The organism is Arthrobacter sp. AL05 (genome assembly GCF_029960715.1).
In the GTDB taxonomy this organism is placed as follows: domain Bacteria; phylum Actinomycetota; class Actinomycetes; order Actinomycetales; family Micrococcaceae; genus Arthrobacter.
Genome location: NZ_JASBRC010000008.1, coordinates 1 through 169,746 on the forward strand (window position 1 = coordinate 1; position 169,746 = coordinate 169,746).

A 169,746-nucleotide genomic window follows, 5' to 3' on the forward strand; every position below is an offset into this window, starting at 1 on the left:
CAAGGGTCAGCCACCAGCAAGCCGCGTCACTAACCTCCGTGGTTAATACATCTAGTCCGGCTGGACCAGGAGGGCGGGCAGCACGTGGTCGGTGAGCAGCGGGGCGAGATCGCCCGGTAGCTCTGCCCCGAGGTCCAGCCAGCGGATCTCGGCGATTTCCGCGGATGGCTGGGCGCTCCAGGTCCCCGGAGCCGTATAGACCGTGGCCCGGATCTGCGTCGCGGCCTCGTTCGCGGCGTCCGCGAACCAGATTCCCAGCAAGACCAGTTCCTCGGCGGCCAGGACGATCCCCACCTCTTCGGCCAGTTCCCGGGCCGCGGTCTGGGCTGGCGTCTCCCCGGGTTCGGGTTTGCCGCCGGGATGCATGAACTTGTCCGTGCCCCGTTTGCGGACGGTGAGCAGGCGTCCTGCCTCGTCGAAGACACAGACTGCGGAGACAACAATGAGCGGATTCATGAGGCGGAGCCCGGAATGCGGCGCAGAACCGAGACGAGCCGTTGGTCCTTGGCTGGCCCGGTGACATCCCATTGGTAAGAGAAATCGTCCGGGCCGCCTTTGCTGTAGCTCACGCGGTACCGGTCCGGGTCGCACCAGTGCTGGTCCCGGCTGGTCTGGGGGCCGAAGCCCATCCGGTGGAACGGACGGCCGTCCGGGAAAAACATGTCCATCGTGTCCGGGGTGCCCGTGCGCCGCAGCAGGTACTCCCGGCTGGCCTTACCGCTGAAGGGCCCGTGGCCGGCGGAGGCCCATACGGCGGTCCCCTCGTCGCGGAACCGGAGGCCGCCGCCGTCTCCGCTGCCCTTGAAGCTGACGACGCCGGTGAATGTACCGCGGGTGCCGTTGGACCTGTCCAGCAGGGATCGCTCTACGGTCCAGCTGCCCAGGAGATAGGCCCGGAGATCAAAGCAGGGCGCCTGGCGCAGGGATGGGGGGTTCAAGTGCCCTCGATTGGAATCGAACCAACGACACCGGCTTTAGGAGAGCCGTGCTCTATCCACTGAGCTACGAGGGCGGGCATCCGTGCCGGCCGGCCGGGGCCGGCCCGTTCGGACACGGATATAAGCATACAAGGTGCGGCGCCGTACTACGCTCTTGGCATGACCGCAGCCGCTAATTCGCCGTCCATGGACATTGTCACAATTCCGAACCTGCCGTCCACCCGGTTCTACGCGGGCGCACTGGCACTGCTTAGCGTGCTGCAGTACTTTGTGGCAGAGGCCGCCGTCATCGGTGCCTGGACGGGCCCGCAGCCGTACAGCCGCCGGACCGGATACATCAGCGATCTGGGGGCCCTGGACTGCGGGGTCTTCAACGGCAGGGACGTCTGCTCGACGGCCCACGGGCTGATGAACGCCTCCTTTGTGGTCCAGGGCGTTGGCATGATGGTCGGCGCGCTGCTGCTCACCGGGGCACTGCTGTGCACGGCTGCGCGGCCCGGGGCGCCGATGGGCCCGCGTGCCGGCCTCTGGAGCCCATGGGCGGCCGCAACGGCTGTTCGCGTTTTGATGCTGGCCGGGGGAGCCGGGACCGTAATTGTTGGCCTTGTGCCCGAGGACGCCGGCTCCGCGTGGCATGTGGCGGGCGCTGTGGCGTATTTCGCCGCCGGCGGCCTGGCGTTGCTGGTGCTGGGCTGGCTGTGGCGCGGGCAAACCCCGTTGGCTTGGATCATTCTTGCCTGCGGGCTGGCATCACTGGGAGCGCTCATCGCCGGTGGTGTGACCGGGATGGAGGTGCCGGAGCCCGGGACCCTGGAGCGGCTGATGGGCTATCCGATCACCGTGGGGATGGCCACCGCAGGCCTCGTGGTCGCCCAGCGGATGGGGGAGCAGCGTTCCGCAGCTAAACCGAAGAGGTCAGCGTTGGCTCGTTAAACTCTCCGGTCCCGGGTCCCGGGTCTCCGGTCTCCGGGACCCCGGGGCTCAGGCCCCGGCCCGTGCGGCCGGGGTCCGGCGAGAGCCTCGGCCCGATGACCGGTACCCGGCGCCCTTGTGGGCGCCCGGGGCCGGTCAGGGGGAAACGGACGCTGTCGGGGAGGGCGTCGCGGCAGCGATGAGCTTCAACAGCTCCTCATCGCTGAGTTTGGTCCACGGTGATTCCGGCCCACCCTGGAGGGCGGCCTCGGGGCTGTTCATCTGGGTCCACCACTTTGCTTCGAAGACCCGGCCCTCGAAGAACACCCGGTCACCCTTCCGGTAGATCTTGGCGGGTTCCCACTGCGGGGCCGTCCCGGCCGGGGCGGTGAGCTGCGGGGTCGGCCGATCGCCAGGCAGGACCGGGCCTATGATGCGCCACGGTGTTGCGGCACCCCGGAGTACCGGATCGTCCGGGGTCTCCGCGCGGGTCCACCACTTGGCCTCGTAAACATTGGCGTGCCAGACGATCCGCTCGCCGGTGGAGTAGGCGGCGGTTTCGTTCCAGATCGGATACGGGCTGGTGGACGGATTATCGGTGGCGGCTGGGGCCCGGGTGGATTGCGCGGAGGTTGCCGGAACAGCGGAGGGACTGGCCGTACCTGTCACCCCGGAGCCAAGAATCGTGGCGTAACTGGCGGAGCCCTGGTCCACGCCGCTGCAGCCATCGGAGACCTGCTTGACGTCGGGGTAGTTGGGGCTGCAGGTCCGGTCGCGGTTCAGGGACCACATTGACAGCCGGCCGACGCCCTTGGTGCTCGCGTAGGCACTGAGTTCCTCGGCGTCCTTGAGCGTGAAGATTTCGCCGGCGACGTCGTTCTGGCCAATCATCGGGGTGAGCCCGATCTTGCGCCACACTGTTTCGCTGCCAAGCTCCATTCCGGCGTCGCGGTACAGGCCGGCGAGCTGACGGTGGGTGGCCTCGGCGGCCGAGACGGCATTGTCAAACATTGAACGGTCCGTGAGCCTGCTTCCGCCATAGTCCATGGTCATGATGTTGACGCCGGCCAGGTCGCCGCCGCCGGCAATCGTCCGGCGTACTGCGTCGCTGCCGGCCGCCGTCAAACCGTTCGGGTCTGCGGGCAAGGTCAGCCACACGTCAAGGTCCTTGCCGCTGCTGCGGCGGTCCTTCTGGAGCGCTGCTATGGCCGAGGCGCGCCTGTCCAGGGACGCGGTGTCGCTGAGCGCCCCGCCTTCAATGTCCAGATCGATCCTGCTGACGTTGTAGCGGTCCACAACACTCCGGTACGCGTCTTCGAGTTTGGCCACGTCGGTGCACCCGGCGGCCAGCTCGTTGTTGATCTGGCCGCCGAAGGAGACAGCGACGCTTCCGCCCAGTTGCTGCAGCCGCGCCACCCTGCGGTCCAGGTCCAGGGCAGAGCCTGCCTCATCGAGGGAGTACGCGGCGCCCCAGCTCGGGGTGCAGGCGTCACCGGGGTCCGCCACAATAAAGGACAGCAGGACTTTCTCGGCTTCCTTGGATACCGGAGCCTCAAAGGCGTAGCGGGGAGTCGCGGTGACGTCCACGTATCCGGAGAAAATGGACGGAATCGCCTGGGCCGCCGTCACGTCCTTGAAGTTGCCCCACGCGGTCACTCCTCCGGCGGTGAGTGCCACCACGGCTCCGGTGAGAACGCCGAGCCGAACGATCGATAATTTCCGGCCTGGAAATCTTGCGGACACAGGGTCCCCCAATTCTTTGTTTTGAGCTGCCGGGCACACGCCGGCCATCGGGATCAATTCGTGATATTCCGGGGTGTCTGATGTCTGGTGACAGTCTGTCCTTGCATTATCATAAGGGCACTCACTGGAACATTCCGGTGCACCGGGAGCTATTCGACGTAAGCGAACGCCGAATCGCCGATTTTCAGTCTATGGGGACCAATGTCTGATCAACTAGTGTTGCCGCGCCTTGACGTGGAAAACGTCGTCGGCGAGCAAAAAGGTGCCGTGCGTCGCCGCCAATGGGGTGCCGAAAAGCGTTCCGAGCCGCTTTCGATTGTTCACCCGCGGCCATCGCGCCGGAAGATAATCCTCGGGCGTTTGGGCATTCTCACCACAGTGCTTGCCTGGGTCACCTACGTCATTTCAACCATCCTGCGGGAACTGGCCGACAACCCGAATGCCGGGTTCAGGTTTCAAATTGAGACCGTCTCGTATCTGGTGGTCGTAACATTCCTGACATTTTCGGCGCTAATGTACCTGATGGCCCGTCAGGGTGCCCTCTATCGATTCCGGGACCACACAAGAGTGCCGCGCGGAGAACTGGACCGCCATTTTTCGGACTACTCCGACGGCATTACGGTTCTGGTACCCTCGTACGCCGAGGAACCCCAGGTGGTGCGCGCAACGCTGTGGTCCGCCGCGTTACAGGAATTCCCGGCCCTCAAGGTTGTCCTTCTGGTCGACGATCCGCCCAACCCCCAGGACCCGGCAGACCTGGCCAAGCTCGACAAGACCCGTGCCCTCAGCGCAGAAATTTCCGCAGCCATGAGCGTCCCGGCGGGACGGTTCAACGCCGCCCTGGCGGACGTCCGACGCCGGGCCGCGGCGGATCGTGCCGACGACGCCGCTGAGCTGGCTTTGCTCATAGCTGAGTACGAGGCTGCCGCTGACTGGCTGGAAACAATGGCAGCGAACGAGCAGGTCGAGGATCACGTTGATGAGTTCTTCGTCGACCTTGTCCTGATGGGGCTGGCCCGTGAGTTGCGGCTCGTGCTGTTGGGCCTGAACGCGGCCATGGCGCAGCAGACGGCGCCGACCTGGTCGCGTCGTGAAGAGCTGTACCTGCGCCTGACGTGGATCTTCAACGTTTCCACCGAAACGTTCGAACGCAAGAAGTACGCGAGCCTCTCACACGAGGCGAACAAGGCCATGAACCTGAACGCCTATATCTCGCTAATGGGGCAGGCCTGGCGGGAGGAAGACACCGCCGACGGTGTAGTCCTGCGCAAGATCCAGGACGGCGCCGAACCTGACGGAACTGACCGGATCCTGGATTTCCCGAACACAACGTATCTCCTGACGCTCGACGCCGACTCGCTGCTGCTGCGTGACTACTGCCTGCGCCTGGTGTACTTCCTCGAATCAGCCGGTAACGAGCGTGTCGCCGTGACCCAGACCCCGTACTCTTCCTTTCGCGGCGCACCGACCCGGATCGAACGCGTCGCAGGGGCCACCACAGACCTGCAACACATCCTCCACCAGGGAATGACTTACTACGGCGCCACCTTCTGGGTGGGCGCCAACGCGGTAATCCGCAAGCGTGCCCTGGAGGACATTGTTGAGGTGGAAACCAACGGTGCCTTCGAAGTCAGAACCTATATCCAGGACCGCACGGTCATCGAAGACACCGAGTCCAGCATCGACCTGGGCCAGCACGGCTGGACCCTGGTGAACTACCCGGAGCGCCTCAGCTACAGCGCCACGCCACCTGACTTTGGTTCCTTGGTGGTCCAGCGCCGCCGCTGGGCCAACGGCGGACTCCTGATCCTTCCCAAGCTCTGGGCCCAGCTCCTCCAGAGCCGCTCGGACCGCCGCAAAATCCTGTTCCGGGAAGTGCTCCTGCGCGTGAATTACATGGCGTCGATCGCCTGGGCGAGCTTCGGGTTGCTTTTCCTGCTGGCCTATCCTTACGACAGCCGGCTGCTGAGCCCCATCGTCTTCCTTGCGGCCCTGCCCTACTTCCTGGCTATGGGCAGCGATCTGCGGGACTGCGGGCACCGCTTCAGTGACATCCTTCGGATCTACGGCTTCAACCTGGTGCTGCTTCCGGTCAACCTCGCCGGTGTGCTCAAATCGCTGCAGCAGGCAGTTACCGGGGACAAGATTCCGTTCGCCCGTACGCCCAAGGTCAAGGACCGCACGGCAGCTCCGGCCATCTATGTACTGACGCCCTACGCGATCGTCGCCTTCTCCCTGCTGACCGTCTGGCGTGATGCCCAACTGGGAAACTGGGGCAACGTGGCTTTCGCCTCGCTGAACGCCGTCTTGGCCGCCGGCGCAATCCGGGCCTACATCGGAGTGTTCAACTCCGTGGTGGACGTATTCCTCGGTATGGTCAACTGGCTTTATGTCAGTCCGCGGCCGAAGAAAACGGGGGAGAGTCTTGTGGTTGAGAAGTCAGCCGAGGAAGTCGACTGGGAGTCCATTCTCTACCATGGCGACCGCCGGCTGAACAGGGACCTTCGCGGGTCCACGGACCGCCGGCGTCGAATTGCTGTCCGTTGAGCCTGGACGCCCTGGCCGGGCCTGAGGAGCGGGTTCCCCCTGAGCCCGCTGTCCTCGAGCTTCCGGAGTTGGCCGCGCCCGCGGGTGCCCCGATCGGCGTCCGCGTCATCGACGGCGGCATCCTCGAAATCGTGCTTCCCGCGAACGCGGAAATCGGCGGAGCCGAGGCGCGCGTCGCCGGATCCGCGGCCCGGCGGCTGGCCAACGGCCAGCGCATGCCGGTGATGCTGGTCATCACGGGTGTGGTGGGAGTCAGTGTTGAGGCCCGGCACATCTACGCGAGCTCCATTGCTCCGTCCGCGTTCGCCGTCGTGGGGGTAAGCCCCGTGGACCGGGTCATTGCGCACTATCTCCTCCGATCCCCGGGCGAGACGATTCGGGCGGAGTTCTTTACGTCCGAAGCCGAAGCCGTCCAGTGGTTAGGGCAGTTCACCAGTGAAGCCTGATCGGCCGGACCCCCGGCTGCATACCCTCGTGGAGGGCATTGTGCGGATCGCCGGAGGGGACCTGAGTACCAGGATTCCGCACTCCGGCGCCAGGGATGACGTCGCCGCGGTCATCGCCGGAATTAACCTGATGGCTGATGACCTGCAGACCATCTACCAGGAACTCGAGGAACGCGTCGAAAGCCGGACGGCGATGCTTCGGGACGCCCAAGGCGAGCTGGAGCGGATGGCCCTGACCGATCCGCTGACCCAACTCGCGAACCGGACGGCGCTTAACTCGGTCCTGAGCCATGCGCTCGCTGAGACGACCCGTGGAGAACAACCGCCGGCGCTTCTGATTCTTGACCTTGATTCCTTCAAGGGCATTAACGACACGCTCGGTCACAGTGCCGGAGACGACGTTCTGCGGCTGATTGCACGCCGGTTGCAGAAAGCCGTTCGGGAAACGGACACTGTGGCGCGACTCGGCGGCGACGAGTTCGCGATTATGCTGCCCAAATCAACACTCGTTCGGGCCCGGCGGGTAGCCAACCGGATTCTCAAGGCGCTCAGTGAGAGCCTTGAAGTCGGGGATTTGCGGGTCACCTGCGGCACCAGCATCGGACTGCGGGTCGCCGAACCTGGCCAGTCAGTGGACGAGCTGGTCATGGAGGCGGACACCGCGATGTACGCGGCCAAGGCCCAGCCGCACAGCAGTATCAAGGTGTTTGAACCGGCGTTGCTCTACGCCCGGCGGCTGCAAAGCGTCATGATCACAGAAATGCGCGAGGCCATCCTCAAGGATCAGCTCACTCTCCACTACCAGCCCGTGGTGGAGCTCGCTACCGGAAGGATCGAAGGCGTCGAAGCGCTGGTGCGGTGGAACCATCCGGAGCGAGGGCTCCTGATGCCGGACCAGTTCATTCCGCTGGCCGAAGAGACGGGCATGATTGTCGATCTGGGCCGTTGGGTACTTCGGCACGCCGTGCAGCAGTTGCGGGACTGGCAACAGAATCTGAACTTGGACAGCAGTTTCAACGTCAGGGTCAATATCTCCACCACGGAGCTCCAGAATCTGGAGCTTATTGAACATGTCCGCGACATTCTCCGCGAGACGGGTGTGGATGCCGCGAACCTCATCGTGGAACTGACCGAGTCCATGGCGGTCAACGGCGGGGACGTGGACAAATACTCACTGAGCGGGCTGCGCCGGCTCGGCGTGCAGCTTGAGATCGACGATTTCGGTACCGGCTACTCTTCCATTAGCTATCTGCGGAAGCTGCCCGTCAACGTCGTCAAGATCGATAAGAGCCTGATCGACGGGCTGGGGGAGGACGAGGAGCAGGGGAGCTTTGTAGGTGCCGTGTTGCACCTCATCCATGCCTGCGGCCTCAAGGCTGTTGCCGAGGGAATCGAGACGGCGAAGCAAGCGGAGATCCTCACCGCGCTGGGTTGTGCCAGCGGTCAGGGCTACTTCTTTAGCCGCCCGGTGCCTGCGGCGCAACTCGAGCCGCTGATTGAGCTGCCCGAGTAGCTGCCGGTTGGCCGGTGCCGGGAGGCGTTAAGCCAGGAACGGTGGTACCGGAGACGATCCCGGTACCACCGCGCGATGTTGCATTGACCCGGACTGGGGTCCTAGACGCCTGACGTGCCGTTCGGCCACCAGCCGACCTGCGGGCTTGTGGTGTTCGGCCACCAGCCGACCTGCGGGCTTGTGGTGTTCGATTTCGCGGCGGCGGAGGGGGTGTTGCCGTTCGGCCACCAGCCGACCTGCGGGCTTGTGGTGTTCGGCCACCAACCCACCTGCGGGCTTGTGGTGTTCGATTTCGCGGCGACAGTGGAGTCTTGGGCGGAATTGCTGCCGGCTGCCGAAACCACGGTGCCGGCGGACAGCCCTGCTGCGATCACTGCGCCGGCGACAAGGAATGTTGCGAGCTGCTTCTTCATGGAAACTCCTGAGGTTCAAGGGGCTGATGGGACTCATGGTGCGTAATTTGATTGTAGGGGTTACGACACGCCAGCAGCGAACAATAAGAGAGCCGGCAATGAATCTTGTGCTAACGGCGCGCACTTGAGCGAAACCTTTGTCAATCCTTAGTTTCCTATACTTGCGCGTTTTGGTCACACGCACGCCCTCGCCGACGGATAATTGATTTATGCAACACAACCCTGTCTCCGCGGCATACGTCGCCGCCGAGCTTGAGGCGCGCGAGCGCTGGGACAATCACGTTTTCGGCGAAGCTGCATCCAGCGCCCACACCGCGGCTACGATTGCGCGCCGGGACGGGGACCCGGAATCGTGGTGGAACATGACGTTTCTCCAGGCGGAGAGCCTGCTTGCGGCGGGCCAGTTCGAAGATTGCACGACTGTGGCGCATTCGCTGATTCTCCAGCCGGAGCTGATCAGCCCGCAGGCCAAGGCGCAGGTTCATATTCTTAAAGCCAAGGCGGGTCAAGGCTCGGGCCTCTTGGAGAGCGCGGTGGTGGAGGCCAGATTGGCCGCCGACCTGATGCAGGATGAAGCCGACCTCGAAATGCGCGTCAAGGCCCTGCAAGCGCTCATTGGCGCGTTGGCTGACAGCGGGATGCTTGATGAAGCCTGGGCTGAATGCCTGAATTTGGCGGACGCAATTTCCGTCGAGGTAGACGATCAACTGGTTGGCAAGGCGTATTGGGTGATCGGCAACGTGGCCTTCCTCTGCAACAAAATCCAGGACGGACTTGATTTCCACGAACGAGCGGCTGCCACGTTCTCGCCGGCCAGGAATCTGGATGTCTGGGCGAAATTCAACAAGGCGTCGGCAGCGATGCGGCTTGCCGCCGACATCGCGGATGCGGACACCCTACGCTGCATTGAGCGTGCCGAGTTGGCCACCGACATTATTGGGGGCTCCGCCGAGGACCATATGCTACTCCGCCTCAACCGCGGCCATTGGAGTTACCTTGCCGGGGAGCCGGCGGCAGCCATCGGCGTCCTCGAGGGCGTTTGCGCGGAAGCGAACAGTACCCTCCCGCAGATCGTGGGCGAGGCCAGGCTGCTTCTGGGCCGGGCACATGCTGCGCTCGCGCAGCCCGGTAGGGCCAACGAGAACCTGCTGATGGCAGCCCATCAATTCGAAGCTGCGGGCGCCTCCCAGCGGGCCCAACTCGCTCGCGGATTCCTCTCAGCCGAGGAGTGAACCCGCCCTCGGGCCATCCAGCTGCCCGGGTGGACATGCCCTCCCGGTTCCAGCGCGAATGGACATAGTGCGATTGTGCCCAGCGATCCGGTGCAAGGCTGGACATGTCCCGCGGCCGAGTCGGCTAAGGCTGGACATGTCCCGCGGCTGAGTCGGCTAAGGCTGGACATGTCCCGTGGCCGGCGCGGGTGCGGAAACGCGTTTACGGACCAGGAACACGGCAGCTACTCCAGCCGCCAGGCTCAGTACCAACAGCACCCAGCCGGCGACGGTGAGGCTCGAGGCCAGTGCCACCTGGCCGGCGTCGAGCGTGTCTGCGGACATCATGGAGTCTATGGCCGAGTTGCCCCACAGCCGGACGGCGGCGAAAAGCACTGGCAGTGCCCACATTGCCCAGCGCAGCCCTCTCCGGGTCACGTTTGTACCAATGAGCAGCAGCCAGGTGAAGCCGAAGATCAGCGGAAAGAGTGTGCCGGCCGTCTTATGGACGTAGTTCAGCTGTCCGCGGGCGTCCTCGTCCATTGCGGCGCGCAATTGCTCCACGAACCCCTGGTCGAAGCCCCCAACCAGGGAGTCTGGCATGGCGAGGCCATTGCTGAGCTGGGTGAGCTGGTTCAGTGTCAGGAGATGGAGGTACCAGAAGAGGAAAAGGCTCGCTACAACACCGGCAATGAGGATCAGAGTGCTGTTGCTCTGCGCCTTCTGCGGAGTCCGGCTGGTGCTTGGGTTGATCACCGACGGCAGCTGGTGCTGGGGGACGACTGCGTTGGTGCCGTGTTTCTTTATTCGCTGTGCGGGTGTCTTGGCCATGGCTCCATTATCGCCCCGGAATGACTGCGCAAGCGGGCGCCGGGCAAAGTACGGTCCGCCGGCTCGGCTGGCACGCCGCCTGTTCAGTGCCAGTGGCCACCGATAGGCTGGGCGCGTGACCGAACTAGGAAAACACCGGCTCGGCCGGCACAGTACAGCTGAACTCAATCCCGAACTTGATGACTACCAGCTCGCCGAGGCTCTTGCGCGGGAGGCTGGAAACCTCGCGCTGCTGATGCGCCAGGCCGGGCTGGAAGGCCGGCAAAAGACCTCGGTTTCCGACGTCGTCACGGCCGCGGACCACGCGGCCGAAGCCTACGTGCTCGAACAGCTCCAGCGCTGCCGTCCCGACGACGGCATCCTCGGCGAAGAGGGCTCGGCCGTGGCGGGTACCAGCGGCAGGACATGGGTGATCGACCCGGTCGACGGAACCTACAACTTCCTGAACGGCTCCACCTACTGGTGTTCTGCAATCGCGCTTAAGGATTCCTCCGGGGTGCTGCTCGGCGGGATTTTCCAGCCGGAGGCGGACAAGCTGTGGCTCGGAGGACGAGAGCGGCCGGCAACGCTTAACGGTGAACCGCTGACTACCTTTTGGCCCGGTGGGGTCCCCGGCGCCAGCCGCTCCGACACCCCGCTCTCCGAGCTTGGCGCTGCTACCTACATTCACCCCACCTGGCTGGCCGACCCGCTGTGCGCCATGCCGTGGCACGCCGCCGCGACCTCAGCTGCCGCACTGCGGATGTTTGGCTCCGGTTCCTGCGACCTCAGCCGGGTAGCCGACGGCGAACTGGGCTGCTGGTTCCAGCACAGCTGTCCGGAGTGGGATTGGCTACCCGGCCAGGCAATTGTCCTTGCGGCCGGTGGCGCTGCCGACGTCGTCCGGGTCAACGGATTGGACTGGTTCATCGCCGGCGGTTCAACGGCCGTGCGCCAACTCCGATCCGCCCTCGAATCCGGCGCCGTGTCATAGCCTCGGTCTGGTAGCTGCCGGGCCGGGAGGACATGCTCATTGTTCGGCGCGTGGTGTGGACATGGGGGCACTATGTCCAATGCTGGCGGGCAGGGGAGGGCATGTCCGCCAGGGCGGTTTTCCTACGACTGTTGGACATGCTCATTGTTGGGCGCGTGGTGTGGACATGCTCATTGTTGGGCGCGTGGTGTGGACATGGTGGCGTTATGTCCAGTGCTGGCGGGCAGGGGAGGGCATGTCCGCCAGGGCGGACGCCGGTGTCAGCGGCACCGCCTAGACTTGTTAACACCATGGATATGTTGTTTGACCCTTACGCCGACGGACCCTTCGCTACTGCCTCGACGACGGCGGCGGGCACCAAAGTGCCTGCCGGGACGGGCCTGGCCGGGCGGGATCCCGCGGAAAGTGCCAAGCTCAACGGTGAACATCACGTCAACTTCGACGGAGACGGAAACGGAGACCACCGGCAGCTTCCCGGCCCGGCAGAGCTCCTTGAAGGACTTAACCCGCAGCAGGAAGAGGCCGTAAAACACGCCGGCAGCGCCCTGTTGATCGTCGCCGGCGCCGGCTCGGGTAAAACCCGAGTGCTCAGCAACCGCATCGCCTACCTGATCGCCACCCGCCGCGCCCATCACGGCGAGATCCTGGCCATCACGTTCACCAACAAAGCTGCCGCCGAAATGCGGGAGCGGGTTGAAGCCCTGGTTGGCGGCCGGGCCAAAACGATGTGGGTTTCCACCTTCCACTCCTCCTGCGTCCGGATCCTGCGCCGCGAAGCCAAAAACGTCGGATTGAACTCCAACTTCTCCATTTACGATTCCGCCGACTCGCTGCGGCTGGTCACACTTGTGGCCAAGAACCTGGACCTGGATCCCAAGCGTTTTGCCCCCAAAGCCATCCAGCACAAGATCTCGGCGCTCAAAAACGAACTCATCGACGCGGACAGTTACTCCTCCGGCGCCAATCACAATGACCCCTTCGAGCAGGCCGTCGCCGAAGTCTTTAAGGGCTACACCCAGCGGCTGCGCCAGGCCAACGCCATGGATTTCGATGACCTGATCGCAGAGACGGTCTATATGTTCCGCGCCTTCCCTGCGCTCGCCGAGTCCTACCGGCGCCGCTTCCGGCACGTCCTCGTAGACGAATACCAGGACACCAACCACGCCCAGTACGCCCTGGTGCGCGAAATCGTCGGCGAAGGCCCCGGCGCTGCCGAACTGACCGTCGTCGGCGACTCGGACCAGTCCATCTACGCCTTCCGCGGCGCCGACATCCGCAACATCGTGGAGTTCGAGAAGGACTACCCCGACGCCCGCACCATCAAGCTGGAGCAGAACTACCGCTCCACCCAGACCATCCTCAGCGCCGCCAACTCGGTCATCTCACGGAACCCCAATCGGCCGGAGAAGCGGCTCTGGACGGCAGAGGGCGACGGCGAGAAGATCGTCGGCTATGTCGGCGAGAACGAACACGACGAAGCCCAGTTCATCGCCAAGGAAATCGACCGGCTGCAGGATGAAGGCGATCTGCGCCCCGGCGACGTCGCGATCTTCTACCGCACCAACGCCCAGTCCCGCTCGATCGAAGACGTCCTGGTCCGCGTCGGACTTCCCTACAAGGTGGTCGGCGGCACCCGGTTCTACGAGCGCAAGGAAATCAAGGACGCTCTGGCCTACCTGCGGGTGCTGGTCAACCCGGATGACGACGTCAACCTGCGCCGGATCCTCAACGAGCCAAAACGCGGCATCGGCGACCGGGCCGAGGGTGCCGTGGCATCCCTCGCCCAGCGCGACCGAATCTCCTTTATGGCGGCCGCCCGCCGCGCCGACGAGGCCCCCGGCATGGCCACCCGCTCCGTCAACGCCGTGCAGGGCTTCGTAAAGCTCCTCGATGACCTCGCCGAGGTAGCGTCCGGCTCCGGTGCTGCCGCGGCACTTGAAGCCGTCCTGGAACAGACCGGCTACCTCGCCGGCCTGCGCTCCAGCAGCGACCCTCAGGACGAGTCGCGGGTGGAAAACCTCGCCGAACTCGTCGCCGTCGTGCGTGAATACGAACGCGACAACCCTGAGGGTTCGCTTGGTGCCTTCCTGGAAGGGGTCTCCCTCGTCGCTGACGCCGACCAGATTCCGGACGCGCCGGAGGGCAGCGCCGATCAGATGGCCGCCGCCGTCGCGGAAGCCAAACGGCTCGGAGTTGTCACCCTGATGACCCTGCACACCGCCAAGGGCCTGGAGTTCCCGGTGGTGTTCCTGACCGGCATGGAACACGGGCTGTTCCCGCACCAGCGCTCTGCCACCGACCCCAAGGAACTGGCCGAAGAACGCCGGCTGGCCTACGTTGGCCTGACCCGGGCGCGCAAACGCCTGTACCTGACCCGGTCCGAGGTCCGCAGCATGTGGGGCCAGAGCCAGTACAACCCCGCCAGCCAGTTCATCGAAGAAATCCCGGCCGACTTGGTGGAGTGGAAGCGTGAAGGCTCTACCCGCCAATCCGGCGGCTGGGGCAGCGGCGCAACCGTCGGCTCAAGCCGCTACGGTGGCTCATTCTGGGGTGCCGGCACCGCACGCGGGGCCGACGCAAGTACCTCAGCGGGTTTCAACGCGGACGTTCCGGCGGCCATTGTCAAAAACCGGGTGCAGCCGCAGAAGGAAATCGTCGCTGTGGGTGTGGGCGACAAGGTCAACCACACGAGCTTCGGCAACGGCACCGTGCTGGCCGTCGAAGGCTCGGGGGACAAGACCGTCGCGAAGGTGAAGTTCAGCATCGGTGAAAAACGGCTCCTGCTCCGTTACGCCCCGCTGACCAAGAGCGACGCCTAGGCATTATGGAGTTCATACGACGGACACTGTTGGGGATCACGGCCGGCCTTACCCTCGTGGCAGCCACGGCGTGTACCGTCACGCAGAAGGACCCGGACTACGTCCCGCCCGCGCCGCTGGCAGTTCTGGAGCAGCTCAAACAGGCCCCGCTCGCCGATGCGTCGAAGTACGCCGTCGGCCAGGACCTCCTCAGCTTCGTCTCGGCAGACCGAAACGTGGTCTGCTCCCTGACCTCGGCCAGAGGCGAGCACGTGAACCTGCCGTATGAGCAGAACGGCTACGCGGACAGCGCCAACAACAAGCTGGCCACCGTCCCGGTGGCGCACTGTGAGCTGGCTTCCTACCCCGCTCCGGAGGCCACGGACAGTTCGGATACCTGCGGCGGAACCGGGCTCGGCTTCCTCGGCGGCGTCGCGTTGCTCACCCCGGGGCGCGCGGTCTACGGCGAATGCCGATCCGGTGTCACCGAGCAGGAAGCGGAGTTCGGCCCCCGCGGAACCCACACCGGTCCCATCTCCGAGCTTCCCGTCCTCGACGAGGGCAAGAACCTGGAGCGCAACGGGCTGCGATGCTCGGCCTACAACGGCGGTGTCGCCTGCGGAAACGTCTCAGCCGGCGTCGCCTTTTTTGTGTCGCGCGACCATTACGAACTGATCCACAACGCCGGCAAACAAGGCTCGTAGGGGCCCTTTGAAGCCCCAAAAACCCCGTAATCTAGGGGTTTTTCTACGCTCCATAGAATAGTGTCCTTACTCACATAAGGGGTACTCTGGGGCGGGCTGCTTCCCAGGAAGGGCTACAGTTCGAGAGGAGCATTGCGCCGTGTGGCTCGTTTCCAAGCTAGTCGCAGGGTGCGTTTATTCCGCAGCCCGGTAACCGCGATAACGTGGGGTCCGGCTGTACAGAAACTACTTCGACGTAGAAGGACACTAAACCGTGGACCTGTTTGAATACCAGGCGCGCGATATGTTCGAGGCGCACGGTGTACCCGTGCTTGCTGGCATCGTGGCGCATACCCCTGAAGAAGCAAAGGCAGCTGCCGAGAAAATCGGCGGCGTAACTGTCGTAAAGGCGCAGGTCAAGGCCGGAGGCCGCGGCAAGGCCGGCGGCGTTAAGGTCGCTAAGACCGCTGACGAGGCGTTTGAACACTCCACCAACATCCTCGGCATGGACATCAAGGGCCACACCGTTCACCGCGTGATGATCGCCCAAGGCGCTGACATCGCCGAGGAATACTACTTCTCTGTCCTGCTGGACCGGGCCAACCGCAACTACCTGGCCATGTGCTCGGTAGAAGGCGGCATGGAAATCGAGCAGCTCGCCGTTGAGCGCCCCGACGCCCTGGCCAAGATCTCGATCGACCCGGCCGTCGGCATCGACCAGGCCAAGGCCGACGAAATCGTCGCCGCTGCAGGTTTTGCCGAGGAACTGCGCGGCAAAGTCGCCGGCGTCATCCTCAAGCTCTGGGATGTCTTCAAAAAGGAAGACGCCACCCTTGTGGAGGTCAACCCGCTGGTGCTGACCGGAGCCGGCGACATCGTTGCCCTGGACGGCAAGGTCTCCCTCGACGAGAACGCCGGCTTCCGTCACCCCAAGCACGCGGCCCTTGAAGACAAGGACGCGGCTGATCCGCTCGAAGCCAAAGCCAAGGCGCAGGACCTCAACTACGTCAAGCTCGACGGCTCCGTGGGCATCATCGGCAACGGCGCAGGACTGGTTATGTCCACGCTCGACGTCGTTGCCTACGCCGGCGAGAACCACGGCAACGTCAAGCCGGCCAACTTCCTGGACATCGGCGGTGGAGCGTCCGCCGAGGTGATGGCAGCAGGCCTCGACGTTATCCTGGGGGACCCGCAGGTCAAGTCCGTTTTCGTCAACGTCTTCGGCGGCATCACCGCCTGTGACGCCGTCGCCAAGGGCATCGTCGGTGCCCTGGCCGAGCTGGGCCACTCCGCGAACAAGCCGCTGGTTGTCCGCCTCGACGGCAACAACGTCGAGGAAGGCCGCCGCATCCTGGCCGAGGCCGACCACCCGCTGGTTACCCTGGCAGCCACCATGGACGAGGGCGCCGATAAGGCCGCCGAGCTCGCCAACGCAGCGAAGTAAAGGGACTCGACTATGTCTATTTATCTGAATAAGGACTCCAAGGTCATCGTCCAGGGCATCACCGGCGGCGAAGGCACCAAGCACACCGCCCTGATGCTCAAGGCCGGCACCAATGTGGTCGGCGGTGTTAATGCCCGCAAGGCCGGCACCACTGTCGTCCACGGCGACACCGAGATCACCGTTTTTGGCACGGTCAAGGAAGCCATGGCCGAGACCGGCGCCGACGTTTCCATCGTCTTCGTGCCCCCGGCGTTCACCAAGGACGCCGTTGTTGAAGCCATCGAGGCCGGGATCGGCCTGGTCGTTGTTATCACCGAAGGCGTGCCGGTCCAGGACTCCGCCGAGTTCTGGGCACTGGCCCAGTCCAAGGTGGACGCCAACGGCAAGCAGGTCACCCGCATCATCGGACCGAACTGCCCCGGCATCATCACCCCGGGCGAGGCCCTCGTCGGCATCACCCCGGCCAACATCACTGGCAAGGGCCCCATCGGCCTCGTCTCCAAGTCAGGCACCCTGACCTACCAGATGATGTACGAACTGCGTGACCTGGGCTTCTCCACCGCCATCGGCATCGGCGGAGACCCGGTCATCGGCACCACCCACATCGATGCACTCGAAGCCTTCGAAGCCGACCCGGAGACCAAGGCGATCGTGATGATCGGCGAAATCGGCGGCGACGCCGAAGAGCGTGCCGCAGATTACATCAAGGCACACGTCACGAAGCCGGTTGTTGGCTACGTGGCCGGCTTCACCGCCCCGGAAGGCAAGACCATGGGCCACGCCGGCGCCATCGTCTCGGGCTCCGCGGGCACTGCCCAGGCCAAGCAGGAAGCCCTCGAGGCTGCAGGGGTCAAGGTCGGCAAGACGCCGTCCGAGACCGCCAAGCTCCTGCGTGAAGTCCTCGCGACCCTCTAGGGGCCAAGCAACACCAAGCAACACCACAACGCGGGGTCACCGACGGCCCGTCCCACTTGCTGGGATGGGCGCGGCGGTGGCCCCGCGTTGGTTGTTTAAGTTGTGCCTTATCCGGGGTCTCCGGCCAGAACCTCTTCGAGGCGTTCATAGCCTTCGGACATACCACCCTCCATCCCGGACTTCGCCATGCCGTCGCGCGCCTCGAGGCTGGGATAGACCGCGTGGCCGCTGAGCCGGGTGCGGCCACCGCCAAGGTCTTCAAAGCTGAGGAATTCAATGCTCACCACGTCCGGGTAGCCGTCGAATTCGAAGGTCTGGATGGCGAATTCGTTCTCCCGGACGGTGTGGAAGACGCCGCTGAAGCCGTACGCACTGCCGTCCGGCGCCGTGTGGGTGTAGCGGTAACTGCCGCCGGTCCTGAAGTCATAGTGGTCAATGCTCATGCTTACCCGCCGCGGCCCGAGCCACCGGGCGACGAGTTCGGGGTCCTGGTGCGCCCGGAAGACCTCGGAGACGGGAAAGTCGAAGTCGCGCCCAAAGTCGATGAAGGGCAGCCCGTCGGGGACTGTCAGAGTCAAAGCGTTCCTCATGATGCGTCCTTTGCCTGTGTGCCGCTCAGTGCGGCGCGGGTTTTAAGCACGGCGTCAAGACCGCGAAACTGCCTCTCGCGGACCAGCCGGTACTGGTCGATCCATGCGGTGAGCACCTCCAGCCGTGCGGGGTTCAGATGCACGGGCCGGCGCTGGGCGTCACGGCTGCGCGTGACCAGCTGCGCCTGTTCGAGCACCTGGATGTGTTTGGAGACCGCTTGCTTGGTGATCGCAAAGGGTTCCGCCAATTCGTTCACGGTGGCCGGGCCGCGGCTGAGCCGGGCGATGATGCTGCGGCGGACGGGGTCGGCCAGCGCCAGGAAGGCTACGTCAAGCATGCCGTCGTCGTCGTTGTCCACGTGATGCACCACCTTCCGTCGATAATTTGTGTTTTGACCGGGCTCCGGCCCGGAGTCACTGGTAATCAACTATTTCGTTGATCAATCCATAGGTTGCTAACGCTACGCCTGGCGGACGGCTGCCGCAAGGGCCCGCCGCCGAGATTGAACAGCAGTGCCATCGCGTAAAATGGTTGGAATTTGGGCGTCTGCGGGAAGATGCGCGAATGACGGCAACCACACGGCCACACCAGGTCAAACACCGGCGGGCACTCCGTACCGCCACCGTCATTTCCACCCTTGGCGGATTGCTCTTCGGCTATGACACGGGCGTCATCAACGGTGCCCTGCCTTATATGCAGGAGGACCTGGGCCTCACTCCGCTCACCGAGGGGCTGGTGACTTCCTCGCTGCTCGTTGGGGCCGCTTTCGGCGCCCTCTTTGGCGGGCGCCTGGCGGACCGCAACGGACGTCGCAAGATGATCATGGCGCTGGCCGTCATCTTCCTGATCGGCACCCTGGCCTGTACCTTCGCCCCGAACACCGAGGTGATGGTCCTGGCCCGGTTTGTTCTCGGGCTTGCCGTCGGCGGCGCCTCCGTCGCCGTGCCGGTGTACCTCGCCGAAGTCTCACCGAGCAACCAGCGCGGGCGGGTCGTCACCCGGAATGAATTGATGATTGTCACCGGGCAGCTGCTGGCTTTCATCTTCAACGCCTACCTCGGCGTCAGCTTCGGCGAATCCGGCGGGATCTGGCGCTGGATGCTCGTGATCGCTACGCTGCCGGCGATCGGTCTTTGGATCGGCATGAGCTTTATGCCCGAAAGCCCCCGCTGGCTGGCCTCGATGGGCAGCTTTGGCGAAACGCTCAGTGTGCTGCAGCGGGTCCGCTCCCAGTCCGAGGCCAGGGCAGAGTTCGAGGAAGTCAAAGCCATGGCCGTGGAGGACTACAAGTCCACGGTGGTTTCCTGGAAGGATCTCGGTGTCCCGTGGCTTCGGCGCATCTTTGTGGTGGGCCTCGGGCTCGCTGTCATCCAGCAGATTACTGGCGTGAATTCGATTATGTATTACGGCACCCAGATCCTCGCCCAATCCGGCTTTGGCCGGGAGGCCGCTTTGACGGCGAACATTGCCAACGGAGTGATCTCCGTTGTGGCAACCTTCGTGGGGATCTGGCTGCTGGGCAAGGTGGGGCGGCGCAGGATGCTCATCACGGGCCAGCTCGGCACAACGGCGGCGCTGCTGCTGATCGGTTTCTGTTCGCTGGTCCTGCCCGAAGGCACCACCCGCGGCTTCGTGGTCCTCGCCCTGACCGTGACGTTCCTGGCCTTCCAGCAGGGCTCGATCTCGCCGGTCACCTGGCTGATGCTTTCCGAGATCTTCCCCCTGAAGATCCGGGGCCTGGGCATGGGCGCCTCGGTCTTTGTCCTGTGGAGCGTGAACTTCCTGGTGAGTTTTGGCTTCCCGCAACTCCTTGCCGCGATCGGGCTCGGGAACACCTTCTTCGTTTTTGCCGTGCTGGGCGTCGGCGCTATCGCCTTCGCCGCGAAGTACATTCCAGAGACCAAGGACAAGAGCCTGGAAGACCTTGAGCATCACTTCAAGCGGCTGGCCGCCAGGTAGCCAGCCGACGATTCGTGGCCGGCACCTTCGCCTGACCCCGCCCGGCACTGCCGCGGGGTGTGAGCTTGGCCGCCTCCGGGGCCCGCGGGGCCCTAGGTGGCTGCATGCAGCGTTGGCAGCGCCTGAACCAGGGGGGCCAGCTCCGGCACTTGTTGGGCGTCGGCCAGGGCCCGCTCCAACGTCTCGTCATGGCTTGGCCGGGCTTCCTCGAGCAGCGTGATGCCACTTGGGGTGAGCTCGGTGTAGATTCCCCGGCGGTCATCCGCGCACAGGATCCGAGTCAGCAGGCCCCGATCCTCCAGCCGGTTGACCAGACGTGTGGTGGCGCTGGCGCTCAACGCGCTGGCGCGGGCCAGTTGCTGCATTCTCATGTGCCAGCCGTCCTGCCGGCTGAGAGCTTCCAGCACGGTGTACTCGATAACGGAGAGGCCCGCCACCGACTGGAGGGACCGTTCCAGCTCCGCCTCAATCAGTCCGTGCAGGGCCGCCAGGGTCCGCCAGCCTTGTGCCCGGACCTCGACGGCGCCGTCCTTGATGCCCATCATTCTTCCCCTTTACATCTGCTGGCCTGGCCCCGAAAAGTCTCGGAGCACGGGCGGCATACCATTTAGTTGCTTGCGCGCTATAAATGCTTGTGCAACAATAAATAGCGCGTCTGCAACTAATAGCTTACGCCCCGCATATTCTTTCCGTACAGTTTTGAAGGAGCACGCCATGCCAATTGGCCTGATTGCACTCGCCCTCGGCGGGTTCGGGATCGGACTCACCGAGTTCGTCATCATGGGACTGCTGCCGCAAGTGGCGGCGGACTTCCAGGTCAGCGAGGCCACCGCGGGCTGGCTGATCTCAGGCTACGCCCTCGCCGTCGTCGTTGGGGCGCTGGTCCTCACGGCCGCCGTGACGCGGTTCGAGCGCAAGCCGGTCCTGGCCGTTTTGATGGTGTTGTTCATCGCCGGCAATCTCGTCTCGGCGCTTGCACCCGACTACTGGACCATGATGATCGGCCGGATCATCGCCGCGCTGTCACACGGCGCGTTCTTCGGCATCGGCGCCGTGGTCGCCGCGAGCATGGTCGCGCCCAACAGGAAGGCCGGAGCCATCGCCATCATGTTCACCGGCCTGACCGCAGCCAACGTCCTCGGCGTGCCGTTCGGCACCATGCTGGGACAGGCCACCGGCTGGCGCTCCACCTTCTGGGCGATCACGGTCATCGGCATCATTTCCCTCGTAGGCATTCTGACGCTCGTCCCCGCGGCAGGGTCCGGGGACGCCGCCCCCGGCGGACTCCGCGGCGAACTCCGGGCCTTCCGCTCCGGCCAGGTCTGGCTCTCCATCTTCGTCACCATCCTCGGCTACGGCGGAATGTTCGGCGCCTTCACCTACATCGCCTTTACGCTCACCGAGGTCACCGGCTTCACCGCCACCACCGTCCCGTGGCTGCTTATCCTCTTCGGCGTCGGGCTCTTCATTGGCAACACCCTCGGCGGGAAGGCGGCCGACAAGAACGTGGACCGCACCCTGCTGGTGGCTCTCTCGGCACTGGTGCTGGTCCTTGTGGCCTTCGCCCTCACCTCCGCCAGCCAGCCGATGACCATCGTCTCCATGGTCCTGCTCGGCGGCTTCGGCTTCGCCACCGTTCCCGGGCTGCAGATGCGCGTGATGAAGTACGCGAGGACGGCTCCCACCCTGGCGTCCGGCGCCAACATCGGCGCCTTCAATGTTGGCAACGCACTCGGGGCCTGGCTCGGTGGCGTGACCATCACCGCCGGACTGGGCTACACGTCACCCATCTGGGCCGGCGCCGGAATCACACTGCTGGGCCTCGGTGTGATGGCATGTGCCGCGGCCGGGGCTAAGCGGAACAGCCGCGCGGGCCGGTCCGACGGCGGTCCGGCAGCCGGCGTCGGACGCCCGGGCGCCGCGGGCGTCGAGCTGCAGCGGGCCTAACGTGCCCGTCGGACGCGGAAGTTTAGGGGTCTCCGGCCGTCCCTGCGCCAACGCCTCGGGGCGCAGCGGGTCCGCCAGCGCCGCTGCGGTCCCGTCCGCAGCGATGCTGGTTGGGCCTGGTTCATTCTTCAAGCGGACCTGCCGGGACTAGGATTGCCGGATGACCAACAGATATCTCGTGTCCCGCAGCCGGTTCATCGCTGCCACTCCTGAAGCCATCTTCGAAGTGCTGGCCACACCCGCGCTGCACAGCGTGATCGACGGCTCAGGCACCGTCAAGGGGGCCCAGCCCCGCGGCCCCGAGCGGCTCGCGCTTGGTGCGAAGTTCGGGATGGAGATGAACATCAAACTGGACTACAAGATCCTGAACACGGTGTGCGAATTCGAGGAGGGCCGGCAGATCGCGTGGCGGCACTTTGGGGGCCACATCTGGCGTTACCTGCTGGAGCCCGCGACGGATGCCGCCGGGCGTCCGGGAACCCGCGTTACCGAACAATGGGACGCACGGGAGGTGCGCGCCAGGATTCTCCTGCGGCTGGCCGGCTACCTGCGCCGGCACCCGGCTAATATCGAGCAGACCCTCGCCAAGCTGGACGACTACCTGTCCTCCGGGCAGCGCCAAGCCGGCAATGCCGGGGTTTCCTGAGGCCAAGGCGGCGCAGCTAGCTGCCGCGCCGTCGGACGCCGGGACCCGCGGCGCCCGGCGGCGTCTGTAAGGTTGATGGCACGGGGAGCAAACGGCAAGACTAAAGGTGGGAACCGCGATGGGCCGCAGGACACTCGTTGACGACCTCGTCGACGGCCTGCTCGCCGACATCCTTGACGGCAAACTTCAGCCCCACGAAGCCATTCCGCCCGAAGCCGACATCGCCAAGTCCTACGACGTCAGCCGCCTCACGGTGCGCGAAGCGCTGAAGGCCCTGCGCGCGCAGAACATCCTCTACGTAAAAGCCGGCCGCGGAACCTTCGTCAATCCGTCCGACAACTGGACCGGGCTGGACGCAATCTTCAAGGCCGCCTCGCACGGCAACGGGGCGGAGCAGGTGGGTGCGGGCCTGATCGAGATGCGCCGCATGGTGGAAACCGGGGCCGCCGCGCTGGCGGCGGCACGCCACACTCCCGAGCATGCCAAACAGATGCGCGACTGCATCGCGGATATGAAACGCTTTCACGATTCCGGCGACCTGGACGCCTTTGTGGCGGCGGACATCGGCTTCCATGATGTTGTGCTGAAGGCCTCGGGCAATCCTTTTGTCTTGGCGCTGTTCGCCCAGCTGGGCCAGCTCCTCTACCTGAAGCGGCGCGAAACGTCAGCCGTCGAGGAGATTCAGCTGCATGCCATTGAGCACCACCAAAAGGTCATGGCGGGCATCCTTAGCGGCGACGCCGAACTGGCCCGCCGCAGCATGGACGAACACATGGACCAGACCTACCGGGACTACGAGCGCTACGTGAAAAGCGCGGTTTCCTGACCGAACGGCGGCTGCCAGGCGGGGGCTTGACGTAAGCTGTGTCACTCTTCTATGCTCTTCCTCATGCTCTCCAATCAGATGTCTGACATCTGATCTTGCTCTTTCCGGGTCATTGCACCAGGACTGGGCCCCACCATCCCCACGGAATCCCACCACCGCAGGTGCGGGACCCGCTAGACAGAAGGTCGATGATGACTTCACTCTCCCTCAAGTCCGCCGGATTCGGCGAGCTTGGCGAGCGCACGCTCCGCAAGGTCCGCCGCCGCGTTATGCCGCTGATCGTCCTGCTCTACTTCGTTGCCTACCTTGACCGCAACAACGTCGGCTTCGCGAAACTCACCATGAGCGAGGACATCGGCCTGAACGCAGCCGCGTACGGGCTGGGCGCCGGCATTTTCTTCCTCGGCTACGCGCTGCTTGAGATCCCGAGCAACGCAGGCATGTACCGGTTTGGCGCACGCAAGTGGCTGGCCCGCATCCTTATCACCTGGGGCATTTTCGCCACGGCCATGTGCCTGGTGAACGGTGAGACCACTTACTACGTCATTCGGTTCCTGCTGGGGGCGGCCGAGGCTGGCTTCTTCCCGGCAATCCTCTTCTACCTGACCCTTTGGTTCCCGGCCGCACAGCGGGTGACGGTGCTCGGCATCTTCATTCTGGCCCAGCCGGTTTCCAATGCCCTGGGCGCTCCCGTCTCCGGGCTGCTCCTGCAGATGGACGGCGTTATGGGCCTCCAGGGATGGCAGTGGCTTTACATCATCGAAGGCATCCCGGCAATTATGCTGGGGCTGCTCACCCCCATCCTTATGACGGACCGTCCGCGGGATGCCAAATGGCTCAACACCGACGAGCGTGAATGGCTTGCGAGCACGATGGAAGCCGAACTGGCCGTCAAATCCGGCTCCGGCAACCACAACTTCCTGGCCGGCCTCAAGGACAAGCGCACCCTGATCTACTCGGGGCTCTACTTCGGGCTGGTCTGCGGAATCTATGGACTGGGCCTGTGGATGCCCACCATCGTCGCTGCCCTCGGCAAGTTCTCCACGCCCCAGATCGGCTTCATCGTCTGCATCCCGTACACCGTGGCCGCCGTCTTCGTCTACTTCTGGAGCAAGCGTGCGGACCGGACCGGCAAGCGCGCCTGGCACACAGCCGTCAGTATGGTGCTGGCCGGCATGGGCCTGCTGGCCGCAGGATACCTCCTGCCCGTCAACCCGATCCTGGCCATGATCGGACTGACTGCCTCGGCTATGGGCATTTACGGCGCCATCGCGCCCTTCTTGTCCATGCCCTCTGCTGCCCTGACGGGGGCGGCTGCTGCCGCCGGTTTGGCCATGATCAACTCACTGGGCAACCTGGGCGGGTTCGTTGCCCCATACGCCGTCGGACTCCTAAACGACGCCACGGGCAGCAACCAAAGCGGATTGCTGTTCCTGTCCCTCTGCCTGTGCATCACCGCCGTGGCAACCTACCTCTATGCCCGCAAGCGCCCCGAAGGCGATGCAGCACTGGATCCCGCAGTTGGCGCTGCCGGCGAAGTGACCACTGAGTCCGCGGCCGCCGCCAAGATCTCCTGATCCCGAAATCCCGAAGGAAACACACCATGAGCGCAACCACTTTCCCCTCCGAACGCACAGTTGTCCTGACCGGCGCTGCGTCGGTCCGCGGTATAGGCCGCGCCGCCGCGGACCGGATGGCGAGCGAAGGATGGTCCATCGCCATCCTGGACATCAATGCCGAAGACGCCAAGGCCGCCGCTGCGGAAATTGGCTCCAACCGTGCAGTCAAGGCCATGGGCGTCGGGGCGGATGTGTCAGATGCGGCGTCCGTGGACCGGGCCATCACCGAGATCGAAGATTCCCTTCCGCCGATTGTGGCTCTGGCCAATCTCGCGGGCATCAGCTCCCCGACGCCCTTTATGGAAACGAGCGTCGAGGAGTGGGACAAGGTATTTGCGATCAACATGCGGGGTACCTTCATCGTCTCGCAGCGGGTGCTTAAGGGAATGATCGAGCGCAAGCTCGGGCGGATTGTAAGTATCTCCTCCATCTCTGCCCAGCGAGGCGGCGGCACCTATTCCAAGGTCGCCTACAGTGCGTCCAAGGCCGGCATCATCGGGTTCACCAGGGCCCTGGCCCGCGAAGTGGGCGAATTCGGCGTTACAGTGAACGCGATTGCACCCGGCCCGATCGATACGGACATCATGGGCGGCGCGCTGAGCGATGAGCGCAAGGCCCAGATGTCCGAGGGCATCATGGTGGGCCGGGTGGGCACCCGGGAGGACGTAGCGGCCCTGATTGCCTTCCTGCTGGGGCAGGACTCGGGCTTCATCACGGCCGCCACCTATGACATCAACGGCGGCCTCCAGGTTTCTTGACCGGACCAGTACCCAACACGAAGGTGCCTCCGCCGGTTTCGGCGGGGGCACCTTCGTGTTGGCGCTCCCGCAAGCTGCCGTGGCGGAGCAGACGTCGCAGTCTAGGCTGGCACCATGAACGCAGCCCGCAGCCTGCACCCCAGCCCGCGCACACTGGAGGTCGAAAGCCTGGACACTTTCGACGCCCTGGTCGCTGCCGGGGCACGGTCCATCCAAGGCTGGCATGCCCAGTCACTGGACCTGCGGGGCCGGCGGGCTCAGCTCCAGGCCATGCACGCACAAGGCGGAATTTTCCTCGGATGTACCTTCGACGAGGGCATGGAGGATTGGCTTCGCAGCCGCGGTGCCTTGATTTTCCCGAAACTCGACGCGGTTCCGTTTAACCCTTACCGGGGGCAGCTGTACACCCCGCAGGAGCTCTACGCCGGGATCTCCGACTCCCGCTATGAGGACACCCCGGATGCACTCGTCTACCAATGGAGCATCCGGCCGGGACAGCGTCACCGGCTGGACTCAACCCTGGCCGCGGCGCTGCACGACCACTCGATCGGCGATGCCCTCGATGAGCTGACCCGCTCCGATCTCTGTGCAGGCCGGACCGTGGTGGGCGTGATGGGCGGACACACGGCCAGCCGTGCGTCCCCCGACTTTGAAACGGCCGCGCGGCTGGGGAGGCTGCTGGCCACGGAGGGCCGGATGGTCGCCACCGGCGGCGGGCCCGGTGCCATGGAGGCCGTCAACTTCGGTGCATACCTGAGCGGGGCTCCGGAACGGGACTTCCGGCAGGCCCTGGGGGATCTTGCCGCCGTGCCGGGATTCCGGCCTTCCGTCTCGGCGTGGGCACGCTCCGCTGCCGCCGTCGTCGAACGCCATCCGGCGGGTACACCGTCGCTGGGAATCCCCACCTGGTTCTACGGACACGAGCCGCCCAACTTCTTCGCCACGCATATCGCCAAGTACTTCGCGAACTCCATCCGCGAGGCCATCCTGTTGGAGCTCTGCAACGCCGGCATCGTTTTCCTGCCAGGCTCCGGCGGCACCATACAGGAGATCTTCCAGGATGCCTGCGAGAACTACTACGGCACTTCCGGAACCATCACGCCGATGGTACTGGTAGGGCGCGAGCACTGGGTGCGGCGCTACCCGGCGTGGCCCCTGCTGCAAAGCCTCGCCGCCGGCCGCCGGATGGAGCGCCGGATCTTCCTGGTCGATACCGTAGAGGAGGCGCTCGCCGTCCTGGACGGCTAGCGGCTCAGAGGTCCTTGCGGCACGGCGCGTTGCCGAGTTCGAAGAGGCCGTTCAAGTCGCCGGCGGCCAGGCCGTCGGGGGTTCCGATCTCGGGGTACATAAGCTGCGCGGGGTCGTCCACGTGCTCCAACCCCATCACGTGTCCGAGTTCGTGCAGGATGACCGCCGTGGCATATGCGGCTCCGTCCTGCCGGCCGAGGTCCGCCCCGATCTGGGGGGCGTCGAGTTCCAGGCTGCCGGTGACGAAGCTTTTGGGTCCGTCGCCGAAGCTGAAGTGGGTGCTGCCTCCGGTGCCGATCACGGGGCCCTTCAGTTGCGGAGCCTGGTCGGGGGTGGTCCACACGATCAGCAGCGGCGCCCAGCGTTCCCCGTAAGCGGTTGGCTGATAAGGGATTCGGGACTGGGCGGGAGCCTCGGTGGTTGGTCCGTCGTCGACGAACTCGATGCCGGTCGCGCGGGACACTGTTCTGATCGCGTCCTCGACGAGCTGGTCGGCGCCGTCGGGAGCGAGTGCCGCGTTGACCACAAAATGCAGCGGCCGGCACGGCGAATACCCCACCGGGGTGCCGTCCTCGTTCGTGGCCAGGAACTTGAACGAACTACTGGCCACGGCCGGCTTCTGCGGGTGGCCCAGCGGCTGGTCGTGCTCTTCGAATCCGGCCGGGGGAGTGTCCGTCCGGACTGTCGCAGCGGACGCAGGCCGCCCCGGCTGGCCCTCCACCGCGGTGCCCGGCCCGGCTCCGCGACCGGCATCGAAAAGTCCGGTAAAACGCGGATCAGCGTAGATCAAGCCCACTGCCAGGAACGCGGCCCCCGCAATCAAGGCGACGGTGGCGAGGCGGCCGACAATCCGCCGGACGGTCCCGGCGCTGCTGTGCCGCGGTGTCCGGTCCCGGAAATCAGGACCGGCCACTAGGCAACCACGGCGCCGAAGGCCAGGCCCAGCAGATAGGTCACGCCTGCGGCACCCATTCCGATGGCAAGCTGACGGAGGCCGCGGGAGGAGGGGGAGGTGCCCGAGAGCAGGCCCACGACCCCGCCGGTGAACAGCAGCGCCAGGCCCACAAGGGCAGCGGAGACAGCCAGCGCCGCGACGCCGGTCATACCCAGGACGAAGGGCAGGATCGGCACGATCGCGCCGGATGCGAAGAAGCAGAAGCTCGACGCCGCGGCGCCCCAGGCGGTGCCCACCGCTTCGTGCTCGTCGAGGGCTTCCGGAATTTCCGGCTGCAGCGAGAGGCTGGGATCGCAATCGCAGTCCAGCAGGCCCATCCGCTCGGCCACGCGGTGTTCGGCGGCCTCCCGCGACATGCCTCGCGCCAGGTAGACCAGCACAAGCTCATTGTGTTCGATGTCCAGCGAGGGTGCAGCGGCCAGGGTGATCTGGGTGGGGCGGGTTGCAGCCAGCAGTTCGCGCTGGGAGCGGACGGAAATGTACTCGCCGGCGCCCATGGAGAGCGCCCCGGCCAGCAGGCCCGCGACGCCGCTGAGCAGGACTACTGAACTGGCCACACCGGAGGCCGCCATGCCCATTACCAGGGAAAGGTTGCTGACCAGCCCGTCGTTGGCGCCAAAAACGGCCGCCCGGAACGTTCCCGCCAGCCGGTTGCGGCCCCGGGTGGCCAGGCCGCGAACCACTTCCTCGTGGATCTGTTCGTCGGCGACCATCGCCGGTGTGGCGGAGGGATCGGTGGCATACGGGGAACGGCTTTCGGCCCGCTGGGCAAGTGCCAGGACAAACACCGAGCCAAAGTGGCGGGCTAAAAAGCCGAGGAACTGGCTCCGGAGCGACGCGGAGCGGGCGCGACCGGCGCTCCCGCCGAGCAGCTGGAGCCAGTGGGCCTCGTGGCGTCCTTCGGCTTCGGCCAGGGCGAGGAGGATCTCACGCTCTTCGCCGCTGCGGTTCTGGGCCAGATCGCGGTAGACGGCGGCTTCGGCCCGCTCGTCGGCTAGGTACTGCCGCCACCGCTTGATGTCCGCAGCACTCGGGGTCGCCGCTGACGCCTCCGGAACGGTCCCCTGGCCGGGTTTCAGGCGGTGGGGTTCCGGGTTGAACTGGTCAGATGTGGCGTGTTGAGACACGGAAGCTCCTGGGCTTGAAGGGCATGGTTCGGCCCCGTTGCGTAACCAGCGTACCCCGAATTTCCGCGGATTTTTGGCTGGCAATCCTCAGGAAGGAGTTTCGGTAAACCGTAAAACCGCAGTCGCTGCGGGGCCCTTCGCGGGGGCAGCGGGCCGCCTCGATGGGAGCCCTTGACCGCCTGCGTTCGTGGTGTTCGAATGAGACCCAGGGCGGCCCGGCGGTGCCGTTGCCGCCACCCATCGCACGGAGGGTGCATCATGGACAACATCGGCTCAGATTCAGTCCAGCCGGCTCGGGATTCCCTTGAGTCCGATCCTGCTTTCGACTATGCCCAGGACGCGCCGGTCAGCGATGCCGCGGAGACCGAAGAGGACGAGCTCCTGGAAGAGGCGGATCGGCTCGTTCCGCTCGACAAAGAGGACTTCCTGGCCGACGACAAGCCTGTGCTGCCCCTGGACCGGGAGGAATTCCTGGAGCCCGGGGACGATGACTGAAGACTCCCACCGGCCGCAACGATCGACGGCGGCGCCCCCGGATGGGAGCGCCGCCGTCGAACCTTAACTCGCTCTCAGGACCTCAGTGCGTGACGGCCGGTACTTTTTCTTCCACGGCGGCATCGCCGGCGACCCTGCGGTGCCAGTTGGCCATGACCGCGGGATCCGTCGGTTTCGTCAGGAGGGACACCGCGATGTAGACCACCGCGGAGGCCACCAGGCCGTAGTAGATCGGTTCGTTGGCGTAGATCCCGTCCAGCGGGACTTCGGCATTGATTTCCAGCACGATCATGGTGCCGAGTGTGATGACGGAGCCCACCGCCATGGAGGCAGCCGCGGCAATGCCGGTGCCGCGCTTCCAGATGAGTCCGCCGAGGATGGCAACAAGGAGTCCGCCGACGAGGATGTCATAGGCGATGGTGAGCGCCGCGACGACGTCCTTGGTGACGATGGCGATGACGATCGCGACGATGCCGAGGCCCAGGACCCACATGCGGTTGGCCCGGACGTCGTGCTCGGGGTTCTCGGTGTCATCGGTGTTGATGGTTTTGCCGAACCAGCCGGCGACAAACGGTACGACGTCGGCCCGGGCCACTGTGGCGGCGGCGATCAGGGCGCCGGAGGCGGTGGACATCATCGCGGCGACGGCCGCGGCAAGCACCAGGCCGCCAATGCCGACCGGAAGCAGGTTAGTGGCAACTTCGGCGTAGACAACATCCTTGCCGAGGGCCTTGACGTCGATATTCGGCAACGCAACGCGCGCACCCAGGCCGATCAGGGCGCCGGCGGCACCGTAGAGAATGCAGTAGATTCCGGCCGTCGCGCCGCCCCACCGTGCGACCGTGGGCGTTTTGGCGGTGAACACCCGCTGCCAGATGTCCTGGCCGATCAGCAGGCCCAGGGTATAGACGACGAAGTAGGTGATGATCGTCTGGATGCCGATGCCGTCGATCTGGAAGAAGCTGGCGTCCACGCGGCTGCGGATCCCTTCGAAGCCGCCGGCGGCATTGAGGGTCAGCGGCAGCATCAGCAAGAAGATACCGACTGTTTTGATGACAAACTGAACCTGGTCGGCCAGGGTGATGGACCACATCCCGCCGATCGTCGAGTAGACCAGGACGATTGCGCCGCCGATGGCGACGGCGAGTGCGCGGTCCCAGCCGAAGAGCACAACAAAAATTGTGGCGTAGGCGCCGGTGGACGTTGCGCACAGCATCAGCGTGTAGGCGAGCATTACGATGCCCGAGGTCTGGGTGGCGTGGCTGCCGTACCGCAGGCTCAGCATCTGGGAAACCGTGTAGATCTTGAGCTTCTGGATGGTGCTGGCGAAGAGCAGGCTCAGGAGCAGCACGCCGGCGCCGATTGCGACCACGAGCCACATCCCGGAGATGCCGAACTTGTAGCCGAGACCGACGCCGCCGACGGTTGAGGCACCACCGAGAACGACGGCGGCCATGGTCCCGGTGTAGAGGAACGGGCCGAGGCGGCGGCCGGCCACCAGGAAGTCGCTGTTGTTTTTGGTGCGGGACTTACCCCACCATCCGAACGCCAGCATGGCGACCAGGTACACCACCACGATGGCGATGTTGACGAGACTTGCGTCCATAAAGGGCTCCTTGAGCTGTTCTGAGCTGGGCTGAAACCCGTCGGCGCGATTACGGGGCGCACGGGATCCAGCTGCTTCCTGATGGGTACGGTCACGAGTTGCCGGTGAAGGTGTCCGGACCGGGCAACACCATCGCAGCCGGCGCGGTTTTTTGCCCAATAGGCAACACTTGTTGCCAAACCCTATGTTGTGATGCTGGTAACAGTCAAGACGCATTCCGCGTCAGGGCCCGATCTGGCCAGCCGGGGAGGCCGTCCCGCTAGTATTGCTCAAACGATGGGGCCGAGCGGCCGGCCGTGAAAGGTTCCAAAAAATGAAAGCTTTGCCAGTTGAACCGAGCAATGTTCCGGTTGCCATCGGTTCCCGGATCCGCGCCGCGCGGCAGTCGCAGCGGCTCACGATCGAGCAGGTCGCCGACGCCACCGGGCTGACCAAGGGATTCCTCAGCCGGGTCGAACGCGACCTCACTTCGCCCTCGGTAGCATCGCTTGTGACGCTGTGCCAAGTGCTTTCCATCTCGATCGGCGAGCTGTTTGCCGCCCCGGAAACCCATCACACCAAGAAGGACGAAGGACCGAGGATCTCGCTCGGCGGTGACGGGATTGTGGAGCGGCTGCTGACCGCGCGCTCGGAACGGCGGGTGCAGATTATCCAGGCCGTGATTGAGCCCCGCGGCCGCGGTGAATCGGAACTGTATGCCGTGGACTGCGACGTTGACGTGCTGCATGTGGTGCAGGGGCGCATCCGGCTGATCCTCACCAACGAGGAATTTGAACTCCACACGGGCGACACGGTGACTTTCCCGGGCCGTGAGCCGCACACGTGGATCAACCCGACCGACGAAGCCGTCGAAGTCCTCTGGGTCCTGGTCCCCGCCGCAAGCCGCTAGCGTTCCGGCCCGGGTCACTGCGCAGTGCGGCCCGGGGGCCGGTCGGGATGCCGTGGATGGCCCTTTTGTAAACATTTGATGCTCAAGAGACAACTTCGAGTGTATGATGGCTATCACACCCGTCGGTCAATCCTCGAAGGAGAGGCTTTCTTTTGGAAGAGCTGCGCATCGAGGCCAATGGCAACCTTGGCCCTATTGATTCATCCCGCATCCCCCGTTACGCGGGGGCCGCTACCTATGCGCGCCTGCCGCGGCTGGACCAGGTCGCCAAGGCCGACGTTACGGTGGTGGGCGTGCCCTTCGACTCGGGCGTCTCCTACCGCCCCGGTGCCCGCTTCGGGTCCAACCACATCCGCGAGGCCAGCCGGCTGCTGCGCCCGTACAACCCGGCCTGGGATGTCAGCCCCTTCGAGAACATCCAGGTGGCCGACGCCGGCGATATGGCCGTCAACCCCTTTAATATCAATGAAGCGATCGAGACAATCCAGCAGAATGCCCTGGACCTGACCGCCGCCGGCAGCAAGCTGCTGACCCTCGGCGGGGACCACACCATTGCGCTGCCGCTGCTGCGCGCCGCCGCCGAACGCGCCGGCCAGCCCGTCGCCATGCTGCACTTTGACGCGCACCTGGACACCTGGGACACGTACTTCGGTGCCGAATACACCCATGGCACCCCGTTCCGCCGGGCGGTTGAGGAAGGCATCCTGGACACCGAGGCGATTAGCCACATCGGCACCCGTGGCCCGCTGTACGGCAAAAAGGACCTCGACGACGACCACCGCTTCGGCTTCGGCATTGTGACCTCCGCCGACGTCTACTACCAGGGTGTGCTCGAAACAGTAGCGAAGGTGCGTGACCGGATCGGCAACCGCCCGCTCTACATCTCGGTCGACATCGACGTCCTCGACCCCGCACACGCCCCCGGCACCGGCACCCCGGAAGCCGGCGGCATCACCAGCCGCGAGCTGCTCGAAATCATCCGCGGCTTCCGCGGCATGAACCTGGTGGGGGCGGACATTGTGGAGGTGGCCCCCGCGTACGACCATGCGGACATTACCGGCGTCGCCGCAAGCCACGTGGCCTACGAACTGGTCACCCTGATGGCGGACAGCGCGGTTGGGGGCGACCGCTTCGGCGCGGCCAACGGGTACGCTGCGCAGGCGCTCGGCCAGGAATCCCGCCGTCCGGCCGGCTTCGCCACTCCGGCCGCAGCCCGCGTCGGGGGCGGGGTCGCCCAGTGACCGGAGTGCGCAATGGCGGGGACCTCGTTGTCGAGACGCTCGAAGCGCTCGGCGCCAAAACGGTCTTCGGGATTCCGGGGCAGCACGCCCTGGGGCTTTTTGATGCGATGGGCCGGGGCAACCTGCACTTCGTCTCCTCCCGGGTGGAGAACAACTCCGCCTTTGCCGCGGACGGCTACTCCCGGGCCACCGGCGAGGTCGGTGTCCTTTTCCTCTCCACCGGACCGGGAGCGCTGACGTCCCTGGCCGGGCTGCAGGAAGCGTATGCCACCGGCGTTCCCATGGTGGTCATCGCGAGCCAGATCCCGCTCGAAGGACTCGGTGCGCGCCGCAAGGGAATGCTGCACCAACTCGATGACCAGAAGGCTTCGGCCGCCAACGTCACCAAGAGCCAGCGCCTCATCCAGCACGCCTCCGGCATCCCTTCGGCTATCCAGGATGCCTGGACCGAGGCGATTTCCTCGCCGCAGGGCCCCGTGTGGTTGGAGATTCCGCAGAACGTGCTGCTGGATCCGATTATGGTTCCCCCGGTGGAGGATGCACTCGCCGAGGCCGCCGATAATCCGCCGCGGATCGAACTGGTCCGCGAAGCCGTCAAATGGCTGGCGTCGGCGGAACGTCCCGCCATCATCGCCGGCGGGGGAGCCCGCCGCGGCCGGGCCGAGAAGTCGCTGCTCGCCATCGCGGAGAAGCTCCGGGCGCCGGTGATTTGCACGCCCGGCGGCAACGGCGCGTTCCCGTGGAACCACGAACTCTCACTCCAGTCCTGGATCGAGGACCAGTACATGACGGAGCTCCTTGAGGACGCCGACGTGCTGATTGTGATCGGTTCCTCACTCGGCGAAGTCACATCAAACTACTTCACCTTTGCGCCGCGCGGCCGGATCATCCAGATCGACGCCGAACCTCGCGTCCTCGAATCCAACCGTCCCGGTCTGGGCATCCGGGCCGACGCCGGCCAGGCGCTCGCCGCCCTCGACGATGCCCTCGATGCCCTGTGGGAACCATATGGCGATCGCACCAACTGGCACGGCACTTCGCCGGAAGATCTGGTCAAAAAAACCCTCGCCAAGGTCACTGCCCGCCTCGAATCCCAGGATCTCGGCAAGGAACTGAAGTTTATGGCGGACATCCGCGAGGCCGTCCCCGCCGCCATGCAGACATTCTGGGACATGACCATCTCCGCGTACTGGGCTTGGAGCTGCTGGGATGCCCGCCAGGGCCAGTTCCACTCTGCCCAGGGCGCCGGCGGCCTCGGCTTCGGCTTTCCTGCGGCAATCGGCGGCGCTGTTGGCCTGGAAACCACCGGCAAGCCCGGCGGGTCTGCCAGGGTGTTGGCCGTCTCCGGCGACGGATCGGCGATGTACTCCATTTCCGAACTGGCCACTGCCAAGCAGCACAACGTTCCGGTCACGTGGCTGATTGTGGACGACGGCGGTTACGGCATCCTGCGTGAATACATGGTCGGCGCCTTCGGCAAGGCCACCGCGACCGAACTCGCCCGTCCTGACTTCGTCAAGCTGGCGGAGGCCTTCGGCGTCCCGGCCGTCCGGGTTGCCCCCGAGGACATCGGGGATGCGCTCAGGGCCGGGTTTGCGGCGGACGGCCCGAACGTGGTCGTCGTCGAGACCCTGCTGAAGATGTTCGCCCCCACCCACCTGGACGACTAGCGCGGCCGGCCGGAACGCCGGCCGGAACGCCGGAAATCGGTAAACACACTGCGCGGACCGGCCGCGTCCTCCCTCATTAAATGATGGGTGGACGCGGCCGGCCCGCGTTTGGCGTTTAACGGCCACTTCTTTCGGCGCGCCGGCGCGTTATGCCGCCCCTGGGGCCGCTCCGAACAGGGTTAGTTTCCCGAAGTAACCAATTTTGCTATATAGTTGCCTAGGGCAAACAAAAGAGGGGGGTCCGCCATGACCGTTGAATCCAATGCCGCAGCCAAACTCGTTTACCAGATCTTTGACCTTCAGCGCGCCGTCCGCTGTGTTGCCGCAGCCAACCTTCGCGGCCAGGACACCGGGGTGGCCCTGCAGGGAGTGCTCCGTTTTGTCGGTGAGGGCGAATCCCGGGCCACCCACCTTGCGGAGCGGCTCGGCGTCAGCGCCCCCGTGCTCAGCCGGCATATCGCCGAGCTCGAAGAGCAAGGTTACGTGGTCCGCCGGCCGGACCCCGAGGATGGCCGCGCCCAGCTGATCGCCCTCTCGGCGGCCGGTGCGGAGAAGCTGCGGGTCATCGAGGACCACCGCACTGCAACCATCCAGGGCCTGCTGCAGGACTGGAGCCAGGACGACGTCGAACTCACGGCGCGGACCCTGAAGAAACTTGCTGAGTCCCTCAGGACCTCAGCCCGGGCAACGACGGCCGGACCCACGAATACGACCGAAACTGTTAAGGAGTAGATACATGGCTAACCACGCTGCCGCGACAGGGCCGTCCCCGGCCCGGTCGGATGATCAGCCGGGGTACCCGCGCCCGTCCCATCCCGCCGGAGAACCTGCGGCAATGACCCACCGCCAGATCATGGAAGCACTGACGGGTCTGCTGGCTGCCTTCTTCACCGCCATCCTGAGCAGCACGATTGTTGCCAACGCGCTTCCCACCATTATGTCCGAGCTCAAGGGCACCCAGACGGACTTCGCCTGGGTGATTACGGCCGCCCTCCTGGCCAACGCGGCCACCACCCCGATCTGGGGCAAGCTGGCGGACCTCTTTAACAAAAAGGTCCTGGTCCAGCTCAGCATCGTGATCTTTGTGGCCGGCTCCGTGATGGCCGGGCTGTCGGAGACCATCCCGCTGCTGCTGACCGCCCGGGTCATCCAGGGCATCGCCATGGGTGGCCTCACCGCCCTGGCCCAGGCCATCATCGGCTCCATGATTCCGCCACGTGACCGCGGAAAGTACTCCGGCTACATGGGCGGCGTGATGGCCGTCGGCACAGCCGGCGGCCCGCTGCTCGGCGGTTTTATTGTGGACAGTCCGCTGGGCTGGCGCTGGACCTTCTTCGTCTGCGTCCCGCTCGCCGTCGTCGCCCTGATCCTGCTCCAGGTCACCTTGAAGATCCAGCACGTCAAGCGCCCGGCCAAGATCGACTGGCTCGGCTCGATCCTGTTGACCTCGGGCGTCAGCCTGCTGCTCATCTGGGTTTCCTTCGCCGGCAACCCCGACTACTACGACTGGTGGTCATGGCAGTCGGTCGCCATGGTGGGCGGCGGCGTTGTGCTCCTTGGCCTGTTGGTACTGGTGGAATCTCGGGTATCCCAGCCGATCATCCCGCTCAAGATCATCTCCGAGCGGACCACAGCCCTCGCGATCCTCGCCTCGGTAGCGGTCGGCGTGGGCATGTTCGGCTCCTCGACGTTCCTTGGCCAGTACTTCCAGGTGGCACGCGGTGCCAGCCCCACCGAAGCCGGCCTGCTGACCCTGCCCATGATCGCGGGCAACCTGATCGGTTCGGTTGCCTCGGGTATGCTCATCAGCCGCACCGGCAAGTGGAAACGGTACCTGACCGCCGGCTCCATCCTCCTGGTGGGCGGCCTCGGCCTTGCCGGCAGCATGGACCACACCACCGACCTGTGGATGACCGGTATTTTTACGGCCATCCTGGGCTTGGGCCTGGGCCTGCTGATGCAGAACCTCGTCCTCGCCGTGCAGAACACTGTCCAGGCCAAGGACATCGGTACGGCCAGCGCCTCCGTGGCCTTCTTCCGGTCCGTAGGCGGCGCCATCGGCGTCTCGGTCCTTGGCGCCGTCCTGGGCAACCGGGTCAAGCAGCTCGTCACCGAGGGGCTCGCTTCCGCCGGAATCCAGGTGCCGGCGGGGTCGGCGGGGGCCACCATGGACCTCAAGGACATGCCGGCACCGCTGCGTGAGATTATGCGGGCGGCATACGGTGACGCGATCGCGGAGGTTTTCCTGATTTCGGCCATCGTCGGCCTCGTGGCTCTTGTAGCCGTCCTGTTTATCAAGGAACGCCCCCTGCGTCGCACCGTTGATATCCGGCCTGAGCCCGCCGCGCAGGCAGGAGACGCAGCTGCGGACGCTGCCGTGGCCGCCGCCGGAGGTGCTTCAGCGACTGCCCTGGGGCATGCTCCGCGGAATGGTCCGAAGGACGCTGGCACGGTTGGCCCCGCCGTCGGATCCGGCATCGTCGACTTGGACCGGGAGTTTATCGAGGTCCTCAGCCGGGAGCGCGCCGAATCCCGGTTTCCCGACGCCGCCCGCCGGGAGGCCGGTGTGGCTGCCAATTCCTCGCCCCGCCCGGGGGAGTCCGCCGAGCCCGGCGATAGGGAAGGCGGCCGCCAGCGGTCCCGGACCCTGCTCGCCGAGGACCGGCCTGAGGCAGCCGACGTAGTACCCGTGTTGCTGCAGACCCAACGGCTGCTTGCCGAGCAGCAACTCCAACTGGCCGAGGCGCTGCACGCCGTGAACGAACAGGCTGCCGAGCAGCGTGTGATTGCGGCGGAGCAAGCCCGTGTCGCCGGGGAACTCACGGCGTTGGGCCGGCAGCTGGCCAAACAGCGCAAGCTGCAGCGCGCTGCGGCCGATTACATCGCCACCCACGGACGGCACCGGACCGACTAGCAGCAGGAACGCGCAGCGGCCGGGCAGGTCCTGCCGGTAACGTCGGCTGAAGGCTCCGCGCCTGCCCCCACCAGGGGCGGCGGCGGAGCCTTCAGTCGTGCAGCCGGCCGAAGAGTACGCCGATTGGATGATTTTTCCTCGCCGCTGTTCCGCGCTGGCGGGTCATTTCGTAGAGTGGGATGACGACGGCTGTCAGCCCCCTCTGCTAATACTGGGTACATCGAGACAATGTCCCCTTCCCGGACTCATTTCCAGCCGCAACTATTCATCATTCCTAAGGACTCGTGGGCATGCTTGTCACCCTCATCCGGCGCTACTCGAGGCCGTATCTGCCATCCATCGGTGCAGTCATTTTCTTCCAGCTCGCATCCACCATCGCGGCGCTGTATCTTCCCAGCCTGAATGCCCAGATCATTGACGAGGGCGTTTCGCGCGGCGATACGGACTACATCTGGCGGACCGGCGGGGTGATGCTCGTCGTCGCACTGGTCCAGGTGGTCACCGCGATCGCCGGAGTTTACTTCGGATCCAAGGTGGCGATGGCGTTCGGCCGAGACCTGCGCCGCGGCGTGTTCCGGAAGGTCACGGGCTTCTCCGCAAAGGACGTCAACGTCTTTGGCGCCCCAACCCTGATCACGCGCGGCACCAACGATGTCCAACAGGTGCAGATGCTTATGCTGCTGGGGCTGAACTTTATGGTGGCCACACCCATCATGTGCATCGGCGGGATCATAATGGCCCTCCGCGAAGACCTCAGCCTGTCCTGGCTGGTGTGGGTTGCCGTTCCGGTGCTTGTGGCTGTCGTGGGCTACCTTGTGGTCCGGCTGATGCCGCTGTTCCGCACCATGCAGAAGAAGATTGACCGGCTCAACGGCATCCTGCGCGAGCAGATCATCGGCATCCGCGTTGTCCGCGCGTTCGTCCGCGAACCGCATGAGGCGGAACGGTTCGGCGCCGGGAACAAGGAACTCACCGACGTGTCGCTGAAGATCGGTGCCTTGTTTGTGCTTATGTTCCCCGCCATCGGCATGATCCTGCACATCTCCACCGCGGCCGTGCTGTGGTTCGGCGGCCAGCGGGTCGACGCGGGCGAGATGCAGGTCGGCTCGCTGACGGCATTCCTGCAGTACCTCCTGCAGATCCTGATGGCCGTAATGATGGGCACCTTTATGGCGATGATGATTCCCCGTGCGTCGGTGTGCGCGGACCGCATTGGTGAGGTGCTCGACGTCGAACCCTCCATCCGCGAGGCCCTCACCCCGGTGACGCCGGCCAGGAAAGCCGGCCGGGTCGAGTTCCGGAACGTTTCCTTCGCCTACCCCGGCGCCGAAGCGCCGGTGCTGAGCGGGATCAGCTTCACCGCCGAGCCCGGGCAGACGGTCGCGATCATCGGCTCCACCGGCGCCGGCAAGACCAGCCTGTTGTCCCTGCTGCCCCGCCTCTACGACGCAGAATCGGGGGAGGTGCTGCTCGACGGCGTCCCCGTTACCAATCTGGACCGCGCGGAGATTACGCAGCGCGTGGCCATGGTGCCGCAGCGGCCGTACCTGTTCTCCGGGACCGTCGAGCACAACCTGCGCTTCGGCAAGCCCGAGGCCACGGATGAGCAGCTCTGGGACGCCCTGACCGTGGCCCAGGCAGCCGACTTTGTGCGTGAGAAGAAGAATGGACTCGGCTCACGGATTTCCCAGGGCGGCACCAACGTCTCAGGCGGCCAGCGCCAGCGCCTCTGCATTGCCCGGGCCCTCGTCACGGAGCCCAAAGTGTTCCTGTTTGACGACTCCTTCTCCGCCCTCGACGTCGCCACTGACGCGAGGCTCCGGCGCGCACTCAAGGCGAAGACGGCGGACGCGACCGTAATCATTGTCGGTCAGCGCGTCTCCACCATCGCCGACGCGGACCAGATTCTGGTCCTCGACAAAGGACGGATCGTGGACCGCGGCACACATAAGGAGCTGTTGCAGAGTTCCAGCACCTACCAGGAAATTGTCGAATCCCAGCTGACCGCGGAGGCCGTGGCATGAGCACCAACGAGAAGGTTTCGCTGCACTCCAGGAAGCCAGCCCCGGACACGGATCCGGAAGACGACTTTGTAGAAGAGGAATACACCCCGGGCGAGGCCGACGGCGGTATGTTCGGCGACCTGCCGGCGAAGAAAGCCCAGCACTTCTGGCCTTCCGCGAAGCGGTTGATGTCCCTGCTGAAACCCGAACGGGCCGGTATCACCGCCGTACTCGCCATGGTGACGGTCGCCGTCGTCCTCAACGTGGTGGCGCCCCGGATCCTCGGCCAGGCCATGGACGTGATCTTCGCTGGAGTCATTGGCAAACAGCTGCCCGCCGGCGGCACCAAGGAGCAGTTCGTCGCAGGCCTCCGCGCCCAGGGCCAGGACAACTTCGCGGACATGCTCGCCAGGATGAACGTTGTCCCGGGTGTGGGCGTGGATTTCCAGCGGCTGGCTTCCCTGATCAGCGTGGTCCTGGTGATGTACTTCGTGGCCAACATCTTCCTCTGGCTGCAGGGCTACGTCCTGAACATCCTGGTCATGCGGGTGGTCCGCGCATTGCGCGACGACACCGAGAAGAAGCTGAACAGGCTTCCGCTGAACTACTTCGACACCCGCCAGCGCGGCGACATCCTCTCGCGGGTGACCAACGACGTCGACAACATCCAGCAGGCGCTGCAGCAGGCCTTCGCCCAGCTCGTGAACTCGGCGCTGACGGTGATCGGCATTGTTATTATGATGTTCATCGTGTCCTGGCAGCTGGCCCTGATCGCGCTCGTTGCGCTGCCCCTCTCTGCCGTGGCTGCCGGCATCATCGGTTCCCGCAGCCAAAAGCTTTTTGCCGCCCAGTGGAAGAACACCGGGGATCTTAACGGCCAGATCGAGGAGTCTTTCTCCGGCCACGACCTGGTCCGGGTGTTCGGCCGCGACGCGGACATGCTGGACCGCTTCGACGAGCGTAACGAGGCGCTCTACCGGGCCAGCTTCGGTGCACAGTTCGTCTCCGGGATGATCATGCCCGTGATGCAGTTTGTGTCCTACCTCAGCTACGTCGGCATCGCCGTCGTCGGCGGACTGCGGGTTGCCTCCGGCGGGATGAGCCTGGGCGATGCCACCGCGTTCATCCAGTACTCCCGCGAGTTCACCCAGCCGCTGGGCCAGATGGCAGGTATGGCGAACATGCTGCAGTCCGGCGTCGCCTCAGCGGAGCGGGTCTTTGAATTCCTCGACGCCGAGGAACAAGAGGCCGAGACCGCCACCGAAAAGTTGCCCGCCAAGACAGATGGCCACGTAGATTTCCGGCACGTCACCTTCAGCTACACCGCGGACAAACCGCTGATCGAGGACCTGTCTTTCACCGCTGAGCCCGGGCACACCGTGGCGATTGTTGGCCCCACCGGTGCGGGCAAGACCACCCTGGTGAACCTTGTGATGCGCTTCTACGAGCTCCAGGGCGGCAGCATTACCCTGGACGGGGCGGATATCACGCAGCTCAGCCGAGCGGAATTGCGGTCCAAGGTTGGCATGGTGTTGCAGGACGCGTGGTTGTTCGGCGGCACCATTTACGACAACATCCGCTACGGCAAGCTGGACGCGACGGAAGAACAGGTGCTGGAGGCGGCGAAAGCCACCTTCGTGGACCGCTTCGTCCGGGCCCTTCCGGACGGTTACAACACCGTCATCGACGAGGAGGGCAACAATGTCAGCGCCGGCGAAAAGCAGCTGATCACCATTGCCCGTGCCTTCGTGGCGAACCCCTCGCTGCTAATCCTGGACGAGGCCACCAGCTCGGTGGACACCCGCACCGAAGTCCTAGTTCAGAAGGCCATGGCCGCCTTGCGCACCGATCGCACCAGCTTCGTGATTGCCCACCGCCTCTCCACTATCCGTGACGCCGACACCATCCTGGTGATGGAGGCCGGCCGGATCGTTGAACAGGGTGCACACGCCCGGTTGCTGGAACTCAAAGGTGCCTACTACCGCCTGTACATGTCCCAGTTCGCCGGTGAAGACGCCGAGACGGCTTTTTCGGAGAATACTGCCGACAACACGACGGCGGCGCGCAGCTGAGCGCCGCCGGCCACCTTGCCGCGTCCCGGCGCATCGAGGTTCAGATTCCCATGCGCTGGGGCGACATGGACGCCTACGGCCATATCAACAACGTCCAGATCGTCCGGATCCTGGAGGAAGCCCGAATCGCGGCCTTCGGGCCGCCCAGAGGGTCGGGGCGGCCAGGTGTAGAGCCGCCGGTCTCGCTATTCAACGAGGTCCCGGAGGGAACCCTGGCGCTGATCGTTGACCACAAAATCCGCTACGTCCGGACCCTCGAGTACCGCAACGTGCCGGCGGTAGTCCAGCTGTGGATCGGTGCGATCAAGGGCGCCAGCTTTGACATCCACTATCTGGTGCAGGACCCCGTGACCCGGGAGGACTGCGTCCGGGCCTCAAGCCATCTGGCGTTTGTCGACGAGGCCACCGGGCGGGTGCTGCGGCTGACTCCGGAGCAAAAGGCGATGCTCGCCCGGTTCACTCCGGATCCTGCGGATTCCGAAAAACCGGTCCCATAGCCTCTACTTGGGCCGAGCTATCGTCCCTAGGATGGACAAGCCTCGGCACCCGGCCCGGGAGCCAAGGAGTGCATCTTATGGTCAACAAACGAGGACGGCTAATGGCGAACAAAGGCAAGAAAAAAGCCCAGAAGAAGACCTGGAAAGAGCTCACGCCGATGGCGAAGGTCGGAACGGTGACCGCGGCTGTTGTTCAGCTCTCCTTACTGGTCGCCGCCCAGCGGGATATCTCACGCCGGCCGGCCGAACAAATCCGAGGCAGCAAAACGATGTGGCGGGTGGCGACCCTGGTCAACTTCGTCGGCCCGGGCAGCTATTTCACTTTTGGCGTCAAGCGCACGGCCGCCAAGTAGCAACCAGCGCCGGAAACACGCTCAGCCTCCGGTCGGTACTTTCGGGCTCCCCGATGATGCCGGCGTTCAGCTTAAGCCTGTAAATTGAAGGCATGACCCCAGCCAAAAAGCCTGCCATGCACCGCGCCCTCGGCATCTCCAAGGAGATCGAAGATGCGGCCTGGTTTGTGCTGGGGCCGGGGTTGCTGGGCAAAGCGTCTGCCCTGGACGGCCGCACCAAAACATGGTCGGTGCCGGCGGCCACGGAGTTGCTGGGTCGCCTTGAGCGCGGGGTCCCGGATCCCAAGGCGCCCATGATGACCAACCTGCGGCAGAACCTGCAGGACGCCTCCCGGGGTGCCAAGCAATTGGCCGTCGAACTGCTCTTCCTACAGTCCCTGCCGTTGGCACATGAGGTGAAATCCCTCAAGGTCAAAAGGGCGCGGGTGGCCGAAGCGGCTACCTGGCTGGAGCCGCCCCTGGAACTGCCAATCGAGTTGTACGCGGGCATGACGGACCATGGCGTCATCCGGGACCGCACCGCGGAATTCAACTGGACCATCTGGGACCACCTGAGCTGGCTGTGCCGGCTGGTTCAGCATGTTGCCCGGCGTCCTGCCGGTGAAGTTGCGGCCGCGGTGAAGGACCCGTTGGCCTTCCACCAGCTGGTTGCCGGCACACCCGATGACCAGCCGGCCATCCGCCGCAGCATCGAATTCCTGGTCTGGCCCAGCTACTTCGAACCAGTTGTGGCCGACGTCGAACGCCAGGAGATCCGTGATGCCTTCGCGTCCCTCGTAGGTGGGGCGAAGGGCGAGAGCGACGAGGAGATCTCCGCGGACATCCACCGGATCCGCCTGCACCTCGACGAACAGGCCGGCCAACGGATCGACTGGTACTCCCGGCAGCTGGTGAGCCAGTGGCGCAAGGTTGGTGACCCCGGGCGCCGGGCCTGGCTGCTGCGCACCCACCACGATAACGCCGAGCTGCTCAGCAGCTGGCAGGCCGAGGAATCGATCACGCTCGATGTTGAGCACCTGCGGCTGCTGGACCCCGGTGTTACCGCCGGGCTGGTCCAGCACGCCGTCGACGAGGACTACAAGCACCTCGGCTACGTTGAACGGGAAGACACCAAGACCGCCGTCTTCGCCTTTTTGGGGGTGATGAAGCCCGGCGACCTGGCCCTGTATCAGAGCTCGGGCACTGTGCGGTTGGGGGTCGTCCTCGGTGAACCTGAGCACCGTGACGACAACCGCCGGCTGGGCCGGAAGGTCCGCTGGTTCGACGAGGCACACACCATGACCGAACTGCCCCGTCATGTTCAGCGGCAACTCGCCACCTCCGGGATCGTCGTCGACATCACCCGAGTCATCCAGGCGCTGGAGGTACTGCTGCCCGCTGAAGCGGAAGCCGGGCCAAGCGAGGGTGTAGAACCGGCCGCCGTCGTCGAACCTGCCTGTGAAGGGTTCCGCCCGCTGACGCCGGAGTTCGCTCAGTCGCTGCACATGGACCTGGAGCCGCTGCAGGAGATCGCCGAACTGCTGGAGGAGAACCGCCAGTTGGTGCTGTACGGGCCGCCCGGAACCGGCAAGACGTATCTGGCCAAGCACCTTGCCGCCCAGCTCGCCGGCGACACCACCGATGAACGCGTCAAGCTGGTGCAGTTCCACCCTTCGTACGCCTATGAGGACTTTTTTGAGGGCTTCAGGCCGGATAAAACCGACGAGGGCCAGGTGTCCTTTAAGCTCGTGGCCGGGCCGCTGCGCCGCATCGCCGAGGAAGCCGCGAAGCCGGGAAACGAGAGCAAGCCGTACTTCCTGATCATCGATGAGATGAACCGGGCGAACCTGGCGAAGGTTTTCGGTGAGCTGTATTTCCTGCTCGAATACCGCGATGACCGGATTTACCTGCAGTACAGCCCCAACGAGCCCTTTACACTGCCGGACAACCTCTACATCATCGGCACCATGAACACCGCTGACCGGTCCATTGCGATGATGGACGCCGCCATTCGCCGCCGCTTCTCCTTCATCGAACTCCACCCCGAGACCGCGCCGGTGCAGGGAACGCTGCTGCGTTTCCTGCAAGCCCGGGACCTGGATACGACGCCGGCCCTGCTGATGGACGCCCTCAATGACGCCATCGATGAGTGGGACCGGGATCTGATGATCGGTCCGTCCTATTTTATGAAGCCGTCCGCGCAGACGTCCAAGGGCCTGCGGCGGATCTGGAAGTATGAGCTGATGCCGTTGCTGGAGGAGCATTACCATGGGCAGCTGAACCGTGCGCAGCTTCAGGAGCGGTTCGGACTTGACCAGCTCCTTGACCGCCTTGCGCGCGTCTAGCCAGCCCGGCCGGGCAGGCCACGGTGTGGCGGGTTCCGCGCCGATCCGCAGGGTTGTCCTGGACGAGCTTTCCAGCGGTGTGGTGGAACGGCTTGACCCGGCCAGCGCGGCCTATATTAATGGCAGCGGCCTGGCCAAGTCCTCGCCGATGGGCATGGGCATCTACCGGATCGAGCCCGTAGGGAAGATCGGTGCGGTGCGCACCCCGACGGTGCAGCTTGAGGTCCGGCCCAAGGAGCGGCTGGGCCTGGCCCGGTTGCTGTTCCTGCTCGGCTACGCCGGGGATCAGGGGTTCCGGGAGGATACCGTCACCGCGGTGGAAGAGGCGGATCTGTGGAGCGCGCTGGCACAGTCGCTCGCCCAGCTCTCGGACCGGGCGCTCAGCCGAGGTGTGCTGCAGGGCTACCTGAATGTTGATGAATCGCTCCGGACGGTCAAAGGGCGGATTCGGATGTCGGACCAGATCTCGCGCCGGCCCGGCATGCTGGTGCCCCTTGAAGTTTCCTACGACGAGTTCACCGAGGATATCGCCGAAAACCGTATCCTGCGGGCGGCGTTGGAGAGGATGTCCCAGGTTTCGGGTGTGCGGCCGGACGTGCTGAGCCGGCTCCGCCAGCTCAAGGGCAAGCTCGCGGCCGTGACCCGCCTGCAGTCCGGTGCGCCCCTGCCGGTGTGGCGGGCCAGCCGGATGAACACGCGATACCAGTCCGCGTTGCGGCTGGCCGAAGTCATCCTGCGCCATTCTTCGGCGGAGGCCGGGGACGGTACCCAACAGTCGGCGTCGTTTGTTGTTGATATGTCCGTGGTGTTCGAGGACTTTGTGGGTACGGCGCTCCGCGAGGCTATGGCCGCATTCCCGGGGGAGATGCGGCTGCGGTACAACGCGCTGCTCAATGAGGCCGTCCGCGACTCTGACCGGATCGTGGTGCAACCCGGTGCTGTCCACCTGCTTGGCGGACGCCCGGTGATGGTCTACGACGCCAGGTACCAGGCCGCTGCCGACGCCGGGGCGTCGCTGTCCGGGGACCACTACCGGATGCTGGCGTACTGCACGTCGCTGCGGGTTCCGACGGCGTGGCTCATCTGCCCGGGGGCGGGGGAGATCAAGCTGCGCCGGATCCTCAACACTGACATCGATGTGGTGGAGTTTCCGCTCGACCTGTCGCAGCCGCCAGCGGAAATCCTGGCCTCCATCGCGGACCTCGCTCAGCAGTCCTGGGGCGAAGTGGTGCGTCAGGCGAGTATCGGACGCTGACCGGCGCTTTGCTAACCGGCTTCCGCTTGCACGGAGACAGACAGCAGATGGCTCAAGAGGGCTTTCTCCGGCTGGCCGGGGTGGTTCGCTACATGCCAGCGGAGCTTTTCGCGGACCGCCGCCTCTTCGGGCTTCGTGTCAGCGAGAATCGAATCAATAATCCCGGAAACCTGGAGGCGCAGGGGGCCAAGGTCGGAGTCGACCTCGGGGGACCGGCGGTACTCCTGCCGCAGGGAGCCGGGGAATGACCTCGGCGGCCGGCTTGATGTCCGCAGCGATGTTGTGGACATCAGTAACTTAGGCATTTGGTGCTCCCGGGGGATATTGGTACGTGTAATCGCGGACCGGTAGTGTCCTCGTCCCCCAGAGAGTGATGTTACCTGAGGCACATCGGTCTGTCTCGTGAAGCTGGAAGAAGTTTTTTTGGAGTCGTCGCCCTGGCTTCCAGTCTTCGCGGAGCGGACTGACTATCAGCGGTTCTCGCCGTCGAGGCCACCGCGCGCGCGGCGGTGGCTTGCCTGCAGGAAATCGTGGAGTTGCTCTTCCAGCACTGAAAGGTCCTTGAGTTCACACTCCCAGACGGTGAGGACGTCCCAGCCGGAGCTTTCAAGCTGACGGCGTTGTTCGACGTCGCGGTTCCGCGTTCTCTCGCGTTTGGTGCCCCAGAACTCCGCATTGGTTTTGGGCGCGTGCTGCCCGACCCGGCAGTTGTGAAAGTGCCAGAAGCAGCCGTTGACGAAAATGACTTTGCGCCGGCTCGCGAAGACAAGATCCGGCTTGCCCGGCAGCCGGCCGCCACCGGCGGTGCCGTGCAGTCGGTAGCGGTAACCCCTGGCATGGAGTAATTTCCGGACCAGTAGTTCAGGCTTAGTGTTTGTGCTCCGGATGCGCGACATGTTCGCGCTGCGCTGCTCGGGAGTCAGCTTGTCCGCCATGGGTTGCGTCCAGGTGGTCTTGGCCGGCGTCGAGCGGTTGCTAGATCTCCCGCTCCGGGTGTTCGCCGAACTGGAAATGGCGCCCGCTGACCGAAGTCGGTTCGATCTCGACGTAAAAGTCCTTCAGGGTAGGAACCCACGGCTTGAGGCCCAGCGCCTCTGCGGCTGCGATATCGGCGGACTGGTCCAGCACCCGTGCCGTTCCGCGAAGAACAATCGACCATGCCTCGTCGGAGAGGATGCCATCCGTTTCGAACAAGACCTTGGAATTGATGGTCAGTTCCGCGAGTTTGTTGCCGGGCGCCGTCCGGAGGTAGAGCTTCCGGTGGCTCACGGCATAGTTGACCGGAAAGATATCGGGTTCGTTGGCCACGAAGACAACAAGCCTGCCGTGTTGAGTGCCCTCAATCATTTTCCAGCTCTGATCCTCATCGAGGACGAGGATAGGGTTTCCGTCTGCATGTTCGAACATCATGGGTTCATTGTTCTGACTCCGGTAGAAAAGCGCTAGGGGCTAAAGGGGGAAAGCGGGCGCGAGTTTGCAGCCGTCCGCGGGCGCCGGGCAAACTGTCGGACGCTCTCCGTAGTCTGTTGCCGTTCGCCTTGTCTGGGCCACCCCTGTCCTCAATCGAACGCTTGTGGATAACTTGGACGTCCAAAATGTGACGTCGGTTACCCTTAAGGCATTGTTTGGCTTCAGGCGTCTTGATTTCTATCGGGGGAACAGCTGACCATGACATCTCGCACCTCATTCTTCGTCCGCAAGCGCGTCTGCGCTGTTGTGCTCGCGTTGTCCCTTGTGCCGGTCACGGCCTGCACCGCCGGGGGAACAACGCCCGGCGCAACTGCATCGTCGGAGTCTTCGAGCCCGACGGCGCCGCCGCCGCCGACCCCGACGCCCACCCCGACTCCCACTGCGAGCTACCGACCGGCCGATGCCTCTGGACGAGCGCAGAACGTACCCGTTCCGGTGCTGCCCGATGCTGCGAAAGCGGAGACGAAGGAAGGCTTAGAGGCGTTCGCGCGGTACTGGTATTCCACCGTCACGTACGCCTATGAGGCCGGTGACGTCAGTGCCCTTGAAGCAGCTTCGGGACCGTCGTGCGACTCCTGTGCTCGGGTTAGGGAAGTTGTTCAGGGATGGCATTCAGAAGGACGATGGTTGGCCGGCGGGAAGCTGGTCGTGGAAGGAGTTCAGTCCAGGTTTGTTGAAACCGGACGAGCGGAGTATCAAGTCCTGATCCAAGTTCGTCAAGAGTCGCTGTCTTACTATCGGGCGGACAAAACTCTAGACGAAAAGACGGAGCCCGGTCCTGCGGTCGGCGACATCATGGTCGCGACCTACGAGAGTGGGAAGTGGAAGGCTGCAACTGTAGAACACTTGGAAAAGAGCAAGTGAGATCCATGATTGCGAAGGCTTTTGTGGTGGTTGCTTTGGTTCTTTCTTTCGGCGGGCACGTTGCTGAACAGGCGAGGGCCGATGCTTCAGATTCTGCGGTGAAAGGAGACTGGCAAGAAAATGGAGCCACAGTTTCCTCGTGGCATCAGGATCCTCACTCGGGAGTGTGGACGAGATTCGCAATTGGCATCATCGACGATCCCTATGTTTACTTACACAAGCGAGTCTGCAGGGATGATCCGACCTTGGATGGATCAAACTGCGCCGGGCCTGACATTGAATGTTCTGTAGGCGAAAACGGTCGGAGCGTGAATTGGTATCGATCCCTCAGAGATTTTAATCCTCCGGTATGGGGTTTCTTTGCCGGACCGACCTGCATCTATGACGACGAGCCGGCGGACGTGCTGGATCGAATCGCGGCCATGATGCAGGCGGAGTTCCAAAAATTGCCAATTGCTCCAGCATCAGTCACGGCCCAACCGAGTCCGCACACACTCCGGGGAGCCGAGACCAATTTCTTCGCTAATGCGACGGAGCAGCAGTTCGACATCACGATTCTGGGCCAGAAGGTGCACGTCTTCGCCAAGCCCGTCCAATACACCTGGGGCTACGGCGACGGGACCTCGCTGGGCCCACAGCTCTCGGCCGGTGGACCGCTCCCGCAGGACCGCTGGGGCGAAAAGACTGCCACAAGCCACGTCTACCCGGAAACCGGCGACTTTTCCGTGGTGCTGACGACACATTTCCAGGGCACGTATTCCGTCAATGGCGGCCCGCCGTTGCCTATCCCGGGCCAAGGACAATTCAGTTCGCCGCCGCAGACCATCAGCGTCTGGCGCTCCATCACCCGAAACTACGCTGACGACTGCCTGCGTAACCCGCTGGGTCAAGGTTGCCCTGGAGTCGCGCCGCCTGCTCCTTAGCAGTGAGCCAGGCTTTCGGCCTGCGCCAGCTTCGCGCCGGCGCAGCCTAAGCCCGCAGTTCCCGGTCGATCCGCTCCATCCGGGCGTTCACCAGCTGGCCGCGAGGATCATCCGGGCCCATAAGCTTCGCTGCGGCGGCCGCGGCGGCCGTATCGACGGAGCCCATATCGCTCAAGCACCACTGCAGCATAAGGCGCGCATCACCACTGGCACGGACGGAGGCGCCAACCGCTTCGTTGAGTTCGTCGCGCAGGAATCCGATGGCGAGGTTAGCTGACCGGTTGAGGAATCTGGCCGGATAGGCCGCAAACGCAGCAGCAACGCGGCCGGCCCGCAAATGGCGGGCAACCCGTGCAGCATCGGAATCTACCGTGACGCCGGCTGCAAAACGGTAAGGATTTGCTTCCACCACATTGCCCAGGAGGCTGCGGATCCGGTGCATCTCGGTCCGGATGGCTGCCGCGGTACCGGCATCGCCGTGAATTTCGTAGGCCAACTCGTCGGCGCTCCAGCCCTGGGTGCGGGATGCCAGCAGCGCCAGGATCTCGGCACGGCGCAGTGTCAGCGGGCGGAGAGTGTCGCCGTCGAGCGCGGCCGAAGGAGCGTCCCCCAGAAGTCGCAGCTTCAGCGCTAACGTACTTCCGGCGTCGCGATCCGGTCCGGCGGGAGGGGTCGCGGACTTCAACAGCTCCTCGGCCAGCCGCACTCCGCACCGCACCAGACGAAGACTGTCCGGCGTGACCGATTCGAATGGACCGGATACATCCAAGACTCCGAGGACGTCCCCAGTCAAAGGGTCACGAATCGGTGATGCCGTGCAGGCCCAGTCGTGATGCGTGCGCACGAGGTGCTCGGCGGAGAAGAGTTGCGCCGGAACCCCCGTTACCAGCGCCTCGCTGATGGCATTGGTGCCCACTCCCGATTCGGACCAGTCGGCGCCCTCGACAAACTCCAAGGAGTCCGCGAGCCGCAAGGCTTGCCTGCTGCCAATCCGCCACAAGACTTCGCCCACATGGTCCGTGACGATCAGCAGATGGCGCCCGGTCGCGGTCTCATCCGCCAGCAGTTGGGACAGCGCCGGCATAACCGCCGCCAACCGGTGGCCGGCACTCAAGGAGCGTGCTTCGGAAACTTCATGCCGGTGAACGGGCCGGTGCTGATCCGGGTTGATGCCCAGCGCGAGCGAACGCTGCCAGGATTTAATCAGCGACGGCGGCAGGCGCGGATCGGGAGCGCCGGAAATGGTTGCCTCGTGTGCCGCCCGGAGCGTCCGGGCGTACTCCTCGGGCGCGGAAAACCTGAGGTCCGCGGAGTTCAGGATCGAGCTGTTGCTTAGCCCCATACTGACCCTCCCAACTCGCCATCGAATCGTTGCACCCGTCCAGGCAAGGCAGGCCACCGGCCGCCGGAGACGGAGGGCAGTAGCTTGGCAGACCTGTGTAACCCGATTGTAACCCCCCGCGAACTGTACTTGTGATGCGGGTCACCGCATGGTCTGGACGTTATGCAAGGGGAACGGCCCGCCGTCAGCAAGGGAAAGAGGAAAGATGCCTGAGACTCCAAACAGCGTGGTTGAGACGTGGCTGGTGCACTTCGATGAGGCGCTGCGGAACCACAACATTGACGCCGTGCTGGAACTATTCGACGACGATTCGTACTGGCGCGATTTCGTCTCGTTCACCTGGAACCTCAAAACCCTCGAGGGCAAAGAGGACATTCGGCGGATGCTCGATGCGACACTGAACGACGTGCAGCCAAGGAACTGGACCCTCGCCGAGGATGCCACCGGCGACGCTGCGAACGCCGAGGCGTGGGTGAACTTCGAGACCGCCCAGGCCCGGGGGTACGCCCACCTGCGGATCCGGAACGGCAAGTGCTGGACCCTGCTGACCACCATGCAGGAGCTCAAGGGCTTTGAGGAGAAAAAGGGAGCCAAACGGGAGAAGGGCGTCGCCCACGAGATCACCAGGGGCCGCAAGTCCTGGCTTGAACTAAAAGAAGAACAGGAAGCCCGGCTCGGCTACCAGGACCAGCCCTACACGGTCATTATCGGCGGCGGCCAGGGCGGAATCGGGCTGGGGGCCCGGCTGCGCAGGCTCGGCGTGCCCACCATCATCATTGAGAAGAACGAGCGCGCGGGTGACTCCTGGCGGAACCGCTACAAGTCCCTCCACCTCCACGACCCGGTCTGGTACGACCACCTGCCCTACATCAAGTTCCCGGACGACTGGCCGGTCTTCGCGGCCAAGGACAAGATCGGCGACTGGCTGGAAAACTACACCCGGATCATGGAGCTGAACTACTGGTCCAAGACCGAATGCACCAACGCACGCTTCGATGAATCCACGAAGGAATGGGTGGTGGAGGTGGTGCGCGACGGCGAACCGGTCACCCTGCGCCCCAAGCAGCTCGTCTTCGCCCTGGGCGTCTCGGGATACCCCAGCGTCCCCGCGTTCGACGGCGCCGAGTCCTTCCTGGGGGAGCAGTACCACTCCTCCAAGCACCCGGGCGGCGGAGACTGGACCGGAAAGAAGGCCGTGGTCATCGGCTCCAACAATTCGGCCCACGACATCTGCGCCGACCTCTGGGAACACGGCGCGGACGTCACCATGGTGCAGCGTTCCTCCACGCACATCGCCCGCAGCGAATCGCTCATGGACCTCGCCCTTGGCGGTTTGTACTCCGAAAAGGCACTGGCCAACGGCGTCACCACGGAGAAGGCCGATCTGCTCTTTGCCTCGTTGCCTTACCGGATCCTCCCCGAAGCGCAGATCCCGGTCTACGCGGAGATGGCCGAGCGCGACGCGGAGTTCTACGCTCAGCTGGAGGCCGCAGGCTTCGACCTCGACTTCGGCGTCGACGGCTCCGGACTTTTCCTGAAATACCTGCGCCGCGGCTCCGGTTACTACATCGACGTCGGCGCCTCACAACTGATCATCGACGGCCGGGTCAAGCTGGCCAACGGTGAGGTCGGGAAGATCACCGGGAACGCCGTCGTAATGGCCAACGGCACCGAGCTGGAAGCCGACGCCATCATTTACGCCACCGGATACGGCTCCATGAACGGATGGCTCGCCGACCTGGTCTCACCCGAGGTGGCCGACGCCGTCGGCAAGTGCTGGGGATTCGGCTCGGATACGCCCAAGGACCCCGGCCCGTGGGAGGGCGAGCTGCGCAATATGTGGAAGCCCACCAACGTCGAGAACCTCTGGATCCACGGTGGCAACCTGCACCAAAGCCGCCATTATTCCAACTACCTGGCCCTTCAGCTCAAGGCCAGGATGGAGGGGCTGCCGACGCCGGTCTTCGAGCGTCAGCCCACGCATCACACACGCTGACCCGGACACGCCGTGACATTCACAGCCCCGGGAACCACACTGGGGTGACGGCCTCCTGCTGTGACAATCCAACGACATGCCGTGGATGCGCCTGACCGGGCGCATCCACGGCCCGAAATGCGAAGGAAACCACCATGAAAGCAGCACGATTCCATGCCCGTGAGGTTCTCCGGATCGAAGATATTCCGGAGCCGGAGCTGCGCCCCGGAGCGGTGAAGATCGCCGTCGCCTGGTGCGGGATCTGCGGGACTGACCTGCATGAATTCCTGGAAGGGCCGATCTTCACCCCGCCGCCCGGCCACCCCCACCCGATTTCCCACGAGGAAGCCCCGGTCACCCTGGGGCACGAATTTTCCGGCACCATCGAGGAACTGGGGGAGGGTGTGACCGGGCTCGCCGTCGGAGACAGCGTGGTGGTGGAACCATATATCGTCTGCAACGAATGCGGCCCGTGCCTCAGCGGCCACTACAACCTGTGCACCAAACTCGGCTTCATCGGCTTGGCGGGCGGCGGCGGGGGCCTGAGTGAGAAGGTCGTCGTCGACACCCGGTGGGTCCACCCGGTCGGCGACATCCCGCTGGACGAAGCCGCCCTCATCGAACCCCTCGCGGTGGCCTATCACGCCGTCGGCAGGGGCGACGTCAAGGCCGGGGACGTCGCCGTCGTCGGCGGTGCGGGCCCGATTGGCCTGCTGACCGCAGCGGTCCTCAAGGGCCTGGGCGTCACAACGATCGTCACCGAGCTGTCGGCGGCCCGGAAGGAAAAAAGCGATGTCCTCGGGAGTCGCGGACCATGTGCTGGACCCGAGCTCGGATGACGTCAAGGCGCGGGTGCTGGAACTGACGGCCGGTGCGGGGCCGGACGCAGCCTTTGAATGTGCCGGCGTGAATGCCGTGCTGGACACCATGCTCGACGTCGTGAAGCCGGCCGGCGTCGTTGTCAACGTCTCGATTTGGGGGCATCCGGCCACCGTCGATATGCAGAAGCTCGTCCTGAAGGAAATCGACTTGCGCGGCACCATCGCCTACTGCGGGGATCATGAGGCTGCGATCAAGCTTGTCCAGGACGGAAAAGTCGATCTGAAACCCTTCATCACGGGTCGAATCGCCCTGGATGATCTGGTGGACCAAGGCTTTGACACGCTGATCAATCACAACGACACTGCGGTGAAGATCATCGTCCACCCTTAGTGATCCGAGTCTCAGCCGGAATAGTTGCAGGCGCTGTGCAGTTGCCGCCTACAGACCCCAACGTCTTGTGAAAGGAACTGCGCATGCTGTTTTCCCCAATGACCCTCGGTGAGCTCGAACTGCCCAACCGGCTCGTGATGGCTCCGCTGACACGTGTCCGATCCGGCAAGGAAGGCATCCCCGGGCCGCTGGTTGTCGAGCACTACCGGCAGCGGGCTTCGCTCGGCCTGATCGTCAGCGAGGGAACCTACCCGAGCCGCGCCGGCCAGGGATTCCCGGGCCAACCCGGCCTGGTGACAGACGAGCAGCTTGAGGGCTGGGCCAACGTTACCTCGGCAGTGCACGCCGAGGGCGGCAGGATCTTCGCCCAGGTGATGCATGCCGGCCGGGTCACCCACGAGGCAACCAACGGCGGTCACCAGGTGGTTGCGCCCAGCAGCATCGCGATCGACGGCGAGACCCGCACCTATGACGGCAAGAAGGCATATCCGGTGCCGCACGCGCTGACTGCCGCCGAGCTGCCGGGCATCGTCGAGGAGTTTGTGACCGCGTCCCGCAAGGCCATTGCCGCAGGGTTCGACGGCGTGGAACTGCACTCCGCCAATGGCTACCTGCTGCACGAATTCCTGGCACCGTCCGCCAACCAGCGCGACGACGTCTACGGCGGTTCCCCGGCGAACCGGGCGCGCTTTGTGATTGAAGTGACCCGGGCCGTGGTGGACGCCGTGGGTGCCGACCGGGTTGGCATTCGCATCTCACCCGAGCACAATGTGCAGGGCGCGGTGGAGCTTGACGCCGCCGATATCAAGGCAACGTACGGCCACCTCGTGGATGCATTGGCCCCGCTGAAGCTCGCCTACCTCAGTGTGCTGCACCAGGACCCCACCGGCGAGTTGGTGCAGGACCTGCGCACCCGGTTCGGCGGCACGTTCCTGCTGAACACGGGCTTCGGTGTTATCACCACCCGGGAGGAAGCCACCGCGCTGGTCGCTGACGGCCACGCTGACGCCGTCGTCGTCGGACGCCCCGCCATTGCCAACCCGGACCTGGTCCGCCGCTGGCAGGAAGGGCTCCCGGTCAACGAACCGGACCAGTCCACCTTCTACGGCGAGGGCGCCAAGGGCTACACGGACTACCCGGCGTACCAGAACTAGGCCCCGGGCCGCAGCACCCCCCGGAATACCTCCCGCGGGTGGACATGTCCCTCCTCGATCACTGTGACCGATGGACATGTCCCTCCGCGATCACCAACAGTGGGCAGAATGCCATTCTGCCCACTGTTGGTGTTTAAGAATGGGCATGTGCCACCGGATTGGGCTCCAAGAATGGGCATGTCCCGTCGGCCCTTGGAAGCAGGGATGGGCATGTCCGGTGTGGGTCCGGGCGCAGCGCCCATGCCTATCCGAACGGCGCAGTCCTATAGGATTTGACCATGCAACCAGCTTCATCCGGGAACCTGTCTCAGGGCCGACCCGCAGGCCGACCCGTTAGCCGACAGGTCCTTGCAGACCACGTCTACGAGGAACTCCTGGCGTCCCTGATGGACGGCCGGATGGAACCGGGGGCCGTGGTGAGCATCGACGGTACCGCACGGGAACTGGACGTGTCCCCCACTCCGGTCCGCGAAGCGCTGGCCCGGCTCGAACACACCGGCATGGTGCGCCGGGTGGCGCTGAAGGGCTATCGTGTGGCGCCGGTGTTTACCCAAGAGGACTTCGCGGAACTGATGGAGGCAAGGCTGGCCATTGAGCCGGTCAATGCCCGGCTCGCCTGCGCCAGGCTGACGCCGGAGCATCTCGCCGAGCTGGGCCGAGCCGTCGCTGATCTCAGGTCCGCGCCGCGGGGACCGTCGTTTGCCGAATACCGCGACTATCTGGAGGCGGACGAGAGGTTTCATCGGCTGATAGCGGAGTTCACCGGTAACCAGTTTATGGTCGCCGCCTATGCGGCGCTTGGCGGGCAGGTCCAGCGTTTCCGCCTCTTCGGGGGAGTGGGCATCACCGACGCGGAGTACGCCATCGCCGAACACGAGTCCGTCCTGGACGCCCTAGCAACCGGGGACCCGGACCGGGCCGCGGCAGCCATGTCCGACCACGTGTACAGGGTACGTGGCCGGGCCATCGCGGACGCGCCCGCCGGCTGAGCCGGCCCCCAAGGGAACCTCACAACTGACCCCTTCACAGGCAGGGATTGTCCCTATAGGATCTTTGATTGTTGCCAGCAATCATGGATGTGACCTTGACAACATTCATTTGATAGTAAATCCTATAGGAAACAGGATTCCACGAAGGAGTGAACCCATGGCCTATACAGCCGAAAACTGGCCCATCACGGCAGCGTTGCTGCAGTTCCCTGGCGTTGACGCCGCGGGAACCCCGATCAACGACGCTGAGGCAACGGCGTGGGCCGCGGTACTGCAGGAAGTCAAGGACGCTGGTTTCACCAACGCGGACCTCACCGACAGCTGGGTCCGCCCCGGCGACCTGAGCCCCACCCGCCTCGCCGAGTTCAAGCAGACCGCCGACAACGTCGGCATCGGCATTCCCGTCATCTCCGCCATCCGCCGCAGTGTCATCGAGGAGCGGAACTGGGAAGCGAACCTGGCCTACAGCCACCGAACCATCGACGCTGCCGCCGAGCTTGGCTGCGAGGTGGTCTCGTTTGGACTCCACCAGGCGCTCACCGCCGAACAGCAGAAACAACTGTGGTTCTGGACAGTCGAAGGGCACAAGGACCCGGTGGGCGACAAAGAGACCTGGGCCAAAGCCGTCACCCGCCTGCGTGAACTGGGCCGGCACGCCGCCGACGCGGGCCTCCTGCTCTCGCTTGAAATGTATGAAGACACCTACCTGGGCACCGCAGACTCATCGGTGCAGCTGGTGCAGGACATCGGACTGGATAACGTCGGCCTCAACCCGGACCTCGGCAACCTGATCCGCGTGCACCGCCCGATCGAGGACTGGCGGGAGATGGTTGCCAAAACACTCCCGTACTCCAACTACTGGCACATGAAGAACTACATCCGCGACGAAAACCTCGCCCGCGACATGTACGTCGCGATGCCGGCGCCGATGGAAAGTGGCCTGATCAACTACCGGGAGGCCTTCCGGATCGCCCTCTCGGTCGGCTTCCAAGGCATCCTGTGCACCGAGCACTACGGCGGCGACGGCCTCAGTGTGACGGCCAGCAACCAGGACTACCTCCGCGGCCGCATCTTGCCCAAGACCGCCGGCTATCCGCTCGGCCGCAGCCAGGTGGCCCAGGGCCGCCAGCAGCCGGCCGCTGCGGAACTCGCCGGCGTTTAGGCCAGTTCCCGACGGCGGCCCGCTGACTTCCGCTGCTCCTGCTCCACTTCGGAATTACCTCCACCACGGATTCAAAGAGGAACCATGACCCAGATCTTCGACAACCCCGCGGACTTCGCGGATGAGGCGTTGGACGGCTTTGTGGCAGCCAACCGAGGCTACGTAGCCCGTGTGGACGGCGGCGTCGTCCGGTCCACCGAGGTACCCGCCGGACAGGTCGCACTGGTGGTTGGCGGCGGCTCCGGCCACTATCCCGCCTTCGCCGGACTCGTCGGCCCCGGACTTGCCACCGCGTCGGCCTGCGGCAACATGTTCGCTTCCCCGGCAGCCGGCCAGGTCTACCGGGTCGCGAAGGCCGCCAACGCCGGCGGTGGCGTGCTGCTGAGCTACGGCAACTACGCCGGGGACGTGCTGCACTTCGGCCAGGCGCAACTCCGCCTCAACGCCGAAGGTATCGAAACGCGCACCGTCTTGGTCACGGACGACATTGCGAGCGCTCCGCTCGAGCAGATCGAGAAGCGCCGCGGAATCGCAGGTGACCTGACCGTCTTCAAGGTCGCCGGCGCCGCCGCCGAGGCCGGACTGACGCTGGACGACGTCGAAGGGCTGGCCATCCGGACGAATTACCGGACCCGTTCCCTCGGTGTCGCGTTCGAGGGCTGCACGCTTCCCGGCGCCAGCGAACCGCTCTTCCACGTACCCGCCGGGCAGATGTCCCTGGGCCTGGGCATCCATGGTGAACCGGGAATCTCCGAACACCCTATGCCCACGGCCTCGGAACTCGCCGAACTGCTCGTCTCCAGGTTGCTCGCCGACAAGCCGCACGACGCCGGTGACCGCGTGGTGGCGATCATCAACGGCCTCGGCACCGTCAAGTATGACGAACTGTTCTTGCTCTTCGGGAAAATCGAAAAGCTCCTCGTCGCGGCCGGTCTCACAGTTGTGGAACCGGAATGCGGTGAACTTGTTACCAGCCTGGACATGTCAGGGCTTTCCCTGACCCTGCTCTGGCTTGATGACGAACTCGAACGGTACTGGGGAGCACCGGCGGACACGCCGGCGTTCCGCAAGGGAAACCTGGGTCCGCGCCGCCCGCGCCAGCAGGCGCTGGTCGAAACGGAAGCGGCAGCCGACGTCGAACACCCCACCGCGGCAGCGGCGGGCCTCGGGCTGCGGGCTGCGGCAATCCTGGGCCAGGTGCGCGACGTCGTCGTCGAGCATGAAGACGAATTGGGCCGCCTGGACGCCATCGCCGGCGACGGGGACCACGGCATCGGGATGCGGCGCGGCGTCGACGCAGCTGTCACGGCGGCCGAGCAGGCGGTGGCCCTCGACGGCGGCGCCTCGGCTGCCCGGGTCCTCACCGCGGCGGGGGAGGCCTGGAGCGAGCGCGCCGGCGGCACCTCCGGCGCGCTCTGGGGTTCCGCCGTCATTGCCGCCGGACTTGCGCTGGGAAACCGGGAGGACTATTCGGGAGCAGATGCCGCCGCCGCCGTCACCGCTTTTGCGGACGCCATCACCGAACTCGGCAAAGCAGAACCGGGAGACAAGACCATGGTGGACGCGTTGCTGCCGTTCAAAGACACATTTGTCACCGCGTTCGACGGCGGTGCGTCCGTCGCTGGGGCGCTCGCCGGCGCCGCCGCCGCAGCGCAGACCGCTGCCGAGGATACCGCCAAGCTCCGTCCGCTGAAGGGCCGCGCCCGGCCGCTTGCGGAGAAAAGCCTCGGCCACGCGGACCCCGGAGCCATTTCCTTCGCCCTTATTACGGCGCGGATTTCAGCGCACCTGAACACCGAATACCCTGACACCGCAGAGATCGATTTCGCGTCCGTCAAACCCGGACCGGCACAGCAAGGAGCACAGGCATGAGCACAGCAACAGGCTGGCGCGTTGTCATCGGCAACGATGAAGCCGGCGTCGAATACAAGATGGCGTTGAAGGCGCTGCTCGAGGCGGATCCCCGCGTCGCCACCGTCCACGACGTCGGCGTCGGCGCCGACGACACCACCGCCTACCCGCATGTCGCCGTCGCTGCCGCCCGAAAAGTCGCCGACGGCGAAGCCGACCGGGCGCTGCTGATCTGCGGCACGGGACTCGGCGTCGCCATCTCGGCCAACAAGGTTCCCGGCATCCGTGCCGTCACTGCACACGACAGCTACTCCGTGGAACGGTCCGTGCTCAGCAACAACGCCCAGGTGCTCACCCTCGGGCAGCGCGTCATCGGCCTGGAGCTGGCTAAGAAGCTCGTGGGCGAATGGCTCAGCCACCGTTTTGATGAAAATTCTTCCTCCGCCGCCAAGGTGGACGCCATCTGCTCCTACGAGCCCGACTACACGAAAGCAGTCTGACCATGACCGACAACCTCAGCAGCGAGGCTGCACAGTCCATCGATGCGGCGGGTGCACTTAACGCCGCCCGCAAGATCGCCGTCGTCGGCTCCGGCTACATGGGTGGTGGGATCGCGCAGGTATTGGCCCTTGGCGGTGCCCGCGTAGCGCTGGCCGATGTGTCCGCCGAGGTGGCGCAAAAGAACTACGACCGGCTGCTGGCCGAATCCGATGAGTTTGTCGCCGCGGGGCTTTTCCCGGCCGGTTCCACCGAGATCCTGAAGCAGAACCTCTGGGCCGCCAGGGACATCGAGGAGGCCGTCGCCGACGCCGACTTCATCGAAGAAGCCGTCCCGGAAGTCATCGCGATCAAGCACCAGACCCTGGCTCGCATCAGCGCCGCGGCCCGTCCGGACGCGGTCATCGGCTCCAACACCTCCACCATCTCCATCGCGGAACTCTCCGAACCGGTCACCAACCCGGGCCGGTTCCTGGGGGTACATTTCTCCAACCCGTCACCGTTCATCCCGGGCGTGGAAATCATTCCGCACGCCGGGACGACCGCGGCCACCATCGGCGCCGTCCGCGACCTTGTCCACGCGGCCGGCAAGCAGACCGCCGTCGTCAAGGACGTCACCGGTTTTGTGCTCAACCGCCTGCAGTATGCGTTGTTCCACGAGGCCGCCCAGCTGGTGGAGCAGGAGATTGCGACGGCCGAGGACATCGATACCCTGGTCCGCACCACCTTCGGCTTCCGGTTGCCGTTCTTTGGGCCGTTCGCCATTGCCGACATGGCAGGGCTGGACGTCTACAACTTCTGCTACAAGTCGCTGCAAAGCGAATTCCCGGAACGCTTTGCGACGCCGAAGATCCTCAGCGAGCTGGTCGACGCCGGAAAGCTGGGCACGAAGACCGGTGCCGGTTTCCTCAACGTCCCCGCCGAGCGTACTCCCGAGCTCATCGCCTACCGGAACAAGGCCTATGTGGCGATGCAGAAGCTCATCGACGATCTCGGCCCCGCGCCCATCAACTAGCACCGCCACTTCCACTTTTTATCCGTTCAGGAGCAGCTTTATGAGCACTTTCCCCGCAGCACGCACAGTCATCATCACCGGCGCCGTTTCGGAGCGTGGCATCGGCCGTGCCACCGCCAACTACCTGGCCGCGCAGGGCTGGAACGTCGGCATCATCGACCTCGACGACGCCAGGTGCAAGGCCGCGGCCAAGGAACTCGCGGCCGAGTACGGCGTCAGGGCTTTCGGTGCCGGCGCCAACGTCGGCGACGAGGCCTCCGTCCGTGCAGCCATCGACGCGATCGAAGCCGAACTGCCGCAGATCGTGGCCCTCGCCAACGTGGCCGGCGTCAGCTCCCCGGTCCCGTACCTGGAACTCGACGCGGCCGAGTGGGACCGGGTCCTCGGCATCAACCTCAACGGCGTCCACTACGCCACCCGCCGGGTCGCCGAGTCCATGGTCAAGAACCGGATCGGCCGCATCGTCAACATCTCCTCAGTCTCCGCCCAGCGCGGCGGCGGCACCTACTCCAAAACCCCGTACTCCGTGGCCAAGGCCGGCGTGATTGGGCTGACCCGTGCCACCGCCCGCGAACTCGGTGAATACGACATCACCGTCAACGCGATCTCGCCGGGCCCCATCGATACCGACATTATGGGCGGGACCCTGAGCCAGGAACGCAAGGACGAGATGACCAAAGACCTCGTCGTGAACCGGGTGGGCTCCACCCGGGACATCGCGGCCGCCATCGCCTTCCTCATCAGCGAGGACGCCGGCTACATCTCCGGCCAGACGCTGAATGTGGATGGCGGACTCTACATGCACTAAGGAAGAAGCACCGTGGCACAACCGAGTAAGACCGCAACCTCCGGATTCGCGTCGTGGAGCAGGGGACGGAAGATCTATCTCGCCGTCGGGATCCTGGCCTGCCTGGCCGGGGTCATGATCATCGCCTTGTCCCGCTAGAGAACATCGTTTTGACCGCTCCACCCACCTGATTCACTCAACTAATCTGCTCGACGAGGAGTTTTGATGTCCGTTGTATCAACGTCCACCAGGGACCTTCTGGAGACCCCGGTCCTAAAATCGGCGATCTCCAAGGCGTCCCGCCGACTTATGCCCATGCTGGTCATCCTGTACGTGGTGGCCTTCCTAGACCGCACCAACGTGGGCTTCGCCGAAGCCGCCCTGGGCGTGGACAAGGGCATCACTGCCGGCGCCTATGCCCTCGGTGCCGGGATCTTCTTCATCGGCTACGCCCTGTTCGAAATCCCGAGCAACCTGCTCCTGACGAAGTTCGGCGCCAAGATCTGGCTGGCCCGCATCGCCATCACCTGGGGCATCGTCTCGGCGTGCTTCGCGTTCGTCCAGGGCGAGACGTCGTTCATCATCCTGCGCTTCCTGTTGGGTGTCACCGAAGCCGGCCTGTTCCCGGGCGTCATCATGTTCCTCGCCGCGTGGTTCCCCAACAAGGTCCGCGTCAAGATGTTCGCCATCTTCTACCTGGCCCAGCCGTTCTCCCAGATGCTGGGCGCGCCGCTCTCCGGCTGGCTGATCAACATCGGCGACCAGGTTCCCGGTGTCCAGGGCTGGCAGGTGATGTTCTTCAGCGAGGGCATGCTGGCAGTTCTCGCCGGCGTTGCAGCGTTCTTCTTCCTGATCAACAGCCCCCAGGACGCCAAGTTCCTGACCAAGGAAGAGAAGAGCGCACTCCTGGAGGTCATGGCACTGGAGGACACCGTCAAGGAAGAGTCCGGCCCGCGCGGCGTGCTCGCCGCCATGAAGAACGGCAAGGTCTGGTACTTCACCGTCATCTACTTCTGCCTCCAGATCGCCGTCTACGGTGTAACGTTCTATCTCCCGCAGCAGGTAGCCCAGCTCACCGGCCAGAAGGTTGGCCTTGCTGTCGGTCTGCTGGCCGCGATCCCGTGGTTCTTCGGTATCTTCGCCTGCTACTTCATCGGCAAGGCCGCCAACACGGTGGTCCGCCGCCGGGTCTGGGGCACCGGGCTGTTCATCTCCACCGGGCTGTGCATCTTCGGTTCCGCGTGGGCCGGCGCGAACCACATGCCTGCCCTCGGCATCATCTTCATCACGCTGGCCGTGTGCAGCTTCCTTTCGATCGGCCCGATCGCCTGGTCCTACCCGACGGCGTTCCTGACCGGTACCGCCGCGGCTGCCGGTATTGGCCTGATCAACTCGCTGGGCAACCTCGGCGGATTTGTGGCACCGATCCTGCGGACCACTGTCAACCAGGCCACCGCCTCGGACACCGGGACCATGGGCGTCTACGCCCTCGGTGTGTTGCCCTTCCTGGCCGCGGCAATGATGTTCGCCACCAAGCGGTTCAAGAACAAAGCGGACGAACTGCTGGAGAAGTAAACCAAGCCGTTCCGCCCGATCCAGCAGAAAGCACCAACAATGCAGCAGCGCAGCGCCCTCCAATTCACCGCCGGCAGCATCCTGGTGGGTGTCAGCTCCAAGATGTACCTGGGATACCGGGACAGCCTGGACTGGCTGGAACGGCTGCGGCATGTTGTGGACACCCGCCCGGCTCTCGCAGCCGGGCGGGTTGTCCCGTTTGTTATCCCCTCGTTCCCGGTGCTGCCGGCCGCGGCCACGCTGCTTGCCGGTTCGCCGCTGCTGCTCGGCGCGCAGAACTGCGGGTGGGCCGACGGGCCATGGACCGGGGAGGTTGCCCCGTCCATGCTGGCCGAGCTGGGCGTCGGGTTGGTGGAGATCGGCCACGCCGAGCGCCGGCGCCACTTCGGAGAAGACGACGCGATGGTGGCGCGCAAGATCCGGGCCGCGGATGACGCCGGGCTCACGGCGCTGCTGTGCGTCGGAGAGGCCGACGCCGGCAATGCTGAGAGCGCCGCGGACGTTGTGTACCGCCAGATCCGGTCCGCCGTCGACGGCGACTGGGATCTTGCCTCGCGGCTCGTCATCGCGTACGAGCCCGTCTGGGCCATCGGTGCGCCGGAACCAGCCGCTGCCGGGTACGTGTCCGACGTCGTAGCGCGGCTCCGGAACAACCTTGCCGCCTCGGGACGGGCCGACTTGCCCATCATTTATGGCGGCTCAGCCAAGCCCGGACTCCTGCCGGCACTGGACGGCGTTTCCGGCCTCTTCCTGGGCCGGTTCGCGCACAATCCGGTGAACTTCGGCACGGTGCTCGATGAGGCGCTCCTGCTGGCCGGGTCGGTTCACTCCTAGCCGGACTAGCTACCGGCCGCGACAGAGCGTTGGCACAGCCCGATGAACCCGCCCAGCTGCTCGAGGCCTTCGGGGTGCAGGGGCAGGTAGTTGGTGAGCTCAGGCGAACGGACCAGCACCGCGCGCCACTGGCCCCGGGACACCGCCACGTTAATCCGGTTGCGGGAGAGCAGGAATTCCATGCCGCGCGGGGCCTCGGCCACCGCCGAACACGCCATGGACACAATCACTACGGCGGCTTCCTGGCCCTGGAATTTATCTACGGTTCCCACCCGGACGCCAGCCAGGGACGCGTCCTCCAAGGCCTCCCGAACCACGTTGACCTGGGCGTTGTACGCAGCCACCACCAGAATGTCCGCACCTGCCAGCGGCCGGGTGCCGTCCTCCGCATGCCAGCTCAGCCCCACATGGCGGCGTACCTGCCTGACAACTTCGGCGGCTTCCTCGACCGAGGACGTGGTGTTGCCGCTGTGCTCCACCAGCACCGTCTCGATCCCGGACGGAACTCCCTCGAGCCGGCGGAGGTCCGCGGCCGGGGCCGAGCGCAGCTTGCCGTCATACGAGAGTTCGGAGACGGCCCGGCACAGCTGCGAGGTCATCCGCCACGAGTCGGCCAGGAAGTAACCAAGCCCCGGCGGCAGCGTGGCATGGCCGGCCGAAACCCAGCCCAGCGCTGAGTCGTTCACGGGTTCGGGGTGGCTGCCCTGGCTGACCTGCGGCAACTGCTGGGGATCGCCAAGCAAGAGCAGGCGGCTGCTCGCCTGCGCCACGGCAAGGGTGTTGGCCAACGAGAATTGGCCGGCCTCGTCAATGACCAGCAGGTCCAGGGATCCGGCCGGAACGTTAGCGCCAGTTATCGTCCAGGCAGTCCCGCCGATCAGGGCGCCGCCCGGGGAAGCGAGCAGCCGCGCAACATCCTGCGCCGACCGTTGATCCCACGGGAGCGGTTCCTGGTGTTTGACGTCTTTGGCCACGCAGGCAGGATCGACGCCGGCCTTAGCCACAGCTGTTGTGAGCAGGTTCTCCACCACCGCATGGGACTGACCGACGACACCGACTTTCCAGCCGCTGGCTACCAGCCGGGCGATGACATGGGACCCCACGTGGGTCTTGCCCGTCCCCGGCGGTCCCTGGACCGCGACATAGGAATGGTCCAGGGACCTAACAGCCTCGGTGATCGCGTTAATAAAACGGTCCGGCCCCTCACCCGGCGCAGGCAGCGGCGCCCCGGAAACCAGCCGCGGCGGAACCCGGCGGACAAGATCCAGCGCCGGGTGACGCGGGAAACCAGGCGGCGCGGCTGTTAATCCGGCGGCGACGTCGCCGGAAAGGGTGGCCAAGGCCTCCTCAAGGCTTTTGGTCTGGATGGGCTGGTCTTCGGTCAGCGCCACGGGCACCTGACCGTAAGGTTCGATGCCACGGCGGAGCTTGTCGCGGATGATGACAGTATCCCGGCCGTCCTCGTGGCCGAGCTCCAGGACCTCCGTTCCGAACCACCCGTTGCGACCGCTCCCGTTTATCCCCGTCCCCTCGAGCCCGGCCGGGAGCGGCGGTTCGTACATCCGGAACCAGGTGCTGCCTGCACGAAGATCGGAGCCAGGGCTAAGAGTGCCGATCAGCTTTACCCTCCGCTCCGGGAGCTTGGCACCTTCCTTGCGCCACTCCGTCAACACTTCAGCGTCCTCGACGAGGAAGACGTTGCGGTCCTGCTGGTGGTGGCTGTCGGGGCCGTTCTCGCAGCGGTCGAAGTGCGCCCACCAGAAGGCCTTCCGCTCGCGGCGGTGGTAGCTGACCGCCGCCGCCAGCATCGCAACGGCCCTCCGGTCGTTCCCGGACAGCCCGACGCCGGCCTCCGCCAGCCCGGCAAGCCTCACTTCCAGTTCATCGAGGTCAGCGGTTCCCGGTGCGGCGTCGGTGCCGGAGCCGGCGGTGGGGGGAGCAGCAGGGGAAGCCCCGCCGGCACCGTCCGGCCCGATGCCGCGCTCCCGTGCCAGGTCCAGGAGCCAATCACGGAGCGCCAGGGTGGAGAGGCAGTCGTACTCGTTATAGTCGGAGATCCCGGCGAGGATTGAGGCAGCCTCCCCGGCCCGGCCGTCGTCGCGTGCATCGCAGTAGTGGGCGTAGGCAACCACGGAGGCGCCGGCGTCCTTGACGTCCCCGGACCGCAGGTTCGTCCCCATATAGAGCGGCTCAAGTTTCTTGATGCTGTATGAATTCTCGGAGATTCGGATGCTGGTCCTGACCGTCTGGTACAGGTCCACCAGGAGTCCTTCGCGCAGCCACCGGTCGACGGTGTCCTCGCCGGCGACGTGCAGTACGGAGAGCTTCCGGAGGGCAGTCTTCTCGTAAGCGGCGTAGTGGTAGACGTGCATATCCGGATACTCCTGCCGGCGCTGCTGGACATAGTCGAGGAAGTCGAGGAACGCCTGCTTCTCTGCCTCCCGGCTGTGCGCCCAGAACGGCCGGAACACCCCTGCCAAGCCGGGCCCTGCCGGGGCCTCGACGACGCCGAACAGGTACTCCAGTCCCCAGACCCCGGTGGCGCTCTCCTGCCACAGCGGATCGCCTTCGAAGTCGAAGAAAATATCACCGGCGCTGGGAGGTGGCAGCTCCGCCAGGGAGTTCTCCGGGACCACCCGGTAGCTGAGGGCGTGTTCCGTTCCGTCCTTGACGTACCGGACTCCGCCGTCGGCAGCGCCAACCCCGCTCTGCATCCGGGCCTGGTCCTGCAGCCGCAGCAGGGCTGCGTTCGCTCCGGGAAGGTCAGCCTGGGCGAGTGCCCTGACCGTGAAGATCTTCCGGGCGTGCAGGGCTTTGCGCTGCGCCGAAGTCATCCGCGCCACCAGCAGCAAATCGTCTGTGGCTGCGGCCTGCTCCTGGCAGTAGTCGCAGCGGCCACAGGCGCTAAGCCCGGCCGCACCCCAGCGCACTTTCTGCGGCTGCGCCAGATGGGCGGCGGTCAACGCCACGAAACGGTCCCGGCGCTCGCGGAAGACCGGCAGGATCTCGGCCAGCTTGTGGTTGGTGCGGACGTAGTCGAAGCCACCACCCGGGAGCGGTACGGTGGCACCGAGAATCAGGGTCACGGCGGGGTCCGGTGTGATCCCGGCCTTCAGCAGCTGATCACCGTAGGCGGCCAGCTGGAGCAGCGCGGTCACCTTGGCATGGCGGGCCAGTTTGGTGTCGAACACCGCGTAGCTGCCGTCGGCCTGGCGGACCAGGAAGTCGGAGCGGCCATGGAACTGGCCGTCAAAGAAGGCGGCCTGGAACACCACGTCTGACCCCGAGCGCAGGGCTTCAAGGGATTCGTGGTGTTTGGACAGCAGCGTCGTGCGGTCCATGGCTTGGGCAGGCGCGACGTCGTACACCCCCCGCCCGGTGGCGGGATTCCAAGGACCGAACTCCTCGACAAAGCCTGCGAGGACCTTGAGTTCGTGGCGGTCACCGAGCACTGCCGCATGCTGGAGCATCTCGTCAGCTTCGAACCCGGCTTTGGGGGCACGGCCCAGCTTCTCGTCAAGCTTGCGCAGCACCTGATACTCACAACCGGCTGCCGTGACGAGGTCGCTCGCGGAAAAAACCAGGTCCGGTGCGGAACCCGGCACGTCCGGTTCAAGAAAAAACACTGTGCCCCCGATAACTGACGCGCTGCTGGTTCTAAGGCTGGGCCTGCGGGCGTCAGCGCCGACCGCCCTTCTGGTCCTCAAGCTATCAAAGCCCGCCGACATTCCGGCGGGCACCAGGGCTGGAACGCACTGGTTCCTGTCGTCGGTCGGGCGTATGGTCTGAAGACCATGACGGAACAGCAGCCTTTCGAACTTGTCCAGCGTTACCCGCATTTCGAGTTGCGGCACTATCCGACGCACGTGGTGGCCGAAGTCCGGGTCAACGCAAGCTTCGACCGGGCAGGCAACGCGGCCTTCCGATACCTCTTCAACTACATCAGCGGCAACAACGCTGCCCGGCAGTCGGTAGCCATGACCGCCCCGGTTGTGCAGGGCTTCGGCCCGTCCCAGAAACTGGCGATGACCGCCCCGGTGCTCCAAAGCGGGTCCCTGACCAGCGCAGACGGTGCGGCAGAGTTTGTGGTGGCCTTTGTCCTGCCGGCGGGAATGACAGCTGAAACTGCCCCGGTACCGTCAGATCCGAAGGTCAGGATCCGGACCGTGCCCGGGTCCTTCGTGGCCGCGAAGGTGTTCTCCGGCGGCGGCTCGAAGGGCGCTTTCGAGCAACGGAACCTGGAACTGCAGGCAGCCCTGACGAATGCAGGCCTACGCGCCGTGGGCTTGCCCCGGTTTGCCCGTTTTGATCCGCCGTTTAAGCCCTGGTTCCTCCGCCACAACGAGGTCCTCCAGGACGCCGAGCATCCGCGTGCCGGTGCCGGTGGGGAGACGCCCGGGGAAACGCCGGGGTAAGGCAAAATGGCAGGGTGACCAACCTCCCGCAGCGCCCGTCCCCGTCCGCCACCAGCAAGGCTCCGCACACGCAGGAGTCCGGCATTGCCGCGCAGATCGCCGCAGAGCTCGGTGTGCAGGCTTGGCAGGTCAAAGCCGCAGTGGACCTGCTCGACGCAGGGTCCACAGTGCCCTTCATTGCCCGCTACCGCAAGGAAGCCACCGGGACGCTCGATGACACCGCGCTGCGTGGACTGGAGGAGCGGCTGCGATACCTGCGCGAGTTGGAGGAGCGTCGCGGCACCATTCTCGAGGCTATCGCGGCGCAGGGGGCATTGACGCCGCAACTGCAGGCCGCCGTCGCCGGGGCCGATACGAAGTCGCGGCTGGAAGACATCTACCTCCCGTTTAAGACCAAGCGGCGCACCAAGGCACAGATCGCCCGCGAGGCCGGGCTTCAGCCGCTCGCCGAGGCGCTGCTGAAGCGGCCGGAGCTGGATCCTGAACGGGAAGCGGGCCGCTACCTCAACGCCGAGCACTCCATCGGGGACGCCGCGGCGGCGCTCGCGGGGGCCCGATCCATCCTGGTGGAACGTGTCGCGCAGGACGCGGACCTGGCAGCTGCGTTGCGCGAACGGCTCTGGACCCAGGGCCGGATGGTGTCCCGCGTGAAAAAGGGCAAGGACGCCGAGGGCCAGAAGTTCAAGGACTACTTCGAATTCTCCCAGCAGCCCGCCGGGATGCCCTCGCACCGCGTCCTGGCGCTGTTGCGCGGCGAAAAGGACGGCGTGCTGGAGCTGGATCTCGCCGAGGCTGAACCGAACGACGACGCCGCCCTCACCGCCGCCCGCAGCAGGTACGAAGCCGCCGTCGCCCGCTTCCTCGGGGTCGCCGACCGCGGCCGGCCGGCAGACGCCTGGCTGCTGCAGACCGCCCAGTTGGCATGGCGCTCGCGGGTACTGGCCCGACTCACCGCTGACCTGCGAAGCCGGATGTTCGCTGCCGCCGAGGATGAGGCAGTACGGGTCTTCGCCGCCAACCTGCGCGATGTGCTGCTCGCTGCGCCGGCCGGGAACCGCGCCACCCTGGGCCTGGACCCGGGACTGCGGACCGGGGTGAAAGTCGCGGTGGTGGACGGCACCGGTAAGGTGGTTGCCACGGACACCGTCTACCCGCACGCGCCGGCCCGGAAATGGGACGAGGCGCTCCGGACGCTGGTAAACCTCGCGCAAAAGCACGGCGTCGAACTCGTCGCCATTGGCAACGGCACGGCGTCGCGGGAAACGGACAAACTCGCCGCGGAGCTGCTCAAACAGCTCACAACGGGCACGGAAAGTGCCAACCGAAGCGGCAAACCGCAAAAAATCGTGGTCTCCGAGGCCGGTGCGTCCGTCTATTCGGCCTCGGCGCTGGCTGCCGCTGAGCTGCCGGGGATGGACGTATCCCTGCGCGGTGCCGTGTCCATCGCACGGCGGCTGCAGGATCCGCTCGCGGAACTCGTAAAGATTGAGCCTAAGTCGATCGGCGTCGGGCAGTACCAGCACGATGTCACCGCAGCCAAGCTGGATCGTAGCCTCGACGCCGTTGTCGAAGACTGCGTCAATGCAGTCGGCGTCGATGTCAACACCGCGTCCCCGGCGCTGCTGAGCCGAGTGGCCGGCGTCGGTCCGCTGCTGAGTGAGAATATTGTGGCCTACCGGAATGAACATGGACCGTTCGGCAAGCGCAGCGAGCTGAAGAAGGTGCCACGGCTCGGCGCCAAGGCCTTCGAACAGTGCGCGGGTTTCCTGCGGATCAGCGGGGGAGCGGAGCCGCTGGATGCCTCCAGCGTGCACCCGGAGGCCTACCCGGTGGCGCGGAAGATCAAGGCTGCGGCGGGCAAAGAGCTGGCCGCCGGAAGCTACACAGCGCTGAATCCGGCGGACTTCGTTGACGGTTCCTTTGGTCTGCCCACGGTTCAGGACATCATCGCCGAACTCGAGAAGCCTGGCCGTGACCCGCGTCCGGCCTTTGCCGCGGCGACGTTCTCGGAGGGTATCGAGAAGATCTCGGACCTCAGGCCGGGGATGGTGCTGGAAGGGACCGTGACCAATGTGGCGGCCTTTGGTGCGTTCGTCGACGTCGGGGTCCACCAAGACGGCCTGGTGCACGTCTCGGCGCTGGCCAACCGGTTCGTCTCCGATCCCCGCGAGGTGGTCAAATCCGGCCAGGTGGTGCGGGTCAAAGTGCTGGAGGCCGATCCGGAACGGAAACGGATTTCGCTGACCCTGCGGCTCGACGACGAACCGGCAGCTCGTCCGGACCGACCAGCGGCTCAAGGAGCCCAAGCGGGCCGAGCGTCCCAACCGTTCGCTGCCCGGCGGCCCTCCGGCGCTCCGGTGCCCGGCCGCCAGTCTTCAGCCGGGCAGCCGCAGCGCCCGGTGCCGGCAAAAACATCCCCGGCAAAAACATCTCAAGCCAAAGCGGTTCCCGCACCGGCCAACACCGCTATGGCCGAGGCGCTGCGGAAGGCGGGACTCGGGAAGTAGTTTTACCGTTCGTCGAGGATTTCCTACCGTTCGGCGCACGAACCGTACGTTTACTGATTATCTGCACCATGATTGCCGGAGGCAACGGCTCATCTTGGGGTCTTTCGCCTCTAAAATCGCTGGACACCGAGGTCTTCGACGAGCAAAGGGAACACATTATGGGCTGGCTGGACCGTGAACAAACGATTGCCCCGCCGGGATTCAATCGATGGCTGGTGCCACCGGCCGCGCTGGCCGTGCACCTGTGCATCGGGCAGGCGTACGCCACGAGCGTTTACAAGACGGCGCTGGTCAAGCACTTCGGCGCCAGCCTGACCGAGATCGGCGTGATCTTCTCCATCGCGATTGTGATGCTGGGACTTTCGGCCGCCATCATGGGGACCTGGGTGGACAAAAACGGTCCGCGCAAGGCGATGTTCACCTCGGCCGTGTTCTGGGCCAGCGGTTTTGTCGTCGGTTCGCTGGGTATCTTCAGCGGCCAACTGTGGCTGGTCTACCTCGGTTACGGTTTCATCGGCGGCATTGGCCTGGGGATCGGCTACATCTCCCCGGTTTCCACGCTGATCAAGTGGTTCCCGGACCGCCCGGGCCTCGCGACCGGTATGGCCATTATGGGCTTTGGCGGCGGTGCCCTGATCGCCAGCCCGGTCTCCACCGCGCTGCTGAAGATGTATGACCCCAACTCCGGCGCCAAGGGCTGGGTGGCCAGCGGCGACTCCGTCGGCAAGCTTTTCCTGACCCTCGCTGTTGTGTATTTGGCCTACATGATGTTCGGCGCATTCACCATCAAGGTCCCGGCCGAGGGGTGGCGACCGGCCGGCTTTGACCCGAGCAAGGTCAAGGCGGCCAAGCTGATCACTACTGACAATGTCTCCGCAGTGAACGCTGTGAAGACCCGCCAGTTCTGGCTCGTGTGGGTGGCCCTCTTCTGCAACGTCACGGCCGGAATCGGCATCCTGGAGCAGGCAGCGCCGATGATCCAGGACTTCTTCCGCCAGTCCGACGGTGTGTCCCTGGTCAGTGCCGCAGTCGCCTCCGGCTTCGTCGGGCTGCTCTCGATCGGCAACATGTCCGGCCGCTTCGCCTGGTCAGCCACCTCGGATACGACCGGGCGCAAGCGCATCTACATGGTGTTCCTCGGCATCGGCGCCGTGCTTTATACGGTACTGGCGCTAGCCGGTTCCACCACGACCTTCCTCTACGTGGCGCTCGCCTTCGTAATCATCTCCTTCTACGGCGGCGGCTTCGCGACCGCCCCGGCGTACTTGCGGGATCTCTTCGGCACCTTCCAGGTTGGCGCTATCCACGGCAGGCTCCTTACGGCCTGGTCCGCGGCCGGCATCGCCGGGCCGTTGATCGTGAACGCCTTCCTTGACGCCCAGGGCAAACCCGGCCAGCTGACCGCCGGGTCCTACCAGCCCGCGCTGCTGACCATGGTGGGGCTGCTGATCATCGGCTTTGTGGCCAACCTGCTGGTCAAACCGGTCGATGCCCGGTTCCACGAACCCCGCCCGGACCAGGTCCGTAACGACGAACCCGCCATGGAGGCTTGAAATGAGTACCGCACAGACATCAGTGAACAAGTCCACCGGGAAGATGGTCATCGCCTGGGCGCTGGTCGGTGCCCCGCTGGCCTACGGCATCTATGAGACCCTCACCCGCGTGGCGGCGCTGTTTGGCTGACGCTGCCGGCGGACCCGTGACCCGGCAAGGCGGCTCCGCTGCCGGGTTCACGGGACCGGATGCGTTCACCACCCGGCCCACACTGCAGGGCACCTTCGGGATGAGCGCCTCCACGCATTGGCTTGCGACGGCGGCCGCCCAGGCCGTGCTGGAACGCGGCGGGAACGCGTTCGACGCCGCGACGGCCGGAGCGTTTGTGCTGCACGTAGTCGAGCCGCACCTGAACGGTCCCGGCGGCGACATGACCGCCATCTTCGCCACCGCGGCGGAACCGGGCATACCGGTAGTCCTGATGGGTCAGGGTCCGGCGCCCGCGCGGGCCACCGTGGATCACTACCGCGCGGAAGGCCTTGATTTGGTGCCGGGCTCGGGTGCCCTCGCCGCCGCGGTGCCCGCCGCCGTTGACGCGTGGCTGCTGCTGTTGCGTGATCACGGGACCTGGGAACTCGGCGAGGTGCTGGAGTTCGCCATCGGCTATGCCCGCGACGGGCATCCGATGCTGGGCCGGGTAGGGACAACGATCGCTGCCGTGGCGGAGCTTTTCCGTACGCATTGGCCCACCTCGGCCGAGCTGTGGATGCCCGGCGGACGGATCCCGGCCGAGGGTGAGCTGGTTCGGAACCCCGCCTATGCCCGAACCCTGCAGCGGCTCGTCGACGCCGGGGCAACCCCTCCGGCCGGGATACCGGACGAGTCCCCGGCAAGTCGCTCCCGTGTGGCCAGGATCGACGCCGCCCGACGTGAATGGCGCGGAGGCTTCGCAGCAGACGCCATGGTGAAGTCCGCCCGGACGCCGCACCGGCACTCCTCCGGCAAAGACCATCGCGGAGTCCTGGCGTTGGAAGATCTCGCCGGGTTCGAGGCCGGCTACGAACCGGCCGCCACCGTGGAGTTCCGGGGGCACACAATCGCCAAGACAGGGCCGTGGGGGCAGGGCCCGGCGCTACTTCAGGCACTTGCCATTCTCGAGGGGTTCGCTGACCGGTACCTGGATCCATCCACCGAGCTCGGAGCGCATACCATCCTGGAGGCCCAGAAGCTGGCGCTCGCAGACCGGGAAGCCTACTACGGTGACACTGACGTGCCGCTGGAGTATCTGTTGTCGGCCGAGTACTGCGCAGGCCGCCGGGCGCTCATCGGCGAGCGGGCCTCGCACCAGCTCAGGCCGGGGTCGGTGCCCGGGCGGGTGCCGTATATGCCCGTACTGCGCACCGGCTATCCAACGCCGGCGCTCGCGGGGGCACGTGCTGCGGGATTCGGGGTGGGAGAGCCGACCGTGGCGCCGAGCGGCGAGACCCGCGGCGATACCTGCCATATCGACGTCGTGGACCGCTGGGGCAACATGGTCTCTGCCACACCCTCGGGAGGATGGCTGCAGTCCTCGCCCGCTATCCCGGAGCTGGGCTTCTGCCTCGGCACCCGGCTCCAGATGACCTGGCTCGAACCGGGCACACCCTCCACGCTGACGCCGGGCAAGCGGCCCCGGACCACGCTGACGCCGACCCTCGTGCTTCGGGACGGGAGGGCAGTGACTGCCTTGGGGTCGCCGGGCGGTGACCAACAGGATCAATGGCAGCTGCCGTACCTGCTCCGGACGATTGTTGGCGGTTACACACCGCAGCAGGCCATCGATGCGCCCACCTTCCATACGACGTCGATGCCCGGTTCGTTCTGGCCGCGCACCTGGGAGCCAGGCGGCGCCGTCGTTGAGGACCGGCTGGGAGAGGACGTTATAGCCGGACTTGAACGCCGGGGTCACGTCGTCACCCGAGCTGGCGGCTGGACGCTGGGACGGCTCTCCGCGGTCATTCGTGACCCCTCGACCGGCGTCCTGCAGGCCGCAGCCAATCCCCGCGGTGCGCAAGGGTACGCCGCCGGGCGCTAGCGGACATGATTGGCCCTGGCCGGAGTCCGTCAGCCCCGCAGCCGGTTCATAAAGCCGACGGACTCGGCGGTGATCTGCTGCTGGGCCTGTTCCCTTGTGATGGCCGGCTGGCCATCACCCGGCTGCTCACCATAGTCTCCGAAGAAAGCATGAACTCCGCCCTCGACAGTCGCGTAAGTAGACGTCGGCGGGAGCAGGGACTTGGACTCCGCGACCTTCTCCGGAGTGGTCAGGCGGTCATTCGATCCGGAAATGGACAGCACGGCAAGGCCGGTGGACTCCGCCAGGCTGGCTGCGGGGAACGAAGCGAAGAGTAGAAGTCCGGCGACATCCCCGTTCGATTTCGCGAAGCCGGCTGCGCTCACTCCGCCGAGGGAATGTCCGCCGATGGCCCAGGCTGTGATGTCCGGGTGCCGGTCCATCACTCCGCGGGCCTGGCTGGTGTCCAGCAGGGCGATGCCCAGGGGTACCTTCAAGATGACGACCAGGTGGCCGGCGTTTACGAGCGGGCCCAGGATGTCCCGGTACGCGTGCGCGTCAACGCGTGCGCCGGGATAAAAGATCAGCCCCGCGCTGGGTTTTCCTTCCGGCGTGAGGGTGATGGACGTGGCGTCCTCGGCGGTGGTTCCCTTGGTTTGGCCATCGTCTCCGCTGGGCTGGTAGGGGAACGGGCTGAGCCAGACCAACCCCGCAACAAGACCCAGCGCCGCGATCCGGACCGCAAGTCCGCGGGCCAGCTGCCAGCTTGAGGCAGTGGGCAGTTGTTGGCGGCTATTTGCGGCGGTCCTCTGGTTGTTCGGGTCCGGCCGGCTGATCGGCGTCGAGCGCTGGAACAGGGGACCGGGATGGAAAAGTGGCGAACGTCTGAGGAGGATAAGCATCCACAGGATGCCCAGGCCGGCGGCAACCAGCAGCAGGATCGGCAACGCCGGGTGGCCGGCGGGGACGGCGCTGTTGCCCAACAAGATCGAGATCGGGACCGCGAGCAGCGCGACCGCAGCAAAAGCGCCGCTCCAGTACAGGACTGCCGATCGGAGGCTGTTCGGCTTCCGGTTTTGGGGCCGGGGCTGTGCGGGCTGGGGCGGTGTAGCCGGCACGCCCGGGGCAAGCCCGGTGCGGGCTAAGGACTCGGCCCCGCCGGCTGTCGCGGGGTCATCGGGCGGAGCTGCCGCCGCTGGGCTGCCGGGGTCATCCGGCGTTATGTCCTTCACCGTTCCAGGATATCTCCATCATCGAGATAACTCGCAACTGGCCGCTCCATACTGCGCCATCGAATCAGGCCCGGCGGCGTCCGGGGGGCTGCCAGCAGCTTCAGGCGGAAGTCCGGGGGGATGGGGCGCGGTGTAGTGGGTGGTGGGGTGGAAGAAGCGGTTGCGGCGGGGTTTTTGCCGTGGGTCGAGGTGCGGCGGCGGGATGAACCAGGGGACGCCGGTGCGGATCTGGATGGTCCATTGCTCTTTGTGGATTAGGTGGTGGTGGTGTGAGCACAGCAGGGTTCCGTTGTCTATGCCCGTTGTTCCGCCGCGGGACCAGTAAGTGATGTGGTGGGCTTCGCACCAAGGTGCCGGGGTGGTGCAGCCGGGGAACGCGCAGCCCTGGTCCCGGGCGGTGAGGGCCTTGCGAAGGTGGGGCGGGAAAACCCGGGTGGCCCGGCCGATGTCCAGGATTCGGCCTTCGCTGCCGAGCAGGACGGGGATGATGTCCGCGTCGCAGGCGATTTTCCGGACGGTGGCGGCGGTGACGGGTCCGGTGAACAGCAGCGTCCCGGTCTGCGCCAACGGGTCATTGGCGGTCCCGCCACCGGCCGCTTTGCCGTTTATGGTGTTGGTCCCGTCCGTTCCGAGCCGGCTGAGCAGGTCGCGGTAGTCGATGGTGGCGATGACCTGGGGGCGCAATCCTCCGGCGACGGGGAGGTTCCCGGTAGTGAGGGCGGCTTTGCAACCTCCGACCAGTCCGTCGAGGAGTTTCTGCGGGCGGGAGCGGCGGTCCAGGTCGATCTCCGGGACGCTCCCGTCGCTGCCGGACCAAGAGTTGCTGCCGGGCCAGGGGTCGTTGCCGGACCAGGGGGCCGTGGCGTTCAGGGCGGCAGCACCCGCGGCTTCCATGGCCGCTGATCCTGTGCCGGTGGCAGGTGCGGGTGTTTTCGGAGGGCTGGTGCGGGGATTAGTGCCGGTGTTCATAACGGTGAGGAGGTATTCGAACTGCTCGGTGGTCGCGAAGATTTCCAGGTGCCGAAGCCCGTGGCGGGGTTTGCGGATAAAGGCGCCCTGGAGTTGGCGGAGCAGTTCTTCGGAGGGTTCGGCACCGTCCTGATCAATCGCATCGGTCCAGCTTCGGGCCACGCGGGCCAGGAAGTCCGGGTCGTTCTCCGCGGCGGTGCGGGCCAGGGCGTGCTCCATCTGCTGGGCGGTCGCGGTATCGCAGAGGTGCCGGACCCGGTCCAGGGCCAGGGCGATGATGGTCGCGGGCCGGGACCCGACTTCGCCGGCGGCCACGACGGCGCCGAGTTCCGCGTACCGGGGAGGAAGCTGCTGGCCGCTGAATCCCTGTCGCGGCAAGAGCGTGCCGGCTAGGGACAGCCGGCGCCGGGCCTCGGCTGCACTGATCCGCAACCGTGCCCGCAGGAACTCCGCGGTGTTCCGGTACCCGTCATCTGCTGCTGCAACCGGCGCTGCCGCAACCGTTGCAGCAACCGGCGCTGCCGCAACCGCTGCTGCAACCGGCGCTGCCGCAACCGCTGCCGCAACCGTTGCAGCAACCGCCGGCGCGGCGCCGGACCCGTTGCTCGGGCCGTCGCCGGAGTCCACCCGCCAGCCGGTGGTCCAGGAAGTGCCGGCGGTTGTGCCACCGGCCGAGGGCTGCTTCCGGGTCCGGTCCACGGCGTCGGCCGCTACGAGCTGCAGATACTCCACACACCGGGCGAGTTCCTCCACCGCGCCGGCGAAATCCGACGCGGCCCGGAAGCCCCGCAACGCCGCGTCCGCCGCCGCCGTCGAACCTGCTCCCCGGAGCGCGGCCAAGGCAGCACCCACACCGGATTGCCCGGCCGGAGCAGCGCCCCGGTCCATGTCCTGGCAAGGAATGAAATCCTTCTCGGCTTCCATAAACCCACTCTCTCAAGGGGGTCCGACATTTATCGCAACGCCGCCAGCGCAGTGCCGAAATCCCGCCGCTGGGCACCAAAACGACGAAAATCGCGACGTGTCAGTGCGGGCCAGCACGTCAGGAAGCGCCATCCAGCACACGGGGCCGGCCAAACTGGGTGCGGACCCCGGGAGAGTAGAGCACCGATTCGGGCGCACCCGCGACGTGAATGCCGGCGGCGGCAACGAGCTGATCCTCAAGCTGAGTCAGCTGCGCGCGGAACAGCGGCCAGGCAACGTGGGTGTTAGGAACGTACAAGGTCCTGCCACGAAACCGGGTGTGCAACCCGAATCGGGCGGTGAGGTGGATGGATAGCGGGTCAGTCGCTTCGACGTCAGATTCCGGGCAAACCTCAAAGTCGCTCCGGGCGCCGCCCCGAAACCGCCGCACCCAGTACCCGGCACGGAGGCCGACCGGCCCTGCCGTTCCGGCGACCGGCCCTGCCGTTCCGGCGACCGGCCCTGCCGTTCCGGTGACCGGCCCTGCCGTTCCGGTGACCGGGCCTGCCGTTCCGGTGATCGGGCCTGCACGGTCCGGAGCAGGCTCGCCGCGGAAGCCCGCCCGGGACCACACATACGGAATACCGGCGGCGCGCGCTGCCAGTACCACCGCCAGTCGTGTCGCATCGAGGCTCAGGAAGACCACACCCCGCGTCCCGTCGGGCTCCCGGGAGTAGAGGCGCACGTTGATCTCGTTGAAGCTCCCGAAATACGGGATTCCGGGTCCGCTGCCCAGGCCTGCGCCTTGCATCCGGAATCCGATCAGTCCCACCCAGGCAGACCCGTCAAAGACGTCCGGCACCACACCCGCCGGCATAAATGGTGCCGCAGCGGCAGCCGGGATGCGCCAGTGCAGGAACACCGCGTCCAGCCACCGCTGGTCCATGATGATAGGCGCCGGAAGCTCTGGGGCGCTGGGCCAAGGATCACGGTTCACCGGTCGGTCCCCGCTAGTTCAGAAGTCGGGATTCGTCCAGGAGAGGAACTGCCGACCAGCCTCGACCCGGACCCGGCGTCACCTTCGGACCCGGCGTCACCTTCGGACCCGGGCGCCGCGGCGGGCGACTCGGTCCTTTGCTTCTGCCAGGGCCACTGGCCGGTGATCTCGAGCTCAAGTGAGAAGCTCAGGAAGGTCCGGATCAACACAATGATGGCAAGCACGCCGACGCTTTCGAAGGTCGGGGTAACGGCGACAGTCCGGATGATGTCGGCCGCGACCAGGAGTTCGAGTCCGAGCAGGATGGAACGGCCCAGCAATTGCCGGTACGAGCGGTACGGCGAAAACGGCGCGGCCCCTGCCGGCAGGTTGCTCGGCTGGAAGCCACGCAACGCCATCGGAATCGACACCACGGCGCCGATGACCATCACGGCCACCCCGGCGATGTCCATGAAGCCGCCGACAATTTGGATAATTTCTTTGAAATCCATCGTTTCCTTCACAGTTGAGGCTGCTGAAATCCAGCGCGAATCCAGCGCAGCAGCTCAGGGGTGCCGGACTCCGGCGCCGGCAAGCATCGCCCGGTAACCCTCCCGAAAACTCGGGTAGTAGAACGCGAAGCCGGTACTTCGCAGCAGGTTGTTGCTGCAGCGCTTGTTGCCGCCGCGCGAGGGCTCGCCGCTGCCCTTGTTCGGCTCACCGCTCTGCCCGCCGGTGTCCGACGGCGGCAGGGGAAGTCCCAGCTCGGCGGCCAGGAAACTCAACACCTCGCCTTGCTCGGCCGGTTCATTGTCCACGCCGAGGTACACGGGCCCGGGAAGCGCGTCCATGGTGCACAAATGGACGATCGCGGCAGCGGCGTCGTCGCGGTGGATACGGTTGGTGAAGCGCGATTCCGCCGGGATGACCGCGGCTCCACTGCGCACCTGATCGATGAGTCGGGTCCGCCCAGGACCGTAGATCCCGCCGAGCCGCAGCACCACCGGGGTGATGCCGGTGCCGCGCAGGCGGCGGTAGAGCACTTCCTCCGCCTCGCGGATGATGCGCCCCGAGAAACCGCCGGGTTCCGGCGTTGTGCTTTCGTCGATCCATTCGCCGCCAGCGTCGCCGTAGACGGCTGTCGAGGAGACAAAGAGGACGCGCCGGACCGGGGCGCCGGAGCGCAGGACGGCGTCCACTACGTTCGAAAGCCCGTCGAGGTAAGCGGCACGGTAGGCCGCCTCGGTGGGGGAGTCTGCCGCAATCGCGACGACGACGGCGGTGGTGTCCGCGGGGACGGGCGGCAGGTCGCCGGCGGCCAGGTCAGCCGCAGCACCTTCGATGGCGGCCGGAAGTTTCTCCGGCGATCGCCGCCAGCCCACCACACGGTAACCCGCCGCCGCGAACCGCAGGCCGGCTTCGGTTCCCAGATCGCCGCAACCGGCCATAAGTACGCTCATGGGGCCAGTCTGCCAGCATTTCGGCAGCCCGGCCGCCGAATCCTGGCTAGCGCGCCGGGATCGGGAAGAAGACCCGGGGATCCTGCAGCAGCGCCGGGTAGTCGAAGGCCGAGCGGTCCAGGATCTCGTCGACCTGGAAGTTCCGTGCGAATCGGCCTTCCACGGTGATCGGACGGCCCAGGACCTTGCCTACGGCGAAGGATGCACCGCCGTCGAACGGGATGGCAACGGTGGAGTTGCCCGGAAGTGTGTTAAACGCCTCTTCCTGCTGCTGGCGTTTGCGGGTGGGCTTTTTGACGAGCTGCTTCGGCGGAAGCTTGCGTTGTTTCGCGGGTCGGCGGGAGCCGGAGTCGGCGTAAACGAACTGGTACTCATCCTCGTTTGCGGGCGCAGCCTTGGCCCGGCCCGCGGGCGGAAGGCTGACAGTCTCCAGCTTCTGCGGCTCGGTATCACCCAGCGGCAGGCGAAGGACCCACATGCGGTCGCCGGACGGGTCCTCCGGGACCAGCTCAAGCCTGGGTTCGGGCCAGACATACTCCAGGTCATGCTCGGTGTCCGGGAACAGCGGCGCGTAGAACCGAGGGTCCTTGGCGACCAGACGGGAGCGGTGGCTGAGGTGCAGTTCGGGGGCGCCGAGCCATGGCGGCATCGGGATCTTCGAGGCGTAATCGGGGTGTGCAGCCTGCGGTGCGAACTCCATGATCTTCTCGCGTGTGGTGTCCTCGCCGCCGCCCTTCGTCCACTCGTCCACCACTGTCAGGCCGAAGAGGGTAAGCGCCGGAACATATCCCATCCACATCCGGATTGCCGGGTGCGACTGCCAGCCGTACTCCGGAATCACCAGCGCGCGCAGGATCTGCAGCGCTTCAACTCGCTGCTTGCCGAGCCGCTCGCGGTCCAGGGCCGCTGCGCTCTGCTGGAAATCGGGGAAGGGGAGAAAGGTCTGCATCTCTCCAGTTTGAGGCCACGGAGCCAATGCGCCAATTACTGACGGCCGCGGGTGAGCGTGTTCACATTTTGGAACGGGACAGACAGCCGCGGGCGACGGCGCCTACAATAGCACAACACATCCCTGCCGCCCGGAAGACGCGCCCATGCCAAAGAAGCTTGCTACTGACTCTGCGGCGCGGCCTGAGGCCGGCCACTTGCCCAAGTATGGACAGATGCTCAGCCCCGAGGCGAACGGGATCCTGGTGTTGGAGGAGTTCACCATCGATCCGGCGGCCGCGCGGACAGAGGAGAACGGATTCCGCGTGGCACTGGCCTCCGTGGCACTGACCATGCGCCGCATCCTCGCGTTCCGCCTATTTATCGCCGTGGTGGCGATCGCCAACTTTCCCTTGTTCCTGCTCTCCAGTGGCTGGGAGATCTACATCGTCTCGCTCGTTCTGGTGGTGGCAGTCCACGCGGCGGTGACCTGGCTGAACCGTCACGAGCCTAAGATCCGCCAGCGTGGACTGCTGGAGCTGCACCTCAAGCGCGAAAAGAGCGACAACTACCGCAAAGTCCGGGACGCCGTGAAGTACGTCATCGATGCCCCGGTCCGGATGAATGAGGGCCTCTACCTTGAGCTGCTCGCCGCCAAGCGGGTGGCGCTGCATCTCGCCATGGGCACCGTGGCGCTGCTGGATACCAGCGACGACACGGCCTGGAAAGTCCGGATTGTTCGCGAAATTCCGCGGGCCGGCTAGGCCGGCAGCTGCAGCACCTGGCCCGGGAACACCAGGTCAGGGTCGCCGATGCTGGCTGAGTTGGCATCGGCCAGGACCTGCCAACCGCCGGCCAGGTGGAACTGTTCCGCGGTTTTGCTCAAGGTGTCGCCGCTTTGGATGGTGTAGCTTTCGCCGCTGAGCGGGACCACCGCAACGTGGCGTGCCGCCGGGGTAGGGGCCGCTATCTGCCTCAGCCCAGCACGGTCGCCAGATACGGCGCCGTCCGGCTCGCCGGGGACTGTGCGACCACGGCGGGCGTCCCGACGGCGACGATCGTGCCCCCGGCATCGCCGCCGGCCGGGCCCAGGTCGATCACCCAGTCCGCCGCGGCCACCACGTCCATCTCGTGCTCGACCACAATGACCGTGTTGCCGGCGTCGACCAACCGGTGCAGCTGGGCCATCAGGAGCTCGACGTCGGCCGGGTGCAGTCCCGTGGTGGGCTCGTCCAGCAGGTAGAGCGAATGGCCGCGCTGGGCTCGCTGCAGTTCGGTGGCGAGCTTGATGCGCTGGGCTTCGCCGCCGGAGAGTTCGGTGGCCGGCTGGCCCAGCCTGAGGTAGCCCAGGCCCACTTCGCGCAGGGTCTGCAGGCTGCGGGCGGCGGCAGGGACCGTCGCCAGGAATTCGGCCGCAGCGTTAACTGTCATACCAAGCACCTCGGCGACGTTTTTGCCGCGGTAGGTGACCTCCAGGGTTTCCGGGTTGTAGCGCGAGCCGTCGCATACCGGGCACGGTCCGTAGCTGCCGGGCAGGAATACCAGTTCGACCGCGACAAAGCCCTCGCCCTGGCAGGTTTCGCAGCGTCCGCCCGCGACGTTGAAGGAGAAACGGCCGGCCCCGAAGCCGCGGGCGCGGGCCTCGTCGGTGGCCGCAAACTCCTTCCGGACGGCGTCGAACAGTCCGGTGTACGTGGCGAGGTTGGACCGCGGTGTGCGGCCGATAGGCTTCTGGTCGACTTTTACCAGCCGGTCCAACTGGTCCAGTCCGGAAACGGGGCCAACGCTGAGTTCGCCGGCTGGCTCGCCGGCTTCGGATTCCAGGTCGTCGGGTGCCGGTGCAGCGTCTGCATCGCCAGGATGCAGGTGGGCGTGGACCACCTCGGCGAGGACATGGCTGACCAGCGTCGATTTGCCGGAGCCGGAGACGCCGGTCACCGCGGTGAGTACGCCCAGCGGGAAATCGGCGTCGAGTCCGCGCAGGTTGTGGCGGCTGATGTCGCGCAGTTCGAGCCAACCGGCAGCTTCCCGGCGGGAACGGCCGTCGTCCGTGGTGTTCTGTGCCTCGTCCGGGAACAGATAGGGCCGGGTCACGGAGGCATCCACCCCGGCAAGCCCGGCGACCGGGCCGCTGTAGAGCACCTCGCCGCCGCCTTCACCGGCGCGCGGGCCGACGTCCACCAGCCAGTCGGCGCGCCGGACGACGTCCATGTTGTGTTCCACCACAAAAACGGAGTTGCCGGAGGACTTGAGCAGGTCCAGGACAGCCAGCAGCGGCTCGGCGTCGGCAGGGTGCAGGCCGGCGGAGGGCTCATCCAGCACGTAGATCACGCCGAAGAGCCCGGAGCGGAGCTGGGTGGCGATCCGGAGGCGCTGCATTTCCCCGGGCGAGAGGGTGGGTGTGGCCCGGCCCAAGGCCAAGTAGCCCAAGCCGAGGTCCAACAGCACACTCACCCGCTGCAGCAGGTCCCGGGTGATGGCGACCGCCACCTCATTGTCCTCCCCGGAGCTCAGCCTGCGCGAGGCGGTTCCGGCGGACTTCAGCTCAGCGGTGGGGCGAATGATCTCGGCCAGCTCCGTCATGGGCACGCCGTTGAGTTCAGCGATGGTGCGGCCGGCGAACGTCACGGCCAGGGCGGCCGGGGTCAGGCCGCTGCCGCCGCAGACCGGGCACGGTCCGGTGTCCATAAAGCGCAGCACCCGATCCCGCATGGTGCTGCTTTTGGTATCGGCCAGGGTGTGCAGCACGTAGCTCTTTGCGCTCCAGAAGCGTCCCTTGTAGGGCTTAGCCACCCGGTCGCGCTGCGGCGTGACTTCCACAACGGGCTGTTCCTCGGTGAAAAGGATCCAGTCGCGGTCCTTTTTGGACAGCTTGCGCCAGGGCGTATCGACGTCGTAGCCCAGGTGCGTGAGGATGTCGCGCAGGTTCTTGCCCTGCCATGCCCCGGGCCAGGCGGCGATCGCACCGTCGCGGATGCTCAGCGAGGTGTCCGGCACCAGGGAGGATTCGGTAACGGCGTAGGCGACACCCAGGCCGTGGCATTTCGGGCAGGCCCCGGCGGCGGTGTTGGGGGAGAACGCGTCCGAGTCGAGGGGGCTGGCGCCGTCTGGGTAGCTGCCGGCGCGGGAAAAGAGCATCCGCAGCGAATTGGACAGGGTGGTGACAGTGCCCACCGTTGAGCGGGAGCTGGGCGTACCGCGTCGCTGCTGCAGCGCCACGGCGGGCGGCAGGCCCGTGATCATTTCCACTTTCGGGTTGTGGCCCTGCTGGATGAGCCGCCGGGCGTAGGGGGCCACGGACTCGAAGTACCGTCGCTGGGCCTCGGCGTAAATGGTGCCGAAGGCCAGGGAGGACTTGCCGGAGCCGGAGACGCCGGTGAACGCGACGATTGCATCGCGCGGCACATCCACGTCCACGTTCCGAAGGTTGTTCTCGCGGGCGCCGCGCACACGAACAAAGCCATCGGAGGAATCGTCGGGACCCAGCCCTGACATCACCGCGCCGGACACATTGGAAGCATGCTGATCAGTGTGCATCTTATCGACTCTATCGGTCCATGCAGTCTGCGGGCATATCCTTACCCAATGGAAACTTACGACGGCGTGCCCGCCACCGAGGGCGCTACCCCGGACAGCCCGCTGGTACCTGCCCCCGAGGTCCACGATTTCGCCGAGGTTCCGCAGGAAGTGTACGGCCCACTGCCGGTGGCGGAACTCCACCTGCACATCGAAGGCACCCTCGAGCCCGAACTGATCTTCGCCCTCGCGGAACGCAACGGAATCCAGCTGCCGTATGCGGATCTGGACGAGCTGCGGTCCCGCTACGAGTTCACGGACCTGCAGTCATTCCTGGATCTCTACTACGCCAACATGGCCGTACTGCAGACCGAGCAGGACTTTGCCGACATGACCCGGGCCTACCTGACCCGGGCGGCGCTCGCCGGCGTCCGGCACGCCGAGATTATGCTGGATCCGCAGGCGCACCTGGCCCGCGGGGTGGCCCTGGCGACCTGCGTTAGCGGCGTGGTGTCGGTGCTGGCGACCTCCCGCGAGGAGTTCGGGATCTCCACCCTGCTGATCGCCGCGTTCCTGCGCGACCTCGCCGAAGACTCCGCGCTGGAGGTGCTGGAGGAGTTGCTCGCCATGGAAGCGCCGATTGTGGGCATCGGACTCGACTCGGCCGAGGTGGGTAATCCGCCGGCCAAGTTCCAGCGGCTGTTCGCCCGGGCAAAGGACGCCGGGCTGCGCCGGATCGCGCATGCCGGCGAGGAGGGCCCGCCGTCGTACATCACGGACGCGCTGGACCTCCTGGACGCGGAACGGATCGACCACGGCATCCGCTGCATGGAGGACCCCGAACTGGTGGAACGGCTGGTGCAGGAGCTCACACCGCTGACGGTATGTCCGCTCTCCAACGTCCGGCTGCGCGCCGTGGACACCCTGAAGCAGCACCCGCTGCCGGCTATGCTCGCGGCGGGTCTGAACGTGAGTGTGAACTCGGATGATCCGGCGTACTTCGGCGGCCATGTGGATGACAACTTCGCGCAGCTCAAGTCGGTGATCGGCCTTTCCGAGTTCGACTGCGTGCGGATGGCAGCGAACTCGATCCGTTCCTCGTTCGCGAGCGAGGAACGGAAGATGGAGCTGCTGGCCGAACTGGCAGCGTCGGGGCACTGACGCCCCCGCCGCCCCGGCACTTTTTGGGCGCCCGAAGCGGCGGCGTGACGGCGCTTCGGCCTATGCGGGCGTGACGGCCTATTCCGGCACGGCGGCCTACCCGGGCGTGCCGGCCCGGGAGAGGATACGCCGCAGGAGGGTTGCGGTGAGCCAGGTGACGGCGCTGCAGACCGCGGCGCCCCAGGCAATGTCGGTCAAGGCCACCAGGACCGGGAAGTCCTTGAGGACGGCGAGCGCGGTCAGCGCCCACGTTGCGTAGCTGAAGAATCCGAACAGCGCGGCTCCCAGCACCCGCTGCCGCAGCGTCGCGGCCCGGTGGTTGGGCCGGACGCCGTAGTGCACAATCCCGGCGACGTAGACCAGGTAGAACACAACGGCGCCGGCCAGATTGACGCTGGGGGCCAGCAGGTCGCCGATCTGGCTCTCGTACTGTCGATTCGCCACGATGGTGATCCACGCAACGTCGATGACTGCGAAGATGACAGCGGTGACTGCGTAGGACAGCAGCCAATTCCTGGTTCGAACGTTCATGCCTGGCTCCTGGGTTCGGCGTAGAGGTTGTCCACGATGTGGTGGGCGCGGGCGGTGAACGCGGCGCGCTTGAGTTTCATCGTGGGGGTCACGATGCCGTTGGCTTCGCTGAGGTCCGCGAGCAGCAACACAAACCGGCGGACCTGCTCGGAGCGCGCGATTTTGGCGTTGGCGGAGCTGACCGCCTTGCCAATCGCGGTGAGGAGCCGAACGTCGTCGATCTGGACGGCGCCGCCGTCGTCCGGAATCCGCAGGCCGGCCAGATCGGCGATGCCCTCGCGCTCCGCCCACGCAGCGACGGACTCCGGATCCAGCAGCACAAGGCCGCCGAGGAAGGGTTTGCCTTCTCCCACCATGACGGCGTGTGCCACCAAGGGGTCGCCCTCGACGTAGCCTTCCCAAATTGCGGGGGAGATGGTCTTGCCGCCGGCAGTGACAATAACGTCCTTGATCCGGCCCTTGAGGGTGAGCCGTCCCAGCTCGTCGAGTTCGCCGAGGTCGCCGGTGCGGAAAAACCCGTCCTCGAACGCGTCAGCGTTGTCGGCCGGCCTGCGGTAGCCTGCGAAGACCCCGACTCCGTGGGCGAGTACCTCGCCCTGGTCCGAGAGGCGCACGGTGGTGCCGGGCATCGGGACTCCCACCGACCCGGCCCGGATCGAGCCGGGCATATTCCCGGTCAGCGGGGCGGTTGTTTCGGTAAGGCCGTAGCCCTCGATGACCGGCAGGCCAAGGCCCCGGAAGAACAGGGACAACTCGGCGTCGAGCGCGGCGGCGCCGGAGAGCAGGTAGTCCAGGCGTCCGCCCATCAGCGTCCGGAGCCGGGCGTAGAACAGGCGATCGAAGAGCGCATGCCGGATGCGCAGGCCGCGGGCGGGCCTGACGGTCGGGTCGGCGTCGCGGGCTTCAGCCAGCCGGCCCCAAGCCACTGCCGTGCTCTGCGCAGACGCCCACACCCGGCCCAGATGCTTCTGCGCGGCGGCGGCCGCGGCAGTCGCCTGGATCTTCTGCAAGACGCGGGGGACCACCACCAGGAAGGTGGGCTGCAGTGCGCCGAGGGCGGGCACAACGTCCCGGGGGTCCGCGAGGTGCGCAATACGCATGCCGTTGGCAAGGCAGGTCAGCTGCAGTCCGCGGGCTAACACGTGGGCCATCGGCAGGAAGATAATGGTGTTGCCGCCCTCCCGGACCACCCCGGTGTAGGCGGCGGCCACGTTGAGCACCTGCCCCACGAAGTTGCCGTGGGTGATCAGGGCGCCCTTGGGCGCGGCGGTGGTGCCGGAGGTATAGACGATGGTCGCGACCGAGTCGAGGTCTGCCAGCAGGCGCCGTTCCTCCACCGCGTCGTCGGTGATGCCGGCCCCGCGGGCCACGAGCTCGGCCAGGTCCGGCCCCGGGCCGGCATCCATCGTCCAGACCCCCAGGCACGGTATCCCGGACTGTGCAAACCCTTGCTCCAGCAAGAGGGCATGCTCAGCGGTGCCGGCTATCGCCAGCCGGACGTCGGCGTCGGCGAGGATGGCAGTCACCTGGGGAGCGGCCGAGGTCTCGTAGACGGGGACCACGACGGCGCCCGCGAACCACGCTGCCATGTCGGCCAGTGCCCACTCATATCGGGTGGGGGACATAATGGCGAGTGATTCGCCCGGCTGCAGACCGGCGGCGATGAGGCCCTTGGCGAAGGCCCGGACCTCGTCAACGAATTGCCGGGTGGTCACCTGCCGCCACGGTGCGGTGACGTCGGCGTGCGCGGCGCGTACTTCGAAGGCGATGTGCTCCGGGGCGGTCCGGAACCGTTGCAGGAGCAGTTCCGTGGCGTTTCGATGGCCGGAGGCCTGGACCAGCAGCGGGGTGGTGAACTCGCTCATCGGGCGTCCTTTTCGGAAAGTGCGTGTAAATGGTGGCGCATCATGCCCTGCGCGACGTGCAGGAAGTCCGCGATGACGGTCTGGTTTGCGGCAGGCAACAGCCGGAGGTGCTCGTTGGAGGCAATCATCAGGGGCTGCATCAGGCCCGTAATTGCTGTGAACGACGCTGGAGTGGGGCGGACGTGGACCCGGCGGCGGTCCTCAGTACTGCGGTGCCGGGCCACGTAGCCGCGGGACTCCAACCGGCTAACGATCGCCGTGGTGGTTGCAGGGGTTGTTCCCAGTTGCTCGGCGAGCTGGCCCACCGTAACCTGCCCCGAGATTTCCAGTGCCGAGAGCGCACGGAAGTCGGTGAGGTTCAGCCCCATGCCGCGGGCGATTTCACGTTCGGTCTCGTTGGCGAGCGTGAACAGGCTCTGCAGGGCCAAGGTGGCCGGGTGCTGCTTTGACGCGGTCATGTCCACTCCTGACGTTCCGGATCCCGTGACGAGTCAATCTTATTTGATCATCAAATAAGATTGACTAAACCTGCTGATGCCCGGCGGAACACCTCCGGGGCGGCGCGGCAGTGTCCCGCCCCGCGTGTGAAAGGAATTCCTCGTGAAGGATTCAGTCCGAAAGTCGCTTATTGTCCTCCCCGTGATCGTGCTGCTGGCGGCACTCATCGCCGTGGCCGGCAGCCAGGGTGGAGCCACCGTGGGCGCGATCCCCGCCTTCGCCATGGCGGTGGGGGCGGCGTTCCTCATCCAGTGGCTGGTGTTTATTCCCTCTTTCAAAGCCCAGACCGAGAAGTTCTACGACCTGACCGGCTCCCTGACCTACATTGCCATCACACTGTTGCTGGTCCTGCTCACGCCGGGGATCGACGCGCGGGCCCTGCTGCTGGCAGCCATGGTCCTCGTCTGGGCCCTGCGGCTGGGCAGTTTCCTGTTCCGCCGCATCAGCAAGGCCGGCAAGGATGACCGCTTCGACGAGATTAAGCCGTCCTTTGTGCGGTTCCTGAATGTGTGGACGATTCAGGGACTCTGGGTGGTCTTCACCGCCGCAGCGGCGTGGGTGGCCATCACGTCAGCTACCCGCGTGGCGCTCGATTGGTTCGCGCTGATTGGCTTCGTGCTGTGGGCCGTCGGGTTTGCCATCGAGGCCGTGGCGGACCTGCAGAAGAGCCGCTTTAACGCTGATGCCGCCAACAAGGGCCACTTTATCTCCACCGGGCTGTGGTCGAAGTCCCGCCACCCGAACTACTTCGGCGAGATCCTGCTGTGGATCGGCGTCGCGGTCATCGCCGCGCCGGCGCTGGAAGGCTGGCAGTGGGTGGCCCTGATCTCGCCGGTGTTTGTTATCCTGCTGCTCACCCGGGTCAGCGGCGTGCCGCTCCTGGAACAGAAGTCCGACAAGAAGTGGGGCGGCCAGGCCGACTACGAGGCGTACAAGAAGAACACCCCCGTCCTGATCCCCAAGCTTTAGCAGCGCGGCGGGGTCGCTGAGGGCCGGACGCGGACTCCGGCGCCGGCCCCGAGAGGCCTGCGCTGGGTTTGCTACTGACGGGTACCGGTGGTTCGGCCCTCGCGGACCCCCGTTGAGGCTGTCATAGTGGGTCACGACACACAGAGTTAACCGTTGCTACTCGCGGAAACGCATCCATCCTTGGCAAAATGCAGATGGATCAATTGCTTCTAGAGGAGACCCATGGGCGCGAACACTGCCGAAAACACCACCCGCCGGCTGAAGGCCGTACTGGACGTCCTGGCCGAGGGCGTGTGGACAGATGAGAAACTGAACGCCGGGTCAGTCCTGGGCGAGGCAATCGCCCGCGTCCCGCTCAACGAGTTCGAGCGTGAACTGCTCAGCGGCGGCATCCCCCGCGGTCACAAGACGCTGACCACAGCTACTGCCAAGCTGGTCAAGGCCGGCTGGCTGGTCAAGGGCCGTTCGGGCTGGACGATCACCGAGGACGGCCAGCGCGCCACCGTCGCTTTCGCCGACCCGGCAGCCTTCGCCGCAGCGCTCGACGCCGGAACCCCTGTTCCCGCCGACACCCCGCTGCCTACGGCGCCCGCCGTCATGCCCGCGAAGGCCGCTCCGAAGGCCGCTCCGAAGGTTGCCAGGGTGGCGGAAAAGGCAGCCAAGCTTGTCGAGGATGCCGTCGCCCCCGTCGCCAAGGCGGTCCGCAAGCGTAAAACCGCCGTCAAGGCACCTGCTGAAGCGGCGGACGCCGCCCCGGCCACTGCCCCGGCTGCCGCTTCGCCGGCTGTTAAGTCCGTGGCCCCCGCCGCCAGCGTCGGCGCCGTCGAGCAGCCGGACGCAGTGGCAGTTGCCGGCGACTTCAACATCCTGCTGGGCGCCCCGGCCAACTGGGCCCCGCAATACGACGAATCCCAAATGGAGCTGGATCTCGTTGATCAGCTCTGGAAGCTCGCGGCGCAACTCCCGGCCGGCTCCTACAGCTTCAAGATCGCCCTCAACCGCTCCTGGACCGAGAATTTCGGCGCCTTCGGTGCGTTCGATGGCGCCAACCACGAGGTGCACCACTCCGGCGGCCAGCTGGTGATCCACTACGACCACAGGACCCACGACATCGTCCTGCCGTAGCGGCCGACCAGCCTTCCCCGCGGCATTCCCCGCGACACGCAAAAGACCCCTCGACGCCGGAATCCGGTGGGCGAGGGGTCTTTTGCGTGTCCTGGGTGCCGGCCCGAAGCTAAAGCGGGCCGGGATCCGGAATCGGCAGCGGGCCGGGTGCGGGGTAGGGGCCGGGTTCCGGGGAAGGGGACGGCCCGGGCTCGGGCGGGAACGGGTCGCCGGGGTGCGGCTCGGGCGTGGTGGGACCCGGCTCCGGCGGAAACGGCTCAGGTTCTTGCGGCGGCGGAATGCTCATCTCTGGCTCCCTCACTCATCGAACGGATGGTGCCTGGGCTGACTTGTTCAGCAGATACTGGGTTGCGCCTGCTGTTTCGCCAACGTCTGATTATCGGCCAATGGGTGGGAGCTGGGAAGACCCGGCCGGCCTACTTTTGCGCGGCGATGGCGTTGTCCCGGTCCTCGAAGACGTCCTCGCCGGGCCCGGAGAAGGCCCGGGAGCGTTCGATGGCTTCGACGGAACCGGTAAACAGCTGGGAATCGCGCGGGTCCCCGTGGGTGCGGGCCTGCTCGTCGGCCGCGGCAACCTTAGCCTCGCCCTTGGTACCCGGCTTCGCCGCCGGGCGGGCAGCCGGCATGGTTTCCAGCCTGACGTGGGGGAGGGCCGAGGGATGTCCCTTTTGCAGGAAGAGCACCATTTCTTCCCGGATGAGGCAGCGCAGGTCAAACAACGCGGCACTGTCCGCGGCGCTGACCAGGATGCGGACCCGGACAAAGCCCTTGGTGGCGTCGGTGATCTGCAGGACCCCCACACGCTTGTCCCAAAGATCCGTCTCGGCCAGCACGGCTTTTAGTTCCGCGCGCATGGCCTCCAAGGGGGCATGCCAGTCGAGGTCCAACTCCACGGTGCCCATCACCTCGGACTGGCGGCGGGTCCAGTTCTCAAAAGGTGTGGTGGTGAAGTGCACTGACGGGAGGATCATACGACGGTCGTCCCAGATGTGAACCACCACGTAGGTCAGGGTGATTTCCTCGATTCGGCCCCATTCCTTCTCAACCACCACCACATCGCCCACCCGGATCGCATCCGTGAAGGCCAGCTGGACACCGGCGAAGACGTTGATCAGCGAGGTTTGCGCCGCGAGGCCAGCCACAATCGAGATCACACCGGCCGAGGCCAGGATGCCGGCGCCCAGGGCCTGGACCGCCGGAAAGGTCAGCATGGCGCTGCCTACCGCCAGCACCACAATCAGGGCCACGGCAATCCGCCGGGCCAGGATCATTTGGGTCTGCAGCCGCCGGGCCCGCCGGTTATCAGATTTGTCCACACTGTAGCGGTGCAGTACCAGGGTCTCCACGATCAGCAGCAAGGCGATAGCGAGCCAGGCGATGGAGCCGATCAGTGCGATCAGCAGCAGATGGTCCACCGGCGTGCGCCAGCCACCGCCCTGCGTGGTGAAGGCCAGCGCGACCTTAACGCCGATCAGCACCAGCACTATCCGCAGCGGGGCCCGGGCCACCCGGGACGTCTCCTGCAGCTCGTGCCGTCCGCGGTTTATCCGGAGCACTACCTTTCGAATCAGCCAGGACAGGAAATACCCGGCGGCAATGCCGCAGGCGACGGCAAAATAGGGCACGGCTTCACTTAAGACTTCTTCCATATGTTTAAGCTCTAGCAAGCTTTGACGGGCAATTGAAATCGGCGCCGTGTCAACGTGGGTAGCGTCACGGCCGGCTGTGGCGGCCGGTACGGGCCTAAAGCCCCTACCGCCTGCGCCGCAACGTTCGAGAATGGTTCCAACACGTCGTCTCCCAGGGGGTGTGATGAGTCGAACTGTGTACACCGCGCGCGCCGCAACCGCGGACTTCAGCTTGGGCTTGGGCTTGCTGCTGCTGACGTCCTGCGGTGCTCCGGCCGCATCTCCGGCCGCCTCGGGGAGCCCGGGCAGCACAACGGCGCCCGTCCCGCCGCCGGCCGCCACAGCCGTCCCGCCGCCCGTAACAACGCCTGCAACAACGCAGCCCGGGACGCCGGCGTCGGGCTGGAGGACATTCACAACAGCGGGCCGGGAGCTGTCCTTCGACTATCCCGCCGGCTGGACGGTCAAAGACCCGGGCGGAGCACTGTCCGGCGATTTTGTCGACGTGATGAACGCCGGTGGCAAACAGATGGCGGGTCTGCGGACCAACATTGCCACCGGGGCGGAATGCACCGATAAGTCCGCTTACCGGATCTTCGACTCCCAGCCGATGGTGGCGCTCGCCGAACCCGGAGCCGCCGACGCCGGAGCGCCGCGCTATGTGTTCGAGTCCCGGGGTGAGGACACGCAGGCGCTGGCAACCCGGTCCACAATCGCCGCCTACGGCATCACCATGGTTCCCGAAGAGTCCGGTGCTACGGCGTGCCCGATGTTCCACCTGTTCCTGTGGCCGCCGAGCGGCGCCTTCTTCGGCGGGACGTACAGTCCGGAGCTGAACCAGACGCCCGGGGACCCCGCGCTGCCGTATCTGGAGAAGGCGAAGCTGTACGCGTCCACACTGGAATACCAGGACATCCGGACCATGATCACCTCCCTCCGGCCGGCGGACGGGATTGCCGGAAGCGCGGGTAAGTAGCGCGCTGGTGAAGCCACAGCCCTCAGCGGGCCGCCGTCGGGGGACGGACCGGGGGCCGGTGCCGCGACCCGGCACGCAATGCGGTGCGGACGTTGACCTTCGAGGTGTAGGAGATGGAACCGTACTGGAAGAGCCGCACGGCCACACGGAGCATCACTGCCGCGCCCAGATACAGGATTACGATCACGATGCCGGCCTCAAGCAGGCTCAGGGAGCCGAAGCCGTTGCGCAGCAGGGCGGTGACCGGTGCGGAAAACGGGAAAAAGGTGAAGATCTGCACAATCGGGGATTGTGGATCGGAGACCACTAGGGCCACGGCGTAGAACGGCACAAAGATCAGCGCCATCATCGCGCCCATAAAATTTCCGGCTTCCTTGGCCGTTGGCATCACGGCGCCGATGGCCACCAGGGTGGTGGTGAACAGGGCGAAGCCGCCGGCCAGGATCAGCAGGCCAACTGTCATCCGGACCGGGTCCAGGATCAGCGGGGGCAGGTTCAGCGCGGCCAGGCTGAGCTCCTCGGGGAAGAACAACCGGGCGATCACGATTGGTGACAGGAACACCAGCATCTGCACCAGGCCAATCGCGAAGAGCGCGATCACCTTGCCCGCGATGAGCGTCGTCGGTTTGAGGGTGGTCAGGATCATTTCGGTGACGCGGTTCTCCTTCTCCTCCAGCGTGGAGTTGAGCATCTGCCCGGCCAGCAGCACGATCAGCCCGTAGAAAACCACCAGGAAGATCAGTGGTGGAATCACCGAGCCCAACCCGCCGGATTCCTTGGCGCCGCTGTAAGTGACGGTTTCGATCTGGAGTTTTCCGGTGGCGAGCACTGACAGTTGCGGCGCGCCGATCTTCTGTTCGACGGCGCGGGCCAGAATGGCCTGCGCGACGGCGGCGTACTTGCCGTTCTCGAATATCCCCTTGTCCACACCGTAGGCGCGCACGGCGGTCGATTCGGGGCGGGCCGGGTAGTCGAAGTACGCGTCGACAGCGCCGGACTGCACGGCCCGGATTCCGGCGTCGGGGGAGTCCGCCGCCGTGGCTCCGAAGATCGCGGCGTCCGCGGCGGTGATAAGGCCCGAGGCGTCCGTGTACGCGATGCTGAACTGGGCGCTCTTCTGGGCCTCGGCGGCGGTATCCGTGGTGGTGTTGCTGAGGAAAACGAGACCGAAGACCACGGCAAGGACCAGGGGAACGGACAAGGTGCCGATCCAAAACCGCCGTTTGGTGACTGTGCGGACGAACTCGAAGCTCAGCACGGTACCGAGATTGTGCTGTGCCACCGGTTACGTTCCTTCCCGCTTCCGCGACGGCGCGGTTCCGGCTGCCCCGGAAGCGGCCGCCGTGTTCTGGTCGCCGTAGACCCGGATGAAGATGTCCTCGAGGGAAATCTTGGTGGTGGTGAAGCTCCGCACGCTGACGCCGGCGTAGACCAGGTCCTTAAGGATGCTGGCCTCGTCGCTGGCATCGGTGATGGAGAGCTCCGCATAGTTGGTCTGGTGCAGCATCACCTTGTAGTGCGGCGAAGGCGGGATGGTCCCGCCGTGCCGGATCCGGATGATGCGGCCGCCGTACTTGTTCTGCACCTCATCGATGGTGCCGTAGGCTTCGGCGGTACCGTCCTTGAGCAGGATGACCCGGTCGCAGAGCCGCTCCACTTCTTCCATTTGGTGGGTCACCATCACCACCGTGGCACCGGCGAGTTTCTGTTCCTCGATGATGTCCATCAGCAGTCGCCGGTTGACCGGATCGAAGCCCTTGGTGGGTTCGTCCAGGATCAGCAGCTCCGGCTTGTTCATGATGGTGACGCCGAGCTGGACCTTTTGCTGCTGCCCGCTGGAGAGCTTGTCCAGCACTGTGGAGGCCCGGTCCGCCAACGCCACCCGGTCCAGGTACTCGAGCGACCACTGCTTCGCGGCGCGCCGCTCCATACCTTTGAGCCGGCCAAAATAGGTCATGATGTCGATGACCTTTTCCTTTTTATACAGCCCGCGCTCTTCGGGAAGGTAACCCAACCGGTCGCCGTGCTCCGGTTTGAAGTCCCGGCCGTTGATGTGGAGGGTGCCGGCGGTGGGCTCGTAGATGCCGAGCAGGGCCCGGATGGTGGTGGTTTTGCCGGAACCGTTGCTGCCGAGGAAACCGAATGTCTCGCCGGCTTCCACGTCAAAGGACAAGTCGCGAACCACTGTGGTGTCGCCGAAGTCCATCCGGAAGCCGCTGATGTGGACCCTAGCTTCGGCCATTGTGGCTCCCGATGGTGCCGGGCTTGCGGCCCGGCGATGTGTCGTTGCGCCGCTTAGACGGCGGGGGCGTGCCGGTGCCGGCGATGGGCGGGCGTCGGCAGTCCTGGCCTGGTGCTGCCTGTGCCGCCCCAGGCGTTGGGACGGGCTTCCTTGATCAAGCCCGTTCCCGCGCATTCGCGCACCGCCATAATGCCTTCCGCGGCGGACTGCTTGTCCTCAAAGGGCCTGGAAATCGCCAACACCGTGCCGTCGGCGCCGATCAGCCGGAAACGGACGTTCGCTTCAGCGTCCGTGAAAATTTCGAATTGTCCTGCCATCGTTATTGTCCTTTCGGGCCATGCAGGGCTGCGGGAGGGTAAGGCACATCAAGGCGCCATGCCGTTGTCTCGACAGGTCCACGCAGCGCACTTGACTATCCTTGCGACCGGGCGCCGGGAAGGTAAGGGGCTTAGGTCCCGATGTGGACAAACATTCGTCCCTGGCGGCGGTTCCGCCCCGGGCGCTCTATATCGGGCACTTTATGCCGGGCGCTACATTTAGGAACATGGCTGAGCTTCCGAAGGGCGATTCCGGTGAATGGGTCCGGCTGACTGCGCGGGTGGACGGCGTCGTCCAGGCTGTTGGCTTCCGCTATGGGACGGTGCGCAAGGCTGCGGAGCTGGGGCTGACCGGAACGGTCACCAATAACGACGACGGCTCCGTCGGTATCGCCGCGGAGGGACCCCAGCCGGCGGTACTGGAGTTCCGGCGCTGGCTGCGCTCGCCGGCAGCCCCGGGACGGGTGGCGAGCGTGGACGAAGTGGTCTCCCGGGCCACGGGTGGGTTCAGCGATTTCCGGGTGGTGTACTGACCCGGGAGCTCCCCATCCCCGCGGCTGCTTCTGGCCGGGATGGGGCAAAGGACCCTCGGCAGCGCGCACGATTCTCGGTAGGGTGGCCCCATGCAGAAGATATCCCTTGATGCGCTGGCCCGGCAGCAAATTGCGGCCGCGGTGGCGGCTCCCAGCGGGCGGGCTGCCGACACCGCATTTGGCGGACACGAAAAGACCCTGCGCCAGACGGTGATGGCGTTTCGGGCCGGGACGCAGCTCAGCGAGCACCGGAATCCGGGCGAAGCGACGGTCTTTGTGCTCCGTGGCTGCGTGCGGCTGCGGGCCGGCGAGGAGTCCTGGCAGGGCAAGAGCGGGGATTTGCTGATAGTGCCGGACGGGCTGCACAGCCTGGAAGCGGAAGAGGACTCGGCGATCCTGATGACGGTCGCGAAAATCAAAACCTGACGGCAGTGCCGGTGTTGTCCTCTACGCCGTCGTCATCTGGCTACGCCAAAAAGGAGACACGCCCTAGTTGCGCCTTCCCCAGAGTTGAAGCCAGAGCAGGAGGCGCGTCTCGGGGTCGTCCAGGTCGAGGCCGAAGAGTTCTTCCACCCGGGACAAGCGGTAGCGGACCGTATTGACGTGCACCGCCAGGGTCTTCGCGGCTTCCACGGCGTTGCCACTGCAACGCAGGTAGGCGTAAATGGTTTCTTCGAAGGACTTCTTGTGCTGTTCGTCGTAGTCCGCGATCCGGAGTGCGTGCGCGCCGGGCAGCTGGCCGGCCGCCGTCAGCGAGGTAACGATCTGGCGCAGCTGCAAGGACGCGCCGAGCGATTCATCGTCGGAGACGACGTCGTCGGAATCGGCGGCGATGCGTCCTTCGGCGACGTTGCGCGCCAGCTCGGCCAGGACCAGCTCGGCGTTGACCCGGGACTCGCCGAGCCGATTGATTGTGGCAGCCCCGCCCAGTGCGGCCAGGACCGGCCGGGCGAGGAGCCGCCGGGCATTCTGCACAATCTTCAAAAGTGCTGTGCGTTGAAACTGCCGGGACGATTCCGTGCTCTGCGGCAGGACGATGTAAACGATGTTGTCCGAGAACCCGCAGACGGCCGAGGGCAGTCGGATGGCGCAGGCGGTTCGGATGGCGTCGAAGAGCCGGAGCCGGGATTGCAGGGTTTCGGACGCCGTGCCGCCGGCCGGCCAGGCGCCCAGCGCCGCCACCCGGACGGACGGCGCGGAGATCCCGAGCCTGATGGCCGCCAGCTCGGCGCGTTGCGGTTCAAACAGCAGCGGCTGGACCAAATCTATCTGGCGGGTCAGGTTCGAGACATAGGTGGTGCGCTTGTGCAGGATGTGGAGCGCGGCAACGTTGGCTGCTTCACGCAGGATCCGGTTCGCATCCTCGGTGTGGTGTTCCGCCCGTTCCAGCAGCCACAGCGAGCCCAGGACGGAGCCGCCGGCCCGGATGGAAATGGCCGTACGCCGGAGCAGGGGATCCGACGTCGCCACCTCCAGCGCATCGGTGGCGGCATGGACGCGGCGGTAGTCCTTGTCGGTTTCAACCGAATGCGGCACATGAAGCCGGAGGATCGAACTCCTGCGCGTCTCATCAATGGGCTGGTCCGGCAGCGTCGAATACGCCAGGATCGTCTGGTCCGGATCAGCGACCGCGATTGCACCGCCGGTTTGGGCTGCTACCGTGTTGGCCAAGTCGAACAGGTCTCCGGGCCGGATGTCTACCAGCGTGTGTCCGGACTGGCGGTGCGGGACGACGGCGGCGTCCATGATCTCGGCGAGCTGATTCCACGGCACCGCATCTGCGGCCCGGAACAGTGCCAGACCCGCCTCACGCGCGGCGGCGCGCAGCGCTGCGTCGGAGCTGCCGTTGGACTTGTAGACAATGGCCACGTACCCGGCGTCGCTGAGTTCCCGGACCTTCACGCCGAGCCGTTTCCCTGACAGGGAGAGCCCGATGGCCAACGCAACAGCGCCCGGGTACCTGGCAGGAACAGCCGTCGAGTCGTAAAGCACGGAGCCCGCCACGATCTGCCGGTCGTCAGCCGGCATTTCGACGAGGCTGACAATTTCCGAACCCGCCGAGCGGGCGACGTCCGCCAGGGTAGGCAGCGAGTACCCCTGTCCTGCCGGTGCCGGGGTCACGCCGGCACCAACCAAGTCGTTTGGTAGTTGCTACTAATGAAGATTCCCTAAATTTGTCGGAATCTCCATAGTGGCACAGGAATGGGCTTTCTACGCTGAACCATAACGCAGGACAGCGACAGGAAAGGCCCTTCTTGAAGATCAGCGACGCCAGGCAGCTTATCCAGGTGAAGGCCCCCGTCTTCTCACGCCGACGCCGGGTGCTGGCCAACGCCTACAACGTCGAGGAATACCGGAAGGCCGCACGGAAAGTTTTGCCTGCCGGGATCTTCGACTACCTCGACGGCGGCTCTGAGGACGAGGTGACGCTGCGGCGCAACCGCGCCGTCTTCGATTCCTGGGCACTGATGCCAAGCTGGGGCCCGGTCTCCGGGCCCGATACCAGCACGAACCTGCTCGGGAAAGCCAGCACGCTGCCCCTGACGCTGACTCCCACCGGCGCAACCCGGCTGTTCCATCCCGAAGGCGAACTCGCCGTCGCCGCGGCCGCGGAACGGGCACAGATCCCCTATGGGCTGGCCGGACTCAGCACCGTGCCGATGGAATCGATCGCGGAACGCCACCCGGACCTTGACCGCTGGTTCAACTTCGGGCTGACCTCCGACGCCCAGGCCTTAAAGAACAAACTCGCGCGCTGCGAGGCCGCGGGATTCACCACACTGATTGTCGGCGTCGACACACGGGCGCTGGGATCCCGCGAGCGGGACCTGCACAACGGCTTCACCGCCCCGCCCGCACTGACCCTTTCCGCCATCGCTGACATCGCCCGGCGGCCGTCCTGGTGGATCAACTTCCTGAAGTCGGACGGCATCAGTTTCCCCAACCTGGATCCGCGCAGTCCTGCGGCCACGTCCGTCGTCACCCCGTCCATGTGGCAACACATTTTGGGCCACTCGGACGCCACCAGCGGGTGGAAGGAACTGGTGGCCCTGCGCCAGGGATGGCACGGCAAAATCGTGCTGAAGGGGTGCGTCAACCCGGCCGACGTGGACAAGGCTGCCCGGATTGGCCTGGACGCCGTCCAGTTAAGCAACCACGGCGGCCGCCAGTTGGACCACATGCTGAGTCCCATGGATGTGCTGCAGGAATCCCGGCAACGGGTGGGCGACTCGATCGAAATCTACGTGGACTCCGGTGTCCGGCGCGGCAGCGATGTCCTCAAGGCGCTGGCCCTCGGCGCCGATGCCTGTTCGATCGGCAGGGCATACCTGTATGGCCTGGTCGCGGCGGGCTCGCCGGGTGTTGGGCGCATTATCGAGATCTTCGGTGACGAACTGCGGCGTACGATGACGTTAGTAGGCGTTTCCAGTATTCCCGAGTTGAAGGCTCGGGGCGGGGAAATTCTTCGGGATATCCGTCAGTCCGGAGGAATCCTGGAAACCACGGCGTCAACCACCTCGCACATATGAATTCTGAATAAGCAGGCAGACAGCACGCTCCCGCAGGATTGCGGGAGTTTAGAGAATCTCTGAACAGCTAAGGAAACCATGCGCACCCGTTACCTACTCCCCGTCCTCACCGTAGCCACGGCGCTCTCGCTTTCCGGCTGCGTTAACAACAGTGAACCCGCCGCCACCGGCGGGGCCTCCGGAACCGCGGACGCAATCGACGTGAAAAAGAGTGACACGATTGCAGCGATGCTCCCGGAGAAAATCAAGAGCGCAGGCGTGCTTAATGTCGGCATGGCAAACAATTACCCGCCCAACGAATTCAAGGACGACAACGGGGCGCCGGCCGGCTGGTCAGTGGACCTCACCAACGCCCTGGGGAAGGTGATGGGCTTAAAGGTCAACTTTGATATCGGCACCTTCGACAACATCCTTCCCGCCGTCCGCGCGGGAAAAGATGACATGGGCATGTCCTCCTTTACTGACACGCTGGAACGCGAAAAGCAGGTGGATTTTGTGAACTACTACTCCGCCGGAATCCAGTGGGCGGCCCCGAAGGGCAAAACGGTCGACCCTAACGACGCCTGCGGGCTCAAGGTTGCTGTCCAGGCCACCACCTACGAGGACACCCACGAAGTGCCCGCCAAGTCCAAGGCCTGCACCGACGCCGGAAAGCCGGCCATCACCATCTTCAAATACGACGCGCAGGACCAGGCGACCAACGCCCTGGTGGTCGGTCAGGTCGACGCCATGAGCGCCGATTCACCAGTGACTCTCTACGCGATCTCCAAGACCAAGGACAAGCTGCAGACCGCGGGCACCGCCTTCGAGGTGGCACCCTACGGCATACCCGTGGCACAGGGCAGCGAATTTACGCCGGTCCTGCAAAAGGCCCTCCAGTCGTTGATCGATGACGGCTCGTACAACAAGATCCTGTCCAAGTGGGGAGTGGAAGCCGGCGGAATCAAGACGGCGGCACTCAACGTGGCAGCCAAAGGGTGATAGCACATGAGCGAACCGGAACCCGGCCGGATGGTTGAGGCGGAGCCCGGCGGGCAAACGGAACCGGGCAGGACGCCGCGGGCCGGCAGAACCCGAACCGACGACGGCGGAGCGCCGCCGGAGGAGATCGTCGCAATCCCGCTGCGCCATCCCTGGCGGATCCTGGTGGCGGTGCTCCTGGTCCTGGGCCTGGCGGTCTTTGTCCTGGACGCCGCCCAACGCTCGGACTATGGCTGGCCCGACGTCGGCAAATTCATCTTTGACCGCCGGATCAGCCAGGCAGCCTGGGTGACCTTGTGGCTGACCGTTTATGCCATGATCGGCGCGATCGTCATCGGCTTGTTGCTGGCCATCATGCGGCTCTCACCAAACCCCGTGCTGAAGAGTATTGCCTGGCTGTACATCTGGATTTTCCGGGGGACCCCGGTATACGTGCAGCTGGTCTTCTGGGGCATCGTGTCCTTGATCTATCCGGTGTTCACACTGGGTATTCCGTTTACGGAACCGTGGGTCACCATCCCCAACGAGATCTTCACCAACCTCTTTATCACCGCCGTGATCGGACTGGCACTCAACGAGGCCGCCTACATGTCCGAGATTGTGCGCGCCGGGCTGCTCTCAGTGGACGAGGGGCAGGCGGAAGCCTCGACGGCGCTGGCGATGTCCTGGGGGCAGACGATGCGGTTTGTGGTGGTTCCGCAGGCGATGAAGATCATCATTCCGCCCACCGGCAACGAGGTGATTTCGATGCTCAAAACCACTTCACTGGTGGCGGCGATCCCGTTGAGCATTGACCTCTACGGGGTGTCGCGCGGTATTTCCGCGGTGACCTTCACACCAGTGCCGCTGCTGATTGTGGCCTCCCTCTGGTACTTGCTCTTCACTTCCGTTTTGATGGTGGGCCAGCACTTCATTGAAAAGAGGTTCTCCCGCGGCACCGGTCGGCTGAAAACGGGCAAGGGACCGTCGACGCCGGAACCGGCACCGACGGCGGTCCCCGGTATACCGGGCGCACCGCTCGGCACGGACTTTGGCGGAAAAGGATGACGGACATGCCCATGGTCCTGGCGGAGCGGGTCTCCAAGAATTTCGGCACCAACAAGGTGCTGCGCGGGATCAGCCTGGCGGTCGATCCCGGCGAGGTGCTGTGCATTGTGGGCCCCAGCGGGTCCGGCAAGTCGACGTTCCTGCGCTGCATCAACCACCTGGAGCGGGTGGACGGCGGCCGGCTGTCAGTGGACGGACAACTGGTTGGCTACCGGCAAAAGGGGGACAAGCTCTACGAACTCAAGCTCAAGGAGGCAGCCTTCCAACGCCAGGAAATCGGAATGGTGTTCCAGCGCTTTAACCTTTTCCCCCACCTGACCGCCGTGGAGAACATCACCCTGGCCCCCATTCGGGTGAAGGGCTTGTCCAAGTCCAAGGCCACCGAGCGGGCCAGGGAGCTGCTGGACCGGGTGGGGCTTGGCGACAGGGCGGACGCCTATCCGGCGCACCTGTCCGGTGGCCAGCAGCAGCGTGTGGCCATCGCCCGTGCGCTGGCCATGGACCCCAAGCTGATGCTCTTCGACGAACCGACAAGTGCCCTGGATCCGGAACTGGTGGGCGAGGTGCTCGACGTGATGAAGGAACTGGCCAGGACCGGCATGACCATGATCGTGGTGACCCATGAGATGGGGTTCGCCCGCGAGGTGGCAGACACGCTGGTCTTTATGGACGAAGGTGTGGTGGTCGAAGCCGGGCCACCGCGTCAGATCCTAAGCGATCCGCAGCATGACCGGACCAAGGCGTTCCTGTCCAAGGTCCTCTGACGCGTCACGGAGTTCCGGCACCGCACGCGGTAGGACAGACTGTTGCCGTGAGCAACTCTCCCCGGACCGGCCTGGCCGTCGCAGGCTTGAGCCTGGGTACTGCACTGAACCCGCTGAACTCCTCGATGATCGCCGTCGCCCTGGTGGTGCTGCGTGCGGATTTCGCGCTCGACGTCGCCACCGTCACCTGGGTGATTACCGCGTTCTACCTCACCTCCGCGGCCGGCCAGCCGCTGATGGGCCGTCTTGCCGACCGTTTCGGTCCGCGCCGGCTTTTCCTGCTGGGCATGGCGCTGGTGGCGGTGACCTGCGCACTGGCTCCCTTTGCCCCGAATTTCGCCCTGCTTTGTGTTGCCAGGGCCGTTATGGCCCTTGGCACGGCGACGGCCTACCCGAGCGCCGTGGTGATGGTGGGGGCATTGGCCCGTCAGGCGCACGTGAAGTCGACCCGGCCGCTGGGCCGCATCCAGATGGCGAATACCTCGGCGGCTGCTGTCGGACCGGTGGTGGGCGGTCTTTTGGTGGGTTTTGTGGGCTGGCAGGCACTTTTCCTGATCAACGTTCCGTTGGCCGTCGCGGCGATCCTCCTGGTCCGGCGGTTTGCTCCGCCGGACGGGGAACGCGAGAGCGGCCGGGCCGTCGAGCTGCTGCGGGACTCGGACGTCCCCGGCGTCCTGGCCTTCGTCGGCTCCATGGTCCTGGTGATGATGGCGCTGCTGAACGTGCTGCCGGACCACCGCTGGTGGCTGCTTGCCGCCGGCACCGGCCTAGCAGTGCTGTTCGTCTGGCGGGAGCTGCGCTTTGCCACCCCGTTCCTGGATTTGCGCTTGTTGGGACGCAACCGCCCGCTGCTGCTCGTTTACCTGGGGTTTGCCCTGTTCAGCGGCGTCTACTACTTCGCCTTCTTTGGCTTGCCTCAGCTGTTGCAGGAAGCCGGGGGGTACAGCCCCGGAATGGTAGGCCTGCTGATGCTGCCGCTGGCGGCGATGTCGGTGGTGGTCACACCCGTCGCCGTCCGCGCGATTGACCGCTTTGGGGTCAAGCGTGTGCTGATTGCCGGCGTTGTGCTCCTGGTGACAGCGTCGGGGATGATGTGGCTGCTGACCGGCTCGTTCGCCATCCCGCTGGTCCTGGCCCTGACAGCACTGCTGGGTGTGCCCTACGGGGTGGTCGGCATCGCTTCGAGCCAGGGCATGTATGTGTCCACCCGGGCAGAGGAGCGGGGGGTGGCTGCGGGGATATTCCAGACCTGCCGGTACCTCGGGGCGATCATGGCTACCGTGCTGATCGGCGTCTTTTACGGCACCGGGGTGAACCAGGCTAACTGGGGACTGATGGTCTTTGTGATGCTGGGCCTGGGTGCGGTGGTGTTTGCCGTCTCGCTGTTGTGGCGGGAACGAACCTTACCGGGGTGAACGTGACGGAAATACGCGGAAATACTGCGGCAGATGACAACCTTCGCCGGTAGGATGACAACAATCGACAAGCTGACCGGCGGTGGTGGTTGGATGTCACGGTGGCGTAACAACACGGCGTACGCACCATCCGCCGGAGCCGATGGCACCGAACGGTTTAGGCAGCAGCTGGGTCTGCCGGGACGCTGATCCTGTTGGAGATTGACTGTTTAGGTGGCTGGAGCCAAACATGACAAAAAACCGTGAACCCCGTGACCGCGACCGGAGGCCCCGCAAGCGCCGGTCCCCGGAAGCCGGCGGGAGCAGTTCCCGCTCCGCCGGCCTGCTGATCGCGGGGTCCGTTGTTGCGGCGGCTGCCGCGCTCCTGACGTTGGTGTCAGCGGGCGGCGCCATGTCCTCCGAGGCGCCGGTTGAAGGGCTCGTCTTCGGGCTCTGGAAAGTGCTCTACGCCACCGAAGCCCCGGCGCCGCGGGTGATTACCGCCGCGATCGCCGTCGCCCTGGCCCTCGCGGCCGGGGTGGCACTGCTGGAGCAACGGATCGGTAACCGCAGCCGCCGCTCGCTGAACATCAACACCAAACCCTTGGCGCCCAAAGTCATTATGGCGGCGACGCGCGGAGTCTACGCCGGACCGGTCACGGTCACCGTACTTATCCCCGCCCACAACGAGGAAGCCTCGCTGCCGCTGACCCTGGCGTCACTGATGGACCAGTCGCACCCGCCCGAAAAGATCATCGTTGTTGCGGACAACTGCACCGACGGATCCGTGGCTGCCTGCCGGGCTGCCGGCGTCGAAGTCTTCGAAACAGTGGGGAACACCCACAAAAAGGGCGGCGCGCTGAACCAGGTGCTGAGCCAGGTCCTGCCCGGGCTGGGGGACAACGACGTTGTGATGATTATGGACGCCGACACCCAGCTCGACGACGGATTCCTGGAATCCGCGGTCCGCCGGCTCAGCCAGGACCGGGCCCTGATGGCCGTGGGCGGCCTCTTCTACGGTGAGGAAGGCCACGGCATGCTGGGCCAGTTCCAGCGCAATGAATACGTCCGTTACGCCCGGGACATGCGACGGCGGCGGGGCCGGGTGTTTGTTTTGACCGGCACCGCCTCGGTATTCCGCCCGGCGGCGCTGCGGGCGGTGGCGCAAGGCCGCGGGTTGTCCCTGCCCGGTAAGCACGGGGACGTCTATGACACGGCGGCACTGACAGAGGACAACGAGCTGACGATTGCGCTGAAGTCGCTCGGCGGACTGATGATTTCACCGCAGGAATGCACTGTGGTCACCGAGCTGATGCCCACGTGGCGCACCCTCTGGGCGCAGCGGCTGCGCTGGCAGCGCGGCGCCTTGGAGAACCTCGGGGCCTACGGGATCACGCCGCAGACCATGCGGTATTGGGCGCAGCAGCTCGGTATTGGCTATGGTGTGATCGCCCTGGGGTCCTACCTGCTGTTGATAATGCTGATGCTGCTTGCCCTGGACGAGTGGGTCTGGTTTCCCTTCTGGCTGGGCCTGGGGGCGATTTTCACCGTAGAACGTGTGGTGACGGTGTGGCGGGCCGGCTGGCGTGGAAGGCTGCTGGCGGTGCTGATCTTCCCGGAACTGATCTTTGATATGTACCTGAACTTCGTCTACGTCAAGGGTGTCATCGATCTGTCCGTGGGGCGGCAGGCTGCATGGAAGCACGTGCAGCACCCGGCGTCGTCCGCCGCAGCAAGAACCGCCGCCATGCCCACCACCCCGGGGAGCCACCCATGATCAACATCCACCTGACGGTCCCGGCGGGCATCCTGCTGCCGCATGCACTGCTCGAAAGCGATGCCTTCGCGGCCTTGGCGGCGTTTGTGGCCATCAACACCGTGATGTACGTGGCCTTGGCGGTGGCTAAGATCCTGCCGAAGGTCTACGTTTCGGACTGGATCCGGCGCAGCAATGAGCGCTCCGAACCTCGGGGCATCAATCCGGAGAATGCAACGAACGCTCCTTCCAAGGGCTAGCATTTTCGAGGGCCGTACTTCGCATCGAAGCATCCGGCTAACTTGGCCCGGCGACTGGGGTGATCCGGACCTCCCTTCCCATCAGACAGGCGGCACCACCGGGCCATGACGGTTTCAGCACGCAGCAACGTCCAGATCACCGGACCCGAGCAGGGTCCGGTACTGATGTTCGCCCACGGATTTGGCACCGATCAAAAGATGTGGGGAAAGGTCCTGCCCTATTTCACGGACACCTACCGGGTGGTGCTTTTTGACCACATGGGATCCGGCGGGTCTGACAAAGGCGCCTATGATGCCGGGAAGTACTCCAGCATCGGCCCCTACGTCACGGACCTGCTGAACATCTGCACGGAACTGGACCTGCGCGAGGTGACCCTCGTGGGCCACAGTGTGGGCTCCATGATGGCCATCGAGGCCGCCGCCCGCGAGGCCACCGCCGCGAACGAGAACGGGGGCCCGCGGCTGAGCCGGCTGGTGCTGCTGACGGCGTCGCCCAGCTACCTGGATCACCCCGACGACGGGTACACCGGCGGCTTCACCAGCGACGAGCTCGATGAACTGTTTGAATCCCTCGACGCCAATTACCTGGTCTGGGCCAACTCGATGGCTCCGGTGTTTTTGAACAATCCGGAAGCCGCCGAACTCGGTGCCGAAATCCGGGGCAGCTTCGGCCGGATCACCCCCGCGGTGGGCCGTGACTTCGCCCGGGTGGCGTTCCTGTCCGACGTCCGGCACCGGCTGGCCGACGTCGGGATCCCGGTCCTGATCCTGCAGACCACTGACGACGTGGTGACCCCGGCGCACATCGGTGAGTACCTGCTCGAACGGCTGCCGCAAGGCACACTCAAAACCCTGGCCGCCAAGGGCCACTTCCCGCAGGCCAGCGCGCCCGAGGAGACAGCGGCCGCCATCCTCGGCTACCTGCAGAGCGGCACGTGAACGCCGCGCCGGAGCCCCAGCCGGCAGGCCGCACGGATTTCGTGGCGCTGTTCCATGCTGCGCCGGCCGGGTATCTGCTGACCCTGCCGGACGGGACCATTGTGGAGGCGAACCGGACGCTCTGCGACTGGACCGGCAAATCCCGCGCCGAGCTGGTGGGCTCCAGTGTGCTGCGGCTGATGCCGGCCGGTGACCGGATTATGTACCTGACCCACGCGATGCCGGAGTTGGACGCCACCGGGGTGCTGACCGAACTCTCCGTCCAGATCATTGGCGCCAACGGCACCCGGCTGCCGGTACTTCTGGCTGCTGCGCGCTCCCGCACGGCGGCGAATGCGCCCGAGCTGGACCGCATCGTCCTCTTCAGCGCCCCGGAACGCCGGCTCTACGAGCGTGAACTCGCGGCGGCGATGCGTAAGCTCGAGGCCGCCGAGGCGGACCGGGCACGGCTGCTGGCGGAAGCACGGTACGCGGCGATGCATGATTCGCTGACCGGACTGCCGAACCGGGCGTTGTTCGATGACCGGCTGGGGATGGCCCTGGCGGCCGCAATGCACGGCGGCGGGGAGGTAGGCCTGCTGTTCTGCGACGTCAACGGCTTCAAGACCGTCAATGACTCAATGGGCCACGCCGCCGGTGACCAGGTTCTCTGCCAGGTTGCCGCGCGGCTGGCCGGAGCGATCCGCGGCGTCGACACGGCCGCGCGCTACAGCGGCGACGAATTCGTGGTGCTGGTCGCCGGTCCGGCCACCGTCGACGATGTGGAACGAGTGGCGTTGCGGGTACTGGATTCGCTGGCACCGCCCGTTTTGGTCGACGGGGCCGAACTGCAGGTGGGACTTGCCATCGGCGTGGCGATCAGCCAGGGAGACACCGAATCGGCGGAGGAGTTGCTGCGCCGGGCCGATGCCGATATGTACGCCTCAAAGACCCGCAGCAGGCACGGACAGCCGACGCTATTGTCCCGCCGGCTGTCCTAGCGGCCTTTTGCCCGCACCGCACCGGCTGCTGGGTTTAGCCGCGGGCGTTCCGTTCCAGGGCCTTGTCGTGCTCGGCATGGGCGCGGTGGAGGAGATCCAGGAACTCGGTTTCATGGTGGATGAGCCGCTTGTACTTCTCCGGCAGCGTCCGCAGTTGCTCTTCTTCGCTGACCATCTTGGTGAAGATCGCGTCCCGTTCCGCGATGTCGGTTTCGTAGCTGAGGTCCAGGTAGTCAGTGGCGTGCCGTTTGGCGCCGGAGACCGCGTTCTTGGCCTTGCCCTTGGGGCTGAAGATGGAGGCCAGGATGGTGACGGTGAGGACTCCGAGGATGACCAGCAGAGAGGCGCCGGTGCTGACCTCGAGGACGCTGACGTGTTCGCCGTCGTTGATAAACGGCAGGTTGTTCTCGTGGAGGGCGTGCAGGACGAGTTTGACGCCGATGAAGCCCAGGACGGCGGCGAGGCCGTACGAGAGGTAGATCAGCCGGTCCAGCAGCCCGTCGATCAGGAAGAACAGCTGGCGCAGCCCCATCAGCGAGAACGCGGTGGCGGTAAAGACAATATAGACGTTCTGGGTCAGGCCAAAGATGGCCGGGATCGAGTCAAGCGCAAACAGGATATCCGTCCCGCCGATGGCCACCATCACCAGGAGCATCGGGGTGAGGACGCGTTTGCCGTTGACGAGCGTGAACATTTTGTCGCCGTCGTAGTGCGAGGACGCGGGCAGGAATTTCTTGGCCAGACGGACGATCAGCCCGTCGGAGTCGTCATCGTGCGAATCCGGCCGCAGCAGGTTGCCGGCCGTGAGCAGCAGGATAAGGCCGAAGATGTAGAACACCCAGGAGAAGCTGTTGATCAGGGCGGCGCCGAGGAAGATGAACGCCGTGCGCGCAATCAGCGAGAAGACGATCCCGAACAGCAGCACCTTCTGCTGATCGGCGCGGGGCACCCGGAAACTGGCCATAATGATGAGGAAGACGAAGAGATTATCGACCGAGAGGGCCTTCTCCGTGACGTAACCGGCGAAGTACTCCGTGCCCATGGTGGCACCGCCGAAAACCAGAACACCAACGCCGAACAGCAGGGCGATGCTGACGTAGATCGATGACCAGATGGCCGACTCCCTGAGGGTGGGGGTGTGGGCCTTGCGTACGTGGAAGAAGAAGTCGAAGGCCAGCAGGCCCACTATTCCGATGATCGTGAATATCCAAACAATGGCGGGGACTTGCATGGTGCCTCATTTTTGTGTCGGCCGGTGTGGTCGGCGGGGGGCTGGTCACCTAACGAACGAACGTCGCGCTCGCGAAGTGCCGGGATCCCTCAAACTTAGCGCCAATGACGCTTAGACGCCCGCTTTGCTTACGCGGGCGACCGCCGGGATGCGGCCAGCCCCGGGACGCGGGCGGCCCCGGGATGCGGCCGGCCGCCGCCGTTGTAGTTCCGCTAGAGCTTCGGCGAGTAGGCCTTCGGGAGCTTCGTTCCGCGCTCTTCCATGACGGTGCGCAGCCGGGTGGGGTAGTCGCTGATGATGCCGTCGACGCCGAGGTCCATCAGCCGGTTGATATCAGCAGTGGTGTTGACCGTCCAGGGGATGACCGGCAGTCCGAGACCGTGGGCCTCCGTGATCATTCCGGGGGTGACGGAACGGAACGCGGGGGAGATGGCGTTGTAGCCCTGGGCCGCGGCGGCCTGGGCGAGGGATCCGCCGTAGCTGTCGATGTCGATGCCGCCGAGATTGGGGCTGGCGCCGGGCCGGCCGACCTCAAGCCAGGCGTCGCCGCTGGAGAGGGCAACCAGCGGCAGTTCCGGGGCGATTTTTTTGGTCAGGTTCAGCGAGGACCAGTCGAATGACTGCACGGTGCTTCGCTCCGCCATGCCGGAGGCCTGGATCTCCGCGACCACGGCCTTGGTCAGGGCCACCATGCCCGCGCCGCCGGACTTCCCGTCCTCCACCTTGGTCTCGATGTTGAAGCGGACCTTTTTGGCGTTGGCGTCGCGGACCAGCCCAAACACGTCCTTGAGTTCGGCGATCCGGTTGCCCTCGACCACGTCCTGTTCGGGGAACCCTTTGAGCTGGGTGAACCCGCAGTCAAGTGTTTTGATCTGGGCGAGCGACAGTTCGGCAACCCGGTCGCCGACATACGGGAAGCCGGCGTCGCCCGGCGTGGCCGGGGCGGTGTCCTGGCACTTGTCTGCCTGGATGGTGTCGTCGTGCCAGACGATGATCTTGCCGTCGCTGGTGAGGTGGGTGTCCAGTTCCAGGGTGGTCACGCCCAGCGCCAGCGAGTTGGCGAAGGCAGCCAGGGATTCCTCGGTCCACTCGCCGCGGCCTCCGCGGTGTGCCTGGAGGTCAAAGGACCCGTTGCGCTCGTTCGTTTTCGTCTCGGATGTGCCGGTTCCGGCAGCGTTCGATGTCGGCGCGGAGGCAGCTTCAGCCGGTGAAGTCGCGGCTGGAGCGGCGACGGCGGGGCTCGCCAGGGAGGCGATGAGTGCGGCGGCGGCCGCGGCAGTCAGGACTGTGCGCATGGTGGTGGTTCCTCCTGGGTGCCGGCGCTGCGCCGGCGACCCGACAACCTTAGGGAAGGAACATGGACTGGTGTCCTCGGGGGACTGGACCGCGGGTGAACAGTTCGTCGCCGGTGCCGGCCGCCGGCGGTGCGGAGCTCAGCTCAGCGCCGCGGCCGTCACCGGTGCGCCGTTGAGGTATTCGAGCTGCCAGCCGTCGGCCGGGTGGTGGTGGGCCAGGTTCAGCGCGGCGTTGTTGATGCGCTCCAGCTGGCGTCCGATCGCACGGTTCAGGCTCAGCCGGATCAGTGTGCCGTGGGCGACTACCAGGATGCGCCCGCCGCGGAATTCCTCGGCCAGGGTTTCCAGCGCCAGGAGTCCGCGCCTTGCCGCCTGGTCCTCAGTCTCGGCGCCACGGAATCCACCGGGGATGCGCAGGGCCTCCAGTTCGGGCCCGTCCTGCAGGCCCTCAGCGTCGCCGAAGCTGCGCTCGGCGAGTTCGGGAACATGGCGGTCGACGGCGAGCCCCAGCCCGCCGGCGATCAGCTCCGCGGTTTCCGCGGCCCGGCTCAGCGGCGAGGACACCACCGCATCCCACTTATAGCCGGACACCACGGCGACGGCGTCCCGGGCCTGGCCGCGGCCGACGTCGTTGAGCGGAATGTCGGTGGCTCCCTGCAGCCGGCGCTGCGCATTCCAGTCGGTCTGGCCATGACGGATGAGCGCGAACGTTGTGAGGGTCATGGTTCCATTCTGCCGTTCGCGGGGGCTGGGGTGGGAATCGCCGCCTCGATCACGTCCAGGTCACGGACGGCGTAGCGGAGGTGCTCCCATTCCTCGGCGAAGATCGTATGCAGGCAGGCGAGTACCGTCTCGGCTTGCCCGGGGGCCCAGGGGTTCGTGCGGGCCCCGGACAGCTGCTCCTGGGTGAGCGCGGCGAGGTAGTTGCGCACCATGGCCTGCCGGCCGGCGCGCACCTCCAGCACCTGCTGGTAGGAGGGTGCGTCCGGGGTGAAGACCGAGGTGTCGTAGCCGTCGGATGCGTATTCCACGTTCGGCTGACCGAGCCGGTGATAGGGCTGATCGATTTCCAGGATTGCCTTGCGAAGCCACGTGTCGGTGGCCATCACCAGATGCCGGAGTGTCTGGGCGAAGGACCACTCACCATCCACCGAGATATCCACCGTGCCCGTCGGCATGGCCGCGGCCCGCTCCAGCGTGGCCGCCCAGGTTCGCTCCAGCACCGTCCACGACGCACGAAGACCGTCGGGGTCAGCTGCGCGTCTTTCGGCGCGGCCGGGAAAGCGGCGGTTCAGTTCGGCCTCGACAAGCGGGACGACGTCGACGCCGTTGACCAGCAGGGCGTCTACGCCATCGAAGAGCCACGGCGCATCGATCTCCGCCCCGGCCACGTCCACCCCGCGCAGCACGGCGCCGGACAGGTCGGAGCGGACGAACCGGGCTCCGCGCAGGTTCACGTCGGTGAATTCTGCGCCGCGGAGGTCATCGGACTGACTGAAAGCTGCCATGGCAGCACTCTGCCACGCTTGGCCCAGCAGCGCAGCAGCAGACGGCGTTGTCAGGTGCGACTACCTAATACCGCCTGCAAGTTATCGAACGACTCGGTCCATCCGTTGCGGTGCAAGGTCGACGACGGTTTCCCGGTCGCCTGGGGGAGCATCGGGCGTGCTGACGGAAGCGGCGCGGCCGGCACGGCGGCCCTGCGCTCAGGACGTTGGCCGGGTGCCAGCCACCCATTTTCCGAAGGACCAAAGCGGTCCATAATGGCCACATAAACTTCGGGGACTCCTCGCGCTGGTGGACGGGGTGGCGCGGCGTTCAAGGGTCCCAGGTGGCCGCCCCGGCTGGGCGCAAGGGGCAGTCACGGTCTCCGGACAAGGATTCCGGAGACCGAAACCGGGGTGGGCAACGCCATCCCTGCGCTCATCAACGCACTGAAGGGAATCATCATGCTCAAGGATTCAAACATCGTTGCTGTCCTCCCCGCGAAGGACATCAACAGGGCGAAGGCGTTCTACCGGGACAAGCTGGGAATCGAACCCGACGAATCCATGGAGGACGGCAGCATTAGGTACAGCTGCGGTCAAGGAACCCGCTTCCTCGTTTACCCGACGGATAATGCCGGGTCGGCCAAGAACACCCAGATGGGCTGGGAAACGGACAATCTCGAAGGCGAGATGGAGGAACTGCGAGGCCGCGGTGTCGTCTTCGAAGACTACGATTTTCCCGGGCTGAAGACGGAGAACGGCATCGCGACGGGATCCTGGGGGAAGGCAGCCTGGTTCCTGGATAGCGAGGGCAACATCATCAACATCGCCCAGCGCGCGTAGGCCGGAGTCTGGCTCCGATCAACGACGCAGGGCAACGCTGCTGCCCGAAGCAAAGGCGAAGTGATCCGGCTTCCGCGACCAAGGCGGGAGTCGGATTCAGCTGGCTAAGAGAGACTGCATTGTCGAGGCCCCGGAGGTTGGGATGACGGGTCGGCCGACCGTGAGCCAGGCGTCGGGGCTGCAGGGCGCTACCCGCTCGCTGGTTCGTCTCTAGTTCCCGCCCCGCAGATGCCGGTGGTGCAGCTCGTAGCTGTCGAACACTTCAGAAGAGGTGGTTCCTGAATGGCCGAACTTGCCGCGGAGGACGTCCGCGAGTCCGTCCAGCGCCGCGCGGAGCATCCGGCCGGCGAACTGGAGCTCAGGGTTGTCGCTGCGCTGGGCTTCGGATGCCAGCTCCTGGGCATAGGCGACTGTGGCCGGCAAGGAGCCGCGCTGCTCGATTTCACGGAAATAGTAGGTTTCATGGAACGCAAGCAGATCGATGCTCACTAGAGATACGTTTCCGGCCATTGACTCCAGCAGCCCGGCAGCATGCGTGGGTTCCACGGCCAGCACACCGGCAGGACCCGCAGCCTCCCTGAACAAGTTAAGCTCGTGGGCAAGGGCCCGGCGGCGGTTTAGGGCCGGGTACATCTGCAGGATCCAGGTGACTGTTGCTGTCAGCAAACCGAAACCGGTGACGGCCTGGAGGGCCACGACCAGCCTGAGCAGCGGATGCGCCGGCACGATTTCGCCGAACCCCGCCGTGGAAAGCGTGACCAGGGAGATGTAGAGCGCTTCGGCGAAGTCGCCGTGCTGCGGCACCCCGGGTCCATGAATAAAGCCGGACTGCAGATGCGGCAAGTACAGCAGGGCCCAGCCTATGGCCGCGAGGCCCGCCCAGGCGCCAATGACAGCCGCCATGGCCAACGGTGCTGCGATGAAGGAGCCCCGGCCGCGCAGTTTTCTGGATACCAGCCAGAATCCGCGCATGATCGCCCGGCCCACGGGACCGGAGCCGTGGGGATAAAGGAGCGTACGAAAGACGTCGACGAGCATCAGCAGAACCAGCCCGGCCCCCAAAACCGTCCAGAGCGTATCCGCAAAGTCCATGCCTCATCTTATGGGCGGCGCCCAGGGCGCGATGATAAACTGAGGGACCCCGCAGTGCTTAGCACGACGGCGGCACCGGGTCTTGGGTGCCGACGTAGCCTGTGCGGCGGGTAGTGGCAGCCCTTGGCCACGCTAGCGTCAGCCGCGCAGCACCCAGGCGGCGTTGTTGGGCTGCAGCCAGCCGTCCTCGGCCAGCGGCGCGGCGCTGAGCAGTACGGATCCAGCCGGCAGCCTGACCGGTTCGCTCCCCATCGCGACGGCGACGAAGAAGTCCGCGCTGCGTTCGCAGATCAGCAGGTTCCCGGCTTCGACGCGCCAGGTGCCGCCGTCGTCCGCGGTGAAAGCTTCAGTCAGCGAGAAGTCGTGGTTCTGGCGTCGCCCGCTTCGTGTTCGGCCGCGGTGTCATCGTCGCAGCCCGGGAAGCATTCGCCGATGCCCCAGACACGTTCCCCGAACATCTGGCCGTTCCTGTAGAGGCTGGCGCCGAAGAGTGAGACGTGGACCAGAACCGAGCTCTTGCAGCCATGGAAGATGCCGCGAAGTTGACGGGTAACTGGATCGCCGGCACGGCCAACACTGTCGGAGAAGGCGTCGCAACGAGCGCTGTGTTAGCGGGCGCCGTGGTGGCAACCGCAGCGGACATGGTAACGCGCGCGTTCCGGAGCGTGAACATCGACGGTGATGGGATCCCAGATGAGCCCCAGGCCCTCACCGCGGTCAAGGGTGTTGGCGGCGCCATCACTGGCACGGCGGGCTCGGTCGGCGGGAGCGTCGCAGGGTTGATCAAACGGAAAATGCGCGGCGAACAGTCGGTGGGCGGGTCTGAGGCCGGTAGCGAGGAACTGGTCGAGAAGTAACCCCGGAGGTTAGTGGGCTGCGGGTCGTCGGCTATCTCCTGACTAATCCGCTGCCTAAGTTCCGGTCGATGGTGCGCCACGGCGGGAGCGGACCTCCACGCAAGAGATGTCAGTCGGTTGCTATATGGTCTGTAAATGCCGCACTCAATCCTGTCCAAAGGTGGAAATTCGACTCTGCCAGCACACACCGGCGAAAGACTGTCAGTTGAGCTTAAATGGCAGTCTTTGAGTTCTAATTCTGATGTTGACCTTTTCCTGGTCATGGTCGACGCTGGTGGGCGCGTCCCTTCCAATGAGGCAGTCGTTTTCTACAATCAGCCGCGATATCTCGAGGGCGCGGTTGAATACCTCGGCAGGACATCTGCGCGGGCTGACAGCCAAGAACATTCAGCATCGATTTCGCTGGCCCAAATCCCTGCCGTTGTTCAGCGAATCGCAATAGCGGCCAGCTTGGATTCTCAGGAACAGGTCCTGGGCCAGTTGGGAGACCTGCGCCTGTTCATAAAGTCGCCTTCCGGCGTTTCCTTCGAAGTGCCGGCAGCGGATCTGTCGAATGAGAATGTGGCAGTAATAGGCGAAATTTACCGCAGGAACGGCGAGTGGAAGATCCGCAACGTCTCGCAAGGATGGACGGGTGGTCTCGAATCCTTCCTCGACCAGCATGGGGTGGCGCTGGGCGGTGAGGTTTCACCGGATCCCGCGCCCGATCACCCACGCCGGGAACCTGACAGCCACCGTATCAATGACCTCCATGACCTGGAACACCGGATACGCGAAAAGGAGGCGGTGCTGAGAGAACTCGAATCAGCGATTATCGAAACCCGGGAGATCAAGCTCCTCCAGGATCTAGGCATCTACGAGTTCGCGCACCCGCTGGATGACGCAGTTGAATATAAGGATCGCCTGAACCTGTTGCGCGCCAACGTGAAAGAAACCGCGAAGGAGCGGGGCGTGACGGGCGCTGCAAACTGGGCAGTTAACGGGAGCCTGCAAGACGGTGCCCGGATGGTTCGCGAGCAATGCCGGCTGATGCTGCGCGCCTACAATGCCGAAGCCGACAACTGCATCCGGACAGTCCGCAGCCACAACCTTGAGCCGGCCATGGCAAGGCTGACTCGGGCGAAAGAATCCATCCAAAAACTGGGCCGCAGCATGGCCATTCAGATCACAGGGGAGTATCACGAGCTCCGTCTCGCCGAAATCCAGCTCACAGCGGACTACCACCTGAAGGTCACCGAAGAGCGGGAGACTCAGAGGGCCATCCGCGAGGAACTCCGTGAACTGGAAAAGGTCGAGCGGGAGCTCCAAAAGGCCAGGGAAAAGTTCGAAAAGGAACGCGACCAATATGAAGCGGCCCTGCAGATAGCGATCAGTAGCGGGGATGCTTCGGCCATAGCCATGATGCAGTCGCGGCTCGAACAAGCCGAACACAACCTTCGTGATATCGAAAACCGGGAAGCCAATGCCAAGGCCGGCTACGTCTACGTCATTTCGAATCTCGGTGCCTTCGGCGACCAGATTGTGAAGATCGGCATGACCCGCCGCCTTGAGCCAACGGAGCGAATCCGTGAACTCAGCGGCGCGGGGGTCCCGTTCCTCTACGACGTTCATGTTCTATTCTTCAGTGACGACGCCGCCGGTCTGGAGGGGCAACTGCACCGCGAATTCGAGGATCGCCGCGTCAATCGCGTCAACCTGCGCAGGGAGTTCTTCTACGCCACTCCGCACGAGGTCCGTGAAGCGGTGCGACGCATTGTCGGGGCCACAACACTCGAATTCAGGGAAGAAGCCGAAGCCTCAGAGTTTCGGCGCAGCATTTCAATGTCCAAGGGGGACTAGTGGGATTTAGAAAAAGCACGTCGTTCAAGGTGATGCCCGGAGTGCGCGTCCGGGTCTCCACTCACGGAGTCGGCACCTACGTGGGCGGCCGCAAGATTTCGCCCAGAAAGGTCCCAGCTTCGCCAAGGACGGGTACTGCCAGAACGTCGACGACGGCTCCGGCGCAGGCGCCGGTCCGGCCAGGGATGTTCGCGCCGAAGGAGGAGAAGGCCCTTTTTGCCTTTCTCTCCCAGCCGGATGCCTTGAACCTAGAGGAGACCGTGCTGGCACACCCGCAATACGCATTGCTCGGAAACGCTTTGCTGGGCCTGCGGCACCTCATCCACGGACAGACGGACCGGGCTGTCGAGTATCTCCGTGCCGCGCTCTCCCTGGACGGAGAAGTGGAATCGCACGCATTCACCCGGAAGTATCTCTCCAGCTACCGGCTGACGCTCGGTATCGCCGGCGGCGTCTCAGTGGAGTTGCCACTTTCGCACGATGCCGTGACTCTCGCGCTTGCCGAAGGGCTGCAGATCCAGGGTCAGACCCGGACCGCTGTGTACTACGTCGAGGCTTTGGATCCGAGCTATCCCGCCTTGTTGAGCCTGGCTGACCTTTATGTCGAACTAGAAGACTGGCATGAGGTTCTTCGACTCACCAACGGCTTCGGCGTCGATTCCGAAATCACAGCCATGCTTGCCATCTTCCGGGCCAAATCACATCTGGCACTGGGTGAACTCGTCGCAGCCAAGGAATGCATCAAGCCGCTGACGGCAAGCAAGAAGTACGGGACCGGATTGCGCTTTCAGGCCTTGGCTCTGCGCTCCGAGATCAGTCTGACAGAGGGAGCATTCGCGCGCGCCACGGCGGACCTGGAGAAGATTCTGGCCGAAGACTCCAGCCTCCCGGGCCTTCGCGAGGCGCTTGCCCGGATCCAGCGGCGCCAACAGGAAATCGAACAAGATAAATCCGATGCCATCCGGCAGAAGGCACGCGCTGCGGAGCAAAAGCGCGAGGAGGCCGAGCGTGCCAAGGAGGAGAAGCGCGCCGAAGCGGAGAGAGTCCGGGCAGAAAAAGCAGCCGCTAGAGATCGGTTGGCAGCCGAGCGGGCAGCCCCGAAGCCAGCCCTGCAGGCGGCCGTCATCGATCTGTCGTTCGATGAGGACGCCGACATTTCCGATGAGCCGGAATTAGCTCAGCCCGAAGCGGGGGGACTTGTGCCCGGCTTCTATCCCGACCCACAGGAAGTGGCGCCGTTCAGGTATTGGGACGGTTCAGCGTGGACGTCCCGAATCAGAATGAAACCGTAAGGAGTGTCGCCGGCCTGACGCGACCGGACTGACTGGCTGGCTTGCAAGGGCCGTCCACGTTCCTGAAGAAACGTGGACGGCCTTTTGCCTGCCTCGAGTTTCAGCCCCGCAGCACCCACGCCGCGTCGTTCGGCTGCAGCCAGCCGTCCTCGGTGAGGGGCGCGGCGCTGAGCAGCACGGAACCGGTGGGCAGCTGCACCGGTTCGCTCCCCATCGCGACGGCGACGAAGAAGTCCGCGCTGCGTTCGCAGATCAGCAGGTTCCCGGCCTCAACGCGCCAGGTGCCGCCGTCGTCCGGGCCGAAGACCTCGTTGTTCCACAGCAGCCGGCGCAGCCGTAGCGCGTTGGTGACCAAGGCAAGCGACGACGCCGGATCCTGCTGCTGGAGCTCGATCGCGTGCGTGCCCCATCCCGCCGGAATAGGCAGCCACGGCGTTGGTGACTTGACGGCCACAGTTTCGGCCCGCGAGAACCCGTGGCTCAGTGCCGCGTCCTCCGTCCACGGCAGCGGGACGCGGGCACCGTCGCGGGAGACCCCGCCGCGGGCCCACATCGGATCCACCCGGGATTCCATCGGGACGTCGACCTCAGGCAGTGCGAGCTCCTGGCCCTGGTAGAGATACGCAGGGCCAGGCAAAGCCACCAAAGCGGCCCTGGCCCGCAGGGCGCCAACATTCCCACCACCAAACCGGGTGACGGACCGGACGATGTCGTGGTTCTCCAGCGCCCACGTCGGCGTGGCGCCGTGCAGCAGGCGGGCAGCTTCGAGTTCGGTCCCCGCGGCGGCCCACGCCGCCGGATCCCAGCCGAGCTTCACAAACGCGAAGGCAAAGGCCTGCTGCATTTCATCGGCCCGGGTGTAGCGGGCGGCGCGGGCCGGTTCCAGGTTGACCTCGCCTACCAGCAGGCGGTGCGGCTCATACTTCTCCGCGAGGGTCCGCCAGCGGCGGTACACCTCGTGGACTTCCTCCTGGTCCGAGACCTGCGGGTTGGACCGCAGCCCGTCCACCACCCCGCCGGTGGAGGGCGAGTCCGGCAGGCCGTCGGCCTTGAACAGGGCATGGGCGACGTCGATCCGGAGCCCGTCCACGCCCTTGTCGAACCAGAGGCGCAGCACGCCGTCGAAGTAGTCGCCGACGGCGGGGTTGCGCCAGTTCCAGTCCGGCTGCTCGGGGGAGAAGAGGTGCAGGTACCAGTCGGTGTCCGTCCCGGACCCTGGAACGGCTCGCCGTTGGGCCGCATGTGTGCTCTCGCGGCCGCCGATAGGCGTGGTCCCGGGAGAGGCCTACGACGGCGGCGCGTGGGTTCCAGCCGAAGGGACCCAGGAGCCGGAGTCAGCCGAGGTGAGCCCCCGCGTTCATCGGTAATCGGGTTTGTTGTGATCGGCCAGCACAGTGCTGCCGCCAGCCCACCTCGTGCCGCACGTCGGGCACTTGATGTACCACTCGTCGTTTCCGGGAAACTCGATCATCTCGCCCACGTCCTCACCGCTCGACGGGCACCACGCCTTCATGTCCTCCTCCTTTTGGAGGATCGCCTCTTGGATCATTATTAAGTCCAGGTCATCGTCGTCTCTGATCATGGTCGCGACCATACGCTGGGTGACCGACATCCAACCTCCGGGGCCGCCGCGGTCTGGACGGAACCGCCGAGGTGTCTGAGGTGGCTGCAGACTCCTGCCGGGAAGCGGACCCGCCCGGCGTGCCTGATTCCTTCCCGGCCCGCCGGGCTGACTAGCCAGCCACCGCCGCCTTCGCCGCCCGCGAGGCCTCCATCCACTCGCTCAGCCACGGGGCCCGGACGCTGGAGGTGATGCGGCAGTCGGCCACGAAGGTTCCCTTCGCGCCGGCGTCGATCCAGTCCTGCAACGCGGAAAGGTCCGCCAGCGAGCGGATGATCGCCGATTCGGCACCAAGCGCTCGAGCGACGCCGCTGAAGTCCACCTCGGGGATCAGCATCGGCTTGTCGGTCAGGCCCTGGGAGCCGTACTGGTGGATTTCGGCTCCATAGGCGGCATCGTTGTAGATCACGACGACGGCGCTGCTCGCCGCGCCAATCAGCGATTCGAGGTCGGACAGGCCCATCAGGAAACCGCCGTCGCCGGAGGCCAGCACCAGGGTGCGGCCGGCCTCCACCGCGCGGGCTGCCCCGACGGCGCTGGCGAGGCCCAGCCCGATGGTCTGGTAGGCGGTCCCCACCATCACCAGGTCCTGCGGCCGCGGGATGCGCCAGTACATGGGTGCCCAGCCGAGGAAGTGCCCGCCGTCCTGGACCACCGTGCGGCGCTCCGGCAGCACGTCCTCCAACGCGGTGGCCAGGGAACGCGGGTCCAGCCGGCCGTCCGCGGTCTCCTCGGAGCCCGGGTGGTGGGCCGGTCCTTCGGCCAGCCGTTTGCGGGCTTCCGCGCGCCACGCTCCGCCGCGGCCGGCGTCCGGCGAGGCCGCGCCCTCAAGCGTCCGCAGGAGGTGTCCGGCCGCGGACTTCGCGTCCGCGCTGACGAACGTGTCCACCCGCGGGTGCGTCGGCTGCAGGGCGGTGTCGATCTGAATGACGGTGCTGTCCGGGCCGAGCAGGTGCCCGAACCGCATGGTGAAGGCGCTCAGGCTTGCCCCGGCCACGAGGACCACATCGGCCTCACCCATAATCCCGGCTGCGGTGTCCGTGCCGAAGCCGCCCGCCACGCCGAGGTATCCCTCGCCTTCGAGGAGGTTGAGCGCCAGGGCGGTTCCGGCGGTCACGGCGCCGAGCCGGTCGGCGAGCTCCCGGAGCTCCGGGGCGGCTCCGGCGAGGTGCGCGCCGCGGCCGGCGAGGATCAGCGGCCGCTTCGCCCCGGCGAGCAGGCGGGCTACCTGCCCAAGGCCGCCGTCGACGTCGTCAGTCACCGTTCGTGCCGGGGGTGCCGGAAGTTCCTCGTCCGCAGCCTCGAGGGCCGCGAGGTCGTAGGGGATGGCAATCACGACGGCGGTGCGCTTGGTGAGTGCGTACTCCACCGCCTGCCGGGTGATGGAACCCGCGGCGTCGCGGGTGACGGTGAACGTGGCGGCGCCGAGGCCTGCGGCGATGGCCGCCTGGTCCACGTCCCAGGGCCGGGCGCCGGTGGTGGGGGCGTCCCCGGTGACCAGCACGACGGGGATCTGCGCCTGGACCGACTCGGCGAGGGCGGTCAGTGCATTGGTGTAGCCGGGGCCGTAGGTGGTGGTGCCCGCGGCGAGACGTCCCGACGTCCGGTAGTAGGCGTCGGCCGCGGCGATGGCGGCGCCTTCATGGCGGACGGCGGAGAAGCGGAGGCCCAGCTTTTCCGCGGCGTCCAGGAAGTAGACGTTTCCGTTGCCCATGACGCCGAAGAGATCAGTGAGATAGCTGCTGAGAATCTGCGCCACGCGGCCGGACACGGTGAGAGTAGTCATGCAGGAATCTTGTGCGCTGGTCCCCAGATAGGCAAGGGCGTCAGGTTTGGCTAGGAGATTTGGCAGGCACCAGATGCTCAATTGAAAATATGACCAATTGTGCCCTGCGTCACCCGCACTTAGCCGGCAGCGCGGGGCTCCTGCTCGGAGAGCCGGCTCAGCAGTCCGTCGTAGCGGGGCGGCATGAGTTCCAGCACGGAAATGGCCGTGCTGGTCCGTTGAATCCCCTCGATTTCCAGGATCTGGTTGGTGATGCGATAGAGATCCGCCGTGCCGCGTGCCACCACCTTGGCCATGAGGTCCGCGTCGCCGGTCGTGGCGTGAACCTCAATGACCTCCGGGATCGCGGCGAGCCCGTCTTCCACCGCACCTGTCCGGGTCTGGCTGATGGACAGGGAGAGGAAGGCCATCAGTTCATAGCCGAGTGCAGCGGGATCCAGTCGACGGCTGAAGGAGCGGAGGGCGCCGCTGCGCTCGAGCCGTGCCAGCCGGGCGTGGACCGTGTTCCGTGCGACGCCGAGTGTCCGGGAGAGTGCCAGGGCGCTGGCCTCCGGATCCTTATCCAGGGCCAGGATGATCCTGCCGTCGAGTGAATCCAGGGTGCGGGGGTGCAGGATGGTCATATTTTCACCAGAGACAGTTGAAGTTGAGCAGAAGTCCCAATGGGTTGAGCGTACCTTGCATTGTGGGCGGAGTCACAACCATGATCAGTCCTCATGACCCGTGATCAGCTCCGCACCGCACCGGACACCGCACTCCCCACCCTTCGTGGCGCCGTGTCCGGCCTCCCGCCGTATGTCCCGGGCCGGCGCAGCGCAGGCACCGACATTGCTGCCCTTGCCAGCAACGAAAGCCACTACGAGCCGCTGCCCGCTGCCGCCGCCGCGGTGGCCGCAGCGGCCGGTACCATGAACCGCTACCCCGACAGTGCCGCCGTCGAACTCCGTGAACGGATCGCCAGCCACTTCGGCGTCACCGCCGGAGAGGTCGCGGTGGGACCGGGCAGCGTGGGCGTCCTCCAGCAGATCATCACCGGCTTGTGCGATGCCGGGGATGAAGTGATCTTCGCGTGGCGCTCCTTCGAGGCGTACCCCATCCTGGTGGAGCTGGCCGGCGCCCGGCCGGTCCGCGTTCCGCTGGACACCTTTGAAGGCCACGACCTCGATGCCATGGCCGCAGCCGTCACCGCCCGCACGAATGTGATCCTGCTCTGCACCCCCAACAACCCGACCGGCGTGCCGCTCAGCCACACGCGCATCGAGGCCTTCCTGCGCTCTGTCCGTTCCGACATCCTCGTGGTGGTCGACGAGGCCTACGTGGAGTACGCCGAAGCGGGCAGCGGCCCCGATTCCCTGTCGCTCTACCGCCAGTTCCCGAACGTCTGCATTCTGCGCACCTTCTCGAAGGCCTACGGACTCGCCGGCCTGCGCGTGGGCTACGCCGTGGCGGCGCCGGCCATCGCCGAGGGACTGCGCCGCACCGCCCTTCCCTTTTCGGTGAGTGCGCTGGCCCAGAAGGCTGCCATCGCGTCGCTGGACGCCGGGGACGAGATGGAATCGCGGGTGTCAGCCGTCAAGCAGGAGCGCGCCCGGATGGCCGCGCAGCTCGAAGCCCAGGGCTGGAAGCTGCCGCCGAGCCAGGGCAACTTCCTGTGGATCCGTGCGGATGAGGGCCTCCAGGCAAGGCTCGTGGATGCGTTTGACCGCGCGGGCATCATGGTCCGGGCCTACGAAGGTGACGGGGTGCGGATCACCGTTGCCGGCCCCGCCGCCAACAACCGCGTGCTCCGGGTTTTGGAAGCCCACGCAGCCTAGGAACTTATCGACCCCTTATCAATCCGTTCCACAACCAGAGGACTCCCCATGGAACAACAGACAAAGACGTCTGGCCGCCCGCTCGGCGCCGCACTCAAACCCCGCCAGCTCACGATGATGGGCTTGGGAAGCGCCATCGGTGCGGGCCTCTTCATCGGCTCCGGGGCCGGCATCCAGGCCGCCGGCCCGGCCGTGCTGATCTCCTACCTCGTGGCCGGCACCCTCATCATCCTGGTGATGTGGGCCCTCGGCGAGATGGCCGCAGCCAACCCGGACAGCGGAGCCTTCTCCGTCTACACCGCCAAGGCCTACGGGCCGGTGGCCGGCGCCACGGTGGGCTGGCTCTGGTGGCTGCAGCTCGTGGTGGTCATCGCCGCCGAAGCCCTCGGCGCGGCAGGCCTGCTGGCCACCATCTTCCCGGCCCTGCCGGTGTGGCTGATGGCCTTCGTGTTCATCGTGCTGCTCACCGCCGTGAACCTCACCAGCGTGAAGAACTTCGGCGAGTTCGAGTTCTGGTTCGCCCTGCTCAAGGTGGCAGCAATCGTCGGGTTCCTCCTGGTGGGCGCAGCCCTGCTCTTCGGCTGGCTGCCGGGAGTGCAGTCGCCGGGCCTGTCCAACTTCACCGGTGCCGGCTTCGCACCCAGCGGTTTCGCCGGGATTGCCACAGCATTGTTCGTGGTGGCCTTCGCGTTCGGCGGCACCGAGATTGTCTCCGTGGCCGCAGCTGAGACCGCCGAGCCGGCCCGCAGCGTGAAGAAAGCGGTCCGCACGGTGCTGTGGCGCATCCTGGTTTTCTACATCGCTTCCATCTTCATTATTGCGGCCGTGGTCCCCGTGGGTTCGGCGGGGCTGAAGAGTCCGTTCGCGGCGGTACTGGACGCCGCCGGGATGCCCGGCGCAGCCACCGCCATCACCCTGGTGGCCGTGGCGGCACTGCTCTCCGCGCTCAACGCCAACCTCTACGGCGCCTCCCGGATGGCGTTCTCCCTCGCCGAGCGGGGCGACGCGCCGCGCCTGCTCGCCTCGGTGTCCAAGGCACGGGTCCCGGTTATCGCAGTCTTGGCCAGCGTCGCCTTCGGCGTTGTCACGGTCGGGCTGGAACTGGCTTTCCCCGATCAAGTCCTTCCCGTCCTGCTCAACATTGTGGGCTCGACCTGCCTGCTGGTGTGGACGTCCGCGCTCCTGGCCCAGCTCGCGCTGCGGCTCCGCGCCGACCGCGAGGGAACGGAGCTTCCCCTGCGGATGCCCGGCTTCCCGTGGCTGACGGGCTTTGGCCTGCTCATCCTCGCGGCGATCTTCACGGTGGGCTTCATCGGCGAGGACTCACGCCCCCAGCTGCTGAGCACTTTCTCGCTGGTGGCGCTGCTGGCGGTGGCGAACTGGCTGCATCAGCGGAGGAAGGCTCCGGTTTTTGTTGACGCTTCAGAGGATGACAAGCAGCCGGCGCTCGTCGACTAGTTGACTCGCCTGAACCGACACGCGGCTTCGGTGCACTTAAGGGCGCGTCCGGTTTTGCCGGGCGCGCCCTTCATCGAGGAACGGAGGGCCCCCACTTCCCCGTTGCGGTATCACTTATGGGCGTTCTGAGCCTTTAGAGCAGCTACAAGTGATAGCGCAACGGGGTTCGTGGACGGCACTTCGTGCGGCTGGTCAGCTCAGTGGCGCAGCACCCATGCGGCGTTGTTCGGCTGCAGCCAGCCATCCGCCGCCAGCGGTTCGGTGCTGAGCAGCACGGTTCCGGCCGGCAGTTGCACCGGTTCGCTGCCCATCGCGACGGCGACGAAGAAATGTTCGCCGCGTGTGCAGATCAGCAGATTCCCGGCTTCGACGCGCCAGGTGCCGCCGTCGTCGGGGCCAAAGATCTCGTTCTTCCACAGCTTTCGACGCAACCCGAGGGCTGCTTTGGTGAGGTTAAGCGCTGACGCCGGGTCCTGCTCCTGGCGTTCGATCGCGTGCGTGCCCCAGCCCTCGGGCTGCGGCAGCCACGGCACTGGTCCGTGAACCGCCGCGGCCGGGTCAGCCAGCGAGAACCCGTGGTTCAGCGCAGCGTCCGCTGTCCAGGGCAGCGGGATGCGGGCGCCGTCACGGCAGACGCCGCCGCGGGCCCACATCGGATCCACCCGGGCCTCTAACGGGACGTCGACCTCGGGCAGCCCGAGCTCCTGCCCCTGGTACAGGTACGCCGGGCCGGGCAGGCCCAGCAAAGCCACCAAAGAGGCCCGGGCCCGCAGTGCGCCGACCTCCCCGCCACCAAACCGGGTGACGGAACGGACGATGTCGTGGTTTTCCAGCGCCCACGTCGGCGTCGCGCCGTGCAGTTGCCGGGCGGCTTCGAGCTCGTTCCCGACGGCGGCCCACGCCTCCGGGTCCCAGCCGAGCTTCACAAACGCGAACGCGAAGGCCTGCTGCATCTCGTCCGCCCGGGTGTAGCGGGCGGCGCGGGCCGGTTCCAGGTTGACCTCGCCTACCAGCAGGCGGTGCGGCTCATACTTCTCCGCGAGGGTCCGCCAGCGGCGGTACACCTCGTGGACTTCCTCCTGGTCCGAGACCTGCGGGTTGGACCGCAGCCCGTCCACCACCCCGCCGGTGGAGGGCGAGTCCGGCAGGCCGTCGGCCTTGAACAGGGCATGCGCGACGTCGATCCGGAGGCCGTCCACGCCCTTGTCGAACCAGAAGCTCAGCACACCGTCGAAGTAGTCGCCGACGGCCGGGTTGCGCCAGTTCCAGTCCGGCTGTTCGGGGGAGAAGAGGTGCAGGTACCAGTCCGTGTCCGTCGCCGAGCCGGGGTCGGCGCGGCTCCAGGCGCGGCCGCCGAAGACGCTCTGCCAGTTGTTCGGCGGGATGTCGGCGACCGAAGCAGCACCGGAACCCGGCCCGCCATCGTCGGACATGTCCACTGGACCGGGCACAAAATGGAACATGTCCCGCTCCCGTGACCCCGGGCCGGCCGCCAAAGCAGCCTGGAACAGCGGGTGCTCGGCGGAGCAGTGGTTGGGGACGACGTCGAGCAGTACCCGCAGGCCCAGCGAGTGCGCCAGTTCCAGCAACGTATCGAACTGTTCCATGGTGCCGAACAGCGGGTCCACGCCGCAGTAGTCGGACACGTCGTAGCCCTGGTCCACCTGCGGGGAGGGCTGGAACGGGGTCATCCAGATCCCGTCGACGCCGAGGGAGGCGATGTACGGCAGCCGGGCGGTGAGCCCGGCGAGGTCGCCCACGCCGTCGCCGTCGCCGTCGGCGAAGGAGCGCGGGTAGACCTGGTAGATCACGGCGGATTGCCACCACTCGGCGGCAGGCGCCAAAGCGGTCTCTTCGGCAGGGCTCATTTGCTCGCGCCCGCGGTGAGGCCTTCGACGATCCGCCGCTGGAAGATCAGCACCATAATGACCAACGGTACGGTGACGATCACGCCGGCGGCCATCTGCTCGCCGAAGGGCGCCTGGAATTCGGTGGCGCCAGTGAACTTGGAGATCGCGACCGTGGCGGTCTGGATCTTCGGGTCGTTGATCATCGACAGCGCGATAATGAACTCGTTCCAGCTGTGGATGAACGTCAGGATGGCGGTGGTGAAGACGCCCGGCGCGGCGAGCGGCAGCAGCACCCGGCGGAACGCCTGCCACTTGGTGCAGCCGTCGATCATGGCGGCCTCTTCAAGGTCGAACGGCAGGGCCTTCATAAACGTGGTGAGGTTCCAGACCGCCAGCGGGATCGCGAAGGACAGGTTCGGCACGATCATCGCCTGGTAGGTGTTGATCCAGCCGATGTCCGTAAAGAGGCGCAGCAGCGGGACCACCACGGAGATGCCGGGGAACATCGACGTCGCGATGATGACGCCGAGGATCACCGACTTGAAACGGAAGTTCAGCCGGGAGATCGCGTAGGCGGCGAACACGCCCAGGACCAGGGCGAAGGTGGTGGTGGTGCCGGCGACGATCAGGGAGTTCAGCAGCGCCTGGCCGAACATCGTGGAGCCGTCGAACACCTTGGCGTAGTTCTCCAGCGAGAACGGCGCCGGCAGCAGGGTGTTGTCGAAAATGTCCGCGGTGCGGCGGAGGCTGGAGACCAGCATCCAGTAGAACGGGGCCAGGCAGTACGCGAAGATCAGGGCCAGGCCGGCGTAGACGCTGTAGGAACGCCAGGTGCGCTTGGCTTTGGGTTTTCCGGGTACGACGGCGGTGCGTGCGCCGGGGGCGACGCCGCCGGAATCGCTAGCGGCGTTGCGGAGGTCGGAGATGGTCATCGGGTGGCCTCGGCCTTCTTCTGTTCGGAGTTGGCCAGGGTGCGGGACTTCTTCGCGCTTTTCTTGGACAGCAGCTTCAGTTCCTTGGCGCCGGTGACGTCGGCGCCGAGGACCTTCACAAAGACGATCGCGACGACGGCGACGTACAGGAAGAGCATGACGGCGAACGCGGAGGCCGAGCCGTAGCGCAGCTGGTTGGATTCGTCCCAGGCCAGCATGGAGAGGGTCTCCACGGATTCCTTGCCGGGGCCGATCAGTACAAAGGGCAGGTCGAACATGCGCAGCGCGTCGAGCATACGAAACAGCACGGCGACCAGCAGGGTGGGCTTGACCAGCGGGAGGGTGATGGAGCCGAGCTGGCGCCACCAGCCGGCGCCGTCGATCCGGGCTGCTTCGTAGACTTCGCCGGGGATGACCTGCATGCCTGCAAGGACCAGGAGGCCGATAAACGGGGCGGTCTTCCAGACTTCGGCGATGATGACGGCGACCTTGGAGGCGTTGCCTTCGGCGGTCCAAAGGATTTCGCTCCCGAGCAGGGTGTTGGCGATGCCGTCGGACTGGAAGATCCAGCGCCACAGCAGGCCGGAGACGGCGGTGGGGACGGCCCACGGGACCAGGATGCTGGCGCGCAAAAAGGATCGGCCGCGGAAGGCCCGGTTCATGGCGAGGGCCAGGGCCAGGCCCAGGACGGTCTCGAGGAACACCGTGGTGACGGTGAAGAAGGTGGTGTTGGCGAAGGCGTTGAGGAAGCGCCGGCCGGATTCGCCGACGAAGAGGTCGGCGTAGTTGGCCAGGCCCACGAAGGATTCCACGTCGGAGACGAAGCCGTCCGCGTCCAGGCCGGATTCGGCGCGGAACAGGGACTGGTGCACCGCGGAGAGCAGCGGGTACACAATCACCAGGGCCAGCACCAGGATGGTGGGGGAGAGCAGCATCGCGGCCATCCGGCCTTCACCGGGGGAGCGTTTGCCGCGTTTGCGCGGGCTGCCTGGCTGGGGCGTGCCGGTCTGCGCGCCGGCGGGCGGGGCGGTCGTCGTCGTCATGCTGGGTACCTAACTGGAGTTGCAGCGTGCCTGGCCGGTCGGGGTGGACCGGCCGGCCAGGCGTGTGGTCTGAACTGCTGGGGCTACTGAGTTACTTGGACAGCTCGGTGAGTTTGGCCTGCATGTCCTTCAGGGCCGTGTCCGTGTCTTTCGCGCCGGTGATGGCCGCATAAGCCTCTTCCTGGATCGCCTTGGTGGTGGCGCCGTACTGGACCACCTTGGGGCGCGGCTGGGCGTTGTTCAGCGAGGTCAGCAGGGTGGGGAAGAACGGGCGCTTGGCGACGACGGCGGGATCCTCGAAGAGGGCGGCGTAGACCGGGGCGCGGGAGGACAGGGCGAGGCGCTTCTGGGCCTGCTCCTGGCTGGTGAAGAATTTGACGAATTCCAGCGCGGTGGCCTTGTTCGGGGTGAACGGGGAGATGGCGAGGCTGCGGCCGCCCAGGGTGGAGACGCCGGGGCCGTCGGTGCCGGGGATGGAGGTGATGCTGAACTTGCCGGCCACCTTGCTGGAGCCGTCGGTAGCGCTCAGGGAGGCGTGCAGGAAGGGCCAGTTGCGCATAAAGACGAGCTTGCCGTCCTGGAATGCGCGGCGGCCCTGCTCTTCGAGGTAGGTGATGGCGTCGGAGGGGAAGAGTCCGTCCTTGAAGCCGTCCACCAGCAGATTCAGGCCTTCCTTGGCCTCGGGGGTGTTGACGGTGGGCTTGCCGTCGGCGTCCACCACGGTGCCGCCGGCCGAGGCCACGGCCTCGGAGAAGTTGACCGTGAGGGCCTCGTTCTTATCGAACTGGCCGGTGTAGCAGGACATGCCAGCGGCTTCGGGGAGGGCCAGGATGGCCTTGCAGGCGGTCTTCATCTCATCCCAGGTCTTGGGCGGTGCGGCGATGCCGGCGGCCTTGAGCAGGTCCGAGCGGAAGTAGAACAGCGCGCCGTCGGTGTAGTACGGGGCGCCGACCAGGGTGTCCCGGTACGTCGCGGCGTTGACCGTGGCGGGGATCATCTTGTCGGTGGGGACGGCGTCCGCGGGGAGCGGCAGGATCCACTTGTTGGCGGCGAACTCGGAGGTCCAGACGACGTCGAGGTTCAGCACGCTGAAGGTGTCCGACTTGATCTGGGCGTTCTGGATGAGCTGCTGGCGCTGCTGGTCCGCGGAGTCCGGCAGTTCGATGAACGTGACCTTCTCTTCCGGGTGGGCGGCGTTCCACTCCTCGATGGTCTTGTTCGCGGCACCGGAGGCGTCGCGGTTGGAGACGTAGTTGATGGGGCCCTTGCCCTCGAAGGACGCGGCGGCGGCCTTCGAGGTGCTCTTCGCGTCCGTGGCGGTGCCGCCGCAGCCGGTGAGGGCGACGGCGGCGACGGTCAGGGTTGCGGTGGTGGCGAGAAGAGTCTGCCAGGTGCGGCATCGCTGCCTCATGTGTTGCTCCTTGTTATGTGTGGTGGTGCGAGTGGTTTGGTGCATGCGGAACTGCGGCGGCTGCCTGGTTTGTGGCACGGGGGAGTGCCGGCTGCCGCCGGTGGTTTGTGTGGGGCTAGCTGGTGGGTTCTGGGATGCCTGGCGGTTTTGGGCTGGGTGGCGCGGTGGAGCCGCGCTCGATCAGCCGGTGCGGCATGATCTTCGGCCCCAGGTCGCGGGAGCGGAGCAGCTTCTTCACGGCCATCCGCCCCATCTCCTCCAGCGGCTGGGCCATGGTGCTCAGCGGCGGGTTCACGTGCAGGGAGGTGGAGGTGCCGTCGAAGCCCAGGACGGAGACGTCCTCCGGCACCCGGAGCCCGCGCCGCTGCAGTTCGTTGACGACGGCGGCGCCCATCTCGTCGCTCATCGCGAAGATGGCGGTGAGGCCGGGTTCCTGCAGCAGCAGGTCGTCGACGCCGGGGGCGCCGCTTTCGTAGAAGAAGCTGCCGGTGGCGGTCACCGGGGTGCAGTTCGCTTCGGCCATGGCGCGGAGGTAGCCGCGTTTCCGGGGCTGGGCGACGTGGATCGATGCCGGGTCGCCGGTCAGGAGGCCGATGCGCCGGTGCCCGAGGCGCAGCAGGTGGCGGGTCGCGTCGTAGGCTGCTTGCTCGTCGTCGATGGCCACGCTGGGGGAGCCGGACTTGTCGCTGATGGCGACGGAGATGATGGGGACGTTGGGACCCAGCAGCTGCCTGGTCTCCGGCGTGATCACCGCGGAGATGAGGATGACGCCGGCGGCCCGGTAGGTGCGCAGGGTCCTGAGGTAGCCGGCGATGTAGGCGGACTTGGCGCCGGTGCGGCCCAGCATCACGGCGTAGCCGCGCTCCTGGGCTTCCTCCTCCACGCCCTGCATGACCTGGGAGGCGAGGGCGTCGGAGACCATGGGGGCGAGGAGCCCGATCACGGACGTCTGCCGGGTCTTGAGGCCCCGGGCGAGGTAGTCCGTTTCGTAGCTGAGGCTCTTGACCGCAGTCTCGACCCGTTCCCGGGTCTCGTCGGAGTAGCCCACCAGCCCGTTGACAACCCGGGAGACGGTGGCCGGGGAGACGCCGGCGTGCTTGGCGACATCGCGGATGGTGACCACTGTTCCTCCTCCCTGAGGGTGTCTGTGTTGTCTGCTTCTCGCGATACGTAATCGGTTTCGGAAAACGGTTTACGTAAACGGTTTCGTTGGGTGCAGGATCAACAGTAAGGGGTGGGTGCGGGATCACGTTACGTTTCGTAAACGGGCGATCCAGCTCTTAAGCGTGCTGACGGAGCGCACAGAAATCCGTAGCAATCTGTGCCGGCGGCGACAGGCCCGGCTTCTCGGGGCACATCAATGCTCAGGAACTGCACCGCTCGAGTCGACTGGCCGCACACGGTAGCGACGAACTGACACAGGTCCCCGGTGACGGCGGCATCAGTTCTTGAACTCGCAGCTAGAATCTTCATGCGACATCGGCCGCGGGTCGCTTGGAACTGTTGATCGATTGGCCAGCGCCGCTCGTGATCGTGTCAGGAGTCTCTCCCCTGATTGAGCGCAGGTGCAGTCTCGAGGCCAAGCCACTCCCGGACTTCCTGCTCAGTGTCAGGAGATTTGCTGATCAGACCATTAAGCTCACCCATCGAGAGAATTCGATCGAGCAGAATGTGGCGGAGGTCATTCGCGTTGGTCGCTGGCAGAATCCGTCCGGCTCGGTTCGCCGCCTGCAGCACGTAGGTTGCGTGCGGGCGTACAACCAACTGACCGCGCTTCTCGGCATCAGAGCGTGCCTGACGAGCCAGGGTGTCGATCTCCGACGCGGAGAGGTTGCTCGCGGGGGCATGACCCAGCTCGAGGGATTGCAACACGTTCGCGACCGCCACGATCACCTGGTCGACCCTCTCGGGGCCAATGAGGGGCAGCGCTTTGTCATAAGTTCGGAGTTCTCGCGTTATCTCTGGTACGACTCCGGTACCCGTGTCCTCCGTCGTCCATCCTTCAGGGATCGGCGTATTCGGAGGATGAATATACCCGGGGGCTGGCCCAGACAACTCAGCCTCCGGAACTACAGACTCGAGGAAGCGTTTAAATCCTCCGAAGTTCGCCCACACACGGGTGATCTCCGTGCCGAACACGAGCGTCAGTTGCTGGGACAAGGCAGCCAGCGCCAGAGGCTTTCTTAGTCCGCGAACCGCAACCGCCGTCTCACTTATGAGCGCGGCCTCTATCTCCGCGTCTCGATCCCGTTTCGGAACTCCGCCAGTCCCGTCAATCAATGACGATCCGGATGCGCCCTCACCCGGAGTAGGTATGACTACTGCGTCGGGCCCACTCGCGACGAAGGCGACCGCTACTTCGGACGGCTGAGGATCAACTGCGCGCACCGAGCGTTGCGCCTCGACGTCTAGGCCGGTGCGGAGATCCTGAGCGATGTTATCTACGGCAGCCAACAGTTCCGCCATGCGAAGTGACATTCCTACGATCCACTCCGGCACAGTGGAACCCGGCTTGTAAGTGTCCTCGTGAGTCAATTCGCCCCAACCATCTTGGAGCAGTGTTCGCGCTTGAACCTCGACCCGAACGCGCCGGTTTCCCTTCATATGCGGAACGGGCACGACAAGATTTACGTGGTAGGCGCGGTAGCCCGACGGCTTCGGACTGGCGAAGTAGTCGCGATGCGAATCATGCTCCACTGCGAGTGACTGAGCTACTGTGGGACTCTCGATCGGCAGTTCGCCGATGATCTCTTGGAAAGTGTTTATGTCCGACAGGTTGTTGCAGATGAGTCGCAGGCCCACCAAATCGTCAATCGCTCCGGGCACGTCATCCAGGGCATTGATTTGGCTTACATATTTCTCGCGATTTAGCTTGGCGAAAGATCGTTGCGCTGACTTGACTCGACTTGTGGAGATGCGAAAGCGTCCGCGGTCAACTGAGTCGATGCGATGGTCAAGCAGCTCCTCGACAAGCCGCAGTGCTGTGGCCAGCGCTGGCTTAAGAAACCCCTTTTGTGCGGTCTCGTGCCAGTCCAGGTACTCCTCGTATCGCAGTTCAAACACGTCGTCCCCCGATTCGCCGTTGGCGCGCTCCTAGTCTGCGGCCCTGCTATCAAAAGATAGCGCATCCTGAACAATTAGCTTTGCCTTCTGCATAGGAGCGGGCCCAGCATCTTCGTACTTTCCCGAGTGATCCTAGTCAGTTCCCATTGACGGTCGCGATTCTAACTACTTTTATCCCCCCCAGACTGGAGCTATGTTGTTGCTCATAGTCATCGGCGTCGGAACATGGTGGAGTTCCGCTTCAATGTATAGCCGACGAGTGGGCTGTGACGGGCGTTGATCCTCAGTGCAACATAGCCGGTTTCACCAGCACACGTCCGCTAACCCTACGGCCGGCAGCGAGGAAGCAGTGGAAAAGTAGCCGGGAAAGCAGAGGATTTTGGCTGTGGCCGTCCACGTTCCATAAGAAACGTGAACGGCCCTTTTCGTGTGACGGTGTGACGGTGTGACGGGTCCCGTCAGTCCCGGAGGACCCAGGCGGCGTTGTTCGGCTGCAGCCAGCCATCCTCAGCCAGCGGCTAGGCGCTGAGCAGCACGGATCCCGCCGGCAGCTGCACCGGCTCGGTTCCCATTGCGACGGCGACCAAGAAGTCGGGGCTCCGCTCACAGATCAGCAGGTTGCCGGCCTCGACGCGCCACGAACCGCCGTCGTTCGCGACAGAGACTTCCGTCTTCCACAGCAGCCGGCGCAGCTCCAGAGCCTTGGTCACCAGCGCCAGCGAGGACTCTGGGTCCTGCTGCTGGAGTTCGATCGCGTGCGTGCCCCAGTCCACCGGGATCGGCAGCCAGGGTTCCGCGGCACGTTCCGCCAAACGAGAAGCCGTGGCTCAGCGCCGCGTCCGCGGTCCAGGGCAGCGGCACTCGGGCGCCGTCGCGGCAGACCCCGCCGCGGGCCCACATGGGATCCACCCGGGACTCTAGCGGGACGTCGACCTCGGGCAGCCCGAGCTCCTGCCCCTGGTACAGGTACGCCGGGCCAGGCAAACCCAGCAAAGCCACCAAAGAGGCCCGGGCCCGCAGTGCGCCGACCTCCCCACCACCAAACCGGGTGACGGAACGGACGATGTCGCGGTTTTCCAGCGCCCACGTCGGCGTCGCGCCGTGCAGTTGCCTGGCGGCTTCGAGGTCGTTCCCGACGGCGGCCCACGCCTCCGGATCCCAGCCGAGCTTCACAAACGCGAAGGCAAAGGCCTGCTGCATTTCATCGGCCCGGGTGTAGCGGGCGGCGCGGGCCGGTTCCAGGTTGACCTCGCCTACCAGCAGGCGGTGCGGCTCATACTTCTCCGCGAGGGTCCGCCAGCGGCGGTACACCTCGTGGACTTCCTCCTGGTCCGAGACCTGCGGGTTGGACCGCAGCCCGTCCACCACCCCGCCGGTCGAGGGCGAGTCCGGCAGGCCGTCGGCCTTGAACAGGGTGGGTCGTCCCCCAAACACCGACAGACTGTTGGCGGCTTCTTCGGCCGAGGGTGCGCAGTCAATCCACAACATAATGACCGTTATGGTGTGGGTGAGTGAGTTACGGATTCACTCCACAGCACTGCACCGAACACGAACCCGAAGCGATACGCCATGCTACTCATGAGCCAACCGCACAGATCGCCGGGCCCACGGAAAAGCGCCGTGCCCGCGCGACAGATATATGAAGACTTATAGTTTGAGATTCCCGCCGAGGGGTCCTCGATCCACGCCGAGTTTATGTCGACTGTGCAGACTTGCCATGGGCTGGGGGGCCTTCCTCTTGCGGCCCACGCCCGCCTCCAGCAATGGCCCGATGTCACAGCGAACAAGCAAACCACCGTGGCTCGAGTCAACATCCGAAACTAGGTAATGCCTTTTCGCCGAGTAAGCGGTACCGAAAAAGAATACGAACATGTCCGGGGAGTCGTCAGGTCGTGCGGGTGACGTATTGAGACATACTCAAACCACGGCCGTCTGAGAAACTCGTACTTTTCGATAACAACGGACGCCATCTTGGATGTCATGGAGGGTATGCAAATGGACGGTGTTGATGTACTGCTGCTGTGCGCGGTGCCAATCGAGTGGGAATGCCTTAAGGAGTTGATCCTCGATCCGGTCGAGGATCCGGTTCTCAGTGATCCTGCAATCCGAGGGCGCATTGAGTATGACGGTCGCGCTCTGACCGCGGCGCTTGTAGAAGTCGGGATGGGGCTGTCCCCTTCTGCGATGGCCACGCTCAAGGCGATAGACAAGTACCAACCCGCGCTTGTCGCTTTTGTCGGTATCGCGGGCGGCATAAAGGACGTCAAAGTTGGCGACGTCATAATTGCAGACAAGGTCTACTCGTATGAAGTTGGGAAGGTCAAAGAGGGACAATTCCAGTCACGGTCCGACACACGTGTTGTCTCCTCAGAACTCGACGGCATCGCGCGGAGGCTTCGCGCAAGCCACATCCCGAATGAATATCGGCTTTTTGTAGGTGCGATCGCGAGCGGAGAGAAGGTCGTAGCGGACGTTGATGCCGAAGAACTAAAGCGAATCCAGGCCCTCGGTGGAGACTCGCTTGCCGTCGAGATGGAAGGCGCTTCGGTTCTCGGTGCAATTGATCGCGCAGACGCGACCCCCGACTATTTCTTGGTCCGCGGTATCTCAGATCTCATCCACAACAAGTCAGAGGCGGACGCTGACGGCGGCCAAGAACGCGCCATTAAGAATGCCCGCGAGATTGCCATGCAACTCATCAAGGCGTGGGACGTCAACGTGGAGGCAAGCTTCCCTGCTGAACAGACGAAGCCCGACCTTCTCGCTGCGGGACTTCCACTGCCATCGCCCACAGAGTGTTTTGTTCTCATTGCCACGCCAAGCTCACCTTATGCCGAGGCTGTTGTCAAAAGCGGATTTCCCGTCGCAATGATCGTTGACCTGGATCCCCGCTCAGAAATCGATGGACTTCTTGCCAGCGCGCGCGCAGCCCTTGAAGACCGTCGAGCGGTTCACCTTGGCGCACCGCTTAGCCCTCCACCGTTCGGTACGAGCTCCACTGCGTGGTTGCGAGTTCAAGGTTTTGATGACCCGGTCGTGGACATCCAACGCTGGACACGCACGGTCCGTCGTTCATGGCGTTCAATGCTATCGACGTTTGCCTCGTCAATAGGTGGGCGCCACGTCGTCCTCTTGGTGACGGATGACGGCGATAGCGGCTGGGACTCATGGCGCGTACCACTCGTCGACGACCTACTAACGGAGTTTGGGGAACGGGCTCTCGTGGGCATACTCGGGTCAGGTCGGTCGATCAACTCAGACTTCCGACTCGCCTTACGTCCGGACGAGCTAGCAGGGGCATTGACCGGGATGATGCCGCCGGAATTGGCCTCCGACACCCGCAGGCTGCCGGGCGTGGATGGCCCCGTTGAGATCTCCGCAGCCGATGCGGGCTGGATAGGCGAGGATGCGACCGTCTACTGGTCCGCGGAACCCGACACCAGCGGCGCCGAGGCGGAAGCACTTGACTTCCTAAGGGGCGGAGAAATCACGCTCGCAGCGCTCGGAGTCGACGCCGATGTCACACGGACTGAGACTGACACAATCCAGAAGCAACTGCTCGGCATGCTTTCGAACCGCCGCACACTTCGACTCAACCTGTTCCACGCGCCCGGCTCAGGTGGGACGACATTGGCGCGAAGAATTGGTTTCAACATTCGCACACGATTTCCGGTCATGCTCCTGCACCAGATCCGGGCGGGCGAAACTATTCAACGGATTGAGGCCGTCAGCCGTCAGACAAAAAACACCGTACTGGTTGTCGCCGAGGCGGCAGACGTTCGTGACGACCAGATCGCGGCACTCATCGACGAGCTACACGCCGTATCGCTGCCCGCCGTCGTGTTCGCCGTCTCACGCGCATACACCCCGCCCTCCGCGCACTCGTCGTCGCCCTACATTCCCGAGGTCCTCGGAGACGTCGAAGCTGAGGCATTCGTGGACGCTTACAGCGCGCGGGCCTACGCGGCTCGAGGGGCTTTGCAAACAATTGCGGGCTATCACGATCATCGCCGTAACGCCTTCTTCTTCGGGCTCGTCGCTTTCGAAGAGGACTTCCGAGGCATTGAAGCCTATGTGCGAGGTCGCTTGGCGGGTGTCGAGGGTCCACAGCGACAGGTGATGCTCGTCTGCAGTATCGCCCATTTCTTCGGGCAATCGTCGATCCCCGAGTACGCCCTAGCGCGCCTCGTGGGACTTCCGTCATCTCGTGCCGGCGGCTTCGCGCGCATTCTCGCAGCTGAACTAAGGGGTCTTCTTTGGCGCTCGGCGGAAGGCGAGTGGCGGACTACCCACCCCCTCGTGGCGGAGGAAATTCTGCGCCAGCTTGGCGGCGGCAATGATCTATGGACTCAAGCCTTGTCTGGCTGGGGTCGCCTGTTCGCCGATTTCTGCCTCGAGGCTGAGGACGACGATGCCATGCGAAAACTCCTCGAGAGCGTGTTTGTTGAACGCGACGACGACTTTGCCCAGTCCGGACCGAGCCGGGAGAGTTTCGCCCGTCTCATCGAGAAGATTCCATCCCTGGACGGCGCCGCGCAGTTGTTGGCTTACGTCGCCGAGCGCCAGTCGGACCATCCGCACGTTTGGGCACATGCGGCGCGCTACTACGCGTTTCGCATGGTTGACTTCGAAACCGCGGAGACCTACGCGAAGCGGGCGAGTGCCCTTTCGCCGGACAGTTCTACACTGCATCACATCCTCGGCATGGTTTATCGAGCACGCGTGTACGACGGTCTCGGCCGCCATGTCTCTCTTGACGAACTGTCTCCGTGGGTGGATGACGCGGCAGCAGAGTTTGCGATCTCTCGCGAACTCGCAGCCAGCACCAAGGACCACGGCTTTGTCAGCGAAATCCAGATGCGTGTCAAACTCGTGGAGTACGCGATCCGTGACACCACGCTCGCGAATTATCTGAAGGGCGCACCGCACCGGCTGGTGGTCTCAAGCCTAGAAAAAGCGGAGGACTTGATCTCAACATTGCGTTACCGCGGGGACCCGCGAAAGCCGAGCAGTTTCGAGCAGACGGAGCGAGCGAAACTTAGGCGGGTCTACGGGGACTACGGCACCTCCCTTCAGCTCCTAGACGCATTGCTCGTGAGGGGCACCGTCCCGTTGCCGATCGTTCGTCGACAGTTAGTCTGGACTTACTTGGCTCGTGTTGACCGGGACTGGCGAGCCCTCGCTCAGAAGGACGTCAATCGCGTTGTATCGCTGTTGGACGAAAACATGGCCGTCGATGGCTACTCGTCGTCGGACGCACTGGCGTGGTGGCGGGCGGTCCGAATGAAGACTCCGCCGGTATCGCACGAGAGAATCAAGGAAGTCTTGGCGTACTGGCGGTCCTCCAACCCGACTCTCGATGCGGAGTACTGCTCGTTCGTGGCATATGCGCTCGATGTCCTGGACAAGCTCCCCCAGTCCGTACCTGAAGCAGCAAAGCACGCCCGTAAGAGTGCGGAAATGGCCCGGAATGAGGGCACGCGAACGCGGTCCGTCGACTGGTACGGAGACGGCCATGGAATGGCATCCTTGGTGCACCACTCGGAACTGGGAAAGTGGGATCCTGGCTTAGACTTCTGGGCCGACACAAGGCGACTGCGTACCGTCGAGGCACGCGTGACGAAGATTCGCGGACCACAGGCCGGAGTTGCCGAAGTTCGGGGCATGGAAGCCTTCTTCGTGCCTCAGCGCGCGGGAGTCGTCCGTGGCCGGCATGAAAACGAATATATCCGTGGATTCTTGGCTTTTACCCACGATGGCCTCCGGATTTGGGAGCCGACTTTGATTGAGCGGCGCATCGAAAATCGTGGCAATATTTGATGGCATGAGGAAGCAGAAGCAGCAGTCGGCCCGGATCCTCGCCATGCGGGCAGCCCGTTACACGTGTCCGAAGAGCCGAACCTGCAGCCAGGGGCCGGTCGGCGGGAGAGGCCAAGGGAACTAGCCTCGAGCGCAGCTTAACGCCGAGAACTAAAAAGCGGTCATGGGCGAGAGTCCCTTGAAGCTCCGCTAGAAAAGCTGTTGGCGACCAGCTGACATACATGATCCTCGCAAGGTCATGGCTGTCGGATGGTCGCTCGTCGAGGCAAGAAGACCCCGCTTTTCTTGTATTACGGGGGAAGCGGGGCGTTCGATTTGGCGGAAGCGGTGCGATGTGGACCCATCGGCGCGGCAGGAGCGACATCTTTACTTCCACATACATGAGGTCTTCAACCGCAGCGTTCACTCGGCCCTGGACTGTCGCCGAACCCCGCATATATCCCGCGGATTCGCTGACAACAGACGAAAGCGAATGACAGCAGAAAACAGCCCCGACCTGCGCTGATCGAAGATGACGGTAGCCCGCATAAACCCCCGAAAAATCCGTACTCTTACTCGAAAGTTCCGCGTCCGCTGTGGTCCTACCCTGTCGACTCTTTTCATTCTGGGCGCGTCCACCGTGAGAGTTCTGTTACCGCTGCATTACCTCAAAGCCCGTCACGGGCGAAGCAAAGGCCGATGCTTCCCTTGTAAACAAAAGGAAGCGGGGGCCTCGCTACCTGGCGGTGACGGTAAGATTTGAACTCGTGCGTGCGGACGACGCTAAGCGCGTCCCCGTGCACCGGGGATATTGCGATCCAGCCGCATCTGGCCATTGCAGAGCTCGCAGCCTGGCGCGAGACTGCGACTGCCATCGCCGCCGCCCCGGCGAGAAAACCGTGGGATGGCTCGAGAACCTCTCGGAAGCCGTTGAACGTCCCTAAAGGTGCGGCGTAAATCGATGAAAGTTGAGCGAGCGCAGAACAGTCGGATGCGGAGCCTTGGCGGTGGTTGACCCCTCTGGAATGATGAACGCAACGGGCAGAGAGGGGCGAGCCGATGTCCGCATGTTAAGAACCCCGGACCCCCAGGGAACAAACCATTCGACAGATACGAAGCAATATCCGGGCGGCCCAACTCCGGGTTGCTCCAGACGAGGTCCGGGGACGGCACACGCCTCCCGAAGTCGTACGCCTGGCGCAGCTGACGATGCCGCCGCTGCCCTCGCCCATGGATGCTTTGAGATCGCCGCACGCGAAGTTTCGGACGCATCCGGCATCATGGGGAGAACGAGCGGGCACGCCCAGTCGCGCGGCGATTTGCTCCTGGGTGAGTCCGCGAGCGAGTCGAATGTTGGGTTTCCGGAGTCGGTAACCTGATCATCGCTGTCAACGGGTCAGTGCATGCGTTGAAGACCGACGCCACGGTCTGGGGTTGGCGTTCCAATAGCCTCGGCCAGTTGAGGGATGGGACGACCAAGTGTGGCCGTCCAAGTAACTGGCCTCTTCGCTGTGCAGAGGATTGCTGCCGCCATAAACTCACCCGCATACGCGGTGAAAACGGATAGCACAGTTCTTGCCTGGCGACCTCCGTACTACAGCGAAAACGGCAACGGAAGTAATTTACCTAGGCCAATTTAGTCTGACGTAGCAAACGGTGGCCCTCCGATGAAGAAGGTCCGGCCTCCTTCATCGGCCCGCGCCAGACGATCATTGGACACCGCCCAGCGTGCGCTGTGCGGGGGGCTCCGCCTGCCCCTAGTGGGCACAACCGGGAAGAGGGCCCTGGCTGCGACCTATGAGGATGCCTCCGCACCAATCCAAGGGACTCGATACGGAGGCTCCCGGTTCTCCAAGCTGGGGGACTGGAAAACCACTCTGAGGGTACTAGGCGGGGTGGCGTCCTGGCCGGCGGCCGGTTGGAAGGCGCGCACTTTTGAGGTCACCGCCCGCGAGGGCGGCCCCTGGTCCTCCCGGTCCGCCACCCGGGAACGGTGTCGTCCAGGAGCTTGGCCTTCGCAGGGTCGAGGTCGCCGCGGCGGTGTTTGTACCGCTGGGTGTGGATCCACACGCCGAGGGTGTGTTCCCGCTCAGAGTCGCAGCCCTTGTGGCGGGGCCAGTCGTAGCCCTCGTGTCGGAAGTCCTCCAGCTGGGCCAGGCGGTGATGCCAGCGGGCCTCGTCCTCGGCGTCCCTGCGGTTTCCCATCCACCCGGGGACTTGGGTCAGGCCGTCACTGTAGGCCGGGTCCAGGGTCCGCTCGGCCGCTTCGCGTCGGCGTGCCGCCAGCCACCGCGCCAACGCCCGTTCGCTCCGTTGCCCGGAGCGATCACGGGGGAGCCGGCCTTCGGCCTTGACCCAGGCGATGAGCTCGTCCAAGCGGGCGAGGTCCGTGGGGGAGGGGTGGGGAACGGGTGCGGCGCCGGCTGCGGCCTGGTGTTCGGCCTCGAGACCGGGGTCCTGGCGGCGGGCAACGACCAGGTGGTATGCGACGGCGGAGGGCCCGGCGCGCACGAGGGCAGCGATGCGTTGCCGACTCAGGCCGAGTCGGTACATCAGCACCCATTCCGCGTCAGGAGCGCGCCGCAACTGCCTGTCCATGATTGACATCCTGCCACGGACTCTGCATGAGTCGGGCGTTCACCGCGGGTCACGCACAACGCTTTCGGGCCTCCGCTGGGCCGGCCGGCTGTGGGGTCCAGTGCTGTCAGTCGCAGGGCTTCGGCTGTCCTGGCCCTGTTTTACGTCTTCGACGATGCTCCTATACGAAGTGATTCTGGCCTTCCGATCGCAGGAAAGAACCTGGGGTGAACAAGGGACTGCGAACGGGCGTGAAGGCGCGTAGCTAGCTGCCGTCGAGCGTCGAAATAAGCTCGTCCAAATTTCGTGCAGTGACACTCGCGTCCAAGTAATCTTGGTACTGATTCCGGGCGTTTTCGATGAGGGCGTCGTAGAGACGATAACTGCCGTTGCTTGACTCAAAAACGCTCCGATAATACGACTCTGCGTTCGCGGCTATGCCCATACCTTGAGTACCTGGTTTGCGTCCCAGAACAAAGATCACCTGGATGCCGGGGATTTCGTTGTCACGCTGTTGTTGGCGAAGTATGTCGGCCAGAGCGGACGCGTACTTCACCCCCTGTTCGGCCAGGGTACGGGCATCCACTGTAAGGTCATACCGCTTCAGTTCAACGATGACGTGACGACCGCTGACCGTTCTGTATCGAATATCGATTCTCCCGGTTATCTCCTTTTGCTCGTCATCCATGGCGAACAGGCCAGGTTCGATTCTTCGGAGATTCTCTTCCATCCTCGAACTGCCTGTGGCGCGTTCCCAGGACGCATCCAAAAGCCAGAGGTGCTCGAAGAGATGACGCTGCAAGACAGCTTCCTTCTGATTCGAATCAGTTAGGCCTTGTAGCTGCTCGATGGCTTCCACGCGTGATCGGAGGATGTCTGACCACAGGCCCGCTTCATACGCATCTTGCTGACCAAGCAGGGGCAAAAGGTCTTGGGCGGTCACGTTGCTCAGCAAAGCAAGGTCATCTGAAGATTGCCTCAATCCCACTCGCGCAAAGGCGAGCACACCCGAGCGAAAAAGCGCAGATCTGTCCCGAGCCTCATTTTTCTTCTCGAAGTCCAGGCTTGCGATTGTCCCTACCATTGCTTCCGCGCTTGGTCGCTGCCACTCGGGTAGATCTGCTACCCAAGCCTTCAGCTTGGGATAGCGGGCAAGGGCATCGACAGCTTCTCGTTTCGGTCGGGCCTCACTCCACTGCTCGGCAGCTTTAAGGAAAGCACTCCGCAGGAAGCCCTGTAGTGCTAGTACGCGTTCATCATCTTCAATGAGACGCTGACGGTCACTTGTTGCTATGTCCTCATATTCGGGATCGTCCAGGTCTAGGAAATCGGCCTCCACTTGACCCGTTACGTAGTTACCAAACAGTTTGCTAAAGTCGAGCTTTTCGATAATGCCTTCCTGTATGGGACGCTTGCGGGCCAACACGATGATGTTCTTCAGCGATCCAGCTTCTAGGTCATCTATTAGATCTGTAGGCGTTTTTGAAGTTCCGAACCAGCCTCCAACCTTCCATCCCTTGTCAGCATCAACAAATGCGGTTGGGAGGACAAAGCGTTGGATCCCCGTTGGAAGGACATCATTTGAAAGCGTCTGAGTGCCAAATTCCCATAGAAATTCAAGCTTTTTAAGTTCCTGTCTGTCCTTCCACGTCACGCGCTCGTCATTGATAACCAAGTGAAACCCGCCGTTATCCGGTGTTCGTGGATCGAGGACGTCGAAGCGGCGCGCGAGGCGCTTCCGGAGGGCGCTAGCGGTTAAATTGGCGCGCTTACTCTTAAGCTCGCTCATTATGATTGTCGTGCCCTTCTTGTTGTACTTTGCAGGCACGGAGATGGGAGCGGGATGATACGGCAGGCGTTCTTGGATGCTTTCTTCTAGGTCCTCCACGCGAATGCGGAAGCCATGTGCCTCGCCGGTTTCTGTTTTACTAAACACTTCCACGGTCCGGCCGAGGGAGAACACGGAGAGCTTTCCGATGCCCTTCCGACCCATGTAGGGCCGATTCTTCGTCGGAGAGACGGTACCCTCCTCGGAGCGTTTCTTGTATCCAGCCGTGAGGAAGCGTTGGTTTAGCTGTTCCACGTTCATGCCGACACCATCGTCGGAGACAATTACCTCGAGCAGGACCGCCTGTCCGCTTTGATCTTCCGCTTCACCTTCGGGGGCCCTCGGCTGCCATTTGATGTCAACGACGCCTGCATCAGCGTCATAAGCGTTGGCGACAAGTTCGGACAGGACAGCGGCAGCGTTGCTATAAAGGTTTATCCCTAGTGACTCCAGTACGGAAAGCTCGACGGTCATGGTGTATGTCTTGTCCACTTGGGGGTTCTCTCCAGTCATATCTGGGGACGCCTCGATACCGTCCGTTGATACGTCGGTCATGTCGACTTCTTGTCACGATTGAACATGTGGCTCATCTTTCGGGAATTAGCCGCCGCCTGATGACAGCAGATCTCAGCCTAGCTGTTTCCTTCCCCGAAAACTGGCTGAACTAGTGCTTGCGGAGGCATCCGTAGGCCCTTGTCACTTGCCGCTTTTCGAGTCCCCTTGCTCTTCGTCTTTCAGGGCTGCGATCATAGCCATTGTCTCCATGTGTCGATCAATGCCGCTGGGGGTAGGGGACGGGTAGCCAGGGGATCCCCTCTCCGTCGGCCAGGCGCTGCACCAGAGCTTCGGCCTCCGACGTTCGATATGCCTTCCGGGGCGACCCGCGCTCTGCGATGAGGAATACGGTGGGGTTGGCTTCGATGCCCCCTCCCAGTTAAGCCATCCTAGACTTTTCAACTGGTCCAGGAAGTCCACCAAATGCTGTTTGCGGTGCGTCCTGCACGGCTCACGTGCGGCCACTGGTGACTCTTCCGACGGCGAATTTTGGTTCCAGCGCTGGTTCTACTTTTGGCTGTGTTCACGTCGATTGTAGTCGCGGGACTTTATGGATCAGCGCGGCCAGCGTCGGCGGCGCGAGACTTCAATTGCGGGTATTTCGACGGGCTCCGGTGGGCGATGTGGAACGGAACGGATGTTGTACGGAGTGATGCGTTCGCCTTCGTGCTCTTTCTCGATGGCTGCGGCGGTGCTCTCGTTGAACTGGCGGATGCAGTCTACGGACCAAGCCAGCAGGGCGTCCAGATGATTGACCTCCGCTTCTGCAGCGAAGAGCCGCTCGTGGGCAGTTACGGAACGGTACCCGCACCACTGGCGGAGAAGCTCATGCATCGGTTCCTCCAGCGGAGGTAGCAGTCGTATTCATACCGGGGGGAGGTTTCTATGGGAATTCTGGTGTCCCAGTCCTTGTCTGTGCCGCCTCTCTTGGATTCTTCTCGAGCTTTGGCCTCTTCGGCCCATATCAGCTCGAGAATCGGAGCCGGATTGGTTTGGCATGCCATTTCCGCGATGGAGGGTAGCGAGGGGTGAAAAGCAAGCCTTGCTCTTGTGGATGATCCAGGAATGGTCTGCAGGGAGCCGGTGAGGGATTCAAGAGCAAGTTGATCGTGGACGACGAGGGCATCGTTCACCGGCGTGAGATGCAACTCGGCAACGTCCGAAGGTATGAGCAGTTCAAGAGCTGCCCACATGGCCGAGGATTCGTTTTTGGCGATGGCCTCGTCCCTCACACGCTTCCAACCTTCCATGGTGATGTCGTACTGGGGTGCCAGGTCCCATGGCACCTTGAGCCTTCTGCGGGGCACATTCTCTTGCCTTCCGGAGGCATTCCCATCCAGATGTCGTATTTCAACCCGAAATCGGCGCGACTCTTGGTGAAGCGCCAGCACTTGAACCCTTTCGGATGGCGAGTCATCACGCAAAAGCCTCGTAGCCCGGTGCCCAGAATCGGCGCGGACGCAAACGCGGTTCGTTCCCAGGTCATGCCATCAGGGCCAGGTCCAGAAGTCCCCTCCATCCGGTCCTTCAAAAGAGCGATTTGAGCCATGGTCTCGTTGTAGCGATCAAGCCACCGGGTAAGGGACGGGTATCCAGGGAATGCCTGCCTTGTCGGCAATGCGCTGTGCCAGGGCTTCGGCTTCCCAAGTCCGGTACCTGGTTGGGGGAGAGCCGCGCTCGGCGATGAGGAATAGGGTGGGGCTGTCTTCATTGCGCCATTCCCAATCGATCCATCCCCGCTTCTGCAATAGGTCTAAGAAGTCGCCCAGGTGCTGCTGGCGGTGGGTTCTGTACGGCTCACGTGCGGCCAAGAGTGATTCTTCCTATGGGCAGGTTCTAGTGCCAGTTTCACCCTACCTCTGCTGTCGGCGGGCTTCCGCCAGGTTTGCATTGTCCCTAGAGCGCCCTGCATCCGCGTAGCGCCGGAGGTTGATGAGGAAGCCGTTATCGCCGTGCCTTGGCAGGGGAGCGCCGGGTCGTGGTGCTCATTAATTCTGGGCACGTCGACTTCGCTTGTAGTCCCGGGACTTCTTGTTGTGAACGGCATTGCAGTCATCACAGCGGCATCCGGAGTCGTAACTCAGCGCTGTCCCGTGGCTGCCCAGCATGCGGCCCTCGCGGCGGACGCGTTCCATGTAAGCGTAGTGGGACTTGCGGTTTGCTTCTCGGCAGCGGTCGCAGCGGCAACCGAGGTTGCCATATCCGTTGGGAGTGCCATGCCGCGGGTCATCGTCGGAGAGAACGTCCATTCGGATATCATAGGGCGCCAAGAGCGTATTTCTTTCTGCAACCTGAACTCCTGTGTCAGGTGCACCTTTTAGCGACAGCGAGGATGAGTTCCGTGGCAGCGATTGGTAGTCATGATCCCGGGGACCTGCACCGCTGGGCACGTTTCGCGCGGTCAAGACACGAGACGCAGTGGCCCGGACGCGTGACGGATGGCCCTACTTCGAGATAAATTTCCAGGGCTTTAGCCCTGGCGGCGAACTACTGTACGAGATCCGCTTCGGTGACGGCGAATGGATGTTAGCCGTCGACGACGACCTGGTCCCCATTGCGTCATAGAGCGTCGTCGTCTTCCCCGCTGTCAGGGGCCTCGCTGAGTACAGAACCGACAAGCTGGCTCACGTTGATGGAATCAGGCGTTGGCATGGGTCGCCCCTCAGCAACGGCTAGACGCTGAGCAGACAGGAAGGCAAGTCGGACGGCCTGCACGACCAGCACCCGGCGGAGGCCTACCGTGACTTTTCCACGCTCACGGACTACGTCGGCTAGCCGTGAGACCGTTTCGGCTCTGCGGGCGATGCGGATGTCCGCGTGGCCTCGTTCGACCTTGTGCAGATCTGTGATGAGTGACTTTCTGAACGACTGGGGGAGAGCGACGGGCTCAGAGACGGGTGGAATCTTCTCGTTGAGAATCGCCTTGAATCGACTGTCCTCAATCGCCTTCAGGTAAGCGGAGTACTCGTAGGCATCGAGCAGGCGCGCCAGCTCCTTTTTCTCCTCCGTGGTTGTCGCGCGGCGGGCCAACTCGTCGAATTCCCAGAGGGGCCACACTTGCACTTCCGCGACTTCCAAAGGATCCAAGACCCGCATCGCCACAGCATCTGTCCTTTGATTGGTCAGATGGCGACCGACACGCCCGGACAGCTTTTCGCGTGTTTGACCGACATAGATCGGTTCTCCGTCGTAGTCATAGAACGCGTAGATGCCGAATTTGGCTGTGCCTATTCTTCGGCCTGCTTCATCGAGGCTTTCCATGAACGCCTTGAGCTCGACACGAAACTGTCGGACGTCTTCTGCGGGCAAGGACTCTATGGGGACTGCCGGCCCGCTGCCGGGCAGCGCTGCATCACCGCGGGAGGACACTAACCAGCCACCCGTTCTAGCCGTGCAGGCTGCCGGAGTTCGCCCCGGATAAGGGGTGCCAGGTAGTTTTCCCCGACCCATTGGACAGCGGGGACGACTACGGCGTCGCCGAATCCGAAAAGAATCTGGCTGTCTCTGAGGCCGCTCAGGTTGTAGTCTCCGGCTCCCATGAGGCGCGCGTATTCGACCGGGGTCATCCAACGAACGGCGGTTCTTCCTCGCCCGGCCATCACTACCGCTTGCTTGGAAGACCCTCCGCGCGCTGTGCGCAAGCACCCTGAGACCTCATCGGCCCGGATCTCCCAAACGGGCACACCGGACCGCGTTCGCCGATAAGCCGTCCGATACGTCACGTGCTGGGATGCCTTCATAGCGTCCAGGCGTTCGCGTTGGACCACAGAGAGGGAGGTGAGGAATTTATCCTTGCGCTCCGCATCCCACCAGCGGCTGTCACGTGCCCCCATCGTTTCGACCACGTCGGACAGACCGACGGTCAACATCTCTGGAGGCTCAGGGAGGGCTGCACGATGAGTTATCACGGTTGGGTCCTGGAAAACGCCTTGCAACCATTCGGGCCGCAGTGTTGACACTTCCTTTGTATCTTCCACTGGGACGTCCATGCTGCCGACGATAAAGATGCGGGGCCGGGACTGCGCGACGAACCGCCGGCCATCCAGAGCCAGGACGTCCACGCTGTAGCCGAGGCCGTTCAGTTCTCTGGCGAGGGCTGCCATGTCGTCGCCGCCGTGCGAAGTCGCCAAACCGTTGACGTTCTCCAAAGCGATAACTCGGGGCTTTTTGTCCTCAAGTTCATCCATGATGCGGGTGAAGTGGAAGAAAGTGCCAGACTGCTTCCCCGCGAGCCCACGCCTGTCGCCGGCGAGTGACAAGTCAGTGCAAGGGAAGCTGGCCCAGGCGAAATCCAGGTCTTCGGGGAGGGCCGCGCTTTTGACCTTGGCTATGTCTCCTAGTGCGAAGTCGTGATCAGATCCAAAGTTCCCCTCGTACATCTCCTTTTTCGCCGGCTCGTAGTCGTTGGCCCAGACGATTTCAAAGCCTGCGGGTTCGAGGCCTGCACGTACCAAACCGATGCCGGCGAAGAACTCAGCCGCGCGCAACGGCGCGCGCGAAAGAGGGGGAAGAGATTGGACTTGATTCATGGGCATAACGCTACTTCCGCGCGGATGCCTAATGCCAATTTCCCGGCTGCTTGGAAGCCGTGTCTTTGCTTACCTTGAAGCGGGCTGGTTCGGAAGGCTAAGGCGGCATAGGTTGGCAGAGTGGAAGATTCTTGGGCCACAACGCCTGCCACCAGGAAGGCGATGCAGGGTAACCGTTCCCGCGATACGAAGCCGGAACTGGCAGTTCGACGCATCCTTCACGCCGCAGGCCTGCGATACAGAGTGAACTTTCGGCTACTTCCGGGACTCCGAAGAACCGCCGATATAGCCTTCACTCGTGCCCGCATCGCCGTCTTCATCGATGGGTGTTTCTGGCATGGTTGCCCGGTCCATTACCGCGCGCCCAGATCAAACGTTTCGTACTGGAGTGCGAAGGTCGCCCGAAATCGTGAGCGGGACCTAGAAACGACAGAACACCTTGTCTCCGCAGGATGGACCGTCCTCCGGTTCTGGTCTCACGATGATCCGCTGATGGTGGCTCATCAGATTATGGACGCGCTCAGAGGCCTCTGACCGATTTCCCGACAATCGAACATGGCAGCGGCCACTTGGGGCTGCCTCCACTTCTCTGGAAGGATGTGTCCGTTCGAGCATGCGTTGGCTGCACAACGGCTAGGTTCTAGTACCCGACATGGGGCAGCGCGCCAAGCCAACAAAGTGCGTGGGCTGGAACGATGCGCCATCGATTTGGACCACAGTGTGCGTCCTTGCACACATTTGTCCGTATTCACAAGATAATGAGCAAGCAACGTGATCAATTGGGGGAGGGACATGATTCTGGTTCAGGGTGCCCGCGTCACCGCTGAGAGGCGACAAGTGTGAGTGCCGAGACAGCTGCGCCATGCCGTCACGTCGGGGCACCGCCACCAGCCGTTGTCGAGCGCGTGAGTTTAGCGATCCAAGGTCTGGCGGAAGACGCGAGCTTTCTAGCCAAACATGGGATCTCGCCGGCTGAGTACGAGATGGCTCTTCCGTCCGCGGTCGAGTCGTTGCGCGGCAGCATGAGCGCAAGCAACGCAGATCGTCGCCAGTTTCTTGGCCGGCTCTTCGAGCGTTTGGTGGGGGAGGGGCTGGTGACTAGCGTCACGACACCTTCTTACGGATCAGACACCGTTTACCGGCTTGCGGTTCCAGGGGTCGGCTTAGTTGCGGTGATTCAGAAGGGCTGCCCGGATGGGGCACACAGCAGCGTTCGCTGGACAGTGCCTGACTGGGCCGATGAAACGTATCTCTGGTGGCTGTGCTCCAGCACGAAGGCGCACCCTGGCGAGCACATTTCAAAGGGGGTGAATCGTCTGCGTCAGCGTTTCTTCTCCGAGGTGCGTGATGTGCTCGACGGCGTCATCTTTCACAACGAGTTGTGCGGGGGATCAGGTCGGCCCTGCCCAAAGCAGGCCAAGTCCGTCGACCTTGCGGGCGTTCCGACGCCGCCGCCGTGCATATACGTGATGCCTCAGCGGGGAGATGACTTGGACGACGACTGGAATTGGAGCGGAACGCGCCGCACGGCGTTCCCGTCGGTGCTCCTGCAGGCGTTCGGCATCGCACCGCCAGAGGTGGACTCGTACGTTGGCTATGTCGGCTTTCAGCGTCGAGGAAACGGTAATCTCCGGACAACCATCACTTCAAGATTTGGAGCCGGGCGCTCCACGACGTTTAGGAACTAAAGAATGACCAATCCATTCCTTGATCAGGAACGAGCCAACTTCATCGAGGCGAGGGCACTACTCGGTCGCGTCCACGTTCCCGCATGGCCCCGTCAGTCGAAGGAACTCGACCTTGTGGAACTCGAGGCCGACTGGGTTCGCTTCTCCACGATGAACCACCGGACGAGAGCCGAACAGCTGCGTGAGATCGCCAAGACCGGGAGGTCCGACCTTTTCACCGCAGATCCCCTTGGGCCGACAGCTCAGGACGCCCAGTACGCGATCCTTCGGGGCCAAGAAGGATTCCCGGAGCTAAAGCAAGATCTCCGAGATCGCGGGCAGCAAGATCCTGCCATCACCACGGCCGACGGCGTGCTCATCAACGGCAACCGACGCACCGCCGCGCTCAGGAGCCTGTTCACGGATGATGATGTTCCCGGCGCTCGCTACGTGAAGTGCTTGGTCTTGCCGGCCGACGCGACACCAGCCGAGCTGGTTGACCTTGAGACCGAGTTGCAGGTTGCGCGGGATTTTAAGCAGGAATATGCCTGGATCAACGAGGCTCTCCTCATCGAAGAGCTGTACGAAAGAGAAAATAAGGACTTCGGCCGCGTCGCGACCCGGATGCATAGAGAGATTGCTGACGTTCGATCCCTCTACGAGAAGCTGCAGCACGTCCATCAGCTCGTGGGCCTCTCCAAGGGGGCGAGGCTGCACATCGACTTCAACGTGAACGAGTCCGCGTTCGACGAGCTGGCGAAGCATGTCAAGAACAAGGCACCGGCGGAAGCAGAGTCCGTCCGATCGGTCTACTTCCTCGGAACGCTCGCAAACGTAAATTACCGGAAGTTGCGCAATCTGCGACGTGCCGACGCCGCCCAGCTTGTTAGCCGGGAACTGGAGTCCGACCCGTCACTCATTCAGCTCATCAGGACCGTCGGCGACAGCCTTCCGACCACGGGGGCGGACATCTTCGACGATGTCTTGGGTGAGGCTCCCACCCCTGGGCCGCTGAACGGCTTGCTTTCCTTTCTCGCTCAGAAGCGCCCTGAAGACACGGTGACCCTTGAAGGTGCGGGTTCGGTCGCCGCTCAAGCGATCCTGGAGACGGTTCGGAGTGCGATCACCGCGGCAGCCGATGAGGCCGAAGAGGATCAGAGAGACCAAACGGCGATCACGGCCCCTGTCTCCCGGACCGAGAAAGCGATTGCGGAGCTCCAGCGGGCATTGAGCGCATTGCCCAAGGCCCGCTCCTTCGTAGAGTTCGACGAGAACGCGATGGGATTGCGGATCAAGCAAGTGCGAGCCCTTGTTGAGGAATACGAGGGCAGCATTTGATCTCCATCGAGCTCCTTGACACGGAACGTCCGACCATCGTCATCGCGCGGGACTCATCACCGGGTGGAGGCGCCTGGGCGCACCTTCAAACACTCCTTTCGCGGGGCGTGGTCGGTGGTTCGAAGGACTCCATCGAAGTTCGCGCCGAAGTATTCCTGGCCGAGCTATCTGGCGTGCGGGAGGTCAGGATCTTCTTCGGCGAACAACTTGTGATTCAGCCTCGGCTCACAGCACAGTTACAGTCCCTGGCCGCTGACCGCAGGGCCCGGGAGAGGGCCATTGAGGAGCCGGTCTCGGCAGAGTCAGCCTCGGCACTCGCCCAGGAGTTGCGAGAAAGCGGCTTTAAGCGTGAGCTGCGGGCGTTCCAATTGGACAACTTAGCTTCAATACTTCGCCTTCCGCACGGTGCCGACTTCTCAGTTCCCGGAGCCGGCAAGACGACGGTTGCGCTTGCCGGACACACCCTTCACCGAGCAAGGGGAGAGGTGAGTCGCCTGCTCGTCATCGCCCCCATCGCAGCGTTTCAAGCATGGAAGGATGACTCTCGGGAGTGCATCGAAGTAGCCCCACACATAGCGGTCCACGGCGGACCAGGCTCTGTAGTTCCCGTAAACACGGACATCCTTCTGACCAACTACAATCGCGTGGCGGCCGACTACGACCGCATCCGCGACTTTGTTTCCAAGGCTCCAACTCACGTCATTCTCGACGAAGCTCATCGCATCAAGCGTGGTTCCCTCGGGGTCCATGGCCGGGCGGTACTGGACCTGGCCTATGTCGCCAAGCGACGGGATGTGCTCACCGGTACCCCTGCACCGCAAGGAGCCTTTGACCTAGTAGCGCCCATGCGCTTTCTCTACCCAGGACAGGATCGACAGATTCTTCCTGCTGACGCCTATGTCGAGCAGAGGGGACGTGACGAGGACGTTCTGGTGGAGACGAGCGCTGCCATCGCGAAGTACTTCGTGCGGACGCCCAAGTCGAGTCTGGGACTCCCTGACCCAGTCTTCAATGTTGTGCAGGAGCCGATGGGGAGAATCCAGAGCGCGATCTATGACGCCCTCGTTGGCCGGTACCGCGGCACTTTTGCGCTAGCGAAGGAGTCTAGACGCGAGTTCAACCGGATCGGGCGTATCACCATGTATCTGCTGGAAGCGGCGGCGAATCCAGCTCTGCTCGTTGCCGGATCCGATTCCGCTGATGAGGACGGATTCACCCATCCGCCCCTTCCAGTTCAGGGCGACGAAGCCCTTGGCCACCTTCTCGCGGAGTATCGCGAGTTTGAGAAGCCGTGGAAGTACGCCTATGTGAGGGACACGGTACAGAAGGCAGCGGCGGCCGGTGAGAAGGTGTTGGTGTGGTCCACCTTCGTTCGTAACATCCGGGCGCTGGCCCGTGAGTTGGGCGACTTCAACCCGGCCGTTGTCCACGGGGGCGTTCCCACGGAGGACGGGGCACCGCCTGATGTGGTGACTCGTGAGGCTGAGCTTGACAGGTTCCGGAACGACCCGGACTGCAGCGTACTGCTGGCCAACCCCGCTGCCTGCGGTGAAGGTATCAGCCTGCATCACTGGTGTCATCACGCCATCTACCTCGACCGGACATTCAACGCTGGCCACTTTCTGCAGAGCCAGGACCGCATTCATCGCCTGGGGCTGTCGAAAGACGTCGAGACGCGTTTCACGCTGCTTTTGAGCGAGAACACTATCGATCAGACTGTGGATGAACGTCTTCGAGACAAGGTGCGGGCGCTTTCGAAGCTCATGAACGATCCCGGCCTTGTTCGTGTCGCGTTGCCAGAATCAGACGAGGTCCACGACGAACGCCCCGCATTCGAAGACGACCTTTCTGCGGTGGCTGCTCATCTGAGTCGTGGCGGTGCGTAGTGCTTCCCACGCACGGCGCGGCTTCAGGCATCTTCCTTCTGGCTAACGCAGCAAGGCATCGGAGTCACCCCGATGTTGACGCATGGACTGCTGCCGCTCGGGGCCGGAGCTCATTTATGGCGGGGGCAGTAGATCTCGACGGGTGTGCACAGGGAATCCTCCGGTTGGGCCTGGTCAAGATCTCAGACACAGTTCGGCTCGATCAGGTGTTGTCTGCCCTGTCAGAACGAGCGGACCGCCCCACATTGATCGCCATTTCTTCTTTGTTGCTCAGATTGGATCCACCACCATGGATATCGCTGGCCGTGCGGGGCGGGACGGTGTTTCGTGAATATATTCCGTCGGATGACCTCCGTGACTTGGAGTGGCTGGAACCATATCTGGACCAGCTGCTCGTCGAGGCGGCTTCAGGGCTGGCTAGGCACTATCTGGAACCCTTGCGCGAGGCATTGGGCAGGGCAGGAGAGCTAGTCGTTTTAGCCGCGGCTGCGGAGGCTGGTTATTTTGCGCTGCATGTTGCTGATGTCTCGAACGCCTACGGCTACGACATTGAGATTCATACGCCGTCCAAGCAGAGACTTGAGGTTAAGAGCACGACAAGCGCGAGTGAGGGCACGTTCCACCTAAGTCGCAATGAATTTAACAAGTGCCGTCAGTACGGGCGTGAATGGCGTCTGGTTCAAGTGACCTTCGATTCGTCGGTCTTCACCGATGAGTCGATATCTGCTTCGCATGTCTTGGGCATTAGGGAGCTCGGTGGGAGAGAATTGTTAACTCTCGTCCCTCCCGACAGCGCCACTTTTCGATGGACAGACAGCGCGGTCATCCATCCACCTATAGACTCCTGGAGGCCGTCCGAACTCCAAGTTCCGGTGAGTCTCCGATTGCCGGGCATCAGAGAACTTGCAGGGAGCCGCGGCAGCCAGCCGGCGACGAACTGAGAACCTCGCTCGATCTCCCGCGCGGCCGCCGAGGCAAGTAAAAGCAACTGAAGAATAGCGCCCTGGAGCGGATTTCTCCACGGAAGGGAGGGCCCATTGATTCGTCTAGCTGTACTGAGCCATTAGGTTGGTGACACTCGGTTGACGGGGGAAGCCTTTGGTCGCGCAAGTTCAGTTCCCAATCATGAGCTTCTTCTATGCTGTCGCATTAGATCCATCCAAGCTCGCATGCAGCGAGCCACTGATTGACGACTGCTATTTGTTCTACCTTCATAACGGTCGGGCTACCCCGCTACTACATGGGCTTTCTCCGCGGCGCAAAGAATGTCCATCAGCTCATCGGGATCGCACCCTCCAACCACGGCACCGAAGGCGTGATCGTCCCGCAGCCGGGCGCCGTCCCTGATCCCAACTACACCGGCGCGGGCTGTGCCGCCTGCGCCGACCAGCAGGCGGGGTCGCCCTTCATGCAGAAGCTCAACTCCATCGGCGACACCGTGGCGGGACCCTCCTATACCGTCATCTCCACGGTGCACGACGAAGTGGTCATTCCCTACAACAGCCAGTTCCTCAGCGGGCCGGCGCGGCAGGTCACCAACATCACCATCCAGGACAAATGCCCGGCCGACGCCTTCGAACATGACCAGACGCCCAACAACCCCGTGGTGCACCAGCTTGTGGCCCACGCACTGGGCAGGGTGTCCGGGCCCGCTGATCCCGCCTACCAGCCCACATGCATCTAGTCGTGATTGGCGTCGGGCCGGGGGACTGCCGCTACTGCAGCCCCGGCACCCCGTCCCGAATCGCGAACGAAGCCTTCGTGCTGACCGGGGCTCCCGGCGTCGTGACGTAGTCCAGCGTCCGGAAGTCCGCGGTCATGGCGTCCTTGGTGATTCGGGTGTTCACGTAGCCGCGGTTGTCGTTGTAGAACTTCAGGTGCGGGTTCCAGGCCATGGTCGCGTCCGTCGTGGAGCCTGAGCCATTACCGGTGGACGAGATCGACGTGCACACCAGCTCCGAACCCACCACGGGTGACGCCGGGTCCTTGTAGTCCACCTTGACGTCGTTGGCCCAGTTGCGGTGCACGTCGCCGGTGAGGACCACGGCGTTGCGCACCTTGGCGTCCACCCAGCCCTGGGTGATCCGGCGGCGCGACGCGGCGTAGCCGTCCCACCCGTCCATGGAGACGTCGTCGATCTCCGGCGCCTTGTCCCGGTCCCGCTCGGCGAAGAACACCTGCTGGCCCAGGACGTCCCAGCGCTGGGTGGAGTTCTTGAACCCGTCCAGCAGCCACTTCTCCTGCTCCGCGCCGGTGATGGTGCGGTCCTCGGCCAGGCGCCCGGCGATGTTCTTCTGCCAGCCGTCGCCGGCGAGCTGGTCGTCCCGGTACTGCCGGGTGTCCATCATGTGGAAGTTCGCCAGCTGGCCCCACTGCAGCTTCCGGTAGATCTTCATGTCGGCACCCGCCGGCACGGAGGAGGCCCGCAGCGGCATGTTCTCGTAGTACGCCTGGAACGCTGCGGCGCGGCGCTGGCGGAAATGTTCGGTGGTGTCGTTCAGCTGACCGGCATCTTGGTTCTCCGGGACCTCGTCCGCCCAGTTGTTATCCACCTCATGGTCATCCCACACCACCAGCCACGGCGCCACCGCGTGCGCGGCCTGCAGATCGGCGTCGGCCTTGTACTGGGCGTGCCGCTGCCGGTAGCCGGCCAGGTTGACGGTCTCCGGGCCCGCATGGTCGCGCGGGTTGCCGCCGCCGATCACATAGCTGTCCTTCTTGTACTCGTACAGGTAATCGCCCAGGTGCAGGACCAGGTCCGGGTGGTCCTGCGCCAGCCGCGCGTAGGCGGTGAAGTAGCCGTGCTCGTACTGGGCGCAGCTAGCGAACGCCATGGCCAGCGCCGCCGGCGTCTCGTGCGGCGCCGGGCTGGTGAGCGTGCGGCCCACCGCGCTGACGTGCCGGCCGGTGCGGAACCGGTAGAAGTATTCGCGCCCCGGGCGCAGGCCCTTCAGCTCCACGTGCACCGAGTGCGCGGTCTCGATCCGGGCGTGCTCGACGCCGCGGGCTACCACTTTGCGCATGCCCGCGTCCTCCGCCACTTCCCAGGCCACCGCGACGTTGCGCGACGGCATGCCGCCCAGACCGTCCCCAGCGATGGGGTCCAGCGCCAGCCGGGTCCAGATCACGAAGCCGTCCGGCCACGGCTCGCCGGAGGCGATGCCCAGCTGGAACGGATCGGTGCGGAGGCCGGCGTCGTCCGCGGTGGAAACGGCGACGGCGGCACCCGGCCAGGCGGCGACGAGCCCGGCCCCGAGGCCGGCGGAAAGAACGGATCTGCGTGAAATGTTGTCCATGCCTCCGACCGTACGGAGGGTGGTTGGACAAGTCTTGTGGACCATGTGAATGACTAGTTAACTGTGTGACAAAACCTGTTGACCCGTTGCCCTCCGCTAAGCGGGCTTGGGACTGCTCCCGCACAAAGGCGAAGTCTCGGCCCCCGCGGTCCTTCCGGCTAGGATCGGCGCTATGGGGATCAGCGAGGACATCTTCGAAGGGCAGCCCGCCGACATGCCGGAGCCGATGCCGCGGCGCACCGCACTGTACCGGCCAGGACCGGGCCCGGCCGTTGTCCGGCACCTGGGCGGGTACGCCCCGTTTATGGAGTTCAGCACCGCGCAGGGAATGCGGCCCGAGGAGCTGGCGTCCGACCCGGAGCGGCTCATCGGGTTCCTGCGCACGTTCGGCTCCGGGATTGCCATCGACAGCACGCTCCAGGCGGCGGCGGCCATCTTCGCCGGGAACACCATCGCCGCGCTCCGGCCGGACGCGCAGTGGAACGCCTACGAAGGGGCCGCTCCTACGGTCGGAAACCGGGACCGGCAGTACGAGGTTTCCCGCCTGCTCGAGGGGCTGCGCGGCGCCGACGACGATGCGGTCCGCGGGCTCATCGCCGCCCTGCTGGACTGGGCCCGGGACGATCCGGACGAGCCGCCGGCACGCCCGCCCGTACCGGTATCCCTTGCAGCGGGGCAGCCCTGCTACGTCCGGCCGGACCTGCCGGTGACCACCTACTACTCCAGTGACGGGACGCCGATTCCGTACGGCCGGCACTGGGGTGCTGACGGACCCGACCAGGATACGTACAGCGTGGACAGCCACCCGGAGCGTTTCGCCGGGCTTCACACCGTCGCCCGTGCGTTGATCGAGCATCTCACCGCCGTGTACGACGTCGACGCCCAGGACGATCCGGCCCATGCCGGGGAGCTGCTGATGCAGGGGCCGAGCGTCCTGCAGGCCGTCAAAATCATCCCGCGGGATCCCGACGCCGCGTCCCTGACCTTCGTGTTCACCGGGTACCCGGGTGTGATGGTGCATGCCGGGGTGCTGCATGACTTCCCGTTTCCGGTGTGCGGCTGTGATGCCTGCGACGAAACAGTGGAAACAACAGCGGACCGTCTGGAGCGGCTGGTGCTCACGGTCGCGGCCGGCGGATACAGCGAACGCTACCCGGTGGGCCGCCAGCGGTGGAGCGAATACGCCCTGACTGCGTGGGACGGGTCCGGTTCCGAAAGTGGACGGGGCGAACCCGGCCCGGCCGCCGAAGATCGCCTGCGCGACGCCGAGGTCCGGCTGCGGGAGGTGGCCGGCGGATGGAGCCCGTGGCCGCTGCGCGACGGGAGCGCGACCCCGCCAATATAACGAACTGGTAACGTAGAGTGAATGCTTTCGAAGTCTGGTCAAACACGAGTCACCCAACTGGACGGCCTCCGGGGGATCGCCGCCCTGCTAGTAGTCGCCTGCCACGTGGTGTCCACACTGCCGGGAATCGGGGGCGTCTTCAGCAACCGGGCCGTGGATCTCAACACCGCCGAGACGTGGGCGGTCTTCTCTCCGCTGCATATCCTCTGGAACGGAACACCGGCGGTGCACGTCTTTTTTGTCCTCTCCGGCTTTGTCCTGGTGCTGCCGTTCACCAGGCCCGGCGCGGTCCCAAGCTGGGCGCAGTACTACGCCAAGCGGTTCTTCCGCCTCTACCTGCCGGCCTGGGCGTCGCTGGCCGCAGCCGTGGCGTTGATTGCGATGATTCCCCGCACTGCGTCACCCCTGCAGAGTGCCTGGGCGGACATGTACGTGGTCAACCCCACGGTGGTGCAGGTCCTCAAGGACGGTCTGCTGATGCTGAACGCAAGCACCATCAACACCCCGCTGTGGTCGCTCAAATGGGAGGTCGCGTTCTCCCTGCTGCTGCCGGCCTACGTCTTCCTCGCCCTGCGCTGGCGGCGCGTGTGGTTCGTGAAAATCGGCCTGGCCTTGCTGCTGGCCGCGGTAGGCGGCGTGCACCACATGGACGCGCTGATCTACCTCCCGATCTTCGCCGTCGGGGCCGTCCTCGGCGTGGAACGGGAGCGGATCCGGAACCTGACCCGGTCCTGGCCGCGCGCCGCCTGGTTCCTGGTGGCCGCCGTCGGCCTCTTCCTGGCCAACGCGGAATGGGTCAGCCGCGAGGAACCGATCCCCGGCGTCGAGGCCCTGGTGACCGTCGGCGCGGCGCTGATCGTCCTGCTCTTCGTCTCCTGCGGCGCGGCGAAACGGCTCGGCGACTCGGCCGCGGCCCAGTGGCTGGGACGGGTGTCCTTCAGCCTTTACCTGGTGCACCTGCCGATCATCCTGGCCGGTGTCACCTTGTTCCGCTCCGTCTCGCTTCCCCTGGCGCTCGCGATCTCCGTGGCCGCCTCGTTTGCGGCGGCCGAGCTCTTCTACCGGTACGTGGAACAGCCCGCCCACCGGCTTTCGATGGCCGTGGGACGCGCCGTCGGACGCCGGATCCGTCAGAACGACGACGGCCGGGACGCCGCGAGCCGGGTGCCCACGCCGGCGGGCACCCGCGTTGGGGCCATGGCAGAGGCGGCGCCGGGCCGCCGCCGGTAGGGCGGGGTTAGGCAGCCTGGTTGAAACGCACCATGTTCCCGGACGGGTCCCGGAATGCACAGTCGCGCGGGCCCCACGGCTGGACGATAGGTTCCTGAAGCACTTCGGCACCGGAGGCCCGGACCGACTCGAACGTAGCGTCCAGATCGTCCGTGCGGAACACCAGGATGGGGAGGGCGCCCTTAACGAGCAGTTGCTGGAGGGCGTCGCCGTCGTCCTGGGAGCGGCCGGCATGCGGGACGGACAGCACGAGCTCCAGATCGGGCTGGGCGGCGCTGCCGAGAGTGACCCAGCGCTGCCCGTCCGAGCCGACGTCGTTCCTGACGTCCAGGCCGAGGACGTCCCGGTAGAAGGCGAGGGACCCATCGAGGTCGTTGACGGTGATCTGTGCGTATTGCAAGGAAATGTTCATGCCTCCCACGCTAGGGGAGCGGCTGCGGCGGCGCTTCTTCAATCCTGCTCGGTTTGCACTCTCTGCTTCCGGGCGGGCCGCGTGCGCAGCCGGGCGATGCACAATGGCATGGCCTGCACCGCGTCGTGCTGCCGGGAACGATACTCGCTGGGGGGCATGCCGACGATCTCGGTGAACCGCGAGCTGAACGATCCCAATGAGGTACAGCCCACCTCCATGCAGGCATCCGTCACGCTGGCGCCGGCCCGCAACAACGCCATGGCCCGTTCGATCCGCCGGGTCATCAGGTAGTTGTACGGCGTCTCGCCGTAGGCGGCCTTGAACCGGCGGGAGAAATGTGCCGGGGACATCAGGGCACGGGCGGCCATCGAGGGCACATCCAGCGGCCGGGCGTAGTGGCGGTCGATCAGGTCCCGCGCCCGGCGCAGCTGCGCCAGGTTGGCCAGCTCCTGCGGTGTCATGCGGTAATTCTAGCCGCGCAGGCCCCGGGGGATGCGGGTTTTCCGGCGGGCTCCGCTGGCCTCCGCGCGCGCCATCCATCCGCCCTTCTGCGGGTGACTATTGGGCGTCCACGGCTTCGATTCCGTCCAGGATGAGACTAAGGCCGAACTCAAACTCCGCCCCGAAGTCATAGCCCGGTTTGAGGAACCTTGGGGCGGCAACTCCCGACCGTTCCTGAACTCCTTCAGTGCTCCGCTCGGCGCCGAGAGCCAAGGAACGCCTTAGAGCAGTTTTACGACGCGGAAACGTTCGAGCACTATCTCCGTGCCGTCGTCCACAACGAACGAAGCATCGCCGAGGTAGCTGCGCATCTCCGCGCAGTCCCAGAAGCTTTGATGTTCGGCCCGCCACTCGGCCAGGGACGAATATCCTTCGCCTTCGTCGCGGGCATGCTCCCATGAAACGGCGGCCAGCGGGACGACTTGGACATCTGTTATTTCGATTACCGCAACGGCTTTCTCAGCCGAATCGATGACCACGTGCCGGGCACCAACCTCCGGCAACGGTTCGTCATCCACCCGGTACTCCGCCGCCAGGGCCGCCGTCGTGGTTTTACTGCCATCGACGACGGCGGATACGAGCAGTTCGCGTAACGGCCCAGGGAAGGCGAACTCAGCGCGGGGCAGGTCATTGAATTCGTTCACGTCGTCATTGTGTCCGCCCCGCCTGCAGCCGGCAAGTCCTGCCAGCGGCCTTGGCAACTTCCCTGCCGGACCTCGCCCGAATCTCAGCCGAGGCAAGCCTCGGCTGAGGCGAACCGCCGATGAAGGGTCCACGGAACCCTGCCGTTCCCATAGGCATCCGGCTACGGAACTCCGTCTTGAAGTGGTGCAGGTGCCCCTTTCCGATGTGGACCGGGCCAAGGCCTTTTACACGGACCACTTCGGTTTTCACTTGGACCATTGGGGCCCCATTGAGGCGTGCACCGCCAGCAGGGTCAGCTGGATTTCCCCACCATACCGATGTGAGCTGCCAAACGTGGGGAGATTCAGCGGGCGGCAGCTGCATCACCGGCGCGTGGCCGGCTCGGGACGCCTGCGGTCATCGGTTCGTCCCGGAATGCCGGAGACTGGAAGCCTCAACCAGTAAAGGCGGAACCCCCTTGATCAATCTCCAACAGGACGTAGACGGCTTCATTCGGATGCCGCGGCACTTCCCGGACGGCGTCGCCATCACCATCACGTTTGCGGACGGCACCGCTGAGGCGTTCTCCGGGGCGCAGTTGAACCAGGCCTATGACGCTGCTTTGGCTGACTATCGGGCCAAGAACAACCTGGACGCCAAGGGCTTCTCGCGGGCGCCCCGGACCAAAACGAACACCGGGAACAAGATTGAGTTTGTGCCCGTCCGGCCCGGCATGGGCTCCGCGCAATAAAACAGCGCTCAGCCGAACAAGTACGTCCCCGCGCACCGCGACCATCGTGGCCACGCCCCGCTCGGGGCCTGCGATGCCCCGGACGCCCATCCGGTCGGGTTGACGGTGGACCTACCCGTCAGGTGCAGGCCGGCATGGAAGTGGGACCACTGTGGGAGGTGCAACCATCGCAGAACCTGCGGCCCGCATTCGTAACGCGGGTATGACAGGAAGCGAACCGTCGCCGGCGCACCCCTGAGGGTAGGCGCACGGGGAAGTTGGCTAGCGGGTCCGTTCCTCGAGCAGGTCCAGCACATGCTGGTACTCGCTGCCGGTGGCCCGTGTTATGCCGAGCTCACACGTCCGGTTGCAGGATGCGTGTGCCGTGGCGCCCGTCGCAGCCACCTTGGCTGTCTGCTTCCGGGTGGCCGACGCTGTCAGCTCCGGGTGCAGCATGCCGCGGTCACCGGCGAAAGCGCAGCAGCCCCAAGTCTCCGGGACCTCCACACCCGTCCGGCTACGGCCCCGGCCACGGCGGTCAGTGCCGGGCCCAGGCCCAGCCTGGTCGAGGAACACGTGGGATGCAGGGCCAGGGATTCCAGTTTCTGGTAGTGCGGCAGCTGGGGCAGGATCCGCTCGGCCGCGAACGCGACGGCGTCGAGCACGCGGGGAGCTGGTTTGACGCGGACACCAGCATCTCCTTCGATCGTGTGACGGGAGCCACCCCAACCTAGGGCGGTTCCCGGGCACTTTGCGCCGGGGATTACCACCACGTGATAAGCCGTCTTGGCTTGGCGGCCGCAGCCAGACAGACTATTGGGGTACCGCACTGTAATCGTGCCCCCGAGCCGGAAGGCAAAAAGCGAATGATCTTCATCGTCGTCAAATTCAAGGTCAAGCCCGACTGGACCGACCGCTGGCTGGACCTGACCCGCGACTTTACCGATGCCACCCGCCAGGAACCCGGCAACCTCTGGTTCGACTGGTCCCGCAGCGTGGAAGACCCGAACGAGTTCATTCTCGTCGAGGCGTTTAAGGACGACGCCGCGGGGGAGCACGTCAACAGTGCGCACTTCACCAAGGCCATGGCGGACATGCCGCAGGCCCTGATGGAGACCCCGGAAATCATCAGCGAGAAGATCGAATCCAACGGCTGGGGCCGGATGGGCGAACTCACCGTCAACTAGCCGGCGTCCACGCCCGCGGGATCAGCCCGCATGGGCTGGCCGAAAGGTGGTTCCGCCGTCTGCGGAGCGAACCAGGCCGGCAGAGGTGGCGGCCCAGACCTGGAGGGTCCCGTCCGCTGCAGCGGCTGCGGCAACGGCGTGGACCTGGCCGGTGGGTGTTCCCCGCTGCTGCCAGGAAACACCTTCGTCGGGGGAGTAGTACACAGTCCCGCCAGGGGCGACGCCGACTGCCTCACCGGTGTTGGCGAACGCGGCGAACTGGATCACCGGGGCCGTGGTGCCCGCCGTCCAGGTGCTCCCGCCGTCGGTGGAACGCTGGATACCTTCTTCTGTGGTGGCCAAAACAGTGTCGCTATTGGGATTGCCGGCGAGGGCAAACGGACTAAAGTCTGCGCCGACGGTCCGCCACGCAATGCCATCGGTGCTGGTCCGAAGCGTCCCGTCATAGGCGACAATGCCGGACTTCGTGGCGGCCAGGGCATGGAAGTCTGACTCATTCTGTCGCGAGAGTTGCTGCCACGTCCTGCCGCCGTCCGTGGTCTTGATCAGGCCGAGCGGGCTGGGCAGGTCCGAGCCGGCTTGCGGGTGCCCGGAGGCGTAAAACACGCCCGGGTCTGAGGCCTTGGTGTAACCCATCAGGTCATGCGAGGGCCCAATCTTCGCGGCAGGAATGCTGGAGACGTCGAACAGGCCATCATGTGTGGCCAGCAACACTTGGCCGGTGTCGCCGTCGACGCTCAGGCCATGAACGTGCGCGTCCGGAAGCCCGGATGCGGCACCGCTGGCGGCGGACCGCGGCGCGTCGGGCGGGGTGGACGTGCAGGCGGTCAGGGCAAGGATCACGGTTGCTGCCGCGACGGTGGCGGCGGACGTCCGGATACGGGCGAGGGAGGGGGTGGTCATCAAAAAACTCCAGTCAGCAGGAACTCAAGAGTGGGCGGACGGCGACGCCGGTCCTTGGCAGGGCTCGACGCCGCCGGATCCTGCTTAGATGCCGCCCAGCAGGGACTGCATCTCCTGGATCTCTGCCTCCTGGGACGAGGCGATGTTCTTGCCCAGGGCCAGCGCGTCAGGGTTTTGGCCCTCCGCCATCTGAGTTTTGGCCATTGCCACGGCTCCCTCATGGTGGGCGATCATCTGCGTCAGGAACAGCCGGGCTGCCTCAGATCCCTGCGCGGCCTTGAGCTTGTCCAGCTCTTCTCCACTCATCATGCCAGTCATGCTGTGTCCTGCGGCCATCTCCGAGGGTTCGTTCCACGCCGACAACCAGCCGGTCATCGTGCTGATCTCCGGGGCCTGCGCCGCCTTGATTTTGGTGGCCAAGGCAGTGACCCGAGGGTCGATGTCCTGCTTGCCGAGGATGATGTCACTCATCTCCACGGCCTGGCTGTGATGCGGGATCATGCCTTGGACAAACATGGTGTCTTCCGCGTTATGAGCCGCGGTGTCCATCGGGGCCGCGCTGCCCGGCATATCGGACGCGCTGTGGCTCATCTCCGGCATGGTGCTTCCGGCAGTTCCGGAACCGGAAGTTCCGGAAGCGCAACCTGCCAGGGCCACTGTGGTTGCAACCAGGGCAGCGGAAAGTGTCAGTGATTTTTTCATGGGAATTGGGGTCCTTCAAGATCGTTGTGGGAACAACGCTGGGCGGAACAGTCGCCGGCCAGCAGTACAGGCCCGATCAAGGGGCCTACGGCAAAGGGGTCCGCGCCGGTGAAGCAGTCGCGGGGCAGTGCCTTTACGTCCGGCTGATGCAGAGGTCCCCGGGCGAAGGAGCCCCGGGCAGATACACGTGGCGGCAGGCGGACCCCTGGTACGGTGGGCCGGCGTCGCCGAAGACGGTGGTGCCCGGCAGCGGGGCCGCGAGCGAGGCCTGGCCCGGCAGCGGAATACAAGCCGGGTCCATGCCCGACATTTCGGCGCACCCGCCCGGTCCGAAGCAGGAGGCCTCCTGGCAGCCTGAGTCGTGACCAGCCGCGGTGCGGGATGCGGCCATGTGCGACGGCGGCTGTTCCGCGCTCGGTGTCGCGCCGGCGTCGTGGCCGGTATGGCTCCCCGCCGGTGTTGGGGCTGAACGGAGTTCCGCGGTGTGGGTGGAGTCGGATGCGGCCATGGAGTGGGGGCCAGCCATAAGGTGCATCCCGAAGATCCCGGCCAGGAGGGCCAGCAGGCCCGCCATCATGCCTGCGCGCCGAAGGAAGCCCGAAGTTCGGCCTAGCAATGCGGTGAACATGGGGATTCCTCCTTCCGGTCCGAATCGCGGTTATGTACTACTGCAACAACACCGAAGCAGCGCCGGTCAGCAGCGCCGGTCACGCCCCACGATGATACCCCGGCGGGGTATGGCTCGGCAATCGGCGGCGCCGTGCCGGGCGCGGAGCGTGGACGCTTTGCCTGGATGCCTTGGCGTGGGCGCGAAGCACGGTTGCCATCGGCACGCGGTATCGCTTCGGGCCCGGCAGGCTCTGCTCACGTAGGGTGGCGCTTATGGAACTCCGTCTTGAAGTGGTGCAGGTGCCCGTGTCCGACGTGGACCGGGCCAAGGCCTTCTATGTTGACCAGCTTGGCTTCGGCCTGGACCACGATGTTGAGCACATCCCGGGAATGCGGGTGGTGCAATTGACCCCGCCGGGTTCGTCCTGCTCCATTGTGATCGGCACCGGCATGACCGGTATGGTCCCGGGCAGCCTTGAGGGCCTCCAGCTCACGGTGCCGGACATGGCGGCGACCCGCACCGAACTGCTCCGCCGCGGAGCCCCCGTCAGTGATGTCCAGGACCTGGGCGGATTCGCGTTCGCCTATTTCAGCGACCCGGACGGAAACCGCTGGGTGATCCAGGAAATCCGGCCCCAACACGGCGCCTAGCAGCCCGCCGCGCCCGTCGCCGGAGCGCGGTATGCCCCGGCGGGCGTGGAGGGTGCCAGTCTGCCCGCGAGCCTCAGCGCGCCGCGATGTGCTCCGCGATGAAGGCGGCGTCCCGGCCCACGCCGGAGAGCAGCGCCGAACCATGCCCGGTGAGCCAGGGCAGCCCCACCGCATACAGCCCGGGGTACTCAGTGACACCGCGGTGATGCCGCGGATAGCCCCACTCATCCAGGACAGGGAGATCCAGAATACTGAGGTCCAGCCGGTACCCGGTGGCCCACAGCACACTCGTGATGCCCTCGGCGGCGAGGTTGAGCCGGCTGTGGGCGGGAGGGAGCCAGTCATCGGCGGCCCGGGGTTCGGCGGCGGGCGCCTGGATTCGGGCCGCCGTGATGTAGGCGTCGATCATCGGCTGGAACCGCTGGCCGAATGCTGCCTCCACCTGCGCCAGGCGCTCGGCAAGGTCATCGCTGACGACGAGGTCGCCGTCGTCGACTCCTTCCAGATGCCCGTGCAGTCGGACCCCGCGCCGGCCCAGTTCGCGCAGGTGCAGGTCGTGGCCGCCGTCGACTCCCGAGACCAGCGGATTGCACGCAAACCTGGCCTTCGGGGAGGGCAGTTGCTCCACCTGGAGACCGTTCAGGCCGACGTCGGGGCCGTGCCGGGCCAGCTCCATCAGCCAGCGGATCACGTCCTGGCCGCGGTACCGGCGCGGCGCCTCCGGGCAGGTGGACACGGCCAGATGGACCAGCCGGCCGGCGGCCAGCAGCTCCTCGGCGATTTGTCCGCCGGACTGCCCGGTCCCAACGATAAGCACCGCGCCGGCGGGCAGCTGCTGCGGATTCCGGTACTGATGGGTGTGAAGCTGCCGGACGTGCCCGGGGATGTCCTTGGCCAGTGCCGGGATTCGGGGGACCTGGTAGGCGCCGGTGGCCAGCACAACGTTCTCAGCCCCCCACGGCCCGGCGCTGGTCTCCACGTGGAAGCCGCCGCGATCGGGTGCGATGCGGGTAACGGCGGTGCCGGTGCGGACCGGAACGCCGGCGGCCTGCGCGTAACGCCGGAGGTACCCGATCACCTCGTCCCGGGGCAGGAACGCCTCCGGATGAGGGCCCCCGTACGGCATTCCCGGCAGGTCCACCGAAAAATTCGGCGTATTCAGGAAAAATCCGTCCCACCGGTCCTGCCAGGCGCCGCCTAGTTCCGCGCGCTGCTCCAGCAGTTGATGCCCGACGCCGGCCCGGCCCAGGCAGTAGCTGATGGCCAGCCCCGCCTGCCCGCCGCCGACCACCAGGGTATTTACATTGCGATTCGGCTCCCCGGCAGTCGCGGTCGCGATATCTGCGGCCTGGACCGGCACGGCCTGGACCGGCACGGCAGTTCCGCCGCCTAGTTCCGGGCCCGCGGGGGCTTTGGCGGTTTCGGCGGCAACCCGGAGACGTGGGAATATGCCTTCGCCACCCACACTCCGGTGCTGTCGCCGTCGTCCTGCCAAGCTTCGGGCAAGCCGCTGTAGTCACGCATCGGCCGTTCCGGGGGTCCGTAGGGCACTGTGCGCTGGTTCGCCTCGAGTTCGGCGCGGTCGGGCGCTGACAGCTTTACGCCCAGGACCGGGCCGAACAACCCCGCGAACATGTTGCCGTTGACGAATGCGCCCAGGTTCCCGAACATGGGCCGCACCACGACGTCGGGGTGCGGCGGCAGCACGGAGCGGAAGCGCTCCTTGTCATTCTCGGACGGTTTGGGCATCTGCATGTGAACTCCCGGTCGCCTCGGGCTCCGCGTTTCAGGCGGGACGTCCCTGCAGGATATGCCCGTTCCGGAACGCGGTCGAGGCCTCCGGGCAAGGTCGGGGCCACCTTCCCGGGACGTGCTGTTGGCCGTGGTGGTAATCCGTCGCGGAAATCTCCTGTAAGGTTGTTCTTGTTGTTGTGTTTATGCAGTTCGTAGTTCAGGCAGTACGCAAGGTTGTAAGACCTTGTTCTTCTGAAGCAGCGGTTTTGAGCACCCCACACAGGAGGACCCGAAAGTCGGGACTTTTCCTCCACCTTCACGAAGGACAAAAAATAATGGCTACTGGTACCGTCAAATGGTTTAACGCTGAAAAGGGCTTCGGCTTCATTTCCCCCGATGACTCCTCACAGGACGTCTTCGCACACTACTCCGCGATCGCCTCTTCCGGCTTCCGCTCCCTCGAAGAGAACCAGAAGGTCTCCTTCGAAACCGAGCAGGGCCCCAAGGGTCCCCAGGCCGTAAACATCCAGGCTCTCTAAGACTTAGCTTTTAGCTAACTCTTCACGAGTCCGGAACCGTAAGGTTTCTAGCAGGGTCCGTCATTGACGGGCCCTGCTTTTGTTTAACCCGGGTGTGCCGCATCCCAACTGACTCGCAGCAGGTGTCGTTTTGAGCCCCCAAAACGACACCTGCTGCGAGTCAGTTGGGGGCCACCGGGGGAGCGGACTGCCGCCGTCAAAAACGGGCCCTCCCGCCGCAGCTTAGCGCTGCAGGGAAGGGCCCGTCCGGGTGTAGCCGCTCCAGGCTGCGGCTACGGCGTCGGCAGTCCGCCGTTGACGTTCAGGGTTTCACCGATCACATAGCTGGACTCAGCCGAGGCGAGGAACACATACGCCGGGGCCAGCTCGGCCGGCTGGCCGGCGCGGCCCAGCGGGGTTTCCTTGCCGAACTCCGGCAGATCCTCGGTGAGCTGCCCGCCGCTGGGCTGCAACGGTGTCCAGATCGGCCCCGGCGCCACGGCGTTGACCCGGATGCCCTGGGGTGCGAGCTGCTGGGCCAGGCCCTTGGTGAAGTTGTTGATCGCAGCCTTGGTGGAGGCATAGTCCACCAGGGTCTCCGAGGGGCTGTAGGCCTGGATCGAGGTGGTGTTGATGATGCTCGACCCGGCCGGCAGGTGCGGCAGGGCCTCTTTGGTCAGCCAGAACATGGCATAGACATTCGTTTTGTAGGTGTGGTCGAACTCGACGTCGGTGATGTCGCCGAGCGCCTTCTGCGCCACTTGCTTGCCGGCGTTGTTGACCAGGATGTCCAGGCCGCCGAGTTCCTGCACGGCAGTAGCCACCAGATCACGGCAGGTGGCGGAGTCCTTGAGGTCCCCCGGGACCTTGACCGCCGTGCGCCCTGCCTTTTCGATCAGCTCAGCGATCCGGCTGGCGTCTTCCTCCTCTTCGGGCAGGTAGGACATTACGACGTCGGCGCCTTCGCGGGCGAACGCGATGGCCGTGGCGGCGCCGATGCCGGAGTCCGCGCCGGTGATGAGCGCCTTGCGGCCCTCCAGCCGGCCGGTGCCGCGGTAGCTGTCCTCGCCGAGGTCGGCCTTAGGCGTCATGCGGGCGTCCAGGCCGGGTGCAGGCTGGCTCTGCTCGGGCGCAGTGAGCGTCTCGTAGGCTGTTACCGGGTTTTTGAAGGTGTACTGGTCAGTCATGATGCTCCTCCGGATGGCGGGTCCCAGCTGGGGTGTTTCCGCTGCTTGTCTCCTGGCGCGGACGCTTGCACGCCGCGCACATGCTAAGCATGCTTAGCATCAACCCTAGCCAAGGCGTCGGTTCCGGCGCAACGCGCGCCCCGGCCACGTCGCCCCGGGCCGCCGTCGGGAGCGACGGTCGTGCCGCTCCGGAAAAACAAAGGCCGGCACGTCCTGGCGTCGCCCGGCGGCAAGATGATCGACGGCGGCCAGCCCCGTGGGACTGTCCCGCCGAGCCAGCGGTTTCCCCGGCCGAGGAGTCCACTGCGTTGATAACGGATCTTGTGGTCCGCCGGCTGCTTGACGGATCGACGCCGCCGTGGGCACTGCGGGCCCGGATCATCGCGGACATGCTGGCCGGGGCTGATCGGGGCGGGATTGACCGGGGCGGGGTTCCGGGTAGAGGACGGCAGTCCGGTCCCGTGGACGTTCCCCGCCACCTCTATGCCAATGTCAGTTGGATGTTCGATAACCTGCAGCTGGAAGTTCCGGAACGCACGCTCAGTGGGTCGCCGTACGTGACCGACGGCGGCCCGAAGATCCTGCCGCAGGTCCAGCGGCTGCTCGTCGGCGGGTGAGGCCCGGGCAGGTCCGCCGCGTGGTGTGACCCGGTACACAGGGGTGGATTTCCGGGCTGTGGGTGCTGGGCGCGGCCGCAGGGGGCTTGGTTTGCCCGCCGTGGCGGGGTTTTTGGGGGTGTGGGGGTGGTGTGGGGGGTGGATTTGTGTGGGGGTCTGGTGGCGTGTAGAGTAATTCGAGTCGCCGCCGCTGTTGCGGAGAGTTTGCGACCGACCCCCTGATAAACGGCCTGTGATTATGGCGCTTTTTTGAGTGCGTGTTGCGGGTGGGGACCTTCCGGAGTGTTTGTGGATCGCAGGAATGCTGATTTGCAAAGGGTTCCGGTTTCGGGTAAGTTTGAAAAGTTGCTCCGGAGCGATCCATGGCTGTTTTGGTTGTGGTGGTGCCGGGTGTGTCTGTTGTTTGAGAACTCAATAGTGTGCCAAGTTTGTTGATACCAATTTAT

General features: G+C 65.0%; 146 protein-coding genes, 1 tRNA gene and 4 pseudogenes. 85 read left to right on the plus strand and 66 right to left on the minus strand.

Going from position 1 to position 169,746, the window contains the following annotated elements; translation table 11 throughout:
• Positions 1-51 precede the first annotated feature (51 nt).
• The 3 genes from QK287_RS11170 to QK287_RS11180 all read right to left on the minus strand — a co-directional run bounded on the left by QK287_RS11170 (position 52) and on the right by QK287_RS11180 (position 1,012).
• Positions 52-456 (minus strand): NUDIX domain-containing protein, encoded by a 405-nt coding sequence (locus tag QK287_RS11170; protein ID WP_226776397.1) that lies wholly within the window; start codon positions 454-456, stop codon positions 52-54.
• Positions 453-938 (minus strand): DUF6314 family protein, encoded by a 486-nt coding sequence (locus QK287_RS11175; RefSeq protein ID WP_282360084.1) that lies wholly within the window; start codon positions 936-938, stop codon positions 453-455. Before QK287_RS11175 ends, QK287_RS11170 begins: the two co-directional genes overlap by 4 nt.
• A gap of 1 nt (position 939) precedes the next feature.
• Positions 940-1,012: transfer RNA gene (locus QK287_RS11180), tRNA-Arg, on the minus strand.
• An 85-nt stretch (positions 1,013-1,097) separates the two neighbouring features.
• On the opposite strand from QK287_RS11180, the gene QK287_RS11185 reads away from it, so the two are divergent.
• Entirely contained in the window at positions 1,098-1,871 is a 774-nt protein-coding gene (locus QK287_RS11185) for a DUF998 domain-containing protein (RefSeq protein ID WP_282360085.1), read from the plus strand.
• A 135-nt stretch (positions 1,872-2,006) separates the two neighbouring features.
• Here the strand turns inward: QK287_RS11185 and QK287_RS11190 are convergent, their stop codons facing one another.
• Entirely contained in the window at positions 2,007-3,593 is a 1,587-nt protein-coding gene (locus QK287_RS11190) for a carbohydrate-binding protein (RefSeq protein WP_282360086.1), read from the minus strand.
• Positions 3,594-3,794: 201 nt separating this feature from the next.
• On the opposite strand from QK287_RS11190, the gene QK287_RS11195 reads away from it, so the two are divergent.
• From QK287_RS11195 to QK287_RS11205, 3 genes are read left to right on the plus strand one after another with little or no spacing between them, the layout of a single operon-like run.
• On the plus strand, positions 3,795-6,140 hold the full coding sequence (locus QK287_RS11195; RefSeq protein WP_282360087.1) for a glycosyltransferase family 2 protein: 2,346 nt from the start codon (positions 3,795-3,797) through the stop codon (positions 6,138-6,140).
• Entirely contained in the window at positions 6,137-6,586 is a 450-nt protein-coding gene (locus tag QK287_RS11200) for a hypothetical protein (RefSeq protein ID WP_282360088.1), read from the plus strand. Before QK287_RS11195 ends, QK287_RS11200 begins: the two co-directional genes overlap by 4 nt.
• On the plus strand, positions 6,576-8,099 hold the full coding sequence (locus QK287_RS11205) for an EAL domain-containing protein (protein WP_226776403.1): 1,524 nt from the start codon (positions 6,576-6,578) through the stop codon (positions 8,097-8,099). The genes QK287_RS11200 and QK287_RS11205 overlap by 11 nt, the downstream gene beginning before the upstream one ends.
• Before the next feature lie 101 nt (positions 8,100-8,200).
• On the opposite strand, the gene QK287_RS11210 is transcribed toward QK287_RS11205, so the two are convergent.
• On the minus strand, positions 8,201-8,512 hold the full coding sequence (locus QK287_RS11210; protein ID WP_226776404.1) for a hypothetical protein: 312 nt from the start codon (positions 8,510-8,512) through the stop codon (positions 8,201-8,203).
• A gap of 209 nt (positions 8,513-8,721) precedes the next feature.
• On the opposite strand from QK287_RS11210, the gene QK287_RS11215 reads away from it, so the two are divergent.
• A complete protein-coding gene (locus QK287_RS11215) occupies positions 8,722-9,744 on the plus strand; it encodes a hypothetical protein (RefSeq protein ID WP_282360089.1) in 1,023 nt (340 codons plus the stop codon).
• Positions 9,745-9,900: 156 nt separating this feature from the next.
• Here the strand turns inward: QK287_RS11215 and QK287_RS11220 are convergent, their stop codons facing one another.
• Positions 9,901-10,554 carry a hypothetical protein gene (locus QK287_RS11220; protein ID WP_282360090.1) on the minus strand — a complete coding sequence of 218 codons (654 nt, stop codon included), beginning with the start codon at positions 10,552-10,554 and terminating at the stop codon, positions 9,901-9,903.
• A gap of 115 nt (positions 10,555-10,669) precedes the next feature.
• Here QK287_RS11220 and QK287_RS11225 point away from each other — a divergent pair, with 115 nt between their 5' ends.
• From QK287_RS11225 to sucD, 5 genes are all read left to right on the plus strand, one after another.
• Complete coding sequence (locus tag QK287_RS11225) at positions 10,670-11,527, plus strand: inositol monophosphatase family protein (protein WP_282360091.1); 858 nt, start codon at positions 10,670-10,672, stop codon at positions 11,525-11,527.
• A 290-nt stretch (positions 11,528-11,817) separates the two neighbouring features.
• Positions 11,818-14,346, plus strand: coding sequence for a DNA helicase PcrA (pcrA, locus tag QK287_RS11230; protein ID WP_282360092.1), 2,529 nt, complete (start codon positions 11,818-11,820; stop codon positions 14,344-14,346).
• A 5-nt stretch (positions 14,347-14,351) separates the two neighbouring features.
• Positions 14,352-15,029: a hypothetical protein gene (locus QK287_RS11235; protein ID WP_282360093.1), complete on the plus strand. Its 678-nt coding sequence runs from the start codon at positions 14,352-14,354 to the stop codon at positions 15,027-15,029.
• 253 nt (positions 15,030-15,282) lie between these two features.
• Positions 15,283-16,452: an ADP-forming succinate--CoA ligase subunit beta gene (gene sucC / locus QK287_RS11240; protein ID WP_282360094.1), complete on the plus strand. Its 1,170-nt coding sequence runs from the start codon at positions 15,283-15,285 to the stop codon at positions 16,450-16,452.
• A gap of 12 nt (positions 16,453-16,464) precedes the next feature.
• Positions 16,465-17,367 carry a succinate--CoA ligase subunit alpha gene (sucD, locus tag QK287_RS11245; protein ID WP_226776411.1) on the plus strand — a complete coding sequence of 301 codons (903 nt, stop codon included), beginning with the start codon at positions 16,465-16,467 and terminating at the stop codon, positions 17,365-17,367.
• Positions 17,368-17,474: 107 nt separating this feature from the next.
• Here sucD and QK287_RS11250 read toward each other — a convergent pair whose 3' ends face one another.
• Together QK287_RS11250 and QK287_RS11255 are read right to left on the minus strand one after the other, a co-directional pair.
• Positions 17,475-17,957, minus strand: coding sequence for an SRPBCC family protein (locus QK287_RS11250; RefSeq protein ID WP_253031172.1), 483 nt, complete (start codon positions 17,955-17,957; stop codon positions 17,475-17,477).
• Positions 17,954-18,295, minus strand: coding sequence for a metalloregulator ArsR/SmtB family transcription factor (locus QK287_RS11255; protein WP_253033473.1), 342 nt, complete (start codon positions 18,293-18,295; stop codon positions 17,954-17,956). The genes QK287_RS11250 and QK287_RS11255 overlap by 4 nt, the downstream gene beginning before the upstream one ends.
• Positions 18,296-18,522: 227 nt before the next feature.
• On the opposite strand from QK287_RS11255, the gene QK287_RS11260 reads away from it, so the two are divergent.
• Positions 18,523-19,917, plus strand: a complete 1,395-nt coding sequence (locus QK287_RS11260) for a sugar porter family MFS transporter (RefSeq protein ID WP_282360095.1) — start codon at positions 18,523-18,525, stop codon at positions 19,915-19,917.
• Between the two features lie 92 nt (positions 19,918-20,009).
• Here QK287_RS11260 and QK287_RS11265 read toward each other — a convergent pair whose 3' ends face one another.
• Positions 20,010-20,459, minus strand: coding sequence for a MarR family transcriptional regulator (locus QK287_RS11265; RefSeq protein ID WP_226776462.1), 450 nt, complete (start codon positions 20,457-20,459; stop codon positions 20,010-20,012).
• Positions 20,460-20,631: 172 nt separating this feature from the next.
• On the opposite strand from QK287_RS11265, the gene QK287_RS11270 reads away from it, so the two are divergent.
• From QK287_RS11270 to QK287_RS11295, 6 genes are all read left to right on the plus strand, one after another.
• Entirely contained in the window at positions 20,632-21,864 is a 1,233-nt protein-coding gene (locus tag QK287_RS11270; RefSeq protein WP_282360096.1) for an MFS transporter, read from the plus strand.
• Positions 21,865-22,024: 160 nt separating this feature from the next.
• Entirely contained in the window at positions 22,025-22,510 is a 486-nt protein-coding gene (locus tag QK287_RS11275) for a polyketide cyclase / dehydrase and lipid transport (RefSeq protein WP_226776415.1), read from the plus strand.
• A gap of 118 nt (positions 22,511-22,628) precedes the next feature.
• Positions 22,629-23,336, plus strand: a complete 708-nt coding sequence (locus QK287_RS11280; protein WP_282360097.1) for a FadR/GntR family transcriptional regulator — start codon at positions 22,629-22,631, stop codon at positions 23,334-23,336.
• A 191-nt stretch (positions 23,337-23,527) separates the two neighbouring features.
• Positions 23,528-24,913 carry an MFS transporter gene (locus QK287_RS11285; RefSeq protein ID WP_226776463.1) on the plus strand — a complete coding sequence of 462 codons (1,386 nt, stop codon included), beginning with the start codon at positions 23,528-23,530 and terminating at the stop codon, positions 24,911-24,913.
• A 26-nt stretch (positions 24,914-24,939) separates the two neighbouring features.
• Entirely contained in the window at positions 24,940-25,713 is a 774-nt protein-coding gene (locus QK287_RS11290; protein ID WP_226776417.1) for an SDR family NAD(P)-dependent oxidoreductase, read from the plus strand.
• A 114-nt stretch (positions 25,714-25,827) separates the two neighbouring features.
• Positions 25,828-26,961: a Rossmann fold nucleotide-binding protein gene (locus QK287_RS11295; protein ID WP_226776418.1), complete on the plus strand. Its 1,134-nt coding sequence runs from the start codon at positions 25,828-25,830 to the stop codon at positions 26,959-26,961.
• 4 nt (positions 26,962-26,965) lie between these two features.
• Here QK287_RS11295 and QK287_RS11300 read toward each other — a convergent pair whose 3' ends face one another.
• Positions 26,966-27,874 (minus strand): matrixin family metalloprotease, encoded by a 909-nt coding sequence (locus QK287_RS11300; RefSeq protein WP_226776419.1) that lies wholly within the window; start codon positions 27,872-27,874, stop codon positions 26,966-26,968.
• Positions 27,874-28,995: a VIT1/CCC1 transporter family protein gene (locus QK287_RS11305; protein WP_253033470.1), complete on the minus strand. Its 1,122-nt coding sequence runs from the start codon at positions 28,993-28,995 to the stop codon at positions 27,874-27,876. Before QK287_RS11305 ends, QK287_RS11300 begins: the two co-directional genes overlap by 1 nt.
• Positions 28,996-29,301: 306 nt before the next feature.
• On the opposite strand from QK287_RS11305, the gene QK287_RS11310 reads away from it, so the two are divergent.
• Positions 29,302-29,538: a hypothetical protein gene (locus QK287_RS11310; protein WP_226776420.1), complete on the plus strand. Its 237-nt coding sequence runs from the start codon at positions 29,302-29,304 to the stop codon at positions 29,536-29,538.
• 82 nt (positions 29,539-29,620) lie between these two features.
• On the opposite strand, the gene QK287_RS11315 is transcribed toward QK287_RS11310, so the two are convergent.
• Positions 29,621-31,144 carry a sodium:solute symporter gene (locus QK287_RS11315; protein ID WP_226776421.1) on the minus strand — a complete coding sequence of 508 codons (1,524 nt, stop codon included), beginning with the start codon at positions 31,142-31,144 and terminating at the stop codon, positions 29,621-29,623.
• Positions 31,145-31,457: 313 nt separating this feature from the next.
• On the opposite strand from QK287_RS11315, the gene QK287_RS11320 reads away from it, so the two are divergent.
• From QK287_RS11320 to QK287_RS11370, 11 genes are all read left to right on the plus strand, one after another.
• Complete coding sequence (locus QK287_RS11320; RefSeq protein WP_226776422.1) at positions 31,458-32,033, plus strand: cupin domain-containing protein; 576 nt, start codon at positions 31,458-31,460, stop codon at positions 32,031-32,033.
• A 152-nt stretch (positions 32,034-32,185) separates the two neighbouring features.
• Positions 32,186-33,274: an agmatinase gene (gene speB / locus QK287_RS11325; RefSeq protein ID WP_226776423.1), complete on the plus strand. Its 1,089-nt coding sequence runs from the start codon at positions 32,186-32,188 to the stop codon at positions 33,272-33,274.
• Positions 33,271-34,944 carry a thiamine pyrophosphate-binding protein gene (locus QK287_RS11330; protein WP_282360098.1) on the plus strand — a complete coding sequence of 558 codons (1,674 nt, stop codon included), beginning with the start codon at positions 33,271-33,273 and terminating at the stop codon, positions 34,942-34,944. Before speB ends, QK287_RS11330 begins: the two co-directional genes overlap by 4 nt.
• Positions 34,945-35,190: 246 nt before the next feature.
• On the plus strand, positions 35,191-35,676 hold the full coding sequence (locus tag QK287_RS11335; protein WP_226776425.1) for a MarR family transcriptional regulator: 486 nt from the start codon (positions 35,191-35,193) through the stop codon (positions 35,674-35,676).
• A 103-nt stretch (positions 35,677-35,779) separates the two neighbouring features.
• The gene (locus QK287_RS11340) at positions 35,780-37,858 is read left to right on the plus strand and encodes an MFS transporter (protein ID WP_282360195.1); all 2,079 of its coding nucleotides are present in this window, start codon (positions 35,780-35,782) and stop codon (positions 37,856-37,858) included.
• A gap of 290 nt (positions 37,859-38,148) precedes the next feature.
• Positions 38,149-39,882, plus strand: a complete 1,734-nt coding sequence (locus QK287_RS11345; RefSeq protein ID WP_226776427.1) for an ABC transporter ATP-binding protein — start codon at positions 38,149-38,151, stop codon at positions 39,880-39,882.
• Positions 39,879-41,933 carry an ABC transporter ATP-binding protein gene (locus QK287_RS11350; RefSeq protein WP_282360099.1) on the plus strand — a complete coding sequence of 685 codons (2,055 nt, stop codon included), beginning with the start codon at positions 39,879-39,881 and terminating at the stop codon, positions 41,931-41,933. Before QK287_RS11345 ends, QK287_RS11350 begins: the two co-directional genes overlap by 4 nt.
• 50 nt (positions 41,934-41,983) lie before the next feature.
• The gene (locus QK287_RS11355) at positions 41,984-42,430 is read left to right on the plus strand and encodes a thioesterase family protein (protein ID WP_226776428.1); all 447 of its coding nucleotides are present in this window, start codon (positions 41,984-41,986) and stop codon (positions 42,428-42,430) included.
• Positions 42,431-42,507: 77 nt separating this feature from the next.
• Positions 42,508-42,783, plus strand: a complete 276-nt coding sequence (locus tag QK287_RS11360; protein ID WP_282360100.1) for a hypothetical protein — start codon at positions 42,508-42,510, stop codon at positions 42,781-42,783.
• Between the two features lie 92 nt (positions 42,784-42,875).
• A complete protein-coding gene (locus tag QK287_RS11365) occupies positions 42,876-45,107 on the plus strand; it encodes an AAA family ATPase (RefSeq protein WP_282360101.1) in 2,232 nt (743 codons plus the stop codon).
• Between the two features lie 25 nt (positions 45,108-45,132).
• On the plus strand, positions 45,133-46,362 hold the full coding sequence (locus tag QK287_RS11370) for a restriction endonuclease (protein ID WP_282360196.1): 1,230 nt from the start codon (positions 45,133-45,135) through the stop codon (positions 46,360-46,362).
• 11 nt (positions 46,363-46,373) lie between these two features.
• On the opposite strand, the gene QK287_RS11375 is transcribed toward QK287_RS11370, so the two are convergent.
• From QK287_RS11375 to QK287_RS11385, 3 genes are all read right to left on the minus strand, one after another.
• Positions 46,374-46,667: a hypothetical protein gene (locus QK287_RS11375; protein ID WP_226776432.1), complete on the minus strand. Its 294-nt coding sequence runs from the start codon at positions 46,665-46,667 to the stop codon at positions 46,374-46,376.
• A 165-nt stretch (positions 46,668-46,832) separates the two neighbouring features.
• Positions 46,833-47,297 carry a very short patch repair endonuclease gene (locus QK287_RS11380; RefSeq protein WP_226776433.1) on the minus strand — a complete coding sequence of 155 codons (465 nt, stop codon included), beginning with the start codon at positions 47,295-47,297 and terminating at the stop codon, positions 46,833-46,835.
• Between the two features lie 40 nt (positions 47,298-47,337).
• Entirely contained in the window at positions 47,338-47,772 is a 435-nt protein-coding gene (locus QK287_RS11385; RefSeq protein WP_226776434.1) for a pyridoxamine 5'-phosphate oxidase family protein, read from the minus strand.
• Positions 47,773-48,030: 258 nt separating this feature from the next.
• On the opposite strand from QK287_RS11385, the gene QK287_RS11390 reads away from it, so the two are divergent.
• Positions 48,031-48,696 (plus strand): DUF6318 family protein, encoded by a 666-nt coding sequence (locus QK287_RS11390; protein ID WP_282360102.1) that lies wholly within the window; start codon positions 48,031-48,033, stop codon positions 48,694-48,696.
• Between the two features lie 5 nt (positions 48,697-48,701).
• Complete coding sequence (locus QK287_RS11395) at positions 48,702-49,619, plus strand: hypothetical protein (protein ID WP_282360103.1); 918 nt, start codon at positions 48,702-48,704, stop codon at positions 49,617-49,619.
• 46 nt (positions 49,620-49,665) lie between these two features.
• Here the strand turns inward: QK287_RS11395 and QK287_RS11400 are convergent, their stop codons facing one another.
• On the minus strand, positions 49,666-50,961 hold the full coding sequence (locus QK287_RS11400) for a GAF domain-containing protein (RefSeq protein WP_282360104.1): 1,296 nt from the start codon (positions 50,959-50,961) through the stop codon (positions 49,666-49,668).
• 205 nt (positions 50,962-51,166) lie between these two features.
• On the opposite strand from QK287_RS11400, the gene QK287_RS11405 reads away from it, so the two are divergent.
• The 12 genes and pseudogenes from QK287_RS11405 (at position 51,167) to QK287_RS11460 (ending at position 64,013) form a co-directional block, all read left to right on the plus strand.
• Positions 51,167-52,957: an NAD(P)/FAD-dependent oxidoreductase gene (locus QK287_RS11405; RefSeq protein WP_282360105.1), complete on the plus strand. Its 1,791-nt coding sequence runs from the start codon at positions 51,167-51,169 to the stop codon at positions 52,955-52,957.
• A gap of 134 nt (positions 52,958-53,091) precedes the next feature.
• A pseudogene (locus tag QK287_RS11410) lies at positions 53,092-54,148 on the plus strand (2,3-butanediol dehydrogenase).
• A gap of 83 nt (positions 54,149-54,231) precedes the next feature.
• On the plus strand, positions 54,232-55,302 hold the full coding sequence (locus QK287_RS11415; protein ID WP_282360106.1) for an alkene reductase: 1,071 nt from the start codon (positions 54,232-54,234) through the stop codon (positions 55,300-55,302).
• A gap of 278 nt (positions 55,303-55,580) precedes the next feature.
• Complete coding sequence (locus tag QK287_RS11420) at positions 55,581-56,291, plus strand: GntR family transcriptional regulator (protein ID WP_226776441.1); 711 nt, start codon at positions 55,581-55,583, stop codon at positions 56,289-56,291.
• A gap of 157 nt (positions 56,292-56,448) precedes the next feature.
• Entirely contained in the window at positions 56,449-57,453 is a 1,005-nt protein-coding gene (locus QK287_RS11425) for a sugar phosphate isomerase/epimerase family protein (protein ID WP_282360108.1), read from the plus strand.
• An 84-nt stretch (positions 57,454-57,537) separates the two neighbouring features.
• Positions 57,538-59,325, plus strand: a complete 1,788-nt coding sequence (locus QK287_RS11430; RefSeq protein ID WP_282360109.1) for a dihydroxyacetone kinase family protein — start codon at positions 57,538-57,540, stop codon at positions 59,323-59,325.
• Positions 59,322-59,804: a ribose-5-phosphate isomerase gene (locus QK287_RS11435; RefSeq protein WP_282360110.1), complete on the plus strand. Its 483-nt coding sequence runs from the start codon at positions 59,322-59,324 to the stop codon at positions 59,802-59,804. Before QK287_RS11430 ends, QK287_RS11435 begins: the two co-directional genes overlap by 4 nt.
• A gap of 2 nt (positions 59,805-59,806) precedes the next feature.
• Entirely contained in the window at positions 59,807-60,817 is a 1,011-nt protein-coding gene (locus QK287_RS11440; protein ID WP_282360111.1) for a 3-hydroxyacyl-CoA dehydrogenase family protein, read from the plus strand.
• Positions 60,818-60,857: 40 nt separating this feature from the next.
• Positions 60,858-61,625 carry an SDR family oxidoreductase gene (locus QK287_RS11445; protein WP_282360112.1) on the plus strand — a complete coding sequence of 256 codons (768 nt, stop codon included), beginning with the start codon at positions 60,858-60,860 and terminating at the stop codon, positions 61,623-61,625.
• Positions 61,626-61,637: 12 nt separating this feature from the next.
• Positions 61,638-61,763 (plus strand): hypothetical protein, encoded by a 126-nt coding sequence (locus QK287_RS11450; RefSeq protein WP_256447068.1) that lies wholly within the window; start codon positions 61,638-61,640, stop codon positions 61,761-61,763.
• A 66-nt stretch (positions 61,764-61,829) separates the two neighbouring features.
• Positions 61,830-63,179: an MFS transporter gene (locus tag QK287_RS11455; protein ID WP_282360113.1), complete on the plus strand. Its 1,350-nt coding sequence runs from the start codon at positions 61,830-61,832 to the stop codon at positions 63,177-63,179.
• 39 nt (positions 63,180-63,218) lie between these two features.
• Positions 63,219-64,013, plus strand: coding sequence for a triose-phosphate isomerase family protein (locus tag QK287_RS11460; protein ID WP_282360114.1), 795 nt, complete (start codon positions 63,219-63,221; stop codon positions 64,011-64,013).
• Between the two features lie 5 nt (positions 64,014-64,018).
• Here QK287_RS11460 and QK287_RS11465 read toward each other — a convergent pair whose 3' ends face one another.
• A complete protein-coding gene (locus QK287_RS11465) occupies positions 64,019-67,639 on the minus strand; it encodes a TM0106 family RecB-like putative nuclease (protein ID WP_282360115.1) in 3,621 nt (1,206 codons plus the stop codon).
• A gap of 168 nt (positions 67,640-67,807) precedes the next feature.
• Here QK287_RS11465 and QK287_RS11470 point away from each other — a divergent pair, with 168 nt between their 5' ends.
• From QK287_RS11470 to QK287_RS11490, 5 genes are all read left to right on the plus strand, one after another.
• Positions 67,808-68,428 (plus strand): heme-binding protein, encoded by a 621-nt coding sequence (locus QK287_RS11470; protein WP_226776450.1) that lies wholly within the window; start codon positions 67,808-67,810, stop codon positions 68,426-68,428.
• Positions 68,429-68,442: 14 nt separating this feature from the next.
• Positions 68,443-70,935 carry a Tex family protein gene (locus QK287_RS11475; RefSeq protein ID WP_282360116.1) on the plus strand — a complete coding sequence of 831 codons (2,493 nt, stop codon included), beginning with the start codon at positions 68,443-68,445 and terminating at the stop codon, positions 70,933-70,935.
• Between the two features lie 158 nt (positions 70,936-71,093).
• Positions 71,094-72,488: an OFA family MFS transporter gene (locus tag QK287_RS11480; protein WP_226776467.1), complete on the plus strand. Its 1,395-nt coding sequence runs from the start codon at positions 71,094-71,096 to the stop codon at positions 72,486-72,488.
• Between the two features lies 1 nt (position 72,489).
• Entirely contained in the window at positions 72,490-72,618 is a 129-nt protein-coding gene (locus tag QK287_RS11485; RefSeq protein ID WP_256447069.1) for a hypothetical protein, read from the plus strand.
• 100 nt (positions 72,619-72,718) lie between these two features.
• Positions 72,719-74,503, plus strand: a complete 1,785-nt coding sequence (locus QK287_RS11490; RefSeq protein WP_226776468.1) for a gamma-glutamyltransferase — start codon at positions 72,719-72,721, stop codon at positions 74,501-74,503.
• Between the two features lie 29 nt (positions 74,504-74,532).
• On the opposite strand, the gene QK287_RS11495 is transcribed toward QK287_RS11490, so the two are convergent.
• The 6 genes and pseudogenes from QK287_RS11495 to QK287_RS11520 all read right to left on the minus strand — a co-directional run bounded on the left by QK287_RS11495 (position 74,533) and on the right by QK287_RS11520 (position 80,971).
• Positions 74,533-75,714, minus strand: coding sequence for an alpha/beta hydrolase (locus QK287_RS11495; RefSeq protein ID WP_282360117.1), 1,182 nt, complete (start codon positions 75,712-75,714; stop codon positions 74,533-74,535).
• An 18-nt stretch (positions 75,715-75,732) separates the two neighbouring features.
• Complete coding sequence (locus QK287_RS11500; protein WP_282360118.1) at positions 75,733-77,607, minus strand: HNH endonuclease signature motif containing protein; 1,875 nt, start codon at positions 77,605-77,607, stop codon at positions 75,733-75,735.
• Between the two features lie 118 nt (positions 77,608-77,725).
• A complete protein-coding gene (locus QK287_RS11505) occupies positions 77,726-78,532 on the minus strand; it encodes a DUF2071 domain-containing protein (RefSeq protein ID WP_282360119.1) in 807 nt (268 codons plus the stop codon).
• A 185-nt stretch (positions 78,533-78,717) separates the two neighbouring features.
• Positions 78,718-79,074, minus strand: a pseudogene (locus tag QK287_RS11510) (DUF1622 domain-containing protein); the annotation flags it as partial.
• 54 nt (positions 79,075-79,128) lie between these two features.
• Entirely contained in the window at positions 79,129-80,022 is an 894-nt protein-coding gene (locus QK287_RS11515; RefSeq protein ID WP_282360120.1) for an SDR family oxidoreductase, read from the minus strand.
• 46 nt (positions 80,023-80,068) lie between these two features.
• The gene (locus QK287_RS11520; protein WP_282360121.1) at positions 80,069-80,971 is read right to left on the minus strand and encodes an MSMEG_6728 family protein; all 903 of its coding nucleotides are present in this window, start codon (positions 80,969-80,971) and stop codon (positions 80,069-80,071) included.
• 214 nt (positions 80,972-81,185) lie between these two features.
• Between QK287_RS11520 and QK287_RS11525 the strand changes: the two genes are divergently transcribed.
• Positions 81,186-81,713, plus strand: coding sequence for a hypothetical protein (locus QK287_RS11525; protein ID WP_226776032.1), 528 nt, complete (start codon positions 81,186-81,188; stop codon positions 81,711-81,713).
• Here the strand turns inward: QK287_RS11525 and QK287_RS11530 are convergent.
• Together QK287_RS11530 and uvrA are read right to left on the minus strand one after the other, a co-directional pair.
• A complete protein-coding gene (locus tag QK287_RS11530) occupies positions 81,710-81,883 on the minus strand; it encodes a LysM peptidoglycan-binding domain-containing protein (protein WP_348774712.1) in 174 nt (57 codons plus the stop codon). The genes QK287_RS11525 and QK287_RS11530 overlap by 4 nt on opposite strands.
• Before the next feature lie 41 nt (positions 81,884-81,924).
• Positions 81,925-84,444 carry an excinuclease ABC subunit UvrA gene (uvrA, locus tag QK287_RS11535; protein WP_282360198.1) on the minus strand — a complete coding sequence of 840 codons (2,520 nt, stop codon included), beginning with the start codon at positions 84,442-84,444 and terminating at the stop codon, positions 81,925-81,927.
• Positions 84,445-84,534: 90 nt separating this feature from the next.
• Between uvrA and QK287_RS11540 the strand changes: the two genes are divergently transcribed.
• Entirely contained in the window at positions 84,535-85,626 is a 1,092-nt protein-coding gene (locus QK287_RS11540) for an adenosine deaminase (protein ID WP_226776025.1), read from the plus strand.
• A 96-nt stretch (positions 85,627-85,722) separates the two neighbouring features.
• Here the strand turns inward: QK287_RS11540 and QK287_RS11545 are convergent, their stop codons facing one another.
• The 3 genes from QK287_RS11545 to QK287_RS11555 are packed head-to-tail and all read right to left on the minus strand — an operon-like array spanning position 85,723 to position 88,480.
• Positions 85,723-86,157, minus strand: a complete 435-nt coding sequence (locus tag QK287_RS11545) for a DUF2177 family protein (RefSeq protein WP_226776024.1) — start codon at positions 86,155-86,157, stop codon at positions 85,723-85,725.
• Positions 86,154-88,022 (minus strand): AMP-dependent synthetase/ligase, encoded by a 1,869-nt coding sequence (locus tag QK287_RS11550; RefSeq protein ID WP_282360122.1) that lies wholly within the window; start codon positions 88,020-88,022, stop codon positions 86,154-86,156. Before QK287_RS11550 ends, QK287_RS11545 begins: the two co-directional genes overlap by 4 nt.
• On the minus strand, positions 88,019-88,480 hold the full coding sequence (locus QK287_RS11555) for a MarR family transcriptional regulator (protein ID WP_226776022.1): 462 nt from the start codon (positions 88,478-88,480) through the stop codon (positions 88,019-88,021). Before QK287_RS11555 ends, QK287_RS11550 begins: the two co-directional genes overlap by 4 nt.
• A 142-nt stretch (positions 88,481-88,622) precedes the next feature.
• Here QK287_RS11555 and QK287_RS11560 point away from each other — a divergent pair, with 142 nt between their 5' ends.
• On the plus strand, positions 88,623-89,489 hold the full coding sequence (locus tag QK287_RS11560; protein ID WP_226776021.1) for a DUF1295 domain-containing protein: 867 nt from the start codon (positions 88,623-88,625) through the stop codon (positions 89,487-89,489).
• A 222-nt stretch (positions 89,490-89,711) separates the two neighbouring features.
• Positions 89,712-90,614, plus strand: a complete 903-nt coding sequence (locus QK287_RS11565; RefSeq protein ID WP_282360123.1) for a glycosidase — start codon at positions 89,712-89,714, stop codon at positions 90,612-90,614.
• A gap of 416 nt (positions 90,615-91,030) precedes the next feature.
• Here QK287_RS11565 and QK287_RS11570 read toward each other — a convergent pair whose 3' ends face one another.
• A complete protein-coding gene (locus tag QK287_RS11570; RefSeq protein ID WP_282360124.1) occupies positions 91,031-92,263 on the minus strand; it encodes a mechanosensitive ion channel family protein in 1,233 nt (410 codons plus the stop codon).
• Between the two features lie 163 nt (positions 92,264-92,426).
• On the opposite strand from QK287_RS11570, the gene QK287_RS11575 reads away from it, so the two are divergent.
• Positions 92,427-93,218: a hypothetical protein gene (locus QK287_RS11575; protein WP_282360125.1), complete on the plus strand. Its 792-nt coding sequence runs from the start codon at positions 92,427-92,429 to the stop codon at positions 93,216-93,218.
• Between the two features lie 22 nt (positions 93,219-93,240).
• Here QK287_RS11575 and QK287_RS11580 read toward each other — a convergent pair whose 3' ends face one another.
• The 3 genes from QK287_RS11580 to QK287_RS11590 are packed head-to-tail and all read right to left on the minus strand — an operon-like array spanning position 93,241 to position 95,777.
• Positions 93,241-94,500 carry an ABC transporter permease gene (locus QK287_RS11580; RefSeq protein WP_226774102.1) on the minus strand — a complete coding sequence of 420 codons (1,260 nt, stop codon included), beginning with the start codon at positions 94,498-94,500 and terminating at the stop codon, positions 93,241-93,243.
• Between the two features lie 3 nt (positions 94,501-94,503).
• Positions 94,504-95,460, minus strand: a complete 957-nt coding sequence (locus QK287_RS11585; protein WP_282360129.1) for an ATP-binding cassette domain-containing protein — start codon at positions 95,458-95,460, stop codon at positions 94,504-94,506.
• Positions 95,461-95,513: 53 nt separating this feature from the next.
• A complete protein-coding gene (locus tag QK287_RS11590) occupies positions 95,514-95,777 on the minus strand; it encodes a YegP family protein (protein WP_282360130.1) in 264 nt (87 codons plus the stop codon).
• A gap of 227 nt (positions 95,778-96,004) precedes the next feature.
• On the opposite strand from QK287_RS11590, the gene QK287_RS11595 reads away from it, so the two are divergent.
• A complete protein-coding gene (locus tag QK287_RS11595) occupies positions 96,005-96,310 on the plus strand; it encodes an acylphosphatase (RefSeq protein ID WP_226774099.1) in 306 nt (101 codons plus the stop codon).
• 90 nt (positions 96,311-96,400) lie between these two features.
• The gene (locus tag QK287_RS11600; protein ID WP_226774098.1) at positions 96,401-96,736 is read left to right on the plus strand and encodes a cupin domain-containing protein; all 336 of its coding nucleotides are present in this window, start codon (positions 96,401-96,403) and stop codon (positions 96,734-96,736) included.
• Positions 96,737-96,799: 63 nt separating this feature from the next.
• On the opposite strand, the gene QK287_RS11605 is transcribed toward QK287_RS11600, so the two are convergent.
• Entirely contained in the window at positions 96,800-98,431 is a 1,632-nt protein-coding gene (locus QK287_RS11605) for a PucR family transcriptional regulator (protein ID WP_282360132.1), read from the minus strand.
• A 134-nt stretch (positions 98,432-98,565) separates the two neighbouring features.
• Between QK287_RS11605 and QK287_RS11610 the strand changes: the two genes are divergently transcribed.
• From QK287_RS11610 to QK287_RS11650, 9 genes are all read left to right on the plus strand, one after another.
• Positions 98,566-99,840 (plus strand): alpha-hydroxy acid oxidase, encoded by a 1,275-nt coding sequence (locus QK287_RS11610; RefSeq protein WP_282360134.1) that lies wholly within the window; start codon positions 98,566-98,568, stop codon positions 99,838-99,840.
• A 78-nt stretch (positions 99,841-99,918) separates the two neighbouring features.
• Complete coding sequence (locus QK287_RS11615; RefSeq protein ID WP_226774095.1) at positions 99,919-100,821, plus strand: ABC transporter substrate-binding protein; 903 nt, start codon at positions 99,919-99,921, stop codon at positions 100,819-100,821.
• Positions 100,822-100,827: 6 nt separating this feature from the next.
• Complete coding sequence (locus tag QK287_RS11620; RefSeq protein WP_226774094.1) at positions 100,828-101,868, plus strand: amino acid ABC transporter permease; 1,041 nt, start codon at positions 100,828-100,830, stop codon at positions 101,866-101,868.
• The gene (locus QK287_RS11625) at positions 101,865-102,632 is read left to right on the plus strand and encodes an amino acid ABC transporter ATP-binding protein (RefSeq protein ID WP_282360136.1); all 768 of its coding nucleotides are present in this window, start codon (positions 101,865-101,867) and stop codon (positions 102,630-102,632) included. Before QK287_RS11620 ends, QK287_RS11625 begins: the two co-directional genes overlap by 4 nt.
• Positions 102,633-102,679: 47 nt before the next feature.
• Positions 102,680-104,047 (plus strand): MFS transporter, encoded by a 1,368-nt coding sequence (locus tag QK287_RS11630; protein ID WP_282360138.1) that lies wholly within the window; start codon positions 102,680-102,682, stop codon positions 104,045-104,047.
• A 229-nt stretch (positions 104,048-104,276) separates the two neighbouring features.
• Positions 104,277-105,803, plus strand: a complete 1,527-nt coding sequence (locus QK287_RS11635) for a glycosyltransferase family 2 protein (RefSeq protein ID WP_282360140.1) — start codon at positions 104,277-104,279, stop codon at positions 105,801-105,803.
• A complete protein-coding gene (locus QK287_RS11640; RefSeq protein ID WP_282360141.1) occupies positions 105,800-106,042 on the plus strand; it encodes a hypothetical protein in 243 nt (80 codons plus the stop codon). Before QK287_RS11635 ends, QK287_RS11640 begins: the two co-directional genes overlap by 4 nt.
• 105 nt (positions 106,043-106,147) lie before the next feature.
• Positions 106,148-106,981: an alpha/beta hydrolase gene (locus tag QK287_RS11645; RefSeq protein ID WP_282360143.1), complete on the plus strand. Its 834-nt coding sequence runs from the start codon at positions 106,148-106,150 to the stop codon at positions 106,979-106,981.
• Positions 106,978-107,961, plus strand: coding sequence for a sensor domain-containing diguanylate cyclase (locus QK287_RS11650; protein ID WP_282360144.1), 984 nt, complete (start codon positions 106,978-106,980; stop codon positions 107,959-107,961). Before QK287_RS11645 ends, QK287_RS11650 begins: the two co-directional genes overlap by 4 nt.
• Positions 107,962-107,995: 34 nt before the next feature.
• On the opposite strand, the gene QK287_RS11655 is transcribed toward QK287_RS11650, so the two are convergent.
• The 4 genes from QK287_RS11655 to QK287_RS11670 all read right to left on the minus strand — a co-directional run bounded on the left by QK287_RS11655 (position 107,996) and on the right by QK287_RS11670 (position 111,995).
• The gene (locus QK287_RS11655) at positions 107,996-109,192 is read right to left on the minus strand and encodes a TerC family protein (RefSeq protein ID WP_282360145.1); all 1,197 of its coding nucleotides are present in this window, start codon (positions 109,190-109,192) and stop codon (positions 107,996-107,998) included.
• A 212-nt stretch (positions 109,193-109,404) separates the two neighbouring features.
• Positions 109,405-110,487: a glycerophosphodiester phosphodiesterase family protein gene (locus QK287_RS11660; protein WP_282360147.1), complete on the minus strand. Its 1,083-nt coding sequence runs from the start codon at positions 110,485-110,487 to the stop codon at positions 109,405-109,407.
• A gap of 138 nt (positions 110,488-110,625) precedes the next feature.
• Complete coding sequence (locus tag QK287_RS11665) at positions 110,626-111,210, minus strand: histidine phosphatase family protein (protein WP_282360148.1); 585 nt, start codon at positions 111,208-111,210, stop codon at positions 110,626-110,628.
• Positions 111,207-111,995, minus strand: coding sequence for a DinB family protein (locus tag QK287_RS11670; RefSeq protein WP_282360149.1), 789 nt, complete (start codon positions 111,993-111,995; stop codon positions 111,207-111,209). Before QK287_RS11670 ends, QK287_RS11665 begins: the two co-directional genes overlap by 4 nt.
• 441 nt (positions 111,996-112,436) lie before the next feature.
• Between QK287_RS11670 and QK287_RS11675 the strand changes: the two genes are divergently transcribed.
• Positions 112,437-112,817, plus strand: coding sequence for a VOC family protein (locus QK287_RS11675; protein WP_282360150.1), 381 nt, complete (start codon positions 112,437-112,439; stop codon positions 112,815-112,817).
• A gap of 210 nt (positions 112,818-113,027) precedes the next feature.
• Here QK287_RS11675 and QK287_RS11680 read toward each other — a convergent pair whose 3' ends face one another.
• Positions 113,028-113,909 (minus strand): potassium channel family protein, encoded by an 882-nt coding sequence (locus tag QK287_RS11680; RefSeq protein ID WP_282360151.1) that lies wholly within the window; start codon positions 113,907-113,909, stop codon positions 113,028-113,030.
• Between the two features lie 497 nt (positions 113,910-114,406).
• Here QK287_RS11680 and QK287_RS11685 point away from each other — a divergent pair, with 497 nt between their 5' ends.
• From QK287_RS11685 to QK287_RS11695, 3 genes are all read left to right on the plus strand, one after another.
• A complete protein-coding gene (locus QK287_RS11685; protein WP_282360152.1) occupies positions 114,407-114,766 on the plus strand; it encodes a hypothetical protein in 360 nt (119 codons plus the stop codon).
• Positions 114,767-114,901: 135 nt separating this feature from the next.
• Positions 114,902-116,605 carry a DUF4041 domain-containing protein gene (locus QK287_RS11690; RefSeq protein ID WP_282360154.1) on the plus strand — a complete coding sequence of 568 codons (1,704 nt, stop codon included), beginning with the start codon at positions 114,902-114,904 and terminating at the stop codon, positions 116,603-116,605.
• Positions 116,605-117,897 carry a DUF2510 domain-containing protein gene (locus tag QK287_RS11695; protein WP_282360155.1) on the plus strand — a complete coding sequence of 431 codons (1,293 nt, stop codon included), beginning with the start codon at positions 116,605-116,607 and terminating at the stop codon, positions 117,895-117,897. The genes QK287_RS11690 and QK287_RS11695 overlap by 1 nt, the downstream gene beginning before the upstream one ends.
• A 100-nt stretch (positions 117,898-117,997) precedes the next feature.
• Here the strand turns inward: QK287_RS11695 and QK287_RS11700 are convergent, their stop codons facing one another.
• The 4 genes from QK287_RS11700 to QK287_RS11715 form a co-directional block, all read right to left on the minus strand.
• Positions 117,998-119,161, minus strand: coding sequence for an alpha-amylase family glycosyl hydrolase (locus tag QK287_RS11700; RefSeq protein ID WP_282360199.1), 1,164 nt, complete (start codon positions 119,159-119,161; stop codon positions 117,998-118,000).
• 93 nt (positions 119,162-119,254) lie between these two features.
• Positions 119,255-119,479, minus strand: coding sequence for a hypothetical protein (locus tag QK287_RS11705; protein ID WP_226774082.1), 225 nt, complete (start codon positions 119,477-119,479; stop codon positions 119,255-119,257).
• Between the two features lie 151 nt (positions 119,480-119,630).
• Positions 119,631-121,304 (minus strand): thiamine pyrophosphate-binding protein, encoded by a 1,674-nt coding sequence (locus QK287_RS11710; RefSeq protein WP_282360156.1) that lies wholly within the window; start codon positions 121,302-121,304, stop codon positions 119,631-119,633.
• A gap of 119 nt (positions 121,305-121,423) precedes the next feature.
• Entirely contained in the window at positions 121,424-121,927 is a 504-nt protein-coding gene (locus QK287_RS11715) for an Lrp/AsnC family transcriptional regulator (RefSeq protein ID WP_282360157.1), read from the minus strand.
• A 93-nt stretch (positions 121,928-122,020) separates the two neighbouring features.
• On the opposite strand from QK287_RS11715, the gene hisC reads away from it, so the two are divergent.
• The gene (gene hisC, locus QK287_RS11720) at positions 122,021-123,118 is read left to right on the plus strand and encodes a histidinol-phosphate transaminase (protein WP_282360158.1); all 1,098 of its coding nucleotides are present in this window, start codon (positions 122,021-122,023) and stop codon (positions 123,116-123,118) included.
• Positions 123,119-123,166: 48 nt separating this feature from the next.
• Positions 123,167-124,576 (plus strand): amino acid permease, encoded by a 1,410-nt coding sequence (locus QK287_RS11725; protein WP_282360159.1) that lies wholly within the window; start codon positions 123,167-123,169, stop codon positions 124,574-124,576.
• Between the two features lie 197 nt (positions 124,577-124,773).
• Here QK287_RS11725 and QK287_RS11730 read toward each other — a convergent pair whose 3' ends face one another.
• The 7 genes from QK287_RS11730 to QK287_RS11760 all read right to left on the minus strand — a co-directional run bounded on the left by QK287_RS11730 (position 124,774) and on the right by QK287_RS11760 (position 134,363).
• Positions 124,774-126,444, minus strand: coding sequence for an alpha-amylase family glycosyl hydrolase (locus QK287_RS11730; protein ID WP_282360160.1), 1,671 nt, complete (start codon positions 126,442-126,444; stop codon positions 124,774-124,776).
• Positions 126,441-127,358, minus strand: a complete 918-nt coding sequence (locus tag QK287_RS11735) for a carbohydrate ABC transporter permease (RefSeq protein ID WP_282360161.1) — start codon at positions 127,356-127,358, stop codon at positions 126,441-126,443. The genes QK287_RS11730 and QK287_RS11735 overlap by 4 nt, the downstream gene beginning before the upstream one ends.
• Positions 127,355-128,401 (minus strand): sugar ABC transporter permease, encoded by a 1,047-nt coding sequence (locus QK287_RS11740; RefSeq protein ID WP_282360162.1) that lies wholly within the window; start codon positions 128,399-128,401, stop codon positions 127,355-127,357. Before QK287_RS11740 ends, QK287_RS11735 begins: the two co-directional genes overlap by 4 nt.
• Positions 128,402-128,492: 91 nt before the next feature.
• Positions 128,493-129,812 (minus strand): ABC transporter substrate-binding protein, encoded by a 1,320-nt coding sequence (locus QK287_RS11745; protein WP_282360163.1) that lies wholly within the window; start codon positions 129,810-129,812, stop codon positions 128,493-128,495.
• A 115-nt stretch (positions 129,813-129,927) separates the two neighbouring features.
• On the minus strand, positions 129,928-130,935 hold the full coding sequence (locus QK287_RS11750) for a substrate-binding domain-containing protein (protein ID WP_282360164.1): 1,008 nt from the start codon (positions 130,933-130,935) through the stop codon (positions 129,928-129,930).
• A 413-nt stretch (positions 130,936-131,348) separates the two neighbouring features.
• Positions 131,349-132,875, minus strand: coding sequence for a hypothetical protein (locus tag QK287_RS11755; protein ID WP_282360165.1), 1,527 nt, complete (start codon positions 132,873-132,875; stop codon positions 131,349-131,351).
• Between the two features lie 603 nt (positions 132,876-133,478).
• Positions 133,479-134,363, minus strand: a complete 885-nt coding sequence (locus QK287_RS11760) for an alpha-amylase family glycosyl hydrolase (protein WP_282360166.1) — start codon at positions 134,361-134,363, stop codon at positions 133,479-133,481.
• Between the two features lie 507 nt (positions 134,364-134,870).
• On the opposite strand from QK287_RS11760, the gene QK287_RS11765 reads away from it, so the two are divergent.
• On the plus strand, positions 134,871-138,695 hold the full coding sequence (locus QK287_RS11765; RefSeq protein ID WP_282360167.1) for a 5'-methylthioadenosine/S-adenosylhomocysteine nucleosidase: 3,825 nt from the start codon (positions 134,871-134,873) through the stop codon (positions 138,693-138,695).
• Between the two features lie 1,920 nt (positions 138,696-140,615).
• Here the strand turns inward: QK287_RS11765 and QK287_RS11770 are convergent.
• The 6 genes from QK287_RS11770 to dcm form a co-directional block, all read right to left on the minus strand.
• Positions 140,616-141,272: a helicase associated domain-containing protein gene (locus QK287_RS11770; RefSeq protein WP_282360168.1), complete on the minus strand. Its 657-nt coding sequence runs from the start codon at positions 141,270-141,272 to the stop codon at positions 140,616-140,618.
• Between the two features lie 244 nt (positions 141,273-141,516).
• Positions 141,517-143,634 (minus strand): ATP-binding protein, encoded by a 2,118-nt coding sequence (locus QK287_RS11775; protein ID WP_282360169.1) that lies wholly within the window; start codon positions 143,632-143,634, stop codon positions 141,517-141,519.
• A 555-nt stretch (positions 143,635-144,189) separates the two neighbouring features.
• Positions 144,190-144,468 carry a hypothetical protein gene (locus QK287_RS11780; protein ID WP_282360170.1) on the minus strand — a complete coding sequence of 93 codons (279 nt, stop codon included), beginning with the start codon at positions 144,466-144,468 and terminating at the stop codon, positions 144,190-144,192.
• Positions 144,426-144,920 carry a hypothetical protein gene (locus tag QK287_RS11785; protein WP_282360171.1) on the minus strand — a complete coding sequence of 165 codons (495 nt, stop codon included), beginning with the start codon at positions 144,918-144,920 and terminating at the stop codon, positions 144,426-144,428. Before QK287_RS11785 ends, QK287_RS11780 begins: the two co-directional genes overlap by 43 nt.
• Before the next feature lie 1,273 nt (positions 144,921-146,193).
• Entirely contained in the window at positions 146,194-146,895 is a 702-nt protein-coding gene (locus QK287_RS11790; RefSeq protein WP_282360172.1) for a GIY-YIG nuclease family protein, read from the minus strand.
• A 107-nt stretch (positions 146,896-147,002) separates the two neighbouring features.
• Positions 147,003-148,163, minus strand: a complete 1,161-nt coding sequence (gene dcm, locus QK287_RS11795) for a DNA (cytosine-5-)-methyltransferase (RefSeq protein ID WP_282360173.1) — start codon at positions 148,161-148,163, stop codon at positions 147,003-147,005.
• Positions 148,164-148,283: 120 nt separating this feature from the next.
• On the opposite strand from dcm, the gene QK287_RS11800 reads away from it, so the two are divergent.
• The 6 genes from QK287_RS11800 to QK287_RS11825 all read left to right on the plus strand — a co-directional run bounded on the left by QK287_RS11800 (position 148,284) and on the right by QK287_RS11825 (position 154,738).
• The gene (locus tag QK287_RS11800) at positions 148,284-148,697 is read left to right on the plus strand and encodes a very short patch repair endonuclease (RefSeq protein WP_282360174.1); all 414 of its coding nucleotides are present in this window, start codon (positions 148,284-148,286) and stop codon (positions 148,695-148,697) included.
• Positions 148,698-149,068: 371 nt separating this feature from the next.
• Complete coding sequence (locus tag QK287_RS11805; RefSeq protein ID WP_282360175.1) at positions 149,069-149,851, plus strand: hypothetical protein; 783 nt, start codon at positions 149,069-149,071, stop codon at positions 149,849-149,851.
• Between the two features lie 3 nt (positions 149,852-149,854).
• The gene (locus tag QK287_RS11810) at positions 149,855-151,168 is read left to right on the plus strand and encodes a hypothetical protein (protein WP_282360176.1); all 1,314 of its coding nucleotides are present in this window, start codon (positions 149,855-149,857) and stop codon (positions 151,166-151,168) included.
• Positions 151,165-153,054 carry a DEAD/DEAH box helicase gene (locus QK287_RS11815; RefSeq protein ID WP_282360177.1) on the plus strand — a complete coding sequence of 630 codons (1,890 nt, stop codon included), beginning with the start codon at positions 151,165-151,167 and terminating at the stop codon, positions 153,052-153,054. Before QK287_RS11810 ends, QK287_RS11815 begins: the two co-directional genes overlap by 4 nt.
• Positions 153,055-153,170: 116 nt before the next feature.
• A complete protein-coding gene (locus tag QK287_RS11820; RefSeq protein WP_282360178.1) occupies positions 153,171-153,995 on the plus strand; it encodes a DUF3883 domain-containing protein in 825 nt (274 codons plus the stop codon).
• Between the two features lie 299 nt (positions 153,996-154,294).
• Entirely contained in the window at positions 154,295-154,738 is a 444-nt protein-coding gene (locus tag QK287_RS11825; protein ID WP_282360179.1) for a hypothetical protein, read from the plus strand.
• Between the two features lie 31 nt (positions 154,739-154,769).
• On the opposite strand, the gene QK287_RS11830 is transcribed toward QK287_RS11825, so the two are convergent.
• On the minus strand, positions 154,770-156,350 hold the full coding sequence (locus QK287_RS11830; RefSeq protein WP_282360180.1) for an alkaline phosphatase D family protein: 1,581 nt from the start codon (positions 156,348-156,350) through the stop codon (positions 154,770-154,772).
• Positions 156,351-156,522: 172 nt separating this feature from the next.
• On the opposite strand from QK287_RS11830, the gene QK287_RS11835 reads away from it, so the two are divergent.
• Together QK287_RS11835 and QK287_RS11840 are read left to right on the plus strand one after the other, a co-directional pair.
• Positions 156,523-157,695 (plus strand): DUF6226 family protein, encoded by a 1,173-nt coding sequence (locus QK287_RS11835; RefSeq protein WP_282360181.1) that lies wholly within the window; start codon positions 156,523-156,525, stop codon positions 157,693-157,695.
• A 21-nt stretch (positions 157,696-157,716) separates the two neighbouring features.
• Positions 157,717-158,925, plus strand: a complete 1,209-nt coding sequence (locus QK287_RS11840; RefSeq protein ID WP_282360182.1) for an acyltransferase — start codon at positions 157,717-157,719, stop codon at positions 158,923-158,925.
• Between the two features lie 7 nt (positions 158,926-158,932).
• Here QK287_RS11840 and QK287_RS11845 read toward each other — a convergent pair whose 3' ends face one another.
• The 3 genes from QK287_RS11845 to QK287_RS11855 all read right to left on the minus strand — a co-directional run bounded on the left by QK287_RS11845 (position 158,933) and on the right by QK287_RS11855 (position 160,482).
• Positions 158,933-159,337: a VOC family protein gene (locus QK287_RS11845; protein WP_282360183.1), complete on the minus strand. Its 405-nt coding sequence runs from the start codon at positions 159,335-159,337 to the stop codon at positions 158,933-158,935.
• A 38-nt stretch (positions 159,338-159,375) separates the two neighbouring features.
• Positions 159,376-159,798, minus strand: coding sequence for a helix-turn-helix transcriptional regulator (locus QK287_RS11850; RefSeq protein ID WP_282360184.1), 423 nt, complete (start codon positions 159,796-159,798; stop codon positions 159,376-159,378).
• A gap of 261 nt (positions 159,799-160,059) precedes the next feature.
• A complete protein-coding gene (locus QK287_RS11855; RefSeq protein ID WP_282360185.1) occupies positions 160,060-160,482 on the minus strand; it encodes an ASCH domain-containing protein in 423 nt (140 codons plus the stop codon).
• 181 nt (positions 160,483-160,663) lie between these two features.
• On the opposite strand from QK287_RS11855, the pseudogene QK287_RS11860 reads away from it, so the two are divergent.
• Positions 160,664-160,741: pseudogene (locus tag QK287_RS11860) on the plus strand (VOC family protein); the annotation flags it as partial.
• Positions 160,742-160,940: 199 nt separating this feature from the next.
• Positions 160,941-161,213, plus strand: a complete 273-nt coding sequence (locus QK287_RS11865) for a hypothetical protein (protein ID WP_282360186.1) — start codon at positions 160,941-160,943, stop codon at positions 161,211-161,213.
• Positions 161,214-161,474: 261 nt separating this feature from the next.
• On the opposite strand, the pseudogene QK287_RS11870 reads toward QK287_RS11865, so the two are convergent.
• Positions 161,475-161,860: pseudogene (locus tag QK287_RS11870) on the minus strand (heterodisulfide reductase-related iron-sulfur binding cluster); the annotation flags it as partial.
• 198 nt (positions 161,861-162,058) lie between these two features.
• On the opposite strand from QK287_RS11870, the gene QK287_RS11875 reads away from it, so the two are divergent.
• Positions 162,059-162,379: a putative quinol monooxygenase gene (locus tag QK287_RS11875; protein ID WP_226774996.1), complete on the plus strand. Its 321-nt coding sequence runs from the start codon at positions 162,059-162,061 to the stop codon at positions 162,377-162,379.
• A gap of 21 nt (positions 162,380-162,400) precedes the next feature.
• On the opposite strand, the gene QK287_RS11880 is transcribed toward QK287_RS11875, so the two are convergent.
• From QK287_RS11880 to QK287_RS11890, 3 genes are all read right to left on the minus strand, one after another.
• Entirely contained in the window at positions 162,401-163,282 is an 882-nt protein-coding gene (locus tag QK287_RS11880; RefSeq protein WP_282360187.1) for a F510_1955 family glycosylhydrolase, read from the minus strand.
• Between the two features lie 84 nt (positions 163,283-163,366).
• Positions 163,367-163,984, minus strand: a complete 618-nt coding sequence (locus tag QK287_RS11885) for a DUF305 domain-containing protein (RefSeq protein WP_282360188.1) — start codon at positions 163,982-163,984, stop codon at positions 163,367-163,369.
• Positions 163,985-164,117: 133 nt separating this feature from the next.
• Complete coding sequence (locus QK287_RS11890; RefSeq protein ID WP_282360189.1) at positions 164,118-164,612, minus strand: hypothetical protein; 495 nt, start codon at positions 164,610-164,612, stop codon at positions 164,118-164,120.
• Positions 164,613-164,866: 254 nt separating this feature from the next.
• Here QK287_RS11890 and QK287_RS11895 point away from each other — a divergent pair, with 254 nt between their 5' ends.
• Positions 164,867-165,244 carry a VOC family protein gene (locus QK287_RS11895; RefSeq protein WP_282360190.1) on the plus strand — a complete coding sequence of 126 codons (378 nt, stop codon included), beginning with the start codon at positions 164,867-164,869 and terminating at the stop codon, positions 165,242-165,244.
• A 73-nt stretch (positions 165,245-165,317) separates the two neighbouring features.
• On the opposite strand, the gene QK287_RS11900 is transcribed toward QK287_RS11895, so the two are convergent.
• A complete protein-coding gene (locus QK287_RS11900) occupies positions 165,318-166,583 on the minus strand; it encodes an NAD(P)/FAD-dependent oxidoreductase (protein ID WP_282360200.1) in 1,266 nt (421 codons plus the stop codon).
• A 50-nt stretch (positions 166,584-166,633) separates the two neighbouring features.
• Entirely contained in the window at positions 166,634-166,999 is a 366-nt protein-coding gene (locus QK287_RS11905; RefSeq protein ID WP_226774991.1) for a TfoX/Sxy family protein, read from the minus strand.
• A 314-nt stretch (positions 167,000-167,313) separates the two neighbouring features.
• Between QK287_RS11905 and QK287_RS11910 the strand changes: the two genes are divergently transcribed.
• Positions 167,314-167,517 (plus strand): cold-shock protein, encoded by a 204-nt coding sequence (locus QK287_RS11910; RefSeq protein ID WP_024365339.1) that lies wholly within the window; start codon positions 167,314-167,316, stop codon positions 167,515-167,517.
• Positions 167,518-167,789: 272 nt separating this feature from the next.
• Here QK287_RS11910 and QK287_RS11915 read toward each other — a convergent pair whose 3' ends face one another.
• Positions 167,790-168,683 carry a glucose 1-dehydrogenase gene (locus tag QK287_RS11915; RefSeq protein WP_282360191.1) on the minus strand — a complete coding sequence of 298 codons (894 nt, stop codon included), beginning with the start codon at positions 168,681-168,683 and terminating at the stop codon, positions 167,790-167,792.
• Positions 168,684-168,991: 308 nt separating this feature from the next.
• On the opposite strand from QK287_RS11915, the gene QK287_RS11920 reads away from it, so the two are divergent.
• On the plus strand, positions 168,992-169,300 hold the full coding sequence (locus tag QK287_RS11920; RefSeq protein WP_282360192.1) for a hypothetical protein: 309 nt from the start codon (positions 168,992-168,994) through the stop codon (positions 169,298-169,300).
• The last annotated feature ends 446 nt before the right edge of the window (positions 169,301-169,746 follow it).

What these genes read in the sequence shown, in the direction of transcription:
- QK287_RS11170 (WP_226776397.1), bottom strand. Translation starts at nt 456, where the DNA reads ATGAATCCGCTCATTGTTGTCTCCGCAGTCTGTGTCTTCGACGAGGCA.
- QK287_RS11185 (WP_282360085.1), top strand. Translation starts at nt 1,098, where the DNA reads ATGACCGCAGCCGCTAATTCGCCGTCCATGGACATTGTCACAATTCCG.
- QK287_RS11195 (WP_282360087.1), top strand. Translation starts at nt 3,795, where the DNA reads ATGTCTGATCAACTAGTGTTGCCGCGCCTTGACGTGGAAAACGTCGTC.
- QK287_RS11210 (WP_226776404.1), bottom strand. Translation starts at nt 8,512, where the DNA reads ATGAAGAAGCAGCTCGCAACATTCCTTGTCGCCGGCGCAGTGATCGCA.
- QK287_RS11215 (WP_282360089.1), top strand. Translation starts at nt 8,722, where the DNA reads ATGCAACACAACCCTGTCTCCGCGGCATACGTCGCCGCCGAGCTTGAG.
- QK287_RS11220 (WP_282360090.1), bottom strand. Translation starts at nt 10,554, where the DNA reads ATGGCCAAGACACCCGCACAGCGAATAAAGAAACACGGCACCAACGCA.
- pcrA (WP_282360092.1), top strand. Translation starts at nt 11,818, where the DNA reads ATGGATATGTTGTTTGACCCTTACGCCGACGGACCCTTCGCTACTGCC.
- QK287_RS11235 (WP_282360093.1), top strand. Translation starts at nt 14,352, where the DNA reads ATGGAGTTCATACGACGGACACTGTTGGGGATCACGGCCGGCCTTACC.
- sucD (WP_226776411.1), top strand. Translation starts at nt 16,465, where the DNA reads ATGTCTATTTATCTGAATAAGGACTCCAAGGTCATCGTCCAGGGCATC.
- QK287_RS11250 (WP_253031172.1), bottom strand. Translation starts at nt 17,957, where the DNA reads ATGAGGAACGCTTTGACTCTGACAGTCCCCGACGGGCTGCCCTTCATC.
- QK287_RS11255 (WP_253033473.1), bottom strand. Translation starts at nt 18,295, where the DNA reads ATGCTTGACGTAGCCTTCCTGGCGCTGGCCGACCCCGTCCGCCGCAGC.
- QK287_RS11260 (WP_282360095.1), top strand. Translation starts at nt 18,523, where the DNA reads ATGACGGCAACCACACGGCCACACCAGGTCAAACACCGGCGGGCACTC.
- QK287_RS11265 (WP_226776462.1), bottom strand. Translation starts at nt 20,459, where the DNA reads ATGGGCATCAAGGACGGCGCCGTCGAGGTCCGGGCACAAGGCTGGCGG.
- QK287_RS11270 (WP_282360096.1), top strand. Translation starts at nt 20,632, where the DNA reads ATGCCAATTGGCCTGATTGCACTCGCCCTCGGCGGGTTCGGGATCGGA.
- QK287_RS11275 (WP_226776415.1), top strand. Translation starts at nt 22,025, where the DNA reads ATGACCAACAGATATCTCGTGTCCCGCAGCCGGTTCATCGCTGCCACT.
- QK287_RS11280 (WP_282360097.1), top strand. Translation starts at nt 22,629, where the DNA reads ATGGGCCGCAGGACACTCGTTGACGACCTCGTCGACGGCCTGCTCGCC.
- QK287_RS11285 (WP_226776463.1), top strand. Translation starts at nt 23,528, where the DNA reads ATGACTTCACTCTCCCTCAAGTCCGCCGGATTCGGCGAGCTTGGCGAG.
- QK287_RS11290 (WP_226776417.1), top strand. Translation starts at nt 24,940, where the DNA reads ATGAGCGCAACCACTTTCCCCTCCGAACGCACAGTTGTCCTGACCGGC.
- QK287_RS11295 (WP_226776418.1), top strand. Translation starts at nt 25,828, where the DNA reads ATGAACGCAGCCCGCAGCCTGCACCCCAGCCCGCGCACACTGGAGGTC.
- QK287_RS11310 (WP_226776420.1), top strand. Translation starts at nt 29,302, where the DNA reads ATGGACAACATCGGCTCAGATTCAGTCCAGCCGGCTCGGGATTCCCTT.
- QK287_RS11315 (WP_226776421.1), bottom strand. Translation starts at nt 31,144, where the DNA reads ATGGACGCAAGTCTCGTCAACATCGCCATCGTGGTGGTGTACCTGGTC.
- QK287_RS11320 (WP_226776422.1), top strand. Translation starts at nt 31,458, where the DNA reads ATGAAAGCTTTGCCAGTTGAACCGAGCAATGTTCCGGTTGCCATCGGT.
- QK287_RS11335 (WP_226776425.1), top strand. Translation starts at nt 35,191, where the DNA reads ATGACCGTTGAATCCAATGCCGCAGCCAAACTCGTTTACCAGATCTTT.
- QK287_RS11340 (WP_282360195.1), top strand. Translation starts at nt 35,780, where the DNA reads ATGACCCACCGCCAGATCATGGAAGCACTGACGGGTCTGCTGGCTGCC.
- QK287_RS11345 (WP_226776427.1), top strand. Translation starts at nt 38,149, where the DNA reads ATGCTTGTCACCCTCATCCGGCGCTACTCGAGGCCGTATCTGCCATCC.
- QK287_RS11350 (WP_282360099.1), top strand. Translation starts at nt 39,879, where the DNA reads ATGAGCACCAACGAGAAGGTTTCGCTGCACTCCAGGAAGCCAGCCCCG.
- QK287_RS11355 (WP_226776428.1), top strand. Translation starts at nt 41,984, where the DNA reads ATGCGCTGGGGCGACATGGACGCCTACGGCCATATCAACAACGTCCAG.
- QK287_RS11360 (WP_282360100.1), top strand. Translation starts at nt 42,508, where the DNA reads ATGGTCAACAAACGAGGACGGCTAATGGCGAACAAAGGCAAGAAAAAA.
- QK287_RS11365 (WP_282360101.1), top strand. Translation starts at nt 42,876, where the DNA reads ATGACCCCAGCCAAAAAGCCTGCCATGCACCGCGCCCTCGGCATCTCC.
- QK287_RS11375 (WP_226776432.1), bottom strand. Translation starts at nt 46,667, where the DNA reads ATGCCTAAGTTACTGATGTCCACAACATCGCTGCGGACATCAAGCCGG.
- QK287_RS11380 (WP_226776433.1), bottom strand. Translation starts at nt 47,297, where the DNA reads ATGGCGGACAAGCTGACTCCCGAGCAGCGCAGCGCGAACATGTCGCGC.
- QK287_RS11385 (WP_226776434.1), bottom strand. Translation starts at nt 47,772, where the DNA reads ATGATGTTCGAACATGCAGACGGAAACCCTATCCTCGTCCTCGATGAG.
- QK287_RS11390 (WP_282360102.1), top strand. Translation starts at nt 48,031, where the DNA reads ATGACATCTCGCACCTCATTCTTCGTCCGCAAGCGCGTCTGCGCTGTT.
- QK287_RS11395 (WP_282360103.1), top strand. Translation starts at nt 48,702, where the DNA reads ATGATTGCGAAGGCTTTTGTGGTGGTTGCTTTGGTTCTTTCTTTCGGC.
- QK287_RS11400 (WP_282360104.1), bottom strand. Translation starts at nt 50,961, where the DNA reads ATGGGGCTAAGCAACAGCTCGATCCTGAACTCCGCGGACCTCAGGTTT.
- QK287_RS11405 (WP_282360105.1), top strand. Translation starts at nt 51,167, where the DNA reads ATGCCTGAGACTCCAAACAGCGTGGTTGAGACGTGGCTGGTGCACTTC.
- QK287_RS11415 (WP_282360106.1), top strand. Translation starts at nt 54,232, where the DNA reads ATGCTGTTTTCCCCAATGACCCTCGGTGAGCTCGAACTGCCCAACCGG.
- QK287_RS11420 (WP_226776441.1), top strand. Translation starts at nt 55,581, where the DNA reads ATGCAACCAGCTTCATCCGGGAACCTGTCTCAGGGCCGACCCGCAGGC.
- QK287_RS11425 (WP_282360108.1), top strand. Translation starts at nt 56,449, where the DNA reads ATGGCCTATACAGCCGAAAACTGGCCCATCACGGCAGCGTTGCTGCAG.
- QK287_RS11430 (WP_282360109.1), top strand. Translation starts at nt 57,538, where the DNA reads ATGACCCAGATCTTCGACAACCCCGCGGACTTCGCGGATGAGGCGTTG.
- QK287_RS11435 (WP_282360110.1), top strand. Translation starts at nt 59,322, where the DNA reads ATGAGCACAGCAACAGGCTGGCGCGTTGTCATCGGCAACGATGAAGCC.
- QK287_RS11440 (WP_282360111.1), top strand. Translation starts at nt 59,807, where the DNA reads ATGACCGACAACCTCAGCAGCGAGGCTGCACAGTCCATCGATGCGGCG.
- QK287_RS11445 (WP_282360112.1), top strand. Translation starts at nt 60,858, where the DNA reads ATGAGCACTTTCCCCGCAGCACGCACAGTCATCATCACCGGCGCCGTT.
- QK287_RS11455 (WP_282360113.1), top strand. Translation starts at nt 61,830, where the DNA reads ATGTCCGTTGTATCAACGTCCACCAGGGACCTTCTGGAGACCCCGGTC.
- QK287_RS11460 (WP_282360114.1), top strand. Translation starts at nt 63,219, where the DNA reads ATGCAGCAGCGCAGCGCCCTCCAATTCACCGCCGGCAGCATCCTGGTG.
- QK287_RS11470 (WP_226776450.1), top strand. Translation starts at nt 67,808, where the DNA reads ATGACGGAACAGCAGCCTTTCGAACTTGTCCAGCGTTACCCGCATTTC.
- QK287_RS11480 (WP_226776467.1), top strand. Translation starts at nt 71,094, where the DNA reads ATGGGCTGGCTGGACCGTGAACAAACGATTGCCCCGCCGGGATTCAAT.
- QK287_RS11485 (WP_256447069.1), top strand. Translation starts at nt 72,490, where the DNA reads ATGAGTACCGCACAGACATCAGTGAACAAGTCCACCGGGAAGATGGTC.
- QK287_RS11490 (WP_226776468.1), top strand. Translation starts at nt 72,719, where the DNA reads ATGAGCGCCTCCACGCATTGGCTTGCGACGGCGGCCGCCCAGGCCGTG.
- QK287_RS11500 (WP_282360118.1), bottom strand. Translation starts at nt 77,607, where the DNA reads ATGGAAGCCGAGAAGGATTTCATTCCTTGCCAGGACATGGACCGGGGC.
- QK287_RS11505 (WP_282360119.1), bottom strand. Translation starts at nt 78,532, where the DNA reads ATGGACCAGCGGTGGCTGGACGCGGTGTTCCTGCACTGGCGCATCCCG.
- QK287_RS11515 (WP_282360120.1), bottom strand. Translation starts at nt 80,022, where the DNA reads ATGAGCGTACTTATGGCCGGTTGCGGCGATCTGGGAACCGAAGCCGGC.
- QK287_RS11520 (WP_282360121.1), bottom strand. Translation starts at nt 80,971, where the DNA reads ATGCAGACCTTTCTCCCCTTCCCCGATTTCCAGCAGAGCGCAGCGGCC.
- QK287_RS11525 (WP_226776032.1), top strand. Translation starts at nt 81,186, where the DNA reads ATGCTCAGCCCCGAGGCGAACGGGATCCTGGTGTTGGAGGAGTTCACC.
- uvrA (WP_282360198.1), bottom strand. Translation starts at nt 84,444, where the DNA reads ATGTCAGGGCTGGGTCCCGACGATTCCTCCGATGGCTTTGTTCGTGTG.
- QK287_RS11540 (WP_226776025.1), top strand. Translation starts at nt 84,535, where the DNA reads ATGGAAACTTACGACGGCGTGCCCGCCACCGAGGGCGCTACCCCGGAC.
- QK287_RS11545 (WP_226776024.1), bottom strand. Translation starts at nt 86,157, where the DNA reads ATGAACGTTCGAACCAGGAATTGGCTGCTGTCCTACGCAGTCACCGCT.
- QK287_RS11550 (WP_282360122.1), bottom strand. Translation starts at nt 88,022, where the DNA reads ATGAGCGAGTTCACCACCCCGCTGCTGGTCCAGGCCTCCGGCCATCGA.
- QK287_RS11555 (WP_226776022.1), bottom strand. Translation starts at nt 88,480, where the DNA reads ATGACCGCGTCAAAGCAGCACCCGGCCACCTTGGCCCTGCAGAGCCTG.
- QK287_RS11565 (WP_282360123.1), top strand. Translation starts at nt 89,712, where the DNA reads ATGGGCGCGAACACTGCCGAAAACACCACCCGCCGGCTGAAGGCCGTA.
- QK287_RS11570 (WP_282360124.1), bottom strand. Translation starts at nt 92,263, where the DNA reads ATGGAAGAAGTCTTAAGTGAAGCCGTGCCCTATTTTGCCGTCGCCTGC.
- QK287_RS11575 (WP_282360125.1), top strand. Translation starts at nt 92,427, where the DNA reads ATGAGTCGAACTGTGTACACCGCGCGCGCCGCAACCGCGGACTTCAGC.
- QK287_RS11585 (WP_282360129.1), bottom strand. Translation starts at nt 95,460, where the DNA reads ATGGCCGAAGCTAGGGTCCACATCAGCGGCTTCCGGATGGACTTCGGC.
- QK287_RS11590 (WP_282360130.1), bottom strand. Translation starts at nt 95,777, where the DNA reads ATGGCAGGACAATTCGAAATTTTCACGGACGCTGAAGCGAACGTCCGT.
- QK287_RS11595 (WP_226774099.1), top strand. Translation starts at nt 96,005, where the DNA reads ATGGCTGAGCTTCCGAAGGGCGATTCCGGTGAATGGGTCCGGCTGACT.
- QK287_RS11600 (WP_226774098.1), top strand. Translation starts at nt 96,401, where the DNA reads ATGCAGAAGATATCCCTTGATGCGCTGGCCCGGCAGCAAATTGCGGCC.
- QK287_RS11615 (WP_226774095.1), top strand. Translation starts at nt 99,919, where the DNA reads ATGCGCACCCGTTACCTACTCCCCGTCCTCACCGTAGCCACGGCGCTC.
- QK287_RS11620 (WP_226774094.1), top strand. Translation starts at nt 100,828, where the DNA reads ATGAGCGAACCGGAACCCGGCCGGATGGTTGAGGCGGAGCCCGGCGGG.
- QK287_RS11625 (WP_282360136.1), top strand. Translation starts at nt 101,865, where the DNA reads ATGACGGACATGCCCATGGTCCTGGCGGAGCGGGTCTCCAAGAATTTC.
- QK287_RS11635 (WP_282360140.1), top strand. Translation starts at nt 104,277, where the DNA reads ATGACAAAAAACCGTGAACCCCGTGACCGCGACCGGAGGCCCCGCAAG.
- QK287_RS11640 (WP_282360141.1), top strand. Translation starts at nt 105,800, where the DNA reads ATGATCAACATCCACCTGACGGTCCCGGCGGGCATCCTGCTGCCGCAT.
- QK287_RS11645 (WP_282360143.1), top strand. Translation starts at nt 106,148, where the DNA reads ATGACGGTTTCAGCACGCAGCAACGTCCAGATCACCGGACCCGAGCAG.
- QK287_RS11655 (WP_282360145.1), bottom strand. Translation starts at nt 109,192, where the DNA reads ATGCAAGTCCCCGCCATTGTTTGGATATTCACGATCATCGGAATAGTG.
- QK287_RS11660 (WP_282360147.1), bottom strand. Translation starts at nt 110,487, where the DNA reads ATGCGCACAGTCCTGACTGCCGCGGCCGCCGCCGCACTCATCGCCTCC.
- QK287_RS11665 (WP_282360148.1), bottom strand. Translation starts at nt 111,210, where the DNA reads ATGACCCTCACAACGTTCGCGCTCATCCGTCATGGCCAGACCGACTGG.
- QK287_RS11670 (WP_282360149.1), bottom strand. Translation starts at nt 111,995, where the DNA reads ATGGCAGCTTTCAGTCAGTCCGATGACCTCCGCGGCGCAGAATTCACC.
- QK287_RS11675 (WP_282360150.1), top strand. Translation starts at nt 112,437, where the DNA reads ATGCTCAAGGATTCAAACATCGTTGCTGTCCTCCCCGCGAAGGACATC.
- QK287_RS11680 (WP_282360151.1), bottom strand. Translation starts at nt 113,909, where the DNA reads ATGGACTTTGCGGATACGCTCTGGACGGTTTTGGGGGCCGGGCTGGTT.
- QK287_RS11690 (WP_282360154.1), top strand. Translation starts at nt 114,902, where the DNA reads ATGCCGCACTCAATCCTGTCCAAAGGTGGAAATTCGACTCTGCCAGCA.
- QK287_RS11705 (WP_226774082.1), bottom strand. Translation starts at nt 119,479, where the DNA reads ATGATCAGAGACGACGATGACCTGGACTTAATAATGATCCAAGAGGCG.
- QK287_RS11710 (WP_282360156.1), bottom strand. Translation starts at nt 121,304, where the DNA reads ATGACTACTCTCACCGTGTCCGGCCGCGTGGCGCAGATTCTCAGCAGC.
- QK287_RS11715 (WP_282360157.1), bottom strand. Translation starts at nt 121,927, where the DNA reads ATGACCATCCTGCACCCCCGCACCCTGGATTCACTCGACGGCAGGATC.
- hisC (WP_282360158.1), top strand. Translation starts at nt 122,021, where the DNA reads ATGACCCGTGATCAGCTCCGCACCGCACCGGACACCGCACTCCCCACC.
- QK287_RS11725 (WP_282360159.1), top strand. Translation starts at nt 123,167, where the DNA reads ATGGAACAACAGACAAAGACGTCTGGCCGCCCGCTCGGCGCCGCACTC.
- QK287_RS11730 (WP_282360160.1), bottom strand. Translation starts at nt 126,444, where the DNA reads ATGAGCCCTGCCGAAGAGACCGCTTTGGCGCCTGCCGCCGAGTGGTGG.
- QK287_RS11735 (WP_282360161.1), bottom strand. Translation starts at nt 127,358, where the DNA reads ATGACCATCTCCGACCTCCGCAACGCCGCTAGCGATTCCGGCGGCGTC.
- QK287_RS11740 (WP_282360162.1), bottom strand. Translation starts at nt 128,401, where the DNA reads ATGACGACGACGACCGCCCCGCCCGCCGGCGCGCAGACCGGCACGCCC.
- QK287_RS11745 (WP_282360163.1), bottom strand. Translation starts at nt 129,812, where the DNA reads ATGAGGCAGCGATGCCGCACCTGGCAGACTCTTCTCGCCACCACCGCA.
- QK287_RS11760 (WP_282360166.1), bottom strand. Translation starts at nt 134,363, where the DNA reads ATGTTGTGGATTGACTGCGCACCCTCGGCCGAAGAAGCCGCCAACAGT.
- QK287_RS11765 (WP_282360167.1), top strand. Translation starts at nt 134,871, where the DNA reads ATGGACGGTGTTGATGTACTGCTGCTGTGCGCGGTGCCAATCGAGTGG.
- QK287_RS11770 (WP_282360168.1), bottom strand. Translation starts at nt 141,272, where the DNA reads ATGGACAGGCAGTTGCGGCGCGCTCCTGACGCGGAATGGGTGCTGATG.
- QK287_RS11775 (WP_282360169.1), bottom strand. Translation starts at nt 143,634, where the DNA reads ATGACCGACGTATCAACGGACGGTATCGAGGCGTCCCCAGATATGACT.
- QK287_RS11780 (WP_282360170.1), bottom strand. Translation starts at nt 144,468, where the DNA reads ATGCATGAGCTTCTCCGCCAGTGGTGCGGGTACCGTTCCGTAACTGCC.
- QK287_RS11790 (WP_282360172.1), bottom strand. Translation starts at nt 146,895, where the DNA reads ATGGAAAGCCTCGATGAAGCAGGCCGAAGAATAGGCACAGCCAAATTC.
- dcm (WP_282360173.1), bottom strand. Translation starts at nt 148,163, where the DNA reads ATGAATCAAGTCCAATCTCTTCCCCCTCTTTCGCGCGCGCCGTTGCGC.
- QK287_RS11810 (WP_282360176.1), top strand. Translation starts at nt 149,855, where the DNA reads ATGACCAATCCATTCCTTGATCAGGAACGAGCCAACTTCATCGAGGCG.
- QK287_RS11820 (WP_282360178.1), top strand. Translation starts at nt 153,171, where the DNA reads ATGGCGGGGGCAGTAGATCTCGACGGGTGTGCACAGGGAATCCTCCGG.
- QK287_RS11825 (WP_282360179.1), top strand. Translation starts at nt 154,295, where the DNA reads ATGGGCTTTCTCCGCGGCGCAAAGAATGTCCATCAGCTCATCGGGATC.
- QK287_RS11830 (WP_282360180.1), bottom strand. Translation starts at nt 156,350, where the DNA reads ATGGACAACATTTCACGCAGATCCGTTCTTTCCGCCGGCCTCGGGGCC.
- QK287_RS11835 (WP_282360181.1), top strand. Translation starts at nt 156,523, where the DNA reads ATGGGGATCAGCGAGGACATCTTCGAAGGGCAGCCCGCCGACATGCCG.
- QK287_RS11840 (WP_282360182.1), top strand. Translation starts at nt 157,717, where the DNA reads ATGCTTTCGAAGTCTGGTCAAACACGAGTCACCCAACTGGACGGCCTC.
- QK287_RS11845 (WP_282360183.1), bottom strand. Translation starts at nt 159,337, where the DNA reads ATGAACATTTCCTTGCAATACGCACAGATCACCGTCAACGACCTCGAT.
- QK287_RS11850 (WP_282360184.1), bottom strand. Translation starts at nt 159,798, where the DNA reads ATGACACCGCAGGAGCTGGCCAACCTGGCGCAGCTGCGCCGGGCGCGG.
- QK287_RS11875 (WP_226774996.1), top strand. Translation starts at nt 162,059, where the DNA reads ATGATCTTCATCGTCGTCAAATTCAAGGTCAAGCCCGACTGGACCGAC.
- QK287_RS11880 (WP_282360187.1), bottom strand. Translation starts at nt 163,282, where the DNA reads ATGACCACCCCCTCCCTCGCCCGTATCCGGACGTCCGCCGCCACCGTC.
- QK287_RS11885 (WP_282360188.1), bottom strand. Translation starts at nt 163,984, where the DNA reads ATGAAAAAATCACTGACACTTTCCGCTGCCCTGGTTGCAACCACAGTG.
- QK287_RS11890 (WP_282360189.1), bottom strand. Translation starts at nt 164,612, where the DNA reads ATGTTCACCGCATTGCTAGGCCGAACTTCGGGCTTCCTTCGGCGCGCA.
- QK287_RS11895 (WP_282360190.1), top strand. Translation starts at nt 164,867, where the DNA reads ATGGAACTCCGTCTTGAAGTGGTGCAGGTGCCCGTGTCCGACGTGGAC.
- QK287_RS11905 (WP_226774991.1), bottom strand. Translation starts at nt 166,999, where the DNA reads ATGCAGATGCCCAAACCGTCCGAGAATGACAAGGAGCGCTTCCGCTCC.
- QK287_RS11910 (WP_024365339.1), top strand. Translation starts at nt 167,314, where the DNA reads ATGGCTACTGGTACCGTCAAATGGTTTAACGCTGAAAAGGGCTTCGGC.
- QK287_RS11915 (WP_282360191.1), bottom strand. Translation starts at nt 168,683, where the DNA reads ATGACTGACCAGTACACCTTCAAAAACCCGGTAACAGCCTACGAGACG.